Annotated in this window: 233 protein-coding genes, 4 tRNA genes and 2 pseudogenes (2 of these 239 cut by a window edge); 133 read left to right on the top strand and 106 right to left on the bottom strand. The window is 50.0% G+C overall.

Features of this window, described 5'->3' with window-relative positions; all coding sequences use genetic code 11:
• A protein-coding gene (locus tag A0127_RS07420; RefSeq protein WP_231855747.1) for a 6-pyruvoyl-tetrahydropterin synthase-related protein crosses the window boundary here: on the bottom strand, positions 1 to 1415 show its 5' portion. It extends 700 nt beyond the left edge of the window; the window shows 1415 of its 2115 coding nt (coding positions 1–1415); it begins with the start codon at positions 1413 to 1415; its stop codon lies beyond the left edge, outside the window.
• Positions 1416 to 1540: 125 nt separating this feature from the next.
• The gene (locus A0127_RS07415) at positions 1541 to 1987 is read right to left on the bottom strand and encodes a hypothetical protein (protein WP_156471179.1); all 447 of its coding nucleotides are present in this window, start codon (positions 1985 to 1987) and stop codon (positions 1541 to 1543) included.
• Between the two features lie 35 nt (positions 1988 to 2022).
• Between A0127_RS07415 and A0127_RS07410 the strand changes: the two genes are divergently transcribed.
• Entirely contained in the window at positions 2023 to 3366 is a 1344-nt protein-coding gene (locus A0127_RS07410; protein ID WP_062389930.1) for a glycosyltransferase family 2 protein, read from the top strand.
• On the opposite strand, the gene A0127_RS07405 is transcribed toward A0127_RS07410, so the two are convergent.
• The 3 genes from A0127_RS07405 to A0127_RS07395 are packed head-to-tail and all read right to left on the bottom strand — an operon-like array spanning position 3359 to position 6281.
• Positions 3359 to 3856, bottom strand: coding sequence for a hypothetical protein (locus tag A0127_RS07405; RefSeq protein ID WP_062389927.1), 498 nt, complete (start codon positions 3854 to 3856; stop codon positions 3359 to 3361). The two genes, A0127_RS07410 and A0127_RS07405, sit on opposite strands and share 8 nt — an antisense overlap.
• A complete protein-coding gene (ttuA, locus tag A0127_RS07400) occupies positions 3853 to 4773 on the bottom strand; it encodes a tRNA-5-methyluridine(54) 2-sulfurtransferase (RefSeq protein WP_062389924.1) in 921 nt (306 codons plus the stop codon). The genes A0127_RS07405 and ttuA overlap by 4 nt, the downstream gene beginning before the upstream one ends.
• 41 nt (positions 4774 to 4814) lie before the next feature.
• Positions 4815 to 6281 (bottom strand): NAD(P)/FAD-dependent oxidoreductase, encoded by a 1467-nt coding sequence (locus A0127_RS07395; RefSeq protein WP_062389922.1) that lies wholly within the window; start codon positions 6279 to 6281, stop codon positions 4815 to 4817.
• Positions 6282 to 6440: 159 nt separating this feature from the next.
• Here A0127_RS07395 and A0127_RS07390 point away from each other — a divergent pair, with 159 nt between their 5' ends.
• From A0127_RS07390 to A0127_RS07340, 12 genes and pseudogenes are all read left to right on the top strand, one after another.
• The gene (locus A0127_RS07390; protein ID WP_062389919.1) at positions 6441 to 6998 is read left to right on the top strand and encodes a CBS domain-containing protein; all 558 of its coding nucleotides are present in this window, start codon (positions 6441 to 6443) and stop codon (positions 6996 to 6998) included.
• Positions 6999 to 7027: 29 nt separating this feature from the next.
• Positions 7028 to 8170, top strand: a complete 1143-nt coding sequence (locus A0127_RS07385; protein ID WP_062389916.1) for a cation:proton antiporter — start codon at positions 7028 to 7030, stop codon at positions 8168 to 8170.
• Between the two features lie 10 nt (positions 8171 to 8180).
• Complete coding sequence (locus A0127_RS07380; protein WP_062389915.1) at positions 8181 to 9308, top strand: cation:proton antiporter; 1128 nt, start codon at positions 8181 to 8183, stop codon at positions 9306 to 9308.
• 224 nt (positions 9309 to 9532) lie between these two features.
• Positions 9533 to 9844, top strand: a pseudogene (locus tag A0127_RS10900) (transposase); the annotation flags it as partial.
• A gap of 277 nt (positions 9845 to 10121) precedes the next feature.
• A complete protein-coding gene (locus tag A0127_RS07375; protein WP_231855746.1) occupies positions 10122 to 10586 on the top strand; it encodes an IS1/IS1595 family N-terminal zinc-binding domain-containing protein in 465 nt (154 codons plus the stop codon).
• Between the two features lie 299 nt (positions 10587 to 10885).
• On the top strand, positions 10886 to 11521 hold the full coding sequence (locus tag A0127_RS07370) for a DUF257 family protein (RefSeq protein WP_062389912.1): 636 nt from the start codon (positions 10886 to 10888) through the stop codon (positions 11519 to 11521).
• A gap of 3 nt (positions 11522 to 11524) precedes the next feature.
• Positions 11525 to 12997, top strand: a complete 1473-nt coding sequence (locus A0127_RS07365; protein WP_062389909.1) for a methyl-accepting chemotaxis protein — start codon at positions 11525 to 11527, stop codon at positions 12995 to 12997.
• Positions 12994 to 13470: a hypothetical protein gene (locus A0127_RS07360; RefSeq protein WP_062389906.1), complete on the top strand. Its 477-nt coding sequence runs from the start codon at positions 12994 to 12996 to the stop codon at positions 13468 to 13470. The genes A0127_RS07365 and A0127_RS07360 overlap by 4 nt, the downstream gene beginning before the upstream one ends.
• 32 nt (positions 13471 to 13502) lie before the next feature.
• On the top strand, positions 13503 to 13751 hold the full coding sequence (locus tag A0127_RS07355; RefSeq protein ID WP_156471178.1) for a hypothetical protein: 249 nt from the start codon (positions 13503 to 13505) through the stop codon (positions 13749 to 13751).
• 100 nt (positions 13752 to 13851) lie between these two features.
• Positions 13852 to 14463: a MarC family protein gene (locus A0127_RS07350; protein ID WP_062389903.1), complete on the top strand. Its 612-nt coding sequence runs from the start codon at positions 13852 to 13854 to the stop codon at positions 14461 to 14463.
• A 63-nt stretch (positions 14464 to 14526) separates the two neighbouring features.
• Positions 14527 to 15837 (top strand): histidine--tRNA ligase, encoded by a 1311-nt coding sequence (gene hisS, locus A0127_RS07345; protein ID WP_062389900.1) that lies wholly within the window; start codon positions 14527 to 14529, stop codon positions 15835 to 15837.
• A 303-nt stretch (positions 15838 to 16140) separates the two neighbouring features.
• Complete coding sequence (locus A0127_RS07340; RefSeq protein WP_062389897.1) at positions 16141 to 17586, top strand: hypothetical protein; 1446 nt, start codon at positions 16141 to 16143, stop codon at positions 17584 to 17586.
• Between the two features lie 83 nt (positions 17587 to 17669).
• Here A0127_RS07340 and A0127_RS10430 read toward each other — a convergent pair whose 3' ends face one another.
• Together A0127_RS10430 and A0127_RS10815 are read right to left on the bottom strand one after the other, a co-directional pair.
• A complete protein-coding gene (locus tag A0127_RS10430; RefSeq protein WP_231855745.1) occupies positions 17670 to 18626 on the bottom strand; it encodes a phospholipase D-like domain-containing protein in 957 nt (318 codons plus the stop codon).
• A gap of 43 nt (positions 18627 to 18669) precedes the next feature.
• A complete protein-coding gene (locus A0127_RS10815; RefSeq protein ID WP_269451030.1) occupies positions 18670 to 18795 on the bottom strand; it encodes a hypothetical protein in 126 nt (41 codons plus the stop codon).
• A 100-nt stretch (positions 18796 to 18895) separates the two neighbouring features.
• Between A0127_RS10815 and A0127_RS07330 the strand changes: the two genes are divergently transcribed.
• The 4 genes from A0127_RS07330 (at position 18896) to A0127_RS07320 (ending at position 22697) form a co-directional block, all read left to right on the top strand.
• Complete coding sequence (locus tag A0127_RS07330) at positions 18896 to 19174, top strand: hypothetical protein (RefSeq protein WP_062389894.1); 279 nt, start codon at positions 18896 to 18898, stop codon at positions 19172 to 19174.
• 71 nt (positions 19175 to 19245) lie between these two features.
• Complete coding sequence (locus A0127_RS10505; protein ID WP_156471177.1) at positions 19246 to 19503, top strand: DUF5305 family protein; 258 nt, start codon at positions 19246 to 19248, stop codon at positions 19501 to 19503.
• 49 nt (positions 19504 to 19552) lie between these two features.
• A complete protein-coding gene (alaS, locus tag A0127_RS07325; RefSeq protein WP_062389891.1) occupies positions 19553 to 22297 on the top strand; it encodes an alanine--tRNA ligase in 2745 nt (914 codons plus the stop codon).
• On the top strand, positions 22269 to 22697 hold the full coding sequence (locus A0127_RS07320) for a hypothetical protein (protein ID WP_331710442.1): 429 nt from the start codon (positions 22269 to 22271) through the stop codon (positions 22695 to 22697). Before alaS ends, A0127_RS07320 begins: the two co-directional genes overlap by 29 nt.
• On the opposite strand, the gene A0127_RS07315 is transcribed toward A0127_RS07320, so the two are convergent.
• A complete protein-coding gene (locus A0127_RS07315; protein WP_062389888.1) occupies positions 22664 to 23128 on the bottom strand; it encodes a hypothetical protein in 465 nt (154 codons plus the stop codon). The two genes, A0127_RS07320 and A0127_RS07315, sit on opposite strands and share 34 nt — an antisense overlap.
• Before the next feature lie 87 nt (positions 23129 to 23215).
• On the bottom strand, positions 23216 to 23971 hold the full coding sequence (locus A0127_RS07310; RefSeq protein WP_062389885.1) for a Nif3-like dinuclear metal center hexameric protein: 756 nt from the start codon (positions 23969 to 23971) through the stop codon (positions 23216 to 23218).
• 97 nt (positions 23972 to 24068) lie between these two features.
• Here A0127_RS07310 and A0127_RS07305 point away from each other — a divergent pair, with 97 nt between their 5' ends.
• The 5 genes from A0127_RS07305 (at position 24069) to A0127_RS07285 (ending at position 28327) form a co-directional block, all read left to right on the top strand.
• Positions 24069 to 25856 carry a tRNA uridine(34) 5-carboxymethylaminomethyl modification radical SAM/GNAT enzyme Elp3 gene (locus A0127_RS07305; RefSeq protein ID WP_156471176.1) on the top strand — a complete coding sequence of 596 codons (1788 nt, stop codon included), beginning with the start codon at positions 24069 to 24071 and terminating at the stop codon, positions 25854 to 25856.
• 9 nt (positions 25857 to 25865) lie between these two features.
• On the top strand, positions 25866 to 26375 hold the full coding sequence (locus A0127_RS07300; protein WP_062389883.1) for a YkgJ family cysteine cluster protein: 510 nt from the start codon (positions 25866 to 25868) through the stop codon (positions 26373 to 26375).
• 38 nt (positions 26376 to 26413) lie between these two features.
• The gene (locus A0127_RS07295; RefSeq protein WP_062390883.1) at positions 26414 to 26923 is read left to right on the top strand and encodes a PUA domain-containing protein; all 510 of its coding nucleotides are present in this window, start codon (positions 26414 to 26416) and stop codon (positions 26921 to 26923) included.
• A gap of 84 nt (positions 26924 to 27007) precedes the next feature.
• Positions 27008 to 27754 (top strand): KaiC domain-containing protein, encoded by a 747-nt coding sequence (locus A0127_RS07290; RefSeq protein ID WP_054841334.1) that lies wholly within the window; start codon positions 27008 to 27010, stop codon positions 27752 to 27754.
• 27 nt (positions 27755 to 27781) lie between these two features.
• Entirely contained in the window at positions 27782 to 28327 is a 546-nt protein-coding gene (locus A0127_RS07285) for a hypothetical protein (RefSeq protein ID WP_062390881.1), read from the top strand.
• Positions 28328 to 28332: 5 nt separating this feature from the next.
• On the opposite strand, the gene speD is transcribed toward A0127_RS07285, so the two are convergent.
• The gene (speD, locus tag A0127_RS07280) at positions 28333 to 28755 is read right to left on the bottom strand and encodes an adenosylmethionine decarboxylase (RefSeq protein ID WP_048053856.1); all 423 of its coding nucleotides are present in this window, start codon (positions 28753 to 28755) and stop codon (positions 28333 to 28335) included.
• Between the two features lie 320 nt (positions 28756 to 29075).
• Here speD and A0127_RS07275 point away from each other — a divergent pair, with 320 nt between their 5' ends.
• The 20 genes from A0127_RS07275 to A0127_RS07180 all read left to right on the top strand — a co-directional run bounded on the left by A0127_RS07275 (position 29076) and on the right by A0127_RS07180 (position 47742).
• Positions 29076 to 29981: a protein translocase subunit SecF gene (locus A0127_RS07275; RefSeq protein ID WP_062389879.1), complete on the top strand. Its 906-nt coding sequence runs from the start codon at positions 29076 to 29078 to the stop codon at positions 29979 to 29981.
• Positions 29978 to 31498, top strand: coding sequence for a preprotein translocase subunit SecD (locus A0127_RS07270; RefSeq protein ID WP_062389876.1), 1521 nt, complete (start codon positions 29978 to 29980; stop codon positions 31496 to 31498). Before A0127_RS07275 ends, A0127_RS07270 begins: the two co-directional genes overlap by 4 nt.
• Positions 31498 to 32187: a potassium channel family protein gene (locus tag A0127_RS07265; protein ID WP_062389873.1), complete on the top strand. Its 690-nt coding sequence runs from the start codon at positions 31498 to 31500 to the stop codon at positions 32185 to 32187. The genes A0127_RS07270 and A0127_RS07265 overlap by 1 nt, the downstream gene beginning before the upstream one ends.
• 119 nt (positions 32188 to 32306) lie before the next feature.
• A complete protein-coding gene (locus A0127_RS07260) occupies positions 32307 to 32618 on the top strand; it encodes a V-type ATP synthase subunit H (RefSeq protein WP_062389871.1) in 312 nt (103 codons plus the stop codon).
• 1 nt (position 32619) lies between these two features.
• Positions 32620 to 34623 carry a V-type ATP synthase subunit I gene (locus A0127_RS07255; protein ID WP_062389867.1) on the top strand — a complete coding sequence of 668 codons (2004 nt, stop codon included), beginning with the start codon at positions 32620 to 32622 and terminating at the stop codon, positions 34621 to 34623.
• Between the two features lie 3 nt (positions 34624 to 34626).
• Positions 34627 to 35112, top strand: a complete 486-nt coding sequence (locus A0127_RS07250) for an ATP synthase subunit K (RefSeq protein WP_054841331.1) — start codon at positions 34627 to 34629, stop codon at positions 35110 to 35112.
• A gap of 37 nt (positions 35113 to 35149) precedes the next feature.
• The gene (locus tag A0127_RS07245; RefSeq protein ID WP_062389863.1) at positions 35150 to 35761 is read left to right on the top strand and encodes a V-type ATP synthase subunit E; all 612 of its coding nucleotides are present in this window, start codon (positions 35150 to 35152) and stop codon (positions 35759 to 35761) included.
• Between the two features lie 2 nt (positions 35762 to 35763).
• The gene (locus A0127_RS07240; protein ID WP_062389860.1) at positions 35764 to 36861 is read left to right on the top strand and encodes a V-type ATP synthase subunit C; all 1098 of its coding nucleotides are present in this window, start codon (positions 35764 to 35766) and stop codon (positions 36859 to 36861) included.
• The gene (locus A0127_RS07235; protein WP_062389857.1) at positions 36858 to 37166 is read left to right on the top strand and encodes a V-type ATP synthase subunit F; all 309 of its coding nucleotides are present in this window, start codon (positions 36858 to 36860) and stop codon (positions 37164 to 37166) included. The genes A0127_RS07240 and A0127_RS07235 overlap by 4 nt, the downstream gene beginning before the upstream one ends.
• 6 nt (positions 37167 to 37172) lie before the next feature.
• Positions 37173 to 38930, top strand: a complete 1758-nt coding sequence (locus tag A0127_RS07230) for an ATP synthase subunit A (RefSeq protein WP_062389854.1) — start codon at positions 37173 to 37175, stop codon at positions 38928 to 38930.
• A 5-nt stretch (positions 38931 to 38935) separates the two neighbouring features.
• Positions 38936 to 40327 carry an ATP synthase subunit B gene (locus tag A0127_RS07225; RefSeq protein ID WP_048053740.1) on the top strand — a complete coding sequence of 464 codons (1392 nt, stop codon included), beginning with the start codon at positions 38936 to 38938 and terminating at the stop codon, positions 40325 to 40327.
• 28 nt (positions 40328 to 40355) lie between these two features.
• Positions 40356 to 41000 (top strand): V-type ATP synthase subunit D, encoded by a 645-nt coding sequence (locus A0127_RS07220; protein ID WP_062389852.1) that lies wholly within the window; start codon positions 40356 to 40358, stop codon positions 40998 to 41000.
• 124 nt (positions 41001 to 41124) lie between these two features.
• Complete coding sequence (locus A0127_RS07215; RefSeq protein ID WP_062389849.1) at positions 41125 to 42354, top strand: methyl-accepting chemotaxis protein; 1230 nt, start codon at positions 41125 to 41127, stop codon at positions 42352 to 42354.
• Between the two features lie 13 nt (positions 42355 to 42367).
• Entirely contained in the window at positions 42368 to 43135 is a 768-nt protein-coding gene (locus tag A0127_RS07210) for an oxygen-binding di-iron domain-containing protein (protein ID WP_062389846.1), read from the top strand.
• Positions 43136 to 43144: 9 nt separating this feature from the next.
• The gene (locus A0127_RS07205) at positions 43145 to 43897 is read left to right on the top strand and encodes a methyl-accepting chemotaxis protein (protein WP_054841325.1); all 753 of its coding nucleotides are present in this window, start codon (positions 43145 to 43147) and stop codon (positions 43895 to 43897) included.
• Complete coding sequence (locus tag A0127_RS07200) at positions 43894 to 45114, top strand: alanyl-tRNA editing protein (RefSeq protein ID WP_062389842.1); 1221 nt, start codon at positions 43894 to 43896, stop codon at positions 45112 to 45114. The genes A0127_RS07205 and A0127_RS07200 overlap by 4 nt, the downstream gene beginning before the upstream one ends.
• An 80-nt stretch (positions 45115 to 45194) precedes the next feature.
• Entirely contained in the window at positions 45195 to 45908 is a 714-nt protein-coding gene (locus A0127_RS07195) for a DUF257 domain-containing protein (protein WP_062389839.1), read from the top strand.
• Positions 45883 to 46584 carry a DUF257 family protein gene (locus tag A0127_RS07190; RefSeq protein ID WP_062389835.1) on the top strand — a complete coding sequence of 234 codons (702 nt, stop codon included), beginning with the start codon at positions 45883 to 45885 and terminating at the stop codon, positions 46582 to 46584. Before A0127_RS07195 ends, A0127_RS07190 begins: the two co-directional genes overlap by 26 nt.
• Positions 46581 to 46886: a tRNA-binding protein Pbp11 gene (gene pbp11, locus A0127_RS07185; protein WP_062389832.1), complete on the top strand. Its 306-nt coding sequence runs from the start codon at positions 46581 to 46583 to the stop codon at positions 46884 to 46886. The genes A0127_RS07190 and pbp11 overlap by 4 nt, the downstream gene beginning before the upstream one ends.
• Positions 46887 to 46896: 10 nt before the next feature.
• Positions 46897 to 47742 (top strand): TatD family hydrolase, encoded by an 846-nt coding sequence (locus A0127_RS07180; RefSeq protein ID WP_062389829.1) that lies wholly within the window; start codon positions 46897 to 46899, stop codon positions 47740 to 47742.
• A 2-nt stretch (positions 47743 to 47744) separates the two neighbouring features.
• On the opposite strand, the gene A0127_RS07175 is transcribed toward A0127_RS07180, so the two are convergent.
• The 3 genes from A0127_RS07175 to nuoE are packed head-to-tail and all read right to left on the bottom strand — an operon-like array spanning position 47745 to position 52859.
• Complete coding sequence (locus tag A0127_RS07175) at positions 47745 to 50600, bottom strand: NAD(P)-binding protein (RefSeq protein WP_062389828.1); 2856 nt, start codon at positions 50598 to 50600, stop codon at positions 47745 to 47747.
• Positions 50600 to 52402 carry an NADH-quinone oxidoreductase subunit NuoF gene (gene nuoF, locus A0127_RS07170; RefSeq protein WP_062389825.1) on the bottom strand — a complete coding sequence of 601 codons (1803 nt, stop codon included), beginning with the start codon at positions 52400 to 52402 and terminating at the stop codon, positions 50600 to 50602. The genes A0127_RS07175 and nuoF overlap by 1 nt, the downstream gene beginning before the upstream one ends.
• Positions 52395 to 52859: an NADH-quinone oxidoreductase subunit NuoE gene (gene nuoE, locus A0127_RS07165; protein WP_062389822.1), complete on the bottom strand. Its 465-nt coding sequence runs from the start codon at positions 52857 to 52859 to the stop codon at positions 52395 to 52397. The genes nuoF and nuoE overlap by 8 nt, the downstream gene beginning before the upstream one ends.
• Positions 52860 to 53026: 167 nt before the next feature.
• Here nuoE and shyB point away from each other — a divergent pair, with 167 nt between their 5' ends.
• Genes shyB through shyA form a run of 4 tightly spaced genes read left to right on the top strand, consistent with a single transcriptional unit; the run spans position 53027 to position 56884 of the window.
• Positions 53027 to 54031, top strand: a complete 1005-nt coding sequence (shyB, locus tag A0127_RS07160; RefSeq protein WP_062389819.1) for an NAD(P)-dependent hydrogenase/sulfhydrogenase 2 subunit beta — start codon at positions 53027 to 53029, stop codon at positions 54029 to 54031.
• The gene (gene shyC, locus A0127_RS07155) at positions 54028 to 54903 is read left to right on the top strand and encodes an NAD(P)-dependent hydrogenase/sulfhydrogenase 2 subunit gamma (protein WP_062389816.1); all 876 of its coding nucleotides are present in this window, start codon (positions 54028 to 54030) and stop codon (positions 54901 to 54903) included. Before shyB ends, shyC begins: the two co-directional genes overlap by 4 nt.
• The gene (gene shyD / locus A0127_RS07150) at positions 54900 to 55640 is read left to right on the top strand and encodes an NAD(P)-dependent hydrogenase/sulfhydrogenase 2 subunit delta (protein ID WP_062389813.1); all 741 of its coding nucleotides are present in this window, start codon (positions 54900 to 54902) and stop codon (positions 55638 to 55640) included. Before shyC ends, shyD begins: the two co-directional genes overlap by 4 nt.
• Positions 55637 to 56884: an NAD(P)-dependent hydrogenase/sulfhydrogenase 2 subunit alpha gene (gene shyA / locus A0127_RS07145; RefSeq protein ID WP_062389811.1), complete on the top strand. Its 1248-nt coding sequence runs from the start codon at positions 55637 to 55639 to the stop codon at positions 56882 to 56884. The genes shyD and shyA overlap by 4 nt, the downstream gene beginning before the upstream one ends.
• 257 nt (positions 56885 to 57141) lie before the next feature.
• On the opposite strand, the gene rtcA is transcribed toward shyA, so the two are convergent.
• Entirely contained in the window at positions 57142 to 58176 is a 1035-nt protein-coding gene (gene rtcA / locus A0127_RS07140; RefSeq protein WP_062389808.1) for an RNA 3'-terminal phosphate cyclase, read from the bottom strand.
• Positions 58177 to 58264: 88 nt separating this feature from the next.
• Here rtcA and A0127_RS07135 point away from each other — a divergent pair, with 88 nt between their 5' ends.
• On the top strand, positions 58265 to 58855 hold the full coding sequence (locus tag A0127_RS07135; protein ID WP_062389806.1) for a hypothetical protein: 591 nt from the start codon (positions 58265 to 58267) through the stop codon (positions 58853 to 58855).
• On the opposite strand, the gene A0127_RS07130 is transcribed toward A0127_RS07135, so the two are convergent.
• Both A0127_RS07130 and A0127_RS07125 read right to left on the bottom strand, forming a co-directional pair.
• Positions 58836 to 59684, bottom strand: coding sequence for a hypothetical protein (locus A0127_RS07130; protein ID WP_062389803.1), 849 nt, complete (start codon positions 59682 to 59684; stop codon positions 58836 to 58838). The genes A0127_RS07135 and A0127_RS07130 overlap by 20 nt on opposite strands.
• Positions 59685 to 59712: 28 nt before the next feature.
• A complete protein-coding gene (locus tag A0127_RS07125) occupies positions 59713 to 60225 on the bottom strand; it encodes a metallophosphoesterase (RefSeq protein WP_062389800.1) in 513 nt (170 codons plus the stop codon).
• Positions 60226 to 60387: 162 nt separating this feature from the next.
• Between A0127_RS07125 and A0127_RS07120 the strand changes: the two genes are divergently transcribed.
• The 9 genes from A0127_RS07120 to A0127_RS07080 all read left to right on the top strand — a co-directional run bounded on the left by A0127_RS07120 (position 60388) and on the right by A0127_RS07080 (position 70963).
• Positions 60388 to 60882, top strand: a complete 495-nt coding sequence (locus tag A0127_RS07120; protein WP_062389797.1) for a hypothetical protein — start codon at positions 60388 to 60390, stop codon at positions 60880 to 60882.
• Complete coding sequence (locus A0127_RS10425; protein WP_082781407.1) at positions 60882 to 64769, top strand: LAGLIDADG family homing endonuclease; 3888 nt, start codon at positions 60882 to 60884, stop codon at positions 64767 to 64769. The genes A0127_RS07120 and A0127_RS10425 overlap by 1 nt, the downstream gene beginning before the upstream one ends.
• A 45-nt stretch (positions 64770 to 64814) precedes the next feature.
• A complete protein-coding gene (locus A0127_RS07110) occupies positions 64815 to 65243 on the top strand; it encodes a translation initiation factor IF-2 subunit beta (RefSeq protein ID WP_011250572.1) in 429 nt (142 codons plus the stop codon).
• Positions 65244 to 65365: 122 nt separating this feature from the next.
• Complete coding sequence (locus A0127_RS07105; RefSeq protein ID WP_062389793.1) at positions 65366 to 66934, top strand: carboxyl transferase domain-containing protein; 1569 nt, start codon at positions 65366 to 65368, stop codon at positions 66932 to 66934.
• Positions 66935 to 66943: 9 nt separating this feature from the next.
• Positions 66944 to 67327 (top strand): OadG family protein, encoded by a 384-nt coding sequence (locus A0127_RS07100; protein WP_062389790.1) that lies wholly within the window; start codon positions 66944 to 66946, stop codon positions 67325 to 67327.
• Between the two features lie 2 nt (positions 67328 to 67329).
• Positions 67330 to 67803, top strand: coding sequence for an acetyl-CoA carboxylase biotin carboxyl carrier protein subunit (locus A0127_RS07095; RefSeq protein ID WP_062389788.1), 474 nt, complete (start codon positions 67330 to 67332; stop codon positions 67801 to 67803).
• A gap of 6 nt (positions 67804 to 67809) precedes the next feature.
• On the top strand, positions 67810 to 69003 hold the full coding sequence (locus A0127_RS07090) for a sodium ion-translocating decarboxylase subunit beta (RefSeq protein ID WP_062389785.1): 1194 nt from the start codon (positions 67810 to 67812) through the stop codon (positions 69001 to 69003).
• A 72-nt stretch (positions 69004 to 69075) separates the two neighbouring features.
• Positions 69076 to 69918, top strand: coding sequence for a CBS domain-containing protein (locus A0127_RS07085; RefSeq protein WP_062389782.1), 843 nt, complete (start codon positions 69076 to 69078; stop codon positions 69916 to 69918).
• A 40-nt stretch (positions 69919 to 69958) separates the two neighbouring features.
• The gene (locus tag A0127_RS07080) at positions 69959 to 70963 is read left to right on the top strand and encodes a homoserine dehydrogenase (RefSeq protein WP_062389779.1); all 1005 of its coding nucleotides are present in this window, start codon (positions 69959 to 69961) and stop codon (positions 70961 to 70963) included.
• Here A0127_RS07080 and A0127_RS07075 read toward each other — a convergent pair.
• Complete coding sequence (locus tag A0127_RS07075) at positions 70950 to 71327, bottom strand: hypothetical protein (protein WP_156471175.1); 378 nt, start codon at positions 71325 to 71327, stop codon at positions 70950 to 70952. The two genes, A0127_RS07080 and A0127_RS07075, sit on opposite strands and share 14 nt — an antisense overlap.
• Positions 71328 to 71391: 64 nt before the next feature.
• On the opposite strand from A0127_RS07075, the gene A0127_RS07070 reads away from it, so the two are divergent.
• Complete coding sequence (locus A0127_RS07070; protein WP_062389773.1) at positions 71392 to 71916, top strand: ASCH domain-containing protein; 525 nt, start codon at positions 71392 to 71394, stop codon at positions 71914 to 71916.
• Here the strand turns inward: A0127_RS07070 and A0127_RS07065 are convergent.
• The 9 genes from A0127_RS07065 to A0127_RS07025 all read right to left on the bottom strand — a co-directional run bounded on the left by A0127_RS07065 (position 71913) and on the right by A0127_RS07025 (position 77585).
• A complete protein-coding gene (locus tag A0127_RS07065; RefSeq protein ID WP_062389771.1) occupies positions 71913 to 72617 on the bottom strand; it encodes a ZPR1 zinc finger domain-containing protein in 705 nt (234 codons plus the stop codon). The two genes, A0127_RS07070 and A0127_RS07065, sit on opposite strands and share 4 nt — an antisense overlap.
• A gap of 86 nt (positions 72618 to 72703) precedes the next feature.
• On the bottom strand, positions 72704 to 73117 hold the full coding sequence (locus A0127_RS07060; protein WP_062389768.1) for a cell division protein SepF: 414 nt from the start codon (positions 73115 to 73117) through the stop codon (positions 72704 to 72706).
• Between the two features lie 51 nt (positions 73118 to 73168).
• The gene (locus tag A0127_RS07055) at positions 73169 to 73450 is read right to left on the bottom strand and encodes a hypothetical protein (RefSeq protein WP_062389765.1); all 282 of its coding nucleotides are present in this window, start codon (positions 73448 to 73450) and stop codon (positions 73169 to 73171) included.
• A gap of 31 nt (positions 73451 to 73481) precedes the next feature.
• The gene (gene rrp42 / locus A0127_RS07050; RefSeq protein ID WP_197463568.1) at positions 73482 to 74300 is read right to left on the bottom strand and encodes an exosome complex protein Rrp42; all 819 of its coding nucleotides are present in this window, start codon (positions 74298 to 74300) and stop codon (positions 73482 to 73484) included.
• Complete coding sequence (gene rrp41, locus A0127_RS07045; protein ID WP_062389763.1) at positions 74293 to 75042, bottom strand: exosome complex exonuclease Rrp41; 750 nt, start codon at positions 75040 to 75042, stop codon at positions 74293 to 74295. The genes rrp42 and rrp41 overlap by 8 nt, the downstream gene beginning before the upstream one ends.
• Positions 75026 to 75799 carry an exosome complex RNA-binding protein Rrp4 gene (gene rrp4 / locus A0127_RS07040; RefSeq protein WP_062389760.1) on the bottom strand — a complete coding sequence of 258 codons (774 nt, stop codon included), beginning with the start codon at positions 75797 to 75799 and terminating at the stop codon, positions 75026 to 75028. The genes rrp41 and rrp4 overlap by 17 nt, the downstream gene beginning before the upstream one ends.
• On the bottom strand, positions 75796 to 76506 hold the full coding sequence (locus A0127_RS07035) for a ribosome assembly factor SBDS (protein ID WP_062389758.1): 711 nt from the start codon (positions 76504 to 76506) through the stop codon (positions 75796 to 75798). Before A0127_RS07035 ends, rrp4 begins: the two co-directional genes overlap by 4 nt.
• Positions 76507 to 76517: 11 nt before the next feature.
• Positions 76518 to 77300 (bottom strand): archaeal proteasome endopeptidase complex subunit alpha, encoded by a 783-nt coding sequence (gene psmA, locus A0127_RS07030; RefSeq protein WP_062389755.1) that lies wholly within the window; start codon positions 77298 to 77300, stop codon positions 76518 to 76520.
• Positions 77301 to 77363: 63 nt separating this feature from the next.
• Positions 77364 to 77585, bottom strand: coding sequence for a hypothetical protein (locus A0127_RS07025; protein WP_062389752.1), 222 nt, complete (start codon positions 77583 to 77585; stop codon positions 77364 to 77366).
• Positions 77586 to 77637: 52 nt separating this feature from the next.
• Here A0127_RS07025 and A0127_RS07020 point away from each other — a divergent pair, with 52 nt between their 5' ends.
• The gene (locus A0127_RS07020) at positions 77638 to 78105 is read left to right on the top strand and encodes an HIT family protein (RefSeq protein WP_062389749.1); all 468 of its coding nucleotides are present in this window, start codon (positions 77638 to 77640) and stop codon (positions 78103 to 78105) included.
• Here the strand turns inward: A0127_RS07020 and A0127_RS10755 are convergent.
• The 3 genes from A0127_RS10755 to A0127_RS07010 all read right to left on the bottom strand — a co-directional run bounded on the left by A0127_RS10755 (position 78080) and on the right by A0127_RS07010 (position 78698).
• Positions 78080 to 78169, bottom strand: coding sequence for a nucleoside triphosphate pyrophosphohydrolase family protein (locus A0127_RS10755; protein ID WP_231855823.1), 90 nt, complete (start codon positions 78167 to 78169; stop codon positions 78080 to 78082). The two genes, A0127_RS07020 and A0127_RS10755, sit on opposite strands and share 26 nt — an antisense overlap.
• 72 nt (positions 78170 to 78241) lie before the next feature.
• Positions 78242 to 78406 (bottom strand): nucleoside triphosphate pyrophosphohydrolase family protein, encoded by a 165-nt coding sequence (locus A0127_RS10750; RefSeq protein ID WP_231855744.1) that lies wholly within the window; start codon positions 78404 to 78406, stop codon positions 78242 to 78244.
• 4 nt (positions 78407 to 78410) lie between these two features.
• Positions 78411 to 78698: a hypothetical protein gene (locus A0127_RS07010; RefSeq protein ID WP_054841117.1), complete on the bottom strand. Its 288-nt coding sequence runs from the start codon at positions 78696 to 78698 to the stop codon at positions 78411 to 78413.
• A 123-nt stretch (positions 78699 to 78821) separates the two neighbouring features.
• Here A0127_RS07010 and iorA point away from each other — a divergent pair, with 123 nt between their 5' ends.
• Positions 78822 to 80747: an indolepyruvate ferredoxin oxidoreductase subunit alpha gene (gene iorA, locus A0127_RS07005; RefSeq protein ID WP_394347077.1), complete on the top strand. Its 1926-nt coding sequence runs from the start codon at positions 78822 to 78824 to the stop codon at positions 80745 to 80747.
• Positions 80748 to 80752: 5 nt separating this feature from the next.
• Here iorA and A0127_RS07000 read toward each other — a convergent pair whose 3' ends face one another.
• On the bottom strand, positions 80753 to 81436 hold the full coding sequence (locus A0127_RS07000; protein ID WP_062389743.1) for a DUF4152 family protein: 684 nt from the start codon (positions 81434 to 81436) through the stop codon (positions 80753 to 80755).
• Positions 81437 to 81494: 58 nt separating this feature from the next.
• Here A0127_RS07000 and A0127_RS06995 point away from each other — a divergent pair, with 58 nt between their 5' ends.
• Positions 81495 to 81881 carry a hypothetical protein gene (locus A0127_RS06995; protein ID WP_062389741.1) on the top strand — a complete coding sequence of 129 codons (387 nt, stop codon included), beginning with the start codon at positions 81495 to 81497 and terminating at the stop codon, positions 81879 to 81881.
• Positions 81882 to 81887: 6 nt separating this feature from the next.
• On the opposite strand, the gene A0127_RS06990 is transcribed toward A0127_RS06995, so the two are convergent.
• Positions 81888 to 82202 carry a hypothetical protein gene (locus tag A0127_RS06990; protein WP_062389737.1) on the bottom strand — a complete coding sequence of 105 codons (315 nt, stop codon included), beginning with the start codon at positions 82200 to 82202 and terminating at the stop codon, positions 81888 to 81890.
• 54 nt (positions 82203 to 82256) lie between these two features.
• On the opposite strand from A0127_RS06990, the gene A0127_RS06985 reads away from it, so the two are divergent.
• Positions 82257 to 83294: an AI-2E family transporter gene (locus A0127_RS06985; protein WP_062389734.1), complete on the top strand. Its 1038-nt coding sequence runs from the start codon at positions 82257 to 82259 to the stop codon at positions 83292 to 83294.
• Here A0127_RS06985 and A0127_RS06980 read toward each other — a convergent pair.
• Both A0127_RS06980 and A0127_RS06975 read right to left on the bottom strand, forming a co-directional pair.
• Positions 83230 to 83766, bottom strand: a complete 537-nt coding sequence (locus tag A0127_RS06980; protein ID WP_062389731.1) for a nicotinamidase — start codon at positions 83764 to 83766, stop codon at positions 83230 to 83232. The genes A0127_RS06985 and A0127_RS06980 overlap by 65 nt on opposite strands.
• Positions 83767 to 83819: 53 nt before the next feature.
• A complete protein-coding gene (locus tag A0127_RS06975) occupies positions 83820 to 84221 on the bottom strand; it encodes a DUF2240 family protein (protein ID WP_054841133.1) in 402 nt (133 codons plus the stop codon).
• 49 nt (positions 84222 to 84270) lie between these two features.
• On the opposite strand from A0127_RS06975, the gene A0127_RS06970 reads away from it, so the two are divergent.
• From A0127_RS06970 to A0127_RS06955, 4 genes are all read left to right on the top strand, one after another.
• Positions 84271 to 84663, top strand: a complete 393-nt coding sequence (locus A0127_RS06970; RefSeq protein ID WP_062389728.1) for a PaaI family thioesterase — start codon at positions 84271 to 84273, stop codon at positions 84661 to 84663.
• Between the two features lie 120 nt (positions 84664 to 84783).
• The gene (locus tag A0127_RS06965) at positions 84784 to 85083 is read left to right on the top strand and encodes a PadR family transcriptional regulator (RefSeq protein ID WP_062389725.1); all 300 of its coding nucleotides are present in this window, start codon (positions 84784 to 84786) and stop codon (positions 85081 to 85083) included.
• A 3-nt stretch (positions 85084 to 85086) separates the two neighbouring features.
• Positions 85087 to 86283, top strand: coding sequence for an MFS transporter (locus A0127_RS06960; RefSeq protein ID WP_062389721.1), 1197 nt, complete (start codon positions 85087 to 85089; stop codon positions 86281 to 86283).
• Positions 86284 to 86372: 89 nt separating this feature from the next.
• On the top strand, positions 86373 to 87359 hold the full coding sequence (locus A0127_RS06955) for an asparaginase (protein WP_062389720.1): 987 nt from the start codon (positions 86373 to 86375) through the stop codon (positions 87357 to 87359).
• Here the strand turns inward: A0127_RS06955 and A0127_RS06950 are convergent.
• Genes A0127_RS06950 through snatA form a run of 3 tightly spaced genes read right to left on the bottom strand, consistent with a single transcriptional unit; the run spans position 87356 to position 88581 of the window.
• A complete protein-coding gene (locus tag A0127_RS06950; RefSeq protein WP_054841111.1) occupies positions 87356 to 87568 on the bottom strand; it encodes a hypothetical protein in 213 nt (70 codons plus the stop codon). The genes A0127_RS06955 and A0127_RS06950 overlap by 4 nt on opposite strands.
• A 57-nt stretch (positions 87569 to 87625) precedes the next feature.
• On the bottom strand, positions 87626 to 87880 hold the full coding sequence (locus tag A0127_RS06945) for a hypothetical protein (protein WP_011250609.1): 255 nt from the start codon (positions 87878 to 87880) through the stop codon (positions 87626 to 87628).
• 50 nt (positions 87881 to 87930) lie between these two features.
• Positions 87931 to 88581 (bottom strand): neutral amino acid NAAT transporter SnatA, encoded by a 651-nt coding sequence (gene snatA / locus A0127_RS06940; protein ID WP_062389717.1) that lies wholly within the window; start codon positions 88579 to 88581, stop codon positions 87931 to 87933.
• A gap of 108 nt (positions 88582 to 88689) precedes the next feature.
• Between snatA and A0127_RS10420 the strand changes: the two genes are divergently transcribed.
• Complete coding sequence (locus tag A0127_RS10420) at positions 88690 to 88965, top strand: TonB-dependent receptor (protein ID WP_082781405.1); 276 nt, start codon at positions 88690 to 88692, stop codon at positions 88963 to 88965.
• On the opposite strand, the gene A0127_RS06935 is transcribed toward A0127_RS10420, so the two are convergent.
• The 10 genes from A0127_RS06935 to A0127_RS06890 are packed head-to-tail and all read right to left on the bottom strand — an operon-like array spanning position 88920 to position 100456.
• Positions 88920 to 89675, bottom strand: coding sequence for a DUF2101 family protein (locus A0127_RS06935; protein WP_062389714.1), 756 nt, complete (start codon positions 89673 to 89675; stop codon positions 88920 to 88922). The genes A0127_RS10420 and A0127_RS06935 overlap by 46 nt on opposite strands.
• An 11-nt stretch (positions 89676 to 89686) precedes the next feature.
• A complete protein-coding gene (locus tag A0127_RS06930; protein WP_062389711.1) occupies positions 89687 to 90796 on the bottom strand; it encodes a hypothetical protein in 1110 nt (369 codons plus the stop codon).
• Complete coding sequence (locus A0127_RS06925; RefSeq protein ID WP_062389709.1) at positions 90796 to 93366, bottom strand: hypothetical protein; 2571 nt, start codon at positions 93364 to 93366, stop codon at positions 90796 to 90798. Before A0127_RS06925 ends, A0127_RS06930 begins: the two co-directional genes overlap by 1 nt.
• Positions 93363 to 94874, bottom strand: coding sequence for a hypothetical protein (locus A0127_RS06920; RefSeq protein ID WP_062389706.1), 1512 nt, complete (start codon positions 94872 to 94874; stop codon positions 93363 to 93365). Before A0127_RS06920 ends, A0127_RS06925 begins: the two co-directional genes overlap by 4 nt.
• On the bottom strand, positions 94871 to 95374 hold the full coding sequence (locus tag A0127_RS06915) for a hypothetical protein (protein WP_062389704.1): 504 nt from the start codon (positions 95372 to 95374) through the stop codon (positions 94871 to 94873). Before A0127_RS06915 ends, A0127_RS06920 begins: the two co-directional genes overlap by 4 nt.
• Positions 95355 to 95798 carry a hypothetical protein gene (locus tag A0127_RS06910; protein ID WP_062389702.1) on the bottom strand — a complete coding sequence of 148 codons (444 nt, stop codon included), beginning with the start codon at positions 95796 to 95798 and terminating at the stop codon, positions 95355 to 95357. The genes A0127_RS06915 and A0127_RS06910 overlap by 20 nt, the downstream gene beginning before the upstream one ends.
• Positions 95798 to 96472: a class III signal peptide-containing protein gene (locus A0127_RS06905; protein ID WP_062389700.1), complete on the bottom strand. Its 675-nt coding sequence runs from the start codon at positions 96470 to 96472 to the stop codon at positions 95798 to 95800. Before A0127_RS06905 ends, A0127_RS06910 begins: the two co-directional genes overlap by 1 nt.
• Positions 96473 to 96514: 42 nt before the next feature.
• Positions 96515 to 97129 carry a hypothetical protein gene (locus tag A0127_RS06900; RefSeq protein WP_062389697.1) on the bottom strand — a complete coding sequence of 205 codons (615 nt, stop codon included), beginning with the start codon at positions 97127 to 97129 and terminating at the stop codon, positions 96515 to 96517.
• Positions 97126 to 98268 carry an FtsZ/tubulin family protein gene (locus A0127_RS06895; RefSeq protein WP_062389694.1) on the bottom strand — a complete coding sequence of 381 codons (1143 nt, stop codon included), beginning with the start codon at positions 98266 to 98268 and terminating at the stop codon, positions 97126 to 97128. Before A0127_RS06895 ends, A0127_RS06900 begins: the two co-directional genes overlap by 4 nt.
• A 7-nt stretch (positions 98269 to 98275) precedes the next feature.
• Positions 98276 to 100456 carry a prenyltransferase/squalene oxidase repeat-containing protein gene (locus A0127_RS06890; protein WP_062389691.1) on the bottom strand — a complete coding sequence of 727 codons (2181 nt, stop codon included), beginning with the start codon at positions 100454 to 100456 and terminating at the stop codon, positions 98276 to 98278.
• Between A0127_RS06890 and A0127_RS10610 the strand changes: the two genes are divergently transcribed.
• On the top strand, positions 100443 to 100616 hold the full coding sequence (locus tag A0127_RS10610) for a hypothetical protein (protein ID WP_197463567.1): 174 nt from the start codon (positions 100443 to 100445) through the stop codon (positions 100614 to 100616). The genes A0127_RS06890 and A0127_RS10610 overlap by 14 nt on opposite strands.
• Here A0127_RS10610 and twy1 read toward each other — a convergent pair.
• A complete protein-coding gene (gene twy1, locus A0127_RS06885) occupies positions 100606 to 101607 on the bottom strand; it encodes a 4-demethylwyosine synthase TYW1 (protein ID WP_062389687.1) in 1002 nt (333 codons plus the stop codon). The genes A0127_RS10610 and twy1 overlap by 11 nt on opposite strands.
• Before the next feature lie 149 nt (positions 101608 to 101756).
• Here twy1 and A0127_RS10605 point away from each other — a divergent pair, with 149 nt between their 5' ends.
• Positions 101757 to 101894, top strand: coding sequence for a hypothetical protein (locus A0127_RS10605; RefSeq protein WP_197463566.1), 138 nt, complete (start codon positions 101757 to 101759; stop codon positions 101892 to 101894).
• Here the strand turns inward: A0127_RS10605 and A0127_RS06880 are convergent.
• Together A0127_RS06880 and A0127_RS06875 are read right to left on the bottom strand one after the other, a co-directional pair.
• The gene (locus A0127_RS06880; RefSeq protein WP_062389684.1) at positions 101879 to 102463 is read right to left on the bottom strand and encodes a HemK2/MTQ2 family protein methyltransferase; all 585 of its coding nucleotides are present in this window, start codon (positions 102461 to 102463) and stop codon (positions 101879 to 101881) included. The two genes, A0127_RS10605 and A0127_RS06880, sit on opposite strands and share 16 nt — an antisense overlap.
• 23 nt (positions 102464 to 102486) lie before the next feature.
• Positions 102487 to 103008, bottom strand: a complete 522-nt coding sequence (locus tag A0127_RS06875; RefSeq protein ID WP_062389682.1) for a flavin reductase family protein — start codon at positions 103006 to 103008, stop codon at positions 102487 to 102489.
• Between the two features lie 244 nt (positions 103009 to 103252).
• On the opposite strand from A0127_RS06875, the gene A0127_RS06870 reads away from it, so the two are divergent.
• Positions 103253 to 104527: a S8 family peptidase gene (locus A0127_RS06870; RefSeq protein WP_062389679.1), complete on the top strand. Its 1275-nt coding sequence runs from the start codon at positions 103253 to 103255 to the stop codon at positions 104525 to 104527.
• 67 nt (positions 104528 to 104594) lie between these two features.
• On the opposite strand, the gene A0127_RS06865 is transcribed toward A0127_RS06870, so the two are convergent.
• Positions 104595 to 105767 carry a nicotinate phosphoribosyltransferase gene (locus tag A0127_RS06865; RefSeq protein WP_062389676.1) on the bottom strand — a complete coding sequence of 391 codons (1173 nt, stop codon included), beginning with the start codon at positions 105765 to 105767 and terminating at the stop codon, positions 104595 to 104597.
• Between the two features lie 91 nt (positions 105768 to 105858).
• Entirely contained in the window at positions 105859 to 106758 is a 900-nt protein-coding gene (locus A0127_RS06860) for an MBL fold metallo-hydrolase (RefSeq protein WP_062389673.1), read from the bottom strand.
• A gap of 126 nt (positions 106759 to 106884) precedes the next feature.
• Between A0127_RS06860 and A0127_RS06855 the strand changes: the two genes are divergently transcribed.
• Positions 106885 to 107352: a hypothetical protein gene (locus A0127_RS06855; RefSeq protein WP_054841094.1), complete on the top strand. Its 468-nt coding sequence runs from the start codon at positions 106885 to 106887 to the stop codon at positions 107350 to 107352.
• Between the two features lie 9 nt (positions 107353 to 107361).
• On the opposite strand, the gene gltA is transcribed toward A0127_RS06855, so the two are convergent.
• Positions 107362 to 108810 (bottom strand): NADPH-dependent glutamate synthase, encoded by a 1449-nt coding sequence (gene gltA, locus A0127_RS06850; RefSeq protein ID WP_062389670.1) that lies wholly within the window; start codon positions 108808 to 108810, stop codon positions 107362 to 107364.
• A complete protein-coding gene (locus A0127_RS06845; RefSeq protein WP_062389668.1) occupies positions 108811 to 109665 on the bottom strand; it encodes a sulfide/dihydroorotate dehydrogenase-like FAD/NAD-binding protein in 855 nt (284 codons plus the stop codon).
• Between the two features lie 203 nt (positions 109666 to 109868).
• Between A0127_RS06845 and A0127_RS06840 the strand changes: the two genes are divergently transcribed.
• Positions 109869 to 110654 carry a 4-phosphopantoate--beta-alanine ligase gene (locus A0127_RS06840; RefSeq protein WP_062389665.1) on the top strand — a complete coding sequence of 262 codons (786 nt, stop codon included), beginning with the start codon at positions 109869 to 109871 and terminating at the stop codon, positions 110652 to 110654.
• Between the two features lie 110 nt (positions 110655 to 110764).
• Here the strand turns inward: A0127_RS06840 and A0127_RS06835 are convergent, their stop codons facing one another.
• From A0127_RS06835 to A0127_RS06820, 4 genes are all read right to left on the bottom strand, one after another.
• A complete protein-coding gene (locus A0127_RS06835) occupies positions 110765 to 111586 on the bottom strand; it encodes a cysteine synthase family protein (RefSeq protein WP_062389662.1) in 822 nt (273 codons plus the stop codon).
• A 267-nt stretch (positions 111587 to 111853) separates the two neighbouring features.
• Positions 111854 to 112585 carry a helix-turn-helix domain-containing protein gene (locus A0127_RS06830; protein ID WP_062390877.1) on the bottom strand — a complete coding sequence of 244 codons (732 nt, stop codon included), beginning with the start codon at positions 112583 to 112585 and terminating at the stop codon, positions 111854 to 111856.
• Between the two features lie 608 nt (positions 112586 to 113193).
• Positions 113194 to 113271: transfer RNA gene (locus A0127_RS06825), tRNA-Ile, on the bottom strand.
• Positions 113272 to 113284: 13 nt separating this feature from the next.
• Positions 113285 to 113362, bottom strand: a tRNA-Glu gene (locus tag A0127_RS06820).
• Between the two features lie 409 nt (positions 113363 to 113771).
• On the opposite strand from A0127_RS06820, the gene A0127_RS06815 reads away from it, so the two are divergent.
• Entirely contained in the window at positions 113772 to 115760 is a 1989-nt protein-coding gene (locus tag A0127_RS06815) for a S8 family serine peptidase (RefSeq protein WP_062389659.1), read from the top strand.
• A 43-nt stretch (positions 115761 to 115803) separates the two neighbouring features.
• Positions 115804 to 117558 (top strand): prenyltransferase/squalene oxidase repeat-containing protein, encoded by a 1755-nt coding sequence (locus A0127_RS06810; protein ID WP_062389656.1) that lies wholly within the window; start codon positions 115804 to 115806, stop codon positions 117556 to 117558.
• Here A0127_RS06810 and A0127_RS10745 read toward each other — a convergent pair.
• From A0127_RS10745 to bpsA, 3 genes are read right to left on the bottom strand one after another with little or no spacing between them, the layout of a single operon-like run.
• Complete coding sequence (locus tag A0127_RS10745) at positions 117527 to 117985, bottom strand: hypothetical protein (protein WP_231855743.1); 459 nt, start codon at positions 117983 to 117985, stop codon at positions 117527 to 117529. The genes A0127_RS06810 and A0127_RS10745 overlap by 32 nt on opposite strands.
• A complete protein-coding gene (locus A0127_RS10740) occupies positions 117871 to 118236 on the bottom strand; it encodes a nucleotidyltransferase domain-containing protein (protein ID WP_231855742.1) in 366 nt (121 codons plus the stop codon). The genes A0127_RS10745 and A0127_RS10740 overlap by 115 nt, the downstream gene beginning before the upstream one ends.
• Complete coding sequence (bpsA, locus tag A0127_RS06800; protein WP_062389653.1) at positions 118214 to 119269, bottom strand: N(4)-bis(aminopropyl)spermidine synthase; 1056 nt, start codon at positions 119267 to 119269, stop codon at positions 118214 to 118216. Before bpsA ends, A0127_RS10740 begins: the two co-directional genes overlap by 23 nt.
• A 108-nt stretch (positions 119270 to 119377) precedes the next feature.
• Between bpsA and A0127_RS06795 the strand changes: the two genes are divergently transcribed.
• From A0127_RS06795 to A0127_RS06785, 3 genes are all read left to right on the top strand, one after another.
• Positions 119378 to 120118 carry a hypothetical protein gene (locus A0127_RS06795; RefSeq protein WP_062389650.1) on the top strand — a complete coding sequence of 247 codons (741 nt, stop codon included), beginning with the start codon at positions 119378 to 119380 and terminating at the stop codon, positions 120116 to 120118.
• A gap of 62 nt (positions 120119 to 120180) precedes the next feature.
• Positions 120181 to 120714 carry a metal-sulfur cluster assembly factor gene (locus tag A0127_RS06790; protein WP_062389647.1) on the top strand — a complete coding sequence of 178 codons (534 nt, stop codon included), beginning with the start codon at positions 120181 to 120183 and terminating at the stop codon, positions 120712 to 120714.
• Between the two features lie 132 nt (positions 120715 to 120846).
• Positions 120847 to 121038, top strand: a complete 192-nt coding sequence (locus A0127_RS06785) for a ferredoxin (protein ID WP_054841090.1) — start codon at positions 120847 to 120849, stop codon at positions 121036 to 121038.
• A gap of 132 nt (positions 121039 to 121170) precedes the next feature.
• Here the strand turns inward: A0127_RS06785 and A0127_RS06780 are convergent, their stop codons facing one another.
• From A0127_RS06780 to A0127_RS06715, 14 genes are all read right to left on the bottom strand, one after another.
• Complete coding sequence (locus tag A0127_RS06780) at positions 121171 to 121344, bottom strand: 30S ribosomal protein S27ae (RefSeq protein WP_054841089.1); 174 nt, start codon at positions 121342 to 121344, stop codon at positions 121171 to 121173.
• Positions 121345 to 121354: 10 nt separating this feature from the next.
• Entirely contained in the window at positions 121355 to 121651 is a 297-nt protein-coding gene (locus A0127_RS06775) for a 30S ribosomal protein S24e (protein WP_062389637.1), read from the bottom strand.
• Positions 121641 to 122168, bottom strand: coding sequence for a GTP-dependent dephospho-CoA kinase (locus A0127_RS06770; protein ID WP_062389634.1), 528 nt, complete (start codon positions 122166 to 122168; stop codon positions 121641 to 121643). The genes A0127_RS06775 and A0127_RS06770 overlap by 11 nt, the downstream gene beginning before the upstream one ends.
• Positions 122169 to 122170: 2 nt before the next feature.
• Positions 122171 to 122374 (bottom strand): transcription elongation factor subunit Spt4, encoded by a 204-nt coding sequence (gene spt4 / locus A0127_RS06765; RefSeq protein ID WP_054841087.1) that lies wholly within the window; start codon positions 122372 to 122374, stop codon positions 122171 to 122173.
• A 2-nt stretch (positions 122375 to 122376) separates the two neighbouring features.
• A complete protein-coding gene (locus tag A0127_RS06760; RefSeq protein ID WP_062389631.1) occupies positions 122377 to 122949 on the bottom strand; it encodes a DNA-directed RNA polymerase in 573 nt (190 codons plus the stop codon).
• Positions 122950 to 122985: 36 nt separating this feature from the next.
• Entirely contained in the window at positions 122986 to 123522 is a 537-nt protein-coding gene (locus tag A0127_RS06755; protein ID WP_062389628.1) for an inorganic diphosphatase, read from the bottom strand.
• 58 nt (positions 123523 to 123580) lie between these two features.
• A complete protein-coding gene (locus tag A0127_RS06750) occupies positions 123581 to 124543 on the bottom strand; it encodes a DUF5305 family protein (protein WP_062389625.1) in 963 nt (320 codons plus the stop codon).
• A gap of 19 nt (positions 124544 to 124562) precedes the next feature.
• Positions 124563 to 125510 (bottom strand): COG1470 family protein, encoded by a 948-nt coding sequence (locus A0127_RS06745; RefSeq protein ID WP_062389622.1) that lies wholly within the window; start codon positions 125508 to 125510, stop codon positions 124563 to 124565.
• On the bottom strand, positions 125507 to 126574 hold the full coding sequence (locus tag A0127_RS06740) for a signal peptidase I (protein WP_062390876.1): 1068 nt from the start codon (positions 126572 to 126574) through the stop codon (positions 125507 to 125509). Before A0127_RS06740 ends, A0127_RS06745 begins: the two co-directional genes overlap by 4 nt.
• A gap of 52 nt (positions 126575 to 126626) precedes the next feature.
• Positions 126627 to 127166, bottom strand: coding sequence for a DUF1102 domain-containing protein (locus A0127_RS06735; RefSeq protein WP_062389618.1), 540 nt, complete (start codon positions 127164 to 127166; stop codon positions 126627 to 126629).
• Between the two features lie 14 nt (positions 127167 to 127180).
• Positions 127181 to 127774 (bottom strand): DUF1102 domain-containing protein, encoded by a 594-nt coding sequence (locus A0127_RS06730; protein WP_062389615.1) that lies wholly within the window; start codon positions 127772 to 127774, stop codon positions 127181 to 127183.
• A gap of 187 nt (positions 127775 to 127961) precedes the next feature.
• On the bottom strand, positions 127962 to 128453 hold the full coding sequence (locus tag A0127_RS06725) for a DUF7344 domain-containing protein (protein WP_062389612.1): 492 nt from the start codon (positions 128451 to 128453) through the stop codon (positions 127962 to 127964).
• Between the two features lie 6 nt (positions 128454 to 128459).
• The gene (locus tag A0127_RS06720) at positions 128460 to 128681 is read right to left on the bottom strand and encodes a hypothetical protein (protein WP_062389609.1); all 222 of its coding nucleotides are present in this window, start codon (positions 128679 to 128681) and stop codon (positions 128460 to 128462) included.
• A gap of 401 nt (positions 128682 to 129082) precedes the next feature.
• Positions 129083 to 129158, bottom strand: a tRNA-Gln gene (locus A0127_RS06715).
• Positions 129159 to 129252: 94 nt separating this feature from the next.
• On the opposite strand from A0127_RS06715, the gene A0127_RS06710 reads away from it, so the two are divergent.
• Positions 129253 to 129330: transfer RNA gene (locus A0127_RS06710), tRNA-Arg, on the top strand.
• Positions 129331 to 129406: 76 nt separating this feature from the next.
• On the opposite strand, the pseudogene A0127_RS06705 reads toward A0127_RS06710, so the two are convergent.
• A pseudogene (locus A0127_RS06705) lies at positions 129407 to 130356 on the bottom strand (NAD-dependent epimerase/dehydratase family protein).
• 109 nt (positions 130357 to 130465) lie between these two features.
• On the opposite strand from A0127_RS06705, the gene A0127_RS06700 reads away from it, so the two are divergent.
• The 10 genes from A0127_RS06700 (at position 130466) to A0127_RS06655 (ending at position 138598) form a co-directional block, all read left to right on the top strand.
• Positions 130466 to 131461 carry a sugar phosphate nucleotidyltransferase gene (locus A0127_RS06700; protein WP_062389606.1) on the top strand — a complete coding sequence of 332 codons (996 nt, stop codon included), beginning with the start codon at positions 130466 to 130468 and terminating at the stop codon, positions 131459 to 131461.
• A 54-nt stretch (positions 131462 to 131515) separates the two neighbouring features.
• Positions 131516 to 131734: a hypothetical protein gene (locus A0127_RS06695; RefSeq protein WP_062389603.1), complete on the top strand. Its 219-nt coding sequence runs from the start codon at positions 131516 to 131518 to the stop codon at positions 131732 to 131734.
• Between the two features lie 36 nt (positions 131735 to 131770).
• Positions 131771 to 132910 carry a sulfate adenylyltransferase gene (gene sat / locus A0127_RS06690; protein ID WP_062389600.1) on the top strand — a complete coding sequence of 380 codons (1140 nt, stop codon included), beginning with the start codon at positions 131771 to 131773 and terminating at the stop codon, positions 132908 to 132910.
• A gap of 169 nt (positions 132911 to 133079) precedes the next feature.
• Entirely contained in the window at positions 133080 to 134015 is a 936-nt protein-coding gene (locus A0127_RS06685) for a DHH family phosphoesterase (protein ID WP_062389597.1), read from the top strand.
• Between the two features lie 5 nt (positions 134016 to 134020).
• The gene (locus tag A0127_RS06680) at positions 134021 to 135457 is read left to right on the top strand and encodes an alkaline phosphatase family protein (RefSeq protein ID WP_062389594.1); all 1437 of its coding nucleotides are present in this window, start codon (positions 134021 to 134023) and stop codon (positions 135455 to 135457) included.
• A gap of 4 nt (positions 135458 to 135461) precedes the next feature.
• Positions 135462 to 135704, top strand: coding sequence for a DUF4258 domain-containing protein (locus tag A0127_RS06675; RefSeq protein ID WP_054841080.1), 243 nt, complete (start codon positions 135462 to 135464; stop codon positions 135702 to 135704).
• Positions 135705 to 135920, top strand: a complete 216-nt coding sequence (locus A0127_RS06670; RefSeq protein ID WP_062389591.1) for a DUF2283 domain-containing protein — start codon at positions 135705 to 135707, stop codon at positions 135918 to 135920.
• A 24-nt stretch (positions 135921 to 135944) separates the two neighbouring features.
• Positions 135945 to 136490 carry an adenylyl-sulfate kinase gene (cysC, locus tag A0127_RS06665; protein ID WP_062389588.1) on the top strand — a complete coding sequence of 182 codons (546 nt, stop codon included), beginning with the start codon at positions 135945 to 135947 and terminating at the stop codon, positions 136488 to 136490.
• Positions 136491 to 136508: 18 nt separating this feature from the next.
• Positions 136509 to 137252, top strand: a complete 744-nt coding sequence (locus tag A0127_RS06660) for a sulfite exporter TauE/SafE family protein (RefSeq protein WP_062389585.1) — start codon at positions 136509 to 136511, stop codon at positions 137250 to 137252.
• A gap of 116 nt (positions 137253 to 137368) precedes the next feature.
• On the top strand, positions 137369 to 138598 hold the full coding sequence (locus tag A0127_RS06655; RefSeq protein ID WP_062389582.1) for a flippase: 1230 nt from the start codon (positions 137369 to 137371) through the stop codon (positions 138596 to 138598).
• Here the strand turns inward: A0127_RS06655 and A0127_RS06650 are convergent.
• Genes A0127_RS06650 through A0127_RS06640 form a run of 3 tightly spaced genes read right to left on the bottom strand, consistent with a single transcriptional unit; the run spans position 138569 to position 141710 of the window.
• The gene (locus A0127_RS06650) at positions 138569 to 139588 is read right to left on the bottom strand and encodes an FkbM family methyltransferase (protein ID WP_062389579.1); all 1020 of its coding nucleotides are present in this window, start codon (positions 139586 to 139588) and stop codon (positions 138569 to 138571) included. The genes A0127_RS06655 and A0127_RS06650 overlap by 30 nt on opposite strands.
• Positions 139589 to 139590: 2 nt before the next feature.
• Positions 139591 to 140565, bottom strand: a complete 975-nt coding sequence (locus tag A0127_RS06645) for a glycosyltransferase family 2 protein (RefSeq protein WP_062389577.1) — start codon at positions 140563 to 140565, stop codon at positions 139591 to 139593.
• Entirely contained in the window at positions 140562 to 141710 is a 1149-nt protein-coding gene (locus tag A0127_RS06640; protein ID WP_197463565.1) for a glycosyltransferase family 4 protein, read from the bottom strand. Before A0127_RS06640 ends, A0127_RS06645 begins: the two co-directional genes overlap by 4 nt.
• 80 nt (positions 141711 to 141790) lie before the next feature.
• On the opposite strand from A0127_RS06640, the gene A0127_RS06635 reads away from it, so the two are divergent.
• Genes A0127_RS06635 through A0127_RS06620 form a run of 4 tightly spaced genes read left to right on the top strand, consistent with a single transcriptional unit; the run spans position 141791 to position 145766 of the window.
• Positions 141791 to 142657: an alkaline phosphatase family protein gene (locus A0127_RS06635; RefSeq protein WP_156471173.1), complete on the top strand. Its 867-nt coding sequence runs from the start codon at positions 141791 to 141793 to the stop codon at positions 142655 to 142657.
• Positions 142644 to 143594, top strand: coding sequence for a glycosyltransferase family 2 protein (locus A0127_RS06630; RefSeq protein WP_231855741.1), 951 nt, complete (start codon positions 142644 to 142646; stop codon positions 143592 to 143594). The genes A0127_RS06635 and A0127_RS06630 overlap by 14 nt, the downstream gene beginning before the upstream one ends.
• Entirely contained in the window at positions 143587 to 144834 is a 1248-nt protein-coding gene (locus A0127_RS06625) for a sulfatase-like hydrolase/transferase (RefSeq protein WP_062389571.1), read from the top strand. Before A0127_RS06630 ends, A0127_RS06625 begins: the two co-directional genes overlap by 8 nt.
• Before the next feature lie 47 nt (positions 144835 to 144881).
• A complete protein-coding gene (locus A0127_RS06620) occupies positions 144882 to 145766 on the top strand; it encodes a glycosyltransferase (RefSeq protein WP_062389568.1) in 885 nt (294 codons plus the stop codon).
• A gap of 27 nt (positions 145767 to 145793) precedes the next feature.
• Here A0127_RS06620 and A0127_RS06615 read toward each other — a convergent pair whose 3' ends face one another.
• The gene (locus A0127_RS06615; RefSeq protein ID WP_062389565.1) at positions 145794 to 148097 is read right to left on the bottom strand and encodes an STT3 domain-containing protein; all 2304 of its coding nucleotides are present in this window, start codon (positions 148095 to 148097) and stop codon (positions 145794 to 145796) included.
• A gap of 200 nt (positions 148098 to 148297) precedes the next feature.
• On the opposite strand from A0127_RS06615, the gene A0127_RS06610 reads away from it, so the two are divergent.
• From A0127_RS06610 to A0127_RS06560, 11 genes are all read left to right on the top strand, one after another.
• A complete protein-coding gene (locus A0127_RS06610) occupies positions 148298 to 149356 on the top strand; it encodes a glucose-1-phosphate thymidylyltransferase (RefSeq protein ID WP_062389562.1) in 1059 nt (352 codons plus the stop codon).
• A gap of 9 nt (positions 149357 to 149365) precedes the next feature.
• Positions 149366 to 150367 (top strand): dTDP-glucose 4,6-dehydratase, encoded by a 1002-nt coding sequence (gene rfbB / locus A0127_RS06605; protein ID WP_062389560.1) that lies wholly within the window; start codon positions 149366 to 149368, stop codon positions 150365 to 150367.
• A gap of 45 nt (positions 150368 to 150412) precedes the next feature.
• Positions 150413 to 150700, top strand: a complete 288-nt coding sequence (locus tag A0127_RS06600; protein WP_062389557.1) for a hypothetical protein — start codon at positions 150413 to 150415, stop codon at positions 150698 to 150700.
• Positions 150658 to 150999, top strand: coding sequence for a type II toxin-antitoxin system VapC family toxin (locus tag A0127_RS06595; RefSeq protein WP_062389554.1), 342 nt, complete (start codon positions 150658 to 150660; stop codon positions 150997 to 150999). The genes A0127_RS06600 and A0127_RS06595 overlap by 43 nt, the downstream gene beginning before the upstream one ends.
• A 13-nt stretch (positions 151000 to 151012) precedes the next feature.
• Positions 151013 to 151570, top strand: a complete 558-nt coding sequence (gene rfbC, locus A0127_RS06590; RefSeq protein ID WP_062389551.1) for a dTDP-4-dehydrorhamnose 3,5-epimerase — start codon at positions 151013 to 151015, stop codon at positions 151568 to 151570.
• 52 nt (positions 151571 to 151622) lie between these two features.
• On the top strand, positions 151623 to 151811 hold the full coding sequence (locus A0127_RS06585; RefSeq protein ID WP_054840609.1) for a hypothetical protein: 189 nt from the start codon (positions 151623 to 151625) through the stop codon (positions 151809 to 151811).
• Positions 151799 to 152269 carry a type II toxin-antitoxin system VapC family toxin gene (locus A0127_RS06580; RefSeq protein WP_062389548.1) on the top strand — a complete coding sequence of 157 codons (471 nt, stop codon included), beginning with the start codon at positions 151799 to 151801 and terminating at the stop codon, positions 152267 to 152269. The genes A0127_RS06585 and A0127_RS06580 overlap by 13 nt, the downstream gene beginning before the upstream one ends.
• Positions 152266 to 153129, top strand: a complete 864-nt coding sequence (rfbD, locus tag A0127_RS06575) for a dTDP-4-dehydrorhamnose reductase (RefSeq protein ID WP_062389545.1) — start codon at positions 152266 to 152268, stop codon at positions 153127 to 153129. Before A0127_RS06580 ends, rfbD begins: the two co-directional genes overlap by 4 nt.
• 135 nt (positions 153130 to 153264) lie before the next feature.
• Positions 153265 to 153876 carry a helix-turn-helix domain-containing protein gene (locus A0127_RS06570; protein ID WP_231855740.1) on the top strand — a complete coding sequence of 204 codons (612 nt, stop codon included), beginning with the start codon at positions 153265 to 153267 and terminating at the stop codon, positions 153874 to 153876.
• Positions 153863 to 154711, top strand: coding sequence for a hypothetical protein (locus A0127_RS06565; RefSeq protein ID WP_062389539.1), 849 nt, complete (start codon positions 153863 to 153865; stop codon positions 154709 to 154711). The genes A0127_RS06570 and A0127_RS06565 overlap by 14 nt, the downstream gene beginning before the upstream one ends.
• Positions 154712 to 154727: 16 nt before the next feature.
• Positions 154728 to 156257 (top strand): flippase, encoded by a 1530-nt coding sequence (locus A0127_RS06560; RefSeq protein WP_062389536.1) that lies wholly within the window; start codon positions 154728 to 154730, stop codon positions 156255 to 156257.
• On the opposite strand, the gene A0127_RS06555 is transcribed toward A0127_RS06560, so the two are convergent.
• Positions 156254 to 157585, bottom strand: coding sequence for a sulfatase-like hydrolase/transferase (locus A0127_RS06555; RefSeq protein ID WP_062389534.1), 1332 nt, complete (start codon positions 157583 to 157585; stop codon positions 156254 to 156256). The two genes, A0127_RS06560 and A0127_RS06555, sit on opposite strands and share 4 nt — an antisense overlap.
• Positions 157586 to 157867: 282 nt before the next feature.
• Here A0127_RS06555 and glf point away from each other — a divergent pair, with 282 nt between their 5' ends.
• Both glf and A0127_RS06545 read left to right on the top strand, forming a co-directional pair.
• Complete coding sequence (glf, locus tag A0127_RS06550; RefSeq protein WP_062389532.1) at positions 157868 to 159052, top strand: UDP-galactopyranose mutase; 1185 nt, start codon at positions 157868 to 157870, stop codon at positions 159050 to 159052.
• Positions 159049 to 160107 (top strand): glycosyltransferase family 2 protein, encoded by a 1059-nt coding sequence (locus A0127_RS06545; RefSeq protein ID WP_062389530.1) that lies wholly within the window; start codon positions 159049 to 159051, stop codon positions 160105 to 160107. Before glf ends, A0127_RS06545 begins: the two co-directional genes overlap by 4 nt.
• A gap of 98 nt (positions 160108 to 160205) precedes the next feature.
• Here the strand turns inward: A0127_RS06545 and A0127_RS06540 are convergent, their stop codons facing one another.
• Positions 160206 to 162302, bottom strand: coding sequence for a DUF2206 domain-containing protein (locus tag A0127_RS06540; RefSeq protein ID WP_062389527.1), 2097 nt, complete (start codon positions 162300 to 162302; stop codon positions 160206 to 160208).
• A 67-nt stretch (positions 162303 to 162369) separates the two neighbouring features.
• On the opposite strand from A0127_RS06540, the gene A0127_RS06535 reads away from it, so the two are divergent.
• On the top strand, positions 162370 to 163461 hold the full coding sequence (locus tag A0127_RS06535) for a glycosyltransferase family 2 protein (RefSeq protein ID WP_231855739.1): 1092 nt from the start codon (positions 162370 to 162372) through the stop codon (positions 163459 to 163461).
• On the opposite strand, the gene A0127_RS06530 is transcribed toward A0127_RS06535, so the two are convergent.
• From A0127_RS06530 to A0127_RS06505, 6 genes are all read right to left on the bottom strand, one after another.
• Positions 163451 to 164821 (bottom strand): sulfatase-like hydrolase/transferase, encoded by a 1371-nt coding sequence (locus A0127_RS06530; protein ID WP_062389524.1) that lies wholly within the window; start codon positions 164819 to 164821, stop codon positions 163451 to 163453. The two genes, A0127_RS06535 and A0127_RS06530, sit on opposite strands and share 11 nt — an antisense overlap.
• 5 nt (positions 164822 to 164826) lie before the next feature.
• Entirely contained in the window at positions 164827 to 165966 is a 1140-nt protein-coding gene (locus A0127_RS06525; RefSeq protein ID WP_062389521.1) for a glycosyltransferase family 4 protein, read from the bottom strand.
• Positions 165963 to 167159 (bottom strand): DUF1972 domain-containing protein, encoded by a 1197-nt coding sequence (locus A0127_RS06520; protein ID WP_231855738.1) that lies wholly within the window; start codon positions 167157 to 167159, stop codon positions 165963 to 165965. Before A0127_RS06520 ends, A0127_RS06525 begins: the two co-directional genes overlap by 4 nt.
• Positions 167156 to 168040, bottom strand: a complete 885-nt coding sequence (locus A0127_RS06515; protein WP_062389518.1) for a glycosyltransferase family 2 protein — start codon at positions 168038 to 168040, stop codon at positions 167156 to 167158. The genes A0127_RS06520 and A0127_RS06515 overlap by 4 nt, the downstream gene beginning before the upstream one ends.
• Positions 168041 to 168200: 160 nt before the next feature.
• Complete coding sequence (locus A0127_RS06510) at positions 168201 to 168443, bottom strand: hypothetical protein (protein WP_054840624.1); 243 nt, start codon at positions 168441 to 168443, stop codon at positions 168201 to 168203.
• On the bottom strand, positions 168434 to 169138 hold the full coding sequence (locus A0127_RS06505) for a hypothetical protein (protein ID WP_062389514.1): 705 nt from the start codon (positions 169136 to 169138) through the stop codon (positions 168434 to 168436). Before A0127_RS06505 ends, A0127_RS06510 begins: the two co-directional genes overlap by 10 nt.
• A 59-nt stretch (positions 169139 to 169197) precedes the next feature.
• Between A0127_RS06505 and A0127_RS06500 the strand changes: the two genes are divergently transcribed.
• The 9 genes from A0127_RS06500 (at position 169198) to A0127_RS06460 (ending at position 182468) form a co-directional block, all read left to right on the top strand.
• Entirely contained in the window at positions 169198 to 170943 is a 1746-nt protein-coding gene (locus A0127_RS06500; protein ID WP_062389510.1) for a DUF4129 domain-containing protein, read from the top strand.
• A complete protein-coding gene (locus tag A0127_RS06495; RefSeq protein WP_062389507.1) occupies positions 170940 to 171929 on the top strand; it encodes a DUF4350 domain-containing protein in 990 nt (329 codons plus the stop codon). Before A0127_RS06500 ends, A0127_RS06495 begins: the two co-directional genes overlap by 4 nt.
• A gap of 5 nt (positions 171930 to 171934) precedes the next feature.
• Complete coding sequence (locus A0127_RS06490; RefSeq protein ID WP_062389503.1) at positions 171935 to 172855, top strand: AAA family ATPase; 921 nt, start codon at positions 171935 to 171937, stop codon at positions 172853 to 172855.
• Positions 172852 to 174135, top strand: coding sequence for a DUF58 domain-containing protein (locus A0127_RS06485; protein WP_062389500.1), 1284 nt, complete (start codon positions 172852 to 172854; stop codon positions 174133 to 174135). The genes A0127_RS06490 and A0127_RS06485 overlap by 4 nt, the downstream gene beginning before the upstream one ends.
• Entirely contained in the window at positions 174132 to 174689 is a 558-nt protein-coding gene (locus tag A0127_RS06480; RefSeq protein ID WP_062389498.1) for a hypothetical protein, read from the top strand. Before A0127_RS06485 ends, A0127_RS06480 begins: the two co-directional genes overlap by 4 nt.
• Positions 174690 to 174765: 76 nt before the next feature.
• Entirely contained in the window at positions 174766 to 175755 is a 990-nt protein-coding gene (locus tag A0127_RS06475) for a DUF1616 domain-containing protein (protein ID WP_062389487.1), read from the top strand.
• Between the two features lie 38 nt (positions 175756 to 175793).
• The gene (locus A0127_RS06470; RefSeq protein ID WP_062390867.1) at positions 175794 to 176600 is read left to right on the top strand and encodes an HAD-IIA family hydrolase; all 807 of its coding nucleotides are present in this window, start codon (positions 175794 to 175796) and stop codon (positions 176598 to 176600) included.
• Entirely contained in the window at positions 176601 to 177038 is a 438-nt protein-coding gene (locus tag A0127_RS06465) for a ferritin family protein (RefSeq protein ID WP_054840634.1), read from the top strand.
• Between the two features lie 189 nt (positions 177039 to 177227).
• A complete protein-coding gene (locus A0127_RS06460) occupies positions 177228 to 182468 on the top strand; it encodes a vitamin B12-dependent ribonucleotide reductase (protein WP_062389485.1) in 5241 nt (1746 codons plus the stop codon).
• 58 nt (positions 182469 to 182526) lie between these two features.
• On the opposite strand, the gene A0127_RS06455 is transcribed toward A0127_RS06460, so the two are convergent.
• The 3 genes from A0127_RS06455 to A0127_RS10500 are packed head-to-tail and all read right to left on the bottom strand — an operon-like array spanning position 182527 to position 185610.
• Positions 182527 to 183279 carry an ABC transporter permease gene (locus A0127_RS06455; RefSeq protein WP_062389482.1) on the bottom strand — a complete coding sequence of 251 codons (753 nt, stop codon included), beginning with the start codon at positions 183277 to 183279 and terminating at the stop codon, positions 182527 to 182529.
• Positions 183276 to 184118: an ABC transporter ATP-binding protein gene (locus A0127_RS06450; RefSeq protein WP_062389478.1), complete on the bottom strand. Its 843-nt coding sequence runs from the start codon at positions 184116 to 184118 to the stop codon at positions 183276 to 183278. The genes A0127_RS06455 and A0127_RS06450 overlap by 4 nt, the downstream gene beginning before the upstream one ends.
• A complete protein-coding gene (locus A0127_RS10500; RefSeq protein ID WP_197463564.1) occupies positions 184102 to 185610 on the bottom strand; it encodes a radical SAM/SPASM domain-containing protein in 1509 nt (502 codons plus the stop codon). Before A0127_RS10500 ends, A0127_RS06450 begins: the two co-directional genes overlap by 17 nt.
• 323 nt (positions 185611 to 185933) lie before the next feature.
• Between A0127_RS10500 and A0127_RS06440 the strand changes: the two genes are divergently transcribed.
• From A0127_RS06440 to cca, 3 genes are read left to right on the top strand one after another with little or no spacing between them, the layout of a single operon-like run.
• Positions 185934 to 186398 (top strand): phosphoribosyltransferase, encoded by a 465-nt coding sequence (locus A0127_RS06440; protein ID WP_062389471.1) that lies wholly within the window; start codon positions 185934 to 185936, stop codon positions 186396 to 186398.
• Between the two features lie 39 nt (positions 186399 to 186437).
• Positions 186438 to 187007, top strand: a complete 570-nt coding sequence (gene thpR / locus A0127_RS06435) for an RNA 2',3'-cyclic phosphodiesterase (RefSeq protein ID WP_062389467.1) — start codon at positions 186438 to 186440, stop codon at positions 187005 to 187007.
• Positions 187004 to 188374 carry a CCA tRNA nucleotidyltransferase gene (gene cca / locus A0127_RS06430; RefSeq protein WP_062389464.1) on the top strand — a complete coding sequence of 457 codons (1371 nt, stop codon included), beginning with the start codon at positions 187004 to 187006 and terminating at the stop codon, positions 188372 to 188374. Before thpR ends, cca begins: the two co-directional genes overlap by 4 nt.
• A 198-nt stretch (positions 188375 to 188572) precedes the next feature.
• On the opposite strand, the gene A0127_RS06420 is transcribed toward cca, so the two are convergent.
• Positions 188573 to 190366, bottom strand: a complete 1794-nt coding sequence (locus tag A0127_RS06420) for a polysaccharide deacetylase family protein (RefSeq protein WP_062389457.1) — start codon at positions 190364 to 190366, stop codon at positions 188573 to 188575.
• A gap of 129 nt (positions 190367 to 190495) precedes the next feature.
• Between A0127_RS06420 and A0127_RS06415 the strand changes: the two genes are divergently transcribed.
• The 3 genes from A0127_RS06415 to A0127_RS06405 are packed head-to-tail and all read left to right on the top strand — an operon-like array spanning position 190496 to position 192089.
• The gene (locus A0127_RS06415; protein ID WP_054840641.1) at positions 190496 to 190804 is read left to right on the top strand and encodes a phosphoheptose isomerase family protein; all 309 of its coding nucleotides are present in this window, start codon (positions 190496 to 190498) and stop codon (positions 190802 to 190804) included.
• Between the two features lie 30 nt (positions 190805 to 190834).
• On the top strand, positions 190835 to 191662 hold the full coding sequence (locus A0127_RS06410) for a DMT family transporter (protein ID WP_062389453.1): 828 nt from the start codon (positions 190835 to 190837) through the stop codon (positions 191660 to 191662).
• A gap of 49 nt (positions 191663 to 191711) precedes the next feature.
• Positions 191712 to 192089 (top strand): hypothetical protein, encoded by a 378-nt coding sequence (locus tag A0127_RS06405; protein WP_054840642.1) that lies wholly within the window; start codon positions 191712 to 191714, stop codon positions 192087 to 192089.
• A gap of 91 nt (positions 192090 to 192180) precedes the next feature.
• Here the strand turns inward: A0127_RS06405 and A0127_RS06400 are convergent, their stop codons facing one another.
• Positions 192181 to 192597: a DUF84 family protein gene (locus tag A0127_RS06400; protein WP_231855822.1), complete on the bottom strand. Its 417-nt coding sequence runs from the start codon at positions 192595 to 192597 to the stop codon at positions 192181 to 192183.
• Between the two features lie 279 nt (positions 192598 to 192876).
• Here A0127_RS06400 and ileS point away from each other — a divergent pair, with 279 nt between their 5' ends.
• Both ileS and A0127_RS06390 read left to right on the top strand, forming a co-directional pair.
• A complete protein-coding gene (gene ileS / locus A0127_RS06395) occupies positions 192877 to 196080 on the top strand; it encodes an isoleucine--tRNA ligase (RefSeq protein WP_062389450.1) in 3204 nt (1067 codons plus the stop codon).
• A 172-nt stretch (positions 196081 to 196252) separates the two neighbouring features.
• The gene (locus tag A0127_RS06390; RefSeq protein WP_062389447.1) at positions 196253 to 197020 is read left to right on the top strand and encodes a DUF835 domain-containing protein; all 768 of its coding nucleotides are present in this window, start codon (positions 196253 to 196255) and stop codon (positions 197018 to 197020) included.
• Here A0127_RS06390 and A0127_RS06385 read toward each other — a convergent pair.
• Positions 197017 to 198102, bottom strand: coding sequence for a radical SAM protein (locus A0127_RS06385; RefSeq protein WP_062389444.1), 1086 nt, complete (start codon positions 198100 to 198102; stop codon positions 197017 to 197019). The genes A0127_RS06390 and A0127_RS06385 overlap by 4 nt on opposite strands.
• A gap of 73 nt (positions 198103 to 198175) precedes the next feature.
• On the opposite strand from A0127_RS06385, the gene A0127_RS06380 reads away from it, so the two are divergent.
• The gene (locus tag A0127_RS06380) at positions 198176 to 198538 is read left to right on the top strand and encodes a ribonuclease P protein component 2 (protein WP_062389441.1); all 363 of its coding nucleotides are present in this window, start codon (positions 198176 to 198178) and stop codon (positions 198536 to 198538) included.
• On the opposite strand, the gene A0127_RS06375 is transcribed toward A0127_RS06380, so the two are convergent.
• On the bottom strand, positions 198535 to 199881 hold the full coding sequence (locus A0127_RS06375; RefSeq protein ID WP_062389438.1) for a glycogen synthase: 1347 nt from the start codon (positions 199879 to 199881) through the stop codon (positions 198535 to 198537). The genes A0127_RS06380 and A0127_RS06375 overlap by 4 nt on opposite strands.
• Before the next feature lie 49 nt (positions 199882 to 199930).
• The gene (trmBL1, locus tag A0127_RS06370; protein ID WP_062389435.1) at positions 199931 to 200956 is read right to left on the bottom strand and encodes an HTH-type sugar sensing transcriptional regulator TrmBL1; all 1026 of its coding nucleotides are present in this window, start codon (positions 200954 to 200956) and stop codon (positions 199931 to 199933) included.
• A gap of 239 nt (positions 200957 to 201195) precedes the next feature.
• On the opposite strand from trmBL1, the gene A0127_RS06365 reads away from it, so the two are divergent.
• From A0127_RS06365 to glmM, 7 genes are read left to right on the top strand one after another with little or no spacing between them, the layout of a single operon-like run.
• Positions 201196 to 202527 (top strand): extracellular solute-binding protein, encoded by a 1332-nt coding sequence (locus A0127_RS06365; RefSeq protein ID WP_062389433.1) that lies wholly within the window; start codon positions 201196 to 201198, stop codon positions 202525 to 202527.
• Positions 202528 to 202565: 38 nt separating this feature from the next.
• Positions 202566 to 203468, top strand: coding sequence for a carbohydrate ABC transporter permease (locus tag A0127_RS06360; RefSeq protein WP_062389427.1), 903 nt, complete (start codon positions 202566 to 202568; stop codon positions 203466 to 203468).
• Complete coding sequence (locus A0127_RS06355) at positions 203465 to 204712, top strand: ABC transporter permease subunit (protein WP_062389424.1); 1248 nt, start codon at positions 203465 to 203467, stop codon at positions 204710 to 204712. The genes A0127_RS06360 and A0127_RS06355 overlap by 4 nt, the downstream gene beginning before the upstream one ends.
• A 9-nt stretch (positions 204713 to 204721) precedes the next feature.
• The gene (locus tag A0127_RS06350; RefSeq protein ID WP_062389420.1) at positions 204722 to 208798 is read left to right on the top strand and encodes a glucodextranase DOMON-like domain-containing protein; all 4077 of its coding nucleotides are present in this window, start codon (positions 204722 to 204724) and stop codon (positions 208796 to 208798) included.
• Between the two features lie 32 nt (positions 208799 to 208830).
• A complete protein-coding gene (locus A0127_RS06345; RefSeq protein ID WP_062389417.1) occupies positions 208831 to 209949 on the top strand; it encodes an ABC transporter ATP-binding protein in 1119 nt (372 codons plus the stop codon).
• Positions 209950 to 209982: 33 nt separating this feature from the next.
• On the top strand, positions 209983 to 210384 hold the full coding sequence (locus A0127_RS06340) for a UPF0146 family protein (protein ID WP_062389414.1): 402 nt from the start codon (positions 209983 to 209985) through the stop codon (positions 210382 to 210384).
• A 29-nt stretch (positions 210385 to 210413) separates the two neighbouring features.
• The gene (gene glmM / locus A0127_RS06335) at positions 210414 to 211784 is read left to right on the top strand and encodes a phosphoglucosamine mutase (protein WP_062389411.1); all 1371 of its coding nucleotides are present in this window, start codon (positions 210414 to 210416) and stop codon (positions 211782 to 211784) included.
• Here the strand turns inward: glmM and A0127_RS06330 are convergent.
• On the bottom strand, positions 211771 to 212586 hold the full coding sequence (locus tag A0127_RS06330; RefSeq protein ID WP_062389407.1) for an MBL fold metallo-hydrolase: 816 nt from the start codon (positions 212584 to 212586) through the stop codon (positions 211771 to 211773). The two genes, glmM and A0127_RS06330, sit on opposite strands and share 14 nt — an antisense overlap.
• Positions 212587 to 212698: 112 nt before the next feature.
• Here A0127_RS06330 and A0127_RS06325 point away from each other — a divergent pair, with 112 nt between their 5' ends.
• Positions 212699 to 213964 carry a M20 family metallo-hydrolase gene (locus tag A0127_RS06325; protein WP_062389404.1) on the top strand — a complete coding sequence of 422 codons (1266 nt, stop codon included), beginning with the start codon at positions 212699 to 212701 and terminating at the stop codon, positions 213962 to 213964.
• Between the two features lie 37 nt (positions 213965 to 214001).
• On the top strand, positions 214002 to 214745 hold the full coding sequence (locus A0127_RS06320; RefSeq protein WP_062389401.1) for an RlmF-related methyltransferase: 744 nt from the start codon (positions 214002 to 214004) through the stop codon (positions 214743 to 214745).
• A gap of 346 nt (positions 214746 to 215091) precedes the next feature.
• Here the strand turns inward: A0127_RS06320 and A0127_RS06315 are convergent, their stop codons facing one another.
• The 9 genes from A0127_RS06315 to A0127_RS06275 form a co-directional block, all read right to left on the bottom strand.
• The gene (locus tag A0127_RS06315) at positions 215092 to 215496 is read right to left on the bottom strand and encodes a hypothetical protein (RefSeq protein ID WP_156471171.1); all 405 of its coding nucleotides are present in this window, start codon (positions 215494 to 215496) and stop codon (positions 215092 to 215094) included.
• Between the two features lie 295 nt (positions 215497 to 215791).
• Positions 215792 to 216088 carry a hypothetical protein gene (locus tag A0127_RS06310; RefSeq protein WP_156471170.1) on the bottom strand — a complete coding sequence of 99 codons (297 nt, stop codon included), beginning with the start codon at positions 216086 to 216088 and terminating at the stop codon, positions 215792 to 215794.
• A gap of 36 nt (positions 216089 to 216124) precedes the next feature.
• On the bottom strand, positions 216125 to 216856 hold the full coding sequence (locus A0127_RS06305) for a M48 family metallopeptidase (protein ID WP_062389394.1): 732 nt from the start codon (positions 216854 to 216856) through the stop codon (positions 216125 to 216127).
• Positions 216853 to 219873 carry a type I restriction endonuclease subunit R gene (locus tag A0127_RS06300; RefSeq protein WP_062389391.1) on the bottom strand — a complete coding sequence of 1007 codons (3021 nt, stop codon included), beginning with the start codon at positions 219871 to 219873 and terminating at the stop codon, positions 216853 to 216855. Before A0127_RS06300 ends, A0127_RS06305 begins: the two co-directional genes overlap by 4 nt.
• Positions 219845 to 221716 (bottom strand): GmrSD restriction endonuclease domain-containing protein, encoded by a 1872-nt coding sequence (locus tag A0127_RS06295; protein WP_062389387.1) that lies wholly within the window; start codon positions 221714 to 221716, stop codon positions 219845 to 219847. Before A0127_RS06295 ends, A0127_RS06300 begins: the two co-directional genes overlap by 29 nt.
• Positions 221709 to 222899, bottom strand: a complete 1191-nt coding sequence (locus tag A0127_RS06290) for a restriction endonuclease subunit S (protein ID WP_062389384.1) — start codon at positions 222897 to 222899, stop codon at positions 221709 to 221711. Before A0127_RS06290 ends, A0127_RS06295 begins: the two co-directional genes overlap by 8 nt.
• Positions 222896 to 224056: a Kiwa anti-phage protein KwaB-like domain-containing protein gene (locus tag A0127_RS06285; protein WP_062389381.1), complete on the bottom strand. Its 1161-nt coding sequence runs from the start codon at positions 224054 to 224056 to the stop codon at positions 222896 to 222898. The genes A0127_RS06290 and A0127_RS06285 overlap by 4 nt, the downstream gene beginning before the upstream one ends.
• Entirely contained in the window at positions 224056 to 224634 is a 579-nt protein-coding gene (locus tag A0127_RS06280; RefSeq protein ID WP_054840656.1) for a hypothetical protein, read from the bottom strand. The genes A0127_RS06285 and A0127_RS06280 overlap by 1 nt, the downstream gene beginning before the upstream one ends.
• 76 nt (positions 224635 to 224710) lie before the next feature.
• The gene (locus tag A0127_RS06275; RefSeq protein ID WP_082781401.1) at positions 224711 to 226330 is read right to left on the bottom strand and encodes a class I SAM-dependent DNA methyltransferase; all 1620 of its coding nucleotides are present in this window, start codon (positions 226328 to 226330) and stop codon (positions 224711 to 224713) included.
• A gap of 98 nt (positions 226331 to 226428) precedes the next feature.
• Between A0127_RS06275 and A0127_RS06270 the strand changes: the two genes are divergently transcribed.
• The gene (locus A0127_RS06270) at positions 226429 to 226761 is read left to right on the top strand and encodes a hypothetical protein (protein ID WP_054840659.1); all 333 of its coding nucleotides are present in this window, start codon (positions 226429 to 226431) and stop codon (positions 226759 to 226761) included.
• Positions 226762 to 227198: 437 nt separating this feature from the next.
• Here the strand turns inward: A0127_RS06270 and A0127_RS06265 are convergent, their stop codons facing one another.
• Positions 227199 to 229186, bottom strand: the 3' portion of a protein-coding gene (locus A0127_RS06265; protein ID WP_062389378.1) for an AAA family ATPase. Its footprint extends 727 nt past the window's final position; only the last 1988 of its 2715 coding nucleotides appear in the window; the start codon falls outside the window, past its right edge; it ends in the stop codon at positions 227199 to 227201.

Genomic DNA, 229186 nt, shown 5'->3' with positions numbered 1-229186 from the left:
TAAACAACACCCACAGCGCCAGGGGGGATCGTAGCGAGTTTGGACGAATCTTCAAAGTAGGCATAGTCTACTGGGAGATCGTAGAAGTTCCCGACGAGCACCGCTCCCACGGGTTCAACAAAGCTGACGTTGCCAGTGTACACCCAGTAGCGACCTATTTTCACAATCTTTGAATAGTTCCCCACAGTGACGTTGGTAGAGGCTATCAAAAACTTCACTGCGTAGGAGTTGAGGTAAAGGGAAGCGTCATGACCGGTTGATAGGAGATACCACATCCTAATGTGGCCCTCCTCTGCCGGATCTCCCTCATGGTACCATCCGTTCAGGGTGGCCTTACCTGTAAGAACGGGCAGGTAGCTATGGGGCGAAACAGCGGGATGCACCACAAACCGCCAGTCATCTCCGGGCTGTTCACGGAGAAACTTGGCGACCTCCATCAAGTCCTGAGGATACGACGGGACTGATCTGGCATAGGGCAAAGTGCCAAGGATCAAAAGGGCCGTAGCCAAGGCTCCAGCAACGAGCTTCCATCTACATTCCACACCAGTCAAGGCGTCGGCAACGATGAGGGGAACAAGCAGGTTGATCATATCCACCCATCTGTAGGGTGGTATCATCGAGAGAACAGGTAGTGAGTGAATCCAAGGGGTCGGTGAGTAGTATCCAAGCGCGAGGTAGAGGTAAAGCACGGCAAGACCAAGAGTGCGGCGCCAGAGTGTACCCCGGAAGTACGCAACCAAGAGGAACGTTAAAAAGATCGCTATGGACGAAATCCCTGCAGGCTCAAGGAAGAGTGAAGGAGACAAGCTACCTCCCTTAAAAAGCCACGGATGTCGATATATATTCCAGAAGTTCAGCCATTTACTCTCCATGAAGAATGGTACGTACCAAAAGGCCGTGAGTGCCACGACGAGTCCGCCGACCTTAAAAAAGTTCGAGAGAACGCGGGGTCTTCTAAAGTCCTCAACGAAGAGCACGAAACCTGTAATAACGAGAGGCACCATTGCGGAGTGGTGCACTAAGGATATAACGGAGATCGCCACAGCAGATGCCACTAAGTACCTCTCACGCACCTCAAAGGCCCAGAGAAGAGCGAGAAGAAAGAGGGGAAACAAGTTTATTGAATTGGCCCTTGGAAAGTTAGCCTCCATATAAGCTACTCCCAGATGCCAGGGGAAGAGGAGAAAAACAAGGGGTGCAACGTATGGCTCGCGTCCAGTCCTTCTCAGGTAATAGTGGAGGGCAACCGCACCTACGAACGAGGTCAGCATCAGGGTGGCAGCATAACCCCTGATGTCGCTTCCGAGTACAAGTCCAAGAAAAGCCCCTATGAGGTACGATAAAGGTGGATAAAACCTAAGGAACGGGAAGCCAGAGTACCAGTCTTCAATCCATGGTTCCCACCCATTGCTCATGAGCTTGTGTATTTTGAAAAGATGACCATCCCCATCCGTGGGAAGAGCGGGAGGAGACGGAGCTGTGAAGAGGGGGAGATATAACAGCACTGCAATGGCCGCCAGCAGGGCAAAGTAAGCCCTCCTCAAGATGATCCCTCCAGGAATTCAACAAGTTCGGCAAGCCCCTCCAGGTTTGAGGCGAAGAACGTCGAGTGCCCATCGGTGCCCAGCCAAAGTCCCCGGGCAAGCTTTAAGATTTTTACCCTCCCCCATGGAGCCACTATAAAGCCCTCAAACCGGCCTTTAAGGGAAAGGTCGACAGCGCCTATAAACACTGCCTTTCGAAGGTGTCCCTCATGGGAGAGGAAGGCTTTAAGGATGGGGGCAAACAGCTCGGGCTCAAACCATATGGTAACAGTGTTCCCAGAGTACTCCGCGACAAGGCGGGCACTTCTACCCGCAATCATATACTCAGCAACGTATCTATCCCTACCATACCATGAGGCGACTCGACTCTCCCCAATAAACCTATCAAGGAACTTAATCATATATGCAATGTTTTTTATCTGCACTACCGCCATTTGAACCATCATGTATTTTAAGCACTTTAAATAAAACCCTTATCATGAAACCAGCACTGAAGTTCCAATCAGCCCTCTATCTGTACATCCTGATAACTATCGGGCTAGCACTCTTGGTGCCCCCAGCCTATGCACTCGAAGCAGTTCTAATATTTCTGTTCCTACTAGTGTTCTCTGGCACAATATTCTACTCTCTACTGATCGTTGCATCAAGAAGAAGCTATCCCTTCAAGGTCGAGGTCCAGGAGAGAAGCCCCTTCTTTGAACCGCTCGTTTACGTTCTGATTCCAGCCCACAACGAGGAGAGCGTCATAGAGATAACCGCCAGGACTGTGCTCAATCAAGACTACCACAACTTTAAGCTGTTTTTGATAAACGACAACTCCACGGACTCAACGAGAGAGATTATGGAGAGAATAGCTTCAGAAAATCCAAAGAAGATCACCGTAATTGATGTCCCTCCTGAGAGGGGCAGGAGCAAGCCAAGAGCCCTCAACTACACCCTCGAAGTGATAGAGCAGTCAAGGGAGCACCCGGATTATGTCTTCATCCTAGACGCTGACTACCTTCTACATCCCAATGCACTCACCACCCTTGTAGGGATAATGGAAAAGGCACCCGAGTACGTCGTGGGAATTCAAGGAAACGTGAGGCCGAGGAACTGGAGCAGGAACTTCGTAACGAAATTCATAACTCTCGAGCGGCTTGTGGGTTTCAACGTCGCCATAGAAGGAGACATGAAGCTAAACGAAAACGGGAAGTATGGAGGAACCGTTGCCCTCCTCAGGTTTTCACACCTCCTCCGGCTCGGCATGTTCAGGGAGGACTCGGTCACAGAGGACACGGACCTGTGGGCTAGGGCCATAATCTCGGGCTACCGCTTCTGGTACTACCATGGAGTCATCGGCTGGGAGGAAGCAGTTGAAACCATGAAAGACTACATAAAGCAGAGGTCGCGGTGGGCACAGGGCCACTTCCAGGTAATGCTCGATTACTATTGGAACGTCCTGAGAAGCTGCTCCGGAATTGCAGAAGGATTTATAGAGCACTTCTACCTCATAAGCTACCTCGTTCCCGTGTTCTGGTTCCTCTCAGTTGTCTTGAATGGTTACATCATCCTCTCAGGTAACATACCCCTTGCACTGGCAAGACCGAGGTTGTTCCTTGCAGTCTCAATAACAGCGTTTTTGGTGTTCTGGGCCTCCGTGGCGTATTCCAACTGGGTGGAGATGAAGAGACACAACTACTACGTACCATGGAGTTTCGTCGCGGCATACCCTCTGTACTTTATGATCTTCGTCCTTGCGGGAGTTGTATACACTATGAGGGGCCTCATAAAACTACTGATAGGAAAGCTTACATGGGAAAAGACCAAGCGGTTCACTTGAAGGGATCCTTGATCGAGAGCCTATCAAGCTCACCGCCAATGAGTGAGTCATAGAGCACAGATGCAACTTTCAGATCGTCCCTGAAGAGACCAAGAACGTACTCACCTATACCTTTAAAGAGCAGAAGGGTAGCAACGAACGCATATCCACCCTTAAGCACATCAGCAGTGTAAAAGATCACGGCGGCGAGGACATGAACCGAAGCGTAAGCACCCAGAGGAGGATTCACGTATTCCTCAAGGGCATGGAAGTAGCGGATAAACCTGATTTTCCTTAGAGAGATGTACATCTCCCGATACATCAGGAATGAAGCAAAGAAAAACATTGACGCCACTAGGTAAACCAAGGCGTGAGACAGACTGGCCTCCATAACCCAGACTGCGGTAAAAACTGCACAGAGAGCTGCACTCACAAGTAGGGCAACCATATAAAATTTTAAAAGGATCAACACATGCCTTCTTTCTCCGGGAAACCTTACCACGATTCTCATTTTTCCACCCTGAAGTCAATCGGCTTCTCCAGCTTCCAGAAGCGGCAGAAGGAACACACTTCCCCGCTCGACGGCATCCCGCAGACCTTACACTCCCTAAGCTCTGTCTCCTCCAGTTCAGCCTCGAAGAGGTGCTTCTTCCTCAGGTAGCCCTTGACGAAGTTTATCTTCGTTCCCGGTCTTTTTTCTTCCATCTCGTTGAGGATTGCCTTCCACTCGAGGGTTGTCGCCCCCCTCGCATAGGGGCACTCGTCTATCTCGTACTCTATGCCGTTAGCCAAAGCGTATGCAACGACTTCTCTCTCGGTCACCTCGTAGAGGGGTTTTACCTTCTTCACGAGCTTGCCGTTGAACTGCGCTGGTGTTACCGGCCCCTGCTTCGCTAAATACTGCGTGTTCCAGTTCATTAGGTTGTTAAAGATGAAGCTGGCCTCATCATCGAGGTTGTGGCCTGTGGCGACTGCATCAAAGCCGTTGTCGTAGGCGAACTTGTTGAAGATATAGCGCTTGGTTAAGCCGCAGTAGGAGCACGTCGGCCTCCTCGTTCTCACCTCGCCGATGCCGTAGCCGAGGAGCTCTTTGAGCCTGACTATGTGGAGGGGAGCACCTATCTTCTCGCACTGCATCTTCGCGTATCTCTCACCCTTCTCCGAGTACTCGCCGATGCCGAGGTTTATATGAAGGCACTCGATGTTGTAGCCGAGCTTTTTGAGGACGTAGGCTGTAACCGCCGAGTCCTTGCCGCCGCTGACGACGACCAGAACCTTCTCCTCTGGCTTCAGCATCTTGTAGCGCTCTATCGTCCTCCTGACCTTCCTCTCAAAATACTCCTTAAAGTGCTCCTCGCAGAGGTACATTTTTGGGTAGTGAAGCTTGATGAAGGCAGGTCTCTCGCAGAACTTACATTTTACGGGCATTTTTTCCACCAGCAGAGAAAGAGAATGGGAGTTTAAAAAAGCTACTCATTGAGCGACTCAACCACACTCTTCCAGTTGCCCGGTTTCCTGAAGTCCTCCTCCGTGTACAGGCCCTCCTTCTTGAGTATCCCCCTCGCGGCGAGAATGCCAGTAGCTGCAGCGTTCACTATGTCCCTGCTCAGCCCGGCCCCGTCCCCGGCTGCGAAGATGTCCTCGATGCTCGTCTCAAGGTTCTCGTTTACCTCGGCTCTCATCGCGTAGTACTTTATCTCGGGAGCATAGAGCAGGGTGTGGTCACTGGCTACGCCCGGAAGGACTCTATCAAGCTTCTCAAGCCCCTCTATGATGTTTGTGACGACACGGTGGGGAAGGGCCATCGCTATGTCTCCAGGGGTAACGTGCTTGAGAGTCGGCTCGACGTCGCTCCTCCGTATTCTAGCCCAGGTGCTCCTCCTGCCCCTCCTAAGGTCTCCAGGGCGTGGGAGAGGGGTCTTTCCCCCGCCGATAGTCGTGGCGAGCTGGGCGATACTCTTTCCATAGGCGGTTGTGTCCTCAACTGGTTCGGTCAGCTCTATCCTCGTCAGGAAGGCGAAGTTCGTGTTGTTGCTCTTCTTCTCGTGCATGGAGTGGCCGTTTACCCCAACGTAGCCATCGTAGCGCTCCTCAACCACGAAGCCGTTCGGGTTGGTGCAGAAAGTCCTCACAAAGTCGTCGTATGTGTCGGTATATATGTGGAACTTAGGATCGTGGTTTATGCTCGTTATCGGTTCCATAACTATAGCCGGAACCTCAACACGAACTCCAACGTCAATCGGGCCGTGCCTTGCCTTCAGTCCGATCTTCTGGGCAACATCGTGGAACCAGTCAGCTCCTCCCCTGCCTGGGGCGACTATGATGTACTTAGTTCTGATTTCAAAAACGTCCTTTCCTCGCTTTACCTTCACCCATCCCCTATTGAACTCAAGGGCCTTCGTCCAGAGCATGAACTTGACGCCCTTGCTTTCGAGGTATCTCTTGATATCCCCTATCACTTCAGGTGTCCTGTCTGAACCAATGTGCCTCTGTATTATCGGGATGAACTTCACCCCGGCCTGTGCCGCCTTCTGCTCCCAGTACCTGACCTGCTCGGGATCGCCCTTGAAGAGATTCCTCGGGGCCTTATGTCTCAGAAGTATCTGGTCAACCTCCCAGACGAGCTGCCAGGCATAGTTCTCGTCGTTGGTTAACTCCCTGAGGTCGCCGCCAATATCTGGACGGAGGTTTATCGTGCCATCGCTCAACCCGCCTGCGCCGCCGACGCCGCTCATTATGTGGCAGGGCTGGCAGCCTATGCAGTAGCCGAGTTCGTACATCGGGCACTTCCTCTGGTCAACGTCGCCGCCCTCGTCGATCACGAGAACCTTAAAATCACTCTTTTCCGCAAGCTCATAGGCCGCAAAAAGTCCAGCAGGACCAGCACCGATTATAACAACATCGTAGGCCCTTTCGCTTCCGTTTCCAGAGACCATATTTCCCTTACCGGAGTCTATGGGCATTACCTTAAAAAGTTTTTGGCTAAAATTAGTCAAAAAATCTCCAATATCTCAAGAATTTTAGACATATTTATGTCAAAAAGCGCCCGAAACATTTAAACACATCGAGATAATAAACCTGTATCAGTGAGTACAATGGAGGACGTTTCAGGTGTCTCAAATACAAAAGCCAGCAAGGCAAAAAAAGTCCATCTCATCCACAGCAAAAGACGCCTTTTAACGCTCCAGAGAAGAGAAGAACTAAGCCACAACATCCGCTATATCTCCAAGGTTCCCGTAAGTCTCGTTATGGATACTGAGTTTCTGACCCTCCATCCTGGTGACCCACTATCCAAGCTCGTCCAGGAGTTGAGGGGAGAGGAAAGCTCCGCAGTCGTGGTTGACGATGAGGGAAAGCTCCTCGGCTTTGTGACCATGAAGGACATACTCCACTTCTTTGAACCACCGAAGAGGTATTCAGTGGTGGGGATAAACCTTCTCAAAAAGTACTCAGTCAACAGGGCCTCCAGAGTTGGAGATATAATGGTGAAAAAGCCGATAACGATTAACGTGGATGAAAACCTCGGAAGGGCAATTCAGATCATGCTTGAGACTGGAAAGCACCACCTTCCCGTCGTTGACGATGAAAACCGTGTCCACGGCGTCCTCGAGGTTAAGGATATCATCCGGCTCATCCGCATAGTATCGTACTGAGATCGAATAACCGGCAGGGGATGACAATAATGGACGTATTCCTCGAACTGGCGCTGATACTGATAGTTGCGAAGCTGTTCGGATACATCACCGCTCGCCTCGGCTTTCCAGCGGCCCTCGGTCAGCTCATTGGTGGGATTCTAATAGGGCCTTCAATCCTCGGGATCGTTTCTTACGATGAGGGCGTCAGGCTCCTCGCCCAGCTCGGTGTCGTCATGCTTCTATTTTTAGCCGGTCTTGAGACTGACATAGAGGAGTTCAAGCATGTCGGAATTCCAGCCTTCATAGTTGCTTCAATGGGCGTCCTCGTCCCCTTTATTCTCGGATATCTGGGTGCACTTGCATGGGGATACCCACACGTTCAGGCTCTCTTTCTCGGCGGTGTCCTTACCGCGACGAGCGTCGGATTGACTACCAGCATCCTGATGGAGATGAAGAAGCTCAGGACGAGGGTAGGAACAACGATTTTAGCTGCTGCCGTAGTTGACGACGTTCTGGGCATTATCGTCCTGACGATTCTCGTGGGAATAAACACCCGCGGGAGCGTTTATATGAAGGATCTCCTCATAATCCTCGGTGAGGTTGCCGTTTACTTCCTCCTCGGGCTTCTCATTGGAACTCCAGCGGTTAAAGAGGCCCTAAAGGCTTCGGAAAAGATAACCCTTCCAGAAACGGTAACGGCCATGGCCATAGCCATAATGCTCATCTTCGCCTATCTCGCCGAGCAGTTCCAGATCGCTGGAATAACCGGTGCATATCTGGCTGGAATCCTCGTGGCAACGACCGAAGAGGCGAGGAAAGTTACAGATAAAACAGTGACGATAGGGTATTCCCTCTTTATTCCAGTATTCCTCGTGAGCATTGGAATAGAAAGCGATGTGCGGATTCTTACCACAGCTGGAACCTTTGCCCTCGTCTATGCTCTGCTTGCGATAATCGGCAAGATAATAGGCTGTGGTCTCGGTGCGGTCTTTTCAAAGTTCAGACCCGTTGAGGCCCTCCAGATCGGTGTGGGGATGGTCCCAAGGATGGAAGTTGCCCTTATCATGGCCAACGTTGCACTTGAAGAGGGGGTCTTTGATAGGGGTGTTTTCGCGATTCCGGTCACGATGGTTGTGATAACGACGATTGTAACGCCTTTCCTCCTGAAGTGGGCCTTCTCAAGGGAGTAGAGGCGGTAGCATGGAGATACTCCTCCTGATAGCAGTAATGCTCGCCACCGCGAAGGTGATGGGGTACGCCTTCGAGAAAATCGGCCAGCCGGTTGTTCTGGGCCAGATATTCGGCGGCCTGTTGATTGGCATCTTTTTTGACACGAACCCGATCATCGGCCAGTTCTCCAACCTCGGCGTTCTGCTGCTCCTCTTCATAGCGGGCCTCGAGAGCGAGCTTGAGGAGTTCAGGCGCGTTGGAAAGCAGAGTGTCTTTGTGGCTGGAGTCGGTGTCCTCGTGGCATTCATCCTTGGGTTTGGCGTTGCCTACTTCTTCGTCCCGTTTCACGAGGCGGTTCTCTACGGTGCGATGATGACGCCGACGAGCGTGAGCATTACAGTGAAGGTTCTCATGGAGATGAGGAAGCTAAACACGCGCGAGGGGACTACTATTTTGGCGGCCGCTGTCGTTGATGACGTCCTTGGAATCCTCGTGCTAACGGTTGCTATCTCGATGATTCGGGGCGGCTCGGTTAACTACTCCAGCCTTGCGGAGGTGCTCATCTCGGTCTCCCTCCTCCTGTTCTTCTTCCTCTACTTCGGCCCTGAGATGGCCGATAGGGTCTTCCGCTACGTCTCAAAGATCGACCTGCCAGAGAGCGAGACGGCCTTCGCCCTCGTCTTTCTGATAGTCTTCGCCTATCTCGCTGAGCACCTTAGCCTCGCCTCGATCCTCGGGGCATACCTTACCGGCCTGGCGCTCGGCCAGATTCCAAAGAAAAAGGCGATAATGGAGCACATGAACGTCCTCGGCTATTCTCTCTTCATCCCACTCTTCTTCGTCGAGGTAGGAATGAGGATAGAGCTGTCCTACATCCTTCACGCGGGGCTCTTCGCGGTTCTCTACACAACCGCAGCTATCGTCAGCAAGGTAATCGGTTGCGGCCTCGGGGCCAGGTTGGGTGGCTTTGAGTGGGAGTCTTCCCTTAGGATAGGGGTCGGGATGATACCCAGGATGGGTGTGGAGCTGGCGATGCTGGCGGTTGCGATGTCGAGCGGAATAGTGGGAGGGGACGCCCTCACCGTGGCCATCCTTATGGTGTTCACGACCACGGTAATAACGCCACCGTTGTTGAAGGTCTTGTACATTCAGGATTGATTCATTAGCAGCAATGATGTGACTAAAAACCCCAGAAAGTACCCAATCAAACACAAAAATTTATATTTAACTTTAAGTAACTAAATAGGCTAGGAGAGAACAGGGGGTGGTGTACATGGAGAGCATCATGATAAATGAGATCATCAAAATAATGAAACTATCCGACCGGGACATACTCAACACTCTGCGCAAAGTGCGCCTTCGGCGTTTCCTGCCCAGTTTGTGGGTCTCATGATGTTGTTAAGATAGGGCACATCAAGAGGACCCAGAGCGAGCTTAAAATTCAACGCTTTAAGTGCAAAAGATGCGGAAGAACTTTCACGGAGCTCGAAGGGACACCCTTTGAAGGTGTCCATGACCTGAAAGCTCTAGTAGCGGTTTCATATCTACACCTCAGGGCCAATTTAGACGACGCAGCCATATCCAAAATGCTGAAGATACCATATCCAACTGTTAAGAGGCTATCCCAACGGGCCAGGAGGCATAAGGGGTTCATGGAGAAATTTCTGGAAGTGTTACTATCAGAAAAGCCATAAAGACATTTGATAAAAATTTGTTTAAACTTCTACCTTTTTCCAGATATAGTTTAAGATTTGCAATGTATGTACCATATTTGGAACAAAATCAGACGAGTAGCAAACCTTAACATATCACTAAAATAACTGGAAACAGTTTTTGCCTACATGTTTTTATTGTTACAATATTGCCACTAAATTATAACTAAAAATGGCATTATATTCATGAACAACACCAAAAAGAAGCCAAAAAATTAAAAAATAATACCTAAAGACACATTACCTCGGGTAGGGGGCTATGGAATTCAGAACGTACCTTCAAACAATTCAACGGATAGTTTCAATGCCCGAAGAACACATTATAACAAAAGTCTCAGAGCTATCCACACCAAAGTGCCCGGTCTGCGGCTCAACCTTGGTCGTCAGGATAGGATACATCACAAAATCAAACGGTCTCAAGGTCCAGAGGTTTAAATGCAAGATGTGCGGAAGAACTTTCACAGAACTGGAGGGGACTCCTCTAAAGGGCGTCCACGATATAAAGCTAACACTTCTTGTCGCTTATCTGATGCTGCATTTGAGATTAGAGCCGAACACAATAGCTCGTATAACCGGCAAGCCATATACAACAGTCAAGCGAATCTCACGTAAAGTTATAGAGCACCGGAGATTTTTTGAAAACATACTGGCAGTACTCCTGGATGCAGCCGATTATAGTGAAACATATTGGCACAGAGCAAAATCCGCTAATGAATATTGTTGACAAACAGCCAGATAATATAATTCCTAAACAACGATTATGCCCGAGTTCAGTGTTAAATGTCATTGAAATATGACATTTAGTTATGGTAGCATACTCCATAAACAAATTTTGATTTCGCGAATTTCCAGTTATATATTTCTGGGTTGCTATAACAATAATAATGATTCTTTAATGACAATATTACAAAAATAACGCAAAAAGCTTAAAAATCTAACAATTAGGTATATAACATATTGGCAAGGACCTCATCGAAAGACTAGGAATAAAAGACTCAACAAACCTCGGAGGTGGGCAATGGAATGATTTCAAAGGTCCCGACGAGGTATAAAACAAGCCTGCTTATTGAGCACACATCTGAGGACATAGTTGGTTATACCCTCATCAAGTTACTCCAGGGATTAACAAAGATCCAGGATAATCCAAGAAACATCATAATAACGGACTTTTTGGACACGCTCTCGATTTACCTATACCAAGCCGAGCTCCTCAATATGGACACTACCTTTGTCAGGGACCTGTCAGTTATCAAAGTAGGCGGAACGGTAGAGACAGGAAAAGTGCTCTACAAGATACCAATCTCCCCCTATCCAGTGTATAAAGCCCGATATAATGAAGCGATTTCCAAGATACTTGAAAACAGAGAATCCCAGCCCCAATTCAACATTCAGCTTGGTATAGAGATGGTGATAAACCTGTTCAATAGACACGAAATGCTTGAGCAGATACATGACATTGGACGGCAGATAATCCAGAACAGGGGGGTTGTCAATATAGTTTTCGTCAACTCTGAGGCCATAGAAAAAGCATCTATCGAAGCCCTGCCGTTGCTTAGGACAATGTTTCCCATAGTGCTAAAGCTGGGGAGATTCGGTGAATCTTACACCGTACAGAAGAGCGTTTTTCCTGAGATGAGAGGAGTAAGGGAAGAGGTGTGAGAAATGAACTTCAGACAGAAACTCATACTCTCAATAACCATTCCGCTTGTCCTGGTCGTTGCCAGTGCAGTAATAGTACAGCAATACGCGATGAAGAAACTGACAGAGGCACTCGCAGGTTCGGGAGCCAATGTCCAGGCAGCACTGGCCTCCCATCAGCAGGTCCTGTGGATGAGCATCGGGATAATGATACTTACAGCGCTTACCTCAGGAGGTGTGGCGTACTGGCTGATAAGGTCTGCACTCGATCCAGTGATTACAGTAACCAACGTTGCTAGGGTCATCTCCGAGGGCCGTCTCAAAGAAGCAGAAAAAATGATCGAGAGGATACGCTATAGAGAACGCGACGAAATCGGCCAGCTTATAGAGGCATTCAGGATAATATCAACTAATGTTTTGGAAACACTCGATGTGATCGTCGAAAGAATGCAGAAGATGGCCGAAGGAGACATATCCGAAGAGCTAACGACCCATGCCAAAGGCGACTTCGAGGAGATACTGAATTCAATGCGTTCGGCAATATCAAACCTCAAGAACCTCATGCTGACAGTCAAGGATCTCGCCCTGACCCTAGAAAAGAGGGCAGATGAACTGACAACCATAACGAGCGAGATAACAGAGGCCGTAAACCAAGTCGCCGAGGCCATAAGTCAGGTAAGCAGCGAGGCACAGAGGCAGCAGGTTAATATAACGGAGGTCATGGAGAGCATGAACCTCACGGCGGAACTTACCCAAAAAACCATGGATGCCGTTGAAGAGTTCAGTGAAGTTGTCAACAAAGTTCTGGAAATATCAAAAGAAGGAGAAGAAAAAGGGGAAACTGCAATAAACAAGATTGAACAGATTCAGAGGTCTATGCACTCCATCAAGGATGCAGTCTCAGAAGTAGCGGATAGGAGCAAAAGGATCAACGAAATAATTGACGCCATAAGTGCTGTAGCAGAGCAGACTAACCTCCTGGCGCTTAATGCAGCCGTTGAGGCCGCCCGCGCGGGAGAGCTTGGAAGGGGCTTCGCAGTAGTGGCAGATGAGATAAGGAGTCTAGCCGAGGAGAGCAAGAAAGCCGCAGAGAACATAAGAGAGATAATCAGAGAGATACAGTCCAAGATAGAGAACGCCGTCATCGAGACTCAGAACGGCTCTCAGATCATCGACGAGTCCGTTGATTTCCTCAGAGAGACTGTCGGCTATCTGGTAGACGTGGGTGAACTCCTCAGAGATGTTGAGAGCCGTTTTGAGGGCCTTAGGTCTGAGATAGAGAGAACGGGCCAGGAAGTTGAAGAAGCCAAGAAAGCGCTTGAAAACCTGGCAGCAAGCGCGGAGGAGACCACTGCCAGCGCAGAGGAGGTCAGTGCAAGTGCAGAGGAGCAAGCATCTGCCCTTGAGGAGGTTCGGAGAAACATTCTCGCCCTTAGACAGGTAGTCAGCGATCTGCGTAAGGCAGTGGAATTCATTAAGGTAGAGGTGGGGCAATGATGACACTTGCTGAGGAAAACATCATTGGGGAGATCGTCAGCACAATGGAGAGCGGTTCGATTCTTTCTATATTCTATGACACATACTCAATGGGTTGGACCTTTGGTTTCAAGATATTCTACTATCTGATTAACCATTACAACTCCCTCGGCGTTATTCACAATTATTCTCTTCCAGTTCCTAGGCTGATCTCGAGGGCCATATTTGCTAGCAAACCGGACCTCATTGAAACACTGAAGAGGAGAAAGCTACTAATAGTGGATATATTTGGCTCAAAGTACAATATTCATCCAAATGAAGACTATGTAATCCCAATAACGAATCCAACAGAAGAAACATTAGTGCCCAAAATAGAAAAGATTAACAAGGAAAGAATACATCCACTCGCAAAGACAGGGAACATTGTCCGTCTCATATATACCGTAGATGGATCCGTTGCTCTGTTTGGGGAAGTACCCACATTAAAAACATAAACGCGTATATGGCAACACTTGCGAGAGAGGCCATGGATTGGAACATCTTCACCATATTACTTCTAAATAAGGACGTTGTATCAGAAAGATTATCCGCCTGGGTCTCGAGCATCTCAGACACTATTATCACGTTTAGATCAAGCCTTGAGGAGGGTGTGCTTGAAGAGAGAATGGTAATCCTTAGGACTCCAAGTCCGAGCTTTGAACCAACTGCATACAACTTCAAACTGTCCACCGAGGACGGAAGCACCCACCACATGGACTTTAAAAAAGTGGAGTAGCTCAGACAACCGAGTGGTCATCACCGTTCAGCCAGTGCCGGTGTCATCATCGCAACGGGAGTTTGCATAGCTTTTTAAATCCCTTTTCCAACGCGACGACATGAACGAAGTGGAGACGATACTCAGCTCCGCACTCCTGATGCTCATCATGATAGACCCTAGTGATAAGATACTCCTGGTTACCTTCCTCCGCGAGGACTTCCACATAGAGGACATAAAGGCCCTCATAATCAGAGCAAACTTCATAGGGTTCATTCTCCTCGCCAGCTTTGCCGTCGCCGGGCAGATAATCCTCCAGGAGATATTCCACATCGACATAAATGCCCTCAAGGTGGCAGGCGGCTTCGTCCTTTTCAAGATAGGCCTTGAGGCCCTCGAAGGCGGTGGAATGTTCACCCTTAAGAGGGAGAAGGACATCCTTGCCCTCGCTGCTGTTCCTGTTGCCATGCCGCTGATAGCTGGCCCGGCAGCCATAACCGCAGTTATAACCATGACAGCGGAGTACGGTTACTTTGTCTCCCTCACCGCAACGGCCATAGCAATCCTAGTCGTGGCAATCTCAATGTTCGTTGCCCTTTATATGATGAAATCCGTGAACAAGAGCCTCCTCAGCATAACCATCAGAATAATCGGTCTCTTCATCATGGCAATCGGCGCCCAGATGATGGTGGAAGGGGTCATAGGGATATACCTGCTGATGACCGGAGCATAGTTTCTGATTTTCATTCAGCAACCCTTTTAACCTCCAAAACACTCCTTCTGCCAGGTGTTGAAAATGGCGAGACTCGATAAGGTCAAAGGAACGAGGGATCTCCTTCCTGAGGAAATGGCAAAGAGGAGATGGGTTTTTGAGAGGATAAGGGAAGTTTTCGAGAGCTTTAACTTCCAGGAAGTTCTGACGCCAACGTTTGAGTATACCGAGCTGTTCAAGCTGAGGAGTGGGGAAGAGGTAGTCAAACAACTATACGCCTTTCAGGATAAGGGCGGAAGGGACATTTCTCTAAGACCGGACATGACATCGAGCGTCGCCCGCCTTTACGTTAACTCTTTCCAGAACGCGCCGAAGCCGATAAAGTGGTACTACATAGCAAACATGTTCCGCTATGAGGAACCACAGAGCGGCCGCTATAGGGAGTTCTGGCAGGCTGGAGTTGAGCTGATAGGGAGCGATAAGGTTGAGGCCGACGCCGAGGTTATAGCACTCTTCACCCAGAGCTACCTCGCGGTCGGCCTTGAGGATTTCACAGTGAACATCGGGGACAGGGTCCTTCTGGACGAATTCGCCAAGATGCTGGGCGTTGAGGACGATATCGGCCTTATGAGGCTCATCGACAAGAAGGACAAGATGAACAGGGAGGAGTTCGTTGGGGCCCTCAGGGAGTTCGGGCTGGACGATGATGGCGTTGAGAAAGTCCTCTCGCTGATCGAGATTAAGGGTCTCCCCGATGAAGTTCTTCCAAAGGCCGAAGAGCTCTTCACGAGCGAGGAAGCGAAAGCTGAAATAAAGAGGCTCTACGAGCTCGTTGACCTTCTCGATGCCTACGGGGTCTCCAAGTGGGTAAGGATAGATCTCGGCATAGCGCGCGGTTTCGACTACTACACGAGCATAGTCTTCGAGGCCATAATCCCCAACGACCTGGGCATAGGCTCGATAGGGGGTGGCGGTCGGTACGACAACCTCATCGAGGTCTTCGGCGGGAAGCCAACCCCGGCTACCGGCTTTGCCATAGGCATCGAGAGGCTCATCTCGATCCTCGAGTGGAAGGGCCTTCTCCCTGAGGCAAAGCTAAGACCGGATGTTTACGTCATTCCAATCGGGGATGATAGGGAAGTGAAGAAGACTGCCATAGAGATAACCCAGGGCCTCAGGGAAGCCACCGTGAAGGCGGATATCGAGCTTACTGGGAGAAAGCTCAGAAAAGCCCTCGACTACGCTGGACGGCTTGGAGTTCCCTACGTTGTCATCGTAGGCAGGAAGGACCTTGAAGCTGGAAAAGTGACCCTCAGGGACATGGAAACGGGCAAGCAGAAGAGCATAGAGAAGGAAAGAGCCGTTGAGGAAATTCTGGAAATCCTTGGCCTCTGAATTACTTCCCGGCCCTGAACCTCGACTTTCGTTTTAATCTTCATTCCCCCAACCTTCTCACGGAGACATTGAAAGCACCATTTCAGGTGGGTAGTTCTAATCTGGAGCCCATACGAGCCGCCCAATGATATCTTCTATCCCTGGAAAACTCTTCATAGCTACACATGCAGTAGTTACTCAAGCGGTTTATTACTCTCAAGTTTGTGATCTTAATATTGTTCTGGAGAATATAACCAATTCATACTTTCTAATAGTAAATCTTTTATGGAAATGTACTTATCTTATAACTGAGGTGGTTAGTAAGTGCCGAGGCGGAAGACTGTTCTAGCCCTATTCCTCGTAGCAACACTCAGCCTGAGCATCGTTTCCCTAGTCGCTGCAGCAACCTGGGGTCTCAATGAGGAAAAACCCATCCGAATCTTCGGCTACGACGTTTACAAATTCGAAGGTTCAGGTCATTACGCCATCTTCTACCCAATGCCAGACGGGACAGTAAAACTCCTGAAAACCGGAAAAGTCGGAATATTCCCCACTTTTGTCAGGGTTCCCCGAAACGCCTGGCTGAAAGAGTACGCTAACAAAAGAAACACTCTAAAAGCCACGCCGACTCCAATAGTGATATTCGTGAGCGAAAAAGGACTGGGAATAGCAAGCATCAGGGGAAGCAGGGTAAAACTCAAAGAACTAGAAATCCTAGGGGCTTCAGAAGTTACTGCCACCTCAACCAACTCCTGCCCCAAAGACTACATCCCCGAAGGATACCGCTACTGCATTCCAAAAGACCCAACCAGCAACTGGATCAAAATAATTGCCTCAAAAGTTGTAATAGATGAAATCTCCTTCCTCGGACTCAGAATAGACAACCACGTCCTAAAAGATGTTATCTTTGACATGAAATTATACCTCAACGAAGCCACGTACTCACACTGGACTGCCGGCATCGACGTCGGACCAGTAACACTCTTCACAACAGAACTCGGAAACAAGTTCGAAGGTAAGAGTCTAAAATTGCAGTACATCACACCTTACGAAATCACTCCCCAGAGCTCAGTGTGGTCCCGCTATGTGAACCTTGACGTCAAGTATGTGGTTACCGTCTATGGTGTTCTCGCCTATGACCGTTATACTGGTAAGTACACTGAAATGCCCCTAACCCTCACGTATCCTCTAGAGATACTCACCACTGGCAGCTATAAGATCTACGAGACCACTAGCGGCGGTCAGAAGTACGTTGAATTCAATCCGGGATCAACATTCTACACTCCAAGCATAACCGAGGATCCCCGCTACCTCACTATTCCCCAGTCCACAAGCCAGGAGAGAACTTGGATAGACTACATAGGCAGAAACCAGCTCATAATTAACAAATGGCTTAAAAACACGTATGAATTTTCGAGTGAGTCGAGCTTTTCAGTGCCCATTGGGCCTGGAGCCGTGAAGGCTTTAGAAAAGGCAGGGGTTCTAGCAAAATATCCAAGCATTAGTAAAGTTCTAAACAGCATCTCACTAACCATCGGATTCCACAAAACAACAAACCAAGAATCAGAACTGTCCTATACACTCTGGGGGACACCCAAGGAAAGTTGTTATGCGTTGAATTATTATCAAAACTTAGATGTTGCTGAAGACTACAACAAAGTGAAGGTGCCGATGTTCCTGGTTACAGTGACGAATGGAAAATCACCCGGGTTCTGCGATCCAAGAACAGGCCTCTGTGCAACTAGCACAGACATAACCGACAAAGAATAAGGGCATCTTACGGTTTTTATATTTTACCTTTTAAAATTCTCGCCTTTATGATGGATGAATGTTGTCTTTTGGAAAAAATAAGATCAGGAACCCCTAACACTCCAGAAGTAGTTGATCACCTCACCCGCGAGCTGTTTGGAGATTATCTTGACGCTAACCTCGTGGTTCCAGTGAAGGGCAGACTCGCTCCAGTTGTGACTTCCCAGGAAGACTATTCTGCCGTCTATGACAACGATCTTGGCGTGAAGAGTCTTTGATGGAGAGTCGTATGAAACGTCAATCCCGTTGGACTTAAGGTAGTCATATGCTTCCCTGTTGGTATCTAGGCTGTTCTCCAGAAGAACGTGGACCTCAACGCCGCGGCGTCTGGCGCGGATCAGTGCGTTTATTAAATCGTTGGCCTCGTCCGACCAGTCGTCTGGATCGTAGAGCATGGAGAACATCATTACGTATATTTCCTGCGTTGCGCCATCAATTGCCTCAATCGCCTCCTCATAGTAATCGCGCTCTATAAGAAGTTCGACACTTCCGTCGGTGTAAGTCCTGTTGAGAACATCATAGGCTTCATTGAGCTTCAACCGGCACTTTTCCAGCTCGGAGGAAAGCTGGTCAGAGGTTGCCCTACACTCACCCAGCTCCGCTTGAGCACTTTCAAGCCCTTTCTGGCATTCCTCAAGTTTTAAACTGGTCGCGTTGCAAGCTGAGAGATTAACTAGACATTCATTATAATCCGAAGTCAGGGCGGCCAACCTGCTCTGAGTTACGTTGAGGGAGTATTCCAGCAGGGTAGCGCTACTGCGGCACTCCTCAAGGCTCGCGTTCAAAAGCTCCACCTTAGTTTTGAGGTCGGAGAGCTCTTTACTAAGATCGCTTGAGACGTTGCAGACACACTTTTCCTCCGAAACGGTTGCTACCGGGGTCTTGGATGCAGATGCAGGGGAATAGTTAAATGAGTTAGAATGAGTTTCATGACTAGGGGAACCTAAGCATCCGGCCGCTACCAAAATCAGCACCATCAAAACTGAAATTACTCGCCTCATAATGGGGCACTGAGGGAGAGCAAGCTTAAAAGTATTTTCGTAGTCATAGCTTCACCCTAAACTCATTTGCCATCCTTTTCATCCTCCAGGCCTCTAACTTCCTCACGAATGGACACTTTGAGCGCCACTTCAGATAGAGAACTCTAAGTTTGCTCTTCATCTCGACCACCAGGTTTTTATTCATGGAAATGTTTAGACCATTAACGGTTAACGGGATGATGAGTCTGGAGCCCCCTGAGAGGTGAAGAAGTTTCGCGGGGCTGACCGGAATGATAAAAAGAAAGCTCTGCAGGGAGTACATTGAGGAGATAGAGAGACTCGAACGCTCAATAGTAGAACTAGAGGGGCAGATAAACGAGCTGAAGATGCAGCTCCGCCTTAAGGTGGACGAGGCCAACAGCCTTGCGATAGAGAACACCAGCCTGAGACACAAACTTGACCTAATAAAGAAAAGAGAAAAGTACCTCATCGAACTGCTAAGGAAGTTTGGGATTCCGTTTGTGATAATTAATGAGGATGAGTTCGAGGACGTGGACGTCTCCAAATAGGCTCACTGATACTTCCTGCCCAAAAAACCACCTTCTCCTAAGGCTCAGTCTTCTTTCCAGCCTATCATTCAGTGCAAGAGGAAGCCTCCAAGTTCTCCAAATGGATAAGCAGAGGGAAACTTGAGGACTTCACCCCCGCGGCGAGGGTCCGTATGTGGTCGCTCTCAGACCTCGTTAACGCGGCCATAGACATGAACGCAAGGGCTATCTACGACGGGGAAAAGGGCGTGTATTTTGTTGTCCATGAATGCGTTCTATACTATTTTGATGTTGATGAAGGAAAGGAAGAGGAGAGTAATCTACCATCCAAAAATTCAGGGAAACCTTAATTAACTCCCCCCTCTTTTTTAGGTTCAGCTAAATGAACGGGTGATGCTTATGAGTATGGACATGACAACTCGAATGTTCAAGGAAGAGGGATGGATAAGGAAGACCTGTAAGGTCTGCGGGAAGCACTTCTGGACGCTCGACCCGGACAGGGAAACCTGCGGAGACCCGCCGTGTGACGAGTATCAGTTCATAGGAAAGCCCGGAATCCCGAAGAAGTACACACTCGACGAGATGCGCGAGAAGTTTCTGAGCTTCTTCGAAAAGCACGGCCACGGCAGGGTCAAGCGCTACCCTGTTTTACCGCGCTGGAGGGACGATGTGCTCCTCGTTGGAGCTTCGATCATGGACTTCCAGCCCTGGGTCATAAGCGGTGAGGCAGACCCGCCGGCGAACCCCCTCACAATAAGCCAGCCCTCGATCCGCTTTACCGACATCGACAACGTCGGAATCACCGGAAGGCACTTTACCATCTTTGAGATGATGGCACATCATGCTTTCAACTACCCCGGCAAGCCGGTATACTGGATGGACGAGACTGTCGAGCTGGCCTTCGAGTTCTTCACCAAGGAGCTGAAGATGAAGCCCGAGGACATAACCTTCAAGGAGAACCCCTGGGCTGGCGGTGGAAACGCCGGGCCGGCCTTCGAGGTGCTCTACCGCGGCCTTGAGGTGGCAACGCTCGTCTTCATGCAGTACAAGAAGGCCCCTGCCAACGCCGACCCGAGCCAGGTCGTTGAGATAAAGGGAGATTACTACGTCCCGATGGAGACGCGTGTAGTTGACACCGGCTACGGCCTTGAGAGGCTCGTCTGGATGAGCCACGGAACCCCAACGGCTTATGATGCGGTTCTTGGCTACGTCATTGAGCCGCTCAAGAAGATGGCCGGAGTTGAGAAGATAGACGAGCGCATCTTGATGGAGAACTCCAGGCTGGCTGGAATGTTCGACATCGAGGACATGGGAGACCTGCGCTATCTTAGAGAGCAGGTTGCCAAGCGCGTCGGCATAAGCGTCGAGGAGCTTGAGAAGGCCGTTAGACCCTACGAGCTGATCTATGCTATAGCAGACCACACGAAAGCCCTTACCTTCATGCTCGCCGACGGAGTTATCCCGTCCAACGTGAAAGCGGGTTACCTGGCGCGCCTGCTGATAAGGAAGAGCATAAGGCACCTCCGCGAGCTCGGCCTTGAGATTCCGCTCGCTGAGATAGTGGCGATGCACATAAAGGAGCTCTCACCGACCTTCCCCGAGTTCAAGGAGATGGAGGATGTAATCCTCGACATAATCAATGTCGAGGAGAAGCGCTACGCAGATACCCTCAGGCGCGGAAGCGACCTCGTGAAGAGGGAGATAGCCAAGCTCAAGAAGAAGGGCATCGACGAGCTCCCGCTGGAGAAGCTCATCCTGTTCTACGAGAGCCACGGCCTCACCCCGGAGATAGTTGCAGAGGTAGCTGAGAAGGAAGGCATAAAGGTCCACATCCCGGATAATTTCTACACCCTGGTCGCGAAGGAAGCCGAAAAGCAGACCGAGAAGAAGGAAGCAGCGGAATACGTCGTGGACTTTGAGCTTGTGAAAGACCTGCCCGAGACGAGAACGCTCTACTACGAAGACCCGTTCATGAAAGAATTCGACGCGAAAGTCCTGAAGGTCATAGACGACTGGGTTGTCCTCGACCAGACGGCGTTCTATCCGGAGGGCGGCGGTCAGCCCTACGACACTGGCGTTTTAGTGGTGAACGGCAAAGAGGTCAAGGTCACGAACGTCCAGAAGGTCGGAAAGGTCATTCTCCATAAGGTTGAGAAGCCGGAGCTCTTCAAGGAAGGTGCCACCGTCCACGGGAGGCTCGACTGGGACAGGAGGATACAGCACATGCGTCACCACACGGGGACCCACGTCCTTATGGGAGCGCTTGTTCGCGTATTAGGAAAGCACGTCTGGCAGGCTGGAAGCCAGCTCCACACCGACTGGGCCAGGCTCGACATCAGCCACTACAAGAGGATAACCGAGGAGGAGCTCAGGGAGATTGAGAGGCTCGCCAACAGGGTCGTTATGGAGAACAGGAAGGTTACATGGGAGTGGCTCCCGAGGACCGAAGCGGAGATGAAGTACGGCTTCCGCCTGTACCAGGGCGGTGTCGTCCCTGGAAGGGTCATCAGGGTTCTCAAGATAGAAGACTGGGACGTCCAGGCCTGCGGTGGAACCCACCTACCGAACACGGGGCTAATCGGTCCGATTAAGATACTCCGGACCGAGAGGATACAGGACGGTGTTGAGAGGATTATATTCGCGGCTGGAGAGGCTGCCATCAACTGGATGCAGGAAACAGAGAGACTCCTCAAGAGAACCGCCGAGATATTCCGCGTCCCGCCCGAGAAGGTGCCCGAGACTGCCGAGAGGTTCTTCAACGAGTGGAAAGAGGCTAGGAAGGAAGTAGAGAAGCTCAGGAAAGAGCTTGCAAAGCTCCTCGTCTACGAACTCCGGGAAAAGGTCGAGAAAGTGGGCAACGTCGAGTTCATCGGAGCTGTGGTTGAGGGAACCATCGACGACCTCAGGGAAGCAGCCAACAGGCTCAGGAAAGATAACCGCGTCGTCGTGCTGATAAGCAGGGAGGGCCACTTCGTGGTTGCCGTTGGAGACGGCCTCGACCTCAAGGCCGGCGAGCTGGCGAAGGTTATAACGAGCGTCGCCGGCGGCGGTGGCGGCGGAAGGAAAGAATTAGCGCAGGGCAGGATAAAGAATCCGCTCAAGGCGGAGGAAGCGATTGAGGAGGTTAAAAAGAGGCTCGGCTGAGAAGCCGTTTCCTTTTCTCCTTTACTACTTGGAGAGTGGTAGGATCAAAGTCAAAACCCTGACCAAGCAGATAATCGAACTTTCGGAAGAGCTCGGTCTTCAGGCCGTTTCCGAGTACAGAACTTCAGATGGCACCAGGATAGACATAGCAATTCTGAATGGAGAGGAGAAGATTCTCGCTATCGAGCTTGAGGCTTCCTTCAAGTGGTTTCCCCAGAGGCTCCTCTACGACGTCGTTAAGGCCCAGAGGGCAGGTTTCCCAGAGCTGTGGGTGGTAACTTCAATGCCCCAAAAGCCCGGCTGGATTGAAGGGTACGCAGAAGAGATCGGGATAAAGCTCAAATTGATAAAAGAAAATGAAGTCCTTCAGCTCTTCTCTTCCTTGTGGTATTTGATATAGATCACATCTTCACTGTGCCAGAAGGGAACTTTATCCCCAATTATCCTTATTTCTGGGGTTGCTCCCTCATAGACTACTTTCCTGGTCAGCTCCTCCGGCAGCTGGAAGTGAACGTAAACTTCCTGCGGAGCGTCCCCCTTGTGGACGTTTATTTTGAACGTGGTCTCCCCTTTAAACTGCTCTGAACCGTAGCGGACGAGGTAAGTGGTACCCTCGGGAAACTCAATCTTAAGTTCAAAGTTGTCTACGTGCGGGCTGATCTTCATGGTGAACAGTCCAAAGCCGTCCTGGGTGATAAACGTAACACTCTGATTATCCACGTAAAAGACTTCGGTGTACTCTATACTGGCCGGTGGAAGCTGGGCAGTTTCGAAGGCATAAACTACCAGCGCTATTGTGATGACTGCCATGATGATGAGCGCCTTGTTCATAGTGTGCCCCTCCAAGCAAGTTACGTCTATCTCATTATTAACCCTTTTGTGTAGGTTGTTACGCACTATGATAAAGAAATTCAAAAATTAAAGCCCAGTCGGCTCGTCGATGAAGAAAACGTCCAGGCCAAATTTTTCCTTGAGGACTGGCATCAGGGCCTTAACGCCGAGGGTCTCCGTCTTGTAGTGGCCGGCAACAAGAACGCTCTGCGGCAGGTCGATGGCCGTCAGATAGTCCGCGTGTCCAAACTCGCCGGTAATGAGAAGGTCTATACCCCTCCTCCAGGCCTCTTCGAGGGCAAACGCCCCCGCCCCGCTGACTGCTCCAACCATCTTTATTTCCCTCTTCCCGAACTCGTAGGTCCTAACCGTTGTGTCGAGCTTCTCCGCGATTATCTGTGCGATCTTCTCTATGGGCTGCGGCTCCCTGAACTCGCTCCAAAAACCTATGGTCAGCCCCTTGTACTCACCAAAAGGCCCCTTCGGCTCCAAGCCCAAAAGCTTCAGCAACTCAACGTTGTTCCCCACCTCTGGGTGGGCATCGAGGGGAAGGTGGGCAACGTAGAGGTTCAGGCCTTTCTCTATGAGGGCCTTAAGGCGCTTGTAGTGTACCCCGGTTACGTACTCCAACCCTCCCCATATCATGCCGTGATGGACTATCATCATGTCAGCACCGGCTTTAGCTGCGCGTTCTATGGTTCTGAGTGTAGTGTCAACGGTAAACGCTACCCTCTCAACTTCTTCTTTCCCCTCTACCTGAAGGCCGTTGCTCGACTTGTCAGGATAGGCGGAGATGTTTAGGTACTCATCGAGGAAAGAGACGAGTTCATCGCGCTTTACCATGTTTTCCACCGTCCTATTCACTTGGTGTATTCACTAACTGAATATGTCCAGCAACCCTTTTAAAACCGCGCCTCAACTTGGGCCGAGAGGTGTTAGCATGGGCGAGATGGAAGACGGTGAGAGATTCAGGAAAGCCGTCGAGGAGATAGCGAGAGCTGTGTTAGCAGGCGAGATAAAGGATAGAAACGAGCTCAACCGCTACAAGATTATCGTGTCGCGGAAGTATCACCTTTCAAAGATCCCGGGCAACTCGGACATTCTGAAGGCCATTCCTGAGGAGGAGCGCGACAGATTTAGAGAGCTCCTTAAGAGAAAGCCGACGAGGACAATAAGCGGAGTTGCCGTCGTAGCCATGATGACAAAGCCCTTCCCCTGCCCGCACGGCAGGTGTATTTACTGCCCGGGAGGGCCCTCAGTTGGTTCGCCGCAGAGCTACACCGGAAAAGAGCCTTCAGCGCTGAGGGCAGTCCAGAGCGCCTACCACCCATACATCATCATGATGCGCAGGTTAAAGCAGCTCACCGACATCGGCCACAACGTTGATAAGGTGGAGGTCATAATCCAGGGAGGGACCTTTCCAGCGGTTGACCTCGACTACCAGGAATGGTACATAAAGTGCGCCTTCAAGGCAATGAACGACTTTCCGTACTTCAAGGACATTGAAAACCTTGAGGAGAAGCTCGTCAGGCTCATAGTGAAGGGCGACAAGTCGGTTTTCGAAGAAGACCCCGAGTTCAAGAGGGCTTGGGAGCTGACCCACAGAAGGCCCTACTACTACATCGAAGACGAGCAGAGGAAAAACGAGAAGGCTAAGGTCAGAATGGTCGGCCTTACTATAGAGACCCGTCCCGACTGGGCCTTCGAGAGGCAGATAGACAGAATGCTCAAACTGGGAACGACGCGGGTCGAGCTTGGAGTTCAGACTGTTTTCAACTTCATCCACGAGAGGACGAAGAGAGGTCACGGCGTTGAGGAGATAATCAAGGCCACCCAGCTTCTGAGAGACGCTGGCTTAAAGATAAACTACCACATAATGCCTGGCCTGCCGGGGAGTAACTTTGAGAGGGATCTGTACACCTTCAGGAAGATATTCGAAGATCCCCGCTTCCGCCCTGACATGCTGAAGATATACCCAACCCTCGTTACTGCCGACGCTCCGCTCTACGCCTGGTACAAGGCTGGCAAGTACAGGCCGTACACGACGGAAGAGGCCCTTGAGCTCCTCGTTGAAGCCTACAAGCTCTTCCCCAAGTGGGTTCGTGTGATGAGAATACAGAGGGACATCCCTGCCAAGCTCATCGTTGCCGGAGTCAAGCACTCCAACCTCGGCCAGCTCGTCTTCAACGAGCTGATAAAGAGGGGAATAAGGCCGAGGGAAATCCGCTTTAGGGAAGTCGGCCATATGATGCAGAAGTTCGGAATCCAGCCGGAGATTGAGCACATAAAACTCCTCCGCGAGGACTACGATGCCGCTGGAGGGAAGGAGATATTCCTGAGTTTCGAGGACGTTAAGAACGACATCCTGATAGGCTTCCTGAGGCTTAGGATTCCAAGCGAAAAGGCCCACAGGAAGGAGATAAACTGCTGTCCTTCTGCCATAGTGAGGGAGCTTCACGTCTACGGTCCTCTCGTGCCAATAGGTGGAAAACCGAAGTACGAGTGGCAGCATCGCGGGTATGGGAGGGAGCTTTTAGCCGAGGCCGAGAGGATAGCGAGGGAGGAGTTCGATGTCAAGAAAATGCTGGTCATCAGCGGCGTTGGTGTAAGGGAGTACTACAGAAAGTTCGGCTACCGCAAGAACGGACCATACGTGGCGAAGAGGCTTGACAAGAGCTACGCGGAGTACAAAAAGAGCAGGGAGTTTGACGCACATCTGAACACATGAGGTGGGATCATGCGCTTCCAACCCAAGCCCTTTACAGAACCGGTTGGCTTCCGCTGTCTCTACTGTCTTGACTGTTGCAGGGGGAGGCACGTTTACCTGACGCTGAAGGACATTGAGAGGATAGCAAAGACTGGAAAAGACCCTCAGGACTTTGTGACTTTTTCTATCGAAGGCGAGAAAATCAGGTTTGTGCTCTCAGTTAGGGAGTGGGACTTGGGCTGTGTCCTCCACGACCCTGAAACCGGAAAATGCACGATCCACGAGGCCAGACCCCTAATCTGCAGGATTTATCCCTTCATGGTGTCAAGGAAGCCGCTCGGCGTTGAAGGGGAGGAGCCGTTTGAGTACAAAGGAGAAAAGTTCTGGCTATACTACGACGAGAGCTGTCCCGGGGTAAACGCCGAAGAACCAGAAACGACGATAACGCCGGAGGAGATAGCGGAGCTCGGGCTGGAGTTCGAGAAGGGGCTGGAAGAAACCGATATGGGCGGTTTCGCTGAACTCCTTGAGAAGCTGTGAACGCTCACGTTTTTAAGTACTCTTCCCAAATTTTCTCGATGACCCAAGGAGAACTCCGCTACCGGCGTGCCTCATCATGGGAGTACGACCTCATCCTCCGTGAGGCGGAGAAATACGGCGAGCTAAAGCACCATACCTTCGCGGTAGTGGAAGGCAAGTTCCGGGACGTTTACGCAGTTAACGAGAGGGTGTGGAAGGAAATAGAAGAACTAAAGCTCAAGCCCTACGCCTACGGAACCTTCGTCGGCACGATAAAGGTTGACAAAAACTTCGTCGAGAAGTTCTACCCAAACGTAGAGTTCTTCTACTTCGTTGACATCCAGAAGAACTACGCAGTTCTGAGCCCCAAGGCGGGCTTTCTCTTCACTACCGGAAAGGACGTACCGAAGAGCGGCGTGAGGAAGTACGAGTGGCAGGGCACAAAAAAGCTCGTAATCTACGATGAAAACGGGATAATCCTCGGAATCGGCAGGATAAACCCGGGGAGCAGAAACAAGTTCATTCTCAACGTTACCGACGTCGGGGAGTTTCTCAGGAGAAAGCACTGACTTTTCTTACCCAACGTAATCTTTTTAAGCCCTTCCTCACACAAACATAATGGTAACTAAAGGTAAGTTTAAGGGGTGGTCACGATGATCAGGAGGGTAAAGACCGGCATCCCGGGCATGGACGAGATACTCCACGGGGGAATACCCGAGAGGAACGTCGTTCTTCTCAGCGGCGGCCCAGGAACCGGAAAGTCAATCTTCTCACAGCAGTTCCTCTGGAACGGCCTTCAGATGGGAGAGCCAGGGATCTACGTAGCTCTGGAAGAGCACCCGGTTCAGGTAAGGCAGAACATGGCCCAGTTTGGATGGGACGTCAGGAAGTACGAGGAAGAAGGGCTATTCGCGATGGTCGATGCCTTCACCGCAGGAATCGGCAAGAGTAAGGAGTACGAGAAGTACATCGTCCACGATTTAACTGACATAAGGGAGTTCATAGACGTCCTCAGGACAGCCGTCAAGGATATTGGAGCCAAGAGACTGGTCGTTGACTCAGTTACAACGCTCTACATCAACAAGCCAGCGATGGCGAGGAGCATTGTGATGCAGCTCAAGCGCGTTCTGGCAGGCCTCGGAGTCACGAGCATCTTCGTCAGCCAGATAAGCGTTGGTGAGCGCGGTTTCGGTGGTCCCGGTGTCGAGCACGGCGTTGACGGCATAATCCGCCTTGACCTCGATGAGATCGACGGCGAGCTGAAGCGCTCTCTCATTGTCTGGAAGATGCGCGGAACGAGCCACAGCATGAGGAGGCACCCGTTCGACATCACCGATAAGGGAATAATTGTCTATCCTGACAAGATCCTCAAGAGGAAGGCCGTCATCGAACTTGAGTGAAAAACTGAAAGGAGGTGATGGGTAATGGTGGAGGTTCCGCTGAACCCGATTGGGAGGGAGGAGATACACAGGCTTGAGAGCGTACTCCTGTTCGCGACGCTATTCAGGCCCGAGGTCATAGAACTGATCAAAGATCCAGCGGAGAGACTCACCTGGGTTGACAGCCTTGCGGTGGCAGCTGGGGCTATAGCCAGGGAGAAGGCTGGTATGACCGTCAGTGAAATCGCTGAAGAGCTCGGCAGGACGGAGCAGACAATAAGGAAGCACCTCAAGGGCGAGACAAAAGCAGGACAGCTCGTCAGGGAGACCTACGAACTCATCAAGCAGGGCAAGCTCGACGAGCTCGTAAAGAACGTTGAGGTCCTTGCCAAGGGCGGCCAGCTCGTTGCGATGGAGGAGTATGAGAAGCTCAAGAAGGAGAAGGAGGAGCTTGAGGCCAGAGTGAAGGAGCTTGAAGAGAAGGTCAGGGCCCTCGAGGAGGAGAACCACCAGCTCAAGGCAAAGCTTGAAAACGTCAGGAAGGTCTTAAGCGACGCTCTGGAGAGGGTGAAGGAAATAGAAAAGCTGCTCTGAACTTCTTAGCCGCTTCCGTTTCCGTTCTTTCTTAAGGCTTCTTCCCAAGTCATTATCATGTGGGTGAAGGTCTCGTCGTCCTCCTCGATGCCGCGCTTTATCTCCGAGACGTGAGCGTACTTGGCCTTAAACTGCTCGAGGATGTAGTCAACGGCCTTCTCCGGGTTGGCCTTGGTGCCGCAGGTGTAGACGTCAAGAGCGGCATAGCCCTTCTCCGGCCAGGTGTGGACTGAGATGTGGCTCTCAGCGACTATGACGACGCCGCTGACCCCGGTCGGAGAGAACTTGAAGAAGTAGCTTGCCTTGACCTCCATATTGCCCACTTTGGCCGCCTCGAGGAATATCTGTCTTATCCTGTCAGCGTTACCGAGAACCTCAGGATCGCAACCAGCTGCCTCAACAACGTAGTGAAAACCTATCGTCTCTATCTCGGCCATGGCTCTCACCTGAACCTTTGGTTGTTGGCACCCTTTTTAAAGTTAATCCCAGAATAGAAGGGAAAGTAACGGGCCGATTCTGGACTGAGCAGACATTTACCGTTTTCTATCGATTTAAACCGGCTTTTTCTGGATGTTTTTGATTATAACTGCAATTTTTAGCCCAATTGGGCACAAAGTCTACCACAACGGCCCGAACCCAAAAAACAAACACCAAAAAGTGAATCCACAAAAACCACCACTAATTTTAAAACCGTCGGGGTTTTTATTAACCAACAAGTTGCCGAATCAAAACTTTCAGGGGTGAACGTATGGCCAAGGGTAAAACTCAAAAGCCCGGGCAAACCGCCGAAGTTCGGGCAAAAAGCAGGGAAAAGCTGAGGTTTCTCGCTGAAATGGAGCCCAAGAAAATGATAACCTACCCGCTTGTTGTTTTCATAGTGGCACTTCTCCTGCTGGCAGTGCACTTTCCGCCCCTTGGAATAGACCTCAAGGGCGGTGTGGTGGTAACTGGAGAGGGTATCAGCGCAAATCCCGACCAGCTGGAGAAGGAGCTGAGTGGCAAACTTGGCCTCGAAGTCCACGTTGAAAGCTTCACCAGTGTTAGCGGATCAAAGGGAATAAGGGTCTACGCTCCGGCAGGAACCGATCCTCAAAAAATAATAGACATCCTCAAGGAGAAGTACCCAAACGCAGACTTCACCCACAGCGAGGTCCAGCCAACCTTCGGTGAGATGGCAAAGAAGCAGGGTATGAGGGCAATCATCTTTGCGTTCATTGCAATGGCGGTTGTTGTGTTCCTGTTCTTCAGGAATCCAGTGTCATCTCTGGCAATAATATTCTCCGCACTCTCCGACATGACCATAGCCGTTGCCGTTATGGGGATATTTAGAATCCAGCTGACGACCGCAACAATCGCGGCCCTCCTGATGCTCATAGGTTACACCGTTGACAGCAACATCCTCCTAACCACGAAGCTCACGAAGAGGAAGGAGGACACCATCGAAGAGGCCTACCTGAGCGCGGTTTCAACCGGTTTTACAATGAGCACAACAACCCTCGGCGCACTCTTAATGCTGTGGATAATATCAACCTCACCGGTCCTGGACAACATAGCGGCAGTCCTGATATTCGGTCTGCTTGCGGATTTTATGAACACATGGATTTTCAACGCCGGTGTTCTCCGCTGGTACCTCTCGAGGGGGGTTGAACTATGAACAGGAAGCTCAAGAGGATACTCCTGAACTGGAAAGTCCTTCTGCTAATCCTCTTCCTCATAGGTTCGATTGGCTCACTCTATGCAAGGGGGCTCACATTCGGAATAGACATTTCGGGCGGTGTCGCGCTCATCGCGCAGACTGAGGAGCCCGTTGACTCAAAGACAATGGAGCTCGTCGTAGATTCCCTCCAGAAGAGGCTCAACACCTTTGGCCTGAGGGACATTTCGGTTGAGGGTCAGGGCAACAGCATAGTCGTCGTTAAGGTTGCAAACGTAAGCTCAACAGAAGAGGCAAACCAGCTTAAACAGGTTATTGAGAGCCAGGGTGTTTTCTTCATGGAGTTCAACGGTGTTGTCTTTGGAACAGGGAAGGACATCACCTACGTCGGCCCCTATGAGATAAAACCCGACAACAGCTGGGCGGTTCCGTTCAGGATATCGAAGAGCGCCGCCGAGAAGTTCGCCGAGCTGGCCAAGGGGAAGGCAGGATGGCCAGTTGACATGTTCCTTGATCCCCCGGTTAATTCTCTCCTCGTTGTCCCCCAGGATGTGTTCATCACGATGAACGGAACGGCCTTTAACGCGGGCGCGCCCGATGCACCACCTTTGGCTCTCAGGATAAAGAAGGCCTTGAACATAACAACCGTAATGTACACCAACCAGAGCGCCAGGGAACTCAAGGAGATAGCAAACGGCAAAACCATCGTCCTCGCAGGAGTTCCAAGGGAGCTCTACGACCAGCTGAAGGCGATGAACGTGAGCGTCAAGTACATCCAGAGCGAAGCCGGTACTGATACCACAACCTTCGTCAAGGAGATACTAGGGCTCTACGGCCCGTATTCACTTGGTGAAGGGCTGGCCAACGGCGTTCCCCAGACCGATGTTCAGATAACTGGACACGCGGCCAACAGGGTCAAAGCCGAGAGGGAGGCAAAGACAGTGTACACCGTGCTCAAGAGCGGCTCCCTCCCGGTCAAGCTCAGGGTCATCAGCATGGAGTTCATCTCTCCAAAGCTCGGACAGGACTTTAAGAACCAGGCCCTCTACGCAGGCCTCGCCGCACTGGTGGCGGTCCTCCTCATCGTTTACTTCCACTACAGGAACTGGAAGATAGCCATACCCGTCGCGAGCACCAGCCTCTTTGAGGTCATAATCATCCTTGGGATAGCGGCGCTCATCAAGTGGAACCTCGACCTGCCGAGCATAGCCGGTATAATCGCGGCAATCGGTACGGGCGTTGACCAACAGGTTGTCATAACCGACGAGCTCCTCGGCGGAGAGAGGAGCGCAAGGATAACCAGACGCGCCGGAGCGCTTAAGAGGATTGGAAGGGCGTTCTTCATCATATTCGCCTCAGCGGCAACCACTATAGCGGCAATGAGCTTCCTCCTAGTGTACTTCGTTGGCACGCTCAAGGGCTTCGCGGTGACGACGATAATAGGTGTCCTCATCGGAATATTCGTGACGAGACCCGCCTACGCAGAGGTTGCTAGGTACCTCATCGGTGAGGAGTAATGTACGTCATAATAATGGGAGCGGGCAGGGTCGGATACCTTGTTGCGAAAATGCTGGAAGAGGACGGCCATGACGTAACGATAATAGAGATGGACCGGGACAGGGCAAAGGAGCTCTCCCTCATGATCAACGGCCTGGTGATCGAGGGAGATGCAACCGACACAAAGACGCTGGAGGAGGCCAACATAAAGCAGGCAGATGCTTTTGCTGCACTAACTGGAAGGGACGATGCAAACCTATTAGCTTGCATACTGGCAAAAAGCCTCAACCCCAACATCAAGACATCCTTGAGGGTAAGCAATCCCAAGAACAGAAAGATATTCGAGGAAGTTACCGACCTAAAGAGATACTTTGACTTCGTTATATCTCCGGAGGAAATAGCGGCGGAGTACATAAGCAGGAACATTGTTACCCCCGGCTTTGACAGAGTCCTGTTTCCGAAGGAAGGTGCTGAAATAGTCAGATTCACCATAGATGAGAACAGCAAGGTTGCAGGGAAACTCGTAAAAGACCTCCATCTCCCCAGGGACGCCCTGATAGTGGCCATCTACGACAGCAAGGGCAATCTGATAATCCCCTCCGGAGACACCAAACTTCCAGAAAAGGGACAGATAATAATATTCGCGAAGAACTCCGCCCTCAAAGAGGTCAAAGAGCTGTTTGAGGATAGGAAAGAAGAATCCGGATAAATTCCGATTTTACCTCTTTTTTCCCAAACTTTCTAGACCAACCATAAACTATTTAAAGCAATTAGGAAAGCCAAAGCTGTCAGAGGAACCTGTTTTCACTGTCATCGGAGGGACGGCTCATGGAAGACGTCATCAAGCGGATTGTTGAAGCAGAAAAAGAGGCAGAGGCTCGCATTGAAAAGGCCAAGCAGGAAGCAAAGGAAATAATCAGGACTGCCAAGGAAGAAGCAAAGAGAATTGAGGAAGAGACCATTAGGAAGGCCGAAGAGGAGTCACAGAACCTCATAGAGAAGGCCCGCCTCGAGGGTGAGAGTGAAGCCAAAAAGATTCTCGAGGATGGCGAGAAGGAAATTTCCTCAATCCGCGAGAAGGCGGAGTCAAACTTTGAGACTGCCATCCAGGAAGCCATAGAACTGGTCAGGGGGGCCTGATGTGTTCCGGCCCGAAGAGATGGTAAAACTCGAGGTAATCACGCTCAACAGGTATAAGGACACCCTTCTAACGTACCTCCACGAGGCTGGAGCAGTCGAAGTAAGAGAGGTGAAAGTCGAACTCGCCCAGAAAGACACTCCGAACGAGTACCACAGAAAAGCGGCCTCATACAGCATAGGCATGTCAAGGCTCGTCGAGTTCCTAGGAAATTACAGAAAGACCGCTGGAGGAAGCATCAAAGAGTTCTTCTTCCCGAAGGAAAAACCAAAAAGGACATACAGGTACGAGAGCATTGAGAAGCTCATAAAGGACGTTGAAGAGTTCCTTGTGAAGGCAGAACCTGAGATAAAAGCGGCCGAAAACAGGATAAGCTCAATAGGGACTGAGATAGAGAGGATAAAAGAGCAGATAGAAACCCTCAGGATACTCTCACCACTGAAAATAGAGGCCCAATACCTGAGGCACAGCGGCCTCGTCGAGGTCAGCGTCGGCCTCGTCGAGAGAGTAAGGCTTAACGGACTTTTAGAGGCCCTCAAAAAGGAAACCGAAAACCGCGTTGCCGTTGTCACTAAGGACGCCGGTGACAAGATACTCCTGGTTGTTGCCAACCTTGCTAAAGACCACGACAGGGTGAACGCAATCCTTGCCAAGTTCTCTGTGGAGAGGCTTGAAGTTCCGGAGGGGGAGGGCACTCCAGCGGAGCTCATGAAGGAGTACTCAAGGAAGCTCGCAGAAAAGGAGAAGGAGCTTGAGGAGGCCAAGAAAGAAGCTTCAAAGCTTGCTGAAAAGTACTACGATGACGTCCTGTTCTACAAGGAGCTCATGGACAATGAGCGCGACAAGTCAACGGTACTGCCGATGCTCGCGAGAACCAACATGACCTTCGCACTGAGCGGGTGGGTGCCGAGGCCAGACGTCCAGAAGATACTCGAGGGCATCAAGAAGATAACGGAAGGAAAGGCCTACATAAACGTCCGCGAGCCGACAGAGGAGGAACTAGACGAGATACCGATAAAGCTCAAGAACCCGGGATGGGCCAGGCCCTTTGAGATGCTCACCGAGATGTACGGGGTTCCAAAGTACAACGAGATAGACCCGACTCCGATAATAGCCTTCACTTACTCGTTCTTCTTCGGATTCATGCTCACCGACTTCCTCTACGGTCTGATAGTCGGCATAATAGCGGCCCTCCTAGTCAAAGGGCACAAGAAGTTCAACGACGGAACCTACAAGTTCGCCTACACCCTGCTCTGGAGCGCGTTCTTTACAATGCTCCTTGGAGTCCTCTTTGGAAGCTACTTCGGAAACGCAGTGGACATAGTTCTCCAGTACCTAACGGGCGATCCAAACGCCCACGCCTGGCGCATAATAGACCCGCTCAGGGAACCACTACCAGTACTCCTAGCGGCCCTTGGAATAGGTCTAGCACATCTCTTCGTCGGCTACAGCATAGGCTTCTACCTGAAGTGGAAGAACGGAGACAAGAAGGGAGCGGTCTTCGAGCAGATTCCATGGATACTCATCATAATAAGCGTGGCACTCTTCGCGAGCCAGAATGCCAGCTTAATGCTTCCAGCGAAGGCCATCTTCGGCGCTGGCATAGTCCTCTTCGCTATAGGGGAGGTGCTGAGCAACGGAGGTCTAGCGGCCCTCATGCTGATCTCGGACTTCTTCGGCTTCGTGGGAACGTGGCTGAGCTACGCAAGGCTGATGGCACTGGCGCTGGCAACGGGCGGAATAGCGATGGTCATCAACGTCCTTGCCGGGATGGTCTGGGCCATAAAGTTCCTCTACATCGGCCCGATAATAGGCCTGATAATATTCTTCGGCGGCCAGCTGTTTTCAACCGCCATAAACGCACTCGGAGCGTTCGTCCACTCACTCCGTCTCCAGTATGTTGAGTTCTTCGGAACGTTTTACTCGGGCGATGGAAAGCCCTTCAGCCCGTTCAGGGCCAAAAGAGAGGTTTCAAAACTTGAACTGAAAGCTGATGGAGGTGTTTGAAAAATGGACCCGATAGTTTACGTATCCCTTGGAGCGGCGCTCGCCGCCGGTCTCGCCGGAGCCGCTTCAGCCTTTGGTGTAGGTGTCGCAGGTGCTGCAGCAGCTGGAGTTGTTGCAGAGGACGAGAAGAACTTCAAGAACGCCCTCATCCTTGAGGGTCTGCCAATGACCCAGAGTATCTACGGCCTCATTACCCTGTTCCTCATCCTGCTCAGCGCTGGGATCATCGGCGGTGGCTTCAAGTTCGCGGAGCCGAACACCCAGAACCTCATAAAGAGCGCCATACTCTTTGGTGCTGGCCTCACTGTTGGACTTACTGGTCTCTCAGCCATCCCGCAGGGTATCATCGCCAGCGCTGGCATCGGTGCCGTCGCCAAGAACCCGAAGACCTTCACCCAGGGCATCATCTTCGCCGCTATGGCCGAGACCATGGCCATCTTCGGTCTCGTCGGTGCGCTCATCATGATAGCCACCGGCGTTGGCTTCTGAAGCCCTCTCCTTTTTACAACTTGAGGAGGATTGAAGAATGGAAGGCGCAGAACTGATAATTCAGGAGATAAACAGAGAGGCAGAGCAGAAGATACAGTACATACTCAGCGAGGCCCAGAGAGAGGCTGAGAAGATCAAGGAGGAGGCCAGGAAGAGGGCCGAGGACAGGGCCCAGTGGATACTCAGGAAAGCCAAGACACAGGCCGAGATGGAGAAGCAGAGGGCAATAGCCAGCGCCAGGCTGGAGGTAAGGAAGAAGAGGCTCGAAGTCCAGGAGGAGATGATAAGAGCGGTCCTCTCTGCCTTAAGGGAGAGGCTCACTTCACTTCCCGCTGATGAGTACTTCCAGACCCTCGTCACGCTCACCGCTGAAGCCCTTGAGGAGCTCAACCTCGACTCTGCCGTCGTCCGCTCCAACGAGGAGACCCTCAAGCTCATCATTGAGAAGCTCCCAGAGTTCAAGAAGAGCGTTTCAGAGAAGCTCGGGAAAGAGGTCGAGATAACGGTTGGAGAACCGATAAGCACAATCGGCGGCGTCCTGGTTGAGAGCTCCGACGGAAGCGTCAGGGTGGACAACACCTTTGAAGCCAGGATTGAGAGACTCGAAGCGGACCTGAGGGCCAGGATCGCCAAGGCTCTCTTTGGGTGAGGATGATGAACGTAATCGAGGGAATCCTCAACACGACGCTCGGCGTTGTCTTCACCTGGGTCGGATGGAAGACATACAGGATACTTTGGAAGTACACGCCCTACTCATACCCGAACGCAAGGGTTAGGGCAATGGAGGCAAAGCTCCTGACGGAACAGCGCTTTAACGAGCTCGCCGAGAGTAAAACCCTTCAGAACTTCGTTGCCAGCCTTGAGGACACCGACTACAAGGAGACCCTCTCGAACGTCTCAAGCTATTCGGTTGAGGAAATCGAAAGAGCTCTCGATGCTTCCCTTGCGAAGACCTACGAGCTAATGTTCAAGATACTTCCCAAACGTTCAAGGGACTTCTTCAGGCTCATGATGGAGGAGTGGGACGTCAGGAACATAGCCAACGTCGTGAAGGCAAAGCTGGCAAACGAGCCGGCCTCGGACTACGTTATCGAACTCGGCCCGATGCTTCCGAAGGTCAAGGCGATGGCGGAAGCCAAGACTCTAGAGGAGATACTCGTGATCCTTGAGGGCACACCCTACGAAGAACCCTACCAGAAGCTCATCATGGGAAACATCGACGTTAGAACCTTTGAAACCGAACTCTACAGGATATACTACGGTAAGCTCCTGAACTACGCCCTCTCAAGGAAGGACGACGAGAGGACGATCCTGACAGAGTTCATTAAGCTCAGGATAGACAAGCTCAACGTGATGACGGTGCTGAGGGCGAAGATGGCGGGACTTTCGGCCGAGGAGATAAAGCCGATGCTCATCGAAGGAGGCTCCCTCAAGCTGGACTCCCTTCTGCACGTGGATTCCCTCGATATGGCACTGGCAGAGCTTGACTCGACCAGGTACGGCGAGATAATCAGAGAAGTCCGCGAGGAAGCCGAGAAGGACATCAGTGTCATCGAGAGGTCCTTTGAGGACTACATCATCAGAAAGATTTCCGAGATGGACAGGTTCTACCCGCTCAGCATAGCGGCTCCCCTAGCGTACGTGCTCAAGAAGGAGAGGGAAGTTAGGAAGCTCAGGGCCATGGTAAAGCTCATAGGTGATGGCCTCGAACCTGAAGTGATCAAGGAGTTTGTGGGTGAGGTCGCATGAAGATAGCCGTGCTCGGGGACAGCGACACCGTACTCGGCTTCAGGCTTGCGGGAGTTCACGAGGCCTACGTCTTCGAGGAAACTCCGATGGATGTAGAGAGGCTTAGGAACAAGCTCAGGGAGCTTATTGAGAGTGGGGACGTTGGGATAATCCTGATAACCGAGAGACTGGCAGAGAAGATCGAAATTCCCGATGTCAAGCTCCCTATCATCCTTCAGGTGCCGGACAAGTCCGGCTCTAAGCTGGGTGAAAAGGCCCTCAGGGAGATAGTAAGGAGGGCCATCGGTGTCGAGTTGAAGAGGTGAAGGAAAATGGGAAGGATAATACGCGTTACAGGACCACTCGTCGTTGCGGACGGCATGAAAGGAGCCAAGATGTACGAGGTCGTCCGCGTCGGAGAGATGGGACTCATAGGAGAAATCATCCGCCTTGAGGGTGACAAGGCTGTCATACAGGTCTACGAGGAGACCGCAGGTATAAGGCCCGGGGAGCCCGTCGAGGGGACGGGTTCATCCCTGAGCGTTGAGCTCGGTCCCGGCCTGCTCACCTCGATGTACGACGGTATTCAGAGGCCGCTCGAGGTTCTCAGACAGCTCAGCGGAGACTTCATTGCAAGGGGTCTCACCGCTCCTGCACTGCCAAGAGACAAGAAGTGGCACTTCACACCAAAGGTCAAGGTCGGTGACAAGGTCGTCGGTGGGGACATCCTCGGTGTAGTTCCCGAGACCAGCATCATCGAGCACAAGATACTCGTCCCGCCGTGGGTCGAAGGTGAGATAGTTGAGATCGCCGAGGAGGGCGACTACACCGTCGAGGAAGTCATAGCCAAGGTCAAGAAGCCCGACGGGACCATCGAGGAGCTCAAGATGTACCACCGCTGGCCCGTCCGTGTTAAGAGACCCTACAAACAGAAGCTTCCGCCCGAGGTCCCGCTAATCACGGGTCAGAGAACCATCGACACCTTCTTCAGCCAGGCCAAGGGTGGAACGGCCGCAATTCCGGGGCCGTTCGGTTCGGGTAAGACCGTCACCCAGCACCAGCTCGCAAAGTGGAGCGACGCCCAGGTCGTCGTCTACATCGGTTGCGGTGAGCGCGGAAACGAGATGACCGACGTTCTTGAAGAGTTCCCGAAGCTCAAGGACCCGAAGACCGGAAAGCCGCTCATGGAGAGGACGGTCCTCATAGCGAACACCTCGAACATGCCGGTTGCAGCACGTGAGGCTTCAATCTACACCGGAATCACCATAGCGGAGTACTTCCGCGACCAGGGCTACGACGTGGCTTTGATGGCAGACTCGACATCGAGATGGGCAGAGGCCCTTCGTGAGATTTCAGGCAGACTTGAGGAGATGCCCGGTGAGGAAGGTTATCCTGCTTACCTCGCCTCGAAGATAGCGGAGTTCTACGAGAGAGCTGGTCGTGTCATCACCCTCGGAAGCGACAAGAGGATCGGCAGTGTTTCGGTCATCGGTGCCGTTTCACCGCCCGGTGGTGACTTCAGCGAGCCTGTCGTCCAGAACACCCTCCGTGTCGTCAAGGTCTTCTGGGCGCTGGACGCTGACTTGGCAAGGAGGAGGCACTTCCCGGCCATCAACTGGTTGAGGAGCTACTCGCTCTACATTGACGCCGTCCAAGATTGGTGGCACAAGAACGTCGACCCAGAGTGGAGGAAGATGCGCGACACCGCCATGGCCCTCCTGCAGAAGGAGGCCGAGCTGCAGGAAATCGTCCGTATCGTCGGTCCAGATGCCCTGCCAGACAGGGAGAAGGCAATACTCATCGTCACAAGAATGCTCCGTGAGGACTACCTCCAGCAGGACGCCTTTGATGAAGTTGATACCTACTGCCCGCCGAAGAAGCAGGTAACGATGATGCGCGTTATCCTCAACTTCTACGAGAAGACCATGCAGGCAGTTGACAGGGGAATTCCAGTGGACGAGATAGCCAAGCTTCCGGTCAGGGAGAAGATAGGCCGTATGAAGTTCGAGCCCGACGTTGAGAAGGTTAGGGCACTCATCGATGAGACGAACCAGCAGTTTGAGGAGCTCTTCAAGAGGTACGGGGCGTGATGATCATGCCGGGTATGGAGTACTCAACCGTTAGCAAGATTTACGGCCCGCTGATGATCGTCCAGGGCGTCAAAGGAGTCGCCTACGGTGAGGTCGTTGAGATAGAGACCGAGAGCGGCGAGAAGAGGAAGGGACAGGTCCTTGAGGCGAGGGAGGACATGGCGATTGTGCAGGTCTTCGAGGGAACCAGAGACCTCGATATCAAGACCACCAGAGTCCGCTTCACGGGCGAGACCCTCAAAGTTCCTGTTTCAATGGACATGCTCGGAAGGATATTCAACGGTATCGGCAAGCCGATCGACGGCGGGCCTGAGATAATCCCTGAGGACAGGCGCGATGTGCACGGTGCGCCGCTCAACCCCGTTGCCCGTGCCTATCCCAGAGACTTCATTCAGACCGGTATCTCGGCCATAGACGGCATGAACACCCTCGTCCGCGGCCAGAAGCTCCCGATATTCAGTGGCTCAGGTCTGCCACACAACATGCTGGCAGCGCAAATAGCGAGGCAGGCAAAGGTCCTCGGTGAGGAGGAGCAGTTCGCGGTTGTCTTCGCGGCAATGGGTATTACCTACGAGGAGGCCAACTTCTTCAAGAAGAGCTTTGAGGAGACCGGCGCAATAGAGAGGGCGGTCTTGTTCCTCAACTTAGCGGACGACCCGGCAATCGAGCGTATCATCACCCCGCGTATGGCCCTCACCGTTGCTGAGTATTTGGCATTCGACTACGACATGCAGGTTCTTGTTATCCTCACCGACATGACCAACTACGCTGAAGCTCTTCGTGAAATATCAGCTGCCAGAGAGGAGGTTCCCGGAAGGCGTGGTTATCCGGGTTACATGTACACTGACTTAGCCACTATCTACGAGCGTGCCGGAAGGGTCAGGGGTAAGAAGGGAAGCATAACCCAGATGCCCATCCTGACGATGCCCGACGACGACATCACCCACCCGATTCCGGACCTTACCGGTTACATCACCGAGGGACAGATAGTTCTCAGCAGAGAGCTCCACAGGAAGGGTATCTACCCTCCCATTGACGTTCTTCCGTCCCTCAGCCGTCTGATGAAAGACGGTATCGGTAAGGGCAGGACAAGGGAAGACCACCCGCAGCTCAGCCAGCAGCTCTACGCGGCCTACGCCGAGGGCAGGTCTCTCAGAGACCTCGTTGCAGTCGTCGGTGAGGAAGCCCTCAGCGAGACCGACAGGAAGTACCTCAAGTTCGCGGACAGGTTTGAGAGAGAATTTGTCGCCCAGAGGTATGACGAGGACAGGAGCATCTTCGAAACACTCGACCTCGGCTGGGAGCTCCTGGCAGAGCTTCCGGAGAGCGAGCTCAAGCGTGTCAGGAAGGAGTATATCCTCAAGTACCACCCGAAGTACAGGAAGAGGGGCGAGTGAGCCCCTTCAAAATTTTTAGGTGGTCGAGATGGCAGAGCTGCTCAACGTGAAGCCCACCAGGATGGAGCTCCTGAACCTCAAGAGGCGCATTACATTAGCCAAGAAGGGCCACAAGCTCCTCAAGGACAAGCAGGACGCCCTCGTCATGGAGTTCTTCACGATCTACGACGAGGCACTCCGCCTGAGGGAAGAGCTGAACGAAAAGATGATGGAGGCCTTCAAGACCCTTCAGAGGGCGGAGATAGACGTCGGTACGCTCCGCCTGAAGGAGATAAGCCTATCAGTTAAGCCGAACCACGAAGTTGAGGTAAAGACCAGGAACGTGATGGGTGTTCCGGTGCCTCTCATTGAATCGGAGTCCTTTAAGAGAAGCGCGGGAGAGAGGGGATACGCTTTCGTCTCAAGCTCGGTCAGGGTGGATCTGGCCGCTGAAAAGTTCGAGGAGGTTCTCGACCTAGCCGTCCGTCTGGCCGAGGTAGAAGAGACCCTCAAGAGGCTCGCCAAGGAGATAGAGGTCACGAAGAGGCGCGTCAATGCACTGGAGTACATCATAATTCCGCGCATGGAGGCAACGGTCAAGTTCATCAAGCAGAGACTAGATGAGATGGAGCGCGAGAACTTCTTCAGGCTAAAGAGGGTGAAAGCCCTCATCGAGGCCAGAAGTGGCTCTTGAGCATTTTTCTCTTTTATCCCTGTTTATGTAGGTTCTTATGTAGGCAAACCGCTTAAATATTTCTTTTTCGTCACTAAGATTAAAGATTAGTAAAGAGTGACTCTATTCCTACGTGGTGATTCTTATGGCCAAGACATTGGAGGAGATATACAGCAAGATTGGGCACGAGATCAATCAGATAATAGACGATGTTCACAGAACGCTCCCCATATCAGAGGAGGCCAAGAGAAAGCACGCGGAGGCTATGAAAAGCTACATGAGAGACCTATTCCATAACAGCTTCAACAAGGACGCTCTCCTCAGGGCTGGGAAGGCTCACCTGCTTGACTATGGATTCGACTTCGCCCACTTTGGGAGAGTTCATTACAGGCCCGTCGTTGAGAAGATTCTACCGCTCGTCCTCAAAGAGGCAGATAATCAGGAGCTCATCGTGGAGTTCATGAGGAGACTCGTCAATGGAAACGCCCTGCTCGAAGAGGGGTGGATCCAAGCACTAGTGGAGAAAATCAAGGAGATGGAAAGTCATACAAGCGACATAGACTCATCAATGAAGGAAGTAGTTGAGGCAATCTCCCAGATTTCTCAGGCCTCTCAGGATGTATCCATTAGAACCCAAGAAATCGGGGAGATGATAAGCGAATCACGGAGTAATCTGGAAGAGATAGTGGGAAACGTTGGGAGAATAGTAACCCAGGCAGAGGAGATAAGAGAGAGTCTCAGCCAGACTGTCAGAGAGAGCGAGGAGGAGAGCAAGTCTTTAGGTGCGATAAAGGAGGAGCTTGAGGATCTGAGAGGATACCTCCACAAAATGACATCCACCAACGAGGAGGTTGCGAGAAACGTCGGTGTCATCTCACAGATCGCAAAGCAGACCAATCTGCTGGCTCTCAACGCCGCAATTGAAGCAGCAAGAGCTGGAGAAGCAGGAAGAGGATTTGCAATAGTCGCTGACGAGGTTAGGAAGCTCGCCGAAGACAGCAGACGGTCAGCAGAGAAGATAAAGGAAATGGTTAAAGCATCCCAAAAGATAACGAGGGAGACAGTAGAGATAATAGAGAGAAACATTGACAAGATTCTCCAGGCCGTTGGCTCCTTTGAGAACATAAGCAAGAGTTTGAGCTTCCATTCTGAGGAGGTAACAGAATTCGTTGAGTACCTCAAAGAAGTTTCTGAGTCTATAGATGAGTTCCAGGAGGTTCTTGAAAAGATATCTCATAACATTGAGAGTACCATGGCAGCTATGGAAGAAGAAACATCCTCTGCCGAAGAAATAACGGCCTCTGCCGAAGAGGTGTCGGCACACCTTGAAGAATTAAATAGAAAGATAAAGAAACTCATTGAGTTACTAAGTTGAAGGAGGTGTGTGTATGGGAGAGTACTTCATAGAGCCGGGACTCGACCCTCGGAAAGACCACGTCCTCTATAGGGATGAAGAACACATGGTAGTTTACCTCGGCACCCAAGAAGGAGGAAACGACGTTGACGTCAACAGCTACCTCATAGTCAGCAGAGGGAAGGGCTTCCTCCTCGATCCTGGAGGGTACAAGATATTCTCCAAAGTTCTCGCCAACGCCTCCAAGTACGTTGACCCAAGGAACATAGAGTACGTGTACATCTGCCACCAGGATCCAGACGTTGCCGGCAGTTTGCCCCTGTGGAGGGAGATAAGCAACGCCAAGATAGTTACTCACTGGCTCTGGACAAGGTTTTTGCCACACTTCGGCTTTGAAGACTCCAGGAGTGTAACCCATGAGCTTCCTGATGAGGGTGAGACCCTGAGTTTTGGAGCTACTACGCTGGAGTTCATCCCTGCACATTTCCTCCACAGCCCTGGACACTTCACGGTGTACGACCACAGGAGCAAGTTCCTTTTCACGGGAGACATCGGCATAGCCCTCCTCGACGAGCCATACATAGTCGTTGAAAGCATGGAAAAACACATACAGGCCATGAGACCAATCCACGAGAGGCTCATGGCCAGCAACAGGGCCATAAAGGCATGGCTCAACAGGGTGAGGCATCTAGATGTTGAGGCCATACTGCCACAGCACGGCGCAATAATTCCAAGGAGATACATTCCGAGGTTCTATGACTTCCTTGAGAACCTCAAGTGCGGGGTTGATCTGCTCCGCTGAGGTGGTAGCATGAACATCAAGAGCATCGAGAAAGCCTCGAACGCACTCGCGCTGTCTGTCAGGATAAAGACTTCCAGCAAGGAGTCGAGCAAGATAATCAGCGAACTGGCAGAGGAAATCAGTGGGCAGTTTATGGAGAACAACACGACCATTATAGAGAACATCTCAAAGCTCTCGGAGGTCATGGAACAGCTTGAAACGTTCCAGAGGGATTTTCTCCCGTTTTTCCAGCGCTTTGAAACGTTCGCAAAGGAGTTCAACACTCTGGTGGAGAACCTTGAATACGTCTCCAGGATAAGTGATTCGATAGCAACCGTTGCCAAGCAGACAAACCTCGTTGCCCTAAACGCCTCCATTGAGGCGGCGAGGGCAGGCGACGCAGGAAGGGGCTTTGCTGTGGTGGCAGAAGAGATACGAAAGATGGCCGTCCAGACGATGGAGCTGGCGAAGGAGATAAAGGACTTCAACTCTAGAGTCATGAACCAGCTCGAGACCCTGAGGGACGCACTGGCAGTCATGGACAGGATAAAAGAGGGAACAGAGATACTTGGCAGGGATATCAGCACGATAGTTGAGATAAGCTCTGTTCTCAGCGAGATTTCAAATGAGCAAGAAGAGATTGTAAACGATATAAAGAGGCTCAACGGAATAGCCGTCGCACTCAAAAAGTTCTCCGAGATGCAGGACAGGTACAATAAGGAGCTTGCGTCTCTTCTTAGAACCATGGTTAGCGAATACTCGAAGGAGAGTGATGTGCAATGACTGAAAAGCTGTTTTACAAAGACCCGTACCTTCGCGAAGCCACTGCTAAGGTGGAGAAAGTCGAGCCGGCTGGAAATGGGAGAGTGAAGGTTCTCCTCGACAGAACAATATTCTATCCGGAAGGCGGCGGCCAGCCATCTGACAGGGGGATTATAGTGGGTGGCGGCTTCAGAGTTCTAGTTGAAAAGGTCAGCGGAAAAAAAGAGATCTGGCATGAAGGGAAGTTAGAGGGAAGGCTGCCGGAGGCGGGGGAAGAAGTTAGGCTGATCCTTGACTGGGGATGGAGATACGAGAACATGCGGCAACATACGGGGCAACACATCCTTTCAGCAATAATCAAGGGACTCTACGGGGCCGAGACCACGGGCTTCCAGATCTTTGAGAACTACAACAAGATCGAGATTGATTATTCGGGCGAGCTTACTTGGGAGATGATAAACGAGATAGAGAGAAAGACAAACGAGGCAATCTGGGGAGACCTGCCGGTGGAGATCGAGGAGTACCAGTACCTTCCGGAAGACGTTGTGAGAATCCTGCGAAAGCACGTCAGCAAAGTCCACGACAGGATAAGGATCGTCAAAATCGGAACCGTTGATGCGACACCATGCGGCGGAACCCATGTGAGGAGCACCCGCGAGATCGGCTTCCTCAAAATACTCGGGTTCTATCGGAAGAGCAGGAAGCTGTGGAGGATAGAGTTCGTCGCAGGAAACAGGGCGTTGAGAGCGCTTAACGGCATCTTATCGGACTACTGGGAAGCACTTGACGAGATGCCAAACAAGAACCCGCCGCTCGTTGAGAGGATCAAGGAGCTTAAGGGGACAATAGACAAGCTAGAGGCAGAAAAAGACGAACTCAGAGGGGGTCTCTGGGAATGGAAGGGCAAGTACATCCAGGAGAAGGCCGAGAAGATAGGAGACGTCAAAGTAGCAACCCTGATTGAAGAGGAACCCATGAAAGAGGCCCAGGGCTTTGCGGTGAAGTTCGTTGAAAAGAACCCCGGGACAGTTTTGCTCGTAGCAGGAAAGAACTACGTACTTTTCGCCAGAAACGAGGGTGTAAACGTTTCAATGAGAGAGCTCTTTGAGCGAGTAGCGTCCAAGCTGGGCGGAAAGGGTGGTGGAACCGACAACCTGGCTAGGGGGAAGGTAGATGCAGAGCCAGAAGTAATACTTGAGACCGCCAAGGACGTACTAAAAGAACTGCTGGACACTTAAGCGAGAGAAAGGATATAAGCACCAAACCACCAAATTATGGACAGTCAAATCTCATGACCAACCTAAAAGTGGTGATCACATTGAGCCGGGAAATTCCCAGTGTTGAATTCGTAAACTTCCAGGACATCATTGATATAATACAACCTGGCGAGAGCGTGCTGGTAGAATATAGAACGTCTTATGTGCCGGAATTCACGTTAAAGCTGAGTGCAGATTACACCAGGGAGAACGGGATACCCCTCATAATAGACGATAATTTTGACACCCTATATACTCTAGTTCTCCACCTCAGGCTCATGGGCGTGGAGGTTAACCTTGATCACGCATACGTCGTGAAAACTGGGGGAACCCACGATATCGGAGGAAAAGTCAAATGGATAGAGTTTCATCCAGATCCGAGAGTATACATAAAAAATTACACCAACGCAAGTGCTGAGATTTTGGAAAATGTGAAAACGCCGGCAATAAACCTGGTTCTTGGACTAGAGAACGTTCTGATGATCATGCGCGATTCCAGGGACTTCTACAGGCTTCTACTAAGCCTCCAAAAATACGTTGGAAACAAGAATCGGAAGGCTGTTTACCTGATAAACAGAGACATAGTTGAAAGCATGATGCCCGGCTTCTTCCTCCCCGAACTTGAGAGGGTGGCAACTACAGTTGTTGAAACGAGGCCATACCCTACGGGTGCGATCCTGACGTTTAAAAAGAGCATTAATCCTGTCGTGATAGGCACCACGATTGGAATAGACGTGGGAGGGATCGTTAGTGGAGAAAGAAACTCGCACCTATGATGACCCCCAAATTCCATTTTTTCAGGGCGAAACATTTAAACCGGGCAGTCTTGTTCTTATTGAAAACAGCACCTCCCTAAGTGCAGAACTGAGTTTCTATGCTCTGCTAAAGATATCCCAGAAAAACGGGATCCCACTGATCGTGGAAGACATATTCGACACCCTCCCGATTTATATAAAACATCTTGAACTGATGGGTTTTTACGTTCCACTGGAGAGCATAAACGTTATCAAAGTAGCTGGAATCGATGGCGTTGGGAACGTTGTAGAAAAGCTTTCATTCGAGGCTGATCCCAACCTATACATCCCAAAGAAGGAGATAGTGATTTCCAAGATTGTCGGAGAAAACGCCCATATCCTTCTAATTCTCGGCATGGAAAGGTTGCTCATGTTTCAGCGCAATCTGCGCGACCTATATCCCATAGTGAGGTACTTCAAGGAAAACCTAGACTCCCCCCATAGGGTCACAGCAAACATTATAGAAACGCCCATCCTGAAGAGCATGAATCCAAATCCCCTACCAATGCTCGAGTCTGTCGCCTCTTCGGTTGTAGAGCTCAATATGGAGAATGAGGCAATAAGAGTACGCCCTAAAAAGGCCATTTTCTCATTTACTGTCAACGTTGGTACGTTCAAAGTCAGCCTGGGCGACGTCATTGAGGTGCTGAGGGAATGATACGAATATTCAGGCGAAAAGAGCACAAAGGAGAAGGAATAGCGTCAAGACAGTCCGTTGGAAAGTTCAGAGTCGAGAAAGTACTAAAAGTCGCGTTTAGAGAGGTTTTAATAGGGGAAGTCCTCGAAGGAATAATCTACCCGGGCTACAAGCTCAAGGGGCCGAGCGTTGGGGTTATCCGGGCTATTGAGAGGGAGCACAGGAAGGTTGACTTTGCCGTTACCGGCGACAGAGTGGCCATTATGATGGAAGCCCCAACTAAAGCCAAAGAAGACCAGATCCTTGAAGTTTATCAGTCGTGAGGTGATTGAAATGATAATCTGGGACGACCACTTCCACGTTGACCCCTATCACGGCCTCTTTCTAGAAGCCGTCAAGCAGTTCCACCGGGCGGGGGGGACGCACCTGGTAGTTGTCTACAAGACAGCCCATGACTATGGGCTTCCGGGACTCAAGGCAGAGGACTTCATGAAGGCAATGGACTTTCACGTTGAACTCGTCGAAAAGATAAACAGGGAGACACAGGTTAAAGCCTACGCCGTCGTAGGAGTCCACCCGGCTGAGTTCGACTACCTTGCCAGACAAAAGGGACTTGAGTACGCTAAAAACGAGGTCATGAGGGCCCTGGAATATGCCCAGAAGCTCTGCCTTGAAGGGAAGGCAATAGGCATAGGTGAGATTGGAAGGCCACACTACGAAGTTCCTGAGGAGATCTGGAAAGCGAGCATAGAGCTGATGAAGTACGGGATGAGTCTGGCAAAGGAGGCCGACTGCGCCGTCCAGCTCCACACGGAGAGCTTCGACGAAGAGAAGTTCAGGGAGCTTGGAGGATATGTAAAGGAAGTCGGGATAAAGCCCCACAGGGTCGTCAAGCACTTCTCTCCACCCCTCGTGAAAGTGGCAGAAGAAGTTGGGGTCTTCCCGAGCATCATAGCGAGCAGAAAGAACATCGAAGAGGCCATAAAGCAGGGAAACCGCTTCATGATGGAGACGGACTACATAGACGACAAGAGAAGACCCGGAGCAGTTCTCGGGCCGAAGACGGTTCCCAAGAGGACGAAGGGATTCCTCCAGCAAGGGATATTCACGGAGGAAGACGTCTACAGAATTCACGTCGAAAACCCTAAAAAAGTGTATGGAGTGGAAATAGAAGAGTAAAATCAGGAAAATAGCCCCAGCGGGGAATAGCCCTCCAGGGCCTTCCTCACTTTCAGCTCCATTCCAAGGGCGTTTGTAACCGTCCCCTCCTTGGCAGCCCAGACTCCCGCTGGGAGGATAAGGACATCCCCCTTAAGCTCCTTCTCCGTCCTCCCGACCACTACGTAGGCTTTGCTCTCAGGGATCCCCGTTATTCCAGCCCTGATGAGTCCAGCGGCGTTCACCCCCTCGTGAAGAATTAGAGTCGGGGCTTCGAGAGGCTCGGCGGGTCCTTCGAGTATTGCAACATCGTAGTCCTCCCCGACTATCACCTTGTCCCTTAGCAGAAGCTTGAGGAGCGGGTACTTCTCGGGGTCGGCCTTAAGGAGGACGCGCTTTGCCTTTCTGATGTCCTCTAGGGTCGCCGTCGAGAGCTCTCCCTCAACGGTTGAGCCTATGGAAATGCCGCGTTTTTGGGCGAACTCCTTGAAGAAGGATATCTCCTCGTTAGTCAGCTCTGGCGTAAGGATAAGCGCGTACTCTCTCTCCGCTATGAACTTCTTCGCCTCCTCCCAGCTCACGGGCTTTCCGTTGAGGAGCGGCTGAACTAAGTCCTCGGCCCAGGGCCTGGCGAAGCGGCAGACGTCGCAGAGATGTCCGTTCCAGCTTTTCTCGACGCTCGATGCCCTAACGAGTATGCCGTCGTAGACCTCAATGTTCATCTCGCACGCAAAGGAGCAACCGTTGCAGACGGTTTTGACGGGGGTGGTCTTCCACGGGCCGGGCTTGACGAAGGGGAGCTTCTCGGTTATGGCACCGACGGGACAGATGTCTATCATCTCGCCTATGAAGAGTCCTTCAGCATCCCCGAGGGTGCCCCCAAGGGGTGGGGAGATCATTGTCTTGAAGCCCCTGAACATGTAGTCAACGACGCCCTCCCCTGCAACCTCGTGGGTAAAGCGGACACACTGGCCGCAGAGGACGCACTTGTTGTTGTCAAGAACGACGAAGGGGTGGCTCTCGTCGAGCTCGAACCTGTTCCCCTCCCCCTCGAAGGCGTCCTGCCTAGCGTTGTAGAGCGTGGCATATTCTCTCAACTTACACCTGAAGACCTCCATACAGCCGCAGCTCATACAACGCTTTGCCTCCTCAAGAACCTGCTCTTCCGTCAGGGAAGGCTCGACCTCCTCGAAGTTCCTCCTTCTGACCTCGGGGTCGAGGAGCTCCACCTTTGCCCTTGGCTTTCTCTCAACGCCCTCGTAGTCCTTCTCGGTAACCTTCTTCCAGTGGTTGTAGGGTCTTAGGTCGAAGAGAATCCTGTAGAGGTCTTCATCGTTCAGAACTTCCTCTATGTGCTTCTCTGGCTCAAGCAGAACTTCCCTAGCCTTCTCCAGCTTGCCCTTAAGGTAGAGGTCTATCATTATCGCCGCCTTTCTCCCGGTGGCGATGCTTTCTATGACGGTTGAAGGCCCAAGGACAAGGTCTCCGCCGGCAAAAACACCGGGGAGGTTCGTCTGAAGGGTCACCTCATCGACAACGGCCTTCCCGCGCTTTGCCTTGATGCCGAGATTCTTGAGGAAGTCCTCGTCGCAGTACTGGCCTATCGCCAGGATGACGTTGTCGGCCTTAACGCGGAACTCGGAGCCCTCTATCGGTATCGGCCTCCTCCTTCCGCTCGCGTCCGGCTCCCTGAGGCGCATCTTTATCAGCTCGACCTCCTCAACTTTGCCGTCTCCGAGTATTCTAACCGGGTTCGTGAGGAAGAGGAACTCGACGCCCTCCTCCATTGCCTCCTCCACCTCGCGCTCGTTGGCAGGCATCTCAGCCCTGGAGCGGCGGTAGACGACGGTAACCTTAGCTCCAAGCCTCAAAGCCGTCCTCGCGACGTCCATGGCGGTGTTCCCGCCGCCGACCACTATAACGCGCTCGCCGAGCTTCACTTCCTCGCCCATGTTGACCTTCCGAAGGAACTCTATGCCGTGCATCACTCCCTCAAGCTCTTCCCCGGGAATTCCCATCCTCCTGCTCCTCCAGGCACCGACGCCGAGGAAGACCGCGTCGTACTCTTCGCGGAGCTCCTCAAGGGTAACGTCCCTCCCGAGGGCGGTGTTGGTCTTCACCTCGATGCCAGTGCCGATGACGGTCGCGATGTCCCTGTCGAGGACGTCCCTCGGGAGCCTGTACGGAGGAATGCCGTAGCGCATCATTCCGCCGAGTTCCGGCATGGCCTCAAAGATTGTGACCTCGTGGCCCATAGTGCGAAGGTAGTAGGCGCAAGCCAGACCAGCTGGACCGCCGCCAATGACGGCAATGCGCTTCCCGGTTGAGGGCGGAATTTCCGGCATCCAAGGCCCGTGCTCAAGGTCGTAGTCAGCAGCGAAGCGCTTCAGCTGCCTTATTGCTAGAGGCTCGTCAACGAGGTTTCTCCTGCAGGCCTGCTCACAGAATGCCGGACAGACCCTCCCGAGGACGGCCGGGAGAATGTACTTCTCCTTCATCAGCTTCACGGCCTCGTGGTACTTGCCCATCGCTATCAGCGCGAGGTAGCCCTGAACGTCGCTGTGAGCGGGACACGCGTCCTGGCACGGCCCTATACAGTCGCCGTAGTGGTCGGAGAGGATTAGCTCGAGGGCGGTCTTTCTCATTGAGATAACTTCGTCCGTGAGTGTTTCGACCTTCAGACCTTCCACAGGCTTCAGAGTGCACGATGTCGTTACTCCCCTCGGCGTGCTCACCAGGCAGAGGCGGCAGGAGCCGTAGGGCTCAAGCTCTTCAGTATAGCAGAAGCCGGGGACGTGGGTAACCTCGCGGAGGAACTCTATGAGGGGCTTTCCATCGGGAACCTCCATTTCCTTACCGTTGAGGATAATCTTGACCATCACTCATCCCTCCCGGTGAGGATTTCAATGGCGTTGAACCGGCACACCTCATAGCAGGTACCGCACTTGATGCACGCCTCTTGATCGATGAAGTGAGGCTTGAGTTTCTCGCCGCTGATGGCTTTAGCTGGACAGAAGATGGCGCAGGCAGTGCAGCCTGTGCACTTTTCGGGGTCTATGACATACCTGATGAGCGGCTTGCAGACCTTTGCCGGACAGCGGCCGTTTATGTGCTCGATGTATTCCTCCCTGAAGTAGCGGAGTGTCGTTAGAACCGGGTTTGGAGCCGTCTGCCCGAGCCCACAGAGTGAGCCGGCCTTAACCTGGTAGGCGAGCCTCTCAAGCTTCTCAAGGTCCTCCTCGGTCGCCTCTCCCCTCGTGAACTTGTCGAGGATTTCCCACATCCTCTTGGTGCCGAGACGACAGAAGGTGCACTTTCCACAGGACTCCTTGACCGTGAAGTCGAGGAAGAACTTGGCGACGTCGACCATACAGGTGTCCTCGTCCATGACGACCATTCCGCCGCTGCCCATTATCGCGCCGGTCGCGTTCACGCTCTCGTAGTCAACAGGAGTGTCGAAGAGCTCTTCCGGGATACAGCCGCCCGAGGGGCCTCCAAGCTGAACCGCCTTGATCCTTTTGCCCGTCTTCGTCCCGCCCCCTATCTCGTAGAGTATCTCGCGGAGCGTTATTCCCATGGGCACCTCTACGTTGCCACCGTGCTTTATCTTACCTGAGAGGGCGAAGACTTTCGTCCCCCTGCTCTTCTCCGTCCCAAGGGAGGCGTAGGCCTCCCAGCCGTGCCTTATTATCCAGGGCACGTTCGCCCATGTTTCCACGTTGTTTATGTTCGTCGGCTTGCCCCACAGGCCCTTCTGGGCTGGATAAGGTGGTCTCGGTCTCGGCATTCCGCGCTTACCCTCAATGGAAGCTATAAGTGCCGTCTCCTCACCGCAGACGAACGCCCCAGCCCCCTCCTTTATCTCGATGTCAAAGGAGAACCCAGAACCGAGGATGTTCTCGCCGAGGAAGCCCCTATCCCTCGCCTGCTGGAGCGCTATCTTGAGGCGCCTTATGGCCAGCGGATACTCGGCACGGACGTAGATGAAGCCCTTGGTGGCTCCAATTGCGTAGGCACCGATTATCATCCCCTCGATTACCCTGTGAGGGTCGCCCTCAAGGACGTTCCTGTCCATGAACGCCCCAGGATCGCCTTCGTCGGCGTTGCAGATGACGTACTTCTCGTCTCCAGGGGCCTCGCGGGTGAACTTCCACTTCAGGCCGGTCGGGAAGCCAGCACCACCCCTACCCCTCAGACCGGATTTGGTGATTATTTCGATTATCTCCTCGGGCTTCATATTGAGGGCCTTTTTGAGAGCCTCGTATCCTCCAACGGCAATGTACTCGTCTATGTTCTCGGGATCAATGTAGCCACTGTTTTCGAGGACGATCTTCTTCTGCTTGGTGAAGTAGCCATCAACGTCCCACGTCTTCCTCTCGCCGTTCTCCCACCAGTCGCGCTTGACTATCCACTCCTCTACGGGCCTCCCGTTGATGACGTGCTCCTCTATGATCCTCGGGACTTTCTTTGGGTCAACGTGGCCGTAGGTTATGATTTCGTCTTCGGTGATTATGTCCACGAGGGGCTCGCGGTAGCACATGCCGACGCAGCCGACTATCTTGAGCTTGACGTCTAGCCCCCTCTCCTCAAGTTCTCGCTTTATAGCCTCGTAGGTCTCCTTTGCCCCAGCAGCTATTCCGCAGGAGTTCATGCCGACCGCAATGGCCTTGATATCAGACATCGAGCTTCCCCTCCCTGAGCTTTCTGATGAGCTTCCTAGCCTTCTCCGGATTGAGCTTGCCGAAGACCTTCTCGTTGATCATGATGACAGGAGCGAGACTGCAGCAGCCGAGGCAGGCAACGCGCTCAAGCGTGACGAGACCATCTTTCGTGGTCTGCCCCTCATCGATTCCAAGCTCCTCCTTCAGGGCCTGTGCTATGCTGACGGCACCGTTGACGTGGCACGCTGTCCCGTGGCACACCTTCACAACGTACTTCCCGAGCGGCTCGAAGCGGAACTGGGCGTAGAAGGTGGCAACGCCGTAAACCCTGCTGAGCGGAATTCCAAGATAGTTTGCAATTTCCTCCAGGACTTCCCGAGAGAGGTAGCCAAAGCGCTCCTGCGTCCTCTGGAGAAGGGGAATGAGCGAGCTCGGCTCGGGTGGGTAAGAGCGGATGTAATCTAAGCCAGCCCCCATTTTTCTCACCCATTAATTACATGTTAGAGAAATCTGCGTGGTGATGTTTATAAAAGTGCACTAAAGTACAAGTTTGCAACATCTGGTTTAAAACCATTTGTTTGAAAAACCCTTAAATCATTTCTTTACAAATATCAAGTATAGAGGCCCACATGGCGGTGATATCGTTGAGATACATAAAGTTATCTTCCAAAAATTTTGAGAGATTTTTCAAAGCTCTTGGGATATGGGGCAAGGTGTACGGGCCGGTCAAAAAGGGGGATATCTATTCTTTTCAGGAGGTTCAAAGGCTCGAAGAGATTGTCCTCGACTACAACAGAACCATGCTACCCCCAAAGAAGTTCTTCGTAAGACCTAAAGACACAATCCTCCGGCTTAAAAACGGTAAGTGGGAGAACGATGTCGAGGAGGGGGGTTTCGTCCTCTTCGGCCTCCACTCCTGCGACATCCACGGGCTCAAGATACTCGACAAGGTCTACCTTGAGGAGCCAGTTGACCCGTACTATAAGGCGAGGCGCGAGAGCGCTTTTATCGTCGGGATAAGCTGCATACCGGATGAGTACTGCTTCTGCAGGAGCCTCGGGACGGACTTCGCCATGGACGGCTTCGATCTCTTCCTCCATGAGCTTCCAGACGGCTGGCTGGTAAGGGTGGGGAGCGTAAAGGGCCATGAACTTGTCTGGAAGAACGAGGAGCTGTTCGATGAGGTTACAGACGAGGACATCCAGCACTTCAGGGAGTTCGAGGAGAGGAGGGCCAGGTCTTTCAAGAGAAAGCTCAGCAAAGAGGGGCTTGCCGACATGCTCGACCTGGCTTACAGCAGCCCTGTGTGGAAAAAATATGCCGATATATGCCTCGCCTGCGGCAACTGCAACATGGTTTGCCCGACGTGCCGATGCTACGAGGTGTGCGATAAGTGGATCAACGCCTACGAAGCTGTGAGGGAAAGGCGCTACGACTCGTGCTTCATGGAGAACCACGGGCTTGTGGCGGGTGGTCACAACTTCAGGCCCACTCGTTTAGACCGCTTCAGGCACCGCTACTACTGCAAGAGCTACTTTGACCCCTCAGCGGGCTTCAACTGCGTAGGCTGCGGGAGGTGTGACGAGTTCTGCCCAGCTGGAATAGAGCACGTTAAGGTTCTTGATGAGGTAAGGGGGTCCCTGCAATGAGCGAAAATCCCTACATCTCCTACGACGCCCGCATTCTGGAAGTCAAGGACATGACACCGAGAGAAAAGCTATTCACGCTCCGCTTCGTTGACCCGGAGGTTGGGGAGAACTTCAGCTTTAAACCCGGCCAGTTCGTCATCGTCGATGTTAGGGGCTTCGGCGAGTTCCCGATAAGCCTCTGCTCCTCGCCAACGAGGAAGGGATACATCCAGCTCTGCATAAGAAAGGTAGGCAGGATGACGAAGTACGTCCATAAAATGCAGGAGGGGAAAATAGTCGGCATCCGCGGACCTTACGGTAACGGCTTCCCGATGGAAAAGATGGAGGGCTCGAACTTCCTCCTTGTTGCTGGTGGCCTGGGAATGGCACCTTTGAGATCAGTCCTCTGGTATGCTATAGACACCGGAAAGTACGATCACATATGGCTCTTCTACGGAACTAAGGCTTACGAAGACCTGCTTTTCCGAGATGAGATAGTCCACCTCCTGAAGCATGGAGAGGCAATGAACTGCTCGGTTAAGCTCGCTTATGAAATAGAGAGCCCATCCTGCATCTACCTTGAGAGGGGATTCTCCGACAGGGTCTGCAAGGGTGTAGTCACAGACCTATTCAAGGGAGAGGAGTTCGACGTGGAGAACACCTATGCCCTCATCTGCGGCCCGCCGGTGATGTACAAGTTCGTCATCAGGGAGCTGTCCAACAGGAGACTTTCACCCGGAAGGATCTACATGACACTTGAAAGAAGAATGCGCTGCGGAATCGGGAAATGCGGTCACTGCATCGTAGGAACGAGCACGTCAATCAAGTACGTCTGCAAGGCCGGACCAGTCTTCACATACTGGGATGCCCTCTCCACAAGGGGGTTGATATGATGGGAAAGCTTAAGCTGGGTGTTTTTGAACTTACGGACTGCGGGGGCTGTGCGCTCAACGTCCTATTTCTCTACGAGAAGTTCTTTGACCTCTTGGAGTTCTACGAGATAGGAGAGTTCCACATGGCAAGCAACTTGCACGAGAAGGATCACTACGACGTCGCACTTGTTACCGGTACGGTTTCAACTCACAGAGATCTCAAAGTGCTCAGGGAAGCGAGGAACCGCTCAAACTACCTCATAGCCCTCGGAACCTGCGCCACACACGGCAACGTGCAGGGGAGCATTGAAATGCCAATCAGGGAGAAGCTGAAGGCAGTTTACGGCGACGAAGGCAATCCGATGAGGGCAATAGACTCGAAGCCGGTCGTAGAGCACGTGGCCGTTGATCTTGCAATCCCCGGCTGTCCCTACAACAAGGAAGAGCTCTACCAGGCCCTCATGGACATGGCGAAGGGCATAGACCCGGTTCGTCCGGACTATCCTGTTTGCGTCGAGTGCAAGCTCAACGAGTACGAGTGCGTTCTAGTAAAGAAGGGCCTCCCCTGCCTCGGTCCGATTACACTCGGCGGCTGCAACGCGATCTGCATAAAGTCCGGTCTCGGCTGTATCGGCTGCAGGGGGCCTCTCCCGGGAGAGGTCAACCCTGCGAGCGAGTACGAGATCCTCAAGAGCAAGGGCTATGATGACGAGTACATCGTTAGGAAGTTCAAGACCTTCGCGAGGTGGGAACCATGATAATCGAGCTCAGGGAGTTCACTCGTGTAGAAGGCAACGGGAAAGCGGAGATAGTCATCGAAAACGGGGAGGTTAAAGACGTCCGCCTCAAGATAGTCGAAGGACCGCGTTTCTTTGAGCTGCTGACCCTCGGGAGGCACTATTACGATGTACCAGACCTTGAGGCTAGGATATGCGCAATATGCTATTTGGCTCACAGCGTCGCATCGGTCATGGGGATAGAACGAGCCTTCGGCGTCGAAGTCCCCGGAGAGATTCAGCTGTTGAGGGAGCTGGGCCTCATAGGAGAGCTCCTCGAGAGCCACGCCTTGCACCTGTATCTGCTCGTCGCCCCCGACGTCTTTAGATATCCAGACGCAATAAGGATGGCAACAAAACACGGCGAGCTCGTTAAGGAAGGAATAGCACTCAAAGCCTTCGGGAACAGATTGAGGGAGCTGATAGGCGGGAGGGAAATACACGGAATAAACGTCAAGCCCGGAGGTTTTGGAAGGTATCCTACAACCGAAGAGCTTGAGAGGATTGAGCGGGAGAGCGAGGTCCTGTTGAGGTTCGCTAAAAGGACTGTAAGACTCTTCGCCTCGCTTGAGCCCTACGGCGAGAGGGCTGGACACTTCTTAGCTACGGACGGATACCTATGGGGGGAGAGGTTAATCGCCGAGGGCAAGGAGCCCTTTCACTACACAGAAAGGATAGAGGAGCACTCCCTCGTCTACAGCTTCGCCAAGCAGAGCCGCTACAACGGAGAGCCTTTCCTCGTGGGTGCTCTCGCGAGGCTCCTGCTAAAAGGCGAGCAGTTAACGCCCGAGGCGAAGAGGCTTTTCGAGGAGCACAGGGAGAAGCTCGAGACGGGCTACGTGAGCTACAACAACCTCGCGCAGGCGATTGAGCTTGTTTATGCCCTCGAAAGGGCTGGAGAGATAGCAAAGACCCTTCTCGATAAGGGCATCTCCAGTGAAAACGTCTCCGTGGAGCCGAAGGAGGGAGAGGGGATAGGATACGTCGAAGCACCGAGGGGAGTCCTGGTACACCACTACCGGATAGATTCGAGCGGAAAGATAGCCTACTCAAACATCATAACGCCCACAGCAATGAACCATGCGATGATAGAGAAGAGCCTTCTCAGAGAAGCCAAAGTCCTCTACGGCAATGTTGATGAGATGGAGATGGTGCAGAGGCTGGAAGAGACGGTGAGGGCCTTCGACCCGTGCATCTCCTGCTCTGTCCACATTGTGAAGCTTTAGGGTTTATTTTTTTCCAAAATTATTCTTTTGGGCAAATTGGACCAGCCGAGGGGCCAAGAGGTTCCTCAAAGGCTTAGCGAGGAATTAAGCCCTCATCACCCAGTACTTCTCCTTCTCACTCCCTTCGCCTTAGCTCTTCAAAGCATTTTCTGGCAACGTCATAGAAGCCGCTGTCGTGGAGGACTATCCCATCCTTCATGGCATCGGGGATAGAAAGAGGAAAGCTCTTCCGAGGAATTAATAGTTATCCCACACATTCAAACCTCCACTCTCCTCACAACCCTCACCGTTCCAGGCCTTCCAATCTCCCCCTCCACCTCAAAGACCTTCCCGAAAAACTTCTCTACCACCCAGACGTTCGTGACGAGATGGTTCGTTATCTCGCTGACCCCAACTTCACCGCCGGTAAAGGCCAGGAACGGTATGAGTTGGTCGCCGAGGAACCTGTCCGCGGCCATTCCGGTCTTCAACGCCTCGATGAGCTCATCGGCCGCCTCTCTGCCAACTACTTCAGCTGGCTTCCCCTTCTTACCGAGGGCGTCTCCACCGAGCCTGAGCTTATCTGTCTCTGCCCAGACCACTATCCCGCTCCCCGGGCCGAGAGAGCGAGAAACCTCGGTCTCTATCTCAACCGGCGCGCTGTAAACCTCACCCAGCCTCTCCTTAGCGGCTTTAGCCTGCCTCTCGGCGACGTGGGCCGGAAGGTTGGTTGCGTGGCTCATTCCAGCAAAGCGCTCTATTCTTCCCCATCTTAGAGCTTTCAGGGGTTTTCTCTCCTCCCACGGCTCAACCTCACCGACGACCAGTCCGCCACCTTTGGGGTAATGGCCGCGCCTCTTTATCTCAAGCTCGACCTTTAAGCCCATCCTCTCAAGGGCATAAAAGGTAACGTGCTTGAGGTAATCAACCGGCGGACTCCAGGGGACGTCAGTTCCCCCAGTTACCTCAAAGCTACTCCCAACGAAGGCCATCGCCGGGAGGAGCGCCTGGAGGACGAGGGTGATGCTCCCAGCGGTCTTTACTGGAACCCGTATGTGCTTCGGTTCCGGCCTTCCAGGGATGAACTCCAGCCTGGTCGAGCCCACGCTTGCCCCTTTAACCCTCGCGTCGCTCAGCTCCTTCAGCGCAAGAACCGCGTGTAGGTGCTGGGGCCTTAAGCCGGGATTCGGTCTGTTGGCGCGGATGTTGTAAATCCTGACCGGCCTGCCCGTGATTACAGAGAGGGCGACGCTCGTCCTGAGTATTTGGCCACCACCCTCACCATAGGAGCCGTCTATCTCAACCCACCCCATCCTCTCACCAGAGAGATGTTGAGAACTAGTCCTAAAAACATGACGAAAGTGTTTTCAGTGAAAAGTCCCACCTTTCAATGGTGGGAAAATGGACGAGCTTGAGTTCTGCCTGAAGAGCATAAGCTATCCCCTCGGCATGCTCCTAGAAGGAAAAGAACGCAAAACTGAGGATGCCGTTAGAGTTTCAAGAGAAACCATAACCCTTCCAGAAGTTCCGTTTGGGGCCCTCTGCTACTTAACAGGTCTTGCCCTCTTCGATTCACTCGAACTGGTTGACAAGAAAAGGCTAGCTGAGGACTACGACAGGCTGGAGGTCTTTAAAAAGAAGCTCCTCGCCTCAAAGCTTGGAGAGAACCTAAAGCCCTACCTTACAAACCCGGGCCTCCTCATTTCCCCGCTTGAGAGGCTCTCCTTCGACTGGCTTGAGTTCCAGAGGAGGAAGGAGAAAGTTGAGTCCTATCTTAAGAGGTTGAGAGAGCTAATCCAGGAAAGCAGGAGCAGGAATGAGTACCTCGATAGGGCTTCGTTCGTGGAGGAACTGACAGTTGATGAGGGACTCCTTTTAGGTTATTTGGCAGAGAGCGAGAAGGAGCGCGAGCTGATAAACTCTGCACTCGGAAAGCATAACCCGGACTACCGGGAAATGGCGAAGAGATACTTCAAAGCCCTTCGAGGTTGAGTCTAACTGCAATCTTGAGGGCCTTCTCCCTGTCCACTTTCCACTTCTCCACGATCGCCTCGACAAGGCTCACAAGCGCTCTAACGTTCCTGAGGTTGAGCTTTTCTGGGGGATAGGAGGAGAAAAGCGAAGGATCAACGTCAATCCCGAGCCTCGAAGAGAGTTCCGCCGCGAACTCCTCAACCGTGAGCGGAGGCAACCTCACGACGACCGCAAAGTCGAGAAAGGTGTATTTCCTCGCGTCCTTGGTCTCGACTACAACCGGAGAATTCCTCTCCTCGGCGAGAAGCTCGGCGACTTTCTCAACGGGCGGTTCTCTGAGAAAGAGAGCGTTTTCGGGTAGAAAATCTGAAATATCCCTGCCAGAAAGGTTCTCCACGAGAACATCGACCCCAAGGGAGAGAACTTCCTCGGGCTCGGGAAGGCTCTCAGTTTCCTCTTTTTGTGATAATCTATCAACCTCTTTTCCAGCGATTGAGGAGTACAGGCTCTCACTGACGAGGGTTATCTGGTAAAGCGTTTCAACACCGTCCAAGTAGAGGACACCGTTGGAGAGGAGCCTCAGGCCTAGCCTGGCAAGTGCAGAGCTCAGTGATACCTCGCTTCTCGTCGTTATCACCCTTCTGTCGCCAACGGGTTCGGTTCCACGGCTCACCAGCCGGTAGTCGGTAGGAAAAAGGCCCTTTGCGTTGAAGAACTCCTCAAGGACCTGCTTGGCCCTCTCCTCGCTGACGGCATAAATCCTGACAAACTCAACGTTGTCCCTCTCGTCCACACCTATGAGGACGACTGCATCCCGCCGCTCCTTTGGAAGGAGTATGTCCTCCATCTTCACCGCCTTCGGGAAAATTGGAAGATTAAAGGCTCATCGCCCCAAGAAGCTCCCCGGTGTCAAGGTTTATTATCTGGACTTCCCTCTTCCTTGTGTCAAGAAGGGCAACGCTTTTCACCCCAGTTACGTAGCCGCAGACCTCTCCAGGGTTCACAAGGACGGTTCTCCCGACTTCCTGTATCTCGTAGTGGTGGGTGTGACCTACAACGACAACATCGTAAAGCCTGCTGTGGGCGAGGGCCCTGACAAGGACTTCGTTTGTACCGTGCGTTACGGCTATTTTCATTCCATCCGCTTCAAGCTCTATCAGCTCGTCGTATATTCCAAGGGCTTCGTATAGACCCTTTCTCTCACCGTCATTGTTGCCGAAGACACCTTTGAGCGGCGCCTTAAGCTTCTTAAGTTCCCCGGCAACGAAAGGCGCAACGTAGTCGCCCGCGTGTATAACCAGGTCAACGTTCCTCTCGTTGAAGAACTCAACCGCCTTCCTTATGGCCGGCAGGTTGTCGTGAGTGTCGCTCATAATCCCGATCAACATCTCTGACTCACCTGGAGTAATTTAGGGAGAGGGCTTATAGGGTTATCGTGAACTGGTCTGATACCATGATCAAAAGTGACCATCAATCCTGCTCATTCAGGCCCAAATGTATTCGGGGAAGATTTATTAGACGACTTGACAATCATTGGGAAGGTGCAAATCATGTTCACGGGTAAATCCCTCATAGCCGTCAAGGTCATGAAGCCATTCGGAGACTGGAAGGGTGGAGATATTGTCCTCGTGGAGGACTGGAAGGCTAGAGAGCTCTGGGAAGCGGGGGTAGTTGAGATAGTGGACGAGACAGACAAAATAATCGGCGAGATTGACAAGGTTATAGCCGAGGAAAGGGAGAGCGAGCCGTTAACTGTTCTTCCAGAAGGACTTTACGAGAGAGCCGAGTTCTACGCATACTACCTCGAAAACTACGTGAGACTGAACCCGAGGGAAAGCGTGGACACTATAAACGTCAAGCTCACCAAACTGGCGAACCTGAGGAAGAAGCTGAGGGATCTCAAGCTCATAAGGTTCAACAAGATTCTAAAAGCCGTGATGCTGAGGCCAAACAGCCTGGAACTGCTCTCGAGGCTCGCGCCCGAGGAGAGGAGAATATACCTCCAGATGTCGAAGATAAGAAACGAGTGGCTCGGGGATGCCTGATGGACAGGGAAGAGATGATAGCACGCTTTGCCAAGTTTCTGCGGGAGTACGTTGATGATGATGGCAACGAGGTCTACATAAACCGCCTCAAAGACCTCCTCACTGTCACGCCAAAGCGCTCGCTGGCAATAGACTGGGCACATCTTAACTCCTTCGATCCCGAGCTTGCCGATGAACTCTTAAACAACCCGGAAGAGGCCATAGCGAGCGCCGAGGATGCCATCCAGATAGTCCTTAGGGAGCCGCCTCTCCTCGTGGAGAGGGAGTTTAAGGTCCACGCCCGCTTCTACAACCTTCCGAAGACCCTCCTCGTCAAGGAGCTCGGGAGCGAGCACATAAACAAGCTCATCCAGGTAGAGGGAATAATCACCCGCGTCAGCGAGGTCAAGCCCTTCGTTGAGAAGGCCGTTTTCGTGTGCCGTGACTGTGGCCATGAAATGATAAGGCTTCAGAGGCCCTACGAAAACCTTGTTAAGCCGGCCAAGTGTGACGCCTGCGGAAGCAGAAACATAGAGCTGGACGTTGACAAGAGCCGCTTCGTCAACTTCCAGAGCTTCCGCCTTCAGGACAGGCCAGAGAGCCTTAAGGGCGGCCAGATGCCGCGCTTCGTTGACGCGATACTGCTCGATGACCTCGTGGATGCGGCCCTTCCCGGCGACAGGGTTCTAGTTACAGGTGTTCTGAGAGTCATCCTGGAGCAGAGGGAGAAGAGGCCGATATTCAAGAAGATCCTTGAGGTAAACCACATTGAACAGCTCAGCAAGGAGATAGAGGAACTGGAGATCTCTCCCGAGGACGAGCAGAAGATAAGGGAGCTGGCAAAGAGGAAGGACATCGTTGATGCCATCGTTGATTCGATAGCTCCTGCCATATGGGGCCACAGGATAGTCAAGAAAGGGATAGCCCTAGCACTCTTCGGCGGCGTCCAAAGGACACTTCCAGACGGGACGAAGTTGAGGGGAGAGAGCCATGTTCTCTTGGTTGGAGATCCTGGTGTTGCAAAGTGCGTTGACTACGACACGAAAGTCGTGCTTGCTGATGGAAGCATCAGACCAATCGGAGAGCTCGTTGATGAGGCCATAGAAAAAGCAAAGGAAAATGGAAAGCTCGGAGTCGTTGACGACGGCTATTACGCCCCCATAGACCTTGAGCTCTACGCCCTCGACGCTTCAACGCTTAAGGTTAGAAAAGTCAAAGCCAATATCTCTTGGAAGAGAGAGGCTCCGGAGAGAATGTTCAGGATAAAGACCGCAAGCGGAAGGGAGATAAGAGTAACACCCACCCATCCGTTCTTCGTCTTTGAGGATGGAATCTTCAAGACCAGGAAAGCTGAAGAGTTAAGGGTTGGGAATTTTATTGCAGTTCCAAGGGTTATTCCCACAACTGGAAAACCAGTGAACCTTAAAGAGGCACCCATTCAAAAACCGAAGACTGCAAAGAGCAGATTGGTACTCCCAGAGGTTGCAGATGAAGAATTTTGGTACGTTATTGGGCTGATTACTGGAGAAGGCCACACCCAGAAACGTGGTAGTAGTGCGACTCTTTACTTTACCAACAATGAGAAAGAGCTGATAGAGAGAGTTCACGAATATCTAAGCAGGATTGGACTCAACCCAACTGTTAGAAACTCGCATAAAGGAAAGACCGCAAGTGAGGTCTATGCATCCGGCATTGAGCTTTACAGCCTCCTTAAATGGCTTAGGGTAGCCGGCAACTCTGCGGAGAAGAGAGTCCCACCTCAGCTGTTTAGGGCCAGAAATGAAGACATAAAGGCATTCCTTAGAGGATACTTCGATGCCGAAGGGACCGTGGATAGAAGAAGACCAAAGATAACAGTCGTCTCCGCATCAAAAGAGCTCCTCAAGGACGTACAACACCTGCTACTGAGGTTCGGCATTAAGTCCCAGTTCCATGAGACTGAAAGTAGAGCAACAAACGGAAAAATGAAAGAAAAAAAGGTATATTACCGGCTTTTCATAACCGGAGAGGATGCAGTAAAGTTCAGGGATATCATTGGGTTCAGGCTCCAGAGAAAGATGGAGGTTCTCAGAGAAGTGACTCAGGGTATCAAACCAAACACCAATGTTGATGTCATTCCCGGCGTCAGCAAGCTCCTTAGAGAGGCCAGAATGAAAGCCGGGCTTACCCAAAATGACATGGGAATAAGTCGTTCTACATACCTGCACTATGAGCGAGGAGACAGGCTACCCAGCAGAGAAAAGCTTATGGCTATAGTCCAAACCCTAAAAAATCACCTACCCAACTCGGACGAGGTTAGACTCCTTGAACTCCTCGCCGACTCGGACATATTCTGGGACAGGGTAGAAGAGATAGAAGAATACAAGCCTGAGCACCCGTGGGTCTATGACCTCCAGGTCCCTGAGCATCATAATTTTATAGCTAATGATATCTTTGTCCACAACAGCCAGCTCCTCCGCTACGTTGCCAATCTAGCGCCGAGGGCAATTTACACGAGTGGGAAGAGCTCATCAGCCGCTGGTCTCTGTGTTGCGCCGGACTCAATAATCAAAACGAATCTTGGACAGTTCAAAATAGGAGAGTTGGTTGAGAAGGTCATACCAGAAAAAGTTCAGGATTACAAGAGCGTTAATGCCGAAAAGCTCAGACTCTACATTAAAACACTAGAGGGCGATAGGAGAGTTCTTAAACTGTGGAAGCTCAAGGCCCCGGAGAAGTTGATAAAGGTAGAAGGAGATGGACTGAGTATTGTAGTAACTCCCGAGACCAGGCTCCTGACTCCCCATGGATGGGTGGAGGCCAGAAACATCGATGGAGAGGTCGTCACTGAAAATGGCCCAGTTAAGGTCTCCACACAGGAAATTAAATCTCCCTATGATTATGTCTACGACCTCACCGTCGAAGGTTCTCACAGCTTCATCGCAAACGGTTTCGTCGTCCACAATACCGCCGCCGCCGTCCGCGACGAGTTTACCGGCTCCTGGGTGCTGGAAGCAGGTGTTTTGGTCCTCGCCGATGGTGGGTTCGCCCTAATTGACGAGTTCGACAAGATGAGCGACCGCGACAGGAGCGCGATACATGAAGCACTGGAGCAGCAAACAATCAGCATTTCCAAGGCGGGCATAACCGCGACCCTGAACTCAAGGACGACCGTCATAGCGGCAGCCAATCCAAAGTTCGGCAGGTTCAACAGGCACAAGAGCCTTCCGGAGCAGCTCGACCTCCCGCCGACCCTTCTCAGCCGTTTCGACCTTATATTCCTGCTCCTTGATGAGCCCGACGAGAAGGTGGACGCCAGCATAGCGGAGCATATCCTCAAGGTCAGAAGGGGCGAAGCTGAGGCGGTGACGCCTAAGATACCCTACGACCTGCTCAAGAAGTATATAGCCTACGCCAGGAAGAACGTTCACCCGGTTCTGAGCAGAGAGGCAATGGATGAGATAAAGCGCTACTACGTCAAAATGAGAAAGGGTCTGAAGAGGGGAGATGAAGACGGCGTCCAGCCAATACCGATTACCGCCAGACAGCTTGAGGCCCTCATCAGGCTCAGCGAGGCCCACGCGAGGATGAGGTTGAGCGAGACGGTGACGAGGGAGGACGCAAGAGCGGCAATAGAGATCATCGAAGCCATGATGAAGACGATAGCCGTTGATGAGGAGGGCAACCTGGACGTCTCAATCCTCGAAGTTGGCAAGAGTTCAAAGAAGATAAACAAGATCGAGAAGCTCGTTGACATAATAAAATCCCTTGAGAGTGAGGGAGAGTTTGGAGCACCTGAAGAGAAGGTTATAGAGGCTGCCAAGCAAGCAGGGATAGGGACTAAGGCGGACATCGAGAAACTCCTCAACGAGCTGAAGAGCGATGGCAGGGTCTACGAACCTAGAGCTGGATTCTACCGCGTCATCTGACAAAGGTTATAAAGCGAAGTGAAGAGGTAAGTAGGAGGTGAGAAAATGAGCGAGAAGGTAGACTTTTACGACTTTGAGAAGCTCCTCGATAAGGCTTATGAAGAACTCCCGGAGAACGTCAAGCACCACCACTCACGTTTTGAGGTGCCGCCGGCACAGGTCACGATAGCCGGAAACAGGACGATCATAGAGAACTTCGTGGACATAGCCGAGGCCATGAACCGCGACCCGAACCATCTCCTCAAGTTCATCCTGAGGGAGGTCGCTACCGCTGGAACCCTCGAGGGCAGGAGAGCGATCCTTCAGGGACGCTTCACACCGTATCTCATAGCAAACAAGATGAAGAAGTACCTCAAGGAGTTCGTTATCTGTCCCGTCTGTGGAAGTCCAGATACGAAGATCATCAAGAAGGGCCGCTTCCACTTCCTCAAGTGTGAAGCGTGTGGTGCCGAAACACCGATCCAGCATCTCTGAACTCTTTTTCATCAATTTTCTGCACAGCCCTGTTCATTTTTTCTTTGGAGAACCTAACGGATTTGAAAACCCTTTTAAACTTTACAAACTACAAGGTTCAGCAAAAACATGGGGGAGTTCTCATGAGCATGGAGGATAAGCTCAACGAGCTGTATGAGAGGAAAAAGAAGATTCTGGAGATGGGTGGCGAGAAGGCCATTGAAAAACAGCACGCAAAGGGCAAACTAACTGCCAGGGAGAGAATTGAGAAGCTCCTCGACCCGGGAAGCTTTGTCGAGATAGGAATGTTCGTCAAGCACCGCGGAACGGAGTTCGGTCTCGACAAGAAGGAACTGCCCGCTGACGGCGTCATAACCGGCTACGGAACCATTGACGGAAGGCTAGTCTTCGTCTACGCCCAGGACTTTACGGTAATGGGCGGTTCCCTCGGCGAGATGCACGCGGCAAAGATAAAGCGCATCATGGAGCTGGCCCTCGAAGCCGGAGCTCCGGTTATAGGCCTCAACGACTCTGGTGGGGCAAGGATTCAGGAGGGCGTTGACTCTCTCAAAGGCTACGGCGAGATATTCAAGATGAACACCCTCCTCAGTGGCGTAGTTCCGCAGATAACAGCAATCATGGGTCCCTGCGCCGGCGGAGCAGTTTACAGCCCCGCTATTGGAGACTTCATCCTGATGGTAGACAGCGATGCGAGCTTCATGTTCATCACCGGGCCGCAGGTCGTCAAGGCCGTAACTGGAGTCGAGGTGACCCCAGTCCAGCTTGGTGGAGCCATGGTGCACGCCCAGAAGAGCGGACAGGCACACCTCATAGGGAAGAGCGACGAAGAAGTTTTAGCGCTCATAAGGAGGCTCATGAGCTACCTGCCGTCGAACAACATGGAGAAGCCTCCAAGGGTTAAGACGAGCGATTTACCCTTCAGGAAGAACGAAGACCTCTACAACGTAGTTCCAGATGATCCAAACAAGGGCTATGACGTCAGGCAGGTCATCTACGAGATAGTTGACAAGGACGAGAACGGAAACCCGGACTTCCTTGAGATACTCCCGTACTTCGCCCCGAACGCGGTTGTCGGCTTTGGAAGGATGAACGGCCAGACGGTTGGAATAGTCGCCAACAACCCGATATATTTCGCCGGTGTTCTCGACATAGACAGCTCGGACAAGATAGCTCGCTTCGTTAGAACCTGCGACGCCTTCAACATCCCGATCGTTACCCTAGTTGACGTTCCAGGCTACCTCCCGGGAACTGACCAGGAGTACCGCGGAATTATCAGGCACGGAGCTAAAGTGCTCTACGCCTACGCCGAAGCTACCGTCCCGATGGTTACAGTCATCTTGAGGAAGGCCTACGGCGGAGCATACCTCGCGATGGGAAGCAAGCACCTTGGAGCTGACTTCGTCTTCGCCTGGCCGACAGCAGAGATAGCCGTCATGGGTCCAGAGGGAGCGGCAAACATCATCTTCAGGAAGGAAATAGCCGCCGCTGAGAACCCAGAGGAGGTAAGGCAGCAGAAGATAGCGGAGTACCGCGAGAAGTTCGCCAACCCGTACGTTGCCGCCGCCAGAGGTTACATCGACGACGTCATCGACCCGGCCGAGACCAGGGCGAAGATAATCCTGGCCCTCGAGGCGCTGGAGAGCAAGAGGGTAAAGCTTCCGCCGAAGAAGCACGGCAACATACCGCTGTGAGGTGTTATCATGTCGTCGGCTCTGATCGAAGGCGGATGGATAACGGTTATCGGCGTTACAGTAGTCTTCACAATACTCGGAATCCTCGCGTTGGTACTCTACTTCGTGGGCTGGCTCGAGAGAAGGTTAGTGGAGAGGGAAAAGCCCACCACCGCGCCCACACCAGCTCCCGCCCCTGCCTCCATAGAGGCCAAGCAGGAAGAGAAGCCGAAGATACCCCCGAGAGACCTGGCCGTTATTACAGCGGCGATACTAGCTTACACGGCCGAAAAGGTCAGCCAGCTCAGACCCCTACCCTTCAGGAGGAAGATTTCAGATGTCTGGCGCCTCTACGGCCTCCAGACCCAGATGGAGGATGTTGAAGACTTCAACTACGAGATAGGGAAGTGGTGAGAATGGCGAAGGTTAAGGTCATCGTTGAGGGTGTTGAATACGACGTCGAGGTTGAGGAACTGCCAGGAGGAAAGTTCAGGGTGAGCTTTGGGGACAAGACCTACGAGGTTGAGGCCAAGGGATTAGGAATAGACGTGAGCGCTCTGGCAAGCGTTCCCTCTGCCCCAGCTTCCGCTTCAAGCGCTCCAGCTCCGTCTCCGGTTCCCGCTCCTGCCCCGACACCAGCACCGACGGCGCCAGCTCCTACTCCAGCTGCCGCTGGTGAAGGTGTTGTCACCGCCCCAATGCCGGGCAAAATCCTCAAAATACTCGTGAAGGAAGGCGACCAAGTCAAGACCGGACAGGGACTGCTCGTTCTTGAAGCAATGAAGATGGAGAATGAAATTCCAGCACCAAAAGACGGTATCGTAAAGAAAATCCTAGTCAAAGAAGGCGACACCGTAAACACCGGCGACCCACTAATAGAAATAGGGTGAAGGGCTATGGCAACGTTCGTTGACTTCATAAACACCCTCGGCCTCCTTCACCTAACGGTAGGGAACGTCGTGATGATCCTAGTGGGCCTGACGCTCGTCTATCTGGCCATCAGGTACGAGATGGAGCCGCTCCTGCTCCTCCCGATAGGCATCACGGCGGTGCTCGTCAACCTGCCGCTGAGCGGCATAGCCAACTGGCCGGTAGCTGTGAACCTCCCCGAAAACGTCAGCGACAGCATCTTTAAGACGATAGCTTACATGAGCGAGCACTACGGCGAGCCTGGTCTGTTCGACCTGATCTACTACCTCCTCGTCAAGACGGAAGTCGTTCCCCTCCTCATCTTCTTCGGTCTCGGAGCAATGACCGACTTCGGGCCGATGATAGCGGATCCAAAGACGGCTCTCCTTGGAGCGGCGGCACAGATAGGTGTCTTCGTGGCCATGCTAACAGCCCTAGCCCTCGGCTTCAACCTCCACCAGGCGGCAAGCATAGGCATCATCGGCGGTGCCGACGGGCCGACGACCATCTATCTAACGACCAAGCTTGCCCCGGAGATACTAGCCGCTACTGCGGTTGCCGCTTACTCTTACATGAGCCTCGTTCCGCTCATCCAGCCGCCGATCATCAAGGCCCTCACAAGCCCGGAGGAAAGGAAGATAAGAATGGAGCAACTGAGGCCAGTATCAAAAAGGGAAAAGATACTCTTCCCGGTAATCACAATGATAGTCATTGGCCTGCTCGTCCCCAGTGCCGCTCCACTGATAGGTATGCTCATGATAGGCAACCTGTTCAGGGAGAGCGGTGTTGTCGAGAGGCTGAGCAAAGCGGCACAGGAGGAGCTGATGAACATCGTCACTATCTTCCTCGGCCTCGGCGTCGGCTCAACGATGCGCGCCGAGAGCTTCCTCACGGCCCAGACCCTCATGATACTCGGCCTCGGTGTTGTTGCCTTCGCCAGCGCCACAGCCGGAGGAGTTCTCTTCGGCAAGCTCATGATGAAGCTCAGCGGCGGAAGGATAAACCCGATGATAGGTGCCGCAGGGGTTTCAGCGGTCCCGATGTCGGCCAGGGTCGTCCAGAGGATTGCGAGGGAAGAGGATCCGGGCAACTTCATCCTCATGCACGCCATGGGGCCAAACGTTGCTGGAGTTATAGGAACGGCAGTTGTTGCCGGTGTTTTCCTAGCCCTTCTGGGCTGAGCCTTTTTCCTTCTCCCATCTTCCAAAACATTAAAATACAAGGAGGGCGCTTTAGATAGAGCGGTGGTGAAAATGAGGGTAAAAACCCTGATGACGAAGGACCCGGTTGTAATTCAGCTACCGGCAACGAGGGAATACGCTATCGAGCTGTTCAGGAAACACAAGGTACGTTCATTCCCTGTCGTTGGAAAGGACGGAAAGCTCGTGGGCATAGTCAGCATCAAGCGCGTCCTCCTCCACCCGGATGAGGATCAGCTGGCCATGCTCGTCAAGAGGGAAGTCCCCACTGTCAAGGCAAACGACGACCTGAAGAAAGCCGTTAGGAGAATGCTTGAAATGGACTACAGACGCGTCGTTGTGGTTGACGATGAGAACAGGCCCGTCGGCATTCTGACCGTTGGCGACATCGTGAGAAGATACCTATCAAAGAACGAAAAGCTCAAGGAAGTGACCATAGAGCCCTACTACCAGAGACACGTGGGTGTCGTATGGAGGGGAACTCCCCTAAAAGCGGCCCTTAAGGCCTTACTCCTATGCAACGCTATGGCAATACCTGTGATAGACGATGAAGGGCGCCTGATAGGAATGGTTGACGAGACTGATCTCCTCAGGGACAGCGAGGTCGTTAGAGTTATGAAGAGCACCGAGCTGGCAGCTTCCAGCGAGGAGGACTGGATACTCGAAAGCCACCCAACACTGCTCTTTGAGAAGGCCGAGCTCCAACTTCCAAAGAAGCCAGTCGAGGAGATTATGAACCTCAACGTCGTTGTGGCGACACCCCACATGAGCGTCTACGACGTGGCTCAGAAGATGGTCAAGTACGAGATAGAACAGCTTCCCGTCATAAGGGGGCAGGACGAGCTCGTCGGCATCGTCAGGGACATGGACATAATAAAGGTCATACTGAACAAGTGATAATTTAAGCCTCTTTCCTAATTTTACCCGGGTGGTGTTCTTGAGGGAGATCAAGGTTTCCCTTGTCGGTTTTGGGAACGTTGGAAGGGCAACGGCGAAGGTTCTTATTGAAAAGGGCAGGCTTTTTGAGGAGCGTTATGGGATAAGGATAAACGTTATCAGCATTTCAGACACAAGTGGAACCGTCTGGCTTCCTGAGGGAATAGACCTGAGGGAGGCCCTTCTCGTGAAGGAAAACTTCGGCAGGCTCTCCGCGTGGACCAACGACTACGAGGTTTACGAACTAACACCCGAAGAGGCAGTCAGGGAGGTTGACTCGGAGATAGTCGTGGACGTCACCAACGATAGGGAAGCCTGGACGTGGCATCTCAGGGCATTGAAGGAAGGAAAGGGCATCGTAACGAGCAACAAGCCTCCTCTGGCGTACCACTACCGGGAGCTCATCAGTGAGGCCGAAAAGAGGGAACTTCCATACCTGTTTGAGGCGACAGTGATGGCCGGGACGCCGATAGTGGGCCTTCTTCGGGAGAACCTGCTCGGAGACGAAGTCCAGAGAATTGAGGCTGTCCTCAACGCGACAACGACCTTTATCCTGACCCAGATGGAAAGGGGTTTGAGCTTTGAGGAAGCACTTGCAAAGGCACAGAAGCTTGGGATAGCAGAGAGAGACCCGAGTGGAGATGTACTTGGCATAGACGCTGGCTATAAGGCCACGATACTGCACTGCCTTGCATTCCATCCGATAACGTACGAAGAGATCAAAGTCAGGGGGATAGCAGAGGTCACCGAGGGAGAGATTGAAAGGGCAAAGACGAAGGGAAAGACAATCCGGCTGGTTGCGAGGATAGAAAAAGGGAACGTTGTCGTTGAACCCGCAGAGATACCAAAAGAAAGCCCGCTCGCGGTGGAGAGCCACGAGAACGCGGCCGTCATAAAGACCGACCTGCTGGGGGAGCTCATCATAAAAGGAGCTGGGGCGGGGCTTAAGGAGACTGCCAGCGGTGTCGTAAGTGACGTGATTAAGGCGGCGCTCAGACTAGTTTGAGCTTCTCTCCATCGAACTCTATCAAAACGGAGGGAAAGAAGCGTCTCGGCACCAGATAAACCGCAATTACCTTCCCACGAACCTCGATTGTGTTTTTGCCTGGAAGAAGGGGAAAAGTTTTCCTTTCTTCACCTTCAACCACAATCTCAGAGAAGTTCCGGCTTGGGTATATCCGATAGACTGAGCCCCCAACATCGAGTTCAACGGCAGGGATGCCGAGCCTGTCGAGGAGAAGGAAAAAGAATCCAATGGTTAGAAACATCGGGAAAAGTCCTAGACCGAAGATGAGATAACTTACAAGGGCAATAACAAAGTTCAATAACGCGGAGCGCACAAGAAACCCCTGCCGCCTTTCATCAACCACCCGGGTTTTCCTCATCAAACCAAACTCTTTTTAACCGATTTTATACCTTTCGAACGGTGGAAGCATGGAGCACGTCATAGCCCTGCACCAGGTCTACGCGGAGCTGATATTCAGAGGGCTTAAGACGGTGGAGCTCAGGAAGAGCAGGGCCTTCGGGGAGGGAGACATAGTCTTCCTCTACGTGGCAAGGGGAAACCCATACGAGCTGAGGGACACATTGAGAAGGCTCGGCCTCCACGAGGAGCAGACCTTAACGCAGAGAGGGACGATAGCTGGTGGCTTTGAGGTTGGTGAGGTCATCAAGGCCGACCTCGACACGCTGTGGGAGATGACAAAGGACACTAGCGGGCTGACCTTGGTTCACGGAGAGAATGGTAAGAAGTGGCTCGGCAATTACATAAGGGAGTACGGCTACGCCTTCACGATAGAGAGGCCGTTCCTCTTCAAGGAGCCGATGAGCAGGGAGGAGATGAAGGAGCGCTACGGAATCCACGTTGATGGCATAATCCACCTCTCAAGGAAAACGAGAAAACCATGGGTGAAAGCTCTGATTGAAGACTTGCTCGTGAGGGACGTCGTTTACCTCTAACTGACCTCAGAGTTTTGTTGGCCAGTGCCATTCTTATTGTCTTCCGGAGCGCCCTCTTCCCCGACCTCCGGAACGAGAACGTACGGGCCAGGGCTCAGCTTCTTTATTTCCTCCTCCGTCAAGAGCCTGCTCTTCACCTTCTCACCTATAAGGGCGCTGTTGCCGAGCGGGTCCATTATCCTCACCGTTATCGGCTTCTTCCCTTCCTTGACGTCTTCGATGTACTGGAGTATCTCGTTGGCTTTCTTAACGGCCTCTTCGTCTCCCTCCTGCCTCCTGAACTCCCTGGCCATGAGGAGTGTTTCCCTGACCCTTTCAAGGACTCCTTCAACATTAGTGATAAAGCCCTCCGAGGCCGGTCCAGGCTCGATCTTGACGCCGATTTCGTCAAGCTCTATAGTACCGCTCTTGCTCCTGACAACGCGCGTGAAGAGGTCCTTCCCCTCCTCAACTTTGACAGTGTAGAGCTTCGGCGGCCTGTCCTCGAGGATCATGACATCGGCGTTGCGGTAACCACACTTCTCGCAGTATATAGTGCTCTCCATGACCTTGCCGAAGTAGGGTATCTCGTGGATGTGCTGAATGGCCTTGAAAGTGCCCTTCCCACCGCAGATTGGACAGTCTCCAAGTGAGATAATCTGAACCTCGCCGAGATCCTCGCGAACTTCAACTTTCTCCTTCTTCTCGCCGTTTTCACCCATGAGCATCACCGAAGCTAAGTACCGAGAACCGTTTATAAATTCATGGGAGGGTGGAAGAATAGAGATGCAGGGGCAAAATACAAACCTCACTTGGCGATTTTTATATCGCTCGGCAGGAGGATGAGCTTTATCTCGTGCTTGCAGACCTTGGCAGCCTGTCCGTCGAGGGCGCTGACCATGCCTTTGATCTGCTGGACGACCTTCTCAAGGACGTCAGGTCTCTTCTCAAGAGGAGTGAGGTCAACGAGTACAATGTTGCCGTCCTGTAGCTCTTTGGACACCTTTTCGAGGTCGGAATAGCTGGTGATAGTTACCTTGTGCAGGTACCTCAGCTGCGGTTTAACAAGCTCCTTAGCAAGAACATCCTCCTCAACAGGGATGACCTCTACATCTGTTCTGGAAGGAGCAGGGGTTTTCTGGCCCGTAACCTCCTTCTTTATGCTGGGAGGTTTTACCGCCGGCTTTATATCCTTCTTTTTTAAGCTGTCAAACAGTCCCATAACGATTCCCCCCGATTGACCGTGAACTGTCTTACTTTTTGATGTTTTCCTTTATAGCTCTTTCCCAAACTCCGATGGACTCTCCTCAAGAAGCCGGAACAAGCCTATGAACGAGAGCAGGAACGCGGTCAAACCGAACATCACCACTATAACGCGAATCTGAGTCTTCCCCTTAACTGTAATGAGATACAACCCCCAAACAACGAGGGCCAAACCCCACATAGCTGTGGTCAGGAGAAGATCTTTCTTGCGCTCCTCGCGAAGCAGGAGATAAAGTGTTCTTGCCGTAAACCCAATGAAAACTGCTGCAGCCAGTGCCATGATGACGTCCATAGCGACCACCCAAAAATAGAAAAGAATTGCATCAGGCCCTTCCAACGGCCTTCAGAACCTTCTCCCTTATCTCGTTGCCCTTCTTCAGGGCAACTTCAAGGGCGTACATGACCTCTTCAAGCTTGAAGGCCCCAGCTTCACCCTTCTGGGCTGCTGAGATGTGTCCGGTCTCGTCCGTTGTAAGGGTTAGCCTGCCATCCATGACGCGCTCCTCATCGAGGTTCGGGTCAACGACTATTGAGTTGCCAATCTTGGCAAAGGTAACCGGGATTGGGACATGGTTAACCGGGAGGGGCTCGTACTCGTCGAGTATTTCGACTTCACCAGTTTCTTCGTTGTAGCTGACCTTTGGCAGCTTCGTGCTGAGTAACGCCGCTATTGCACCGATTCCGCTGGCGTCAAGGAGGTTGCCGCCGTGGTCGAGGACGTGGACGTCTATGAATATAACCCTGACGAGCTTACCAGGAACTATAACGAGCTTCTCCAGATCAACAGCCTGGCTCTCCCTGATGCCCCTGTCAACGACGCGCGCCAGCTCGATTGCGTTCTCGTCCGGCGGACCGGGTTCAAATGTCGGTGAGGCGAGCGGGACGAGCTCAACGTTTGTCGTTATGACGCCCCTGTCGGGCAGGTCGGGGAACGGTTCGCCAAGTTCAGCCTTAATGCCCACTAGAACTTGGGTGTCACCCAGCCTGACCCAGGCGGAGCCCTCGGCCTTCTCGATAACGTTGACCTTGATCTCAAGGTCGCGGTAGTCCTCGAAGGAGCGGCCGTCTATTCTCTTGCCCTCGCGGAGCAGTTCGATGATGTGATCGCGCATTATGCTGGCCATGACTTCCATCTCACTCATTTCCCTCAACCTCCTGGGCTATTTTGAGGTACTTTTCTTTGAGGGCCTCCCTCTGCTTCTGGTAAACGGCTTTGGCGCCCTTTATGGCAAGTCTCACTGCCTCGAGGAACTCCTCCTTCGTCAGGTAGCCATCCATCTGAAGGAGCGTTATGTCGTTCTTGAGGGGCATTATAGCCACTGGCACGTCCGCCTCTCCGTAGTTGTCCTCCTCCTTGTTGAGGTCGAGCACTATCTCGCCATCTATCTTTCCAGCGGCGCATGCTGCCACCAAGTCTTTCATTGGAATCCCAGCATCCGCCAGAGCGAGTGAAGCTGCCGTTATTCCGGCAACCCTCGTACCGGCATCTGCCTGGAGTATCTCGATGAAGACGTCTATGGCAGTCCTGGGGAACATGTGGAGGAGCAACGCCGGCTCAAGTGCACCCCTTATGACCTTGCTTATCTCAACGCTCCTTCTGTCCGGCCCTGGTTTCTTCCTCTCCTCAACGCTGAAGGGTGCCATGTTGTACCTGACCCTGAGTATAGCCCTGTCCGGCCTCTGGAGGTGCTTTGGATGTATCTCCCTCGGGCCGTAGACTGCAGCCAGAACCTTGTTCTTGCCCCACTCTATGTAGGCAGAACCGTCGGCGTTCTTGAGGACACCCACTTCCATCTTGATAGGCCTAAGCTCGTACTTCTTTCTACCATCAATTCTCTTACCGTTCTCATCAATGAGCTTTAATCCTTCAGGCCTGCCCATCATCTTTTCCACCCTCTTCTTCGTTAATCTCGGGTATTTCCTCTATTACTCCCTGCTCCTTAAGCTCCCTGAGCCTGCTCAGGATAAACTCCTTAACGCGGTCGGTGAGGCCCTGGGTGTGGCTCTCCCTGTCAACCTTGAGTATCGCCTCGATTGCGAGCCTCTCAAGCTCGTCGTTCTTTCCGCTGACCCATACCCAGCCGTTCTGACCAACTATTATCCTCGTTCCGGTGAGGGTCTTTATCATGTTGATCATCGAACCGCCCTTGCCTATAAGCCTGGGAACTTTGGACGGTGTTATTGTGACCAGCTGACCACCTCTAAGAGGACCTCCCTTGAAGGGCATCCCCTTGGTCGTCAGGTCAATCTGATTTACCTCGTTGAAGGCCTTAACTTTGGCATAGATTATGTCACCGATGTCGAATATCTTCCTCAGGTCGGTCTTGAGCAGGTCTATCCTCTCCTCAACGGCATCCGGAACTCTGAGGCTTGCCTGGTAGGGTGCCCCGATGTCCACCGTCCAGCTGGAGAACTTGACATCAACTATCTTCCCCAGGACGTTGTCCCCGACCTCTGGGATGTACGGTCCCTCAAGTGGTATGACTCTTATCACGTTCCCTCTGATCTCAACAAGGCCGATAACTGTGGAATAGATTGCGTTGCCTTCCCTGAAAGTTCCTCTTCCGTTCTTAAAAGGCCCCTGGGCGAGTAAAGTCCCAGGGACAACGAGCTCCCTTGGTTTTACAAAAATCTTCTTCATAGGCCCTTCCTCTCTAACAGTTTAGTTATCGCCTCGCCCTTCGTAAGGGCGTTGAGCTTTTCGTAAAACTCCTCCTCAACTCCACCGGGTATCTCAATTATGAACATCCATGAACCGTCGCTTCCCCACTCCTCCCTCTTGATTGTGCCAAACTTCCTGACCTCCCCATAGGCCTTTCCCACGTAGTCCCCAGGTATCTTCACTGCTATTACCTTAACCTCTAGCTTTATCGGGAGTAGGGGCCTTATCGCCTTTATCACCTGCGGAACCTGAGCTTCGGCATCTTTGAATATGTCAATGTGCACCCCTGCCTCTTCCATGGCTCTGAGAATTCTGTCAACCGGGTGCGGATAACCAGTCCTCGGATCTACTGCATGCCTGTGGATTACCATTGCTATGTAGCGCTTCTTGTCCTCGAGCATCTTGCGCCTCTGCTCAGCTGTCAGCTGAACCTCACCCTTTCGGAGGATTATCTTCGCGACCTCGTAGGGATCGCTGGTTCCGAATATCTTCTCCATCTCGTGCTCGCTAGCTTTATCGCCCTTGTGGGCGTCCTTAAAAACATAGGGGGTGGCGAGGATCTCCTCTATGGGAACGTCCTTGCCCTCCTTGAAGTCCCTCGCCAGGTAAGGATCGACCAGTATCTCGAAAGTCTCACCATGGGTCTTCAGACGGGCGATGACAGCCTTATCAACACTTATTGGCATCGCCCGTCACCTCAGTAGTTCTGGTCAAGTTCGGAGTAGTCCTCTTCCCTCTCCTCGACTTCCTCTTCCTTGACTTCCTGGAGGACCTCATTGAGGTACTTCTCAAGCTCTTCCCTCGGGAGCTTCTTCCAGCGCTTGTCTTCCATGGTAATGTAAGCGACCTCTATAGCATCGACACTAGGCTCTTCGAGCGTTTTGGCCAAGGCAAGGATTGCGAGCTTTATTGCGTCGTCTTTTCCAATGTCATCCTTGTAGTGCTCCTCAAAAATCGCCATCGCGGTGTTCCTTCCGCTTCCTATAGCGACTGCCTTCCACTCGAAGTAGGCACCGCTCGGGTCCGTCTCGAACAGCTCGGGCTTCTCATTTACGCCCGCCATAAGCAGGGCGGCGCCGAAGGGCCTCACACCCCCGTACTGGGTGTGGGCCTGCTTGAGGTCGCATATCTTCTTCACCAGAACGGTGAGCGGGACGGGTTCGCCGTAGGTGAGGCGGTAAATCTGCGCCTCGAGCCTGGCCCTGTCAACCAAAACCCTAGCATCGGCAATAATACCGCTCGGAGCGGCCGCTATGTGGTCGTCAATGAGGAATATCTTCTCATAGCTGCTCGGTTCGATGAGCTTGCTTGTGATTCTCTTCTCAACGGCTAGAACTACCCCTTCCTTCCACTTGACACCGACAGCGGTTGCTCCCCTCTTCACTGCCTCCCTGGCATAGTTGACCTGGAAGAGCCTTCCATCAGGACTGAATACTGTAATCGCCCGGTCGTAACCGGCCTGCGGTGGTACAAACGCCATTTCACATCACCTCTATTCCCTTTACTCCTTTAGCTTACTCTACAGGCCATCTATTAAGCTTTTCTATTCTCCTCTAAAAGCGATGACTGCCATCCTCCTGGCGGTTCTCCTCGCAAGCTCCAGTGGGATGAACGACACCGCAAAGATAATCGCCCCCAGTATCATGGACGCAGTCCACCCCAGGGGCTTAAAGATTATGAGTCCAAACCCTACCAGAAGCAACAGCAAACCGGCCGAGAGAAGCTTTCGGTACGTCCTCTCAAGTTCCTTGAGTTCTTCCCCCATGCTCCCACCGGGGACTTTTTAAGATAGGTGGTTTTAAGTCTTTGGTGGTTCTATGGACTGTCCATTCTGCAGTCCGAAAAGGGAAAATCTGCTGTACGAAGACAAGCTGATAAGGATAATCCTCGATGGATACCCTGCGAACAGAGGGCACGTGCTTGTCATCCCCAGAAGGCACGTCGAGACGTGGGAAGAGCTGGACGAAAAAGAAAAAACCGCTCTGATAAGGGGCGTTGACCTCTCCATGAAGACCCTAAAAAAGGCCATGAATCCCGATGGCTTCAACGTTGGCATTAACCTCGGAGAAGCAGCCGGTCAGACAGTTCCCCACATCCACATTCATGTTATTCCAAGATGGAAAGGTGACTGCAACAGGCCGAGAGGTGGAGTAAGAAAGGCGGTGTTGGACATCGAGGACGAAAACCTGACCATGAAAGAGCGCTGGAAGAAAAACAGGCTGGGGAGAGAAGAAGTAGAATCCTTAAGGAAAGCCCTTCTCAGTCTCCTGGGAGAGGATAGCTAGCTTTGTTCTTTCTGATTTTCGTGCCAACGGTCTCATCCAGGTCTATTCCAAGCTCATGCGCCAGGAGTACGAGATATATTATAACGTCCGCTATCTCATCCGCGACCTCTTCTTTCTTCTCGGGTTTTTTACGGCCTCAAGGATCTTCCTCATCGCTGAGCCACTGGAAGTGGTCAAAAAGCTCCCCCAGCTCAACTACAGCGGAGATAGCCAGGTTTTTTAGTGTGTGGTACTTTTTCCATTTCCTGGCGTCCATGAATTCAATAACTATTCTTTCAAGCTCCCAGAAGTCCACGGGCATCACCTCAGTAGAAGTGAGCCTCTGCATCCCTAAGGAGCTCAAGGAGCTTGAGGAACTTCTCAAGCTCTTCCTTTGAGAAGTGCTCTTCGGCATCGGTCTCGGGATCAAGGGAGAGGAGAAATTTCCTGGCTTTCAAGAGGTCGTCTAAATCCTCCTGGAGTTCAATAGCTCGCTGGGTGAACTCAAGGCTCGTATAGGGAGTCTCCATAGACCTCTGCTGATTGGCGACTATAGCTATCTTCAGGCTCGCTATAACCTCGTCAACTTTCTCAAGGAGTTCTTTAACTTTCATAGTGATACCTACGGTGGAGGACTATTTAAGCCCACCTCTGCACCCACAATGTTTTCGAATATTTTTCGGCTTTCGCAGGTGTTTTTCTGAGCATAGAGTTTTAACCTTATTCACGGAAAGCCTATGGTGGTCATCGTGGAGGCTCTAAAGAACGCTCCTTCTAACGCTTCACTCGAGACATCGGCTAAAAAAGAGAGGAAGCTCCTCATGGGAAACGAGGCGATAGCCTACGGCGCACTTGAGAGCGGAGTCGTCTTTGCCACAGGTTATCCTGGAACACCCTCAACTGAAGTTGTCGAGACAATAGCGAGGCTGAAGCCGGAGGTCTTTGCCGAGTGGGCGCCCAACGAGAAAGTGGCATTAGAAGAGGCCGCTGGAGTAGCCTATACCGGCCTTCGGGCACTGGTAACAATGAAGTGTGTTGGCCTCAACGTTGCCGCCGATCCACTCATGAGCCTCGCCTACTCCGGCGTTGAGGGTGGGCTTGTAATCCTCGTCGCAGATGACCCCGGGCCCCATACGAGCCAGACCGAGCAGGACGACAGGTACTACGGCAAGATTTCCCTCCTCCCCGTTCTTGAGCCCGCCGATCCTCAAGAGGCTCACGACCTCATAAAGTACGCCTATGAGCTGAGCGAGAGGTACAAAGTCCCAATAATCTTCCGCACGACAACGAGAGTAAACCACACAACAGCCGACGTTGAGGTCGGAGAGTTCATCGAGCTTGACCGGAAGCCCGTCTTCAAGAAGGACATCGAGCGCTATGTAAGGGCCAGCATGGAGGGCAACAGAAAGAGGCACAGGTGGCTCAACGAGACGCTCAGGAAGATAGAAGAGGAGTTCAACTCCATGCCCTTCAACTGGGTCGAAGGGGAAGAAGACGCCAGACTAGGAATAATCGTTGAGGGAGCTCCATACAACTACGTGAAGGAGATCCTTCCAAAGATAAACGCAGACTTCAAGGTTCTCAAGCTCTCAACGCCGCACCCGCTCCCGAAGAAGCTCGTTGTTGAGTTTCTGAAAACTGTTGAGCAGGCCATAGTAATTGAGGACGGTGCTCCATTCCTTGAGGAAGAAGTGAAGATAGCGGCCTACGAGGCCGGACTAAATATGCCGATCTACGGCAAGAGAACCGGCCACCTCCCGCCTGAGGGCGAGCTAACACCTTCCCTCGTTAGAAACGCCCTTCTCAAGCTCATCGGCGAGGAGAGCGAAGAGTATATCAAGCCCGAAGAGGTTGCCTACGCCGAGAGCTTAGCTCCAAAGAGGCCACCCGTTATGTGCCCCGGCTGCCCACACCGCGGCTCATACAGGGCAGTACTCGACGCCCTCAGAGACCTCAAGCTCGGTCGCTATAAGGTTCCGATTCACGGAGACATAGGTTGCTACGCCCTATCGCTCCTCCCGCCGCTTGAGGCCATCTGGACTGAATACGTAATGGGTGCAAGCATAAGCCTTGCCAACGGCCAGAGCGTCGTCATGGACAAGAAGGTAATCGCCACCATTGGAGATTCAACTTTCTTCCACAACGGAATTCAGCCGCTGATAGATGCCGTCTACAAGAACCTGAACGTTTTAGTTATGATACTCGACAACAGAACAACTGCAATGACCGGCCACCAGCCGCACCCTGGAACCGGCGGAAGCGAGACCGGAAGGAAGTTCAACGAGATCGACATAGAGGCCCTTGTCAAAGCATTGGGAGTTAAATACGTCAAGACCGTTGACCCCTATGACCTCGAGGCAACGAGGGAAGCCATCAAGGAAGCCATGAGGGTTGAAGGCCCGGCTGTGATAATAGCGAGGCGCGAGTGCGTCATTCCTGTGATAAGGCGCGGCGAAATCGGAGAGAAACCGATAGTTATCGGGGACAAATGCACCGGCTGTAAGGCCTGCATACTCCTGACCGGCTGTCCAGCGCTCGTCTATGACCCGGAGACGAGGAAAGTTAAGATAGACGAGCTCCTCTGCACAGGCTGCGGCGTCTGCAACCAGACGTGCCCGTTCGACGCCATAAAGTTCCCGAGCGAGCTGGAGAAGGGGGCTTAATCCCCCTATTCTTTCCACACCTCAAGCACCATGTACCGCCTCACGAGCGGGTTGGGGTAGAGCTCCCAACTAACACCTTTCGTATTGGCCTCAATCTCTCCAAAGAGGCCGCCCTCCCTCGGGTCTAGGCTCTCGCCGTATATCTTCCCGGGTTTTATATCGACTCTCATGTACCTAGGCAGCCCGACTAAGACCTTTCCGTTCTTTCTGGCGTATTCTATTGCCCACTTGGCAGTGTATATTCCGGAATATATCTCAGCTATCCTGACGGGGACGCTCCACTTTCCTATGGCGATTATCTCAATGCCCATTTCTTCCCAGAGCTTCTTTGCCAGCGGCTGGAGGTCTTTGGATAGGTCTTTCCAGACTTCCTTACCTCTATCGGTTATGCCAAGCGCCTCTATCGTTGGTTCATCGAGCTTCCTGACCTCTATTCCACCAATTGTGGAGTCAAGGTGCACGACGTCGGGCTTAACTTCCCTGGCAAGTTCAACGGCCAGATAGGCCTCATCCCTGATGGCCTGCCTCCCGCTCATGTCGTAGTTAAAGGGATCCGCGTACTTGGCCCTGCTCAGTGAAGCTGTCCTGTAGGGCTTTTCAACGAGCACGGCGACGGTCGCTATCAGCCCTATGGGGTTATATGCATCATCAAGAAGTGCACCACCAGTGTCAGCAGCAACTATCCTCATGGTAACCACCGAATACCAATATACTTTCCATCCAACAATTACTATGAGGTGTATCTATATGGGAGACGCCACGATTTATGAAGTTTTGGGAAGGTACGTTGATGGCTTTGCAAAAGCTACTCCCGTTTGCATCGCGTACGGGAGAGCACTTCTGAATGGGGAGCCGATAACACCTGTGGAAAAAACGGTCAAATTTACCGTCCTCATGTACTCTCAAACCTTAGAAGTTGATGCCATATGGGGTAAAGACAACTTGGGAGGGCTTTCAATCAGAGGTACCCCTGCCCTTCATCATGATGGTTCAGTAACCACTCTGAAGTTCTCTACACGCGAAGGAGAAGTCCTGGTAGAGCTGGGGGGTGGCAGAGAAATTGAGAGAGCACTAAGGCGGGTGTCCTCATTCTGTACTAATGGGATTGGAACTGTGATATGGGTCAGAGGTTAGTCCTCGTCACCGCTCGGAACTCGGCAAACTCATCATTCCCCGGAGTCTCTCGAGTTCTTCCCTTAAAGACCTTACTGCTTCTTCGCTCGGAGCACTCCCCGAGTACCTCCGTATCGCATCCTCAAGCTCTGGAAACCCGCCAAGAAAACCGGGAAGCCGTTCGGGTGGAACCAGCATGCCAGTGCCCCTGTACACCACTATCGCGGCCAGGGCATAGAGGGCGTTTAAATACGACTCGTAGGCACCGCTGTAATCTCCGCTGGAGAACATCCTATCGCCGTCAGCAATCAGCTTTTCAAACTTCGATAGCAGCTCCTCCATCTCAAACCACCGGGAGGTTTTTATAATCCTGACTAAATAAACCCTCCGGGGAACATGAAAGTCGAAACTGCAGTTTGGGCGGCTGTCATTGCAGTTATCCTGTACGTATCGTGGAGGGTTATTCATCCCTTTCTCGAGCCGCTTTTCTTTGGGCTTATTCTTGCCTACGCCTTCTATCCCATCCACCGAAGGCTGAGAAAATTTGTGGGGAACCGGGAGTCAGCGGTTCTTATCAGCTTCACGTTCCTCGTTCTCGGTGGAACTTTAACGTTTGAACTGGCCATGATGTCACTCAGGCTTGCAGTATCATTCGCGGGGAGCATAGGGGATGTCCTCAACTGGATTCTAACCCTCCCACTACCAGAGGATGCCAGAGAGTTCATCTTTAACATCAAAGCTGAGGCAACTACAAGAATAGCCGACTACGTCTCAAGCAGGGCATTTTCGATACCGCTGTACATAATTCAGCTCATCGTATTCTTTCTGGCGTTTTATTACGGGCTCGCATATTCAGAGCAGATAGCACGAACCATCAGAGAACTCCTGCCGGAAGAAAAAAGGGAACTAGGCGAGGAAATACTCACAAGCGTCCACAAAACCCTCTCTGCCCTCGTGAGGGCATGGCTCCTCCTGAACGTTGCGAAGGGCATCCTAATGACACTTGGATACATAGTCTTTGGTGTTTCCGACATCTACACTGCTGTCATCGCCGGATTCTTAACGTTCGCGTTTTCATTCGTGCCACTCTTCGAAGGATGGATGATATGGCTGGCGGCGGCCATCCACTTCGCCCTCAATGGGATGTACCTCCATGCAATCGGCATCTCAGTCTACGGTGCCCTTCTGGTCTCCCCGATGCCGGACTACACAATAAGGCCTATGCTCGTCGCCAGGGACACTGAACTGGACGAGACGCTGGTCTTCATTGGAATGGTTGGCGGAACGTGGGCTATGGGGCTCAAAGGCATAATAATCGGCCCAATTGTTCTGAATCTCCTTCTAGTCCTGGTAAAAGAGTGGAAAAAGCTCACAGAATCTTCACACCGGCCTTCTTCATCTCTTCAAGAGCCTTCTTCTCGTCCTCGGGGTTGATGCCCTTAACGGCATCGCTCAGGAGATAGGTCTCAAAGCCGTGCTTGGCCGCGTCAAGGGCGGTCGCTTTCACACAGTACTCCGTGGCAACACCGCAGATGTAAACCTTCTCAACGCCATTCTCCCTGAGAATTTCCGCGAGGTTCGTACCTTCAAAGCCCGAGTAGGCCTCCTTATCAGGCTCAGTCGCCTTTGAGATTATTACGGCGTCCTCGGGCAGGTCTACAACAAACTCCGCTCCGGGGGTGTTCTGAACGCAGTGTGGTGGCCAAGGACCGCCCCTCTCCTTAAAGCTGATGTGGTTAGGGGGATGCCAGTCCCTCGTGGCCACTATAAGGGCACCCTTCTCTTTGAACTTTCTGATGTACTCGTTGCATTTGGGAATGATGGTGTCGCCCTCCGGTACTGGGAGCGCTCCCCTGGGCATGAAGTCGCGCTGCATATCAACAACTATGAGGGCCTCCTTTGGCATGGGCCTCACCCAATTGTATATTGACATTGAGAGTTAAAAGGCTTAAACGGAACTCATAACTCTGGAAGCCTGTCCCTGAACTTCGACATATCCACACCTTTCTCCATGCCAAACAGGTAGGCAAGAATGGCATCATCGAGCTCCCCATAGCGTTCGCGCATCTTTTTAACGCCTTCCAGAACCTCAAGCTCGTTCCATCCAAGGGAACGGGCGATATAAGAGACCATTTCACCGAGCAGAGAACCTACATCTTTCTCTTCTTCCAACTTTTCAATAACGACAAGAAACTTCCCTTCCCTCTCCTCCAGAAGGCCTTCTTCGATCCATTCTTCGATGGCTTTCTTGGCCTCGGTGGGTGACATCCTCCTGAGCCTGAAGCTAAGAATACCGACTAACTCGCTCCTCGTGAACTCGGGGGAACCTTTAACCTTGATGGCCTCCTCAAGCGGGTGCATATCCATCAAACTTATTACCTTCCCAGATTTAATAAACCTGGTGGTGGGAATGGAGATAAGGACGCATAAGCTGGCCTCGGAGAAGCTTCTCGGGAAGCCCGTGAAAGTTGGGCCACCCGAAGCTGAGGTCATTCTGGAAACTACTGAGGAGATGGCCGTTGACGAATACGGACTCGTTCACGGCGGCTTCACTTTCGGGCTGGCGGATTACGCGGCCATGCTCGCTGTAAACGAGCCGACAGTTGTTCTCGGAAAAGCAGAAGTTAGGTTCCTCAAGCCCGTGAAAGTCGGGGAGAATCTTCTGGCGAGGGCTGAAATTGTTGAAGACCTCGGCAGGAAGAAAATAGTCAAAGGAGAGGTCTTCAACGAAAAGGGAGAGAAGGTTTTCGAGGGGACGTTCCACTGCTACGTCCTGGAGAAGCACGTGCTGGAGAAAGATTAAGAAAGCAAGACCATCGTCCCAAACAAAGCCGCTTGGAGAACGCAGAGAGCAAGGCCACTCATAAATAGTAACAGAAATCCTTTTATACGTTCCTATCGAAAACCGATATCGGTGTTCGATATGATAAAGAGGGTTCTCCTCGGCTTCATGGGCATCCATATACTCCACCACGCAAGCAAAGGAGAGGTGACGGGCTCGTTCATGATGGAAGAGCTGAAGAGACACGGGTACAGCGTGAGCCCTGGCACCATCTACCCGCTCCTCCACAGGATGGAAGAGATGGGCCTGCTGGAAAGCCGATGGGAAGTCAAAAACGGAAAGCGCGTCCGAATTTACAGGACGACGCCCAAGGGGGAGGAGCTTCTCAAACGGGCGAAGGAAAAAGTCCGTGAGCTGTGCTCAGAACTCTTGGGGGAGTGAGCCATGGAAAACGGAGAAAGGGGCAAAAATGGGCGAAAGGTCTTCGGAATAAGCTGGAACGTCTTCCTGCTCGGAATAGTCAGCTTCCTGAACGACATGAGCAGCGAGATGATAAGCCCGATAGTGCCGAGCTACCTCACCGACGTTCTCGGGGAAGGTAAGCTCATTAGCGGTTCAATAATGGGTGCCATAGAGAGCATGAGCTCCCTCTTCAAGGTGGCGTTCGGCTACGTAAGCGACCGCTTTAGGAAAAGGAAGACCTTCGTCTTTATCGGCTATGCACTCTCAACCCTTGCCAAGGGTGCCTTGGCCTTCACCCGCTCTTGGTGGGACTTTCTGACGCTGAGGGCACTTGACAGGATAGGTAAGGGAATAAGAACAGCGCCGAGGGATGCTCTAATAGCCGAGTCAAGCGAGAAGGGTAAATCCGGCAAGTCCTTCGGCTTCCACAGGATGATGGACACGCTTGGGGCCGTTGCTGGTCCGCTCGTCGCCATAGGCATCCTCAAGCTCCTCGAAGGCCTGCCGGTTGAAAAGGCCTACCGCTACGTCTTCCTGCTGTCGGCAGTCCCAGGGCTGATCTCACTCTTAGTTATCCTGCTCTTTGTGAAGGACAGAGGAGCGGAGGTCAAAAAGAGGATAACCGGAATCTCAACGCTCAGGGACAGAAACCTGCAGTTCTTCCTTGCGGTCGTTGCCCTTGGAGCACTTGGGAGGTACAGCTATGCCTTTACCCTCTGGAAGGCTGAGGAGCTTGGTTACACCGTCGTCCAAGGGATGGCCTTCTACGCTCTTTTCAACACAATCTACGCACTCTCGGCATACCCGATAGGCTTATATTCGGACAGGTTCGGGAAGAAAAGGATGATAACCGCTGGCTTTGCCGTTGCAGCCTTAGCTTCACTGGCCTTTGCCTACGCTCATAACTTGGCGACGCTAGTGGGTGCTTTTGTCCTCTACGGCCTTTACATAGCGATTGAGGACACCGTTCCGAGGGCTTACATGGCAGACCTCGCCAAGGACTACGAGAAGGGCACGATAATAGGAGCATACCACACTGTTTTCGGACTCTTCGTGCTTCCCGCCTCGGTGATAGCGGGCTACCTGTGGAAGACCTACTCCCTGACCTACAGCTTCCTATTTTCCACGGCGATGAACCTGCTGGCGCTTGTCCTTATGTTCTTTATCCGCGAACGCTAGTGACATTTTGACAAATTTTTCCCAATATCCTCATATTTTTCTGTCAAAAAGACTAAAAAGAGGATAGCGTAGGGAGGATGGGTGGGGCTATGAAAATTCTTGTTCTCGGCACAGGGGGCACCATAGCGAGTGCAAAGACTGAGAGGGGATACAAGGCAGCGCTCAGTGCGGACGACATTCTCCGGATTGCAGGAATTAAGAGAAGAGACGGAGTCAAGATAGAAACGCAGGACATCCTGAACCTCGACAGCACCCTCATACAGCCCGAAGACTGGGTAACTATAGGACGGGCGGTTTTTAAGGCCTTTGACGAATACGACGGCATAATAATAACACACGGCACAGACACCCTCGCCTACACTTCCTCTGCTCTGAGCTTTATGATAAGAAACCCGCCGGTGCCCGTCGTTCTAACTGGTTCAATGCTCCCGATAACTGAACCAAACAGCGACGCACCCAGAAACCTCAGAACGGCACTCACCTTTGCAGGGAAGGGATTTCCCGGTATATATGTAGCTTTCATGGACAAGATAATGCTCGGAACGCGCGTTTCCAAGGTTCACTCCCTCGGCCTCAACGCCTTCCAGAGCATCAACTATCCTGACATAGCCTACGTGAAGGGCGACGAAGTCCTAGTTAGGCATAAGCCCAGAATCGGAAATGGCGAGCCATTATTTGACCCGGAGCTTGACCCCAACGTTGTCCACATTAGACTTACTCCGGGGCTTTCACCAGAGATTCTCAGAGCAGTCGCCAGAACCACGGATGGAATCGTCCTCGAAGGCTACGGAGCTGGAGGTATTCCCTACAGGGGCAGAAATCTTCTGGAGGTAGTCTCCGAGACAGCGAGAGAAAAACCGGTTGTCATGACGACGCAGGCTCTTTACGGGGGAGTTGATCTGACGCGCTATGAAGTTGGGAGAAGAGCCCTTGAAGCCGGCGTGATCCCGGCGGGCGACATGACAAAGGAAGCAGCTTTGACAAAGCTCATGTGGGCACTGGGACACACCAGAGATTTGGAAGAAATCAGAAAAATTATGGAACGAAACATCGCAGGCGAGATCAGCAGGGATTAAGCAAGCTTTTTCAGCTCCTCGTCTCCCACGAGGAGGGGTCTCTTTGACTCGATGACATAGCTGAGCTCCCAGGTTACCTCGCCTTTGTTCATCAGCTCGGCGTAGCGTCTGGCCTTTTCTTCAGCTTCTTCAAGGCTCTCAGCCTCGATGATCCTCCTCACATACCACTTCCTGTCTCCAAAGCGGAGCTTGAACTCTGCCATGAACATGGGCACCACCGGAAAACCTAACGTTCACGTGCTTAAAAAGTTTGAGAGGCACGTAACTCAAAGCTCGGCGGCCATGTAGACGCCGTCCCGCTCAAAGGCTTCGTAGGTCTTCGTGCCTTCCTTTGTGTGCAGCTCAACGACGACTTTTTTAGGCCTTTTCTCAACTTCGACTTCAACCTTTCTGTCGCTGAGAACCTGAATGTATGCATCTCCACGGCGCTCGAACTCAAAGACTAAGGTGTCTCCATCCCAGCGGTGTCCCCTAAAATCGACACCGCCCATCCGAAACGTAACTTCCAGGGTAACCTTCATGTTTGTACCTCCAGTATTGATAGAGGACGGGAGTTATAAACGTTGACATTCTAAAGTCCAAACGCACCCTTTATGCCGTTGATTATCATCTGGACAGCCATTGAAGTTAAGATCAAACCCATCATCCTCGTCATCACCTTGATTCCTACCCGTCCAAGTCGGGCCTTTATCCTGTTGGCGGAGCAGAGGACAAACCAGACCGTAATCCCAATTAGGACTATCGTCAGAATAACTGCGACCCTCTGAAGGTTGGTCGTGCTCTTGGCCATGTAAAGCATCACAGTTGTTATCGCTCCAGGACCGGAGATGAGTGGTATTGCAAGCGGAATTATTGCCACTTCCTCAAGAGTCACAACTTCCTCGCTGAACTCCTCGGTTTCTTCGTTGCTGATTTTTACCGACGACAGCTTTCCGGAAAGCATGTCAAGGGCCATCCTGAAGAGCAGTATCCCACCGGCTATGGCAAACGCATCGGTGCTCGACCCGAAGAACTTGAATATCCACTGTCCAAGGAGGGCGAAGACCACGAGCGTTGCAACCACTGATATAGCAGTCTTGGACGCGATCTCCCTCCGCTCTTTCCAAGAGAGGTCATGAGTAACGCTCAGAAAGACGGGAACTGCACCCACTGGGTTTGTTATTGCAAATAGGCCGCCGTAGAGAAGTATCAGGTACTTGAGAAACTCCACTACTTCCTCCATACGACCACCGACACCCTTAGGGCAAAGCCGTTAAAAACGTCCCGCCCAATTGAGCAGTTCAGACAAAAACTTTTTAAAGTCAAAAAAATTACCTTTTCTTGATGTATTATGGGACACACAATTTATTATAATATCTCGATACAAAAATGGTATGAATTCACAAAATTCATAAATAGAGTATGTTCTGGCATTGGCTACCAGCTAAAAGAGGAGAATGAATCCCTCATAGTATTTCCCCAGAAGATGGGTGTCGAACCCCTCAGAATTAAAAAAGACGGAGTGGGCTTCGCAAAGACCAACCTAATCGAACCAGAGCACTCGATATACCTGCTGATTCTTCACTCTGTCTCATCTTTTGGTTCGGTCTCCGTCTGGGAAGATTGATCATCCATGTAGACTTCTAGTATCCTCACGGGCCTGGCACTCCGGAATACCCGCTCCTCCACAAGAAGCTTCACAACGACCCCCAGCTCGGCATCAGGAACCGCAGGCACCCAGTAATAGCCGGGTTTAACGTTCGCCGCTATGTCATCGTGAACAAAGACTCTAACCAGATCGTTCTTGACCTCCTCAACAATGCCGTAGGTGTAGTCCCTGCCGTATCGGGACTTAAAGTAGTAGCGGAAAAGGATAACTCCAAATCCAATAACGCCTAGGTATGCGTAGTACCAGTATGGTTTCAGGGATAATCTTCTCAAAAATACATACCCCGTGTACGAAACAAAGGCTATGGCACTAACCACCAGATAGAACACCCGATAAGCTTCAAAATCTAAAACGTAATCTGAGTACCGTATGAGGATGAATCTCAAAACCAAGAAATAGAAAACACTGAGAATTATTAAGGTCAAGAATTTTCCGAGATACACCACAACCACACCGGCTATTAAATATCCCAAAAATACTAGCTGAAGTAGCATGCTGAGACTTTCGTGGACCGAAAAATCCTGACGTACAATTCTGGATAGAAACCTGAACTGTGGTGGTTCCTGAGACCGCTCTGGAAAGACGAAAGACTTTACAGCGTTCTTTATCCGGGAAAAAAGAGACTCTACAAACTCCCCAAGGCTGTAAAGGAACTCAGCAAAGTCCATTGATTATCACCTCATTGATTGAACACCAGCTTCTTGGTTGTTTGGTCAAGCCTGAACGTTGGATACTCATCGGAAATTTGATCAGTATTCTCAAAGTATGGGAAACAAGCGCCCTCTATGGCACATTTCAGGTAGTAATAATCAACGCTTGTATAGGTTGATGGGGCATGAGCACCAAGACTGACAAGCGCTCCGAGCAGTGTCGGGTCGGATTGTGGGGATGGGACTAAGAACGTTACAAGGCCCAGCGGGAGCCCTGTGATACCGAGTTCTTTGCGAAGCTCGGCGGCTACATTGAGGTAGTACTGATGGTTGCGCATATTCCCCTCAAACCGTTCAAGGATCGTCGGATATTTTACATCCACAGTATCGTTAAGGCCGAGATAGCACCAATCCAAGACAAGCTCCTCAATCTGGGTGGAGTTCGAGATGTTATAATACCCAAACTCTTCACCGGGATATGGATTGCTGCAGGGCTCTATTATTCTGGTGTAAAGACCGTTCAACTCAACCACAATAAACGGGTCTTCGAAACCTTCAACACTGACTATTGAGTACACGTAGCCGTCAGCAGGAAAATCACCCGAGTAGCGTATTCTACCCGAACTGTCAGTTATCGTTATGTTCTTCAATTTCACCCTAACTGCGACGTGGAACGAGTCAATAGGCCCGATAAGCATCTCCATGTGAGAATTAAAAAGTTCTTCCGGAGTAGATGGTTCAATGCTCATTCCCATCGAAGAAAGATGATTGACGAAATTAGAATACCAAGACTCCAGAGTGACGTCCCCCATAGTAGGACTGATAGTTCCACCTATTGTCCCGTACTTCATAAGCTCTTCGAGAGATTCTGACGCGTTTGAGACAAATCTTTGGGTGGTGTTCGTATTGTTGATGACGTACTCAGTAAGGGAAATGTATGCCCTCTTGAAGCTCAAATCAACGGCGTTCTGTAGATCATCTTGTAGAGTAACCATGCTGAAATACTGCCTCTCCATTAAACTTCTCTCCGCCTGGTTTACGACGATTGCGCTGGAGATGCTCTCGTAAGTGGCGGCGAGGAGAAGGAGTGGTATCAGGAGGAGCAGCACGGTCATGTTTATTAGGTACCCCCTGCGCATCAGCCTCCCCTCCATATCCTCAGGGTGACCGTAATGGGTTCAATAGAAGTCGGGACGTTCCTGATGCCAATGGCCTTTCCTGCGACCCCTATCAGCCTGACTCTTATGGGGTTCTCACGTCCACCGGGGATGTACTCACTGTCCCCCAGATGAGATTTCCAGCGGTCCTCATCTGCCCCCAGCTGTAAGAAGAGGCGCACAATGGCGTCATCGAGAGCGTAGTTTGATGGATCCAGTTCCTCAACAGATTTATTGACCGGAGTTTCTGAGGGCTTGCAGTTTCCAACTATAACTGTATCGTTCTTAACGTTCCCCGTCATGTTGTACCAGTAAGTGAGATTGTACCCACAGGCGTTATCCTGAGCGTAGTACGTAAACACGTCTCCGTAGGGGGCATAGCCGTTCAGGAAGTAGTGAACGATTGCGCGACTGTCCCTGTATCTGAAACCATAATCAGCGGAACTGCTAACGATCTTAAATTCATTAGTCTGCCCAGGAACCATAATCTCATCCACGAGCCTCGTATATGCTACTCTTATAAGGTACAGATCCAGAGGAAATTCAAGGAACTTGTAACTTCCATCGAGGCCCTCGTATATTGTTGTTGTACCCTGCGGATACCCACTAAAGCTGATGGCACTCCAGACGTCCACGTACCATGGGATCGCTTTGTTCGGAAGATAATAGGAGAACAGCATTGTGTAAGCAATGTCTGAATAAACATTTCCATCTCCGGAGCTTAATTCGTAAGTTTCCTCCATTGGGATATAGAACCTATTTGTCATAACGGTCGGAACATAGGATATTTCTATCCACGAATATGGATACCCATAGAGAACTCTCTCGTTGTTCCATTCAACATGATAGTCCTGGCCAGCATATCTCACTGGCCTGCTCTTAGTAGGGTCATATTCAGCATCAAGCATGATTACGATGTTGAAGTTTTTCTTGGAGAGGTCTTCTAGAGTGGTATAGTTTAGCAGCCCGGCCATTATCGTGGAATTGTCAAGGTACAAATTATTCCTTGTGATGCTCGTGTTTTCATAGATAAGGTTGAGTGCAGTACCATTGGAGTAGTAAACCCTAACTTCGTGCACGCCGCTGAATGTAAGGTTTATCTCGATACCCGTAACTTTTCCCGGAACAAAGAGGGAGTTCAGGTAGTAGATTCCAGTCCCCTCACTGGTTACGCTGTAGAGCCTGACCAGACCCGGATCATCGGCCTGAGGAGTTGAAGTAACATAGCCTATGTCAATCCAACTACCACTCCCGAAACCCATCTCATACCATTGGGGATTGTAGAAGAAAGCGGATATTGTATTTGTAGAATTGTGGAAATATTGAGTAACGTCTAGGGCCCTAACGCCTGTCGTTGTAGTTGTGTTTCCGTTTATTTTAAAGTCAACGTTCTCACCGGCTCTCGTCGCCAGATTGAGTATCGCGTCAGTTACGTAGGCATCCGAAGGAAGCTCAATGGTGAAATTGACATTGAGGGAGTTGTCGTCGTAATCCTCACAGGAGTAGTATCTAATATCGGGATTTGTTGTATATGCCTTAGATGAAGATATGTACCACCTGCCCCGCCAATTCTTTTTCCAGGTTATCTCCACATAAATACCAGAGTTTAGGTGAATATCAACGTAGTTACCATAACTATCCTCGACATATACTTCATCTACTGTGTATCTCTCAATCTCGTAGGTGCTTCCTCTATCAATGACTTCTGGGGACGTAATATAAAGATTAATGAGAAGATTTCCATTGTAAAGTTCTACTAAGCCATTATAATAATAGACATACCAGCCATTCAAGTCCCAATCGGCGTTGACTGTACCCCCACTATACCGTCCCCTAAGCTGAAACCTTCCTTCAGATACTACAGAGTTGTCGTCCGGAGGTGTTTGATAGGAGATGTTTAATAAATCAACTTCAAGGGGGTACCAATTAAAGGTGGGAGGAGTATATTCTAGATTAGAACAGTACTCTCCCCCAGCAAGAACCCTCTGGATTCCAACGAGCTTTCTCTGATCAGTTACAATCTTCGTCAGATAAGCCTTAGCAACATAGCCCCTAGGGTTTGTGTTTAAGAGATAACCGCTGACCATCATCGTGGCCGAGCCAACATCGGTGGCGTTCTCGTAGGAGTTATCAAAGGTAAGGTACGGGGAAGTGTAGTTGTTGATGATCAGCTGATATTTGTATCCCTTCGTGAAATTCGAGAGGAGGGCGCTCATTATCTTCTCGGCGTTTTGACGGTATGTTGGATTGTTCAGCGCCCAGTAAGTTGCAACGATCTGAAGCGGGGGCATATCCGGAGAAACATAAGTCAAATCTAGAACGCTCTTATTAATCCAGTCATCTATCTGTTCAGGAGAAACTAACTGGTTCAGCGGAACAGTCCTGAAGGTTTTGAGAATCCCCTCCGCTAGAGCCTTGTTCTCATTCTGCATAGTCGAAGTATATAAGGGCATTGAAGTCTCAACTACCGACGCTATGCTTATCAGCACCAGCGCCACTAGCACCCACGAGAGCAGAGCATCAAGCGTGAATATGAAACCTCTCCTCCTCATGACTCATCCCACACGTACAGGTATATCAACATCTCCTCCTGCTTCGGGAGAAGGTATGGATCCAGATTAGGGACTGTGAACATGTCCAATTGAATAGTCTGGTTCTCCCAGAACTTCCACATTGCGATAAAGCTCCCTCTCTTTGCTGTCGGAAACAGCGCTCCCAGCGGAACCTTAACGGAAGTTGAGTTGCCCCAGTAGACGGTAAAGTTTGAACCGGGAGTGTTTGATATAGCGGCACCGACTTTATCTTCCTTTGCATTGTAGAAGATGCCCATGGCAGCTGTGTAGTTATCGCTGGCCACTACAAAGTGAGCGTACTCAACAACTATGTCCTCACTCTGGGGATCAACTTGGGGAACCGACCCAGCATTAACGACAAAGTAGCCACTCTTCGGCAACGAATAACGAAGAACTCCGTATATCACGGGTTCAGTAGCCGAAGCGGGCCTGGAGAGATCAACTACCTTCTTTGAAACAATGGTAAGACGCCTGCTCGTTTCTATCCACGGAGAAGCGTTCATTGATGCTTTTAGAACCGAAATATCCCGTTGAGCTTCTATTGTCCCGTTAGAGAGTGCGATCACTCCGAACCTATACGAGGGCTTCCTTTGTTCCCAGAGCAGTATTGGGTAGACGTACTTACTCTCCACCCTAAGGTTGGCACCGGTTTTCCCAGAAACCCTTACTATAACGTTTCCCTGTCCTGTTATCTGGACACTGATTGGGACACTGTTATCACAGTCGACAGACAGCTGAAGGTTGCTGGCACCGCCCCCCTGGTTATTGTCATTACCATTGGAGTTGGACTGGTTTACGTATATCTCTACAGTCGTGTTTGGCGGCACCACAACGAGATCTTTGTTGTTTTGGTTGCCAATCCTGGTGCTCGTGTTTACGACAACCCTAAGATATGAACCCGGGTCAAGATCCATATTTTGGTTTGAGGCAAAGTATGAGCAAATATTGGCAGCCGTGTAAGTTTGTCCAGATGGGGCAACCTTCACAAAAATATCCACTATCGGAACTTTTTTCTGTTCAGTGCCAGATGCCTTCTCGAAAACAAAGGCAGACCCATCAAATTCATAGTTGTCCAGGTATACCGCAGGAAAACTGCCCCCACTGACCGAAACGTTATACTTTGAGACGTATGCTTCAATCATGAAGTCCCTGCCCTGCGACAGTTTCTGGAGAATCGGGGCGATTTCTTCAAGTGAGGAGTTGAGGGCCTTAAGTTTTAAAAAATCAACAGTCCCCGGGATCAGCTTGCTTTCTATGCCCACCATTACCGCATTGGCAGGATCATCGGTCCAGTTTTCAGGATCTCCCGGGGTCTTGAGCAGCACATCAAGCATGTTCCCCGCTATGTTTGCTCTCTCGTACCAGCCAACGAGAGATGTTATCTCGTTCTTAAGGTTCTCAGAGGTAGCCGAAACAGTTCCCACCACCATTATTATTATAACGAGTGATAGCATTGCATCCAGAGAAAAAATCTGCCCCCTCCTCACGGGAACTCCCCCCACTGATAGTTCACGCTCACATTCAGCACAATCTCAATCCCGTCGTAGTACAGCCTACCATCCCTCTCGCTGAAGCCCCTGATTTCCTTCAGGGTCTCAACCATAGCCTCGCCAACGGCACTCACGAGTTGGGCATCAACCGTTGAGTTGCTCTCTCCAAGGGTTTTAAACTTAACCAGAACTTTCATGCCCTCATCGGTCTCCTCCTGCACTTTCAGGCCCTCGAATACAAACTTTCCAGAGAGGTAATCATAGTGAGCGGTAATGTTGTTATTAAGGTGGTCAAACTCGGTTCTGTTCTCGGCGATCACGCCAACGCTGACGTACGATGCAACGTCCGAGGCAACTGACCTTATTCCAGCCAGGGCCGAAACCTCGGAGTTGTTCTGCATATAAGGGGGGAGAATGACGACTATCCCCATGAAGATAACGGCCATTATGAACAGCATTTCAAGGGCCGTCTGGCCCCTACTTCTTAACGCGGACATCAATGGCACCCGCCGTTTGGTTGTAGGTGGCATAAACCCAGAGGTCTGGTGAGGCCGAGTTTAAGGTAACACTACTGGTCGCCACGAGGGGGACGGGGAGGTTCTGATAAACCCTGTAGCGTTCACCACCTATCACCGCCGAGACCTCAAGACGTCCAGAGGTAGAGTTGAGCACAACGGTTATTTCATCGCCCGCACTAAGGTTCATCGGTACCGTTTTTTTAACAGAGAACCCTGGCCCCGAGGAGTAAACCTTGACGACGGTATCCCTTAGATCTATCGCAAAGACCTTGAGCTTTGATGTTTTGTCCATGAGCTCCGCACTCTCTACCTGGTGGGACGCAAGGGAAACTAAACTAAGCACGGTGAGGGTTATCAGAGTCAACGCAAAGATAACGTCAATACTCAGCTGCCCGCGTCCCATCACGATTCACCCGGGTTGATGTAGATGTGTATCTCCCCCGCAGTCCCGTTATAGATCCACATCTCATCCTGTTGGGGGTTCCATCCCGGGGTCCACTCCACGACGATCCTCAGATAGGGAGGCAACGTCTCGGGGGGAATTACAAGACCATAGACAGTTGTGGAGGTGCTCGACCCCTCAAGCTTAATTTGAGTGCTGTTTCCAAATGTGGAATTCCAAACGGCAGAGTTCCCGAGGAGGTTGACAGCGTATAATGATCTGCTCCAGAATATGTTTTTATTGTCACCGCTCAGAGCAACGTTCGTTGTTTCAGTACCGTTAATAACCATGACATAGGTACCGTTATCGGATGGTCCCCCTTGGAGGTGTCCGTAGGTTATGAATATTTTCGGGTTCTCAACATTCCAAGCCCTCTCAAGATAGGAGGGGTTCCTAAGATAAACCAGCTTGACGTAGGATGTCGCCTTGGAGCCCGGCCCCTGAGCATAGACCTGGCTGATTGTGTTTGAGATCGTGTTTGCGAGGTTTTTCTCCTCAAGGGCAGTCTGGATTTTGAGTGTTTCGACCGAGGGCGTGCCCTCACTAAACGACGTGTTCCGTATGGAGTACAGGAGTAGTATCGTAAACAGTCCGAAGATTATTATGAACTCAAGCGATATCTGGCCCCTTCTCACGAATGTTCCCCTCCGTTCACTAACTAATACGGCGCTGTCTATTTAATCATTACCCTCTACTTCGACAACAAAAGTACTAGAGCGCTGGTTAAACGCTTTAACGCCAAAATAATCGTTTCCAAAGAGCTTAAAACGATAGTTCTCAGGCCTCAGCCCATGCCTCCTCACGAGTTCGGCCATCTCGTCTATAAAGAACTGCGTTAGCTCATAGTAGCTGAGGTCCATTCTGTCCCTGATCCACCCTCTAAGGAAGAGCACCAGCGGGGCAATTGACAGAACCGGGAGTATGATGAGAGACCCAGCTAAGAACAAGAGGCCAATTGAGAGCGCAATGACAAAAGCATACAGGGTATAGGCAATTTTTTCGGCATTCTTCAAAGCCTTTACCTTCTTCACTTTAGCCTCCCAGATGTCGAGAAGGGCGGGATTGTAGAAGTCGAAGGCCGTATGTCTCTTTCCCTTCGCTATCCTCTGCCTGATTAGATCGTCCCAGTCGTCAGTGTAGTAGATTACCTCCCCGCGAAGCCTGGCCCGCTCGGCGTCTATGGAAGAGATTATCCTGATGATATCCTCAGCGCTTTCGTGGGCTATATGGGAGTAGACGGACTTTTCATCGAGGTCGAGGGCGGCTTCAACGGAGTCCTTTACCATGCTCATCGGGATACCTCCCGGTACTCCACAAACCCTTCGGAATCATCTGAACCTGTTGCCTCCAAACTCGGGTACACGTCATCAAAGTCAGGAAGACCAGTGAGCAGTTCCTTCTTCTTCGTTTCGGCCTCACTCTTTGCCTGCATGAAAGACCTTGCGTATTCCTTAGCCGTCCTGACAATGTCTTCGATGCTCTTGCTCTCGTATATCCCGCTTAAGAGCGTGACGACCTCGACTTCCCTTTCCCGGGGATCCGGGTAGAATCCCCGGAATATCTGTTTGCCCCTTATTTTCGATGTGAGATAATCCAGCGCCTCAAAGATGTCGCTTGCCTTCAGTACCTCATGCGGTCCGTGGATGGCGACGAGGCCGTAGAGGGCAGATTCAATGTTGGCATCCAAGTATAGACCCTCACTTTCAAAGGACTTGAGAATAAGCCTGGAGAGGTTTTTGACCTTGGAGGCATCTGCTTTGGCATAACCAACGGTTGCAAAGCTGCCAAATGCCTTCAGAACGAACTTCAGGTCGCTCGCATCGAGGGTCTGCTCGCCGGGCACGTCCACCAAGGCAAGGAGGGAAGCTATTCTCTCCACGATGGTGTAATTTATTCTCTCGTATGCCCTGCTTATGTCATCTCCGCTCTCCTTGAGCTTGTTGTTGTCAATGGCTATAATTGAGTCCGCTACCTTGGAAAGCTTGTCTATCGTTATAGCCGCGTTTATGGTCGGCCTTATCCCTTCCTCCTTTAGTGGGAGCGCCCCGATAGCAACGACAAGTGAGTCCGGGTACTCTTCCTTGAGGGCCTCCGCTAAAACTGGGGTTCCTCCCGCACCAGTCCCCCCGCCAAAACCGAAGGTGAGGAAAAAGATGTCCACGTCTTCATAGCCCACGATGGAGCTTATTTTCCTCATTACCAGGGGCAGGTCACGCTTCATAGCTTCTCTTCCAAGCAACGGGTTGGCGTTGACTCCCTTGCCGCCAGTTATGCTCTCCCCTATGAGTATCCTCCTGTCGTGGGGAATGTGCTTGAGGTATTCTAGGTCCCCCCTAGAGGTGTTCAGGGCGATTGCATCGAAGTCAACCAGTGCAAACAGATCAGCTATCTTCGTCCCACACTGCCCAATTCCTATTATCAAGGCCCTCAAGACGTTATCACCCCTCAAAAAGTATTTTGACCTCATCAGGAGTTATTGCGCCGTCCCCATTGAGGTCCCTAACGCTGAACACCACGTAAGCACCGTGCAGATACTTAACCATCGTTGGGTTAATGATCAAATCAATTGCTGGGAGAACCTTCTCATCCATCAACAGTATGAGGACGTAGCCGCTCTGTGTCCTACCCGGAATTATGACCACCAGACCGTCCTTTGAGTATTTTCTACCGTTTATCTCGACATAGCTGCCCGCAACAGAGATATTGACATAGGGGTTGTAAACTCCGATATCAAAGCTTCCGAATGAACCCACAAACACGTGGTTGCCCGTGAGTTCTATGTTCATGTCACCTTCTTTAAGAAGCGGTACGCCGCCGAATGACTCAATAATCTCGCTTATATCCTCCGCAGCAGGAGCATAAGCAGTGCTATAGTGCACGTACCAGGCCCCATTGCCCAGCTCTGCAACCACGGACGAGAGGAGAATTGGCGGCAAGAAGCCGGATTCCACAGCAAACTTGAATACTAAAGCCTTCTCTATTATTCTGTTGCTTTTCTCTACGTCCTGTAGCAACGTACTTGCCATGTCAAAGTAGTTCAGGCCATATCCATATTCCCTGAGCAGTTCAAGCGCCCTAACGGTGTACTCAATCGAGGGGGGAGCCGTTGTAACCTGGCCAAAGAGGTCTACGCTCGTCTTATAATGGCCCCAGAGCCCATTTTCGAGCCTCTGAGCGAGGAGCCAGTCAAGATGAGGCTCAAGTTCATCTTCACTCGCCACCCCTGACAGGGCCTCAAGGACTAGAAGGGTGGTGGGTACGTCGGGGGAGCTCATAATGGTGAATGGGTAGTTTATGAGCAGTCCCCAGCCTCCGTCAGTAAGGGAGAGCAGCCAGTTGGCAGGAGCATCAACGTCACTAACGTTTAGGGCTTTGAGCAGGTTTATTCCCATCGCCGTCTGGAGGGGCTGCGGTATCGCAAAGAATCCTACCCACGCAAAGCCTGAATACCTGTATTCGTTTATGAAATCAATGAGAGATTGCCTCTCTTCGGGGGTCATAGAGGAATGCTTGGCGAGGATTAATGCTGTATAATAGAAGTCCTGGGTGAGCATGCCCTTTGTTTCTACCTCTTCCATAGCGGACTTTAGATGGTTTTCCGCCCATGCCGCTGCCTTGTCAATTGCAACCTGAGGCTTGGGGGTGCAAAGGCTCAAAAATTCAAGGGCATAATAAGTCGGCTTGGCCCGGGAATCTTCTCCAAGAGTGTAACCCCAGCCGCCATCAGGGTTTTGCAGTGAAAGGATCTCATCACACATCTGGGAAACCGTTGGGTATTCCTCCCTGGAGATGACATCCGAAAGGGAAGCAAAGGCCATGACTGCAAAGGAAGTCGGAGTGACGGAATCCAGCTCGGGGAGAGGCCACATAGGCTCAGTGAGGACGAAGGTCTCGTTGTGGGAGCCGAGGCTCTCAAGTATCACCAGCGAACGGGGAAGTTCTGAGGTTATGTTTTCGGGATACAGCGTGAGAGCGTACGTGAGCATGGCCCTCTCGTCCGGTGTCAGCTCCCCCGAGAGCATGTCATATGCGGCCCCAATAAGGCGGGAGACGTTGTCATAACCGACGTAGTGGTACGCGATAAGCTTCAGGGCAACCATCTTGGGGGATGTTTCATCGAAGGACTCCAGATATGAGACAGCCTTGGATACAGTCGGGTCGTCGATTGTATATCCGTTTACACCCAACCCCCAGAGTGCAACAACTGTTAGATACGGATCCGCAGGAGTTTCCGGGCTGTATCCCCACCCATGACCATTGAAAGAGTCCAAGAGGTATCTAATACCAGACCTTATTTCGCTAGAAACGTCAATGCTCTTAATGGGGAGATTTTTCACACCTCCAATGGCAGCCAGCGCATATCCAGTATCCAACGGGTTACTGACCTCATTTGGGTAGTACCCCCAACCACCGTCGGGATTTTGGGCGGTTTTAAGATAATCAACCAGCTCCAGGATGGAACTTTCAACAATTGACTGGTTCTCAACTTTTCCATAGAGGGAACTCAGAGCCATTAAGAGGAGGGATGAGTCTCTAACGTTAGTAACATACTCCGGGGCACTTGAGAGGTAAAGTATCGACCGATCCAGCACTGAGGCGCTGGTAATGGGAACGGTCATGATCATCAAAGTGAAGACCACGATTAACACCCTTGAACTTGCACGCATACCTTCACCACCTAAGGAAAACGTTGTCATGAGAATAAATAAAAGTTTCCCATCCCTTGAATTCGACAGAATAAAGGGAAATCAAAAGGAAAAGTCAACGCTCAATCTTTAATGAACCTTCCCTTTAGACCCCTTCCCTTTGGATCAACGTCGTCCCTCATTATAAGGACGACCCTGCTTGGCTCGTACTCGTCCTCAATGTGGTAGCCCGGGAGGTGCTTCACCAGCTCCTCGGCGAAAGCCCTTATTTCTTCATGCCTCGGCATGTTGTTTATCGTAAGCCTGTTCCTTGAGAAGCCCACGAACATGTAAGCTTTGGCCTCGACGAACATTGGGTTGGCGAGCTTTATCAGCCTGGCGTAGCCTTCCGGGTTGTGCATGTTCTCTCCCTTGACGAGCGTGAGCCTTATCACCGTCCTCGTCTGGGCGTCGCTCATAAGCTTCAGGAACTCCTTTATCCTCTCCCAGCCGTCCGGGATCATGGGGACGTTCACGCGGTTGTAGGTATCAAGGTCGGGGGCAGTTAGAGAGACGTAGAGCTGGGTCGGGAGCTTGTCCTCTTTTATCATCTCCTCAAGCCTCTCGGGAAGGGTTCCGTTGGTGACTATGAAGGTGGTAAAGCTCCTCTTGTGGAACTCCTCAACAAGGTCACCCATATAGGGGTAGAGCATCGGCTCACCTGATAGGCTTATGGCAGCATGCCTCGGGTTCCATGCTTCCTCAAACTTCTCCTTCGGAACGTTTGGGTTGCCCTTGTAACCCACGAGGAGCTTCCTCTGCGCCTTTATGCTCTCCTCAACGATGAACGCTGGATCATCCCACGGCTGTGGAAGCTCGGTTCCTAGAAAGCCCTCCATAGGGCGCCAGCAGAAGACGCAGTTGTGGGTACACCAGGCCAAAACCGGGGTCATCTGGAGGCAGCGGTGGCTCGCTATGCCGTAGAACTTCTGCTTGTAACAGAAGCGGCCCTTTGTAAGGCTCTCCTTAAGCCAGTGGCAAAGCTTAACGCCGCTGTGGTGACCCACTATTGCGTAATGCTGTTTTTTGAACAGCTCGACTATCTCCTCTGGCATGTTAGGGGTCGATACGAACGTTATCGCCATTAGCCTCACCTAATTCCTCTCTCTAGGTTCAACTCAGGGGAGGTTTTTAAAAATGTGATGGGTCAGAGGTGACCAATTGATTCTTATTGACGAAAAATGCTTCGTCAATCTGCGAAAGGTTTAAAAGCAGTTTCCACCTTTTTTTCTCCATGTTCGAGAGAATAAAACCAACTGGAGAGCTGAAAGCAAGGGAGATTAAAATTGACTTTTTCGAGGACGATGCCAGCGACGCCGAAAAACCGAAGGTAAAACTCCTTCACGAGATCAAGCGCTACTCCCTGGCATAAGCGTTTATCAGCACGATATCTTCAAAGAAGATGTGCTTCTTAGCCACAATTCTCGCAGTTAGTCTCGCTTTTTCCAGCCTTCTGAGGGTCTCTTCCACTCCGGTTATTGAACTCTGGACTATCTGAACCACTCCTCCCGGCTTTAGATAACTGGGAACATCATCTATGAACCTGTCGAGAACATCCCTGCCGCTTTCACCACCAACGAGGGCGAGGTCTATCGGCTCTTCAGGCTCGCCGGGCAGGTAAGGAGCGTTGAAAGTTATAACGTCAAACTTGCCCGAGACGTTATCAAAAAGGTCGCTGAGTCGAAATTCGACGTTGGTTATGCCGTTTATCCTCGCGTTTTCTTTTGCAAGCTCGACGGCTATGGGATTGATGTCTACTCCCAGAACCCAGCGGGCCTTCCTTGCCATGAGCAGGGCTATTATTCCCGTTCCCGTACCCATATCGAGGGCGATGTCCCCTTCCTTGACCGCAAGGTTCTCTGAAAGCAGGAAAGTATCCTCAGCGGGTTCATACACCTGGGGGTGGAGCTTTATCCTGAGGCCTCGGTACTCAAGGAACATAGTTGGAAAAAGAATGCGGGAAGTTAAAGCCTTTCCGTCGGCTTGTAGATGCGCTTCTCAAAGGTGACGAAGTCCGCCCAGGAAACGTGAGCGAGAAGCCCTACCTTAATGCTGACGCTCCTCGGACTGAAGACGCTCTCATAGTAGGTGTAGTCCACAACCTCACCGACGAAGAAGGTGTGGTCGCCGTAGTCCCTCGCATCAGCGACCCTGCACTCAATGTTGGCGGCAGCCTCCTTTATGCTTGGAACTGAGACCTTTTTTGATGGAACCAGTGTTATGTTCATCTCCCCCAGCTTTGAGGGGCCGCTTCTGGTTCCAGCGATCCAAACATCATCGAGCATTTTCAGGGTTGGTACACTGATCACGAACTCACCGTACTTCTTTATGAGCCTATGCGTGTACCTTTTTGGAGAAACGGCAACACCCACCATAAAGGGTCTGTGTGAAAGCACCGTGACCCAGTCTGCCGCCATGATGTTGGTCTCTTCATCCTTTCCTGAGACCACGAGATACGTCCGCATGGGGTACAGCAGACGGTACATCGGAATGCACCTCCCTTAGTTCACATCTGTTATAATCCCGTCTCAAACTTAAAACTTGATCTTACACATACAGTCAATATTATCCGGGAATAATTTGAGATATTGAACATTTTTTGCCAAAGTCCAGGTCAAAATGATGAATTTTTGAATTAGTATTGACAACAGTCCCAGAAGAAAAACAAAAAGCTTATTAGATGTTCTTGGATGTATTTTATTGCACACTTCAGAATGGAGGTGTCCATAGATGAGAAAAACAATTGCCCTGGTGCTGTCCATAGTATTGCTGGCGGCACTCTTTGCAGTTCCCGCGAGTGCAGAGGGCCAAAACAAAATAAGGGTCATTGTCAGCGTTGACAAGGCCAAGTTCAACCCGCACGAGGTTCTCGGGATAGGGGGACACATAGTCTACCAGTTTAAGCTTATTCCTGCTGTTGTCGTTGATGTTCCAGCCAATGCCGTTGGAAAGCTCAAGAAGATACCTGGCATCAAGAAGGTCGAGTTCGACCATCAGGCGGTTCTTCTCGGAAAGCCCGCTGGAGTCGGCAAACCCGGCTCATCCCAGCCAGCACAGACCATTCCATGGGGAATTGAACGCGTTAAGGCTCCCGAGACCTGGAGCATAACCGACGGCTCAAGCAACGGTGTCATTCAGGTTGCCGTTCTCGATACTGGCGTTGACTACGACCACCCCGACTTAGCTGACAACATAGCCTGGTGCGTTAGCACTCTCCAAGGCAGAGTTACAACGAATCCAGCCCAGTGCAAAGACTACAATGGCCACGGAACCCACGTCATCGGAACGATAGCTGCTCTTAACAACGACATCGGCGTTGTTGGAGTCGCTCCCGGAGTTCAGATTTATTCGATAAGGGTTCTTGACGCGAGCGGAAGCGGCTCTTACAGCGACATAGCCATAGGAATTGAGCAGGCCATACTCGGCCCTGATGGAGTTGCCGACAAAGACGGGGATGGGATAATCGCCGGTGACCCTGACGATGACGCAGCCGAGGTCATAAGCATGTCCCTTGGAGGTTCTACTGACGACAGCTACCTCCACGATATGATAATCCAGGCCTACAACGCAGGCATAGTCATTGTAGCCGCCAGCGGTAACGACGGTGCTTCCAGCCCAAGCTATCCTGCCGCTTATCCGGAGGTCATTGCCGTTGGCGCGATTGACAGCAACAATCAGGTTGCATCTTGGAGCAACCGCCAGCCCGAGGTAAGTGCCCCTGGTGTTGACATTCTCAGCACCTACCCGGACGACAGCTACAACACCCTCAGCGGAACCAGCATGGCCACCCCGCACGTGAGCGGTGTCGTTGCTCTCATACAGGCGGCCTACTACCAGAAGTACGGAAAGATTCTGCCAGTTGGAACCTTCGACGACATGAGCAAAGACACCGTGAGGGGAATCCTCCACATAACGGCTGATGACCTTGGAAGCCCAGGATGGGACGCCGACTACGGCTACGGTGTTGTCAGGGCCGATCTCGCTGTTCAGGCCACCCTGGGTTGATTTTTAAAACACTTCTTGCCCTTTTTAGTAACTTTTCACTTTCAAAGAAAAATGAGAGAAAAAATGCTCAATCGAGGCTCAAGTTGAATCTCCTCGCCTGCTCCAGAACGTACTCCCGTATCTCCCTCGCCTTTGGAAGTTCAGCAACGATTTCGCCGTTTTCTATGAGCGGTTTCAGGAGAGGTTCGACCTTAGCGCCGCAGACCGGGCACTTCTCAAGCTCCTTATCAGCGGGAACGCGGTGGTAGTGGCCGTTCTCACAGCGGTAGATCTGCTTCCTTCCGCTTAGCTTGCCGCGCTTCGTTATCGGCTTTCCTTCGACTTCCACGATATCAAGGGAAAAGTCAACCGGCTTTGCACTCGCTATTGCACTGCCCACACCAAAGGCATCGGCCATATCTGCCAGCTCCTTCAGGCTTTCCTCGTTCAGTCCTCCGCTGAGAAATATTTTGACGTGCTTGTACCCCCTTAAATCCAGCTCCCAGCGAACCTCCTCGACGATCTTTCTGAAGTTGCCCCTCCTCGAGCCAGGAGTGTCCAGTCTTACGGCGTTGAGCCTATCTCCAAGGGCCTCTGCCGCCATTAAAGCCTCGAACTTCTCGTCGCAGAGGGTATCAACAAGGGCCGTCCTCGGGACTTCCGGGGGCATGACCTCGTCATAGTACTTCCAAGCCTTCACCTGGTCGCCTATTGTTAAGATCAATGCGTGAGGCATCGTACCAACGGGCTTTTCGCCTATCATCTCCGCCCCCAGTACTCCTGAAACGCCGTCACACCCGCCGATGAAGGCCGAGCGGTCTATCATCGGGGCTATCGCTGGATGCATGTGCCTTATCCCGAAGGAGTAAACGGGTTTGAACTTTGCCGCTATCTTGACTCTGAGGGCGGCGGTGGCGATTCCGCTCGCCTGGCTGAGCATTCCGAGGAGGGCCGTCTCGTAGATGCCGAACTCGTCGTAGTAGCCCTCTATCTGCAGAACCGGCTCGTAGGGGTGGAATATCGTTCCTTCAGGCATCGCATAGACGTTCACCGGAAGGCCCTCGAGAAGCTTCGCGACCTCTTCTATCCCCGCTAAAACACCCCACTTCCAGCCGTGCGGAAGTGAAGTCGTTGAAACGTCGGCGAAGACCTTCTTCCTTATCCCCTTCTCGCGGAGGATTTTCTGGGTTCTAATAAAGTAAACGTCGGTCGTTTTACCGGCCCTTATATCCTCTTCATGAGCAATGTAGAAGTCTCTCATGGCTCTCACCTGAAGGATAATTGAACCGCTTTATATAAGGGGTTTTTGGTACTGAGCCCGCCAGGGTATGAAAGAACTGGGATCGGCGAGATTATAAACCGAAGGGAACCTCCACTTCCTCCCCATTTTCGATCTTGTGAAGTTCCTTTCTGTATGCTTCAAGCGGCCTATCTTCGACCTTAAGATAGCCGGCGAAGGTCTTTGGTCTCTTTTCAAGCTCGTCGAAGAACTTCGGATATCGTTTGTCCCTAACTATGTGGTGGTCGAGGATAACCTCAGCGTCCGTCTCGCGGATTATCTCGTTGAGGTTCTTAACTCCTGTCTCCCACGAACCAGCCGCCTTTGGACCGAGGTAGGTTGGCGGGCCTCCGGTTATGAGCAAATCCGGGTTCTTCTCGATTATCCACTCAACGGCCTTTCTGTTCAACAGCTGTATATCGCTGGCGTGGATTATTCTTTTGCTCCCGTCATCGATGAGAACCATGACAACGAAGCCAAGCTTTGATCCTTCGCTTCCATGCGGAACGGCTGGAGAGAATTCCAGCTTGATTCCCCCGAGGTCAAAGCTTTTTCCGTCAGCATACTCGATTTTCTTCGCTATAGGTTCGGCGTTCTTGAGGAAGGCCCACGCCCTCTTTCTCTGGCTGAAGTTGATGTTCTCGGTTGGATGCTTAATGAAGAGAATCTTTCCGGCGTAAATCTCCCTTGCGTACTCCTCACTGGAGCTCTCGTAGAGGCCTTCAAAAAACGGCGTATGGTGGTCGTAGTGGTAGTGGGAGATAGTCACGATGTCTGCCTTCCTCGCGTAGCCTTGCAGTTTCTTCCTCATCTGCTGGAGAGTCTTTAGCTCGATCTCCGCCGGTGAAAGTCCATAGCGCTTTGGCCCCAGGGCTACACCCGGGTCAATCAGTATCCTCAGCCCTCCAGCTTCAACGAAAGTCGCCAAGCTCCTAACACCAAGGCTTTCCGAGGCGAGAGGTATAATGCGCATTTTACACACCAATTGAACGTTGCCCTAAACCTTAATAAGTCCTCTCCGTTAGTGGACTTGACCGATGAGGAGTGTCATCCCTCCTGATGTCGAGATGATGACATTATCCCCACCTGAGGTGTTCCCATGCTTGGGCTGTTCAGGAAAAAGAAGGAAAAAACCGGACCGTTCGTTTATCTGAGCGAGCCTACCCTACTTTACAATACCAAAACGGAGAAGGCCATAGTTGAGATAATCCGTGAGAAGCTCAACACCGATAATATACTCATTCCCTCAAAGTACGGAATGAGGGATACCAGCAAATACATCCCCAAGGCGGACTACTTCGTCGCGATCGCTCCCCTCGGGAAGTTCACTTCTCTCGTCGGAAGGGAGGTCAAGATAGCTCTCGAACACGGCGTCAAAGTTTACACCCTCCTGATTGCACGGGAAGGAGACGAACTTGTTTACCTCTGGGTTGAGGGCGTTCCGGAGGACGTCGAGTGGCTCTCCCCTGAGGAGACGCTTGAGTTCACCAAAAGCTTCCTGAACAGCGAATTCATGGACTACCTCAAACACGGCCTTGTTTTCGGATCAAGAAAAAGGGAATGGTAAAGAAAAGGCTCAGGCGTTGGCCTTCTTCTTCGCCTGTACGTATTCGTGGATGACCTTCGCGGCCTTCTTTCCATCGCCCATAGCTAAGATGACAGTTGCCTCTCCTCTTATCGCATCTCCACCGGCAAAGACACCCGGTATGCTGGTCATGAGATTCTCATCCACAACAAGCGTTCCGTTCGGATTCGTCTTGAGGCCGGAAGTCTCGGTGATTATCCTGTTCGGCTCGAGACCGATTGCTATGATAACAGTATCCGCTTCAAGCGTTACGTACTCGCCGGTGCCAACTATCTTCCTCTTGCCCTTTGCGTCCCTCTCCTCAAGCGGCCTCATCTTCTCGAACTTGACTGCCTTGACCCTGCCGTTCTCGTCGCCTATGAACTCAACCGGCTGGAGGAAGAACTCGAACTTGACGCCCTCCTCCTCGGCGTGCTTGATCTCCTCGATACGAGCAGTCATGTCCTCCCTTCCACGGCGGTAGGCTATTGTCACCTCGCTTCCCAGCCTGAGGGCAGAGCGGGCGGCGTCCATCGCCGTGTTTCCGGCGCCGATGACTATCGTCTTCTTCCCTATGGCTATCGGCGTGTCGTATTCTGGGAACTCGTAGGCCTTCATGAGGTTGACCCTCGTGAGGAACTCGTTGGCCGAGTAAATCCTGTCGAGTAGTATTCCTGGAACGTTAAGGAGCTTGGGCGTTCCCGCTCCAGTTCCAATGAAGACGGCGTCATACTCCTGAAGGAGCTCCTCAATGGTGACAGTCCTTCCAACGACGTGGTCCGTCTTTATCTCGACTCCCAGGCGCTTGAGCTTGGCCAGCTCGTGGTCGAGTATCTCCTTCGGAAGCCTGAACTCAGGGATTCCGTAGGCGAGGACCCCCCCAGGCTTGTGGAGGGCCTCGAAGATGGTAACCTTGTAGCCCATCTTCGCGAGCTCTCCAGCGGCGGTGAGACCAGCTGGGCCTGCCCCAACGACGGCAACCTTTCCAAGTTCTCCCGTGCACTTCTCCTCGAACTCGCAGAGGAGTTCCTCCTCTATTCCGTGCTTCCTCGCGTAATCCGCCACAAACCTCTCCAGCTTGCCGATGTTAATCGGGTCTCCAACCTTGCCCATCACACAGACACCCTCACACTGGTCTTCCTGCGGACAGACCCTTCCGGTTACAGATGGCAGGGTGTTGTCGTTCCAGATTACCCTTAGAGCTTCTTTGACGGCCTTGTCCGGATCGTCGCGGTGCTCAACGAGCTTACTTATGAAGCCCGGAATGTTGATGTGAACGGGACAGCCCTTAATACACGGAGCGTACTCAACGGGACACTGCAAACAACGTTCAGCCTCCTTAACGGCAGAGGCGAAGTCGTAGCCGAGGTTCACCTCGACAAAGCTCTTTACCCTCTCTCCGACTGGAATCTCGGGGGTCGGAACTCTCTCCTTGATAAGCTTGGGCCTCTTCCTGGCCATTCAGATCACCCCCTTCTCCTTGAGCTTGGCGAGATATCTTTCCCTCGCAAGGGCCTGCTGCTCGGCAAAGCGGGAGTCTCTTCTTATCACGTCGTCCCAGTCCACCTTGTGGGCGTCGAACATTGGCCCGTCCCTGCAGGCAAACTTTACCTCACCGTCGTAGAGAATCCTGCACGAGCCGCACATCCCGGTTCCGTCCACCATTATCTGCCTCACTGTGGTTATTGTGGGAATGCCGTAGGGCCTAGTGAGTTCTGCGAGCTTCTTGAGGCTTCCAAGCTTTCCACCCGCGAAAACAATGTCAACCTTGTCCTGCTCAATCAACTCCTTTAGGACGTCAAGATAGTGGCCCTTCCTTCCAACGCTCCCGTCCTCGGTCGTTATGTAGAATTCATCGGCGACGGGCTTCGAGAGGAACTTCTCAGGATAGACGTGGTCTTTGGTCTCGAAGCTGTGGATTGCTATGGTGTAATTGCCGGCTTCCTTCATCGCCTTGAGGGTGGCGTAGCACTCGGCCTGGGCGCAGACGGCATCGGCGGCAAAAACAACGTTGCCGTAGTGTTTGACTTCAATTGGTTTCCCAAGCGGCCCGGCAACGCTCAGAAGCTCATCTCCAACCTGCTTCTCATACCAGAGCTTGAAGGTCGTGACGCCGTGGCGCCTTATGAACATGCCCACCCTTCCGGTATCCTCATCCGCATAGTAAACCGACATCGGCACCCTTTCGCCTTTCTCGTCCACGATGAGGACTAGGAACTGTCCCGGCTTCCAAGAGCGGGCCACGTGCGGCGCTTCCACCTCCATGAAGAAGTCTATCACCGAGAGGTTCTCCTTGGCTGTTATCTTATATCCCACAGTGCACCACCTCGAACACGTGATCAGATATGTTCACCATTAGTTTTGAACTCAAGGTTTATACGCTTTTTTTGAACCAAAGGTTTAGAACCCCCATTTCTGTCAGAAAAACCTTGAAAGGCCTTCTTTAAAGAAAGGAGAAAGCTCTATTTCGACAGGCAAGACTTTTTAGTTAGTTCAGCAGACTGTGAGCAGGTGATAGTATGGTGAACATCCCGAAGAGTCACCCACGCTACTGGAGCCTCTACTACCGTGAAAAAATAATAGAGGGGATGGAGAAGGGAATGACGGCCAAAGCCGGACTAATAGCTCACGGACGCGGAGAGGCCTTTGACTACCTTATCGGTGAGAAAACAATAGAGCCGGCTGAGAGGGCAATGAGGGCCGCCGTTGCGAAGTTCCTTCTGGCGGAGCATCCAGTAATCTCAGTGAACGGAAACGTCGCAGCTCTCGTTCCAAAGGAGACCATCGAGCTGGCAAAGGTCATCAACGCGAAGCTTGAGATAAACCTCTTCTACCGCACGGAGGAGAGAGTTAAGGCCATAGCAGAGGAGCTTAGGAAGTACGACCCAGAGATAGAGATACTCGGTATCAACCCGACGAAGAGAATTCCTGGCCTTGAGCACGAGCGCGGAAAGGTTGATGAAAACGGCATATGGAAGGCCGACGTGGTTCTTGTTCCCCTCGAAGACGGTGACAGAACGGAGGCACTTGTAAGAATGGGCAAGTTTGTCGTTACCGTTGACCTAAACCCCCTCTCAAGGAGCGCCAGGATGGCCGACATAACCATAGTGGACAACATCGTAAGGGCTTACCCAAGAATGATAGAGCTCGCGAGGGAGATGAAAGACTACAGCAGGGAAGAGCTCCTCAAGATCATAGAAGAGTACGACAACGGCAAGAACCTCAGCGATGTTCTGCTCCACATAAGGGACAGGCTAACGAAGCTGGCGGAAGAGGGGATATGGAGAAGGAAAGAACTTGAGTGAAGCTTTTTTCCTTTATTACCTTTTTGCTGTCAGCTTAAAAACATCCACTATGGCTATGATGCAAAATTAGAATGGAGTAAAGAAGAACAACCCGAGAAATAAGTTAAAACTCACTGATCCTCGCATAGGTATTTCTCAAACACCTCAACGTACTTAAACGCGTCGTCTGGAAATATCAGGATCGCCGTTCCGGAGTACTTGTCTCTAACCCTCTCAAAGGCACTGACCACGGCACCAGAGCTGAGGCCTATTAAGATGCCTTCCCTCCTGGCCACTTGGATGGACCCCTCAATCGCTTCCCTCTGTGTTACCTCGACGACCTCATCAATGCCAGCGTCAAAAAACCACTTAGGTTTTGTTTCGAGCCGTTTTATGCCAGGAATCTTCTCGCCCTTAGCAGGAATCACCCCGATGACTTTCGTATCGTAGCGCTCTTTGAAGTACTTCGCAATACCAGCTATGTGTCCAGAAGTCCCGACTCCAGCGATTATTACATCAGGGCTCGCTCCTATGCTCCTGAGCTGTTCGTCTATTTCCCTCGCCGTGTACCTGTGGTGGGCCTCAAAGTTGTCGTCGTTCTCGAACTGGTTCAGGTTCACTGCCCCCACTTTCTCTGCCTCATCCCTGACGAATTCAATCATCTCCCGGTCAATTACCTCAAAGTCTGTTTTCACGACCTCTGCTCCAAGGACTTTCAAAAGGCTCACTGTCGCTTTTGGAGTTGGTTTAGGTAGATAGGCCCTGAATTCAACGCCAAAAATGTTCGATATGGCTGCCATTGATATGCCGACGTTTCCGGAAGTCGCTTCAAAAAGCCGTCTGGTGCCGTTGATGTCCCCGCGCTTCAGAGCGTTCATCACGAGGTTAAAAACAGCCCTGTCCTTTATGCTCCTGCTGAAGGGGTTAAAGAACTCTAACTTCGCAAAATACATCCCCCCTCTCGTCCGAAAGGGAAAGCCTGAGCAGGGGGGTCGGTTTGTACTTCTCAAAGAGTTCTATTGGGTTTTTAAAGACGTTCATCTGAGACCACCACAGGGGTATGGCTTTAGGACGTTATAAATGTTTTGTTTCTGACAATATTACTCAAATATGCGTATTGAATGAGTTCGGTGAAACCAAATAGGTGTTTGATTAAGGAGGTTCACCTGACAATGATTATCAAAAGATTCCGGGAAGAGCAAAAGATGGACAAAAGTCATCTAAAACTCCTTTTCAGTTTTCTCGACCAGCTTCCTGAGGCCGTTGATGAGTTCGTTCTCACTTGAGGCCTTCGATACCACAAGAGGAATCCTTTCACGCTCGGCAAGTTTAACTGCCAGCTCGTCGAGCTTTTTGACGCCGTGTAGCACTATCACGGCCGGCTTAAGGCCCTGGACGCGGACTGCTATCATGGGGCTCCTGCCGGTGGTCACCTTTGTAAACACCAGCGCCCTCTCGGTCGTCCAGCCGTAGAGCTTAAGGAACTCCTCGCTGCTCATCTCAAGGATTGCCCGTATGCTGTCCACTACGGTGTAGCCGTATATCTTTCTGTCAAGAAGGTCGTGGTTTGCAGCAACCTCACCTTTAACGGCCTCGACAACTTCCTTTATCGGAACTGGAACTGCAAACTCACGAATATCGAGAATAGCATCCGTCGGGAGCTCACCCTCAATCGTCTTACTAAAGGCTCTTATGACGTTGCCACCCCTCCTCTCGTCTATCTCAAGGAGGGCCTCAACAAATTTTCTTATTGTCGAGGCGCCGGGGCTTTTTCTCCTCCCACCCTCATAGTCGCTAATGACTGAAGATGAAACTCCTAGATAGTCAGCAAGTTCAGTTTGACTTATGCCGAAGATCTCGCGCCATTTCCTCATTGTCTTGCCGGGGTCAGAAGAAAGGGTTATCTCACCCGCGATTCTCTTGGCAAGGGCTTCCTTTTCTTTCTCCAGCATAATCATTGCTAACTCTAAGAGATTATAAGTCTTTCGGCAATTGCAGAAAGAAGATAATGGCCAGCTGGCACGACTGCACAAAGGGATAGACCAATTTGTAAAGAAATTCTCTGCTCAAAGGAAGCTTTTGGAAAAATCTTGAATGTCCTCGAAAATTGGCTGTGGATTGGGATTCTCGCAATGAATAGGCAGAGAAGTGTGGATTTTCTTGTTTTTAACGCCCTTTAAGCGTTATATTGTGAGTAAACCCCTCTAAAACTGCTAGTTAGTTATGAGAATCACTGGAAACTCAGCAATCTAAAAGGACATTCCCTCTTTGGTGAAACTTTTGCCCTTCAAGCTTTTTCAAAAAGCTTGACCAAAAGTGCGCCCTTCTTGTTTAGCTCGCGTGTTGAGACGTATGCCTCCAAAAAGGCAGCTCACGTGGGTTTAAGCTCGAAACTTCCTCACTACTTTTGATTTCAAACTTTCTTTTAGCGCTCTTCGAGCGCTATACTGTGAGAAAATCCTGTAAATCTAGCAACTCGATAAGTAAACCCACTTAAAAACTAGCTTGTTAGAATCGCATACTAGCTTTCCACCAGCGCTTTCGCAAGAAAGGACTGTTATGGTGGGCCCGCGGGGCTTCGAACCCCGGACCTCCCGCTTATCAGGCGGGCGCTCTGACCAGGCTGAGCCACGGGCCCGCGAGAAAGGTTTTGGTGCCCCGGCCGGGATTTGAACCCGGGTCGCGGGATCGAGAGTCCCGCATGATTGACCGGGCTACACCACCGGGGCGCGTCCGAGATTAGAGCAGAGGGAGGGTTTATAAACTTTTCGGATTGCTGAGTACTAAATTGATGCCCCTGTTGTAGCACGTTTATGTTCTTTAACTTAATGTTCTGTTTTGAGTATTTTAATTCAACTTTATTTTATCCCATTTTGCATTTGTTTTTCTTTGGATACTATTGTAATCTTTAAATTGTCACATAACGTCAGATAATCCCGAACAAACACGTCAGTTCCCTATATTGAACATTCTCAAAACGCTACTCGAATAACAGTCAATATTAAGAAATGTATAACCTTTTGAACGTTCTTTTTGAGATTTTAGATAATACACAATGTTGCGCAAGACTTATAATCAAAGACCGAACACATTCTAGGATGCCCATATAAGGGCGTCCAAGAATATGGAGGTGTCACAATGAAGAAGTTTGGAGCGGTAGTGCTGGCCCTGTTCCTTGTTGGTCTTATGGCAGGCAGTGTCCTTGCAGCCCCCCAGAAGCCGGCAGTTCGCAATGTTCCCCAGCAGAAGAACTACGGTCTTCTCACCCCAGGCCTCTTCAAGAAAGTCCAGAGGATGAACTGGAATCAGGAAGTTAGCACAATCATAATGTTCGACAACCCGGCCGACAAGGAGAAGGCCATTAGGATACTCAACCTTCTCGGCGCCAAGATCAAATACAACTACCACATTATACCTGCCCTTGCAGTCAAGATAAAGGTGAAGGACCTCCTTATAATTGCAGGCCTTATGGATACCGGCTACTTTGGAAATGCACAGCTCTCAGGTGTCCAGTTCATCCAGGAGGACTACAAGGTTCAGGTTGCTGTTGACACCGAGGGCCTCGACGAGTCCGCTGCCCAAGTCATGGCCACCAACATGTGGAACCTCGGCTACGACGGTTCTGGAATAACCATCGGTATCATCGACACCGGTATCGACGCTTCCCACCCAGACCTCCAGGGTAAGGTTATCGGATGGGTTGACTTCGTCAACGGAAAGACCACTCCCTACGACGACAATGGCCACGGAACCCACGTCGCTTCGATAGCCGCTGGAACCGGTGCGGCAAGCAACGGCAAGTACAAGGGTATGGCCCCCGGTGCCAAGCTCGTTGGCATTAAGGTTCTCGGTGGAGACGGAAGCGGTAGCATCTCCGACATCATCAATGGTGTCGACTGGGCGGTCCAGAACAAGGACAAGTACGGAATAAAGGTCATCAACCTTTCCCTCGGCTCGAGCCAGAGCTCCGACGGTACCGACTCCCTCAGCCAGGCCGTTAACAATGCCTGGGACGCTGGAATAGTTGTCTGCGTTGCCGCTGGAAACAGCGGGCCGGACAAGTACACCGTCGGCTCACCGGCAGCGGCAAGCAAGGTCATAACCGTCGGTGCGGTTGACAAGTACGACGTCATAACCGACTTCTCAAGCCGCGGCCCGACCGCCGACAACAGGCTCAAGCCTGAAGTGGTCGCTCCGGGCAACTGGATTATAGCAGCTCGCGCCAGCGGAACCCAGCTCACCGACGTCACCATCGGCGACTACTACGTTGCCGCCCCCGGAACCTCTATGGCAACCCCGCACGTCGCAGGTATCGCCGCCCTTCTTCTCCAGGCCCACCCGGACTGGACTCCCGACAAGGTCAAGAAGGCTCTCATTGAGACCGCTGACATAGTCAAGCCCGATGAGATAGCGGACATCGCCTACGGTGCCGGTAGGGTGAACGCCTACAAGGCTGCACACTACGACAGCCTCTCCAAGCTCACCTTCACTGGCTCTGTTGCTGACAAGGGAAGCCAGAGCCACCAGTTCACGATAAGCGGGGCTTCATTCGTCACGGCAACGCTCTACTGGGACAACAGCGGAAGCGACATTGACCTCTACCTCTACGACCCGAACGGAAACGAGGTCGACTACTCCTATACAGCCTACTACGGCTTCGAAAAGGTCGGCTATTACAACCCGACTGACGGCACCTGGACGATAAAGGTCGTCAGCTACAGCGGCTCAGCTAACTACCAGGTTGATGTCGTCAGCGACGGAACCCTAGGCCAGCCAAGCGGTGGAGGAAGTGAGCCAGCTCCGAGCCCCTCACCACAGCCGAGCGTCAACGAGAAGACCTTCACAGGCACAGTCAGCTACCACGATTACAACGTCCACCAGATGACCGTCAACAGCGGCGCAACCAAGATAACCGGCGACCTTACCGGAAGCAGCTACGACGACCTCGACCTCTACCTCTACGACCCGAACCAGAACCTAGTTGACCGCTCCGAGAACTACGGCTCAAGCGAGCACGTTGAGTACAGCAATCCAGCTCCGGGAACCTGGTACTTCCTTGTCTATGCCTACGACACTTACTACTACAGCGCCAACTACCAGCTCGACGTCAAGGTCTACTACGGGTGAAGTCTTTTAACCCTCTCTTCTTTTCTTCCTTGAGGTGGTTGGAATGAAAAAGGTTCTCGCTACCATACTAATTGTGGGCTTTATGCTCTCGCTTATCTCCTCACCCCTCGTTGTTTCGGCTGAAATCAGACCATACGTTTACGAGCCGACCGTTCCGGACACAGCCTTCGCAATTATCGCCCTTTACAAGATGGGTGATTACGATAAGGTTCTTGAAGGGTGTGAATGGCTTATGGCCATTAGAACGCCCTTCGACTCCTGGGGCTACGCCTACGGCGAGGATCACGAGGCCAAATACACAGCCATGGCAATAATGGCACTCATCAGAGGGGAGAGCATAGCAAACGGCCGCTACAGAGACGTTATCAACAGCGCCGCCTATTGGCTCATATACAAGCAGAAGGCTGACGGCTCCTGGAACGACTACCTTGATGCCGCTATGGCCGCTATAGCCCTGAGGGAGCTCCTTAAGAGCAAATACGTTGAAGAGAACATGACTGGCCTCGAAGAACAGCTTCGGGAAGGCTTGAACAGAGCACTTGGCTGGCTTCAGGTTAATGAACCAGAAAACGACGTGGAGAGAATATTCCGGGACATTGCGCTTGGGGATAAAGATGACCTTGAGAAGCTTACTGTCGAGGGTGAATTGAAGGCCTACAAAGCCTTTGCACTCGCTTACCTTGGAGAAAAGGTCTCACTGGAAGGGAACTTCTTCTCGCCGATGGCCGTTGCGATGGCGCTTTATGCGACAGGAAATGAAAAGTACAGGGAAGAGCTCCTTAATATGGAGCATTTCGGCTTCTGGGGGAAGCTCCACTACCGCGTCCTCGATCTGCTCGACGTCTCTCAGATCACCGGCTTTGGAGAACTTAGGGAGATCGCCTGCCCGTATCTGGACAAGATTCCCGCCACTGAAGAGTGGCAGAAAGCGGTTTATGCCCACTACTTTGTCCTCTGCTCAAAAGAGCCGGAGCTCCCTGAGAACTACAGTGCTCTCCTCCCCTGGCAGGTGGCAGAAGTTGCGAGGATAAAGGCCCTTCTCGGGAAACCATACAACGACGCGGTTGGGTATCTCATCTCCACATCAAATAATGGAACCTGGAAGGACTTTTACAACACTGCCTACGTCGTCTGGGTGCTTAAGAGCCTCAACGTTTCCTACGACTACGAAAAGTCCCTCCACTATCTTTCGGCTAATCTCACGTGGATGCTGAACGAAAAGAATCCAAAGACAGGGGAGCCGCTTTACTACTCGATACCGACTTACTACTTCTCGCAGGCAGCCATCGTCTTCAGTCAGTTCGGTATGAGCAAAGAGCTAAATGAAACCCTCAAAGTCCTAAGGGAGCGGCAATATCCTAATGGCGCCTTCGCCTATACTCACCAGTCGGTGACGGGAATAACGACTACCGCTCGCGTTGTCTGGAACCTCGAGATAGCCGGCTTAACCAACACCGAGCTTTACAGAAAGGGCGTTGACTTTCTCAGGAAGGTGCTCTACGCCGAGATTCCAGAGGTAAAGCCAGAGATGGCCAACACGACGTTTCTCATGGTGAAGGACGGAAGATACGTCGGTAACACCACGGGGAGAGTGAATCCAACTGGACTTGATGGGTACGTGGCTATTTACCCCTCAAAGAATCCCTTAATGATAAAGGCTGTCGCCGTGGAGGGCTTCAGGGCGGAGAGTCCATGGAGAACGGGGAATACCAAATACGTTGTCATCGTGCTAGTGGTAGGCGCGCTGTTCCTGGCAATGTACGGCATCATATGGTTCGAGAACCGGCGGAAGAAGTGAGGAACTTTTCTTTTATCCACTCAACTCTTTTTGTTATAAATTCCCTCAGGAACTCTTCTGGAAAGGGTATCTTTCTTCCGTTTAGATAAGCTCTGTAGATTTTAATGGCATCTTTGTCTCCGATTTGCTCCAGTGTTCTCACAACGTCATCTTTCCTAAGGCTTGAACCGTTGAGGTACGCCATCAGCCGTGCCACTTCTCCCGCCTGTATGTGCATCATCTTGAGGTTTCCTTTGAACTTCTCCAGGCCGTTGAGAACCCCATTGAGCCTCGCAGGAAGGAGATCTTCGAGCGAATACTCGGGGAGGTATTCTACGACCTCATTGCCCAGGATGACGACGTGATTTTCCCTGAAGTCGGTCTGATAAATCGTGAGGAACTTGTACGGATAGCCAACCTGAGAGGATCTTTTAGGTTTGAGAGCCATTCCCAGGCAATGTCGACCTCAACTGGGTTAAACGGAGCCGAACACTCTTCGAGAACAGGGCTTAATCTTGAGATGACTGTGTCTGGATCAGCCTCGTCTTCCAGAACTACGAAAAAGTCAATGTCGCTTGTTCCAGGGACAAAATCTCCCCTCACGAGGGAGCCGTAGAGAATGAGGGAGTGGAGGCCGGGAACCCGGCCGATTTTTCGCTGGATGCACTCAATTAGCTCAGGTAGTTGATGCTTCCTCATCGTTGTATAGCTCGTCCCCAACGGTTATCTCGTCCTCGAAGCCTCTCGAGCCCTCAAGGGTCTGAATTCTGAACATGTAACTCTTGTACCAGTTGTAGCTCGGCTTGACCTTTATCGGGAGCAGTCTCCAGGCCCTCGTCTCCTCGACATAGCCCCAATTCACGTACTCGTTGAAGTTCCTGATGATATCGGTTATAACGACGCCAAACTCGTTGAGGAGAACCTTTTGAATCTCCCTCCACTTGTCGAGGGAGCTCTCGCGCCTCGTTATCCCGAAGTAGCCAGCGCATCCAGGCCCCTTGAGGGTCGCTATGCCCCTTCCGACGAACGAGCGGATTGCGTGGACGGTCTCGGGCGGGTCTGTGATAAAGGTGTCGAACTTGTGGAGCGCGTAGTCAGGGAGCGGCTTCCTGAGGTCGAAGGTGAATATCTCGATGTTCTCGTAGCCTATCTCGTCGGCAGCCTTCTCAATGAACTTTGTGAGCCTCTCATCTATGTCGAGGACGGCTATCCTCTTCGGGAGACCGCTGAGCATCAGAGCGACGCTTGTGAGGTCGTCATCTCCTAGGACAAAAACCTCCTTGTTCTCAAGGTCACCCCTGCTGTGCATGAGGGCAACTCTGGCAACGGTGGTCTCCGGGGTAACGTAAGCCTGGTCGAACTGGTGTACAGGCTCAGGCCTGTCCTTCGTTATCTCCTTGAACTCCTCGAGGAGCTCGGAGAAAGCATCGAGCTCAACAGTTCTTCCCTGGCAGTGGGAGCAGGTGTAGTCTGCCCTCGGGCCGATTCCATACTTCCCAACCAGCTCCTTGCCCTTCCTCGTGAGGATGACCTGGTTGTTCTCAAAGGCCACATAACCAAGCTCGTAGAGGGCCGTAACAATGGCAACGACGAGAGGAAGCGGCTCCTCGCTGAGGTCGACAACCCTCCAGACGTCACCGCTGGTCTGAATGGCACTTAGAACGTTCTCTATCGTCCTCTCGTAAACGGGAATGGTCGTCTTTTCCCTGACCCTCTCAATTATCTCCTTCATCTCTCACACCTCCAGAAGGATTTTCGGCCTGTAAAAGAAGCTCGTAAAGGCCCCTTTTAAGGGTTTTCCCGCCGGCAGATTTTAAAGTCAAGTCCCGAACTTAACCCCATGCTGAAGCCGGTTGGAGGAGACTTCGTGAAGAGGTACCGCCTGGAGTACAACTTTGAGGCACTTGAACGGGTTAGAGGAGAAATTAGTGAGATTACTTACTCCCGCCTAAAAGCCCTGATAGAGTATCGCCTGACCGGAAAGGACTTTGACCGCTCTCCTATTGGGACGAAGGTTGCCGTTGCTTTTTCTGCAGGCTCAGACAGCACCGCCACTTTAAAGGTACTCCGATGGGCTGGTTTCGATGTTGTTCCAATAACTGCAAAACTCCCCCAGATGGGTGAAAAGACTCTCGAAAAAGCCCGGAGTTATGGGACTGTTTTCATCGAAATTCCGGAATATTTGGATATCATACGGCCCCAGATTGAAAAGGGCGCTCCAATCTGCGGCCGATGTCACGCTCTTGTGATGGATGCAGTTGAAGGATATGCCAGAAGGAACGGGATAAAGATAGTCGCCTCCGGGGACATGCTCAGCTCTGGCCTGATTTCAATCTACCGAAAAGGTGATCTTGTAATTCTTAACTTCCCGGCGTTTCTGGCACTGGACAAAGCTGAGATTATCGAGATAATTGGTGGGAGCTACGAGCTGAGGTTCGGCTGTCCGCTCCTCTGGGAACTGTTCAGAAAAGCCCCGTCTACAAAGAGGCTTTCCATCCAGAGGGTTCTGAGGGAAACGAGGGCAAGGGCATTGACGCCCGGGATGGCTAGGGAACTGATACTCGACATCCTCGCCCGCTGAGTACCCATTCCTGTCCCAAAAGGTTTAAATGTGTATTCTCAAAGGCTTTTCAGGTGGTGTTTATGGTCACGAAAGAAGATGTTGAGAAGGTAGTTAAGTCCATAGTTGATGAGAAGTTTATCCGCTCAATCGAGGTCGATGAGAAGGGGAACGTCACAGTCACGCTGGCAAAGGACACTCCCGATATTGACAACGTCCTGATAAAGCTCCACTCCGAGATTGGAAAGCTCGAGGGTGTCGGTTTGATCACCGTAAACCGCGAGAGGGGCATTAAAGAGGCCCCAGATAACGTCCAGCTTACCGAGGAAATGATCCTTGAGAAGCTCAAAGAGGTCATTGACCCTGAAATAGGGCTTGACGTTGTCAACCTGGGCCTTATCTACGACCTCAAGGTCAACCCGGACAACACAGTTTACGTTAAGATGACGATGACGACTCCCGGTTGCCCACTTACCATGTGGATTCTCAGGGCCGTTGAGGACAAGATACTGGAGATTCCAGGAGTTAAGGACGCGGAAATTGAACTTACCTTTGATCCGCCGTGGACTCCCGACAGGATAAGCCCAGAGTATAAAAAGAAGCTGGGTCTTTACTGACCCCTTTGGCTTCTTTTTGTTCATTGAAGAACCTTTTGAGGGTTGTTTACTCTCTTTTACTCCTATCGACAGGTTTCTCCCCTACGAAAACTTTATATTCCTCCCGGTTCATCTAATCCCGGTGATGTTCCCATGGCGTGGAAGGTTACAGTTGACCAGGACACCTGCATTGGAGATGCCATCTGTGCAAGCCTCTGCCCGGACGTCTTTGAGATGGGCGACGACGGCAAGGCCCACCCGATAGTTGAGACCACCGACCTCGAGTGCGCCCAGGAGGCCGCCGAGGCCTGCCCGGTCGGCGCTATCACCCTCGAAGAGGTCTGAACCCGTTTCTTCTGTTCTTCTCTTTCCTTGTTGTGATAATGTCTATTGATTAAACGCTTCGTAGAGATAAGCTTCTCAGAAACATGAATCAGAAGAATTTCCGTAATAATCGGGAGAAGAAAAAGAGAAGGATCACTTCTTCCACTCGGTGTAACCACATCTTCCGCAGGACCAGCGATCCTTGTGGTTGGCCATGAAGACACCCGGCCCACAGCGCGGGCAGAACTTGTTCTTTCTTATGACCTTACCACCCTTAACCTCGTAGAGCTTCCACTTCTGGCTGGTTCTCTTCTTACCCTTGGCCATCTACACCACCTCACTCCTCCTGCTTCTGGACAAGGCCGTCCCTAACGAGGATGTACTCGGGCTCGATGTAGAGCATCCTCTCCCTCGTCTCATAGGCCTTGGCGTAGCCCTTGCTGACGTTGCTTCCAAAGTAACTCCTGATGTACTGGATAACGGTCGTGTTCGGGTCGAGGTCGAGCATGGCGACGAGCTTACCCTTCACCGCTTCCCTGCTCGGGGTAGGCTCGCCCTCGTGTATCACGTCGAAGTATATCTCCTTCCTTCCCAGGAGTTTGTTCTCCCTTATCTCGGTAACCTTAATCTCCATCACGAACCACCTCCATACTCGCGAGTATCTTGGCACACCTGCGCTTGCATTCGGGTGTTACCTTTATAAGTACTACTCCTTCATCGGGCTGGCCGTACAGGACTAGCGTCCCGAGTGGGGCGTACAGGACGGCCGGGATCGCCGCCAAGTCCTCCTCCCCGCTGACCAGGACGTGGACGTTCCTCCCCCTTTCAGCCAGCCCGAAGGCCTTCCTGACGGTATCTAATAAAGCTTTCGTTATAGTTCCCGGAGGGTTTGTTACGGTCAAAAAAACGGCGGTATCCTCAATCTCGGGAGAATATTCTTTTCTCTTTGTCTTGAGGTCGTAGAAAGCAATTATCGGCTTGACGCCGATCTTGAGGACGTTCTCCGTGACGACATCTCCCACAGTGACAACGGGGTGTTTCTCAAGCTTACCCCTAACCTTAAGGTATGGTTCGGGGATCGGCCCCCTAACCAGTTCACCCAGGGGCTTTTTGAGCTGGTTTCTGAGGTCTTCCGTGAGCCTGAAGAACATTTTTACCTTACCCTGATAGCGTACTTGCCTGGGACCTTAGCGGCCTCGGGTATGCTCTCCCTGAGCTTCTTTGCTATCTTTGACTCGACATCTAGGATTATCACAAGGTCGAACCACTCATCACTGAGGTCCCTGCTACCGCAGATGGGACAGCGGTCCTCCGTTGTTATGTAGTGGCAGTGCCTGCAGGCCCTCTCCTTGGCCATGTTCACTCCTCCTTGAGCTCTTCCTTAGCTTTCCTCTTCTCCTTCTCAATCCACTCGAACTTTCCAAGACCGGGCTGGCGCATCGTCATGTTTATCTTGTTCTCCCTGATTACCCTGCTCTTGACGCTCACGCCGATTATCCTGGCCCTCACGTAGTCGCCGAGCTTGAGAACCCTGTTGGTTTCTTTACCTATGAACTGCCTGTTCTTCTCGTCGAAGACGACGTAGTCGTCCATGAGCTGGCTGATGTGGACGAGACCGTCCATCGGGCCGATTCTTATGAATGCTCCGTAGGGCATCATCTCAACGACTTCGCCCTCAACGACTTCGTGAACGCTCGGCTCCCAGACGAGAACGTTGAATACTGCCTCATGGTAAGTCGCCCCGTCACCCGGAACGATAACTCCCTCGCTGATTTCCTCAACATCGATGATCGCCAGCACAACGCCCTCGTCCCTGTCGTATATGCCCTCGTAGGTCTCCCTGAGAACTATCTTCGCGGCTTCCTTAGGATCCATTGTGAACATCCTGGGCGGAATCCTCACGACGTCCTTAACTTTCAGGAGCTTGTACATGACTCAACCTCCTTCAGAAGGGAAAAAGAGAAGGAATCACTCCTTCTTGCCAAACTTCTCCTTGTAGAGTTCGATGGCCCTGAGTATCTCCCTCTTAGCCTCTTCGGCGTTACCCCAGCCCTCGACTTTGGTTACCTTGCCCTGGAGCTCCTTGTACCTCTGGAAGAAGTGGGCTATCTCGTCGAGGAAGGCCTTTGGAACGTCATCTATGTCCTTCCAGTCCTTGAAGTACGGGTCTTCAACGGGAACGGCGAGAACCTTCCAGTCCTTGTCACCGCTGTCCTCCATCTTCATTATGCCTATTGGCCTCGCCTCGACGATGGTGAGCGGGTAAACCGGCTCGCGCATGATGACCATGATGTCGAAGGGGTCGCCGTCGTCGTACCAGGTCTGCGGAATGATACCGTAGTCAACCGGGTAGAAGAACGGGCTGTAGAGGACCCTGTCGAGCTTCAGAAGGCCTGTCTTCTTGTCAAGCTCGTATTTGTTCCTGCTCCCCTTCGGTATCTCTATGAGGGCGTAAACGACCTCTGGAACCTCCGGTCCGGGCTCAAGTTCGTGGAACGGGTTCATACCTAACCACCTCTAACCTTTTTCTTAGAACTCCTAGCTTTGCTTTCCGGTTCTGCTTTTAAAGTTGTTGGTATTCGTAGACGGTGTCGCCATCCGCTATTGAATAGACGTCGCCCTCCTTACTGCCGTCGTGGACTATCGGCCTGTCCACAAGCTCAAAGACCCTCTTAAGGTCTTCGGGGGTTTTGAGTTCGACTTTTCTTGTCCCCTCTGGAGATTTGCCCTCCACGATGTACTTCCTCAGTGGAGCAAGTTCGTCTTTGGGCTTCTTCTCCCTCTTTGAGTAGACAAAGCCCAGCGGTGGAGCCGCGAAGAGCAGTGCCATAGCAGGAAAAACTTTTCTCGCCGTGGAGCCCTTAACACTCGTCCCAAGGAAGCCAACGCTGTTTTCTGTGACGCGTACGTTCCTCTCAACTTTCTGGTAGTCCTTGTTTGCTCCCTCAAGACTCAGCATTCCTGAAGTGTCTTTTTTCACCTGAATTTTCTGCGTAAAGGGCTCACGTCCATCTATGATGACAGTAACCGTTAGATAGACCTCGTTCTCAGCCCGGTATAGATCAGTACCTTCCCTTATCGTTTTGAGCTCTTCCCCAAGCGATGTCATGTTGAACTCCACCGGGACAGAGAATGAACCGTCGAAGTTTCCCGATGCTATCTCAGTCGTTCTGTTGAGCAGGTAAACTGGCTTCCTGTTCACTGAGACGTAGTAGTTCGAGTGCATCTCTATTTTATAACTGCCGGAAGCTCCGGGTGACGTTGAATACCTGTACTCTCCGATTATGGCGTCGGTTATCCCCGAGGGATAATACTTCAGCGAGGTGCCGTTCCGGTAAACGGTCTCGTTTGAGAAGAGGGCGTAGTGCCTCAGTGAACCCCCTTCAGAATAAGCGGTAGTGTAACTAACATCCCTGGTTGACACTGGCGTGGCGTAGGCCACGGCCGAATAAACACCAAAAAGAACCGCCAGTGAGAGTGAAATTCCAAGGCCCGCAATCAGGGCCTTCCTTTTATTTACCTTCATCTAAATCAACTCCAAATCTTCAATCGCCGTCTGAACAGGCGACGCTAACCTCTATTCCGTTGCTCCTCCCCGGGTAGCCGTCTATCGTGGCACCATCGTTGAGCGAGTAAGTGCCGCATGAGGTGAACTCCTGCTGGTTGCCGTTGTTAACCCTTGTGAATATCGTCACGTTGATGTGCTCGCTTTCACCGGCTGGCACTGAGACTTCCCATTTCATCTTGGTTGCTGGATGGGGGTTCCCGTTCTGTGAATTTCCGTTTCCATTGCCGTTTCCCTGGCTCGCGGCCCAGAAGCTGTACGTTCCTGAGCTTGCCGAGACTTCCGAGAGGCTGACGTTGAACTCGGCTGGTATGGTGTCCCTGACTGTCAGATTCAGGTCATGGTTAGTTGGGTTTGATACCTCTATCTGGAACGTCCACTCCTGGTACGTCTTCATAGGTATGTCGCTCGTGTTTCCCGAGAGCAGAGTCTTCGTTATTCTCGGATCGTCGAGAACGGTAATCTTTATAGGGCAGCTCTCAATCACCGCGCCCCCTCCGTCCCAGGTGGCGTAGATCGTGACCGGAACGTAGTACTCACCCGGCGTGGCCGAGCTGGCCGCAACGTGTCCCCCAAAGGTATGTGAGTCCCCGGGTGCTATATCAACCGGTGTTCCCGTGCCGCTTTCAACATCTAGATACACTCCAGCTGGAACATAGTAATAAGCCGGCTCCAGAGTAATGCTCACGTATTCGTTTGTTATGAGCTGGTTCTCCAGCGTCATTACGTCGAAGTCCTTTCCTTCTCCATTTAGAACTGTGACGGATGTAATTTCGCCGTCCGAACAGTTAAAGCCCACGTATTCGTCCTCGTGGGGGACGACCATCACGCTAGCCGCTCTGGACGAGGAATACTCCCTGAAATTCCCGCTGGAGCCCACGATGAGGAAAGCCCCCATCAGGAAAACAAGAACTATAAGTGCCTTCATAACCTACCATCTCCCGTTAGTTTGGATAAAATCTTCCCCTTTCTGATTGAGACGACCTCTCCCGAAATCCCGGAGATCCAGTAGAACGCAAACAGCAGTGCCGAGAGTGGAATCAGGTACAGCACCAGCGGGAAGTACGGGCTGATTGAGTATCCCCAGTTTATCAGGCTGTAGGGCAGAAGAGCCGGGTATGACCGCACAGATACTTCTTCCCTGTAAATCCTGGTGTCTTCGGGAACGGTCACGGTGAGGCTGAGGTTCTGGGCCTCCCCTCCAGCGAGCCGGAAGCCGGTTGTTTTCAGCTCGACCCTTCCACTGTCATCCTTGAAGAAGTAGTAGAAAGGATAAACCGCGTGGTTCTCAACGCTGAGGTTTTTCTCAAAGGTCGTTCCGGGCAGATACCAGCCCTCCCTCTGTCCTCCGGCCAGGGTTGAAGAGTATGTAAACGCCAGCGTTCCCCAGGATGCAATGACGACCGCCAGAAAACCTGAGATCATGAGGACTGAGACGATCCCGTAGAGCGTTTTTCCCTGGATTCTGATGAATCTACTGCGTTTTGACTTTCTTCTGGATCTGCCAGTTGAGCTTCCAGAGAACGTGAGCAGACCGCCGAGGATCACTATTATCACTATGGCATAGACGTTCGTCAGCCTTTTCCTGAGGCTCACTATGAAGTCCCCACCTCCCCTGATTACCAGCGGATGGTTTGAAATCTGGACTACCTTTCCAGCCACATCCGTGGGCTTAACCTCCGGGTATGCCCCATCCTGCTGGTCAGTGGCAACGTTGAGGTCGCCCTTTGTTACGTACTTCCCATCAACTATTGCATAAACCCTGTGGACGGTCCAGCCGTCACTTCTGTGGAAAACAATGATATCCCCCACGTCAGCATTCCTTGAGAGGGGGTTCATGAAGAAGAGGTCCCCCTTGTTGATCGTGGGTGTCATGCTCTCAGAATAAGCGTAAGATACCAGAATCGGCCTGTCAAGGATGAACCCCACCACTGAGGCTACGAGTATCATAAAAATTACGGCTGTGATAATGCCTTCAAGCAGTTTTTTCATCCTCAACATCTCTCCAAGATTAACAAAGTGGGGCAAATGCCCCGAAAGGAAATCACTGTGGCCCGCAGGCTCCCGCATGTGCCTCGAAGCTGAGCTGGAACTGGTCCATGCCAAGGCTTGCGTTGGTGTTGTCGAAGATCATGCCAACCGGCACGGGGTCTCCATAGTAGACCGTGAACTCAAGGTTCTGTGAGGGCCCTGCTATGGGGTTCGTGTAGTTCCCTGCAAAGAGCAGGACGTTGTCGTGGTTGCTCTTTATGTCAACACAGATCGGGTAGTCAGTCTGATTGTTCTCCCAGAGGTCGTTGCTTACCTCGAACATCTCCTCAAAGACGTAGGTAGTGTTCGGGCTCATGCCAGTTCCTCCCCAGTCGGGGTGGTTCGGGTTGTACTCGCTTATGTCCACGTAGAGCTTTCCAGCGTCGTAGGTCACGTAGGGCTGGAGTGCGGTCAGGTCAATAAGCTCGTTGTCGTCGGAGACAACATCGAAGCTCGCTGTCCTGTCGGCGGAGTAGTAGCGGAAGTTAGCACCCGCGCCAACGGCCAGGAGCATTCCAACCATTAACAATGCCAATCCAAATAGTTTATTCATCTTTCATTCCTCCTTCACTGACCGCACTTGCCAACCAGATCAGCCGGCTCTGTGCCTAGCCTGTAGGCCTCAATGTGTACGGCTGCGCTGTTGGTCGTGCCCGGTGCGTCGTTCCCGACTGTGAAGTCCATACCGACCTTGACCGCGTCTCCGTTGTTCACAACAAAGCAGACGTCGTTCTTCGCCATGTCGCTGGCGTAAACCGTCTGACCGGTAGTGCTGTCGTAGACGTCAAACTCATGTCCGTAGAACTGAATAGCCTCGTTGTCGCTGGTTATCCTAACGACTATGCTCATGTTCTCTTCCCAGAGGTCGTTGCTGACTTCAAACACTTCATCGAAGTTGTACTCTGAGTTCGGGCTCAGGCCCATCCCGTAGCCCGGATAGTTCGGGTTGTTCGGGCTTATGTCCACAACCAGGACGCCACCGTCGTTAATGTACGCGTAGGGCTGAATTGGAGTCAGATCGATGAGCTCGTTGTCATCGGTCACGATGTTCCAATGAACGCTCCTGTCCGCGTTGTAGTCCCTGAAGTTAGCTCCAGCCCCCAAAACTAGGCCAAAGGCCACCAACAGGCCAAAAATTCCCAAAGCAAGATTCTTTCTCATTTTTTCGCCTCCTGTACGGAGGCACTGTGGTACGGAAGCAGGTCCCGAAATACCAGAGGTGTTTCGACACCACATTGGTGGGCAACACAGTGCCCTTGGCGGACGACCATTACGGCCGCTCCACAATCACATGGGTTCTTCGGATATATATGAAGTTGGAGGTTACCGCCCGGTAACCGGTCATTACCTACACATTGTCCTCTGATTTTTCGATGTTTTTCCTCTCTTTTGGTCTGGCTATGAGGTACGTCCTCTTGTGGTGTATAACAGAGACTGTCAGATAGGTCACTGCAGCAAAGAGGAGGAGAACGTTGCCGAACCATATGGCCATGAGGGCGAAGATCACCGAGAGGCCCGCATAAAACACGCTCCAGCTTATGTCGTTCTTCTGGACGACCTCCATGTAAAGGGTGACGTTGTTTGGAACCTTTAAAAGGGTTATAGTGCCTCTCCTGAAGGTGACAATCCCCTCCCTCTCCAGCTTTGGTAGATGGGTCTGCATGAGGCTGACGTAGACGCTCTTCCTGTGCTTTCTGTCAGTGTTACCCTCCTTCTCGGCAATGTACTCCACAACATCCCTGAGCTCAGCGCTCCCGTTTTTCCTCTGGAGGAACTCTATTAGAAGCATTCGCCTATTGTTGCCCAGTATCATCCTCGAGGGGGCTTTGTTACCTGCCATGATTTATCACCTCACCCTGTAGTGCTTTCTCTTGTTGTAGATACCGCTGTTGTAAAATGCCTCTACAACACCCCTCGAGACAAGGCCCCTCAGAACCCTCTCAACTCGCTGGCGGGTGCATTCAACTCCCATCTCGTTCAAAAACCGGGTGATAAAAGCGACGCTCAATGGGCCCTTTTTCTCTAACAGGGCAATAATCTCGCGTTCAAGATTCAGATTTCTGTCCATTTTCTCACCTTCTTATAATTACATGATTTAAAAATGAGACATCATTATTAACAAGTTACTAAAATCCCACTTAACACCTATTAGGCCATCTCCTTAAAAGGGTTCTTAAAAAGTCCGATTTCCACCCTTTTTAGTCTGGAAACAGCTTTTTGAAGACAGATTATTAGAAAAATTCTAATGGCTAGAGTGTAGGAATAAACACCCGTTCCATCTGAATTTTGCAGTTACATGCCACATGCACTTCTTCCACCAGAATACGAAGACATTAGCCTTAAACCAGAAAACTGCCAAACTCCAGAAAATACACAACCACAGGGGATTACTATAAATATTTTCCAGAAGAGAGGATTACAAGGAGGAGTAAAACACGGGGTTCGAAGTTCGTCTGGAGCCCAGTTGAATGGTAGCCCCGCGGGGATTCGAACCCCGGTCGCGGGATCCAGAGTCCCGCATGCTTGGCCGCTACACCACGGGGCTGTACCCGGTGTTAGCTCCGATAGTGGATTTATAAATTTTACTCCCTTTGACGCGGTTAGGTTTTTAAGCTCTCTTTCATTGTCTCTCAAGGGATGGGCCGGTGGCCTAGTCTGGACGGGGCGTCGGCCTCCGGAGCCGAAGGTCGCGGGTTCAAATCCCGCCCGGCCCGCCAGCAATACAAACTTCGCCTGCGCGAAGTTTGACCAAAGATCCCCCCATTTATCAAAGGTGAGTAAAAATATCAAAAATCACCCCTCAAGAAGCTCCTTAACTGTTCTCCTGACGGCCTCGTAGCTGTTCATCTTAGGCTTCCAGCCGGCGGACTTGGCCTTGCCTATGTCGAGAAGCATAAGCTTAACGTCCCCCTTCCAGCCCCTTCCACCATCTACCCCACCAGTAAAGCGGAACTTGGGGTTTAAACCCATCTCCTCGCTCACAATCTCGGCTATCTCTTTCACCGTTATCCAGTCATCGTTGCCGAGGTTGTAGACGTCGTATGTTTCGCCGCTTTTCCTGAAGTGTTCGAAGATGCGTAGAATACCCTCAACGGTGTCGCTCACATGGAGATAGCTCTTCCTCTGGGTGCCGTCTCCAAGGATTTCAAGCTCGTTCGGGTTCTTCCGCAGTTTGTTGATGAAGTCGTATATGACGCCGTGGTTCGAGCGCTTGCCGATGATGTTAGCCAGTCGAAAGGAAAGGGCCCTGAATCCGAATATGTGAGAGTAGCCGCTTATTATGGCCTCAGCAGCGAGCTTTGCCCCGCCGTAGACGCTTATCGGCTTGAGGGGCCCGTAGCTCTCCGGAGTTGGTATGACTTCAGCATCGCCGTAGACCGTCGAGGAGCTCGTAAAGACGAGGTATTCAACGTCAGAATTCCTCATGGCCTCCAGGAGGTTGTAGGTTATTGTGACGTTGCTCTCGTAGGCGTCTCCGGGCTCTGGGCGCTGATTCTAACCTCCGGGTTGGCCGCGAGGTGGAAGACGACATCAACGCCTTCGATGGCCTTCTTTACGGTCTCAACGTCCATCATGTCCCCTTTCATGAACTCGAAGTGCTCGTTTTCCATCCAGTGCCTTATGTTGTCGATACTCCCAGTGCTCAGGTTGTCCAGAACTCTTATTTCATAGCCACTTTCCATCAGCCTGTCCACGAGGTGAGAACCTATGAAGCCCGCGCCGCCTGTAACGAGGGCCTTCACATCTATCACCTCCAGAAGAGTAAAGAGAAGAACTTAAATAAGTTTCCAGCACATTCATTCCGAAACGTGTCGCAGGAACCCAAGTAGATATGATGCCAAGGTGATCATCATGAAGGCCGTCATAATGGCCGGTGGCTACGCTACAAGGCTCTGGCCGATCACGAAGGACGTCCCCAAGGCCCTGCTGCCCGTGGGGGATAAAACCATACTCGACCACATAATGGAGAAAGTTATGGAAACCGGTCTCGAGACATATATATCCACTAACAGGTTCTTCGAGAGCAGGTTCAGGCCCTTCGCCGAAAGGTGGGGCGTCAAGCTAATAGTTGAAGACACCTTACACGAAGAGGAGAAGCTCGGAACGATCGGCGCGCTGAAAAAGATAATCGAAGAGATAGGCCTTGACGACTACCTGATTATCGCCGGAGACAACCTCTTCTCGTTCTCCCTTCAAGACTTCCTAAAGAGGTACGATGGAAAGTCCCTGATAGCGGTCTACGACGTTGGCGATCCAGAGCTCGCCAAGAGGTACGGTGTGGTGCTCCTTGAGGGAGACAGGGTTGTTGACTTCGAGGAGAAACCGGCCGTGCCGAAGTCCACCCTGATAAGCACCGGCGTCTACGCCCTCCCGAAGGATGTCATGGCGCTCATTGACGAATACCTGGCAAACGGCCACAGAGACGCACCGGGTTACTTCCTGAGCTGGCTCCTGAAGAGGGGTATTGAGATAAGGGCCTATCGGTTCTCCGAGTTCTGGTACGACATAGGCTCGGCGGACAGCTATCTGGAGGCACTAAAGACCCTCCTTAATGAGAGTCACATCGAGGAGATCCAGATAAGTCCATACTCCAAGATAATCCCTCCGGTCGTCATAAAGAGGGGGACTAAGATACTGGGCCGCTCCATAATCGGACCGTACGCATACATTGGAGAGGACTGCGTCATAGAGAACTCCGACGTGAGCGACTCGATAGTTTTCAGGGGTACGGTTCTCAAGAACGCGACGATATGGCGCTCGATAATCGATGAGAAGTGCGAGATAAGGAACCTTGAGCTTAAAAAGAGTTTGGTTGGTGGGCATGCGAAGATACAGAGAGGGGATTAAGGTAACGTTTATATTCCTTTGGAAAATTTTCACTTGGAATAAGGAGGTGAGAAGATGGCCGAGCAGATGGTTGAGATCAAGATCCCGAAGAGCCTCTACGACAAGATAAAGGAGAGGATCGAAGATACGGGCTTCGACAGCGTTGACGACTACGTTACCTACGTCCTCCGCGAGGTTCTCGCGAACCTCGAAGAGGATGAAGAGGAAGTATTCAGCGAGGAAGAGGAGGAGAAGGTCAAGGAGAGGCTCAGGGCCCTCGGCTACCTTGACTGAGCCTTTTCATTGTTTTTGTCATTCTGAGGTGGTAGCATGGTCTCAAAACCCCACGGCGGAAAGCTCGTTAGAAGGATCGTTGCCCCGAAGACCAGGGAGAGGATTCTGAGCGAGCAGGAGGAGTATCCAAGGGTTCAGATCGACCACGGCCGGGTGATCGACCTGGAAAACATCGCGCATGGCGTTTATTCCCCTCTCAAGGGCTTCTTGACGAGGGACGACTTTGAGAGCGTCCTCCACGACATGCGCCTCAGCGACGACACCCCATGGACAATTCCCATAGTTCTCGACGTTGAAAAGCCAGACTTCGAGGAAGGGGACGCGGTTCTGCTCTACCACGGAGACCTTCCGATAGCAAGGATGCACGTAGAGGAGATATACACCTACGACAAGAGGGAGTTCGCGGTGAAGGTCTTCAAGACCGATGACCCCGCTCACCCCGGTGTCGCTAGGGTAATGGAGATGGGGGACTACCTCATCGGCGGCGAGATAGAGCTTCTCAACGAGCTCCCGAACCCCTTCGCCAAGTACACTCTCAGGCCCGTTGAGACGAGAGTTCTCTTCAAGGAGCTCGGCTGGAAGACGATAGTTGCATTCCAGACGAGGAACGCTCCCCACGTCGGCCACGAATATGTCCAGAAGGCGGCACTCACCTTCGTCGACGGCCTCTTCATTAACCCAGTCCTCGGAAGGAAAAAGAAGGGCGACTACAAGGACGAGGTTATCATCAAGGCCTATGAGGCCCTCTTCAAGCACTACTATCCCAAGGACGCCGCAACCCTCGCGACCGTCCGCTACGAGATGCGCTACGCTGGTCCAAGAGAGGCCATTCACCACGCCATCATGAGGAAGAACATGGGTGCGACCCACTTCATAGTCGGAAGGGACCACGCCGGTGTGGGCGACTACTACGGTCCCTACGAGGCCTGGGACATGTTCGACAACTTCCCCGACCTCGGCATAACCCCGATGTTCATCAGGGAGGCCTTCTACTGCAAGAAGTGCGGCGGAATGGTCAACGCCAAGATATGCCCCCACAGCGAGGAGTTCCACGTCCACATAAGCGGCACCAAGCTCAGGAAGATGATAATGGCCGGCGAACAGCCGCCGGAGTATATGATGAGACCCGAGGTCTACGAGGTCATCAGGAGCTTCGAGAACCCGTTTGTGGAATGACACTTACGTTTTCTTTGTTCATTAGTTTCTTTGAGTGGTGAAGAGAATGGGAAACCCAGAAATTGGCATAGCGGATGTGGTTGAAAAGTTCAGTAGAAAAGTCAAGAGAGATGTTTTGAAAGAATTTCTGGATGAGAGAGCACGATTATCTCGAGCGGGGGAGAATCCTATGCACCTAATCGTCCACCACTGGGACACGGACGGAATAACCTCGGCTGCCCTCCTAGTGAGCGCGCTTAAACTTGAGGATTTCACGAACCTAACCGCTCCAATCGGCGAGTTTCGCTTCGATGGAAGAATATGGGAAGCAATCGAGAGGGCCAAGAAGCTCTATGTCCTCGACTTCAACGTTCCACACGAGGTTGAGAAAGTCAAAGTACCAACGCTCTTCATCGACCACCACACCCAGCCGAAGATCAAAAACCCGCTCGTTGAGCAAGTGAATCCATCACTGGAAGGTGAGTACTATCCCTCGAACTCTCTCGTCGTCTCAGAGTACTTCGGGATATGGAACGCCTGGAGCGCCCTTGGGGTCGTTGGAGATATTGGCGAGAAGGCCTTTGAGATTGAAACCGTTAGTGAACTCCTCAAAAGGGAAGGACTCACTCCGGGGGATGCCATAAGGCTCGTTGAACTGATAGATTCAAACTACATCGCGATGGACAGGGAAGCGGTGGAAGAGGCCGTTGGAGTTCTCTTAAATCACGACGTTAGGGAGCTCCTTGAATACGAGCCGTGGGTTAAACAGGCAACGACCATAAAGGAAGCAATAGAAAGCGCCGTCTCAGGCGTAGAGGAAAAGAACGGCTTCGCCTTTGTGGAGTTCGAAAGCCCCTTTAACATAATCTCCAAGGTCGCGAGGAAGCTCGTCTGGGAGATGGGTTATTGGGGTGCAGTGGTCGTTAACAGAAACTTCCACGGGAAAGCTCAGATATACTTCCGCATCTCTCCGGAAGAGGCTGAGAGGATAGACATGGGAGAAGTTATAGCCCGCCTTAAGGAGCTGGGTACCAACACCGGCGGCAAGAGGGAGGTCTTGGGTTGCGTCTGCGAGAGGGGTAAAGTTGAAGAGGCCCTTAGGATCATTGAGGAGTATCTGAGGTGAGAAAGGTGGAGTTTGAGAAGAAGGTTAGGGAGGGAATGGAGGAGACCAGGAAGGTCTTCGTTATAGGTCTCGATTCGGCTCCCCCTGAGCTTCTCTTCGGAAAGTTCTACGACGAACTGCCGAACCTGAGGAGGCTCATCGAGAGGTCAATCCACGGCCCAATGAAGACCGGGATTCCGGCGATAACCATACCCATGTGGATGGTGATGGTAACCGGAAAGACCCCCGGCGAGCTCGGGCTCTACGGCTTCAGGCACAGGAAGGGGCACTCCTACACCGAATACTGGATAGCCCACAGCAAGAAGGTGAAGGAGCCAACGGTATGGGACTACCTCGGTGAAGTCGGCAAGAAATCCATTATAGTCGGCGTCCCTCCCACATATCCCCCGAAGCCAATCAACGGCCACCTCGTGAGTTGTTTCATAACACCCGACGCGAGCGTTGATTACACCTATCCAAAGGAGCTTAAGGGCGAGATAGAGCGCCTCGTTGGAGAATACATCTTCGACGTCCCCTTCAGGAAGGAGGCCAAGGACGAAGTTAAGGAAGGCCTCTGGGAGATGACGGAGAAGCGCTTTGAGGTCATTAGATACCTGCTCCAGGAGAAGGAGTGGGACTACTTCCACTTCGTTGAGATCGGCCTCGACAGGGTTCACCACGCCTTCTGGCGCTACTTCGACCCGAACCACCACCTCTACCCGGGGAAGGGGAACAGGTACGAAGACGTCATCCCGGACTACTGGAAGCTCCTCGACAAGGAGATTGGGGAGACGCTTAAGCTCATTGACCTCGACGAGACGGCCGTCTTTATCGTTTCCGACCACGGTATAAAGGGGATGCACGGCAACTTCGCTGTCAACCAGTGGCTGGCCGAAGAGGGCCTTCTCAAGGTCAGGAACCCGGAGGTTCTCCACGACGGGAAGGTCAAGCGCTTCGAGCAGATAAAGGTGGACTGGAAGGAAACAACCGCCTGGGGGTGGGGCGGCTACTACTCCAGGGTCTTCCTGAACGTCAAGGGGAGGGAGCTATTCGGGAAGGTTCCCAAGTCGAGGTTCGACGAGGTCAGGGAAGAGGTGGCGGAGCAGATTAGATCAATCCGCGGGCCTAACGGGGAGAAGTGGAACAACAGGGTTTTCTTCCCCGAGGACATCTACCCCGTTGCACGGGGTAACAAGCCCGACATAATGGTTTACTTCGACGACCTCAACTGGCGTGCCGCTGGGACGGTGGGGCATCCGAGCAACTATCTGCCAGAGAACGACACGGGGCCTGACGATGCAAACCACTCCGAGGTGGGCGTGTTCTCGATGTACCTGCCTGGCTTTGATGAGCCAAAGGAGACACAGCTGACGATATACAACGTTGCACCAACCCTGCTGACGCTCTTCGGCCTCAGGGAGAAGGCCGAGGCCTTGAGGGGAAAGAGCATTATAACTTGGTGAGAGCATGCACATAAAGTACATTCCCCACGCACTTGCAAGAATGGAAGAGAGGGGCATCCCAAAGGAACTGGTGGAAGACACGCTGAAGCATCCCGACAAGGTTATTGAAGGTTACCTCGGCAGAAAAGTTGCGCAGAAGAACATCAACGGGAAAGTCGTTAGGGTTATTTATGAGGAAGATGGAGAAAACATCGTCGTAGTTACGGCATACATAACGTCAAAGCTCAAGAAATATGGGGGTGAGTGAATGAGAATAACCTACGACCCTGTTCATGATGTTATGTACATTAAATTCTCCAACGCGAGGATAGTTGAGACTGTTGAGGTGGAAGAGGGGATTCTCATAGATTACGGGGAGAACGGGGAAATAGTAGGCATTGAGATAATAAACGCGTCAGTTAGGACACATTCCAGCCCTCTGGATGAGATAACCTTTAAGGTCGAGAAGGCACTTGCCCAGTGATAAAACAGAAGGAGAGTGCAAAAATTGGAGAAAACTAAAAACTTAGAAAAGGGCTTCACGATCTGGCTCACAGGTCCAAGCGGTGCAGGAAAGACAACCTTAGCGGTCAAGCTCGCCAAGAGGTTAAGGGAGATTGGCTACCGCGTCGAGATTCTCGATGGGGATACGATAAGGAAGACCCTCTACCCGGAGCTTGGCTTCTCCAAGGAAGCGAGGGAGATGCACAACCGTGTAGTTATCTACATGGCAAAGCTCCTAAGCAGGAACGGTGTCATCGCTATCGTTTCCCTTATCTCGCCCTACAAGGCAGTCAGAGAGTACGCGAGAAAGGAGATAGGAAACTTCATAGAGGTCTACGTCTATGCCCCCCTTGAGGTTAGAATCCAGCGCGACCCGAAGGGCCTTTACGCGAAAGCGTTGAGGGGAGAGATAAAGGGCCTAACAGGCTATGATGGAGTTTATGAGGAGCCCGAGAACCCAGAGGTGAAGGTTGATTCCTCAAAGATGACGCCTGAAGAAGAAGTTGAAGCAGTGATCCAGAAAGCTAAAGAGCTTGGCTATCTGCCTTGAGGTTATGGGGGGAGGGCGTTGGAACTGATCTTCGTCGGGCTCGGCCTTTTAGTGGGCTTCCTCGTTGGCCTTACTGGGGTTGGCGGTGGGGCTCTGATGACGCCCTCCCTCATCTTCCTCGGTGTTGAGCCTCTAACGGCGGTGGGGACTGATCTTCTCTACGCAACAATCACCAGAATCTTTGGGATATTCTTCCAGGGCAGAAAAGGAAAGATAAGGCACGACATAGCCTCTAGGCTCATAGCCGGTGGAATCCCCGCGGTAATCCTCGGAGCCGTTGTGTTGAAGAAGCTAGAGGAATACTCGATAGATGACTATCTCACGCTCCTCCTCGGCATAATTTTGGTCATTACAGCCACTCTAAGCCTTTTCAAGGGGGAGCTTCACATCCCTGTAAAGAGAGAGTGGAAGTACGTTTATCTCCTCGGATTCATTACAGGTCTGATAATCCAGTTCACATCGGTTGGGGCGGGGGTTATAGTGAGCTTTGCCCTCATGAACGTTGCGAGGGTAGATCCAAAGGAGGTAGTTGGGGTTTCTCTTCTCTACGGCCTGGCACTTTCACTGATGGGATTTCTGAACCATGCTGCCTTTGGGAGCGTTGACTATCATCTGGCCCTTCTTCTGACTGCCGGGACGCTTCCGGGAGTTTATCTGGGCACGCATCTAAACTCAATCACAAATGGGGAGAAGCTTAAGAAGCTTATAAACGTGATAATTCTAGTAATAGGAATTTTCACAGTAGTAAGATCATTAAGTTGAAGCACACTTACTAGACAGCAAGAAGTGCCAGAGCACCGAGCTAAAGTAGAACTTTATTTTAAAACACAAAAAAGGGCAATAAGTTTTTAATTTTTCAGTTTCCATTGGAAATTGCAATGGCAGATAGTTTAAAATCGAAACTGATAAAAAATGCTGGCTGGTTATTCGGTGCAGAGATTATCTCAAAGCTCTTGGCCTACGGTGTGATAGTCATTCTTAGTAGAACTCTCGGACCAGAGGGACTTGGCCAGTACTCCTTCATCTTTTACTACGTTGGACTTCTGGGAATTTTTTCAGATTTAGGAGTTAGCTACTACTTCATGCGAGAGGTTGCAAGAGATAGGAGTAAAGCCGATGAGCTTCTTCCGGGTGTGCTGGGGCTTAAGGTTGTCCTTGCGCTAGTTAACTTTATCATTATAATTGCTCTAACTTTCATCCTTCCAAAGCCTAGGGGGATCAAGGCGCTCATAGTAATAGTCGGGGCTGAAGCTATGTTTACATGGGTCTCATTAGTGTTTGTACGACTTATGTATGCCTATGAAGTGACCAAGTACGAAGCAATAGCAAGAACTGTTGAAAGAATTTGGGCATTTTTTGTTGGTGGAACGGTTCTTTACTTTTATAAACGTCTCCCGTTATTCATAATCATGCTCCTTATTGGCTACATAATAAGAGATTCTATGAGGACGGTATGGGGCGCTAGATTTGTCAATAGAATTAGTATTCGATTTAAACCGCAAATATGGATTTATCTTCTGAAGAAATCATATCCCTTCTGGCTTATCGGATTTTTTTCATTAATTTATTACAGAACGGACATGGTGATGCTGAGTCTGATGAAAGGAGATTATGAGACTGGAATTTATAGAGCTGCATATACGCTAGTCGAGGTTTCTCTCTTTGTTCCAGGCATAGTTATCTCTATCACAATGCCATCAATGGCAAGGCTTCACATAGAGGACCAAAAAACGCTCGAATTGCTATTTAAGAAGAGCTTTCAAATGCTCCTAGGACTTGGAATTTCTGGGGCAGTCGGATACTATGCCTTTTCGGGGTTTGGTATTAGGACAGTTTTTGGTGAAGAATTTTTTGAGAGCATCTCTATCCTGAAAATACTCGCCTTTGCTCTTCCATTTATGTTTTTAAACTCTTTATTTGGGAGTTTTTTGAGCGCAACAGGAAGAGAGCTGAGTTTTACAAAAATAGCAGGAGGCACAGCTCTAATCAATGTACTTCTTAATTTTTTCTTAATAACGCAGTATGGTGCAGAGGGAGCAGCAATAGCCACAGTAATAAGCCAGGGGATAATGACGTGTTTATCGTTTATTGTAAAACGACACGATTAGGGTTTTATCGTCCCTTCTTTTTGTTGCTACCAAACCATGTTGCTTTAGCAGAGTAACCAGCTCCATAGGCACATAATTTCCTATTTTGTGCACTTCCAATATCATTGCCTCAATGTTTTTTATATATCCCGAATCTATTAGGCGAGGGATAACGGAATATTCACACCCTTCACAGTCTACTTTGAGTACATCAGCAGGATGCTCCCTTAGGAACCTCGCTATATCCACAACAGGGACTCTAATCACTTCCTCGGAGCTATCTTCTCCCCACTTGTAAATCCCAGAGCGGGCATAGGAGAATTTATCAATAAAAAACTCAAGGTTCCCGTTTAAATCAGATAATGCGAGATTGTAAGGGCATATAACATTATCCAACTTATTGAGATGTATATTATCAACCAATATTGGGAACAGGTAGGGATTTGGCTCTATGGCATACACTTTTTTAGCGCCTTGTAATGCAAAGTAGATACTACTATCTCCAACAAATGCCCCGATGTCCAAGATGTATTTCCTGTTCACATCAATTCCACAGTATTCACATTCCCCAAATATCTCCCACAAAGTTCCAAATAGACCAAGAGATGGATCGCATTGAAAAATTACTTCCTTCCCATTATATGGAAAAGTTATGTAAACATTAGTACCCTCCTGATGCAATCTGACAGGATTTAATGTCCTAATTAAGCGTAGTAAGTTTAGTATTGCACCCCTCCTAGAGGGTAATCTAAATTCAATATTATTAACTGACACACCAGTTGTAGTTCGCTTGACTTCAAAGCCATATTCACTCAAGATACATAGGGCAGGAATTATTTCTAAGAGTTGATAATCTTTCTTTGTCCAAGTTCCAAGATCAAGACCATTCCTACAGACAACCCTACATGTTTGAGTCAGCCCAAGATAGTTAAGGAAAACATTCTTTGATGTCCTTACATGCCTTATTGTTTTAAAAAGTATCCGAATATAGTGGAGTGATTTCGTGAACATCCCTACATCCTCCTTAGTATATCAAAGAGGTAACTTAATAATCTTTGTGTTCCTGGAATGAATACATCAATCAAGGAGACTACAGCACTCAGAGAATAATAATCAAATCCTATATCAAACTTACTCAGATATCTCCAGTACCTAAGGAAAAGTTCGATGGCCTTTAACCTATCTTTAGCCATTCTTATATTTGAGATTAACTTATCCCTTGGAAGTTTCCGCCTATAAAAGGCTCTAAGTATCTCATTACTGTTTTCAAAACTCCTTAACAGGACATATGATTCAAAAATCTTTGCAGAGAGTATTGCCTGTTCTATCCGGCGAGTAACAAGCTCGGCATCTGTTGTTATAGATCCTTTTCTTATGGTTTTATAGAACAATGGTTCTTGGACAGAAACTACCTTTTGAGCATTAAGGAGGTACATTAAGAAAAACAAAGTATCTTCCCCATAAAATAACGATTCCCTAAATCTTATGCCTGTTTTTTTTATTATTTTAGAGGACAGAACTGAATTCCCAGCTCGAATCCATGCTTTCTCATTGAGAAAGTCGAGGACAGTAGGGAATTTGACTAAATTTGCTACCCTATTCCTCTTTCCATTTTCAAAGATAATGTAATAGTCTGTAACACATGTATCTGCTGAGTATTCTTTTATAGCCCTAATACATGCGTCCAAAAAGTTGCTATCCCAGTAATCATCAGCATCAATGAACACAATATATTCTCCTCTCGATTTCCGAATGCCAATATTTCTTGCCGGTGAGGGACCTCTAGCTTCGCTTTCTAGTATTCGAATAAATTCATAGTTTTGAGACGCATTTTCAATGACGTCTAGGGTTTTTTCGTCTCCTGGGGTATAAACTATTAAAACTTCAATTGGCCTATACGTTTGGGATATTATACTATCCAAGGTTTTGATAATATACGGGTAGTCCATGTACACAGGCATAATAACAGACACAAGACCTTCCTTCATGTGTTTCCCTCCATAGATACCTCCAAATAAAATCCTATTAATTTTCTCGCCACAATCTTTGGATGCCACCTATTAACAGCTTTTCTTTTTGCACGCCTCGCGATCTTTCTCTGGAGCGAGTAGGAATTAATAATGTTGCCAATCTTTTCAGAAATATCCTCTGGATCTTTAGGATCTATGAGAATGCCATCTCTTCTGTTCTCGATTTTTTCTCTGAATGCAGGTATGTTTGATGCAACTATAGGCCTCCCCGCTGCCATTGCTTCAGGGACTACCATCCCGAAACTCTCCTGTAAAGATGGAACAACTACAATATCACTCCTAGCATAATACTTCACCATAGTATCATATGAAACTCCGGGTACAATTCTCACACTATCCTTAAGCCCTTCCTCTTTGATAAATTTACGAATTTTAAAATAATATTTCATGTCCTTAATACTCCCAATAAGCTCTAAATTTACGCGAAATCCTTCCTCCCTTAGCAATTTGATCGCTCTTAAAAGGGTTAGCTGGTTCTTTAAAGGCCTTATTAATGCAGGGTACATAATTGTAGGAGGATCTGAGATCTCTCTTTCAGGTATTTTAAAAAGATCCACATTCACAGGATTTTCAATGACACTCGTAGGGATATTTTCTTCATAAATACCTCTAGATTTAAGTTCATTAATAATTGCCCGTGATATTGCCACGAAACCCCTAAGTCGGGGATACAATGCAAAAAACTTCCGTATATTATACCAATGGTAAAGCTTCAACATAGGCAACCGCGTCATAGTTTTGACTTTCCAAAACATGCTATGCAACGTATAAACAACTGGAATATCCGAAGAACATGAAAAGAAGCAAGAATACAGGTCATTGTCATGGAGCAAGTCAAGTTTTCCTTTCATCTGGAGAAGCCTAAGGGACATTATTAAATCATTAACACCAATAAATACTGGAACACGCCGAACTGTCACACGTTCCGCAACCCTCTTAAAGCCTGGGGAACGTTTTGAAAGTGAAAGGATTTCAATAAAAAGACCATTCTCTTTGAGTAATCCCTCATTTAAGGACAACCCAACCACAGTATTGTATGCAACAGTCTCTCTTCCCCCAATAGGTTTTTCAGAGTATGGCATTATAATGATTACATTTTCCACGGGCATATGTATGGAACAACGCTTAAAAATGTAACGGGGGTACAACGCTTGAAATGTGATCCGATGTTGGTGGGGACAAAATGAAAGTTGTGATACTCGGCATAGACGGACTCGAATATAACCTAGTTGATGAGTGGGACTTAAAGCACCTTAAGCAGGAGGCGTATACCAAAACCGACTTATCCGATTTTGAAGTTATAGTAACGCCTCCAATATGGGCGGCCATGCTTACCGGGCGGAAGATTCCAGAGATAGAGGAACCCTTCATCAAGAGACAGAAGTTTATTGCCAACAAGGGAAACATAACGAAAGTAAAGACACCATGGTATGTCAAACTCGCAGCTAAAATACTCCCCCTCTCAATCAGGAAGCGAATCGGCGACGCCATGACTCCTGATCCCTTCAAAGAGACTTACAACTACCTCCTTCGTACAAAGAAGTACAAGACAATCTTTGACTACTTCGAGAAGAGCTGGACTAATGGGGTGCCATCTTACGGGAGAAACGTCTCAACCCCAGAAGTCAAGGAAGTTATGAAAGAGGCCGTTAAGGGCAATTTGAAGCCCCTTATCGAGTACGCAATGCGAACGTATGAAAACGATAGAAAAGCCCTATTTGAGGCCCTAGAAGGGAACTACGAGCTAATCTTCTGGTACACACCATTCCTAGATGAGCTCTCACACTTCCTGATAAGGAAAAAGCTCAGGTTGATGAACGTTTACATTGACCTCAATAAACTCGCCAAAAAGATTTCAGAAAAGCTCGATGATGGAGACATTCTCTACATAATCTCAGACCACGGGATGGAACCAATCCCCGGCGATCCGAGGGGTGGAGACCATTCCGACCATGGATTTTTCAGTAGCAACACTGGGGAAACCATAGAGAAGCCCCAGGATCTCTTCAGACTTATCGTCAGAAGGGCGAAGGGAGATGGTGAGGTATAGGAGCTCGAAGAGCTGGGGCTACATAATAGTTACCCCGGCCAAAAACGAAGAGGAGAACCTTCCCCTCCTAGCCAGGAGCGTCATCAACCAAAGCGTCAGGCCGAGGCTCTGGGTGATCGTTGACGACAACAGCAACGACAGGACGGGCGAAATAGCCGAAGACCTCGCCAGGGAACACGGATGGATTAAGGTTATCCACCTGAAGGACAGGGCTGTTGGGTACGACCTGAGGTACCGCTATTCCGACGTTGTTAGAAGGGGCTTCGGAGTGGCTATCAGCTACGCGATCGGGAAGAGAATCCCCTTCGGCTACATCGGGGTTCTCGACGCTGACTTCGTACTTGAACGCAGGTTCTTCGAGAAGCTGATACGGGCTTTTCACGAAAACGAGCGCCTCGGGATACTCAGCGGCGGGGGGTACTACATCAGGAACGGCCGTCTCGTTTGGGAGGGAACAGACCCAGCGAGACCCAAGGGGAGCCCGAGGCTCTTTAGGAGGGAGTGCTTCAGGGAAGTCGGCGGCTACCGGCTGGGACCGAGTCCCGACACGGTTTCATACTACCTCGCGAGGCTCCTCGGCTGGGAGACCGCCCAAGTAGTTGATGCGATAGCCGTTCAGCTCAGGGAGACCGAGGGGCGGTTCGGCTTCCTGAGGGGCTACGAGATGCTCGGCTGGTCGAACTACAAGCTTGGGACGTCCTTTACCTCCTTATTGGCTAGGAGTGTAATCCTGTTCCCCTCGAACCCGCTGAAGGCCTACGGCCTTGTTGCAGGCTATATAAAAGCCTTTAAATTGGGGGAGAAGAGACTGGAAAACATTGCGCTAAGGGAGTTTATAAGAACTGACATGAGCCTGGCGAGCAACTTAAAAAAGCTAGAGCGGATTAGAAATGCAAGGAAGCTCGTGCCTGTGAGGGAGAGTGAGCTCCGTGGATAGGCCCAACGTTATCCTGATCGTCCTCGACACGCTGAGAAAGGACTACTCAGAGAGGATAGAGAGAAGACTTACCAAGGAGTTCGGGTTCTCCAGCGTGGAGGGGGCAATCGCCCCCTCTCCATGGACCATACCGAGCCACGCATCGATGTTCACCGGACTGTATCCCTTCTACCACAGGATTCACGAGAGTCGGAAGAGAAAGCTTCCAGACATAAGGTTCAGGGAGGATGGGACTTACCTCCACGAAATACTTTCCTCTGCCGGTTACAGGACATACAACCTCACAGCCAACTTCTTTCTGAGTCCAGACTTTGGCCTGAAGTCCTTCCGCGAGTTCCACGACACCCTTAAACCTCTCATAGAGGACAAGGACAGAGAAGAACTTAACAGAGTTCTCAAGAAATACAACCCTAAGAGCGCTCTGGAACTTCTATTAGCGCTCCTTAAGGAGAAAAAGGTCAAATTGCCGCTCAAGGTTTTGGCCAGAATCCTGAGCAGGTACAAGGAGGGCTGGCCGGTTGATAAGGGGGCAAAGATTACGGCAGAGCTTGTCAGCGAGCTGGAATTTTCTCGTCCTTCTTACGTTTTCATGAACCTCATGGAGGTCCACGAACCGTACTCTCTCTTTGAGGGCTTCACGGATGCACCAGTTATTAACAGGCTCCTCGGTGAAGAGCCAGAGCTCGTTGAAAAGTGGAGAAAGGGATACCAGCGGCAAGTTGACTACCTGGAGAGGAAACTCGTTGAGATACTGAAGAGGATGGATGAGAGGCACCTATTAAACAACTCGATAGTTATAGTCACAAGCGACCACGGCCAGCTCCTCGGTGAGGACGGGAGGCTCGGACATGGAGTCTTCCTCGATGATGAGCTTTTGAGGGTTCCTCTACTCCTCAGATTACCTTCAGAAGTCCCCCCCGTTGAGGGCTACTTCAGTCTGTCAAGGATAAAGGGCCTCATTCTGAGTTTAGTGACGAGTAACTCTCTTCCTGCTTCTCCAGGCTATGCAATCGCCGAGACCTTTGGGACACACTATCCTTACCCCAGCCTCTCAAAGGACAAGCTTTCAGTGGTTCAGGAACTTGAGAAGTACAGGATAAAGCTATATCACCCCGAGGGCACGGCGGTCTTCAACGTCGAGGACTGGAAGTTCGAAAGAATTGCCAGCGAAAAGAGAGACTTTGAGAAGACCGCCAAAAAGATACTCCTCAAGCACCTGGGGATGGCAGTTGTTCCGTGAGCTTTTCCCCGCAACCATTATTAAGGCTCCTGCCCTGAACTTCCCGTATGCCTCTGAGAGTATCAGTAATAATACCCACATACAACCGGGACGAGCTCCTGAAAAGGGCCATAGACAGCGTATTAAACCAGACTTTCGACGATTTTGAGGTCTTGATTGTTGATGGAGCCCGGAGGGAATCAACGAGGGAACTCGTGCGTTCCTTCGGGGACGGAAGGCTCAGATACATCCCCCAGCGTGGGAAAGGCATAGCGAACGCCCGCAACCTCGGTGTTTTGAAGGCCAGAGGGGAGTTCATAGCATTCCTCGACGATGACGACCGCTGGAGGGAAAACAAGCTTGAGCTGCAGATCGAGGCCTTTAAGAGACTTCCTCCGGGTTATGGGCTGGTTTATACGGCCTTCACGTATTACTCCTTAGAACGGGGCAAAGTTCTGGGGATAAAGCACCCTAAGGCGAGTGGGGATGTTTATGGGCATCTTTTGAAGGACAACATAACCGGAACATCCACGATAATGGTGAGGCGTAAGTGCTTCAAGAGAGCTGGGCTCTTCAGAGAGGACTTCGTAACCTGCGAGGACTGGGACATGTGGCTGAGGATGGCCAAAGTTTGCCGTTTCGGAGCCATAGACGAGCCGCTGGTTGACTATTCCATTCATCCCGGCCAGTTTTCTTTTGCCAAGTACCTGGCCGGACGGTACAGGATGATAGAGACACATGGAGATATACGCCATAACCCCAAGATTCTAAGCTACCACCTCCTGCAGATAGGGATACTGAAGCTTTTCAGCGGCGATAAGAGCGGCGCGAGGGAAGTACTGGAGGCGTTCAGGCTGAACCCTATGATGAAGGGCAACATCCGGGATATACTCTCTTCAATCCTAGACGTGAGGACGAGGATATACATCCTCAAGTTTTTGGGAAGACTTTAAGGGCGAAGTTTTGAAAAAGAAGTAAGGTCAGTCCCTTCTGAACACTCCCCTATCCACGATTTTCTTGCCTTCGGCGTAAGCGTACCTTATCACAGTCCCGTTAACCTTGGGGGGTAGCTCAAACTCTTTTAGCCCCTCAACGTTGTACCACTTCTTGAAGACCATCGTACCGTTGTCGAGGAAGCCCCAGATTCCGAGCCTCGTCCCGGTTGCGTTCTCGAACTGAAGGAGTGTCTCGCCACCCGTTCTTTTAACTACAACGTTCGGATGCTTAAGCCTCAGGATTTTTATCAGCCCTCCATCGGAGTAAACCAGCTCATAGGGATTTTCGGGTCTTATGAAGAGTCTCGCCAGGGTTGTGTTGAAGGCATTACCGTTCATGAGGACCGCGTAGTTATAGTTGAGGTTTATGTAGACGTACGCATCGGATTCTGACGGAGCCAGGTTTGGTCTTATAATTTTATCCCCGTACTCAACGTAGACCTCCCGCGGCGCGAACACGTGACCGTTAACGTTTATCTCAACGTCCCACTCCTCGCCCGGCCTCGCAACGACCATGTAGCCACCATTTCTGAAGACGAGCGCCCCAACTGAAGAAACCATCGGCAGAACAACGAGGCCGTAGTTCTCGCTCACGTTGTACTTTGGATGCATCCTCGCTGTGTCCACTATGGCACCGAACTTCAGGAAGTCATAGTAGGAAACGATGACGTAGTCAACTCCACGGTTAATCGCCCAGTTCTCATTAAGCTTGCCAAGGTAGTACAGAGCCACTGCTACATTCGGGCTTCCCTGGGCCACGGGAGACCTCCTGGCGTAGTAGGTCACCCAGTGGCCGTAGTCCCACCAGGCCAAGACAACGTCGTTTTTGTTTGAGTTTTCTCCGAGCCAAGTTAGGGCCTTCTCCCAGTGCTCGTTCATGAAGGGCCTCTGTGCAGCAACTTTCTCAAGACCAAAGGCCGCGTCAACAGTTGGAATAAGGACGAGGAGCCCAAGTGTCAGGGCGAGTCCTTTTTTCCCATCAAACCTCGACAAAATTTCATAAAGCTCCAGCAATCCGATTCCTGCCATCAGGGCGACTCCCATAGAACCTATGAAGAGAAACCTCGTCCATGTCCTGATCATGTACAGGCTGGGCAGAACAAGCCCAAGGAGCATGAAGTCCTGAACCTTAACTTTCCCGGGTCTGAACCGGAGGAAGAAGAGGGGGGCGATGAAAAGACCCAATGCGAACGCGTTCCAGAGGTCGTCGAATGTTGGTGGATGGGTCTCCGAGATTGGCACCTTCTTGAATATTCCAAAGCCAGTTGAGAGGTCTTTCAGCCCCTCAAACCTCGCTAGGAGGAGATAAACGGCGATGGCTCCAAACACCACAACTGTTATGCCTCTCAGCCTTTTGTCCCCGATGAACTTTGATAGCGCGAAGAGGGCCAGGAGTCCCACCAGGGCGAGGGCCACCAGATACTTGAGGTGGAAAAGAAGGTATGCGTCCTTTATTGTGGTGAGTTCGAGCGAGAACTTCTCGGCAACCTTTCTGCCCAGCCACTGATCGTATCCGAGCATCCCATATCCAACCTTGCCTCCAAGGTAGTTTGCGATGAGGACACCAAAGGCAGTGGAGACCGTTAGCGCTATCCCGTCGAGGATGTACTTGTCCCTGCCGAGGAGAAAAGCGCCCACCCCCAGGAAGACCCCGTTGGCCAGAAGAAACACAAAAATCGGATAGTATGCCTGCCAGAAAGCCGCCGCAAAGCCGCTCGCGAGGGCAGGTATAACGTAGAAAGCCAGCCTTTTGTACCTCCATCTTGGGTGCTTCTTCTCCATGGCGAGTGCAATTCCGAAGAGGGCCACCGAGTACCAGAAGAGCATGTAGTTGTCGCCGCGGTAGTAGCCCGCCATTGAGCGAAAGACATGACCAAAGCTAACCGCGAGGAAGAGCGATGCAAAAAAGGCTCCCTTTTCACCGTAAAGCTTCAGGAGGGCAAGGTAGAATAACACAACAGTCAGAACTCCGAAGATGACCGGCGTTATCCTGAAGGCATTGTAGAGGGAGATGCCAAAAATTTTCAGGGTTTTGTAAACGTAGGCGGGTGCTGCCCACAGACCGAGGGGGTGGAAATGCCTTACCTGGAATCCCCACGGACCTCCGGCGATCGTCAGGAAGTTGAACCATTTTCCCGCCTTTAACGCCTCCTCTATGTACGCGAGGTGAAAATATGGGTCATAACCGAGGAGGTACTTGAACCTCATGGGGATTAGCCTGAAAATTAGCGCAACGGTAGTTATCAGGGGAAGCGCGACTTTGGGCCTGAAAATTTTGTTGAAATCCATACACTCGCACCTCTCTGGATTTATACTCTACTTAAAGAACTTACTCACAAAATATATGAGTTTTGCTGTGCAGTTTTGAAGCTATTGAAAATCAGCCTGTGGGTAATTCTAGCTCCAAATCCTGTGCAGTTGTTAAATTCTGTTTTACTCCAAAAACTTTTAATATCACAGCCATCCAGAGAATTTTTTGGGTGACTCTCATGAAAGCCCTAATTCTGTCCGGAGGCCACGGCACCAGGCTCAGGCCGCTCACATATTCCCAACAGAAGCAATTAATTCCCGTCGCAAACAAGCCGGTGCTGTTCTACGCCATTGAAGATGTAATCGAAGCCGGGATACACGAGATTGGGATAATAGTCGGGCCCAACGCAGAGCAGGTTAAGAAAGTCGTCATGAGCAGGGAGTGGGACGCGAACATCGAGTTCATTTACCAAGGGGAGCCCAAGGGCCTAGCTCATGCAATACTCGTTGCAAGGGACTTTCTAGGCGATGAGGACTTCGTAATGTACCTCGGCGACAACATCCTCCGTGAGGGAATAGTGAGGCACAAGAAGTACTTCGAAGAGAACGATTTTGATGCAAGCATACTCCTCCAGGAGGTTCCAAATCCGCAACAGTTCGGTGTTGCCGAGCTGAGCGAAGACGGCAAGACCATCAAACGCCTGATTGAGAAGCCTAAGGTCCCTCCGAGCAACCTTGCATTGGTTGGCATATATTTCTTTAAGCCGGTTATCCATGAGGCCGTGAGGAACATAAAGCCGTCCTGGAGAAACGAGCTTGAGATTACAGATGCAATTCAGTGGCTCATCGACCACGGCTATAAGGTGGGCTGGACAAAGGTTACCGGCTGGTGGAAGGACACAGGAAAGCCCGAGGACATTTTAGATGCCAACCGGCTCATCCTTGATGACATAGAGACAGATATCAAAGTCAATACGAAGGCCAGAATCCATGGGAGGGTTGTAATCGATGAAGGGACTGAGATTGACGAGAACACCGTAATCAAGGGACCGGTCGTTATAGGGAAGAACTGCAGGATCAAAAACGCCTACATTGGACCTTACACCAGCATTGGGGACAACGTCGTTATTGAGAACACAGAGATTGAGGACTCAATAATCCTTGAGGGTAGCGAAATCAGGAACGCTGGAAGGATAGTCGAGAGCCTGATAGGACGTGGAGTGAAGATAATTAACGGTACTGCCCACCCACTCGGCAGAAAGCTGGTCATCGGCGACAATTCCAGGCTGATACTGTGAGGTGGAACCATGAGGTTGTTGGTAACGGGGGGAATGGGCTTCATAGGAAGCAACTTCATTCGCTACATTCTGGAAAATCATAAAGACTGGGAAGTTATAAACCTCGACAAGCTCGGCTACGGCTCAAACCCGGCAAACCTGAAAGACATCGAAGGGAACGAGAGGTACACCTTCGTTAAGGGAGATATAACAGACTACGAACTCGTGAGCGAGCTCGTTAAGAAAGTTGATGGGGTAGTTCACTTTGCCGCTGAGAGTCACGTGGACAGGAGCATTTCAAGCCCGGAGCACTTTTTGAGAAGCAACGTTATTGGAACTTACACTCTCTTAGAGGCCGTTAGGAGAGAAAATCCTGAAATTAGGTTCGTTCACATAAGCACAGACGAGGTTTACGGCGACATTTTGAAGGGCTCCTTTACTGAAAACGACAGATTGATGCCGTCCTCCCCTTATTCGGCCACGAAGGCCGCCAGCGACACCCTCGTCCTTGGATGGGCGAGGACTTACGACCTGAACGCTTCCATAACGAGGTGCACCAACAACTACGGCCCCTACCAGTTCCCTGAAAAGCTCATTCCGAAGACGATAATAAGGGCAAACATGGGGCTTAAGATCCCGATATACGGCACGGGTCAAAACGTGAGAGACTGGCTCTATGTGGAGGATCATGTTAGAGCCATTGAAGCAGTATTACTCAGGGGGGAGTCCAGGGAGATATACAACATCTCCGCCGGCGAGGAGAAGAGGAACATAGAAGTTGTCAAGACTATCTTGAAGCTCATGGGTAAAGATGACAGCCTAATCGAGTTCGTAGAGGATCGGCCCGGCCATGATTTGAGGTATTCACTCGACTCCTGGAAGATAACCCGTGACCTTAAGTGGAGACCAAAATACAGCTTCGAAGAGGGCATCAAGAAGACCGTCGAATGGTACCTTGAAAACGAGTGGTGGTGGAAGCCTTTAGTCAATGAGAAAGTTCTCCATCCCACGCCCTGGAAGCTGGGGTGGTAGCAACAATTAAATATGTGTGCACACATAATTTATTAAGGTGATGCTATGCCTACAATGACCCTTTCCATCCCCCCAGAGCTCTATCGCAGGATGAAGAAGCATCCTGAAATCAAATGGAGCGAAATAGCGAGAAGGGCTATAGAAGAGTACCTCCAAGAACTGGAAAGTTCAAAGGCAGAGATTTCTATGGACGAGTTTAGAGGTCTTCTTGGGGAAGAGACACTAAAGGAGATAGAAGCCACCCATAATGAAGCTTACGAAGGATACTACAAAAAAGTGAGGGAGCTGGAATGGGATCGAACAAAAAGAAGTTCTACGACACGAACGTCCTGATAGACGCAGCAAGGAACAGAGACAGCCTAGAAGAAGGATACACAACAGTACTTAACCTCGTTGAGTATCCCAAAGCGGCTCTCCTAGACCTGAACCTTTTGATACCCACCGTAAAGGAGTACGCACTCGCGGTTGAGCTCTCGGAAAAGCTTGTGAAAGAAGGCACTCCGGTTCCTGCAGTTGACATCGTAATAGCCGCGGTTTCAATATCCCGGGGGCTAACTCTAATAACGAAAGACAAGCACTTTGAAAAGATAAAGAAAGTCGCCCCAGAGCTTCAGGTTGAGTTCCTTGAATGAGGAGGTAATAAAAATGCCATTCGAGTTCAAGAAGCTGGAGATCCCAGATGTAATCCTTATCAAGCCCCGCGTTTTTGAAGACGAAAGGGGCTTCTTCATGGAGACCTACAAGAAGCCCGACTTTGAGAAGGCCGGCATTAAGGGGGAGTTCGTGCAGGACAACCACTCCCGCTCAAAATACGGCGTTCTCAGAGGTTTGCACTTTCAGAGGGAGCCCTATGCGCAGGCAAAGATAGTGAGGTGTGTGAGGGGAGTTATCTACGATGTTGCAGTAGATTTAAGAAAGAACTCGCCGACGTTTGGAAAGTACGTTGGCGTCATTTTGTCGGAGTTCAACAAGTATCAGCTCTACATCCCGAGGGGCTTTGCCCACGGGTTTGTAGTTCTGAGCGATGTTGCAGAGGTCGTTTACAAGGTGGACAATGTCTACGCTCCCGACCACGAAGGTGGGCTCATATGGAACGACCCGGATGTGGGAATTAAATGGCCAGTCGAAGATCCAATAATCTCTCCGAAAGATCAGAAGTGGCCAACTCTAAGGGAGTTAATTGAAAGGGGATGGGTGTTCTAGGGAAGCGAAGTATTTTATATTCTTAAGGCAGAATAGTTGAACGGGTGAGAGAATGGGAAAGATAGCGATAGAGCTCAACGTCCCAGACGAGATTTTGAAAACACTGGATATCAACAGGCTCAAAAGAATAATCGAGAGGGAAATCGTCATAGAACACAGTGTGAAAAAACTTCACGGGAAGTTCAAGGGAGTGGATCTCAAAAGACTCTTGGAAGAGGTCGAGGAGGAATGGACAGTCTAGCAGCTTTTGTGGATACCAACGTAATAATTGAGCATCTGGAAGGCAGTATTGACCTGCTGGACTTGAAAGAGAGATTTGATATTTTGTACTCAAATGGAATAGTGTTCAGTGAGGCCCTTATGGTTTACATAAGGGCGTTAACTGGAGAACGCCCTTACACGTTGAAACATGACCCAGACATGATCAAGAACTTAAAAGAGGACTTGACGGATTTTGCTAGACTCTTTGAGCTCTTTTTTGATCTGGAGATTAACAGAACCATCGAAACTCTTGCAGTTGAGTACATGATAAAATATGGTCTGCTGCCCAATGATGCGCTGATTCTTGCCACATGCAAGTTCTATGATGTCAGATACCTGATATCTTTTGACAAGGATTTTGCTGATGCGTGTGAAGGGGAAGGGATAACCCTTCTTGATAACCCCGAAAAATTAAGTGGACTTGGTGGTCTTCAATGAGGATCGCTATAGTTGGAGCAAACGGCCAGCTCGGAACAGATTTGGTAGAAATTTCCAGTGAAGATCCCGAATTTGAGGTTGTTCCTTTAACCCACAAAGACCTCGATGTGGCTGTTTTAGACAGCTTGAAGATTTTGAAAGAGGTTAAGCCTGACGTTATTATCAATACGGCTGCTTACGTCAGGGTTGATGACGCCGAGCTTCATCCAGAGAAAGCCTTTGCCGTTAATGCAATCGGGGCTTTAAACGTTGCAAGGATTGCCAATGATATTGGAGCGATCAACGTTTACATCAGCACAGATTATGTTTTTGACGGCGAAAAGGGGGAGCCTTATACTGAGGAAGACACACCCAACCCGATAAACGTCTACGGGGCTAGCAAGTACGCTGGGGAGATTTTCACTCGGAACTACTCTTCTAAGCATTATATAATCAGAGTGGCAAGCCTTTACGGAAAAGCTGGAGCAAGCGGCAAGGGCGGGAACTTTGTAGAATGGGTCATTGAAAGGGCAAAAAGTGGTGAGGAGCTTAGAATCGTGGACGACCAGTTCATGAGTCCAACGTATACCAAGGACGTCGCCAGAACTTTGAAGGAGTTTTTAAAGCTGAAACCGGAGTTTGGGGTTTATCATATGGTTAATGAAGGCTTTTGCTCGTGGTATGAGTTTGCTAGGGCGGTGTTCAAGATCCTGGGTTGGGACGTTCAGATAAAGCCCATAAAATCGAATGAACTTAACAGGTTGGCGAAGAGGCCGAGGTTTTCTGCGCTGAAGAACGAAAAGCTAGAAGAGCTTGGTTTAAATATGAAGCCTTGGAAAGAAGCATTGAAGGGGTATTTACAGGAGAAGGGATATTTATAGAGTTAACAAACACAATCATGGCAAATTAAAACTATCACAGCGATCTCTAATGAGCGAGGCGAGTCAACTCCAGTCATGTTTTTATCCTCAATATCAACAAAAGACTTTTAAATATTTGTTGATATTATAGATTTGGTGGATAGAGTGAAACCCCCAACTTCGAGGGAGAAGATTTACAGCCTGCTTTTTGATCACGCCCCAATTTCAGTCCCTGAAATCTCAAGAATCACCGGGATGAACTACAAGTACGTCTTTCAGGTTGTCAGGACTCTAAGAAAGGAAAATTATCTGACGGTGGTGCCGGGCGGAAAGCTGGTGATCCTTGACAGGAAGGGGCTGATATTCAGGTGGGCGAAGGATAAGGAGATAATCCTGAATTCTCTGAGCCCGGTGACCATGGGGCTTATCCCGGATTACGACCTGAGGGATCTGGTTCTCTTCTCCGGAAACTCTGCCCTCTGGCTGCTCGGCAGGATAATCAGCCCCGCGGGTGGGATCATTTATGCAAGTGAAAAAACATTCAAAGAGCTCATGAAGTTCAGGGATCCTGAAGGCTACCCCTTTAAGGTCTACATCTACGATGACTTCTACTTCAAAATCCGGAAGGAGCTCAACGGTTACTACATCCCAAGCTGGGGAATGATTCTGGCCGATATGCTCGTCCAGGGGACGTACACAAGGCTCTTTGACGATGTCTTTGAAACCGTTGTTTCCACAATTGAAGGTGAGGAGAATGAAGGGGTTTGAACTCTCCGAGGATATCTTCCTTGAGGTTTATGATTCAAGGAGCTACAACAATAATGTTATCAGGGAGTCAATAAACGCAATGTTCAAAATTGCCGGAGAGCTAAAAGGAAAGGTTATCCTTGTTGGCGGCTGGAGTGTGTATTACTGGGTGGATAACGTTTTAGGATACAATGGTATTCCATCAATTGACATTGACTTCCTCGCAAAGGCTGAAAGCTTTGAGGAAATAAAGGAGGTCATGAAAAACCTTGGCTTTCAAAGCGCGGGCTTCAGATTTGCAAAGCCCATCAAAACCTTAATCGTCAGGGAAGATGTGAAGGTGGATTTCCTCTTTGATAAAAAGCCTTCTCAGCTCAGCTTTGACACCCCATTCGCTTCGTCAATTTTCGGGAATAGATATTATTCAAAGGTTCACTTTGAAGTTCGTGACTTCGGCAGGGATCTAATTGCTGAAGGGGATGTTGACGTTGCTTTTCCTGAGGCAGTCTTGGCTTTAAAGTTCGACATCTACACCAATGCGGAGGATTATCCAGACGACAAGAGGGACAAGCACTGGAAGGACGTAATTGATGTTTACTCTCTTATAATGGGCTTCTATAAGAAAAGAGATGTGTGGCGTGAGAAGGACTTCCATCTCAGGAGGGACATTCTAAGAGAGCTTTATAAGGCTAAGAGCTACAAGCCAGCTTCAATTTATGAAGTTTTAAACGAAAGTCAGTACAAGGAAGACATTAAGGTAATGCTGGCGGATTACGTCGGATTCAGGGTCTTCGAAGAGAAGCTCTTTGAGAGGAGACTCAGAGAGCTTGAGGAGATTATTAAGAACAACCAATAGACTAAAGGTGAAATCCATGAGCGAGGCGAGCCAGGCACTGCAGAAGATTGCAAGGGGAACGGGGATCGTCTTTGCCGGGACGATTATTTCGATGCTCTTCGGGTTTTTAAGCCGGGCGGTGATAGCGAGGTACTTTTCCACTGGAGAGTATGGAGTGTTTAATCTAGCCCTGACGGTGCTGAACATCGCTCTCGTTGTGGCGACGCTGGGCTTTCAGAACGCCCTGCCGAGGGAGGTGGCGTTCTACAGGGAGAGGGAGCCTTCTAAGATTGGGGATCTGGTCTCAACGGCTCTGGTTATTGTCGCGGCGAGCAGTTTTGTAATCACGGTGCTCCTGGTGCTCGGCTCGGGCTTTGCTGCCCGGGTGTTCAGCGAGGAGAGGCTGGTCTACGCATTAAAGATAGCCGCCCTTGCCCTGCCGTTCTGGGCCCTGACAAGTGTGGTGGTTGCGGTTTCCAGGGGCTTCGGAAGGGTCAGGGAGCAGGTGTACTTCAGGAACATAGTCTATCCGATAGTCTGGCTTGTACTCGTTGTGCTCATGGCTGTTCTCGGCCTCCCGTTTACTTCAATATTCTGGATGTACATCCTGACTCAATCGGCGGTATTTCTGGCCCTGGTCTTTGAGGTGCACAGGATCCGGCTTTTTAACGTAAAGCCCTCTTTTGATCCTGCCCTCGGGAAAAAGCTGGTTCTCTTTTCCCTCCCCCTGATGTTCGTTGGAATTCTGAATTTTTTGATGACATGGACCGACACGCTGATGCTCGGCTATTACAAGGGCTCGGAGGTCGTAGGATTGTACAATGCGGCCACTCCCCTGGCAAGGTTGATCCCCATCTTTCTGGGTTCTGCGTCTGTAATCTATTCCCCCATAGTCACGTCACTGTACGCCCAGGGGAAGATCGGGGAGATGGGGAGGGTCTATCAGATCCTGACGAAGTGGGTGTTCCTCCTGACGCTCCCCATATTTGCCGTCATGTTCCTCTTTCCAAAGGCCACCATATCCTTCCTCTTCGGCGAGAAATACGTCTCCGCCGCACCGGCACTCCAGATACTGTCTCTGGGGTTCATGTTCCACACGTTTCTGGGACTAAACGGCATGACGCTTATCGTTATTGGAAAGCCAAAGCTCAACATGGTAGGGGACACCTTTGCCGTGGTATCCAACATCTCCCTGAATCTAGCTTTGATACCCCGGTATGGAATGGTCGGTGCCGCCGTCGCCACGGCGGTTTCCTACTTCGTGGCCAACGTCTTCAGGTCATACTGGCTTTATAAGATGACTGGGATACATCCATTCAGCTGGAACTACGTGAAGCCGCTGGGAATCAGCTTCCTTTTGCTTGGAGTTCTTAAATGGCTGAATCTGGACGTGGAAGACATATGGCACGCGATCCCGGTGCTCGTCGTTTTCCTGGCGGTCTATGCTCTGCTGGTGCTTTTAAGCAGGAGCATTGACAGGGAGGATGTTGAACTTTTGTTGACGGTGGAGAAGAGGCTAGGAATAAACCTGGGGAGAATAAAGAAGATTTTAAGGAAGTTTGTTTAGAGCTTTATCTTCGGGACTTTTGCCACGGTGGCCGTTTTGAGGAACTTTACGACTTCTTTTTTCATGTGTTTCACAACGTCTTCTGTAACCTTAATGTTGGGGTCATAGGATTTTATCTCCTCGAACTTCCAGTCGGTAACGTTGAAGATGCCCTTGAAGTTCTTGTAGTAGATGGCTATGCGATGCTTCTCTATATCTTCTATCCTGGATTTTAGTTCGGGGGATAACTTATCCGATGGAATGGGGCTGGGATTACCATATGTTTCAGAAAACACAATCTTATCCGATAAGGAAGATGCTCCGTCTCCAATTGCAGCTTCTATTATAGTGTTGTATAACCTGATCAGAGAAATATACTGGGCAGATTCTTCACTTGTATTGTCAATCGATACTTCAGAAAGAGCGTCTGGATATTTTATCCATAAAGGAACTCTAATTAGTTCATCATCCAAAAATACACCATGTCCTAAACGATTATTCTCCCCCAAAAGTTGCCCATGATCACTAGTTATTATAACCAGGGAGTTCTCAAAAAGGCCTTTCTGTTTTAAGATTCCTAAAAGTATTTCTAATTTATTTCTTAGATATTCTGCCTCTTTTTGATACCCTTTTCTCCAATCTTCTATAAGCTCTTTAGTAACCTTTCCAGTAAGGGTAGTGACAATCCCCCCTAATGCTGGATATTTCATACTATATGGTTCATGAACTTCCATTAGGTTTATAACGATAAAGTTCTTATCTTTTAAGTCAAGATTCTTTAGAATTGAAATGGCTTTATTAATCCCCTTATCAAGGGGATATCTCCTGATACGTGATAGAATCTTTTTGTATAATATAACATCCTCAACCGCCCTCCAGAGAACTTCAAATTTTCTATGATAGATTAAGTTAATGGCAGTTGATAGGTACCCGGAATTTTTTGATTTGTATTTTTTGATAATTTCTACATCCTTATGCGAAAGTTTTTCAGGATACCAGAAAATGTCATATACCTCATTGAACCCACGAAATCCAAAGTTAGGTTGAATTAAAGAGTTCGCACTTATTAGTACTGTATTATATCCCATCCCAGAAAGTTGTGTAGTAAGGAACCGTGAATGTTCTCTGATTCTGATCTTTGGTATCTTCATATCACGGGTTTCATGTACTCCATGGATTGCTGGGTACTTCCCAGTAAATATTGAGACATGACTTGGGAATGTCCAAGGCGATGGCGCAATCGCATTTGAATAGTAGACAAACCCATATCTTCGTAATATGGGGTTAAGGTACTTTTCCCCATAGTCTTTGCGAAGCGTGTCGAGGATTATCAGAATAATATCGTCCATAGTTATTACCTCCTCTTACCTCCTCTGCAATTAATCACTAACGATCCCCATACGCTATATCCCACAATCTTTATTCTTAATAATTTTTTGTGTGCATTATGAATTCTATAATGCTACGGGCAATATACAGCCTCTAGTAATCTTTTAAGGAAGTCCTACTTACACTGTATGTCTTTCGTGGTTTTGTAGACAGTAGTTGTGAGTATAGAAAAGGTAGATAGAAGACATCAACACAGAAAATATTTTAAGGCTGATTCCACAGACATTGACGGTGTTGAATACATGTTCGACGTCGTTGTTGTTGGAAGTGGGTTTGCTGGAAGTGTATTGGCCGAGAGACTTTCTAATGTATTGCGGAAGAGAGTATTAATTATTGAAAAGCGACCCCATATAGGAGGAAATAGCTATGATTATTATAACGAGGAGGGACTTCTTGTCCATAAATATGGGCCTCATGTATTTAGAACGAATTCAAAAGAAGTCTTTGAATATCTTTCAAAATTCACTGAGTGGATCCCATATCAACACAAAGTTTTGGCAAATATAAATGGAACAAAAGTTCCAGTACCGTTTAATTTGAACTCACTATATAAGCTATTCCCTGCAGAAACAGCTAGATCATTAGAATTAAAACTAGTAAAACACTTCGGTTATGGTACTCGAATACCAATACTTAAACTAAAAAAAGTTGCTGATGAACTTGGAGACAAAGATTTGAAGTCCCTAGCAAACTTCGTTTATGAGAAAGTTTATTTAAACTATACTCTTAAACAATGGGAAGAATCTCCCGAGGAGCTGATTGGGGTACTAGATAGAGTCCCAGTGGTACTCTCTAGAGATAACAGATATTTTAATGATAAATATCAAGCGATGCCAAAGTATGGGTATACTACATTGTTCTACAAAATGTTATTAAATCCCAATATCAAGATATTACTGAATACAGATTATAAGGAGGTTCTTGAAGTTGATATCGATACTGGTGAAGTTTCTCTTTTTGGAAAACCTTGGAAGGGAATACTAATATATACCGGCCCAATAGATTATTTCTTTGATTATGAATTCGGAGAATTACCCTATAGATCCTTAGAGTTCAAATTTGAAACTTATAATGTTGAATATTTTTTAGATGCAGCCGTTGAAAATTATCCCAATGAGTACGATTTTACAAGGATTACAGAATTTAAGAGACTAACATTCCAAAAACACCCAAAAACAACTGTCGCTTATGAGTATCCTAGGAAGTACATTCCTTCAAAAAACGAGCCATATTATCCAATCCCAAGGAAAGAAAATCTCAGAAGATACCAGTTATATAATGAACGTGCAAGGTTGTTAAATAATAAAAGCAAGACAAGATTCATATTCATTGGTAGACTAGCTGAGTACAAATACTACACTATGAGTGATGTTATTCAAAGAGCACTTGATGAGTTCAAGAAACTAATGGGGGCAAATAAAATATGAAAGAAGATACAGTATGTGCTGTTGTAGTTACATATAATAGAAAAGAATTGCTCCTAGAATGCTTAGAAGCGCTAAGGAGACAGACGAGACCAATAGATGCTATTTATCTCATAGATAATTCTTCAACAGATGGGACACCAGAATTCCTTCTGGAAAAAGGGTATATCAAAGAATTACCACCCCCCAAATTACTTAAACCATGGGAAAAAATTTTTATAATCCATGATGCAATGTCGGAGAAACGCATAAAATTCCATTATGTTAGGATGCCCAAAAACGTGGGAGGAGCTGGAGGCTTCTATGAAGGGGTAAAGCGAGCATATAGTATGGGGTATACTTGGTTGTGGTTAATGGATGATGATGCAGAACCTGCTCCTAATGCTTTAGAAAAATTACTAGAGGCACTGGATTCTCTAAACTTGGAAGAGATCAGTGCCATAGCTAGCTCTGTGGTTGAGTATAACAAGATTAATCTGTATACTAGGGGATATCTCGATTTTGATAATCCATTTCCATTGATTCAGAAACCAGCACCCTATGAGGTGTATAAACATAAGGTTTCAGAAATAGATTTTGCTTCTTTTGTTGGCATCTTAATTCATAGGGATGCTATTTCAAAAATAGGTTTTCCTAAAAAAGAGTTCTTTATATATCATGATGACGTTGAGTATTGTATCCGCCTAAAGCAAGTTGGCAAGATTTATTTAGTCCCCGGCAGTGTGATAAAACACAAGGGGGCTCTAAAAAAACAGGAATTACCAACAAGAAAGTTTTTTGGAAAAATGTTCTACAGAATCCCTTACAGAGAGCTTTGGAGGACTTATTATGGAATCCGGAATCTCACATATTTGGGAAAGATATATTCAAATAGTAAATTTAAGTTCATAATAAGATTATTAAAAAAGTATCTTCTTTCATTAGTAAGTATTATACTTTTTGATGATCATAAAATTACAAGGATATATTTTATCTCTTCTGCTTACCTTGATGGACTGATGGAGATTTTTGACAACAAAAAACCAAAGAGGATTCTTTACGGAAGAGAGTCACAATAAAAATTTAGGGTGATCTTTTTGCTATTTTGCTTACTTGGAAATGTTGAGAATAGATATTGGAATACTCAGAATATAGAGCGATGTCTTCTGAGGTTTCCTTAACGTTGGCAATATATACTCACATGCGGATTAGCGTAAATTTTGTTAAAATTATACAACTGTTTCCATAAATCTGTCTGATATAAAGAGATGAATTCATGGATTGGAATGCCTCCTGCTCCAAAATAAAAACTTTCTATCTCTTTGTGTAATGTAGTTTCTTTCCCAAGATATACATATTCTTGAGTCTCAGGGAAATCCTGTACTACTATGGATTTCTTAAACCCAAACCATTTGGTTTTTATTCCTAATCCTGAAAACAATGGAAACTTGAAGTTGCCTAAATAGGTAATGCTATTTTGAATCTCATAATGCTTTATCCATTTCGCCCCAATGATTTCTTTTGTACTCCAAGAGGGAGATTGATACCTATTGAGCCACATAGGCGGATATGGATCATGGAAAATTGTTAGTACAACCCCAGAGTTAAACAGAAAATAAATTACCAATAGAACCGAGAGAATCTTGACCTCATAATTATTAGATATAGTATTACTAGATACCATGTTTTTATAAAGGTTATAAAAAATTCTACTTAGTGCATTTGCCCCAATAATTAAGTATGGGGATAGGAAAAATAATGTTATCTGATAAAGCCTTGGAGTATTTAATCTATTCGCAAAATATGGAACAATTACTCCGGCAACGTCATAAGCGAAGAACACAAAGGACAATACATAAAATTCTATATATTTTTTCCTGGGATCCTTGGCAATAGTATAAGCCGCGGCTAGAATCCCCACTGAAATAAAACCTTGAGCAATGATATTTATCCATTTTCCTACTTCCCTCGCAAGAGTGGTTTTACTTACTATAATTGCGAGTCCTTGTGATCGCTGTATATCTCCCAAATCTTTGAGCATTAAGAGTGTTTGATATCCAACATCCACTAACTTTTGAAATTGAAACCCTCCCCCGACATGCTGGTACCAGAACAGAGTTATCACCCATGTAAATATTATAATTCTATTATTTATGTTTCTTTTTGTTTTGATATTCCCCAACAGGAGAAGGGAGACAAGTGCAAATATTGCTAAATATGCAGTCCCATAGTGCGAGATTACTAGAGACACCAGGAACACACTCAAAAATATAGAATTTATCTTTCTTATTGTTGCATAAACAAGCAGGGCCAAGTATACTTCTGCGATCATTTGTCTCGCAAGAGCCATCATTTCTGTGAAAAATGTAAAGAGAAACATAAAGAATAATACTGAGAGTTCAGCCCGAAGTTTATCTTGCAAAAGCATTTCATAGGCCTTTAAAAGTACCACTGGAACTAATGAAAATATAAATGGATACATAACTTTGAATATTGAGACCAGATTCATACTTGTTACCAAAGAAGATAATGGTGCAAGTATATTTATACTTGCAACAGTATTATATGCTTTAAAAGTTGAAATTTCCCAGACTCCTTTTGATAAAACTAAATTTGAATAGTAGTACTCCCCATTTATGTCGTATCCCCAGATATAGTTCCAGGATACCCCAAAAACAGTTGACCACATAAGGGAAATCGCAATTGACCATATCCCAAAGGCTCTGTTAAAGTTCTTGGATTTAATAAAAACTAGTGGGGTAAGCGCTATCACGAAATAAAGGAGAAGCAATCCCTTGTTATCCCCGTAGTGGCTGAAAAAGTAGGCACCAAGCAGAGACCCGGCGGGCAGAAGGGCAAAGAATAAGTCCCACTTTGCTATCCTGATCTGCCTTCTGGTGTGCTGAGGCACCGGCACTGACCTGATCTGCTCCACCGCGAGTAGCCCCAGGGTAACCACGTTAAATGTCAAGAGAATCGGAAGAATGGTTATAGGTTTTTCAACCCCAAGGAGTGGATATACAAAATTTGCAAAAATCCCCATAATCATGACGACCGAGATGCTGAGGGCAACTTCGAGGAATATCTCTTCAGAGATGCTTTCCGTTTTTGTGTTAAATATCCTTAAGAGAAGATACCCCGGTAGGAACATCAGGGCAACGAACCCAAAAATCTGCCTGACCAGTGGTATGCGGATGCCTAAGTAATCCGCTAGTATTCCTGAGTTCAACCCCAACAAAATCGAGATGGTGATTATCAGTGATTTTCTGTCCATTTAATCTCTCCCCAAATGTAATGCCACCAAAAAACCTTTTAATATTTTTTGATAGAAAGGGTATGGGATGCAGATGAATGCCCCGAGGGTATCTATAATCATTCTCAACTGGAACGGCTGGGAGGATACAATAGAATGTTTGGAATCGCTCTATAGAATCACCTATCCTAACTATGATGTTATCGTGGTGGATAACGGCTCCAAGGATGACTCGGTGAGGAAGATTAAGGAGTATGCAGAGGGAAAGATTGAGGTCAATTCAAAGTTTTTTGAGTACAATCCGAGCAATAAACCGATTAAGGTTTTTGATATCAATGAAGGTGACACAAGGAAAGGGAAGTTCAATAAACCCGCCTACGAGAAATTTGATCCGAATAGGCGAATGATTTTAATCAAAAATAAGGACAACTACGGCTTTGCTGGTGGGAACAACGTTGGAATAAAATTTGCTTTGAGCGTTTTGACCTCTGACTATATTTTGCTTTTGAATAACGATACTGTTGTTCATCCAGGCTTTTTAACGGAGCTTGTAAAAGTTGCCTCCAGTAACAAGAACATTGGAGCCATAAGCCCTAAAATACATTATTACTGGAACGGAAAAATTCAATACTGCGGTAAAACTCACAAATTAGGCCCAATATGGACTACTATGCATAAATCATGCAAACCTAATAAAATGGATAAAGGCATCTCCTCTTCATTAATAAACACAGATGAAATCCATGGCGCATGTATGTTAGTCAAAAAAGATACTCTCTTGAGTTTTGGATTTTTAGATGAAGATTATTTTGCATATTGGGAAGAAACCGACTTTTCGCTTAGGTTACGTAAAGGCGGAATTTCGTTGGCAGTAGCCTCTCTCTCGACGATTTGGCACAAAGTTGGCAATAGAAACATTTTAAAGAAAACAATTAGACCTATATCAGCATATTTGTTTGGACGAAATATGATACTAATCATATTGAAAAACTACACTGAATTCTACAAACTGCTTGGCATGAGTATATTGCTAATTTTAAGAATTCCATTATTACTTTTAAATTACATTCTTTTTTATGGAAATAAAAAAAGCAGTATATATTTTGCATTGGGGGTATTAGCAGCGATGGAAAATGAAAGAAAGTCGCCTATACTGTTTTATAAAACATTCAATAAATAGTTAACTCACCTATCTTTGAAATGCTTCTGAATTCAACAGTTTTTAGGAATTTTATGATCTCTTTTTTCATGTGTTTTACAATGTCTTCAGTGACTTCTGTTTTGGGATCATACGAAATGATTTCTTCAAACTTCCAGTCTGTGACATTGAAAATTCCTTTAAAGTTTTTGTAATAGATAGCAATCCGGTATTTTTCAAGGGCATAAAAGTTGTTGTATTGATCTCTATCTGTGGGGGGGTTTATATAATCTTGTATGCCATACGACTCGGCAAATACAACAGAGGAGTACAATTGATGTACCTCCAGTTTATTTTCAACCACACTCAAAATTAACTGTTTAATTTTTGTGAGACTGATCCAAGATTCCGAGTCCCCCGGGTAATGAGATTCATATTCCTTTGGGAACTTTACAAGAAGAGGCACTTTTAGAAGTTCATCATAAAGGAAGGTCCCATGACCTATTCTTCCATGCTCTCCAAGGAGCTGTCCATGATCACTAGTGATGATAATAATGGAATTGTCAAACATATCTTCGTATTTTAGTATTTTAATAATCTCAAGGATTCTTTCTGTTATGTAATCTACTTCTTTAGGATAAACTTGTTTCCATAATAGTACTTGCTCAAAATTTAGTTCACCAGTTAGAAGGTTACGTTTGAATGATTTTATGAGGGTTTGAGGATTTTCAAGTCTAGAGTAGGGTTCGTGGACTTCCATCAAGTTTACGAATATAAAAAATGGATTAGAATCCCGCCAATTTTCTTTCTTGAGAATTCTCCTTAAAACTTCTATTGTTTTTCGGGCGCCCATATCAAATGGCCATCCTTTTACTAGCCCAAGCTTCCAGATAATAAAACCGCCTGTAACTTTTAATAATAATTTAAATTGTTTATCATTCCATAATTTAGATAATAACTCTTTGGTTGTCCTTGTCCTTATTTTTAATTTATCAATATATTCTTGTTCGTTGTCAGAAAGAAAAATGCTATATTTCCCCGAATATGTATCATGGAAATAATCAAATCCAGATAACCCAAAAAATGGGGATATATATGGATTCGCGCTTAACAAGTAGGATTCATATCCCAGTTCTCCTAAAAAGTGTTGCAGTGTGATTTCAGGTGGTAGATCATCAAATCGTATATCGGGATTTTTTTTGTGTTTTGTCTCATGTATTTTGTGAAGTAGGGGGTATAAACCAGTAAATAATGATGCATGACTAGGAATTGTCCATGAGGTAGGAGCTATAGCATTATTGTACGAAATAAATCCAAACTTTTTTAGATTTTCTTTCAGAGGATATGAGTAATCATCTCTCAGAGTGTCTACTACAATAAGTATCACATTGGGGTAATCCATTGTTCTCACCTCATATTCTTCACTCTTCTCAGTACTAGATTGTATACCTTTTCGTAATCTTTCACAACTTCATCCCAAGTTCTTATCCTTTTACTAAACGGTCCCACTCTAACATCGCTGTTTAAGATTTTTAATATTAATTCCGCGACTTTCTTAGGATTAGGAGGATAATCAACACCAAAACATCCAGGTTCTGTTAAAAACTCCTTCAAGGCACTATGTTTTGTAACTATTACTGGAGTTCCAAGTGCAAGTGCTTCGGCAACAGTGATTCCATAGTTTTCATTCTTGGACAACAACAAAAATATATCTGCATTCTGAATTTCCTTAAAAAGTTCTGTTCTATCAACTACAAATGGTTTCCATACAATATATTGCATTATATTTAATTGCTTCGCTAATTTTAATAAACTTTGTTTATATGGACCTTCCCCAATAATCGTAAGTCTGACGTTCGCCATTTTATATTCATAAACAAGTTCATAGAGGGCTCGGAGTATGTATTGAACACCTTTTCGCTCCTGAAGATATCCAGAAAACAATAATGTAATTTCTTCCCTCTGAGGTTTCTTTTGAACATCAATCACATCCACCCCATGGGGGATCACACTAATTTCAATGTCCCCTGTATTGGGGATATCATAGAGCAAACTATCCTTTTCAAAATTAGACGCAACTATTAGATGATCTATTTTAGGAAAAATTAGTAAATTGCTTATCTTGTTGTATACTGACCACAGATACTCTCCTAGGAGCGTGGCATGTCCGAAGGGCATATAATGCGGAGAAAATATCACTGGAATTTTGGAAAAGTATTTCTTGACAACATAAACTATTTCAGGTGAGAACAAGGTATGGTATCCATGAACGTGAACAACATCTGGATCAAACTTTTTTATTAATTCTCTGACAACTCCGATATTTTTGATGCTAAATCCATAAAGGGATTCTCTGTATTTGTATCCCCTAATCAATGTAAAATTCTCTATCTTTTCTTCACTCATTTGCAGGCGATTATCCCAAGCTGGATTAAAAACAACAACCTCATGACTCCATTTAGAAAGCCATCTAGCAATTTCAAACACTACCTTATTTATCCCTCCCGGTGCAGTAGTTTCCATATAATTAATTAAAAGGAGCTTCATCCCTGCGCCCTCCTGATCAAAGCCCTAAACACCCTTTCATACTCCATCGCAACCCTCTCCCAGTTATACTGCCTCCGTATTCTCTTAATCTGCGTCTTCTTTATAAGCTTTAAATCAAACTCACCCCTCTCAAGCATCTCCATTTTATTGGCTAAATCCCCGGCATCTTTAAAGTATATCCCTCCTTCCTGCAGAACTTCCTTGTTGAACGGCACGTCATAAGCTAATATAGGTCTCTTGAAGAGCATCTGCTCAAGCAGGGAGGGATTTGTCCCCCCGACCTCGTAGGCGTGGATGTAGGCAAAGGCATTCTTTCTCAAGACTCCAAGAGCCTCCCGGTCATAAATTGGGTCAAGCAAAAGTATGTTCTCGTTGTTCTTGGCCAGCTTGAAGAGATATTTACTATATGGATCATTCTTGTTAAAGTTCCCGACGATGACAAGCTTCTTTGTTGAGTTTGCTTTTTTAAACCCCTCAATCTCCATGTGGATGTTGTTCTCGGCGACTATCCTCGCCACCGTGAGGTAATACCCAAAAGGTTCAAGACCGAACCTGCGGAGTATCCTTACCTCTTCCCACTTCGAGAGCCTTGAAGGCAGGAGCTCTCTTGCGCCGTAGGCAATGTAGACAACCCTTCTAGGTTTATGTCTCCTTTCTAAATTCTCTTTAATCCCGAGAGAATCTGCAACAACCACATCGGGCAACTTGCATGAAAGGTATTCCATGAGATACATATAGATCATTGTGGCCAGATAAACTGGGAATAGATGGAACGGTACAAACTGGATTCTCCTGACTAACCGTTTCCATTCAATCCCATCGGGGTTTATGAGAATTCGCTTTTTTGATAATCTTCCAAATATCGCCGCCAGAGCACCGTCGGGGGAGACATAATAAAGCACATCAACGTCGTTTGAGTGCTTTGAGAGAAGATACAGTGTTGCAATAACGTCGTTTATTGATGGTATTGTGACACTTTTGCCCTGGAGTGATGGGACATGGACCCTCACTATACCGTTGTATTCGTCTTCCAGAAACCCATCAGATTCGCAGGTAACATATACTTGAAACCCCTCTCTCACTAGGCGCCTAGAAAGTTCCTCAACAAATGTTTCAGTCCCACCGTACTTGCCGGGTATCCCCCTGGAGCCAATTAACGCAATTCTCACGCTGATTCGACCCTCCTTGCTCACTCCCTTACCATCCTCGCCAGCACGTTCAGCGTCAGCCCAGCAACAAAGAGCTGGATCCCAATTATCACGAAGATTCCCGCGCCTATGGCCTGGGTGAGGTAGACGTTTCCACCAGCATAGTACGGTTTCAGCGCCCAGTAGGCCAGGACTCCCGCAACTGCAAAGGATATAAGGCTCAAAACGCTGAACAGCAGCAGGGGTCTCCTGTACCCTATCAGCCCAACAATGGCGGCCAGCACTCCAAACCCGTGGCTCAGAGGGTTCTTCTTATGCTTATTTGGCACATCGTAGCGGACAGTTATCGGCACCTCTTTAATCCTCACGCCCTTCTCGGCCAGGTGCACCAGCATGTAGCTCTCCATGCTGTAGCCGTCACTGCTTATCTTCATCAGCTCGCCGAGGGCCTTCCTGTTTATCGCCCTGAAGCCCGACTGGGAGTCTGTAATCTTCAGCGTCCCGTTCAGGCTCACGTTCGTGGTGGTGTTCAGCACCCACAGCCCAAGCCTCCGGTAAAGGGGAATGTTCCCCTTAGCACCATTAAGATACCTCGACCCTATGACCAGATCCGCTTTATCATCCAAAATCGGCTTCAGCAGCAGGGGAATCTCGTCGGGATTGTGCTGACCATCGGCGTCAATGGTTACAACGGCATCGTAGCCATCTGAGAGGGCGTAGTCAAACCCCGTTTTTAACGCCGCACCCTTTCCCTTGTTAACTTCATGCCTAATAACAATGGCACCGGCATTCTGAGCAACCTGAGAAGTCCTATCTTTAGAGCCATCGTCCACTACCAGAACATCACCATACTTTTTAGCAAGAGCAACAACTGACCCAATCGTTAGTTCCTCATTGTAGGCAGGAATTATTATAAGCGTCCTCATACGTACGCCCCTCGTATTTTTTACCACGTAACTCCCGTTATTCTTCCAAGCGTAGTTTTGCCCGCAACACTCTTTTAAGTTTTTCGTGCTGAGATGAAACCTCTTCCCAAGTTTATAACCTGCTAAATAACATTCCATCACACCAATACCTGCAAACATGCTACGTCTTCAATACCTCATAAACCTTCCTCGCCACTATTCCGGCAAAGATCACCAGGAGGAAGTACGCGGACAGCTTTAACGAGTCCTTTACGTCCCTTGAGAGGTAGAACTCTCCCAGTTCAAGGGTTATCAGGATCCCTATCAGCGCGACGGTCAGAAAAATCTCAACGGAAGGGCTGAAAATGGCGGAGACAACGATCCAGACGGCAAAGAAAGTTATTAGGTTCTCCCTCATAGCCATCTCCCAACACCGCCGAGCCTCTTGAGGGTCAGCTTGAAGTAGTCCTTCACCCTCTCCACATCCTCCACGAGTATCAGCTCCCCTGAACCCACAGCAATTCCAAGGAGAACCGCGGAAACTGCCGGGTCGGCGTACGGGTTCTCGCAGATCGGCTTTACATAGACCTCGATCTTCTCTCCCTCCTCGAAGACCTCCGCACTGCCGAGACCGAGGGCGCTCAGGGCGGACGAAACAGCGGAGGCAGCATAGCCAATCCCCGTCCCGCTTAAGTCTTCGTCAATGTACTCAAAGACCCCCCTACCAGGAACGGGGCTTATCAAAAGCCCGGTCTCCTGCCGCGTCCCGGTCACTAGGACGGTACCCTCACCGAGCTTCCCCAGGGGGACGTGAAACTCCTCCGACGCTGGAATGAATATTCCACCCTCCGGCAGGTTCTCATACGGCGGGATAACGACGGCCTTACCCTTGAGCTCAAGATCCCTTACCAGGTTCGACAGGAAGGTGCAGCCGGGTTCAACGGCTAACTCAAGCGCGTCCCTGCTCACGTGCCCCCAGCCGGGCATGGGGAAAACGACGAGACCGAGGAGTATTGAGCCGATACCGAGGTTTACAAGGGCGGTTTCCCCTGACTGCCCACCGGTGTACCAGAGAAGAATCCCCAGTCCTATTAGGACGCTCCCGCTTATTCTGCCCATCGCAACACCGAGGGGGATAGACTTAAAAGAATTTTTATAGTTTATGGAAGCGAGCACCGATGAAAGGAACGACTGTTGCAGCACTGCTGATTGTTCTAATAATTGGCTCAAGCCCGTTCATAGCCGCCAGGGGAGTCCAAAAACCGGTTCCCCGCGACGAGTTTCTCTACACCTACTTCTCGCAAGTTCTGGAGAGGTTTGGAGACTCGCTTAAATACACCCTGAACGGCGATCCTTACGGCCTGACGCTAGCCAACACGACGCTGTATGAGCTCGACCTGCTGAGGGAGGAGATCATATACTACCAGAGCAGGGGCGTTAACGGAAAGGCCTCAGAGGTTCTGCCCCCTTTCTACAGCTTCTCTCGGAACTTAGTGATCCTGGACGAGCTTATGCTTGAGTACTACAACACGAGCGACCCGGCGCTGGTGGTCGGCATAAGGAACACGGCCAGGGACATGGAGAGCATCCTGCGGGAGATCGAGAACATAACGCTCCTCAACGGCGACGAGGTTTTGAGGTTTGACACCAGAAAGGTTGACTCCTACCTGAGGAGGGTAATCGAAACGGTAAGCTCCAGAAAACCCAGAATAACGAACTTAACCCTGAGCGTAACGGATAACCGGCCGATCCTCAACGAAACGGTCACTTTCTTTGGGGCAACGCCGGAGAACGGCACCCTGACGCTCATAATAGCGGGGGAGAACGTCACCATAGCGTACCTCGCGGATGCCTCAAACGGCTACTTCTCGGTTAAGCACACGTTCACCGAGCTCGGGAACTACACCGCCTACGCGGTCCAGGGCAACATGACCTCAAACAAGGTACACATTCAGGTTCGCAAAATACCCACTTCCTTCATAGTCACGGGAGAAACCTCAGCGGTTATAAACACCACACTGACTCTGAAGGCGAAGCTCGTTGACTACTACGGCAACGCCCTCGCTAACAGAACCGTTCTCGTTGATGGTGTGCCAATCATGACTGACGAGAACGGAACACTTTCCAGGGACTACTTCTCTCCGATCCCCGCTGTTATCACAGTTCCCCTTGAGTTCGAGGGGGACAAAACTCATGACGGAACTGCCACCAACGTTACACTGGTATTCAGGAAGATAGCGGTCTCGATAAGCCTGGCCGGCCCGGACAGCATAACTGCTGGAAAAACCGGGAAGTTCCACGGGACCATGACACCAGGGCTCAACACGACGGTCCTCATCTACGTAAACGACACTCCTGCAATGAACGTTACGGTCACCAACGGGAGCTTCTCGTTCATCCTGAAGCCCAAAAAACCCGGAATCATGAAAGTCTACGCACTCTTCGCCGGGGACCCTCTCCACGAGAAAGCCGCCTCAAACACCTTGATAGTCACCATTGAACCCGTCCAGAGCAGCCTGTGGAGGTACCTTCTCGTCCTGCTGATCATAGCCTCCATCGGCGCCCTCCTCGTTGTGGGCGAGAGAAGTGAAAAGCCCTCTCCGTTCAGACTGAAGAGATCTGAGAAACCCATACAAACGCCGCTCCCGATTATCAAATTTGAACTTGAGCCCAGAGAAATTCCAGAGGATGTTGGCGAGGCCTACACCATGATAAGGGATCTGCTGAAGGAGAGGCTGGGCATCCCGAAGAGCCTCACACCCCGCGAGGCTTTGAGGGTCCTGAAGGACTGGGGCCACTACGAAGACCTGAGGAAGGTCACGGAGATACACGAGAGGTGGGTCTACGGCGGGATGAAAGTTAGCGCTGAAGAGCTCGTTGAGTTCATGGAGGCAGTAAAGCGCCTTATGGGGGTGCTCGCATGAACAGGACGCTCAAATACTCAATCCTGCTGTTACTCGCATTCTTCCTCTTCACCATGCCCATAACGGTGCCCTACTTCAAAAGTTCGAGCGAGTACAGCGCCTTTAACACAGGCTGGAACGGTGTATCAAAGTTCGCGCTTCTCCTCCACAGCGAGGGGAAGACCGTTCTGCCCCTCATCAATCCCCTCGACACCTACGACCTGAGCGGGGGGACCCTTTTGATAATCGGCCCAAACGCCACATTCACGACCGAAGAGGTCAAGAAGATAAAGGAGTTCGTCGAAGAAGGTAACACCCTCTTCCTCGCGGACGATTTCGGGACTGGAAACGATCTGCTGAGGGCTCTGGACGTCCCGGTTGGCATATCTGACTACCCACTGCGCGACTTCTTTTACGAGACGGATGACAGGTTCATAGTCACAGTCACAATAAAAAACCCGCTCCTGGCCAGAAACGTGAGCAAAATCGTCACAAGCGACCCCTCTGCAGTAATCGTCACAGGGAAGGGAGAAATCTACGCAAGCAGAATGGCCATGATAAACTTCCACCGGAGGCAGTACCCCATCATGACGGAGATAACCTACGGGAAGGGCAGGATAATAGTCCTCTCCGACCCGGACATACTGACGAACAACCTCTTCGATGAGAACGAACCCTTTTTGAGGAACCTTGCTGACTACCTGCCCGGCCCAGTGTACATAGACGAAACCCATCACCCGGACTTTAACCTCTACACAGCGGGGACGGTCACAATAAAAAGGGTCCTGCCCAGAGAAAGGGCCATCTGGATAACGATCATAACGGGTCTAATTGCAATACTCAACGAGCTGGGAGCGTTTAAGTGGCTCCTGGATATTGCCCTCCGCCCACTCAGAAGGTTTATGGTGAGGAACGCCAGCCTTGAGGAGGCCGCCCTCCTCCTGGCAAGGGAGAAAGGCTGGGATGAGGGAGAAGTGCTTGAGATGATAGGCAGAATGGAAGGGTGATTTGAATGATCATGGAGAAGATAAAGAAAGAGGTTGGGAAAGCCATAGTCGGAATGGAGGACATCGTAGAGCTCATGACGATAGCCCTCATAGCGGAGGGGCACATCCTCCTCGAGGGCGTCCCCGGAACAGCTAAGACGACCCTGAGCAAGAACTTCGCCAACACGCTCGGTCTGAAGTTCACGAGGATACAGATGACGCCCGATATTCTGCCCGCAGACATAATGGGACACACGTTCTATGACATGAGAACTGGAGAATTCAAGCTGAAGAAGGGGCCGCTCTTCGCCAACGTTGTCCTCGTGGATGAGATAAACAGGGCCTCTCCCAAGACCCAGTCGGCGCTCCTCGAGGCCATGGAGGAGAAGCAGGTCACCATAGAGGGCATCACCCTCAAGCTGCCCAACCCGTTCATAGTCCTCGCCACCAGAAACCCGGTCGAAATCGAAGGCGTCTACGAGCTCCCGACGGCCCAGAACGACAGGTTCATGATGAAGATAGACGTCGGGTACCTTCCCGAAGAACTGGAGAAGCAGATGCTCAAGAAGAAGAATCTCGGTGAGTTCAAGACCGCCAGGCAGGTGGTCAGCGCAACTGAGCTGGCAAAGGCAAAGAGAGACGCCCTGAAGACCTACGTCAGCGACGAAATCATAGACTACATCTACGAGATACTTAAGGAGACCAGAACCGACGAGCGCACTCTCCTCGGTGCGTCGCCGAGGGCAGGCGAACACCTACTCTACGCCGCAAAGGTGAGGGCATACCTGGAAGGGAGGAACTACGTCATTCCGGACGACGTGAAGGAGCTCGCACTCCCGGTGCTGGCCCACAGGATAGTGGTCAAGCCCGAATACGAGGTCGAGGGCATCAGCGGTAAGACCGTCATAATGGACATCCTCGAGAGGATAGAGGTGCCAACGGAATGAAGCCCGCAGAAGTGCTGCTTTCCGTAGCGGGAGTCCTCCTGGCTGGATCGATAATACTGGTGAACCCCGCCGCCGGGGTGGCCGGAGCCGCGATAATCGCGTACTATTCAATGGCCAGGCTGAGCTTCAGCCCCAGGCTGGAGGTCCTGAGGAGAATCCCGCAGAGGGGAACCGAGCTTGAACCCCTGCTGACCGAGGTTGAGGCCAAAAACCTCTCGGAAGCTAGCGGATACCTTGTCCTCCGCGAGACCTCACCGGACATATTCGCACGACCCCTGAAGGCCAAGATAAGGCCTAGAGAACATAAGAAACTGATGCACACACTCATCCCCCAGAAGAAGGGCGTCCTAAAGCCGGAGGCAAAGGCGGAGTTCATTGACATGACAGGACTCTTCAGGGCGGAAGTCCCGGTCTCAGAGGAGAGGGAGATAACGGTGTTCCCCTCTCAGAGGAGAATAAGGGAAGCCCTGACGACCAGAAAAGAACCCAACGCCTTCGCAGAAGCGAGGAGTGCCCTGGGGCTGGGCCTTGAAGTTCTGGACTTCGACGAGCTGAGGGAGTTCCTCCCCGGGGACGACGTAAGGAAGATCGACTGGAAGGCGAGCTCAAGGCTGAACAAACTCATTGTCAAGGTCTTCAAGAGGGAGGCGTTATCGGAGGTCTACCTCCTCATAAACGTTGACCCCAGCTTCAGGAGGGAGATGAGGAACAGGAAAACCGACTACCTGACCCTGATAATCGCCCAGACAGTAGCCTACTTCCAGAAGTTCGGGCACATAGTTGGGGCGATAACCTACGACAGCCACTCGGTAAGAAAAGTCCTGAACGACGTCGGAGACCCTGCAAGGGCACTTGCCCACCTGGAGATATCACCGCAACCAGGAAGACCCCAGATAACCCCCTCCCCTGTGGGAGTACGCTCGGAGGCAGCGAGGAAAATTCTGAAGATAAAATCCGGAACTTCAACTTCGGGAATCGAGAAGGCCGCCCTGAGGGTGCCCTCAAACTCATACGTCCTGATAATAGACGACGTCGGCCTGCACCCGGGAGAGATAATAGCGGCCGTGAAAATCCTAAAAAGAAAGGGCTCAAACGTAGCGGTGCTCTACCCAAATCCCATACGCTTCCTGAGAAAGGACGAAGTCTCTCCCGATGAACTGGAAGGTCTGTACAGTGCCTACAGGGCGAGAAAGGAACTGTTGAGGAAGATGCGCACAGAAGTCCCCGTTGTAGAGCTTGGACCAAAGGACGTCTTCAGAAAGGTGGTGGAGAGACTATGATAGGCTTTATAGCCTCCCTGCTGGCAGCTGTAGCGCTCAAAGAATCCCTTCCCGTCCTGGCGGTTGTTCCTTACCTCCTGCGCTTCAAAGGAAAATCTCTGGGAATCCTAGGGTTCTCGGTGTATGCCCTCGCCCTGCTGACCCTTCCAGAAAGCGGCTCGTTCTACCACTGGGAGGGGGCCAAGGAAAGCCTGCTCCTGGGCTTCTCACTCCTCCTTGTCCTCGACGACATCCTGAGGGGAAGCCTCAAACCAGAGAGGGAAGAACTCATCCTGTCGGCAGTCCTGGCCGTCTCGGCACTCACCGACTACACCCTCGTTATTGCCCTGCCGGCGGTCTTCATCTACCGGGCATACAGGGGCTTCGGAAGGGGTGCCCTCTACTTCGGGGCGTGGTTCGGTGCCTCCCTGACCCTGGTTTACGCCCTGAAGAGCCGGCTGCCGGGACCCGGGGCAGAAGCATCTATAATCGCGGCGGTCTCGCTCGCGTTCCTCTTCATCGCGGAGAGAAAGGAAGTGGGGCTAAACGAGGTGGGAGTGCTTGAGGAGAAGTGAACCCCGGAAAGAACCAGAGAACGATGGCAAAGCTTTAAACCCCGCCCAATCAGGCATGAACAGTGTGGTGAGACGAATGGAGTGGAAGAAGTACTGGGACCTGCTTACTATCATCGCCCTCTCCCTGCTCCTTGACCTCCTGATATTTTACTTCCCCGATAGCCTAATGAGAAAAGTCCTCGGTTTAGCTTTCGTCCTCTTCTTCCCGGGCTACGTCTTCATAACGGCCCTCTTCCCGAACAGGAAGGAGCTCGACAACCTGGAGAGGTTGGCGCTCAGCTTCGGCCTCAGCATAGCGGTAGTCCCCCTCATCGGCCTCGGCCTGAACTACACGCCCTGGGGGATAAGGCTCACGCCCGTCCTCGTCAGCTTAACGATCTTCAACGTAATTTTTGCGTTGGCGGCAATGTATAGACGTGCTAAAGCCTTCGACCCCTGGGTTCCGTGGATAACGCTTGAGGACATCAAGAGGGAGCTTGAGTGGGATCAGGCGAGCAGGGTTGACAAGGCCCTGACCGTTGTCCTGATAGCGGCCATAATAACCTCAGTAGGAGTCCTCGCTTATGTGGTCACGCACCCCAAGCCGGGCGAGGCCTTCACGGAGTTCTACATCCTCGGCCCTGAGGGAAAAGCGGCAGACTACCCCACCGAGCTAAAGGTCGGCCAGAACGGGACGGTGATAATCGGCATCGTCAACCACGAGGGCAGGAACGTGACCTACTACGTCCAGATCTGGCTGGTGAACCTCACGTGGGACAACACCACCAACACGACGATCGTTTATGAAATGTACCCGATGCCCGGCTGGTTCAACGTGACGCTCCCTTCCGTCCCGGTTAACATCGAGGGCAACTGGACGCCCCAGTTTGAGACCAACTACACGTTCAGCATAGATAAGCCTGGAAAGTGGCAGGTCTGGTTCCTCCTCTTCAAGGATAAACCGCCGGAACTGCCCCCAGCACCGCCAAACGGAAACTACGCGGAGACCGAGGCTAGAAACCTGATACTCAAGGCCATCAACGGGACGATACAGAGCCTCAAACTCAACGTCGAAGTGAGGCCGTGAGGGATGAACTTTTAAACTCCTCCCCCCTCTTCTCCACCATGACGAGAAAAATCGGCATTATCTTCGACATGGACGGCGTCATCTACAGAGGCAGCGAGCCAATAAAGGGCGCGAGAGAGCTTATCGAGTTCCTGAAAGCGAAGAAAATACCCTTCCTGTTCCTCACGAACAACTCAACGAGAGACCCCGCAATGTACCGGGAAAAGCTCCTCTCGATGAGCATAGACGTGCCGGAAGAGGTTATAATCACGTCGGGCCTTGCCACAAGGCTCTACATGGAGAGGCACTTCGAACCCGGAGATATCTTTGTCATCGGTGGAAAGGGGCTTCTCAGGGAGATGGAGCGCCTCGGCTGGGGGGTCGTTGGCCTTGAAGATGCTAGGAAAGGCGCCTGGAAGAGAATCAAGCACGTCGTTGTGGGCCTCGACCCTGGGCTAACCTACGAGAAGCTCAAGTACGGAACGCTCGCCATAAGGAACGGGGCGAGCTTCATCGGAACCAACCCGGACACGACCTATCCAGCGGAGGAGGGTCTCTACCCCGGTGCTGGGGCAATAATAGCAGCACTCAAAGCATCAACGGACAGAGAGCCACTGATCATCGGCAAGCCCAACGAACCTGCCTATGAAGTTGTCAAGGACAAGATTGGGGACGTTGAAGGGCTCTGGATGGTCGGCGACAGGCTCGATACTGATATAGCGTTCGCAAAGCGCTTCGGCATGAAGGCCATAATGGTGCTCACGGGCGTCAGCACGCTCAGGGACGTTGCCGAAAGCGAGATAAAGCCGGACCTCGTTCTCCCGGATGTGGGGGAGCTGAAAAGGTACCTGGAGGCTGTCCTTTAGATGGACGCAGGAAAGCTCATAGAAAAGGTTATCTGGCAGGAAAACGAGCTCTACAACCTATACAAGCTCGGTGAAACCTTTGCACTCTTTGAGAGGCCCGAGCTCAGGGATGACTTCTTTCAGCTCGCTGAAGAGGAGCTGAGGCACAGAAAGACCCTTGAGAGCCTTCTTTCGGAGGGCACAATCAAGGGACTGCTCCTTGACTACATGGAGGAGCTCGAACTGGAGCCGATGGTTCACGACGATAGGGCAAACCCCGAGAGCCTAGAGGAACTGGTAGTAGAGGCACTGATAAGGGAAAAACACGCATACGAGCTCTACACAAAGCTTTCTAACCTCCTAGAAGGAAGTCTATCCCAGATATTCCGGATGATGGCAGGAGAAGAGCTGAAACACGCCTACAGGCTGAGGATTATATACGAAAAAATCGATGGATAATTCGTCCAACGTTGTGATGCCCCCGTTTTTAATGTGATTGCTCCATCATGCAAGTACCCAGACATTTTTTGTCATCCTGTCAAGATTTAACGGGGTAAGGTATATGTACCTCACCCCCCATACTCTCACCCGCTGTCCATAATACCAATAGACACGAATATGTATATCAATTATGACAGGGGTGTTTATATGCCTGTTGAAAAAGTGATGAAACGAGACGGTAGAATTGTGCCCTTTGATAAGGAGCGTATAAAGTGGGCTATACAGAGGGCAATGCTCGAAGTCGGCGTCAGAGATGAGAAGCTTCTCAACAAGGTTGTCAGGCGCGTCGTCAGGAGAGTAAACGAACTCTACGATGGCCAGATTCCGAACATAGAGAACATACAGGACATAGTCGAGCTTGAGCTTATGCGCGCTGGCCTCTTTGACGTAGCAAAGGCCTACATCCTGTACCGCAAGAAGAAGGCCGAAATCCGCGAAGAAAAGAAGAAAATCCTCAACAAGGACAAGCTCGATGAGATAGACAAGCGCTTCTCACTCAACGCGCTCCGCGTTCTCGCTTCCCGCTATCTGATAAAGAACGAGAAGGGAGAAATAATAGAGAGCCCAAGGGAGCTATTCGAGAGGGTTGCCACCCTCGCAGTCATCCCCGAGGTCCTCTACGACGAGAGGGTCTTTGACAAAAACGGTGGACACGAACAGGACGTTAGTGCCATTGAAAGATACCGCGAAAACCTCGATGAGTACGACGGAAAGTTCTCCATAGGCAGGTTCAAGCTCAACAAGTGGCACTTTGAGAGGCTTTTGAACCTCTACCGCGAGCTCGCTGAGAAGGGGCAGATGAAGCTCTCCATAGAAGAAGTCCTGAAGATGCTCGAAAACGGTGCCTTTGACAACTACGAGGACGAGATTGAGGAGTACTTCAGGCTGATGACGGGACAGTACTTCATGCCAAACACCCCAGCCCTCATCAACTCCGGAAGGCCGCTCGGGATGCTCTCGGCCTGCTTCGTTGTCCCGATTGAAGATGATATGGAGAGCATCATGAAAGCGGCCCACGACGTGGCGATGATACAGAAGGCCGGGGGTGGATGTATAGACGGAAACGCCAAGATAATCTTTGAAAACGAGGGCGAAGAACATATCATGACGATGGCCGAGATGTACGAGAGGTACAAGGACCTCGGCGAGTTCTATGACCCTGAGTACAACCGGTGGGGAATAAACGTCGAAGAAGTTCCAGTATACGTGAAATCCTTTGATCCATCAACAAGGGAGATCACCAAAGGAAAGGTGAAGGTCCTTTGGAAGTACGAGCTCGGCGAGGATGTTCCTAAGTACGAGATAAAGACGAACAAAGGCACAAGAATTCTAACGTCCCCCTGGCATCCATTTTTCGTCCTAACACCGGACTTCAGCGTTGTTGAGAAGCGGGCAGATGAACTCAGAGAGGGAGATATCCTAGTTGGCGGAATGCCAAGTGATGATGACAATGAGTTCCTTTTGGATTACTGGCTTGCAGGATTCATAGCTGGGGACGGAAGCATTGACAAGTACCGCTCTCACGTCAAAAGTCACGAGTACGTTTACGACAGACTCAGGATATACGACTACACAGCAGAAACACTCGGGATAATCAATGATCATCTTGAAAAAACCTTTGGAAAGAGGTACAGCCTTCAGAGGGACAGAAACATCCATTACATTGACATAAAAGCAAAGGAGATAACATCCCACTACATAGAGCTTCTGAGAGGTATTACAAATGGGATACCACAACCGATACTCAAAGAAGATAGGAATGCAGTATTGTCGTTCATAACCGGCCTCTTTGACGCCGAAGGACATGTTAACAGCAAACCTGGTGTTGAACTTGGAATGGTAAACAGAAAGCTAATAGAGGACATCACCTACTACCTCAATTCCCTTGGGATAAAAGCCAGAATGCGGGAGAAGCCAAGAAAGGACGGCATTGATTACGTCATGCATGTTGAGGAGTACTCATCGCTCCTCAGGTTCTACGAACTCATAGGAAAGAACCTTCAGAACTCCGAAAAGAGAAGGAAACTTGAGGAGCTTCTCAGCAAACATAATGGTGGATCATTCGGTCTTACGCTCAGCTTTGAAGAGTTTAAGGCATGGAGCTCAAAGCACGGCGTTGAGTTCAAGACAAACGGCAGTCAGACATTGGCTATAATAGAGAACGAAAAGGTATCCCTCGGCCAGTGGCACAGGAGAGGACGCGTTTCCAAGGCCGTTCTAGTGAAGATGCTGAGAAAACTCTACGACACTACAAAGAGCGAGGACGTCAAAAGGATGCTCCACCTCATCGAAGGGCTTGAGGTTGTTAAGGAGATCCACGTCACGAACGAGCCAAAGACCTTCTACGACCTTACCGTTGAGAGATACCAGAATTATCTTGCTGGAGAAAACGGAATGGTCTTCGTCCACAATACTGGCCTCAACTTCTCGAAGCTCCGTCCTGAAGGAGATTTAGTTGGAACAACGACAGGAGCAGCCTCAGGTCCAGTCTCGTTCATGCACCTCATTGATGCCGTCAGCGACGTTATAAAGCAGGGCGGTGTGAGGAGAGGTGCCAACATGGGCATCCTGGAAGTCTGGCATCCGGATGTAGAGAAGTTCATCCACGCAAAGGAGAAGAACACGGGAACCAACGTCCTCAGCAACTTCAACATAAGCGTCGGCCTCTGGGAGGACTTCTGGGAGGCCCTCAAAGAGGGCAAGCGCTATCCGCTCATCAACCCGCGCACAGGTGAGAGGGTCAAGGAGATCGACCCCAAGAACCTGTTTGAAGAGCTAGCCTATATGGCCTGGGCCAAGGCCGACCCGGGTGTTGTCTTCTTCGATGTCATCAATAGAAGAAACGTTCTGGAGCCTGCAAAGGGCGAAAAGATAAGGGCCACCAATCCGTGTGTCGTTGGAGATACCAGGGTTCTCACTCCTGAGGGCTACATCAGGGCAGAGGAACTCTTCAGCCTCGCGAAGGAGAGAGGAAAGAAGGAGGCCGTCGCAGTAGATGGAATAGCCGAGGAAGGAGAGCCCTACGCATACTCAGTTGAGGTTCTTCTGCCCGGTGAGGAAGAGGTCAAATATGAGACTGTCCACGGAAAAGCCCTCGCAATAGCAGATCCAATAACCGTCCCAGCCTACGTCTGGAAAGTAGGGAAGAAGAAAGTCGCAAAGGTCAAGACAAAGCAGGGCTACGAGATAACGGCAACACTTGATCACAGGCTTATGACTCCAGAGGGATGGAAAGAAGTGGGTGAGCTGAAGCCTGGAGACAAGATACTCCTTCCGCGCTTTGAAATCGAGGAGGACTTTGGAAGCGAGAGTATAGGGGAAGACCTTGCCTTCGTTCTCGGATGGTTCATAGGGGACGGCTACCTCAACCTTAACGACAAAAGGGCGTGGTTCTACTTCAACGCCGAGAAGGAGGAAGAGATCGCATGGAAGATTAGGGAGATACTGGCGGAGCGTTTCAACATTAAGGCTGAACCCCACCGCTACGGCAACCAGATAAAGCTCGGCGTAAGGGGGGAAGCCTACAGGTGGCTTGAGAGCCTCGTTGGAAGCAATGAGAAGAGGGTTCCAGAGATAGTCTACAGGCTCAAGCCAAGCGAGATAGCGGCGTTTCTTAGGGGACTGTTCAGTGCCGACGGCTACGTTGACAACGACAATGCGATAAGGCTTACATCGAAGGACAGGGAGCTCCTCAGAGACGTCCAAGATCTTCTTCTGCTCTTTGGAATACTCTCCAAGATATACGAGAGGCCCTATCCCACCGAGTTCAAATACACGACCAAGGACGGAGAGGAGAGAACCTACAGGGCGAAGGGCTACTACGAGCTCGTCATAGCGAACTACAGCAGGAAGCTCTTTGCGGAGAAGATCGGCTTCAATGGCTACAAGATGGAGAAGCTTAGCCTCAAAAAGACGAAGATCGACGAGCCAGTCGTTACTGTCGAGAGCGTGGAAGTCCTCGGTGAGGAGATCGTCTATGACTTTACCGTTCCCGAATACCACTCGTACATAAGCAACGGCTTCATGAGCCACAACTGTGGAGAAGAACCCCTCTACGAGTACGAGTCCTGTAATTTAGCCAGCATAAATCTCGCAAAGTTCGTGAAGTACGACGACGAGGGCAAGCCGTACTTCGACTGGGACGAGTACGCCTACGTGATTCAGAAGGTCGCCAAATACCTCGACAACGCAATCGATGTAAACAAGTTCCCGCTCCCGGAGATAGACAGGAACACCAAGCTCACAAGGAGAATCGGCGTTGGCATGATGGGCCTTGCCGACGCGCTCTTCAAGCTCGGCATTCCCTACAACAGCAAAGAGGGCTTTGACTTCATGAGGAAGGCCACAGAGTACCTGACATTCTACGCCTACAAGAGGAGCGTTGAAGCCGCCAAGGAGCGCGGCCCGTTCCCGCTCTATGAGAAGACGAAATACAAGGACGGAGAACTGCCGGTTGAGGGCTTCTACCACAGGGAGGTATGGAACCTGCCCTGGGACGAGCTGGTTGAGGACATCAAGCGCTATGGTGTGAGGAACGGAATGGTGACCACCTGCCCGCCGACTGGGAGCGTCAGCATGATAGCCGACACATCAAGCGGAATCGAGCCGATATTCGCTCTCGTTTATAAGAAGAGCGTTACCGTTGGGGAGTTCTACTACGTCGACCCGGTTTTTGAAGCAGAGCTCAAGAAGCGCGGCCTTTGGAGCGACGAGATACTCAAGAAGATAAGCGACAACTATGGCTCTGTACAGGGCCTTGAGGAAATCCCGGAGGACATGCAAAGGGTCTTCGTCACGGCCATGGACATCCACTGGCTCGACCACCTCTTAGCCCAGGCGAACATCCAGCTCTGGCTGACCGACTCAGCGAGCAAGACGATAAACATGCCGAACGACGCCACCGTTGAAGATGTGAAGGCCGCCTACCTGCTCGCCTACAAGCTCGGATGTAAAGGAGTTACCGTCTACCGCGACGGCTCGCTGTCAGTTCAGGTCTACAGCGTCGAGGGTGAAAAGAAGAAGAGGGTTCCCGCGAAGCCGAGCGACTACGCCGTCGAGAAGCTGAGGGCGATAGTCGAGGCCGAACCGTGGCTTTCAAGGTTCATCAACGTCGAGGCCATCCTGAACGGGACGAACGGAAAGGAGAAGAGTACCCAGGCGGGTGGACTGACTTTCTCAGTATCCCACGTCTCCGCCATCAAGCCCGCCCACGAGCACCCGCACCACGCCGAGAGGCCGGAGATTCCAGAGGAAAAAATAAAGGAGCTCCTCGGAGTTGCCTACTGTCCCGTCTGCTACGAGAAGGACGGCGAACTGGTGGAGCTCAGAATGGAGAGCGGCTGCGCAACCTGCCCGCGTTGCGGCTGGAGCAAGTGCGTCATAAGCTGAGGAATTCCCATTTTATTCTTCATGATAAAATTTACAAGGAGTGACACTCCAGGTTAAACTACACATTTCTGGCTGTGTAATAACTTAGGAGAGATAACAACCCGGAGGCAACAAGCAATATTAAAAAGGATGTGGTATCAAATGTTCCAAACAGATATGCGTTCCTTAGGAACTGAGCCAAATACGTCAAGGGATTCAGCAAAACAATAGCTTTGAAAATACTCGAGTGTATCATATTCAAGGGATAGAATACAGAACTGGCAAAAGACGCTGGCAAACCCACCAAGGTCGTAATGATGTCCCTTTTAACATCATTTGTTATGACTATCCCAAGCACCACTCCAAGAGCAACCCAGAAAACACAACCTACAAATATTCCCACAAGCATGTACACAAAACCCTGGAAAGTGGGAAAACGTCCAAAAAACACTGCCCCGAGTAGAATCAGGTACACTCCCTGCAACATCGAATATAAAACCGTTGAAAACACCTTGGACAGCAGGTATTCTCCCATCCCAACTCCCGCAATCTTTATTATTGTGATTAAGTTGGTTATTCTATCCCATCTCACCATGCTCAAGGCATAGCTGTAGTTCAGGAAAACTTGGAGCGCAATCAGTCCTGGCAAGAAAAAGGATGTATACGGCACATGTTCACCATTTAAATAGAATCCATTAAATGCATAACTAAACCCAAGAGAAAAAAGTAACAGATATGCAGTGGGAACTATAATCTTGCCTACAACAAAATGAGTCGTGGTGTTAACCTTAAGCTCTCTCCACACAAGAGGTAGGATCCTCAAGTTCATCATTCGGAACCACCTCCAAAATACTCTCTAAACACATCCATCAGAGAGGGTCTCTTTGGTGATACTGACCTTATCTCAATCCCATCATAAATGAGGGAAAGAAGGGTTTTGTTGAGTTCCCTCCTGTTAACGATTATGGACTCTGAGGAGGTAACAATCTCAACAGAGTCTTCAAGGGCAATATCCTCTTTTTTAAGAACTCTAATAACTTTCTTGTTCAACAAAACAATTATATCCCCCAAAAACTCAGCCTCACTCAAGTCATTTGTACATACTATAGTGAGGATATCCCCAGAAGAGGTCTCATCTTTTATGAGTTCCCAAATCTGAAGTTTGCCCACAGGGTCAACTCCAATAGTAGGCTCATCAAGTATAAGAAGAGGCCTAGTTTCATCTAGGAACGCTCTAGCAATCTGAACCCGCCTTTGAAGGCCCCCGGAGAGCTGGTTGATAGCAAAGTTTGAATAATCACTTAAATTAAATTTTTTTAGTACCCTCTCAACAGCCCTTTTCCTTTCCGCTTTAGGCAAACCTAGAAGCCATGCATAGTAATATAGATTGTCGTACACAGAGAGCAACCAGTCAAGGGCAGGCTCCTGGGGTACAAAGCGAAGCATGTTCCTGGCCGAACTGGGGTTTTCAGTAACACTTAAACCATTGACATAAACATCACCAGAGGTTGGAGGTATAAGACCGGAAATTATTTTAACGAGTGTAGTCTTACCTGCTCCGTTTGGACCAAGCAACACATAAATATTTCCAGCTTTAAAGCTTAAAGTAACGTTCTTTAGAGCGATAACATCACCATAAACCTTGACTAAGTTATCAACCTTTACTTTCATTCTTCCTCCCCCTCCGGACAAATGGACACATTGAATCCGGACCAAAAAATCTGCCATTTAAGGCATAACTTGACAACAGGCATATCCCCCGAGGCTGGCATATTGTTTCAAAATACTGGCATGAATAGCAGGGAGTGCCCCGATATAGTTCCCGAGGCAGGTTCCTAAACCACCTTACTCTCTCTGACTCCCAGACATCACGCACACTTTCTTTTTTTAAATCTCCCACAATCAGCCAGTCCAAATTGGCTAACCTCTCACACACAGTCACTCTACCGTCGGGCAACATTACCAGCCCCACCCGTCCCCCACCACAGAGCTGCCTCTGGAATGAACTCATAGTCTGAACCTGCTTATCAAGAGAGATACCATTAGACTGAGTAAAATAATCTACGTTTATGGACTCCTCTCGAGTGGGATTAATTTGTTTAAGCTCACGGGATAGCCAGGACAGCTGCTCTGAGGAGGGCAACAACTCCGAAGCATATCTGGAAGCCCACCCTATAGGAACCGTGTATAATGAGGGAGTAACCCGTTTGACTCCCAGTTTATTCAGAAACCTGACAAATTTTGGGAACTCGTAAATATTCTTTGATGTCAACACCGTGTTGACCCATACCTCTATTCCCGCTTCAATTAGGTTCTCTATGGATCTAATTAGTTTATAAAACATCCCAGGCACACCGACTAATTCATCTTCAATATCCGGAATAAACGAGTCCAAGCTAACTTGTATCTCCTTTATCCCCGCTTTCTTGAGCTGTTCACTCTTTTTCCTGCTTACAGGGTATTTAGTTGAGATAAAAACGCGAATATCATTTCTCGTAAACAGTTCTACTCTCTTATGAATATCCTTTAACAACAAAGGCTCACCGCCAGAGAACAGGGCAAATTTAATCCCATTCTCCTTGAAATCCCTAACTATTTTCTCAAGGATTTCTAAAGATAGAGGACTATCAATTGAACTATTCATACTGTCTGAGATGTGTACAGAATTTGCGTAGCAGTATTTACACCTCAGATGGCACACTTTAGTACATACATAGGTAATTCCAAGAGGACTTTCCAAGTAATGCCTGAAGTTTTTAAAGCTTTTCGGCGAATATACAAAGTCCATTGGGTCATAACTGACAGTACTTTCCAGAGGCAAGTTCGAGAATTGGAAATACTCGTTATACGTGTTAAATATATGCTCCACGTAGTTCCTTGAGCGTGTGCGGTCAATATTAAATATCCTCGAAACGATATCAATGATGTCCCCAATCGTTCTTGTGCCATCGCACAGCGCGATTATCACAGCTTCAGAGGGGTGCAATATTCTAAGGGTGCCCCCAAATGGATACACCATGGCTACGACGCCATAGCTATCCCTTCTCATAATGAGTCTCTCACGAGGAACCGGGTAGACTTTTTCCAAAGTTTCTATACTCATCACAATACCCCCTCTTAAGTTAAAAAATAAACAAACGTCAATAGGGATTAACCCCACCACCACCCAACAAGCAACAGGCCATGCATATTGGAATTGGAATCCCATCAGGTCCGTGGCCTGGCTCCAACCCTACCTGACTAATCTTAGTAGCAAGAAGTCCCAACTCCAAGATATCACCTCCATGTTATGTTTGCGTTGGAAAGTTATATAATACGAATATAAATTTTTCCTAAACTCATAGTTTGCAAAATGTTGTTTGTAATATGATGTTTAACATCTTTCTGCCAACGGAGACTTTTTAAGCCCGAGACTTTTACTTCTATCCATCAGCCAAAAGCCTTAAGGCCAAAGGGTTAAAGCCCGCGCTATTCGGAGGTGTTGACATGGACAAGGTTTACCTCACCTGGTGGCAGGTTGACAGGGCAATATTCGCTCTGGCGGACGAGCTGAGGAAGAACTTCATGCCGGATGTGATCGTTGGAGTCGCGAGGGGCGGGCTTATCCCGGCTGTGAGGCTCAGCCATATCCTCGGCGACCTCGAAGTGAAGGTCATAGACGTCAAGTTCTACAAGGACATAGATGAGAGAATGGAGAAGCCGGTCATAAACATCCCACTCCACGGCTCGCTTGAAGGAAAGAAGGTCGTTATTGTGGACGACGTCAGCGACACCGGAAAGACCCTCGAAGTTGTCATCGAGGAAGTGAAGAAAGCTGGGGCAAGCGAGGTTAAGGTCGCCTGCCTCAGCATGAAGCCCTGGACGAAGGTAGTTCCGGACTTCTACGTCTTCAGGACGGACAAGTGGATCGTCTTCCCCTGGGAGGAGTTTCCCGTTGTTGTGAGGGAGTGAGGTTTTTATTCTCCCGCCCCCACTCTTCTTGGTGATACCATGAGGGCGTTCATAGCGATAGAAGTCAGCGACGAGGTTAGGGACAACCTGCTCAAGGCCCGGGGGAGGATAGGGAACAAAGCGGCAAAGATAAAGTTCGTCGAGAGGGAGAACTTCCATGTGACGCTCAAGTTCCTTGGAGAGATAGATGAGACTACCGCCGAGGAAGTTAAGAGGGCACTGGCGGAGATAGCAAAGAGGCACAAGAAGCACCGCGTTAGGGTGAAAGGTATAGGAGTCTTCCCGAACCCGAACTACGTTAGGGTCATCTGGGCGGGGATAGAGAACGACGAGGGGATAAGGGCGATAGCTGAAGATGTAGAGAAGGCCATGAGAAGGCTCGGCTTCAAGAAGGAGAAGGACTTCGTCGCTCATATCACCATTGGCAGGGTCAAGTTCGTCAGGGACAAGCTCGAGCTTGCCATGGCCCTGAAAGACCTCGCCAACGAGGACTTTGGAGAATTCGAGGTCGAGGCAATAGAGCTGAAGAAGAGCACGCTAACGCCGAAGGGCCCAATATACGAGACAGTCGCGAGGTTTGAGCTCAAAGAGCCGGAGGAAAGGGGATGAAGCTTGAAGCGGTCATTTCCGAAGTTCTCCAGAAAATCGTGCCAACCGAAGATGAAAGGGCCTTCGTTAGGGAGCTGATGGGTGAACTTGAGGAGATAGCGAGAGAAAAGGCAGAAGAGCTGGGCATTGATGTTAAGCCCTACTTCGTCGGCTCCCTCGCCAAGGATACCTACCTAGCCGGAGACCACGACGTTGATCTCTTTCTCGCCTTCCCGCTCGACACACCTCTTGAAGAAGTGAGGGAAAAGGGACTGGAGCTTGGGAAGGAAATAGGGAAAACACTTGGAGAATACGAAATAGCCTACGCGGAGCATCCATACGTGAGGGCTAAATACAGGGGCGTTAAAGTCGATTTAGTTCCCTGCTACGACGTGAGGGACTGGAAAGATGTGAGAACCGCCGTTGACCGCTCAATTCTCCACACAAAGTGGGTGAACGAGAACATCAACGGAAAGAACAACGAGGTTAGACTGCTCAAACGCTTCCTTAAAGGAATAGCCGCCTACGGGAGCGAGATATACGTCCGAGGTTTTTCGGGATACCTCTCGGAGATACTCGTGATAAAGTACGGCTCTTTTGCTGAAGTCCTCGAAAAGGCCGACTTCATACTGAGGCAGAAGGTTATCGACCCTGCAGGCTGGCTGAAAAGGGAACCCGAAATAGCGATGAAAACAGTAAAGAGGGAAGTTGAAGAGGACAAGCCTCTCGTTGTCATAGACCCCGTTGACCCCAGAAGGAACGTGGCCGCTAACCTGAGCTGGGAGAAGTACGGAAGGTTCTATTTCAAGGCGGACGAGTTTCTGCGGAGGCCATCGCTTGAGTTCTTCTTCCCTACGGGGAAAACTGGAGGGGACTATCTGGCGGAGCTGAGGAGAAAGGGGACTCACCTAATAACGCTTCTCTTTGACGTTCCGGAAATGGTGGACGACCTGCTCTTCCCACAGCTTGAGAGAAGCGCGAGGGGGTTTGAGAAAGCCCTGTCGAGGGAGGGCTTTGGAGTATTCGGGTGGAACGCTGGACGGTATGGCGCTGAAAAGGCATTCATAATGCTCGAAATCGATAGGATTGATAGGCCAAGGGTAAAAATCCATCCCGGGCCGGAGTTCTTCACAGAACGAGGACGGGACTTCTACAGGAAGAACGAGAGGGTTTGGCTCGTTGGCAAGAGGCTCTACGCGGAGAAGAGGGTAAAAGAAAATATCATTGACGTCATTAGGGAACTGCTTGAGAAGAACCAGGTAGCCCTCGGGAAGAACCTGAGGGAGACAATAAGGGCAGCAGAGATGCTCGTGGACTACGTACCGAGGTCTTTAGAGAACGAGGCTTACCTCTTCCTGAGCAGAGAGAAGGACGGCCTTAAACAGTAAGATTAGCAGAAAGGTCTTTCTTTTCTTATCACTCCTCAGATTCTGAAGACGGTTGAGAGCATCCTCCAATTTTGAGCAGAACTCCCAGCTGAAGCCCCTCTGAAGGCAATCTATCAGCCCATCTTCAACTTTCTTATTCGACTCCTGCTCTTCCACATAACCCACCGTCATAAAATTAGGGGAGCAAAACTTAAAAAGTTATCCCCTGTGCTCGCACCACTCCCGGTTCTCCCAGTGCCCATGCGCCTCACCGGGTATGTGCCCTGTATCCGCAACTGCCCCCTCGAAATCGTAGAGTATCCCCAGGGCGTCCTTGACCTCATCGGGGAGGGCCTCCTTTCCAGTGTAAAGCGCCGCCCTCGTGACAACGTTGTAGGAGCTGTTGGGGACCTCGCTCTTTAGTGATTCGAACCAGGCCTCTTCAGTGGTTTCCCAGCCCTCCAATCCGGGGAGCTTGTAGAGGTCGTAGTCGTAGTAGAGCTGTGGAAAAGCCAGGAGCTTCATGTACTCAAGGAGGAGGAAGTTGGCCCTTTCTCCAAGTTCCTCCTTCATATAGACTTCCATCAGCTCTATGAGGGCCTTGCTAATGACTGCGACGTTGCCGAAGGTGACCCTCGTGTCTATGTTCTCCCAGAAGCGGGGGCAGGAGTGGTTGGCCAGGAGCATCAGGTAGTATATTCTGCCAAGCTTCATGGCCAGCGTTGGATCAACGCCGTCTATCGGCTCCATGATGTAGTCGATCCCCGTCTCCATCTCGAAGTACTCGTAGTGTTCGCGGAAGAAGACCCTTGAATATCTAACAAGGAACTCCTGGACCTCCTCCCTAGTAGCATCGGGATTTTCCTTTTTGATCAGGTCAATAACCCCAAAGCGGACGGCCCTGTTAAGCTCACGGAAGAGCTTGGTGAAGGCGTACTTCCAGAGCTGTGAAACTTTTTTGCCCTTGTAGAGGCGGTTTATGCCCTTGCCGTCCTCCCGCCTCATTCCGAGCCATCTCATATCGCCGGTTCTGCCGTCAACGCTGAGGTCGTAGTAGTCGCTCCAGCTGGAGTAGTCCTTTATGTTTATCCTGAAGTGCTCACTGCACTCCCCTTCGAGCTTTTTGTACTCTCCTTTTTTCTTCCTGCGGACGAACTCGACTGCGTTCACGCCTTCAACACCCCTCTCGTCAAGCCCCCGCATCCACCCAAGGAAGCGGTCTAGCTGCTGCGGATTGGCCAGGAGGGCCTCAAGGTCGCTCGCGAGATGAACTAGGTAGGGGATTCCCTCCTTTTCCTTAAAGACGTCGACTCTCCCCTCAGCCACCGCCCGAATAAGCCCCTCTACGTCAAGGGTGTTGAAGGCAAACGCGTCGCTGAGCTGGTGATCCCTCCCAAAGGCGTACGCGGTTTTTTCTCCGGCCCGGTAGGTGTTGCAGGAGTACTTTGCCTGGGGAATGTTGAGGCCGACGAACTGTCTCTCATCGAGAAGGAAGACCACCTCTCTCCCGGCGGCCTTTGCGATGATCTCCGCCGTCTCCCTCGTTATGACGGCCTCAGGAAGCCAGTAGCCAACGACGTCCGAGCTCCCGATAAAAGGGGTATAAAAGTCAAAGGAGACCCTCGCGAGAACCTCCTGATCAAACCTGCCAAGGTGGGGCATTATGGGATGGAAAGGAGTCGTAGGAACCGCTTCAACGTGACTCCCAAGAAGCTCCACTATTTCGCTGTATATCCTGGGCTTGTACCTGAGTATCATGTAAAGGGTAAACGGCTCAAAATCAACGCTGACACTCTTCTCGGGCAAACTCCCAAGGACTTCTCCAGCATACTCATAGGCCTTTATGACGGCCCTCGTCCAGTTCCTCCCCTTGACCTCGATGTCCCGGATTTTCAGCGAAACCGGACTGAGCCGCTCGGAGTACTTTATCGGATCCCATCCCGATCCGTCGTGAACATAGACTATGTCCCCCGGCTGATAAGCGTGGAAGTGATAGGAGCGCTTCATCATCATGGGCACCACCTTACAGGGGAGTATTCAACGGCCCTTTATGGAGCTTTCGACTATCTGAACAAGACACTGTTACCCAAAATTGCCCGATAACCTAATAAAGGTGTACATCCAATCTCTTTCGGTGGAAGAATGAGAAGGGAGATAAGGGAGCTTCTCGGAGAAGAACTCGCTAACTACCTTGAACTGTTGAGGGCAAAGCTCGCCTTCGCCGAAGAGATGTACGGTGTCAAGATGAACTACCTCCCTCTAATCACTGAGGGAGAAGTTGTTGTCCTCGATAAAAACGACGGGGAGGTAAAGTGGCTCAAGGACAAGAGTCCTCTCACAATAGAGGACTTCCGCAGGCTGCTCCCGAAGATAAAGGAGAACCTTGAAAGCGGCTTCGTCGAGATGCTCCTGGCTATGAATATGAGCTGCATCAACGGGCCCGGGGAGTAGATTTTTAAGCTCCATATCAGACGACTTCCGATGAAAAAAGCCGAACTTGCACTCCTGGGTGTCACGGTCTTCTGGGGCTTCACTTTTCCGGCCATGAAGGTTAGCCTCGACTATTTTCCGCCGATACTCTTTCTTGCCTACCGCTTCGGTCTGGCTTCACTCCTCATGCTCCTTATCTTTGAGAGAAAGGCCCTAAAGCGCGAGACGTTTAAGGAAGGCTTCATCCTTGGCCTGACCCTCTTCTTTGGACACGGCTTCCAGATAGTCGGCCTCAAATACACGACGGCCTCGAACTCAGCCTTCATAACCTCTCTCTACGTTGTCTTTACACCCTTTATTGCATACTTCATGCTCGGTGAGAGGATAACCAAGATGGATCTGACCTCGCTCATTCTGGCGGTTATCGGCCTCTACCTGATATCCGGTGCGGGGACGTCAATAAACTACGGTGATTTCCTCACACTGCTCTGCGCGGTGAGTTTTGCCTTCCAGATAGTCCTTGTCCACAAGTTCGGTGAGAAAGATTATTTGAGCCTGACCTTCTGGCAGCTGTTCTGGAACTTCGTCTTTTCGGCAGTCTTCGCACTGGCATTTGAAGAGCCTGTTTTTCCACAGGAAATCCTCCCGTGGATGGGCGTCATATACACGGCGGTCTTCGCCACGGTGATAGCCTTCACAGTCCAGCTCAAGTACCAGAGGTACACGACGGCCCAGAGGGCGGCTCTGATCTACTCCTCCGAGCCAGTGTTCGGCTCGCTTGCAGCTTACATAACTTTGGGTGAGACGCTCTCCCTTAGGGGCTACCTGGGTGCAACGCTAATCATGAGCGGAATTCTGAACGAGGTCAGGAAAAATTAACGAAAGGTTAATAAATTTTGAATCCAACCTTCTCTGGAGGTGAGGCCGTATGGTCCACGAGTACGTTAGGGGGAAGATTAAGGAGTTCACGAAGGAGGAGAAGGAGAAGCGCTATAAGTACCTCGGCAAGGAAGTCATCGACGTTGGAGACCCGGGCCTCGACAGCATTCCTGAGTTCTACGGCATAGCCAACGCCATCTGGAGGGACTGGAAGGAGGGAGAGATAAGCACGAAGACGGCCCTTGGGAGGCTCGCACTTCTCAAGCTTCTGACATACAAGACAAAGAACAAGAAGATAGCAGACATCCCGGAGGAGGACCTCGAGGAGGTCAGGAAGTTCATCGACTACGTCATACAGGTCATCAAGAACGAGAGCAGGAGGAAGGGCGAACCCGAGGAGGAGAGGAAGGTAGAGGAGAACGCTTAAATTCCCTAACGCCAAACTCCCAGTGCCCTCCCCCCTCACACTCCCGGGAGCGGTGACCGGGGGGCGGTCGGGGAGGGCACATTCTCACAGGTCAATACCACTCGGGGTTCAGCCTCGGGACCAAGGCCATCAGCATGGCCAGCTTGTTCAGCTCTTTTCTCACGAGCCTTTCGTGGGTTAAGACTCCTATCGCACCGATCTTCCTCTTCAGTTCGGGGTCGTTTACGAGTTCTCCCATCGCTATTCCAACCTCAACACCTTCCCCAAACACCCGCCTGATTACTCCTAGAGGGTACTCAAAGCCCGGCCCGTGGCCGAGGGTTATCCTGCCTTCCCTGTCAATTGGGTAGAGGCCGGCCTCTATTCCAACGCCAAAGTCCGCACCAGCTTTCTCAATGGCCCGCATAGCCCTGTTGATAGCCCCCTTAACCGTCTCCTCAAGTCCAACCGGCTGGTCTGGAACTCCACTGTCAACTTCAAGGGGGATTACCTCAACTTCACCGTATATCTCTCGAAAGACCTCCCTGACGGCCTCAACTTTGGCAGGGTTTGGTTGAGCCTACGGCAACTTTCATTCTACCACCAACTTCAGGAAAGAAAGAGGGCTTAAAGGGATTGTCCAATCACCGTCGATCGCTGGAGAACCATCCAAAAACCTTATAAGCAGACTTCCCAACTTTGCCCGATACCCATGAGGGGGGAGTGTTTTATCCTCCGCTTCGCCCGTTTCGAGGCCTGAAGCCCTCTTCTGGGTTAGCATTGACTATCATTTCTGGAGGGGTTTTCCATGATCAGGGAGCCAGAGTTTAGGGAGTACAGCCCAGGTCAGCTCGAGGAGAAGATAGAGCGCTTTTGGGAAGAGAACAACACCTACGAGAAGGTGAAAAAGCTCAGGGAGAACGGCCCGAAGTACTACTTCCTCGACGGGCCTCCTTATGTCAGCGGTGCCATACACCTCGGAACAGCGTGGAATAAGATAATCAAGGATATGATAATCCGCTTCAGGACAATGCAGGGCTACAACGTCAGGAGACAGCCTGGCTTCGACATGCACGGCCTTCCCATAGAGGTCAAGGTCGAGCAGGCGCTGAAGCTGAAGAACAAGCGCGAGATAGAAACCAAGATAGGTGTTGACAACTTCATAAAGAAGTGCAAGGAGTTCGCCCTCAACAACCTCAAGATCATGACCGAGCAGTTCAAACAGCTCGGCATCTGGATGGACTGGGACAACCCATACATGACGATAAAGAACGAGTACATCGAATCCGGCTGGTTCACGCTCAAGAAAGCGTGGGAGAAGGGCCTCCTCGAGAAGGACAAGCGCGTCCTCCACTGGTGTCCGAGGTGTCAGACGGCTCTTGCTGAGCACGAGGTCCGCGGCGAGTACAAGATGAGGAAGGACCCGAGCATCTACGTCAAGTTCCCGGTTGAGGGGAAGGAGAAAGAGTACCTAATAATCTGGACTACCACACCGTGGACACTGCCAGCAAACCTCGCCGTTACCGCCCACCCGGAGTACGAGTACGCTAAGGTTAGGGTCGAGACCGAGAACGGCGAGGAGTACTGGATAATGGCAAAGGTCCTCGTGGAGAGGGTTCTCAGCGAGGTAGGAGTTAAGGGTGAGATCGTTGAGACGTTCAAAGGCGAGGAGCTTGAGGGAATACGCTATACCCACGTCCTCCTTGAGGAGTACCCCGCTCAGAAGGAGTTCCGCGAGAAGTACGAATGGGCGCACCGCGTAATCCTCGGCGAGCACGTTACGCTTGAGGAAGGTACCGGACTGGTTCACACGGCTCCCGGCCACGGTGAGGAGGACTTCGAGGTCGGCCAGCGCTATGGTCTGCCGGTTTACAGCCCGGTTGACGACGCCGGAAGGTACACAGAAGGTAAGTGGAAGGGCGTCTATGTTAAGGACGCCGACCCGGAGATAATCGAGTACCTCAGGGAGAAGGGCTACCTCGTCAAAGCTGGAGAGATAGAGCACAAGTATCCGCACTGCTGGCGCTGTAAGACCCCGCTCATATTCCGCGCCACCGATCAGTGGTTCCTCAAGGTCAGCAAGGTCAAGGATCAGATAATCAAAGAGAACGACGAGAAGGTAACGTGGTACCCCGACTGGGTGAAGGTGAGATACGACAACGGCGTCATGAATAGCGGTGACTGGGTCATAAGCAGGCAGAGATACTGGGGAATCCCGCTCCCGATATGGGAGAGCGAGGACGGGGAATACTACGTCATTGGATCGTTCAAAGAGCTTGTCGAGAAGAGCGTTGCCCTCGAGATAAACGGCGAGAGGGTTGACCTACCGGAGGACTACGAGGAGAAGCTGAAGGTAATAGAGGAGAAGCTCGGCCCAGAAGACCTCCACAGGCCCTACGTCGATGCCTTTATCATAAAGGTCAACGGCAAGGAAATGAGAAGGGTTAAGGACGTAGTGGATGTCTGGTTCGACAGCGGAATAGCGAGCTGGGCTTCCCTCGACTACCCAAGGAACAAGGAGCTGTTTGAGAAGCTCTGGCCGGCTGACTTCATAGTTGAGGGCGAAGACCAGGTTACAAAGTGGTTCTACTCCCAGCAGGCCGCGAGCGTCATCGCCTTCGACACCGTTCCGTACAGGGCCGTCGCGATGCACGGATACGTCCTCGATGAGAAGGGTGACAAGATGAGCAAGAGCCTCGGCAACATCATAAGGCCCGAGGAGGTCGTCCAGAAGGAGGGTAGAGACCCGTTCAGGTTCTACATGCTCTGGGCGACGAACCCCTGGGAGAACCTGCGCTTCAGCTGGAAGGGTCTGGCACAGGTCAAGAGGATGCTCAACATACTCTGGAACGTCTACGTATTGAGCGCCACCTACATGGGCCTCGATAACTTCGACCCGACCAAGCTCAAGCCAGAAGGGCTTCCCTTCCGCGAGGAGGACAGGTGGATACTCAGCAGGGTAAACAGCCTCATTGGTGAAGTCACCGACGGAATAGAGACCTTCAGGCTCACTAAGGCTACTAGGGCCATCTACAACTTCGTCGTCGAGGATCTGAGCAGGTGGTACATAAGGCTCATCAGGAAGCGCATGTGGGTTGAAGGAGATGACCCGGACAAATTAGCGGCCTACTACACCGTCTGGAAGGTCTTTGACGTCCTGCTCCGCTTGATGGCGCCGTTCACGCCATACATAGCCGAGGAGATATACCAGAACCTTGTAAGGCCCTTCGTCGGTGTCGAGAGCGTCCACATGCTTGACTGGCCGGAGGCGGACGAGAAGGCAATAGACGAGGAGCTTGAGAGGGAAATGGAGTACGTCAGGAAGATAGTCGAGGCGGGCTCAAGCGCCAGGCAGAAGGCCAGAATAAAGCTCCGCTATCCAGTCAGGAGGATAATCATCGAGACTGAAGACGAGACCGTTGTGAAGGCCGTCGAGAGGCTCAACAGAATACTCAAGGATCAGCTCAATGCCAAGGAAGTTACCGTTGGAAAAGTGGAGCGCGAGCTCATCATAAAGCCGAACTTCGCGAAAGTTGGACCCGAGTTCAAGGGCGATGCAAAGCTGGTCTCCCAGTGGATAAGTGAGCACGGCAAAGAGCTCTACGAGAAGGGCGAGATGGACGTTGAGATAGAAGGCAAGACCTTCCACCTCACGAGAGAACACCTGAACGTCGAGGAGAAGCTACCAGACTTCCTTGTTGCTGAGGAGTTTGAAGGCGGAAGGGTCTTCGTGGACAAGACCCTAACGAGGGAGCTCCTGGCTGAGGGACTGGCGAGGGAGTTCGTCAGGAGGATACAGGAGATGCGCAAGAGGCTCGACCTCGACGTCAACGACCGCATTAAGGTCACCATAGAGACCACGGACGAGAACCGCGAGCTCCTCCAGGAGAACCTCGACTACATAATGCGCGAGACGAGAGCGGTGGAAGTTCGCTTCGAGGAGGCAAAGGGCTACGTCGTCGAGTGGCCAGAAGTCCAGGCGAAGATAGGGATTGAGAAGGTCGAAGGCTGAGGCCTTCTCTTTTTGTCTTCTCTTATTTATACACATTTTAGGCAGCATTTTTCTTAGAGACAATATCACAAAATGATTCAAACACACAGTACGATATTCCATCGTTGGAATGCCTACAATAACAAAGCGAAAGTCTTTTAGGTTGACATGTTCCAGTTAAAAATGTGAGATCATGGCGGAGTTTATGCTGAAGCTCGACATCGAGATACTCAAGTTCGCTGTCGTTACGTTAGCCCTCTTTATCCTGTACAAATATCATCGAATTTTTGAGATTACGCTGCCTCCAAGCCTCTTGAGAAAGGGTGCCGTTGTCACCCTGGTACTCTGGCTCAGTTTTCTTGCTGATGTTGTAAACGATGTATATCCGACAGAGTTTACTAAAATCCTCGACGACATAATAATTTCCTTTGCTTTAATCCTTGGAACGTACTACCTGGTTGACTACATGCGGAAGGTTAGGGTTCGTATTGTCCCTTCAAGAGTTTTTAATGGGGATCCAACCTTGGCAAGAGGAACACACATTGTCACCGACACCGACGTTTCGAACGTTCTCAAACTTATAAGAGGTAAGAAAGCCATCGCACTTACAAGAAATCCAGAGTCCTTCAAGGAAATAGGTGTTCCATACCTCTGGCTCAGCAAAGTGCCTAGCGAGAACGCCATAGATCCCCTCCGCCTTCCGGCTATACTTCATAAGCTTATTGAGAACGCCGATAAGGACACTGTTGTCATAGTGGAGGGGCTCGAATACCTGGTTCTGGAGAACGGGTTCAACAGTGTGATGAAGTTTCTGACAACCCTGAAGGACAACCTCCTGGTGAAAGGAGCAACCCTCGTTGTGATTGTAGACCCAAGGGCACTGGAGCCATCCCAGATGGCGGTACTGAGGAGGGAGTTCAGCGAATTAAGACCAGAAATGGTGAATAAGCAAAAAGCTTAAGGAAGTGGAATCCTTTCCACCTCAAGCCTGTCCCACGTCGGGTATTCCTCCACGATGAAGAACTTCACGTCCCCCTCTATCGCGTCGGCAAGCTCGACCGCAACCTCCTCAGGCATCTCTATCCTGCCCTTCTCGCGGTTGACGTAGAGCCACTCCCTTGGGACTTCCACCTCTTCAATCAGGAACTCGTAGAGCTCGTCAAGGTCATCGTACTCGGCTATGCCAAAGCGCAGCGTCCCCTCTTCCGTTATCTCCATGTAAGGTTTAGCCACGTTCCTCGCCATCCTCCTCAGCCTGTTCCTGAGCTGGACTGCATCTTTCAGCTTCGCCGTGCAGAGATGGTAGCTCAGGGAGGTGTTATCCTCCCCCCACTCCAGGAACTCAAGACCCAGCTCAAGGGAGCCCTTTATAGCAGAGCTCTCGTCACTGACTGGCTGGAAGCCCATGTCGAGGAGCGTTTTAAGCGTCATCTCGCTGAACTCAAGCTCGTTCACGTTGAGGAACTTAGCACCGTGCTTATCTAAAAACTCCGCGTACCACTTCATTCTGTCAAGCTGTCCTGGAATAGAGGGGATCTCTCCACCGACGTCCCAATCGAAGTCGAAGGCCCTCTTTATGTTCTCTATCTCAACCTTGAAGAGCTTGGAGCTTGGATTGAAGAGATCCGGGTGGAAGCGTATCTCGTCCAGCCCAGCATCGTAAAGCTTTGAGAGGGCCTTTTCGGTTGCGAGAGCTCCGGTGGTGTAGAGGTGGATGTGGAAGTCCTTCCCAAAGTTTTCCTTCAGGACTCTGATGTACTCAACGGTCCTCTCAAGTCTCGCAAGCGGATCTCCACCAGTAACCCCAGCCCCCTTAGCTTCCTGTATCAAAGCTTCCCTGATGACATCATCAACGCTCTTAACGGGTCTCTCGTTGGCGTAAACGACGTCTTCTCTCCTCCAGGGGCTGAGGGGGCAGTAGAAGCAGTCCCTCGGACACTTTCCGGTAGTGAAAAGAACGAGCTTCTCACCCCTAACGCAGAGCTGACAGCCCTTCGGAAGCTCTCTCACGGCGTATGAAAAGTAAGGAGTCTCCCAGACCAACTATCTCACCTCGCCAGCTCAGGTAGGGAGAGGGCTTAAAAAGGTTGGTGGCCAAAACTGGGAAGGTGTTGGGATGAGGGAGAAGCCGAAGTACCTGCCGCCGACGCTAAGGGACAAAAACAGGTACATTGCCTTTCAGGTTATCGGAGAGAGGCCCTTCAAGAAGGACGAGGTCAAGAAAGCCATCTGGGAGGCCAGCCTCTCGGCTCTGGGGTTTCTCGGCTCGGCAAGGGCAAAGCCTTGGTTCATCAAATTCGATGAGAAGACCCAGACAGGGATAGTTAGGGTTGACAGGAAGCACATTGAAGAGCTCCGCTTTGCATTGGCAATGCTCACCGAGATAAACGGCTCAAAGGCCATCTTCCGAACACTCGGCGTTTCGGGGACGATAAAAAGGTTGAAGAGAAAGTTCTTAGCTGAGTACGGCTGGCGCTAGCGTAGAAAAGGTATAGCTTTATCAACAGCGTCTCGATAAACCCGTAGGTACCTTCTGCAGGCCTTCTCCCACGTGAAGTCCTCCCTGGCCCTCCTCTCCCCGTTTTCCCTGAGCCTTTTCAGGGTTTCCTCATCGAGTTCAGATGCCCGGATTATCATCCTCGCAAGGGAAAAGGCGTCTCCCGGCGGGACAAGAAGCCCGGTCGCCCTTTCAGGATCAGCGTCGAGATCGATGATGGTGTCTTTGATGCCCCCAACTGCACTGGCTATTGGAATTGCACCCAGGCACATCGCCTCGAGCTGGACGAGACCGAAGGGCTCGAAGTAAGAAGGTACAACCACGAAGTCCACCGAACCGTAGAGCTCTCTAACCGTCTCTCTGGGCAGGAGCTCAGTTATTACTCCCACGTTCTTCGGGAAGCGCCGTTCGGTTTCTCTGGCCCAGCTTTCAAGCTCCGGGTCGCCTTTGCCCACTATCAGGAAACGTAGGTATTTAAAAGAGGGGTCATTCGAGACCAGCTCGATAGCCCTGAGGAGAGTGTCAACCCCCTTCTGGCCCCTGTCAAATCTCCCGATGAACATGAAAGCCTTTCCATCTGACAGTCCGAAGCGCTGGAGGATTCTCCTTCTTCTCTCCCCCCTCGGCAAATCCCTGCCCTCAAGAAACTCCTCGTTCCAGAACGAACAGTCAATCCCGTTGAAGACGTAGGTTACTTTGCCGTCGAAGTTCCTGAAGAAGTCCCACTCCTCCCACAGGTAGCTCCTGCTGACCGTCGTTACTGCATCCGCTACGTATCCTGCGGTGTGCTCCGGGTCGAGGTCGGGGAACGGCGCCAGCTCACCGAGGTTGGCCTCGTGGAAGTAGCTTGCGGGGACCTTTGCCCTGTTGAGCCTGTGAACAGTGAAAACGCTTCTCATCCCAAAGTACTTCTTCAGAAGGCCTAGGGAAAAGACAGTGTGCCAGTCGTGGGCGTGGACTACGTCAGGCTTGAACTCGCCGATGAGAAGGTTCATAAGCCCTACGCTGGCCTTTCCGAAGAGGACGGCCTTTTTGAGCAGCTTTTCCCAGTCAGGATAAACACCCGTGTCCAGGTAGCTTCCACCGAGGGAATAAACGATTACGCCGTTCTGCTCCCGCTTTCGGACTTTTACTTCAACTTCCCGACCCTCAAGGAGAACCCTGAAAGAGGCAAACTCCTCACCGAGCTTCCTTCCGTGGTCAGGCGTGAAGACCACGACCTCGTTTCCAAGTTTAACTAGGCCCTCCGCAATGCTCGTTAGAGCCTCAGCAAGACCACCGACCTTTACTGGGAGATACTCGAAACCGAGCATTAGGATTCTCATTTTCTTCACCAGTTAAAAAGTTGGGATAGAAATTTTAAAAACAAAAGGGTCACTCGAGGAGGATGAACTTCTCCCCCTCAACGTCCTCGAAGTAGCTGCCGATGCCACCGACCTTCAGCTGCTTACCGTTGTACTTGAAGGTAACGTTCGCCGTAAGAGGCGTGTACTCATAGTCCACTATCTCTCCATCGAGGGTCACGGGCTCCTTGGTGTCTATGAGCTTGCCGACTATCTCGGCTTTTCTCGGGAGGCCTGCAAACTTGAGAACGGTGATCAGGGTTCTGATGTTGACCAGAGAGACCGGCTTCTGGAGCCTCTCGTAGGCGAGCGGTTTTATGACCTCGCTGTTGTCGAAGTAGATTGTGTAGAACCAGTGCATGTAGTTCTGAATTATCCTCGGGCTTTTTGCCCAGAAGGAGTAGAACTTCTCCCTTCTCCTGTCCTTGGGCAGAGCGCCGAAAAAGAGGGCGTAGTCGATGTCGCCGATTATCCAGCTCGCCATGAGCCAGGGCGCTCCGCCGCTCCTGGCGAGGATTATATTGTCGCCCTTGAGCCAGTCCGGTATCTCCTCTCCGAAGTTGCTGATTATGACGAAGATTATGTCCCTGCGGTTCTTTATCTCGCCCTGGAGGAGCTTCAGGAACTCGAAGGGAGTGTTTATCAGAACCTCGTGCTTTGCCGTCCTTATGACGTGCTCTGCTCTCTCAAGCGTGTTGTCAAAGCCCTGTATCGTCCATATCTCCGGTAGCTCTTCGCCGTGGGCCTCGCGGTAGAGGTCGAGAAAGGCCTTCTTGAGTGCCTCAATGTCTTCAATTATCTCCTCTTTGATTCTCTCGAGCACGACTTCAGGGTTCACGGGCTTATAGAGTCTTGGCGTGCCCTGCATAACATCAACGAAGCCTTTCCTGTGGAGGGAGCTGAGGACGTCATAGACCCTCGTGTGTGGAATCCCGCTCTCCTTCGTTATGTCGGTTGCCTTACTGGGCCCAAGCTTCAGGAGAGTTATGTAAGCAAGGCTCTCGTACTTGGTGAGGCCGAGCCTCTGGAGCTTTTCAATTATCTCGTCTTCCCTCATAGCTTAACCCCCAGGTTAATTCACTGGCATCAGTTTAATCATCACCAGTGATACAAGGTGGTATGAGTGTATAAGGTTTTCGGGTTCAAGCGACATCCCCCACTTTAGGGGTCTAGGTGTACATATCCGTCATCAAGGTATGAGTGAGTTCATGCCATCAGGAATGAGCCAGGAAGCGCAAGGTATATATATCACTCACGATGATACTTGAGTGCAGATAGCCAAACTAGGTGATGGATATGAGAAAGAGCATCTTTGCCCTCCTCCTTGTGGGGGTTCTGTTCCTGAGCGTTGTAGCGAGCGGCTGTATAGGAGGTGGTGGCGAAACAACCACCACCCCAAGCACCAGCCAAAGCCAGACGCCCTCGTCTCCAACGGAGACAACAACTACCTCACCCACGGAGACCACGACCGCTCCCGCTGTTGAGTGCGGAAGCGGTAAGGTTGTTATCTGGCACAACATGCAACCGAACGAGCTTGAAGTCTTCCAGAGCATAGCCGAAGAATACATGGCCGAGTGCCCGAACGTTGAAATCGTCTTCGAGCAGAAGCCGAACCTCGAGGACGCCCTTAAAGCCGCCATTCCAAGCGGCCAGGGCCCGGACCTATTCATATGGGCACACGACTGGATTGGAAAGTTCGCTGAAGCGGGCCTCCTCGAGCCGATCGACGACTACGTCACCGACGACATCCTGAAGGATTTCGCCCCAATGGCGATTGATGCTATGCAGTACAAGGGCCACTACTACGCCATGCCCTTCGCGGCTGAAACCGTTGCGATAATCTACAACAAGAAGATGGTCCAGAACCCGCCCAAGACCTTCGATGAGATGAAGGCCATCATGGAGAAGTACTATGACCCGGACAACGAGAAGTACGGAATAGCCTGGCCGATCAACTCCTACTTCATCTCAGGCATCGCCCAGGCCTTCGGAGGCTACTACTTCGACGACAAGACCGAAATGCCGGGCCTCGACAAGCCCGAGACCATCGAGGGCTTCAAGTTCTTCTTCACTCAGATATGGCCGTACATGGCTCCAACTCCGGACTACAACACCCAGCAGAGCATCTTCCTTGAGGGCAGGGCACCAATGATGGTGAACGGCCCGTGGAGCATAAGCGACGTCAAGAAGGCCGGCATTGACTTCGGCGTCGTCCCGCTCCCGCCGATCACCAAGGATGGCAAGGAGTACTGGCCGAGGCCCTACGGTGGCGTTAAGGACATCTACTTCGCGGCAGGTATAAAGAACAAGGACGCCGCCTGGAAGTTCGTCAAGTGGTTCACCACCACTCCAGAAGTCATCAAGGAGCTATCACTCCAGCTCGGCTACATCCCGGTTCTCAAGCCCGTTCTTGAGGACCCAGACATCAAGGCCGACCCGGTCATCTACGGCTTTGGCCAGGCGGTTCAGCATGCTTACCTGATGCCCAAGAGCCCGAAGATGGGCGCAGTCTGGGGCGGCGTTGACGGCGCAATAACCGAGATACTCAAGGACCCGGCCAACGCGGACTTTGAAGCCATACTCAAGAAGTACCAGGAGAAGATACTCCAAGACATCGGCTCAAGCTGAGCCGCTTTCTCTTTTTATTACCTTGCGGAGGTGCTGAAATGAAGAAGACGACCGCTGCTGCACTGATGCTCATACTGCCCGGAATGGCCGCGTTCCTGTTCTTCAACCTCTGGCCGATAGTCTACTCGATATACCTGGCGTTCACAAACGCCCAGCTCGGAAACTTCCCAATCTACAATCCACAGAGCGCAGTTGAACCGCTGCACTTCGTCGGCCTTGAAAACTTCAGGTGGGCGCTCTCGGACGACAAGTTCATCAACGCCTTCAAGTGGACGTGGATATTCGTCTTCACGAGCGTCACTCTAAAGGTTTTCGCGGGCCTCTTTCTCAGCCTGCTCTACAACAGCAAGTACGTAAAGGGAAAGGCAATCTACAGGTCACTCCTCATAATCCCCTGGGCGCTGCCGCTCCTCTTCTCGGTAACCGTGTGGAAGTTCATGTTTGACCCCGTTTTTGGCCCGATTAACATGATGCTCAAATCAATCGGCATTACTGGACCCGACTGGGTGAACAACCCTACATGGGGGTTTGTGGCCCTCAACATAATCGAGGTCTGGCTGGCCTATCCGTTTATGATGACCGTAATAACCGCCGCACTCCAGTCGGTCCCGGACACGCTAATCGAGGCGGCCATCATAGACGGAGCCAACTACTGGCAGAGAATCTGGCACGTCGTCGTCCCAATAGTTGGAAAGCCGATAGCCTTCGCGACCATACTCACAAGCGCCGCAAGCTTCCAGTACTTTATGGTGCCTTACATCTACAACGCGGGCCTCTTCGAGGACAGGTTCCTTCTGCTCTACGGATTCAGGAAGGCATTCGGTGCAACACCGCACTACGGCAGGGCCGCGGCGATAATGGTGATAGCCACGCTCATTCTGGCCGTCTACATGTACGTGAACGTTAGGATAACCAGGCTCCAGGAGGGTGCTAAGGGATGATGGGCCGTAAGAGATCCGAGATGCTCAAAAGCTTCGTCCTGACGCTAGTGGCAGTCTTCATAATGTTCATAATCCTTTTCCCAGTGTACTACATCTTCACAGTCTCGATAAGCCCGAAATCAACTCTCGCAACGACTGAGCTGGAGCTCATACCAAAGGAGGTCACCCTGAATTCGTACAGGGAAGTCCTCTTTGGGTTCTCAGGCGACAGGCTGATGGAGGACTTTGAGGGCAGGATAACCGGAAAGGGAACACTCCAGAACGGCAAGCTCTACATAACAGACGGCACTCTCATCGGAACGGTGAAATACGGGCCTTTCACGGGCCTGAAGTTTGAAATTCCTGTTTCTAGGATAACTTTCACCGTCAACGGCGGCTCCGGCAGCGGGGACTTGAGCGGGAAGGTTAGAGGGACGATAATCCTGACGAGGATCAACGATGACGGAACGATAGGCTTTGGAATAGTCAGAAACGTCACACTCACAGAGGGCACGGTTAACGGAGTAAAGGTCAGCGGACAGATGGATGGATACATCAGGGCAAGGAACACCGGAAAAGCAGAATTCACGGCCCTGGGCAAGTTCGTGAACTCCAACTTCTTCAAGTATCTGAAGAACAGCCTGATCCTGGCGACCCTTACAGTAGTACTGGCACTGATCTTCGTCGTCCCGGCGGCCTACGCCTTTTCAAGACTCCAGTTCTTCGGCAGGGAGCACGTACTGTACTTCTACCTGATGTTCACACAGGTCTCAGGTGGTCTGGGAATAGCCGGGCTTATAGCCCTCTACGGAATGCTCGTCAAGCTCGGCCTCTACGGCAAGCTTCCGGTGCTGGCCTTCATCTACGCCGCAGGGAGCGTGCCCTTCAACACATGGCTCCTCAAGGGGTACATAGACTCAATAAGTCCCGACTTCGATGAGGCGGCGCTTGTTGACGGTGCAAACTACTTCCAGATAATCAGGCACGTTCTCCTCCCAATGGCGCTCCCAGGGATAGCGACGGTGGCGGTGTTCGCCTTCATCGGCGGATGGACGGAGTTCATTCTCGCAAGCCTCCTCCTGAACCAGGACAGTCAGCCATTGGCGGTGTGGATATACTCCCTCCTAGGAGGAATCGGCAGGGGAATTGACTGGAGCTACTTCGCAGCCGCCGCGCTGCTGTTCGCCCTGCCGGTGTTCGTGATGTTTATTCTCGCCCAGAACTACATAAGAAGCGGCCTCACCGTAGGAGGCCTTAAAGAGTGAGGTGATAAGATGAAGAGGCTGGTTTCCCTTTTCCTTACCCTTTTGGTGGTTGGAAGTATAATAGGAGCGAACGCCAAGTTCGCGCTGGCAGAAGAACCAAAGCCGCTGAACGTCATAATAGTCTGGCACCAGCACCAGCCCTACTACTACGACCCGATACAGGACATCTACACGAGGCCGTGGGTCAGACTCCACGCGGCCAACGACTACTGGAAGATGGCCCACTATCTTAGCGAGTATCCCGACGTCCACGTAACCATAGACCTCTCGGGTTCCCTCATAGCCCAGATAGCCGACTACATGAACGGAAAGAAGGACACCCTTCAGGTAATCACCGAAAAGATAGCCAACGGAGAGCCCCTGACAGTCGAAGAGAAGTGGACGATGCTCCAGGTTCCGGGAGGGTTCTTTGACCACACGATACCCTGGAACGGTGAGCCTGTAACTGACCAGAACGGAAACCCGATCAGAAAGATATGGAAGCGCTATACCGAACTCAAGAATAAGATGCTGAACGCGAAGGCCAAGTACGCCAACCTTCCGCTGGAGGAGCAGAAGGTCGCGGTAACAAACGAGTTCACAGAGCAGGATTACATAGACCTCGCGGTTCTCTTCAATCTCGCCTGGATTGACTACGGCTACATAATGAGCAACCCCGAGCTCAAGGCCCTCTACGAGAAGGTTGATGAGGGCGGCTACACGAGGGAGGACGTTAAGACCGTTCTCAACGCCCAGATGTGGCTACTCAACCACACATTCGAGGAGCACGAGAAGATCAACTACCTCCTCGGCAACGGGAACGTTGAGGTCACCGTTGTTCCCTACGCCCACCCGATAGGGCCGATACTCAACGACTTCGGCTGGGAGAGAGACTTCGACGCCCACGTTAAGAAGTCCCATGAGCTCTACAAGAAGTATCTAGGCAACGGAACGGCAACCCCAGTCGGCGGTTGGGCAGCTGAGTCAGCACTCAACGACAAGACCCTTGAGATACTCGCCGAGAACGGCTGGCAGTGGGTCATGACCGACCAGCTCGTCCTCGACAGGCTCGGTGTCGAAAAGACCGTTGAGAACTATTACAGGCCATGGGTTGCCGAGTTCAACGGAAAGAAGATCTACCTGTTCCCGCGCGACCACGCCCTCAGCGACCGCGTTGGCTTTACTTATGGAGGAATGAACCAGTACCAGGCCGTCCAGGACTTCGTGAACGAACTGCTGAAGCTCCAGAAGCAGAACTACGATGGCTCCCTCGTCTACGTTGTCACACTCGACGGTGAGAACCCGTGGGAGAACTACCCGTACGACGGTAAACTCTTCCTCGAGGAGCTCTACAAGAAGCTCACCGAGCTCCAGAACGCGGGCCTGATAAGGACAGTCACACCCAGTGAGTACATCAAGCTCTACGGCGACAAAGCAAACAAGCTCACCCCGAAGATGATGGAGCGCCTCGACTTCACTACTGAGGACAATGTGAATGCACTTCTCAAGGCCAAGAGCCTTGGAGAGCTCTACGACATGGCCGGGATCAAAGAAGAGATGCAGTGGCCCGAGTCGAGCTGGATTGACGGTACTCTCTCCACCTGGATAGGCGAGCCCCAGGAGAACTACGGCTGGTACTGGCTCTACCTGGCTAGAAAGGCCCTGATGGAGAACAAGGCAAAGATGAGCCAGAACGACTGGGACAAGGCCTACGAGTACCTCCTCAGGGCAGAGGCGAGCGACTGGTTCTGGTGGTACGGCAACGATCAGGACAGCGGCCAGGACTACACCTTCGACCGCTACATGAAGACCTACCTCTACGAGATCTACAAGCTGGCGGGTGTTGAGCCGCCGAGCTACCTCTACGGAAACTACTTCCCGGACGGCCAGCCCTACATCACGAGGGCACTGGACGGTCTCGGAGAGGGCGAAAAGAAGGAGTACTCAAGCGAGTCTGCCCTGGCTAAGGGGGTTGAAGTCTACTTCGAGAGCGACGGCCTCCACTTCCTCGTCAAGGGTGACCTGAAGGAGTTTGAAATCAGCCTCAGAAGCCCGGACGAGAGGATCGGCAACACGTTCACACTCCTTCAGAAAAAACCAACAGAACTCAGGTACTCACTGTTCCCGTTCTCAAAGGATAGCGTCGGCATGCCGATCACGGTTCACGTGGTCTATAAGGACGGAAAAGCTGAAGTTTACAAGGCCGATGGCTACGATACTAACGAGAAGGTTGGAGACGTTACGGCCAAGAAGACTGAGGGCGGAGTCGAGGTTGTTGTCCCGTTCGACTACCTCTCCAACCCGAGCGACTTCTACTTTGCAGTCTCAACGGTAAACGAGAACGGCGAGCTGGAGGTAATAAGCTCACCGGTCGAACTTAAGCTCCCGGTTCAGGTCAAGGGTGCAGTCATAGTTGACATTACCGATCCCGAGGGAGACGATCACGGGCCCGGAACCTACACCTACCCGACCGACTCAGTCTTCAAGCCCGGAGTCTTTGACCTCCTCCGCTTCAGACTGCTCGAACAGACCGACAGCTACGTCATGGAGTTCTACTTTAGGAACCTCGGTGACAACCCGTGGAACGGACCCAACGGCTTCAGCCTGCAGATTATCGAGGTCTACCTCGACTTCAAGGAAGGAGGAAACACCAGCACAATCAAGATGTTCCCGGATGGACCGGGAGCCAACGTGAACCTCGATCCAGACCATCCGTGGGATGTGGCCTTCAGAATAGCCGGATGGGACTACGGCAACTTGATCGTCCTCCCGAACGGCACCGCGATACAGGGAGAAATGCAAATTTCGGCCGATCCTACCAAGAACGCAATAATCGTCAAGGTGCCCAAGAAGTACATCCAGATAAACGAGGACTACGGTCTTTGGGGTGCAGTGCTGAGCGGTTCCCAGGATGGCTACGGACCGGATAAGTGGAGGCCTGTTGCAGTTAAGGCCGAGCAGTGGAAGGTTGGCGGCGCTGACCCGCAGGCAGTCATAAACAACGTTGCCCCGCGCGTCATGGACATGCTCGTTCCGGAAGGCTTCAAACCAACCCAAGAGGAGCAGCTCAAGAGCTACGACGCCCAGAACGGAAAGCTCGCCACGGTCAAGGCGATACCGCTCATCAAGAAGGGAATAGTCGTTAAAGACCCGGAGGGAGACGATCACGGGCCCGGAACCTACACCTACCCGACCGACTCAGTCTTCAAGTCGGGCGTCTTCGACATTCTCAAGTTCAAGATGACGGAGGAGAGCGACGACTGGGTGCTGGAGTTCTACTTCAAGGACCTTGGAGACAACCCGTGGAACGGTCCAAACGGCTTCAGCCTGCAGATCATAGAGGTCTACTTTGACTTCAAGAAGGGAGGAAACACGAGTGCCATAAAGATGTTCCCGGACGGGCCGGGGGCCAACGTCAACCTCGACCCGTTCCACCCGTGGGATCTGGCCCTCAGGATAGCCGGTTGGGACTACGGTAACCTGATAGTCCTCCCGAACGGTACAGTGATCCAGGGAGAAATGCAGATCTCAGCCGATCCAACGAAGAATGCCATAATCGTCAAGCTCCCGAAGAAGTACTTCCCAGGGGTCTCTGACTACGGCCTCTACGCCAGCGTCCTTGTCGGCTCGCAGGACGGCTACGGGCCGGACAAGTGGAGACCTGTTGCAGTTGATGCCGAGCAGTGGAAGGGCGGTGGAGCCGATCCACAGGCAGTCATTGCCGGTGTCGCGCCGAGGGTTTACGACATGCTCGTTCCAGAGAGCTTCAAACCAACCCAGGAGGAACAGCTCAAGAGCTACGACGCCCAGAACGGAAAACTGGCCACGGTAGTTATGATACCACTCGTCGGGGGCACCGGTGGGGAGACACCAAAGGAGACCGCAACGAGCACGACATCGACGACCTCAACGAGCAGCACAACGACTTCAACAACTTCCACTACAACCACACCCCATGGAGGAGGCGGAAGTGGCAGTGGACCAACCACCACTTCAAGCACCACTACGACTACTTCAACGAGTACCAGCGGCGAGGGTAAGACCTGTGGCCCAGCGTTCCTCGTTGGTCTCGCAGTAGTTCCACTCCTCCTCAGGAGGAGGCGCTGACCCTTTCCAATTTTTATTCTGGGGGTGATAAAATGGCGGAAGTAAGGCTCATCAACGTCTGGAAGCAGTTTGGAGACTTCACTGCCGTCAGGGAGATGAACCTGCACGTAAAGGACGGCGAGTTCATGATACTCCTCGGTCCGAGCGGCTGCGGAAAAACCACTACCCTGAGAATGATAGCAGGATTGGAAGAGCCAACGAAGGGCCAGATATACATCGGGGACAGGCTTGTCGCCGACCCGGAGGAGGGAATTTTCGTCCCGCCCAAGGACAGGGACATCGCCATGGTCTTCCAGAGCTACGCCCTCTATCCACATATGACTGTCTATGACAACATAGCCTTCCCGCTCAAGCTGAGAAAGGTTCCGAAGGACGAGATCGACAGGCGCGTCAGGGAAGTCGCTGAGATGCTCGGCCTTACGGAACTCCTCAACAGGAAGCCTAGGGAACTTTCAGGTGGACAAAGACAGCGTGTCGCCCTCGGAAGGGCAATCGTGAGAAAGCCGCAGGTATTCCTCATGGACGAGCCGCTCTCGAACCTCGACGCCAAGCTGAGGGTGAAAATGCGCGCCGAGCTGAAAAAGCTCCAGAGACAGCTTGGCGTCACCACCATCTACGTCACCCACGACCAGGTCGAGGCAATGACGATGGGGGACAGGGTCGCCGTCATCAACGCAGGTCAGCTCCAGCAGGTCGGAACGCCTGAGGAGGTCTACGACAGGCCCGCGAACACTTTCGTTGCAGGCTTCATAGGCTCGCCACCCATGAACTTCATGGATGCTACTGTCACTGAGGATGGTTTCGCGGACTTTGGAGAGTTCAGGCTGAAGTTCCTGCCCGACCAGTTTGAAGTACTCCAGGAGAAGAACCTCGTCGGAAAGGAGGTCATCTTCGGCATACGGCCGGAGGACATCTACGACGCTCTCTTCGCCCAAGTCAAGATTCCGGGGGAGAACATGGCCAGAGCGCTCGTGGAGATCATCGAGAACCTCGGTGGAGAGAAGATAGTGCATTTGAGCGTTGGAGACGTTACCTTCCTCGGCAAGTTCCCGGCGGAGTCGAGGGTTAAGGAAGGACAGGAAGTTGACGTTGTCTTTGATATGAGGAAGGCTCACGTCTTTGAGAAGGGAAGCGGGAAGGCCGTCTTCTGAAGGTTTTTAAGGCCTCTTCTCAATTTTTCCCTCATGCCGATTGAGGACTTCGCAGATTTTATAGCATCACGGGTTCCGAAGGGAAAAGTAGCCGAGCTGGGGATAGGCTTTCAGTTCAAGGTAGCCCTCAGGCTGAAAGAGCTTGGCTTTAGAGTTCTCGCCGTTGATTGGAATGAAAAGGCCGTCGAGGCGGCAAAAGAGGCAGGTATAGAGGCCATAAGAGACGATCTTTTCAACCCGAGGCTTGAGCTTTATGAGGATGCGGTTGCCCTCTATTCCGTCAGACCCACTCCAGAGATAGTCGAGCCGATACTTGACCTGGGCAAGAAGCTCGGTTTTCCAGTCTTCATTCTCCCCCTCGCTGGGGACACGATGCCTAGAACTATGAGGCTCGTCAACTACCGGGGCCTGGCGATATACGTGAAAGATATTTAAGGTTCATTTCAACTCCCTACGGTGGTGGTATGAGGCTCTTTGGGACGGCCGGAATCAGGGGGACCCTCTGGGAGAAGGTTACACCAGAGCTCGCCATGAGAATCGGAATGGCGGTCGGGACTTACAAGAGCGGGAAAGCCCTCGTTGGAAGGGATGGGAGAACTTCAAGCGTCATGCTCAAGAAAGCCATGATATCCGGACTTCTGAGCACAGGGATGGAGGTCCTCGACGCGGACCTGATTCCCACTCCAGTGCTTGCTTGGGGGACGAGGAAGCTGGCAGATGCCGGGGTTATGATAACGGCCAGCCACAACCCGCCCACTGACAACGGTATAAAGGTCTTCAACGGCGATGGAACCGAGTTCTACGTCGAGCAGGAGAGGGAGCTTGAGGAAGTAATCTTCTCCGGAGAATTCAAAAAAGCAAGATGGAACGAGATAAAGACCGTCAGGAGAGTAGAGGTTATCCCGGACTACATAAACGCTGTTCTGGACTTCGTGAACCACGAGACAAACATTAAAGTCCTCTACGACGGGGCAAACGGCGCTGGAAGTCTCGTGGCACCTTATCTTCTGCGCGAGATGGGGGCAAAGGTCTTCAGCGTCAACGCCCACGTAGATGGACACTTCCCGGGCAGGAAGCCCGAACCACGCTATGAGAACATAGCCTACCTCGGAAAGCTTGTGAAGGAGCTCGGGACTGACCTGGCGATAGCCCAAGACGGGGACGCTGATAGAATAGCGGTCTTCGACGAGAAGGGGAACTACGTTGATGAAGACACGGTTATAGCGCTCTTTGCCAAGCTCTATGTGGAGGAGCACAGCGGCGGAACTGTAGTCGTCTCCATAGACACGGGCTCGAGGATAGACGATGTGGTGGAGAGGGCCGGGGGAAGGGTCGTGAGAATCCCACTCGGGCAGCCACACGACGGCATAAAGAAGTACGGCGCCATCTTTGCCGCTGAACCATGGAAGCTCGTCCATCCAAAGTTCGGCCCGTGGATTGACCCCTTCGTAACGATGGGACTGCTCATAAAGCTCATAGATGAGAACGGCCCGCTGAGCGAGCTCGTCAAGGAGATTCCAACATACTACCTCAGGAAGGCCAATGTCCTCTGTCCTGACGAATACAAGAGTGAAGTGGTTAAGAAGGCCTCTGAAGGGGTCGAGAAGAAGCTCTCCGGCGAGATAAAGGAAGTGCTGACGATTTCGGGTTTCAGGATTGCCCTGGACGACGGCTCGTGGATATTGATAAGGCCTAGCGGAACTGAGCCGAAGATAAGGGTCGTGGTCGAGGCTCCAAGCGAGAAGCGTAGGGACGAGCTGTTTGAGATGGCTTACTCAACGGTCTCCAGAATTGTAAAGGAAGCCGAAAAGAAAGAGAGGCTCAGACGAACCTAGCTGGCCTTAAAGTTCTCACCGCTATTTCTTTTTTATCGACTGTTACTCTAAAGCCCTCCTTGGCAACGTACGTCTTGACCCCAGTGACGTTCTCGATGTACTTTGCCTCCTTGTAGGGGTTGGCGAAGTGCATTTTCATCCCGATGTGGCTCATTACCAGGACTTCCGGCTTCTTCTCCATGCTCTTGAGCATCTCAACGGCGTCGTCTGTGCTCATGTGGTAGGGAATTCCCATGTCCCTGGGTCTCGTTATAGCCGCTATCAGAACCCTCGCTCCATCGTGCCAGCGTATGAGGTCATCGAAGTACGCTGTATCGGGAATATAAGAGATATCACCAAAGCTCGTTCTCATCCTGAAGCCTATTGTTGTCGGGTCGGAGTGCTTGCTCGGTGTTATCAGCAACTCCTCGTCTCCGATCGAAATTTTGCTTCCCGGTTCTGGGATGTGCACGCTCTCAAGGACGTTTATGTGGTACTGGCTTATCGCGGGAGTATGCTCCTCGTCACCGTAGACAACGCTCTTTGAGGCTATCAAAACGCCGCGCTTCTTCAGCGCTCCGCCCGTCATGGCCTCGACCATGACCTCAAGGTCGTTGCAGTGGTCGACGTGCCTGTGGGAAACGAAGATGGCGTCGAGCTTTCTGGGGTCGAGCTTGTAGCGCCAGCTCCTGACTAGTGCCCCTGGCCCGGGGTCAACGTAGATGTTCCTGCTGGCAGATATGTGGAATCCTCCCGTGGAGCGGAACTGGGTTATGGTAATGAACCTCCCGCCTCCGCTCCCGAGGAACGTTATCTCTATCAAAGGGACACCTCCTTTCCTTCTGCGGACGGGATAGAGTATGTAAAGGAGAGTATATAAAAGATTGCCCGCAAACTGTTTAAGGTTCGGAGGTGACTCTTTCCTGGTGATTTCAATGGAAAGGCTTGAAACAGTTGTTAAGGAGATTGACAAGCTCCGAGACGAGATGGTGGAGGCACTCGTCGAACTCATCAAAATCCCTGCCATAAGCCCGGACTACGGCGGCGAAGGAGAGTACGACAAGGCCCAGAGGCTGCTCGAAATAATAAAGGGCTGGCCCTTCGACAAGATTGAGGTTTATGAAGCGCCTGACGAGAGGGCCAAGAACGGTGTTAGGCCGAGCATCCTGGCGTACTACTATGGAGAGAAGGGCGAAGAAAGCCCACGCCTCTGGATTCTGACTCACCTCGACGTTGTCCCGCCTGGAGACCTGAGCAAATGGACGGTGACAGAGCCGTTCAAACCCGTTGTCAAGGATGGTAAGGTTTACGGAAGAGGAGCAGAGGACAACGGACAGAGCCTCGTCGCCTCTCTCTATGCCGTCAGGGCCATGATGAACCTTGGAATCAGACCGAAGAGGACTGTAATCCTCGCCTTCGTCAGCGATGAGGAGACAGGAAGCCACTACGGCGTTGAGTGGCTGATAAAGAACCACCCCGAGCTTTTCAGGAAGGACGACCTCGTCCTTGTTCCGGACGGTGGAAACGAGGACGGGACGTTCATTGAAGTCGCCGAAAAGAGCATCCTCTGGTTCAAGCTGAAGGTGAAGGGTAAGCAGGTCCACGCCAGCATGCCGGACAAGGGGCTGAACGCCCACCGCATCGCCATTGACTTAGCTTACCACCTCGACAAACTCCTCCACGAGAAGTACGACAGGCGGGACGAGCTGTTTGAACCCCCAGAGAGTACCTTCGAGCCAACGATGGTCAAGAACCCCGCTGACAGTCCTAACATAGCACCTGGAGAACACGAGGTCGTCTTTGACTGCAGGGTTCTGCCAGATTACGGCCTCGATGATATTCTCAACGACGTTAAGGTTCTCGCTGAAGAGGTTAAGGAAAGACACAAAAAGGAGATAGAAGGCAAAGTTCTGCCTGAGATAGAGGTCGAAATTCTCCAGAGGCTCGACGCTCCCGCTCCAACGGATCCGAACAGCGAGATAGTGATTCTCCTGAAGGAAGCCATCAAAAAGCTCCGCGGAAAGGAGGCCAAGGTTGGCGGAATCGGTGGCGGAACCTTCGCGGCCTTCTTTAGGAAGCTCGGCATTCCAGCTGTTGTGTGGGCCACTCTGGATGAAATGGCTCATCAGCCCAACGAGTACGCCAAGATAGACAACATGGTGGAAGACGCGAAAGTCATGGCCGCTCTGGCTCTTCTCTAATGGAAAGACTTTTCTTTTCTGCTATTTTACTTCCTCTATGCCCACTTGGAAGGATGGAAAACTAGGGCTGCCGGTAAAGGAAGCGGTAAAGCTGTTCCCAGAGCTGGAGAAGTATCTTGATGAACGAGGAAGGCTGGACTTCTCGAACAGGGACGCAAGGATACTCTACAACAGGGCCATAGCGAAGGCAATCTTCGGGCTGGATATAGAGTACCATCCAAAGGGGCTCGTGACAACTCCGATCTCGCGCTACCTCTTCCTGAAGACGTTTTTAAGAGGAGGCGAGAAAGTCCTTGAAATAGGAACAGGACACACGGCTATGATGGCCCTCATGGCTGAGAAGCTCTTCAACTGCGATGTTACCGCCACGGAGATTGACGAAGAATTTTTTGAGTACGCGAGAAGGAACGTTGAAAGAAACGGGGCAAAGGTTAGACTAATCAAGAGCAATGGGGGAATCATCAGAGGCGTCGTTCCTGAAGGCGAGATGTTCAATGTAATCTTTTCAGCACCGCCCTACTATGAGACTCCAACGAAGGGAGTCTTAACGGAGAAAGAGGGTGTTGGAGGCGGAAGGTACGGGGAGGCATTTTCCGTAAGGCTTATTGAGGAGGCAGTCGAATATCTCAATCCAAAGGGCAAAGTTGCCATCTTCCTTCCAGACAAGGAGCCGCTGATAGAGGCTATCGCGGAAAAGGGAAAAGAGCTCGGCTACTCCGTTAGGGACGTTAAGTTCAAGGCCGGAACAAGATGGAGGCACAGCCTGATTTTATCACTGTAGGGACTCAGACCGTGGGCGTCTCAGCACTCACGCCGGTCTCAGAGGAGGTGCTTTCTCATCACCGTTCACCTAAATTTCCGTGCATCAATGCACAACTTTTTTTGCAAATAAGCCCTCTACGGGCTTACACACTCAAGTTGTGCGAGCGCACCTCACCAGCTCCACTCATGCCTACATTTGTAAACCTTAAAAACCTTACGCTATCACCTCATTTTCATAAAAGAATACTTATAAACTTTTAATAACATTCGCACAGAAAAGAAAAACGGATTATTCACCAGCTCCACTACTATCCGAATTCCGAACCATTTGAAATCTCAACCTTAAAAATTTATAAATAATTAAATCAGTCGGCAATTCTAAGTCTGTAGATGTATATGGTTGAGTCATTGACTTTGAATGTTGCGATAGCCTTAAGGTCGGCCTTGCTAATCAATTCTGCGTTCTTGAGTATGGTATTAATGATTTTTTCACTGTCTTCAGCGGGCTTCAGGGTTGTATCTTCATCAATGTACACTTCATCAGTTTTAACTTCCCTTCTCTGGAGTAGGACTGGTAAGTAGTATAGAATGTTGTTTACAACATTGCGGACGTTGTATTTTGCAACAATGTCGCAAATCTCACAATCCTTATCAATGAACTTAATAATTGCATTGCTGACTGTGTTGAACTCTTCCTCCGACAACAGTTTCATATAGTCATCATACACATCAACCCCATAAATCACATAGTATGTCTCCATAGTTATCACCAGTATCATATAATTAACACTACTTATATAAGCTTTTTCAGCATTTATGTGCTTTATGTGCTCAATTAAATATTAGGGTTATAGCGCCATTTTGTCATGTATTTTAGTGACTTCAATCATATAGATTGGAAAGAAATATTAGGGAGATAGTAATCTTTTGAGTAATTGCCGGCAGACATTTAGGGATTAACTCAATCCCTGCCGATAGTTAATAGGTATGTGATCTGTGAATAGTTTGAGTTGTCGCCAGTAAGGAAAGGACTATCTTTGACATTATGTTGAGAAGAAGAAAAGATCAGGACTTGAGAAGTTCAAGGTATTTAGATATATCAACTTTAGTCTCTTCCGTGATATCTTTCCTTTCCGCAAGCTTTTTCTGATAGACTTTAATAAGATCCTCAAACAGCTCTTTCTCTGCGATTAACGTAATGATGGCATCAATAACAGCAGAATTGTCAGCCCTTCTACCCGTTACTTTTGTGACTGCTTCCTTAAGGGTTTTATATTTGTTAAATGCCTTGTCATCAACAAAAATTGTATGCTTTGCTCGCCTCTCAGTTTTCTTCTTTGCCGACCTTGCCATATTCATCACCAAACAGAGATCACCTCAAAAATATAAAAACATTGCCTAATAAATCTCAATCTCTGGAATAGCCAGTATCTTTCTCCAGATCTCATTATTCCAAACAATTAGCCAATGTTCTTCTAGAATTTTTTCATGTCTTTTGTAGTCCGGAACCAATGAACTAACAATGAGCCAGAATTTTTTAGTGTGCCTTTTCTCAATCAAATGAACAAGCTCATGTATGACAGCATACCTTAGGGTGTCCTCAGGAAGGGATAAAAGGGCCAGATTAAAGTTAAGGTTATTTTTGTTGGAACAACTACCCCACTTACTCTTGTGCTTCTTTATTGAGACTCTATTGTATTTGACTCCTAGAAGTTTTGAATATTGGGTCAAAATCGCATTCAGCTTATTTCTGAGTATTTTTCTAAGCTCCTTCTCAAGAATGCTGATCTCCTGTCCTCTCCTAGATTTGGGGATAGATAAAATGACTTTGTTATTTAAAATAGTCAACTTGCTACTGTGTGCATTGTGATACTTGATATTCAACCTAACGGGGGTCCCAAAGAGATAAAAGTTCTCACTCAAGGCGATTTTCTTATACCACTCTATTTGTGAGAGCTGTTGAATAATCCATTCTCTCTTTTTGGACAATAGTTGTTCCACATCATATCTATCATATCCCTGAGGAACTACAACCCACACAATACCATCTGGCCTGATTATTATCCTAGCTAACTTGACGTCTTTAACTTCAATTGAAATTGGAAGAGATGATAAAGTCTCTGCACTCACTTCCAGCCCTCATCAAAGTTCTCTACCAGCAGTTCAAAGAACTCCTTGTGAATCGAATCTAGTTTTTTCTCAAGTTCGCTGGGCTCTAAATTCATTTCGGCCAGTTTAACCAATAAGAACAGCCTGACGCTCTGCTCGACCTCAGCCTTAGCGCTCTCTCTAGTAGTCCATCCATCAAACATCTTGTCTTTTAGTTCTTCTTTCAGTTCGAGTACATACTTCTTCGCTGTCTGCTTATCAACACCCAACTTTTCATGAAGGAATGACATTAGAAGGAACTCTTCAGAACTAAGACCATATTTCACGGGCTCCTTCTCAATTTCAATAACTTCCTGAGATAATTCATGAAGTTGCTTAGTGAATTCCTTTATCTTCTCGGCGTTTTCATAGATTCTTTTTATTAGTTTTTCAATTCTCTCAGATAACTTTTGGTATGCAGGCCCTTTGTTTTTGTTTCTCTCAGACCAGCTCTTTAATACCACCGCAAGATCAATAAGTTTTGAATCATCTGCTTCCCCATTCTCAATTTTTGATGATAGCTTTTCTAAGTACTCAACATCAAATTTGATTAAGGGGAATTTATCCTCAATCTCTTTGGCTTCTACGCTTCTCTCAATTATCTTTTCAGTTTTCTTATAATACTCCCTGAATTTTCTGTCTTTCTTTCCTTTGTATTTTCTCACATATGCTTTATAAATGGCAGTTATTTTCTTGTAAGTATCAATGTACGGTGCCAAGAAGGGATCTGGGGAAATAAACTCAAACAATTTTGCAAGTTGCTGATATTTCTCCTCAAAGAATTTGCCCTTAGCTGGATCTCTTAGGTAGCCAATGACATAATAATCGAGGGTGTTTTTATTAATCTGGTCAATACCACCCAAAAATTCAACAAGTTCATTATACAAGTTCTTGAAGCCTTCTTTTAGAGAGTCATAATTATATGCTACTCCCTTGATATCCTCCTGATAGAAATTAAGAACCTTCTCCAGATTCTCGAACACCCCACTGTAATCAACTATCAGTCCGAACTCTTTTCTAGGTGCAGGCCTGTTTACTCTGGCAATAGCTTGTAACAAATTATGGTCTCTCAAAGGTTTATCTAAATACATGACTTGATTTACTGGAGCATCAAATCCCGTTAATAGCATGTTTGTCACAATGAGGAGCTTGGGAGTATCTCCATGCCTGAACTTCTCAACAATTTCTTCAATCTTTTCCTTACTCTTATGATATTTCCTCAGCTCTGGTGGGTCATCATCTCTTGGTGAGAACACTACTTCGCTCCACTCAGGAGGAAGATATTTATCCAGTTCTTCTTTGTAATAGGCACAAGCCCATCTGTTCACTGCAACCACTTGCCCTTTGAAACCCAAGGGTTCTATGTATTTTTGATAGTGCTCTGCAATGTCCTTAGCAACAAGCTCAATTCTTTTCCTAAGCTTAAGTAAGAGCTTCCTGTCAACTTTCTTTTGGAGTTTCTTCTTGGCCCCTTCATCTAGCATCCAGAACTCCGATTCAAATAACTTGTCAGCTAACTCTTTGTCCACCTTGTACTTGACCCCTCTGTACTGGTAGTAAATTGGGACTGTGAATCCATCCCGTATTGACTCTTCAATTGAATACCTGTCCAAATATAATTCGCCCGGAGGGTTGAATTTTTCAAAAGTATTTCTCTCATCCTTTGCTACTGGTGTACCAGTAAAACCAAAAATGAATGCATTCGAAAGCATAGCTCTCATATTTATGGCCAACACACCGTACTGACTTCTGTGGCTCTCATCAGTTAGGACTATAACATTCTGCCTCTTATTTATTGGCCGGTTCCCACTCTTCAGGGCCTCGAACATTTCTCTGTATCTCCTTGTCCTCCCTTTATCCTTCGATTCCCGAGGCTCTTGGAATTTCTGAACAGTAGTTAGTATTATACCTCTCTCATCATTGTACAACATCTCGATTAATTTTGGTATTGAGGAAGCTCTCTTAACATTGAATTTGTGTTTTTGGAAGGTCTCAAACATCTGCTGTTCTAAATTATCCCTGTCAACCACTATTACAATAGTAGGATTATCAAGTTTCTCTGTTCTGTACAATTTCCACGCTGTGAAAAACATTGTCAAACTTTTTCCTGAACCTTGGGTGTGCCATATGAGTCCCGTCTTTTTATTGTCCTCACTAAGATAAGTCCGGAGAACTCTATAGTGGATTTTGTTTGTGGCTCTGAATTGCATGTATCTCGCAATTATTTTTACAAGCTTATTTTTCTCATATCTAAAGAATATGAAGTTCCTGATTATGTCAATGAGATTTTCCTTTGATAGCATACCATACGCAGTTACTCTAATGGGATCCTCCTCATAAGTTACATTAAGGTTGTGGGGATAAGGGTCTTTCCATTTTCCCCACATGTCCAAAGGAGCATCTGAAAAGGTTGGGGCATAAAGAACTTCAGTCCAATCGGAGATAATGTTGAATTGATTGAAGACAAATAGCTTGGGAACAGCGGACTCATAATCTTTTATTTGGTAGTATGCGACTTCAAGGGTTTCAGTTTCAGTAGTGGGACTTTTGACTTCAATCACCACAACTGGGATTCCATTAATAAAGAGAACAATGTCTGGTCTTCTCCTATTCTCACCCTCTTTGATATAGAACTGCCTAGTCACCAAGAACTCATTATTTTCGATGTTATCATAATCAATTAACCAGACCGTCTTGTGGAATTTCGAGCCTTTTGGTTTGAAGGAGAGGCCATTTTTCAAAATCTCCAGAAAATCCCTGTTTCCTTCTATAGTATGAGGGAGATATTCTAACTTTTTAACTACCTGCTCTGCATCTTCCTTACTTATCTTCCCAGCATTTATCCTAAGAAGAGCCCGTATTAACCTGTCTTTAAGAAGAGCTGAGTTGTAATCTCTCTCCTCCCTCAATTCTGAGGGAGGCACATACTTCCAGCCAAGTTCATTAGATAAAATGTTGACAAAGGGATATTCAGATATCCTCTCCTCTGGTGTTGGCATTCTCCCCTCCCCCGCCTATGAGCTCTTGCACTTTATTTAGAATAAGTGTTTTCCTTCTCTCTAGGAACTTATCATAATCATTCTTCCTCATGGCATCAATGCACTCTGAGTCAATAAAGTGGGGTTTGAGAACCTCCTCTATATCCCCGGGGATCCAATTAATATATTCTCTTGGAGATGTTGCTGAAATTTTCTTATTGGTTTCATCGCTGATGAGAGTTCTGTTGAGTATGGTGTTGATCTTCGACTTATCTTTGTCTCCAAGACCCTGTCTTCTTAGGAATGCCTGAGGGAATATATGGTGATCCTCTAGGTTATGGAATTCTATTGCGTCAACTTGCAAGAAGTCCCGTGCATGGTTTAATGCAATTAAGTTCATGATACCTCTATAAATTGCACTTCCACTTCTTGAGACTGCATATAAATTCAAGGATGGTACCCTTATTCTTGCTTCATTGATCATTGAGGGTACAAACTCAGGCTCTTTGAAGGCTCTTATCAGCTCAAGTGTATCACTCAGAGACTTTGATTCAACGGCACTACTGTATCTCTCGGTGAATACAGAACTCCAGTACCATTGCTTTATCAGTGTGTAAGCTCTGCTCTTTTCCATTGGGGATAATTCTTTGGTGCCCTCCACATAATAGAGGAGTGTTGCCAAAACTGGAAGCATGGGCTTGTAAGGAACCCACTTTGGCAAGAATGCTCCAAATCCATCTTGATTAGTGCTCATAACTCGCTCAATGGCTCTGTTAAAGTATTCTGCTATAGTCCACCAATCTTCTTCAAAATTCGCTGGTGACAAATTAATTAAAGACCTGTTTTTAACATCACTAATTTCCTTCTCGCCCTTGTCTTTATCTTTGTCCCTAAGCACCCTCATGAGACCTAGTGCCCTAAGTAACAACACTTTAAAGAGATCCGGGTTGTCCTCGGACAACTTTCTGATACCCTCAAATGAATCAACAGTGTCCTGCCATATTTTATGAAGATCGATATTATCTTTGTACAATCTGGCAGTCAGGAGATCAAAGACTGATAACTTAACTCCTGTACTGTTCATTTTCTCAAATATTGTGCAGACTTCACTAAGCTTTTGTTTATTGTTTGGTTCAATTTTCGGTAAATAAAGAACTGGAACTTTGAACTCTAGGAGATTGCTAATGTACTTCTCCCAAAGGCTAGCCTTTTCCTTAAGTTGCTTCTTGTATTCCTGAGTGAGTTCCCTACCCTGTTTAAAGCTAACATCTTCACCGATGTTCTCCTCTATGTACTTGTCAACATGGTACTCTATGAATTCCTCTACCCAATCTTCCCACTTCTCTTTATTGGAGAGCTGTGTGAATGGAACTATTTTGTGCTCAAACTGATATTCCTTGTCCAAGTACTTTTTAGCATCATCTTCATTCACGCTGAACACAGCATCCTCAACATTACCCTTTTCTAGCTCTTCAAGTCTCAGGAAGAAGAGGTATCTTCTGCTGGTATATTTTGGTGTAACAACTTCTTTCGGCGGTGCATAGAATACATAGTGAAGGGATGTTATTCTCTGCTGGCCATCAAGGATCATAGCCTCTGGTTCTGCAATATAATTCCCATCTCTATCAATTGGTAGAGTAACACCTTGGATTGGCCTCCATGTGAATGGGGGGTTGGCAGGATCCGTTCTAAGGAAGAGGAAAGTACCTACAAAGTAGCCATTAAGAAGCGAGACCAGCAAGTCCTTAATGTCTTGTCTTGACCATACAAAGTCCCTTTGGAACTGGGGAAGGACTAATTTCCCTTCTTCGGCCTGTTTTAATATCTCAAGCAGATTCTCCATTTTCGGGTCGAGCTTATCCACTTTTCTCACCCACCTTAACCCTAACTTTTCCCGTGAGAAGTTTGTCCATCATACCTAGCTTGAGTTTCTCAAGCTCCTCTTTTGTCTTTATCTCAGCCTCAATTTTATTATCAATTGTCATAAGAATCTGGGCTATTTTCTTTTGTTCATCAAGTGGTGGTAGGGGTACTAGGAATTTCTTCAGATTGGTGGCATTAATATTAGCTTGGCTTACTCCCCTAGTTGCAATTTGCCTTAGTCTGTCTTGAGACAGTATCAGGTAATATGTCAAAAAGGCCGAGTCAACAATATCTTTCTTGGGCCGAAGTCTAATGAGATATGAAGCAAAAACATAGTCTCCCTCAAGCATGAAGATCCCTGTCTTGCCAACAAGCTCATAACTGTTTGTCCTATTGACCAATATATCTCCTTTTTCCAATTTAAATTTGTTGAATGTTTCTTCATCTAAATCCACATATTTTAGATTTACAGGCATGACTTTTCCATTGATTATGCTATCCATTTTAACAATAGGATACTGCCCTTCATCATACATCTTTATTGAGAGTCCATACTGGGCAAATTCAATTATATCCCCAATCTTAACAACATCCCATTCAGCAGGAATTTGCCCTAAGGGACTTGGCTTGAATTTTGTATGCCCAATCCCCTCGGTGAACAGTCTTTGCATTAAGGCATTCTTGAGTTGCTGGTAGTGATGGATTAAGGCATCAGTTTTCTCGATTGCCTTATCAATTGTGGACAATATTTCGGCTATTTTCTTCTGTTCTGGGAGTGGGGGATAGATCACATAATAATGTTCTAAAAACTCCCTCTTAAGACTTGGAAGCGTTGTTTGGGCATGGGTTCCAGATAATTTGAAGAAACTCATGTGGTAATAAAGGTATTTAATATCAATATCCTTCTTAAATTCCAAGTAAAAGGTAGTATCTGATGGCCAAGAGGGAACTTCTACTAAATGTACTGCTCCCGCAGTTCCTTTTCTTCCTATCACTAATGTTGGAAATTCAACTAAGGGTCTGTCTGTCCAAGCATAAATGCCACTGGAACCAATAACAGGAATCTCTCCTCCTTTTTTAGGAATAGCCTTTCCATATTTTACATTTGCGATTTCTTTTAACTCAAAGACGTTCCACTCCTTAGGTATCTTCCCAATTGGTGTCTCCTTGAATTCACCAGTCATGAAGACTCACCCTCTGATTTTGCCCATAACCATGCATCAAGGGGGACTTGCTTAAGTTCCTTCACGCCACCCTTAACTTCATAAAATTTTACTACCCCACTCCGTTTACCGACACTTGCTATGTACTTCTCTTGACATATCTCTATGAACTGCTTCAGACCCTTTTTGTCCTCAATCTTAATTTTGATGTGTTCCCCATCTTCAGTTACCTTAAGGTTCGGCCTCTCCTTTGCCTTAAGAACATCCAGCTGGTCTAGCAGATCATTGACAAAATTTTTGTATCTTTCTGAACCTGTGTCAATTCCGTCATCTGTTATGAAGCTGAAAAACTTGCTCTTTTGGAGTTGTGTTAGTGTTCTAAATATTGTCACAGTACTGAGAGCATACTTCATAATCTTCTCCTCATTTTCAAATTCGATAAGGCCAGACTCCTTGAGTTTTAATATTGTTTCCTGAGTAATTTGCTTGTAGTGCTCATAGTACTTGAAGAATGATTCAAAGTATCTTGTGTTCAACACCAGCAACCATCCATCATTGTCACTATCTGGGAACTCAAAGTATATTGAATCAATTGCTAGGGGGATAGATGTATAATCATCAGTTGCTATTGATAACTGTTTTCTAAACAATCCCACCATTATGCTGTTCTTCTTGAGAATGAATGACCTTCTATTCTTTACAAAAAAGGCGACCCTACCCCCCTCCTTGAACTGTATATCAAGAACATAACCAACAATGGATTTCACACTCCTAGCTGATGTCGAAGATACAGAACCCCCTTGCTTTATCTGATTCCATATTACCCAAAATCCGGGAATATGGGAAGGTTCAATATATCTGACAACTCCCACTGAAAAGGGCCTGTTATAGTCAAAAAAGTTTGTAAACTCTGTCTCATCTTTTGATACTTTGTTGATAACTCTCAAGAATCTCTGGTTGAATAACTTTACAATTTTTCTCTTGTACTTATTGGGGAGAACTAGATTGTGTGTTTTAAACCAAGCTCTTGGGTCTTTTGTTCTTTTACCGGTATTTTCCACAAGATACACATCAACTGTCATGTCTCTAACTTCATTAATCCTTGAGTGGAATTTCTTTAGAGTTATGATTGTCGGCACTCTGGCAAGAGCCCGGCTCCTCTCACTCTCATCACCCATCAGTCTTCGACCTCCAGATATATATTACCTGACAGGCTTGATACACAAATTCTCTCTGGGTTAGTTTTATCCGCAAGTAGTATTTTGTCTTTTCTAGTTATTAATATTACCCAATGACCCGATTCTCTGTTCTTTACTTTAAACAGATTATACCCTAATGCACCCAGCACGGGATTTGCATAGATGAGATTTGCCCTAAGGTAAAACATGAACACCATGAACATAAACACTAGAAAAGTCAGGACATTTCTTACTCCTTGATCTTTCGGGATAAATGCCATCATAGAGACAACGTACGTGATCAGATATTCTAGGTATATATGATTCATTTCCTGATAATCATCTATCACTATAAAATCATCACAAATTCTCTTTTCTCCACCAACATTTATTTTCTGTTTTGCCACTCTTAAAAAGAGAAGCAATGAGAGTAAGGAAAATACAGTCAGCGAACCAAAAAATATTGTATGAAATCCTGTCATCCCATCATATGTCTGAATTAGCAATATAATCCATAAGGGTATGTATGAACTAAGAAAAAGCCACAGGCTTGTGAGTAATGTTGGTTTCTCTTCCATCCTAGTATCACCTTTTAGGGGATCCCTAATGCGATGGAAGATTTAAAATAAGGGGATAACATCAAAAACTCACACATTAAATCACCCGAAGTTCCTTAAGGTATTCTTCTATCTTTGCCTTAAGTGAACTTCTCTCCTCTTCAAGGGCCTCAAGTTTGTTCCACACGTGCCTTATATCAACTTCATCCCTCTCAATGATAGGTGTCACGTACAGAGTGACGTTCAAGTTATAGTCATTGTTCCTTACTTCCTCTAGGTTGACAACCCTTGCATAACCCTCAATGTCTTTGAAGTCATTATATGCGTTCACAATCTTGTCAATGTCCTGAGTTCTAAGCTTGTTCTGTCTCTTACCTTCTTCATAATCTTGACTGGCATTAATGAATAGTATCTTGCCCTTTCTCTCCTCAGGCTTGTTCTTTCTAAATATTATCAAAACCCCGGGAGCTCCAGTATTGTAAAACAACTTTTCAGGAAGCGCAATTATAGTCTCTATCCAGTCTTTTTCCACAATCTCCGCCCTAATGTCTCTCTCCTTCCCCCCTCTAAAGAGGGCACCGTTGTCAATTACCACACCCACTCTCCCAGTATCATCCCTCGCACTTGCAAGCATGTGCTGAATCCACAGCCAGTCCGCTGAGGTCCCCAGTGGGGGTATCCCAAAGGGAAACCTCTCTGCACTGAAGGGAGCTTTCTTAATTTCCTCTTCTAAACCCTTAAGGTTCTTGTCATTCCAAGGAGGGTTAGCCAATACCACATCGAACTTCTTTAGCCGTCCACCCTCAGTGAATTTGGGTTCAAAGAATGTGTCCCCGTGCCTTATGTCAGCATTCTTGATATCATGGACAACAATATTCACTCTTGCAATTACATAAGTCATGTCATTGACTTCCTGCCCGTAGAACTTTGCCTTTTTGATATCGCCGCCGTTCTCTTTTATGTGATAGTAGGCAGTTATTAACATGCCCCCAGTCCCACATGCAGGGTCATAAATTTCCTCATAGTCTTGAGGATCCAAGATTCTGACAAGGACTTTAACAACTTCTTTGGGAGTGAAGAATTCCCCACCCTTCTTTCCACTAGTCATGGCAAACTGCTCAATAAGATATTCATAAGCCTCACCAAGAATGTCGGGGCTGACATTTTTTCCAATCCTGTATTTATCAAAGTGGTCAATCAATTGTCTAAGTTTTTGATCTGGGAGTACGTCTTTCTTGTTGAAATCTACTCTGGTCAGAAGTCCCCTAAGGCTTTCATTGTGTTCTTCAATTTTCATAAGAACCTCATTCAATTTCTCACCAATGTTTACAGGAGTGTTCTTGACCTTTTCCCAAAGGCAATCCTCTGGTATCTGATACTTGTGCCAACTCTTTTTCTTAGCTTCGATCTCAGCAATCTTCTTGGCTTTTTCCTCGCCAAGCTTGTCTTTCATCTGATTAAAGATCCTCTCATAGACCTCCCAGTACTCATCTTCATATACGTCTGACAGTCTCTTGTAGAACAAGAGGGTTAATATGTACGGCATGTAATCAACTCTGTTCCTTAGTATATTTGCGGCATCCCAGAGCCAAGTTTTTAATTGCTCTTTATCTGTCAAGTCCGTTACTTTGTTAACTCTCTTTTCCGTTTTAGTTTCATCTGATTTTTTGGAATTAGGTTTTTTGATAAATGTAGTTAAAGGAACTTCCTTGTTCATTATACTCCACCACCCTATGAGTGTAATAAGGTAAGTAAATAACCTTTTCTAATGCCTTAAGTCATTGTTAGTGTTCTATTATTAATGGTGGTGACCTTATGGGAAAAAAGGAGTACAAAAAATTGAACGTTCTCATGCATGTTGAAACATACAGGTCACTAAAGGAGTACTCAGAGGAAAATAACATTGCGATGATTAAGGTGATTATCAAGGCTTTGAACTTTTCAATAAAACATCTAGACAAATTCAAGAAGTTCTTACAGCAGTATGCTGACTTTATATCTGATGATATTACCACACTAAGAACTTTTTCAGTGAGCGAGATAAATCATGAAAGGATAAAGGTATGGGCAGAAAAACTCGGCCTCAGTATGAGCACGTGGGTAGATAGTGCTGTGGCTTTCTATTTAGCGAAGAGACAGAAGATCTAAAGTATGTTTCCAGTGGAAAACTTTTAGCAACGGATGATTATAAACAGGTTATGGATTAGGTCATATCTCGAAGGTTACACTGGTTACAATCCCAAACAGGCCATCTTATGGGTAAAAAGAAACAACCAAACGGCCCGTACAAGATTTCAATTTTGACGTATAACAGGCTCCACAGGAAAACTTTTTGCAACACAATTCATCGCAGATCCATAAATACACCTATTATGCCGATACTTCTAATCGAAAAGATTCGACCATTAACTTCTATATTTCAGAAGACTAAATATTAGTGTTTAATTGTACCAATTTTGTTATTCATTATGATCATTCTCCATCGAAGGATCGACTAAAAATTTTTGATCAGAAAATTTTGTGCGAGGAAGTTGACGGAAATCTGACATACTGCATACAAGTCAATAAAAAGAAATGGGTAAGAATCAGATGAAAAAGTTGAGTAGAATGTTCTTGTAAGCATTTTTATTCAACATATCCTTAACTTTCTCTGTATCAATCTCGACATGATATACATATCTAACTTCACCATCAACCTTGATCGATGTTCTCTTTATGTCATCAATTGCAATCAATTTCAGCAATTCGAGTGCTACTTGACTGCTGACTTTGAGCTGATCAGCGAGTTCCTGTATGTCATAATAATACTCGCCAATGCTCTTCTTTTTGATTGCAAGACTGTCATAGTATTGTAGCAGTTTCCTTAGTGCTTCTGATAGTCTCTTTTGTCCAATCCTGATATTGTTATCTTTAATTTCGATCTCACTTCTCTGTGCGAACTCCCTCAACATTGTATCGAACAGCTTCATTAACTCCTTTCTTTCGATTTCTGTGAATTTTGAAATTGATAATGACTCTCTGAACTTCCGCCTCGCTGTTTCGACGTCTATCCCATCAGCAGGGAGCTCCCTGATGATTTTTTCTTCAATAAACTCCTCGACATACTCTTCTAATTCCTCTGTTTTTAGACTGTAAATTTGCTTGTATTTTCTTGATATGCTCGCTAATGTGAATGCTAGTTCTACCGTTTCCCTGCCAACTTCTTGCTCTCCTTTCAGTACTGCGATAACTTCTATTAACCGCATCAGATTGTTTGATAGTCTGTGCTTCTCTTCTTTGAGTTCTTCATTGGCAATGAAGCTCGCTATTTCCGCCTTGAACTTCTTGATGCTTTCTCTGAGCTTCTTTTTGTCAATGTAGTTTGCATTGTAAATCATTATGTTCCTTATGAGTTTTAGTAACCGTAATTCTCTTTCGGTTGGTTCTTCATTTTCTGCCTCTTCTTTGCTTTCAAACCAGCTGTCAAACAGTAAATTTGCTTCTTTTTCGCTGTCAGCTGTGTATTCGAATATATCTGTGTCGAGAATTGCTATTCTGTCAAATGTGCTGATGTGCTGTGTTATTTCCATCATTTCTTTTGCGATGAATTCTTCCTTGAGTTTCTCTTTTTCAAATTCATCTGTTGCGTATTCGAGTTGTTTCTTGAGCTTTCCTGAACTGTAGTTGCCCAATAACATTATGTTCGGTCTCGTTTGATAATCTAAGCTTCTTGAACTGTTTCCTATTGTAATTGAGACGTGGCCGTTGCTCATTACTGTATTTAGGGCGATGATTATATCTTTATCAACGTTTCTGAACTTATCCACCTCATCTATGACCATTACACCTCTATCTGCAGATTTTAAAGCTCCAACTCTTGTTTCTTTTGCCACTTGATCATAGCCTCCCAGAAGGCCGGGAATGGTCATTCTTGACCTATCAGCGTATTTCCAGCGTTTTGATATGTGGGGGAGATAATAGAGTGCGAGTGTTGTCTTACCGACACCCGGTCTGCTCAAAATGAGAGTGTGTAGCATTTCTATGTTGTTGAGCCAGCTATTCTGTGCTAAAATCAGGTGTATTAACTTCAATCTCCAAACAAAATCCCGTTTCTTTCTGTATTTTATTCTGGGGGCATAGTTGTCAATCATCCAGTCTAACAATTCTTCGCCGTTATTGAATCGCTTAAGAAACTCTTCAACCTCCTGCTTCTCCTTATTGGATAGTTTAGCCATCTCCTCTTCTGCGGGTTTGATGTCAGTCACAAAAAAGATCTCTTCAGCGACAGCTGAAGCGTTATCTGTCTGTTGCTCATAAATGATTCCCCAAAACTCCATTTCGGCCCCCAGATTTTCAATTAGTATGTCAAGATTGCTTGAGTAGGTCATGGCAGTTATCTCATTGTTCTCATCTGTGATTTTGAAGGATACTATTCCCATTTTGACGTTGTCCAAGTCTTTTTTGAGTATTCTGAGCATCTGGCCTGTCTCTGAGTCAAACAACTTCGGTTGCGGGGGCAGGTTGTAGGCTATCATCTTAGTTCTGTTTACGCCCGATCCCTTGACCACTTTTGCTCTGATGTAGAGTTCTGTAA

The sequence above is a fragment of the Thermococcus peptonophilus genome (assembly GCF_001592435.1).
GTDB classification, from domain to species: Archaea; Methanobacteriota_B; Thermococci; order Thermococcales; family Thermococcaceae; genus Thermococcus; species Thermococcus peptonophilus.
The sequence above is the reverse complement of the archived record's forward strand: the minus strand, read 5'-3'. Positions and strand labels throughout refer to the sequence as shown.

Coding starts and splice junctions, on each gene's coding strand:
- A0127_RS07415 (WP_156471179.1), bottom strand. CDS start 1,987: ATGGTTCAAATGGCGGTAGTGCAGATAAAAAACATTGCATATATGATT.
- A0127_RS07410 (WP_062389930.1), top strand. CDS start 2,023: ATGAAACCAGCACTGAAGTTCCAATCAGCCCTCTATCTGTACATCCTG.
- A0127_RS07405 (WP_062389927.1), bottom strand. CDS start 3,856: ATGAGAATCGTGGTAAGGTTTCCCGGAGAAAGAAGGCATGTGTTGATC.
- ttuA (WP_062389924.1), bottom strand. CDS start 4,773: ATGCCCGTAAAATGTAAGTTCTGCGAGAGACCTGCCTTCATCAAGCTT.
- A0127_RS07395 (WP_062389922.1), bottom strand. CDS start 6,281: ATGGTCTCTGGAAACGGAAGCGAAAGGGCCTACGATGTTGTTATAATC.
- A0127_RS07390 (WP_062389919.1), top strand. CDS start 6,441: ATGGAGGACGTTTCAGGTGTCTCAAATACAAAAGCCAGCAAGGCAAAA.
- A0127_RS07385 (WP_062389916.1), top strand. CDS start 7,028: ATGGACGTATTCCTCGAACTGGCGCTGATACTGATAGTTGCGAAGCTG.
- A0127_RS07380 (WP_062389915.1), top strand. CDS start 8,181: ATGGAGATACTCCTCCTGATAGCAGTAATGCTCGCCACCGCGAAGGTG.
- A0127_RS07375 (WP_231855746.1), top strand. CDS start 10,122: ATGGAATTCAGAACGTACCTTCAAACAATTCAACGGATAGTTTCAATG.
- A0127_RS07370 (WP_062389912.1), top strand. CDS start 10,886: ATGATTTCAAAGGTCCCGACGAGGTATAAAACAAGCCTGCTTATTGAG.
- A0127_RS07365 (WP_062389909.1), top strand. CDS start 11,525: ATGAACTTCAGACAGAAACTCATACTCTCAATAACCATTCCGCTTGTC.
- A0127_RS07360 (WP_062389906.1), top strand. CDS start 12,994: ATGATGACACTTGCTGAGGAAAACATCATTGGGGAGATCGTCAGCACA.
- A0127_RS07355 (WP_156471178.1), top strand. CDS start 13,503: ATGGATTGGAACATCTTCACCATATTACTTCTAAATAAGGACGTTGTA.
- A0127_RS07350 (WP_062389903.1), top strand. CDS start 13,852: ATGAACGAAGTGGAGACGATACTCAGCTCCGCACTCCTGATGCTCATC.
- hisS (WP_062389900.1), top strand. CDS start 14,527: ATGGCGAGACTCGATAAGGTCAAAGGAACGAGGGATCTCCTTCCTGAG.
- A0127_RS10430 (WP_231855745.1), bottom strand. CDS start 18,626: ATGAGGCGAGTAATTTCAGTTTTGATGGTGCTGATTTTGGTAGCGGCC.
- A0127_RS07330 (WP_062389894.1), top strand. CDS start 18,896: ATGATAAAAAGAAAGCTCTGCAGGGAGTACATTGAGGAGATAGAGAGA.
- alaS (WP_062389891.1), top strand. CDS start 19,553: ATGAGTATGGACATGACAACTCGAATGTTCAAGGAAGAGGGATGGATA.
- A0127_RS07315 (WP_062389888.1), bottom strand. CDS start 23,128: ATGAACAAGGCGCTCATCATCATGGCAGTCATCACAATAGCGCTGGTA.
- A0127_RS07310 (WP_062389885.1), bottom strand. CDS start 23,971: ATGGTAAAGCGCGATGAACTCGTCTCTTTCCTCGATGAGTACCTAAAC.
- A0127_RS07305 (WP_156471176.1), top strand. CDS start 24,069: ATGGGCGAGATGGAAGACGGTGAGAGATTCAGGAAAGCCGTCGAGGAG.
- A0127_RS07300 (WP_062389883.1), top strand. CDS start 25,866: ATGCGCTTCCAACCCAAGCCCTTTACAGAACCGGTTGGCTTCCGCTGT.
- A0127_RS07295 (WP_062390883.1), top strand. CDS start 26,414: ATGACCCAAGGAGAACTCCGCTACCGGCGTGCCTCATCATGGGAGTAC.
- A0127_RS07290 (WP_054841334.1), top strand. CDS start 27,008: ATGATCAGGAGGGTAAAGACCGGCATCCCGGGCATGGACGAGATACTC.
- A0127_RS07275 (WP_062389879.1), top strand. CDS start 29,076: ATGGCCAAGGGTAAAACTCAAAAGCCCGGGCAAACCGCCGAAGTTCGG.
- A0127_RS07270 (WP_062389876.1), top strand. CDS start 29,978: ATGAACAGGAAGCTCAAGAGGATACTCCTGAACTGGAAAGTCCTTCTG.
- A0127_RS07265 (WP_062389873.1), top strand. CDS start 31,498: ATGTACGTCATAATAATGGGAGCGGGCAGGGTCGGATACCTTGTTGCG.
- A0127_RS07260 (WP_062389871.1), top strand. CDS start 32,307: ATGGAAGACGTCATCAAGCGGATTGTTGAAGCAGAAAAAGAGGCAGAG.
- A0127_RS07250 (WP_054841331.1), top strand. CDS start 34,627: ATGGACCCGATAGTTTACGTATCCCTTGGAGCGGCGCTCGCCGCCGGT.
- A0127_RS07245 (WP_062389863.1), top strand. CDS start 35,150: ATGGAAGGCGCAGAACTGATAATTCAGGAGATAAACAGAGAGGCAGAG.
- A0127_RS07240 (WP_062389860.1), top strand. CDS start 35,764: ATGATGAACGTAATCGAGGGAATCCTCAACACGACGCTCGGCGTTGTC.
- A0127_RS07235 (WP_062389857.1), top strand. CDS start 36,858: ATGAAGATAGCCGTGCTCGGGGACAGCGACACCGTACTCGGCTTCAGG.
- A0127_RS07230 (WP_062389854.1), top strand. CDS start 37,173: ATGGGAAGGATAATACGCGTTACAGGACCACTCGTCGTTGCGGACGGC.
- A0127_RS07225 (WP_048053740.1), top strand. CDS start 38,936: ATGCCGGGTATGGAGTACTCAACCGTTAGCAAGATTTACGGCCCGCTG.
- A0127_RS07220 (WP_062389852.1), top strand. CDS start 40,356: ATGGCAGAGCTGCTCAACGTGAAGCCCACCAGGATGGAGCTCCTGAAC.
- A0127_RS07215 (WP_062389849.1), top strand. CDS start 41,125: ATGGCCAAGACATTGGAGGAGATATACAGCAAGATTGGGCACGAGATC.
- A0127_RS07210 (WP_062389846.1), top strand. CDS start 42,368: ATGGGAGAGTACTTCATAGAGCCGGGACTCGACCCTCGGAAAGACCAC.
- A0127_RS07205 (WP_054841325.1), top strand. CDS start 43,145: ATGAACATCAAGAGCATCGAGAAAGCCTCGAACGCACTCGCGCTGTCT.
- A0127_RS07200 (WP_062389842.1), top strand. CDS start 43,894: ATGACTGAAAAGCTGTTTTACAAAGACCCGTACCTTCGCGAAGCCACT.
- pbp11 (WP_062389832.1), top strand. CDS start 46,581: ATGATACGAATATTCAGGCGAAAAGAGCACAAAGGAGAAGGAATAGCG.
- A0127_RS07180 (WP_062389829.1), top strand. CDS start 46,897: ATGATAATCTGGGACGACCACTTCCACGTTGACCCCTATCACGGCCTC.
- A0127_RS07175 (WP_062389828.1), bottom strand. CDS start 50,600: ATGGTCAAGATTATCCTCAACGGTAAGGAAATGGAGGTTCCCGATGGA.
- nuoF (WP_062389825.1), bottom strand. CDS start 52,402: ATGTCTGATATCAAGGCCATTGCGGTCGGCATGAACTCCTGCGGAATA.
- nuoE (WP_062389822.1), bottom strand. CDS start 52,859: ATGGGGGCTGGCTTAGATTACATCCGCTCTTACCCACCCGAGCCGAGC.
- shyC (WP_062389816.1), top strand. CDS start 54,028: ATGAGCGAAAATCCCTACATCTCCTACGACGCCCGCATTCTGGAAGTC.
- shyD (WP_062389813.1), top strand. CDS start 54,900: ATGATGGGAAAGCTTAAGCTGGGTGTTTTTGAACTTACGGACTGCGGG.
- shyA (WP_062389811.1), top strand. CDS start 55,637: ATGATAATCGAGCTCAGGGAGTTCACTCGTGTAGAAGGCAACGGGAAA.
- rtcA (WP_062389808.1), bottom strand. CDS start 58,176: ATGGGGTGGGTTGAGATAGACGGCTCCTATGGTGAGGGTGGTGGCCAA.
- A0127_RS07135 (WP_062389806.1), top strand. CDS start 58,265: ATGGACGAGCTTGAGTTCTGCCTGAAGAGCATAAGCTATCCCCTCGGC.
- A0127_RS07130 (WP_062389803.1), bottom strand. CDS start 59,684: ATGGAGGACATACTCCTTCCAAAGGAGCGGCGGGATGCAGTCGTCCTC.
- A0127_RS07125 (WP_062389800.1), bottom strand. CDS start 60,225: ATGTTGATCGGGATTATGAGCGACACTCACGACAACCTGCCGGCCATA.
- A0127_RS07120 (WP_062389797.1), top strand. CDS start 60,388: ATGTTCACGGGTAAATCCCTCATAGCCGTCAAGGTCATGAAGCCATTC.
- A0127_RS10425 (WP_082781407.1), top strand. CDS start 60,882: ATGGACAGGGAAGAGATGATAGCACGCTTTGCCAAGTTTCTGCGGGAG.
- A0127_RS07110 (WP_011250572.1), top strand. CDS start 64,815: ATGAGCGAGAAGGTAGACTTTTACGACTTTGAGAAGCTCCTCGATAAG.
- A0127_RS07105 (WP_062389793.1), top strand. CDS start 65,366: ATGAGCATGGAGGATAAGCTCAACGAGCTGTATGAGAGGAAAAAGAAG.
- A0127_RS07100 (WP_062389790.1), top strand. CDS start 66,944: ATGTCGTCGGCTCTGATCGAAGGCGGATGGATAACGGTTATCGGCGTT.
- A0127_RS07095 (WP_062389788.1), top strand. CDS start 67,330: ATGGCGAAGGTTAAGGTCATCGTTGAGGGTGTTGAATACGACGTCGAG.
- A0127_RS07090 (WP_062389785.1), top strand. CDS start 67,810: ATGGCAACGTTCGTTGACTTCATAAACACCCTCGGCCTCCTTCACCTA.
- A0127_RS07085 (WP_062389782.1), top strand. CDS start 69,076: ATGAGGGTAAAAACCCTGATGACGAAGGACCCGGTTGTAATTCAGCTA.
- A0127_RS07070 (WP_062389773.1), top strand. CDS start 71,392: ATGGAGCACGTCATAGCCCTGCACCAGGTCTACGCGGAGCTGATATTC.
- A0127_RS07065 (WP_062389771.1), bottom strand. CDS start 72,617: ATGGGTGAAAACGGCGAGAAGAAGGAGAAAGTTGAAGTTCGCGAGGAT.
- A0127_RS07060 (WP_062389768.1), bottom strand. CDS start 73,117: ATGGGACTGTTTGACAGCTTAAAAAAGAAGGATATAAAGCCGGCGGTA.
- A0127_RS07055 (WP_062389765.1), bottom strand. CDS start 73,450: ATGGACGTCATCATGGCACTGGCTGCAGCAGTTTTCATTGGGTTTACG.
- rrp42 (WP_197463568.1), bottom strand. CDS start 74,300: ATGAGTGAGATGGAAGTCATGGCCAGCATAATGCGCGATCACATCATC.
- rrp41 (WP_062389763.1), bottom strand. CDS start 75,042: ATGATGGGCAGGCCTGAAGGATTAAAGCTCATTGATGAGAACGGTAAG.
- rrp4 (WP_062389760.1), bottom strand. CDS start 75,799: ATGAAGAAGATTTTTGTAAAACCAAGGGAGCTCGTTGTCCCTGGGACT.
- A0127_RS07035 (WP_062389758.1), bottom strand. CDS start 76,506: ATGCCAATAAGTGTTGATAAGGCTGTCATCGCCCGTCTGAAGACCCAT.
- psmA (WP_062389755.1), bottom strand. CDS start 77,300: ATGGCGTTTGTACCACCGCAGGCCGGTTACGACCGGGCGATTACAGTA.
- A0127_RS07025 (WP_062389752.1), bottom strand. CDS start 77,585: ATGGGGGAAGAACTCAAGGAACTTGAGAGGACGTACCGAAAGCTTCTC.
- A0127_RS07020 (WP_062389749.1), top strand. CDS start 77,638: ATGGACTGTCCATTCTGCAGTCCGAAAAGGGAAAATCTGCTGTACGAA.
- A0127_RS10750 (WP_231855744.1), bottom strand. CDS start 78,406: ATGCCCGTGGACTTCTGGGAGCTTGAAAGAATAGTTATTGAATTCATG.
- A0127_RS07010 (WP_054841117.1), bottom strand. CDS start 78,698: ATGAAAGTTAAAGAACTCCTTGAGAAAGTTGACGAGGTTATAGCGAGC.
- iorA (WP_394347077.1), top strand. CDS start 78,822: ATGGTGGTCATCGTGGAGGCTCTAAAGAACGCTCCTTCTAACGCTTCA.
- A0127_RS07000 (WP_062389743.1), bottom strand. CDS start 81,436: ATGAGGATAGTTGCTGCTGACACTGGTGGTGCACTTCTTGATGATGCA.
- A0127_RS06995 (WP_062389741.1), top strand. CDS start 81,495: ATGGGAGACGCCACGATTTATGAAGTTTTGGGAAGGTACGTTGATGGC.
- A0127_RS06990 (WP_062389737.1), bottom strand. CDS start 82,202: ATGGAGGAGCTGCTATCGAAGTTTGAAAAGCTGATTGCTGACGGCGAT.
- A0127_RS06985 (WP_062389734.1), top strand. CDS start 82,257: ATGAAAGTCGAAACTGCAGTTTGGGCGGCTGTCATTGCAGTTATCCTG.
- A0127_RS06980 (WP_062389731.1), bottom strand. CDS start 83,766: ATGCCAAAGGAGGCCCTCATAGTTGTTGATATGCAGCGCGACTTCATG.
- A0127_RS06975 (WP_054841133.1), bottom strand. CDS start 84,221: ATGCACCCGCTTGAGGAGGCCATCAAGGTTAAAGGTTCCCCCGAGTTC.
- A0127_RS06970 (WP_062389728.1), top strand. CDS start 84,271: ATGGAGATAAGGACGCATAAGCTGGCCTCGGAGAAGCTTCTCGGGAAG.
- A0127_RS06965 (WP_062389725.1), top strand. CDS start 84,784: ATGATAAAGAGGGTTCTCCTCGGCTTCATGGGCATCCATATACTCCAC.
- A0127_RS06960 (WP_062389721.1), top strand. CDS start 85,087: ATGGAAAACGGAGAAAGGGGCAAAAATGGGCGAAAGGTCTTCGGAATA.
- A0127_RS06955 (WP_062389720.1), top strand. CDS start 86,373: ATGAAAATTCTTGTTCTCGGCACAGGGGGCACCATAGCGAGTGCAAAG.
- A0127_RS06950 (WP_054841111.1), bottom strand. CDS start 87,568: ATGTTCATGGCAGAGTTCAAGCTCCGCTTTGGAGACAGGAAGTGGTAT.
- A0127_RS06945 (WP_011250609.1), bottom strand. CDS start 87,880: ATGAAGGTTACCCTGGAAGTTACGTTTCGGATGGGCGGTGTCGATTTT.
- snatA (WP_062389717.1), bottom strand. CDS start 88,581: ATGGAGGAAGTAGTGGAGTTTCTCAAGTACCTGATACTTCTCTACGGC.
- A0127_RS10420 (WP_082781405.1), top strand. CDS start 88,690: ATGGGACACACAATTTATTATAATATCTCGATACAAAAATGGTATGAA.
- A0127_RS06935 (WP_062389714.1), bottom strand. CDS start 89,675: ATGGACTTTGCTGAGTTCCTTTACAGCCTTGGGGAGTTTGTAGAGTCT.
- A0127_RS06930 (WP_062389711.1), bottom strand. CDS start 90,796: ATGCGCAGGGGGTACCTAATAAACATGACCGTGCTGCTCCTCCTGATA.
- A0127_RS06925 (WP_062389709.1), bottom strand. CDS start 93,366: ATGAGGAGGAGAGGTTTCATATTCACGCTTGATGCTCTGCTCTCGTGG.
- A0127_RS06915 (WP_062389704.1), bottom strand. CDS start 95,374: ATGTCCGCGTTAAGAAGTAGGGGCCAGACGGCCCTTGAAATGCTGTTC.
- A0127_RS06910 (WP_062389702.1), bottom strand. CDS start 95,798: ATGGGACGCGGGCAGCTGAGTATTGACGTTATCTTTGCGTTGACTCTG.
- A0127_RS06900 (WP_062389697.1), bottom strand. CDS start 97,129: ATGAGCATGGTAAAGGACTCCGTTGAAGCCGCCCTCGACCTCGATGAA.
- A0127_RS10610 (WP_197463567.1), top strand. CDS start 100,443: ATGGGAACGGTCATGATCATCAAAGTGAAGACCACGATTAACACCCTT.
- A0127_RS06890 (WP_062389691.1), bottom strand. CDS start 100,456: ATGACCGTTCCCATTACCAGCGCCTCAGTGCTGGATCGGTCGATACTT.
- twy1 (WP_062389687.1), bottom strand. CDS start 101,607: ATGGCGATAACGTTCGTATCGACCCCTAACATGCCAGAGGAGATAGTC.
- A0127_RS10605 (WP_197463566.1), top strand. CDS start 101,757: ATGTTCGAGAGAATAAAACCAACTGGAGAGCTGAAAGCAAGGGAGATT.
- A0127_RS06880 (WP_062389684.1), bottom strand. CDS start 102,463: ATGTTCCTTGAGTACCGAGGCCTCAGGATAAAGCTCCACCCCCAGGTG.
- A0127_RS06875 (WP_062389682.1), bottom strand. CDS start 103,008: ATGTACCGTCTGCTGTACCCCATGCGGACGTATCTCGTGGTCTCAGGA.
- A0127_RS06870 (WP_062389679.1), top strand. CDS start 103,253: ATGAGAAAAACAATTGCCCTGGTGCTGTCCATAGTATTGCTGGCGGCA.
- A0127_RS06865 (WP_062389676.1), bottom strand. CDS start 105,767: ATGAGAGACTTCTACATTGCTCATGAAGAGGATATAAGGGCCGGTAAA.
- A0127_RS06860 (WP_062389673.1), bottom strand. CDS start 106,758: ATGCGCATTATACCTCTCGCCTCGGAAAGCCTTGGTGTTAGGAGCTTG.
- A0127_RS06855 (WP_054841094.1), top strand. CDS start 106,885: ATGCTTGGGCTGTTCAGGAAAAAGAAGGAAAAAACCGGACCGTTCGTT.
- gltA (WP_062389670.1), bottom strand. CDS start 108,810: ATGGCCAGGAAGAGGCCCAAGCTTATCAAGGAGAGAGTTCCGACCCCC.
- A0127_RS06840 (WP_062389665.1), top strand. CDS start 109,869: ATGGTGAACATCCCGAAGAGTCACCCACGCTACTGGAGCCTCTACTAC.
- A0127_RS06835 (WP_062389662.1), bottom strand. CDS start 111,586: ATGTATTTTGCGAAGTTAGAGTTCTTTAACCCCTTCAGCAGGAGCATA.
- A0127_RS06830 (WP_062390877.1), bottom strand. CDS start 112,585: ATGCTGGAGAAAGAAAAGGAAGCCCTTGCCAAGAGAATCGCGGGTGAG.
- A0127_RS06815 (WP_062389659.1), top strand. CDS start 113,772: ATGAAGAAGTTTGGAGCGGTAGTGCTGGCCCTGTTCCTTGTTGGTCTT.
- A0127_RS06810 (WP_062389656.1), top strand. CDS start 115,804: ATGAAAAAGGTTCTCGCTACCATACTAATTGTGGGCTTTATGCTCTCG.
- A0127_RS10745 (WP_231855743.1), bottom strand. CDS start 117,985: ATGGCTCTCAAACCTAAAAGATCCTCTCAGGTTGGCTATCCGTACAAG.
- A0127_RS10740 (WP_231855742.1), bottom strand. CDS start 118,236: ATGAGGAAGCATCAACTACCTGAGCTAATTGAGTGCATCCAGCGAAAA.
- bpsA (WP_062389653.1), bottom strand. CDS start 119,269: ATGAAGGAGATAATTGAGAGGGTCAGGGAAAAGACGACCATTCCCGTT.
- A0127_RS06795 (WP_062389650.1), top strand. CDS start 119,378: ATGCTGAAGCCGGTTGGAGGAGACTTCGTGAAGAGGTACCGCCTGGAG.
- A0127_RS06790 (WP_062389647.1), top strand. CDS start 120,181: ATGGTCACGAAAGAAGATGTTGAGAAGGTAGTTAAGTCCATAGTTGAT.
- A0127_RS06785 (WP_054841090.1), top strand. CDS start 120,847: ATGGCGTGGAAGGTTACAGTTGACCAGGACACCTGCATTGGAGATGCC.
- A0127_RS06780 (WP_054841089.1), bottom strand. CDS start 121,344: ATGGCCAAGGGTAAGAAGAGAACCAGCCAGAAGTGGAAGCTCTACGAG.
- A0127_RS06775 (WP_062389637.1), bottom strand. CDS start 121,651: ATGGAGATTAAGGTTACCGAGATAAGGGAGAACAAACTCCTGGGAAGG.
- A0127_RS06770 (WP_062389634.1), bottom strand. CDS start 122,168: ATGTTCTTCAGGCTCACGGAAGACCTCAGAAACCAGCTCAAAAAGCCC.
- spt4 (WP_054841087.1), bottom strand. CDS start 122,374: ATGGCCAAGGAGAGGGCCTGCAGGCACTGCCACTACATAACAACGGAG.
- A0127_RS06760 (WP_062389631.1), bottom strand. CDS start 122,949: ATGTACAAGCTCCTGAAAGTTAAGGACGTCGTGAGGATTCCGCCCAGG.
- A0127_RS06755 (WP_062389628.1), bottom strand. CDS start 123,522: ATGAACCCGTTCCACGAACTTGAGCCCGGACCGGAGGTTCCAGAGGTC.
- A0127_RS06750 (WP_062389625.1), bottom strand. CDS start 124,543: ATGAAGGTAAATAAAAGGAAGGCCCTGATTGCGGGCCTTGGAATTTCA.
- A0127_RS06745 (WP_062389622.1), bottom strand. CDS start 125,510: ATGAAGGCACTTATAGTTCTTGTTTTCCTGATGGGGGCTTTCCTCATC.
- A0127_RS06740 (WP_062390876.1), bottom strand. CDS start 126,574: ATGAAAAAACTGCTTGAAGGCATTATCACAGCCGTAATTTTTATGATA.
- A0127_RS06735 (WP_062389618.1), bottom strand. CDS start 127,166: ATGAATAAACTATTTGGATTGGCATTGTTAATGGTTGGAATGCTCCTG.
- A0127_RS06730 (WP_062389615.1), bottom strand. CDS start 127,774: ATGAGAAAGAATCTTGCTTTGGGAATTTTTGGCCTGTTGGTGGCCTTT.
- A0127_RS06725 (WP_062389612.1), bottom strand. CDS start 128,453: ATGGCAGGTAACAAAGCCCCCTCGAGGATGATACTGGGCAACAATAGG.
- A0127_RS06720 (WP_062389609.1), bottom strand. CDS start 128,681: ATGGACAGAAATCTGAATCTTGAACGCGAGATTATTGCCCTGTTAGAG.
- A0127_RS06700 (WP_062389606.1), top strand. CDS start 130,466: ATGAAGGCCGTCATAATGGCCGGTGGCTACGCTACAAGGCTCTGGCCG.
- A0127_RS06695 (WP_062389603.1), top strand. CDS start 131,516: ATGGCCGAGCAGATGGTTGAGATCAAGATCCCGAAGAGCCTCTACGAC.
- sat (WP_062389600.1), top strand. CDS start 131,771: ATGGTCTCAAAACCCCACGGCGGAAAGCTCGTTAGAAGGATCGTTGCC.
- A0127_RS06685 (WP_062389597.1), top strand. CDS start 133,080: ATGCACCTAATCGTCCACCACTGGGACACGGACGGAATAACCTCGGCT.
- A0127_RS06675 (WP_054841080.1), top strand. CDS start 135,462: ATGCACATAAAGTACATTCCCCACGCACTTGCAAGAATGGAAGAGAGG.
- A0127_RS06670 (WP_062389591.1), top strand. CDS start 135,705: ATGAGAATAACCTACGACCCTGTTCATGATGTTATGTACATTAAATTC.
- A0127_RS06655 (WP_062389582.1), top strand. CDS start 137,369: ATGGCAGATAGTTTAAAATCGAAACTGATAAAAAATGCTGGCTGGTTA.
- A0127_RS06650 (WP_062389579.1), bottom strand. CDS start 139,588: ATGTTCACGAAATCACTCCACTATATTCGGATACTTTTTAAAACAATA.
- A0127_RS06645 (WP_062389577.1), bottom strand. CDS start 140,565: ATGAAGGAAGGTCTTGTGTCTGTTATTATGCCTGTGTACATGGACTAC.
- A0127_RS06635 (WP_156471173.1), top strand. CDS start 141,791: ATGAAAGTTGTGATACTCGGCATAGACGGACTCGAATATAACCTAGTT.
- A0127_RS06630 (WP_231855741.1), top strand. CDS start 142,644: ATGGTGAGGTATAGGAGCTCGAAGAGCTGGGGCTACATAATAGTTACC.
- A0127_RS06620 (WP_062389568.1), top strand. CDS start 144,882: ATGCCTCTGAGAGTATCAGTAATAATACCCACATACAACCGGGACGAG.
- A0127_RS06615 (WP_062389565.1), bottom strand. CDS start 148,097: ATGGATTTCAACAAAATTTTCAGGCCCAAAGTCGCGCTTCCCCTGATA.
- A0127_RS06610 (WP_062389562.1), top strand. CDS start 148,298: ATGAAAGCCCTAATTCTGTCCGGAGGCCACGGCACCAGGCTCAGGCCG.
- rfbB (WP_062389560.1), top strand. CDS start 149,366: ATGAGGTTGTTGGTAACGGGGGGAATGGGCTTCATAGGAAGCAACTTC.
- A0127_RS06600 (WP_062389557.1), top strand. CDS start 150,413: ATGCCTACAATGACCCTTTCCATCCCCCCAGAGCTCTATCGCAGGATG.
- A0127_RS06595 (WP_062389554.1), top strand. CDS start 150,658: ATGGGATCGAACAAAAAGAAGTTCTACGACACGAACGTCCTGATAGAC.
- rfbC (WP_062389551.1), top strand. CDS start 151,013: ATGCCATTCGAGTTCAAGAAGCTGGAGATCCCAGATGTAATCCTTATC.
- A0127_RS06585 (WP_054840609.1), top strand. CDS start 151,623: ATGGGAAAGATAGCGATAGAGCTCAACGTCCCAGACGAGATTTTGAAA.
- A0127_RS06580 (WP_062389548.1), top strand. CDS start 151,799: ATGGACAGTCTAGCAGCTTTTGTGGATACCAACGTAATAATTGAGCAT.
- rfbD (WP_062389545.1), top strand. CDS start 152,266: ATGAGGATCGCTATAGTTGGAGCAAACGGCCAGCTCGGAACAGATTTG.
- A0127_RS06565 (WP_062389539.1), top strand. CDS start 153,863: ATGAAGGGGTTTGAACTCTCCGAGGATATCTTCCTTGAGGTTTATGAT.
- A0127_RS06560 (WP_062389536.1), top strand. CDS start 154,728: ATGAGCGAGGCGAGCCAGGCACTGCAGAAGATTGCAAGGGGAACGGGG.
- A0127_RS06555 (WP_062389534.1), bottom strand. CDS start 157,585: ATGGACGATATTATTCTGATAATCCTCGACACGCTTCGCAAAGACTAT.
- glf (WP_062389532.1), top strand. CDS start 157,868: ATGTTCGACGTCGTTGTTGTTGGAAGTGGGTTTGCTGGAAGTGTATTG.
- A0127_RS06545 (WP_062389530.1), top strand. CDS start 159,049: ATGAAAGAAGATACAGTATGTGCTGTTGTAGTTACATATAATAGAAAA.
- A0127_RS06540 (WP_062389527.1), bottom strand. CDS start 162,302: ATGGACAGAAAATCACTGATAATCACCATCTCGATTTTGTTGGGGTTG.
- A0127_RS06535 (WP_231855739.1), top strand. CDS start 162,370: ATGCAGATGAATGCCCCGAGGGTATCTATAATCATTCTCAACTGGAAC.
- A0127_RS06530 (WP_062389524.1), bottom strand. CDS start 164,821: ATGGATTACCCCAATGTGATACTTATTGTAGTAGACACTCTGAGAGAT.
- A0127_RS06525 (WP_062389521.1), bottom strand. CDS start 165,966: ATGAAGCTCCTTTTAATTAATTATATGGAAACTACTGCACCGGGAGGG.
- A0127_RS06515 (WP_062389518.1), bottom strand. CDS start 168,040: ATGAGGACGCTTATAATAATTCCTGCCTACAATGAGGAACTAACGATT.
- A0127_RS06510 (WP_054840624.1), bottom strand. CDS start 168,443: ATGGCTATGAGGGAGAACCTAATAACTTTCTTTGCCGTCTGGATCGTT.
- A0127_RS06505 (WP_062389514.1), bottom strand. CDS start 169,138: ATGGGCAGAATAAGCGGGAGCGTCCTAATAGGACTGGGGATTCTTCTC.
- A0127_RS06500 (WP_062389510.1), top strand. CDS start 169,198: ATGAAAGGAACGACTGTTGCAGCACTGCTGATTGTTCTAATAATTGGC.
- A0127_RS06495 (WP_062389507.1), top strand. CDS start 170,940: ATGAACAGGACGCTCAAATACTCAATCCTGCTGTTACTCGCATTCTTC.
- A0127_RS06490 (WP_062389503.1), top strand. CDS start 171,935: ATGATCATGGAGAAGATAAAGAAAGAGGTTGGGAAAGCCATAGTCGGA.
- A0127_RS06485 (WP_062389500.1), top strand. CDS start 172,852: ATGAAGCCCGCAGAAGTGCTGCTTTCCGTAGCGGGAGTCCTCCTGGCT.
- A0127_RS06480 (WP_062389498.1), top strand. CDS start 174,132: ATGATAGGCTTTATAGCCTCCCTGCTGGCAGCTGTAGCGCTCAAAGAA.
- A0127_RS06475 (WP_062389487.1), top strand. CDS start 174,766: ATGGAGTGGAAGAAGTACTGGGACCTGCTTACTATCATCGCCCTCTCC.
- A0127_RS06470 (WP_062390867.1), top strand. CDS start 175,794: ATGACGAGAAAAATCGGCATTATCTTCGACATGGACGGCGTCATCTAC.
- A0127_RS06465 (WP_054840634.1), top strand. CDS start 176,601: ATGGACGCAGGAAAGCTCATAGAAAAGGTTATCTGGCAGGAAAACGAG.
- A0127_RS06460 (WP_062389485.1), top strand. CDS start 177,228: ATGCCTGTTGAAAAAGTGATGAAACGAGACGGTAGAATTGTGCCCTTT.
- A0127_RS06455 (WP_062389482.1), bottom strand. CDS start 183,279: ATGATGAACTTGAGGATCCTACCTCTTGTGTGGAGAGAGCTTAAGGTT.
- A0127_RS06450 (WP_062389478.1), bottom strand. CDS start 184,118: ATGAAAGTAAAGGTTGATAACTTAGTCAAGGTTTATGGTGATGTTATC.
- A0127_RS06440 (WP_062389471.1), top strand. CDS start 185,934: ATGGACAAGGTTTACCTCACCTGGTGGCAGGTTGACAGGGCAATATTC.
- thpR (WP_062389467.1), top strand. CDS start 186,438: ATGAGGGCGTTCATAGCGATAGAAGTCAGCGACGAGGTTAGGGACAAC.
- cca (WP_062389464.1), top strand. CDS start 187,004: ATGAAGCTTGAAGCGGTCATTTCCGAAGTTCTCCAGAAAATCGTGCCA.
- A0127_RS06420 (WP_062389457.1), bottom strand. CDS start 190,366: ATGATGATGAAGCGCTCCTATCACTTCCACGCTTATCAGCCGGGGGAC.
- A0127_RS06415 (WP_054840641.1), top strand. CDS start 190,496: ATGAGAAGGGAGATAAGGGAGCTTCTCGGAGAAGAACTCGCTAACTAC.
- A0127_RS06410 (WP_062389453.1), top strand. CDS start 190,835: ATGAAAAAAGCCGAACTTGCACTCCTGGGTGTCACGGTCTTCTGGGGC.
- A0127_RS06405 (WP_054840642.1), top strand. CDS start 191,712: ATGGTCCACGAGTACGTTAGGGGGAAGATTAAGGAGTTCACGAAGGAG.
- ileS (WP_062389450.1), top strand. CDS start 192,877: ATGATCAGGGAGCCAGAGTTTAGGGAGTACAGCCCAGGTCAGCTCGAG.
- A0127_RS06390 (WP_062389447.1), top strand. CDS start 196,253: ATGGCGGAGTTTATGCTGAAGCTCGACATCGAGATACTCAAGTTCGCT.
- A0127_RS06380 (WP_062389441.1), top strand. CDS start 198,176: ATGAGGGAGAAGCCGAAGTACCTGCCGCCGACGCTAAGGGACAAAAAC.
- A0127_RS06375 (WP_062389438.1), bottom strand. CDS start 199,881: ATGAGAATCCTAATGCTCGGTTTCGAGTATCTCCCAGTAAAGGTCGGT.
- trmBL1 (WP_062389435.1), bottom strand. CDS start 200,956: ATGAGGGAAGACGAGATAATTGAAAAGCTCCAGAGGCTCGGCCTCACC.
- A0127_RS06365 (WP_062389433.1), top strand. CDS start 201,196: ATGAGAAAGAGCATCTTTGCCCTCCTCCTTGTGGGGGTTCTGTTCCTG.
- A0127_RS06360 (WP_062389427.1), top strand. CDS start 202,566: ATGAAGAAGACGACCGCTGCTGCACTGATGCTCATACTGCCCGGAATG.
- A0127_RS06355 (WP_062389424.1), top strand. CDS start 203,465: ATGATGGGCCGTAAGAGATCCGAGATGCTCAAAAGCTTCGTCCTGACG.
- A0127_RS06350 (WP_062389420.1), top strand. CDS start 204,722: ATGAAGAGGCTGGTTTCCCTTTTCCTTACCCTTTTGGTGGTTGGAAGT.
- A0127_RS06345 (WP_062389417.1), top strand. CDS start 208,831: ATGGCGGAAGTAAGGCTCATCAACGTCTGGAAGCAGTTTGGAGACTTC.
- A0127_RS06340 (WP_062389414.1), top strand. CDS start 209,983: ATGCCGATTGAGGACTTCGCAGATTTTATAGCATCACGGGTTCCGAAG.
- glmM (WP_062389411.1), top strand. CDS start 210,414: ATGAGGCTCTTTGGGACGGCCGGAATCAGGGGGACCCTCTGGGAGAAG.
- A0127_RS06325 (WP_062389404.1), top strand. CDS start 212,699: ATGGAAAGGCTTGAAACAGTTGTTAAGGAGATTGACAAGCTCCGAGAC.
- A0127_RS06320 (WP_062389401.1), top strand. CDS start 214,002: ATGCCCACTTGGAAGGATGGAAAACTAGGGCTGCCGGTAAAGGAAGCG.
- A0127_RS06300 (WP_062389391.1), bottom strand. CDS start 219,873: ATGCCAACACCAGAGGAGAGGATATCTGAATATCCCTTTGTCAACATT.
- A0127_RS06290 (WP_062389384.1), bottom strand. CDS start 222,899: ATGACTGGTGAATTCAAGGAGACACCAATTGGGAAGATACCTAAGGAG.
- A0127_RS06285 (WP_062389381.1), bottom strand. CDS start 224,056: ATGGGTGATGAGAGTGAGAGGAGCCGGGCTCTTGCCAGAGTGCCGACA.
- A0127_RS06280 (WP_054840656.1), bottom strand. CDS start 224,634: ATGGAAGAGAAACCAACATTACTCACAAGCCTGTGGCTTTTTCTTAGT.
- A0127_RS06275 (WP_082781401.1), bottom strand. CDS start 226,330: ATGAACAAGGAAGTTCCTTTAACTACATTTATCAAAAAACCTAATTCC.
- A0127_RS06270 (WP_054840659.1), top strand. CDS start 226,429: ATGGGAAAAAAGGAGTACAAAAAATTGAACGTTCTCATGCATGTTGAA.